General features: G+C 66.7%; 219 protein-coding genes, 1 tRNA gene, 3 pseudogenes and 1 riboswitch (1 of these 224 cut by a window edge). Of the genes and pseudogenes, 141 read left to right on the top strand and 82 right to left on the bottom strand.

The annotated features are described in order from the left end of the window. The 3 genes in view from treY to ACFQZZ_RS13360 are tightly spaced (at most 59 nt apart) and all read right to left on the bottom strand, a layout consistent with a single transcriptional unit that may run on beyond the window. On the bottom strand, positions 1-1,141 hold the beginning of the coding sequence (treY, locus tag ACFQZZ_RS13370) for a malto-oligosyltrehalose synthase (RefSeq protein WP_378679033.1). Its footprint begins 1,298 nt before the window's first position; only the first 1,141 of its 2,439 coding nucleotides appear in the window; the start codon lies at positions 1,139-1,141; the stop codon falls past the left edge of the window. Further along, a complete protein-coding gene (gene glgX, locus ACFQZZ_RS13365) occupies positions 1,138-3,258 on the bottom strand; it encodes a glycogen debranching protein GlgX (RefSeq protein ID WP_378679031.1) in 2,121 nt (706 codons plus the stop codon). The genes treY and glgX overlap by 4 nt, the downstream gene beginning before the upstream one ends. Positions 3,259-3,317: 59 nt before the next feature. Next, positions 3,318-3,866, bottom strand: a complete 549-nt coding sequence (locus ACFQZZ_RS13360) for a cupin domain-containing protein (RefSeq protein WP_378679028.1) — start codon at positions 3,864-3,866, stop codon at positions 3,318-3,320. Positions 3,867-3,896: 30 nt separating this feature from the next. On the opposite strand from ACFQZZ_RS13360, the gene ACFQZZ_RS13355 reads away from it, so the two are divergent. Then, positions 3,897-4,358: a MarR family winged helix-turn-helix transcriptional regulator gene (locus tag ACFQZZ_RS13355; RefSeq protein WP_378679025.1), complete on the top strand. Its 462-nt coding sequence runs from the start codon at positions 3,897-3,899 to the stop codon at positions 4,356-4,358. Between the two features lie 423 nt (positions 4,359-4,781). Here the strand turns inward: ACFQZZ_RS13355 and ACFQZZ_RS13350 are convergent, their stop codons facing one another. Then, complete coding sequence (locus ACFQZZ_RS13350; RefSeq protein WP_378679023.1) at positions 4,782-5,726, bottom strand: GNAT family N-acetyltransferase; 945 nt, start codon at positions 5,724-5,726, stop codon at positions 4,782-4,784. A 64-nt stretch (positions 5,727-5,790) separates the two neighbouring features. Between ACFQZZ_RS13350 and ACFQZZ_RS13345 the strand changes: the two genes are divergently transcribed. The 6 genes from ACFQZZ_RS13345 to bioD all read left to right on the top strand — a co-directional run bounded on the left by ACFQZZ_RS13345 (position 5,791) and on the right by bioD (position 9,834). After that, the gene (locus tag ACFQZZ_RS13345) at positions 5,791-6,045 is read left to right on the top strand and encodes a hypothetical protein (RefSeq protein ID WP_378679020.1); all 255 of its coding nucleotides are present in this window, start codon (positions 5,791-5,793) and stop codon (positions 6,043-6,045) included. Between the two features lie 69 nt (positions 6,046-6,114). Then, positions 6,115-7,386: an adenosylmethionine--8-amino-7-oxononanoate transaminase gene (locus ACFQZZ_RS13340; RefSeq protein ID WP_378680501.1), complete on the top strand. Its 1,272-nt coding sequence runs from the start codon at positions 6,115-6,117 to the stop codon at positions 7,384-7,386. A gap of 378 nt (positions 7,387-7,764) precedes the next feature. Next, positions 7,765-8,919 carry an 8-amino-7-oxononanoate synthase gene (locus ACFQZZ_RS13335; RefSeq protein WP_378679017.1) on the top strand — a complete coding sequence of 385 codons (1,155 nt, stop codon included), beginning with the start codon at positions 7,765-7,767 and terminating at the stop codon, positions 8,917-8,919. After that, positions 8,916-9,047: a hypothetical protein gene (locus tag ACFQZZ_RS13330; RefSeq protein WP_378679015.1), complete on the top strand. Its 132-nt coding sequence runs from the start codon at positions 8,916-8,918 to the stop codon at positions 9,045-9,047. The genes ACFQZZ_RS13335 and ACFQZZ_RS13330 overlap by 4 nt, the downstream gene beginning before the upstream one ends. Continuing rightward, positions 9,038-9,175 carry a hypothetical protein gene (locus ACFQZZ_RS13325; protein WP_378679013.1) on the top strand — a complete coding sequence of 46 codons (138 nt, stop codon included), beginning with the start codon at positions 9,038-9,040 and terminating at the stop codon, positions 9,173-9,175. The genes ACFQZZ_RS13330 and ACFQZZ_RS13325 overlap by 10 nt, the downstream gene beginning before the upstream one ends. Continuing rightward, the gene (gene bioD / locus ACFQZZ_RS13320; protein ID WP_378679010.1) at positions 9,172-9,834 is read left to right on the top strand and encodes a dethiobiotin synthase; all 663 of its coding nucleotides are present in this window, start codon (positions 9,172-9,174) and stop codon (positions 9,832-9,834) included. The genes ACFQZZ_RS13325 and bioD overlap by 4 nt, the downstream gene beginning before the upstream one ends. 346 nt (positions 9,835-10,180) lie before the next feature. On the opposite strand, the gene ACFQZZ_RS13315 is transcribed toward bioD, so the two are convergent. From ACFQZZ_RS13315 to ACFQZZ_RS13295, 5 genes are all read right to left on the bottom strand, one after another. Then, on the bottom strand, positions 10,181-10,738 hold the full coding sequence (locus ACFQZZ_RS13315; RefSeq protein ID WP_378679007.1) for a maleylpyruvate isomerase family mycothiol-dependent enzyme: 558 nt from the start codon (positions 10,736-10,738) through the stop codon (positions 10,181-10,183). Next, the gene (locus ACFQZZ_RS13310) at positions 10,735-11,685 is read right to left on the bottom strand and encodes a sigma-70 family RNA polymerase sigma factor (RefSeq protein ID WP_378679005.1); all 951 of its coding nucleotides are present in this window, start codon (positions 11,683-11,685) and stop codon (positions 10,735-10,737) included. The genes ACFQZZ_RS13315 and ACFQZZ_RS13310 overlap by 4 nt, the downstream gene beginning before the upstream one ends. Positions 11,686-12,027: 342 nt before the next feature. Further along, on the bottom strand, positions 12,028-12,228 hold the full coding sequence (locus tag ACFQZZ_RS13305) for a DUF397 domain-containing protein (protein ID WP_378679002.1): 201 nt from the start codon (positions 12,226-12,228) through the stop codon (positions 12,028-12,030). A gap of 69 nt (positions 12,229-12,297) precedes the next feature. Continuing rightward, positions 12,298-12,504, bottom strand: coding sequence for a DUF397 domain-containing protein (locus ACFQZZ_RS13300; protein ID WP_378679000.1), 207 nt, complete (start codon positions 12,502-12,504; stop codon positions 12,298-12,300). After that, positions 12,501-13,385 carry a helix-turn-helix domain-containing protein gene (locus ACFQZZ_RS13295; protein ID WP_378678998.1) on the bottom strand — a complete coding sequence of 295 codons (885 nt, stop codon included), beginning with the start codon at positions 13,383-13,385 and terminating at the stop codon, positions 12,501-12,503. The genes ACFQZZ_RS13300 and ACFQZZ_RS13295 overlap by 4 nt, the downstream gene beginning before the upstream one ends. 552 nt (positions 13,386-13,937) lie before the next feature. Here ACFQZZ_RS13295 and ACFQZZ_RS13290 point away from each other — a divergent pair. From ACFQZZ_RS13290 to ACFQZZ_RS13280, 3 genes are all read left to right on the top strand, one after another. Beyond that, complete coding sequence (locus tag ACFQZZ_RS13290; protein WP_378678996.1) at positions 13,938-14,387, top strand: DNA-directed RNA polymerase subunit beta; 450 nt, start codon at positions 13,938-13,940, stop codon at positions 14,385-14,387. Positions 14,388-14,425: 38 nt separating this feature from the next. Next, complete coding sequence (locus tag ACFQZZ_RS13285; protein WP_378678994.1) at positions 14,426-14,680, top strand: hypothetical protein; 255 nt, start codon at positions 14,426-14,428, stop codon at positions 14,678-14,680. Positions 14,681-15,017: 337 nt separating this feature from the next. After that, positions 15,018-16,451, top strand: coding sequence for a DHA2 family efflux MFS transporter permease subunit (locus tag ACFQZZ_RS13280; RefSeq protein ID WP_378678992.1), 1,434 nt, complete (start codon positions 15,018-15,020; stop codon positions 16,449-16,451). Between the two features lie 15 nt (positions 16,452-16,466). Here the strand turns inward: ACFQZZ_RS13280 and ACFQZZ_RS13275 are convergent, their stop codons facing one another. From ACFQZZ_RS13275 to ACFQZZ_RS13250, 6 genes and pseudogenes are all read right to left on the bottom strand, one after another. Then, positions 16,467-17,477, bottom strand: coding sequence for a hypothetical protein (locus tag ACFQZZ_RS13275; RefSeq protein WP_378678989.1), 1,011 nt, complete (start codon positions 17,475-17,477; stop codon positions 16,467-16,469). Further along, entirely contained in the window at positions 17,474-18,808 is a 1,335-nt protein-coding gene (locus tag ACFQZZ_RS13270) for a Dyp-type peroxidase (protein ID WP_378678987.1), read from the bottom strand. The genes ACFQZZ_RS13275 and ACFQZZ_RS13270 overlap by 4 nt, the downstream gene beginning before the upstream one ends. A 13-nt stretch (positions 18,809-18,821) precedes the next feature. Continuing rightward, positions 18,822-19,382, bottom strand: coding sequence for a hypothetical protein (locus ACFQZZ_RS13265; RefSeq protein WP_378678985.1), 561 nt, complete (start codon positions 19,380-19,382; stop codon positions 18,822-18,824). A 343-nt stretch (positions 19,383-19,725) separates the two neighbouring features. After that, positions 19,726-20,745, bottom strand: coding sequence for an ABC transporter substrate-binding protein (locus ACFQZZ_RS13260; protein ID WP_378680498.1), 1,020 nt, complete (start codon positions 20,743-20,745; stop codon positions 19,726-19,728). Positions 20,746-20,781: 36 nt separating this feature from the next. Next, positions 20,782-21,099, bottom strand: a pseudogene (locus ACFQZZ_RS13255) (ATP-binding cassette domain-containing protein); the annotation flags it as partial. Between the two features lie 281 nt (positions 21,100-21,380). Continuing rightward, positions 21,381-22,412, bottom strand: a complete 1,032-nt coding sequence (locus ACFQZZ_RS13250; RefSeq protein WP_378678982.1) for a FecCD family ABC transporter permease — start codon at positions 22,410-22,412, stop codon at positions 21,381-21,383. Positions 22,413-22,467: 55 nt separating this feature from the next. After that, a riboswitch (cobalamin riboswitch) is annotated at positions 22,468-22,532 on the bottom strand. 112 nt (positions 22,533-22,644) lie between these two features. Here ACFQZZ_RS13250 and ACFQZZ_RS13245 point away from each other — a divergent pair. The 6 genes from ACFQZZ_RS13245 (at position 22,645) to ACFQZZ_RS13220 (ending at position 29,686) form a co-directional block, all read left to right on the top strand. Continuing rightward, a complete protein-coding gene (locus ACFQZZ_RS13245; protein ID WP_378678979.1) occupies positions 22,645-23,811 on the top strand; it encodes an alpha/beta fold hydrolase in 1,167 nt (388 codons plus the stop codon). 75 nt (positions 23,812-23,886) lie between these two features. Next, complete coding sequence (locus ACFQZZ_RS13240; RefSeq protein WP_378678976.1) at positions 23,887-24,981, top strand: ABC transporter substrate-binding protein; 1,095 nt, start codon at positions 23,887-23,889, stop codon at positions 24,979-24,981. Continuing rightward, positions 24,981-25,844 (top strand): ABC transporter permease, encoded by an 864-nt coding sequence (locus ACFQZZ_RS13235; RefSeq protein ID WP_378678973.1) that lies wholly within the window; start codon positions 24,981-24,983, stop codon positions 25,842-25,844. Before ACFQZZ_RS13240 ends, ACFQZZ_RS13235 begins: the two co-directional genes overlap by 1 nt. After that, a complete protein-coding gene (locus ACFQZZ_RS13230) occupies positions 25,820-26,590 on the top strand; it encodes an ABC transporter ATP-binding protein (protein ID WP_378678970.1) in 771 nt (256 codons plus the stop codon). The genes ACFQZZ_RS13235 and ACFQZZ_RS13230 overlap by 25 nt, the downstream gene beginning before the upstream one ends. Continuing rightward, positions 26,587-27,936 (top strand): LLM class flavin-dependent oxidoreductase, encoded by a 1,350-nt coding sequence (locus ACFQZZ_RS13225; protein WP_378678967.1) that lies wholly within the window; start codon positions 26,587-26,589, stop codon positions 27,934-27,936. Before ACFQZZ_RS13230 ends, ACFQZZ_RS13225 begins: the two co-directional genes overlap by 4 nt. Positions 27,937-28,360: 424 nt before the next feature. Then, a complete protein-coding gene (locus tag ACFQZZ_RS13220) occupies positions 28,361-29,686 on the top strand; it encodes an MFS transporter (RefSeq protein WP_378678964.1) in 1,326 nt (441 codons plus the stop codon). Between the two features lie 444 nt (positions 29,687-30,130). Here the strand turns inward: ACFQZZ_RS13220 and ACFQZZ_RS13215 are convergent, their stop codons facing one another. After that, positions 30,131-30,715, bottom strand: coding sequence for a TetR/AcrR family transcriptional regulator C-terminal domain-containing protein (locus ACFQZZ_RS13215; RefSeq protein WP_378678961.1), 585 nt, complete (start codon positions 30,713-30,715; stop codon positions 30,131-30,133). 135 nt (positions 30,716-30,850) lie between these two features. Here ACFQZZ_RS13215 and bioB point away from each other — a divergent pair, with 135 nt between their 5' ends. From bioB to ACFQZZ_RS13175, 8 genes are all read left to right on the top strand, one after another. After that, entirely contained in the window at positions 30,851-31,864 is a 1,014-nt protein-coding gene (bioB, locus tag ACFQZZ_RS13210; protein WP_378678958.1) for a biotin synthase BioB, read from the top strand. Positions 31,865-31,897: 33 nt separating this feature from the next. After that, positions 31,898-32,125 carry a hypothetical protein gene (locus ACFQZZ_RS13205; RefSeq protein WP_378678955.1) on the top strand — a complete coding sequence of 76 codons (228 nt, stop codon included), beginning with the start codon at positions 31,898-31,900 and terminating at the stop codon, positions 32,123-32,125. Beyond that, positions 32,125-32,811, top strand: a complete 687-nt coding sequence (locus ACFQZZ_RS13200; RefSeq protein WP_378678952.1) for a DUF2567 domain-containing protein — start codon at positions 32,125-32,127, stop codon at positions 32,809-32,811. Before ACFQZZ_RS13205 ends, ACFQZZ_RS13200 begins: the two co-directional genes overlap by 1 nt. Before the next feature lie 93 nt (positions 32,812-32,904). Then, positions 32,905-33,441 (top strand): DUF1353 domain-containing protein, encoded by a 537-nt coding sequence (locus ACFQZZ_RS13195; protein ID WP_378678949.1) that lies wholly within the window; start codon positions 32,905-32,907, stop codon positions 33,439-33,441. A 297-nt stretch (positions 33,442-33,738) separates the two neighbouring features. Then, complete coding sequence (locus ACFQZZ_RS13190; RefSeq protein WP_378678946.1) at positions 33,739-34,302, top strand: hypothetical protein; 564 nt, start codon at positions 33,739-33,741, stop codon at positions 34,300-34,302. Between the two features lie 468 nt (positions 34,303-34,770). Continuing rightward, a complete protein-coding gene (locus ACFQZZ_RS13185) occupies positions 34,771-35,142 on the top strand; it encodes a hypothetical protein (RefSeq protein WP_378678943.1) in 372 nt (123 codons plus the stop codon). Continuing rightward, complete coding sequence (locus ACFQZZ_RS13180) at positions 35,139-35,573, top strand: hypothetical protein (RefSeq protein ID WP_378678940.1); 435 nt, start codon at positions 35,139-35,141, stop codon at positions 35,571-35,573. The genes ACFQZZ_RS13185 and ACFQZZ_RS13180 overlap by 4 nt, the downstream gene beginning before the upstream one ends. Before the next feature lie 288 nt (positions 35,574-35,861). Continuing rightward, positions 35,862-36,038, top strand: coding sequence for a hypothetical protein (locus ACFQZZ_RS13175; RefSeq protein WP_378678937.1), 177 nt, complete (start codon positions 35,862-35,864; stop codon positions 36,036-36,038). A gap of 106 nt (positions 36,039-36,144) precedes the next feature. On the opposite strand, the gene ACFQZZ_RS13170 is transcribed toward ACFQZZ_RS13175, so the two are convergent. Beyond that, the gene (locus tag ACFQZZ_RS13170; protein ID WP_378678934.1) at positions 36,145-36,903 is read right to left on the bottom strand and encodes an NUDIX domain-containing protein; all 759 of its coding nucleotides are present in this window, start codon (positions 36,901-36,903) and stop codon (positions 36,145-36,147) included. 77 nt (positions 36,904-36,980) lie between these two features. Between ACFQZZ_RS13170 and nadA the strand changes: the two genes are divergently transcribed. The 3 genes from nadA to nadC all read left to right on the top strand — a co-directional run bounded on the left by nadA (position 36,981) and on the right by nadC (position 40,902). Continuing rightward, positions 36,981-38,036, top strand: a complete 1,056-nt coding sequence (nadA, locus tag ACFQZZ_RS13165; RefSeq protein WP_378678931.1) for a quinolinate synthase NadA — start codon at positions 36,981-36,983, stop codon at positions 38,034-38,036. 13 nt (positions 38,037-38,049) lie between these two features. Next, a complete protein-coding gene (locus tag ACFQZZ_RS13160; RefSeq protein WP_378678928.1) occupies positions 38,050-39,906 on the top strand; it encodes an L-aspartate oxidase in 1,857 nt (618 codons plus the stop codon). Between the two features lie 135 nt (positions 39,907-40,041). Next, positions 40,042-40,902, top strand: a complete 861-nt coding sequence (gene nadC / locus ACFQZZ_RS13155; protein ID WP_378678925.1) for a carboxylating nicotinate-nucleotide diphosphorylase — start codon at positions 40,042-40,044, stop codon at positions 40,900-40,902. A gap of 39 nt (positions 40,903-40,941) precedes the next feature. Here the strand turns inward: nadC and ACFQZZ_RS13150 are convergent, their stop codons facing one another. After that, positions 40,942-42,120: a winged helix DNA-binding domain-containing protein gene (locus ACFQZZ_RS13150; protein WP_378678922.1), complete on the bottom strand. Its 1,179-nt coding sequence runs from the start codon at positions 42,118-42,120 to the stop codon at positions 40,942-40,944. A gap of 139 nt (positions 42,121-42,259) precedes the next feature. Between ACFQZZ_RS13150 and ACFQZZ_RS13145 the strand changes: the two genes are divergently transcribed. From ACFQZZ_RS13145 to hisH, 8 genes are all read left to right on the top strand, one after another. Next, the gene (locus ACFQZZ_RS13145; RefSeq protein WP_378678919.1) at positions 42,260-43,261 is read left to right on the top strand and encodes an alpha/beta hydrolase family protein; all 1,002 of its coding nucleotides are present in this window, start codon (positions 42,260-42,262) and stop codon (positions 43,259-43,261) included. A gap of 77 nt (positions 43,262-43,338) precedes the next feature. Beyond that, positions 43,339-44,205: an arylamine N-acetyltransferase gene (locus ACFQZZ_RS13140; protein WP_378678916.1), complete on the top strand. Its 867-nt coding sequence runs from the start codon at positions 43,339-43,341 to the stop codon at positions 44,203-44,205. A gap of 72 nt (positions 44,206-44,277) precedes the next feature. After that, positions 44,278-46,029, top strand: a complete 1,752-nt coding sequence (locus tag ACFQZZ_RS13135) for a penicillin-binding transpeptidase domain-containing protein (protein WP_378678913.1) — start codon at positions 44,278-44,280, stop codon at positions 46,027-46,029. Between the two features lie 152 nt (positions 46,030-46,181). Then, a complete protein-coding gene (locus ACFQZZ_RS13130; protein ID WP_378678910.1) occupies positions 46,182-47,756 on the top strand; it encodes a protein kinase in 1,575 nt (524 codons plus the stop codon). Between the two features lie 249 nt (positions 47,757-48,005). Then, positions 48,006-49,340 (top strand): histidinol dehydrogenase, encoded by a 1,335-nt coding sequence (gene hisD / locus ACFQZZ_RS13125; protein ID WP_378678907.1) that lies wholly within the window; start codon positions 48,006-48,008, stop codon positions 49,338-49,340. After that, complete coding sequence (locus ACFQZZ_RS13120; protein WP_378678904.1) at positions 49,340-50,473, top strand: histidinol-phosphate transaminase; 1,134 nt, start codon at positions 49,340-49,342, stop codon at positions 50,471-50,473. The genes hisD and ACFQZZ_RS13120 overlap by 1 nt, the downstream gene beginning before the upstream one ends. Positions 50,474-50,554: 81 nt before the next feature. Beyond that, on the top strand, positions 50,555-51,187 hold the full coding sequence (hisB, locus tag ACFQZZ_RS13115; protein WP_378678901.1) for an imidazoleglycerol-phosphate dehydratase HisB: 633 nt from the start codon (positions 50,555-50,557) through the stop codon (positions 51,185-51,187). After that, complete coding sequence (hisH, locus tag ACFQZZ_RS13110; protein ID WP_378678898.1) at positions 51,184-51,819, top strand: imidazole glycerol phosphate synthase subunit HisH; 636 nt, start codon at positions 51,184-51,186, stop codon at positions 51,817-51,819. The genes hisB and hisH overlap by 4 nt, the downstream gene beginning before the upstream one ends. 67 nt (positions 51,820-51,886) lie before the next feature. Here the strand turns inward: hisH and ACFQZZ_RS13105 are convergent, their stop codons facing one another. Together ACFQZZ_RS13105 and ACFQZZ_RS13100 are read right to left on the bottom strand one after the other, a co-directional pair. Further along, complete coding sequence (locus tag ACFQZZ_RS13105) at positions 51,887-52,423, bottom strand: nuclear transport factor 2 family protein (RefSeq protein ID WP_378678895.1); 537 nt, start codon at positions 52,421-52,423, stop codon at positions 51,887-51,889. A gap of 199 nt (positions 52,424-52,622) precedes the next feature. Beyond that, positions 52,623-53,903, bottom strand: a complete 1,281-nt coding sequence (locus tag ACFQZZ_RS13100) for a DUF2786 domain-containing protein (RefSeq protein WP_378678892.1) — start codon at positions 53,901-53,903, stop codon at positions 52,623-52,625. A 368-nt stretch (positions 53,904-54,271) separates the two neighbouring features. On the opposite strand from ACFQZZ_RS13100, the gene priA reads away from it, so the two are divergent. The 4 genes from priA (at position 54,272) to ACFQZZ_RS13080 (ending at position 58,002) form a co-directional block, all read left to right on the top strand. After that, the gene (gene priA, locus ACFQZZ_RS13095) at positions 54,272-55,003 is read left to right on the top strand and encodes a bifunctional 1-(5-phosphoribosyl)-5-((5-phosphoribosylamino)methylideneamino)imidazole-4-carboxamide isomerase/phosphoribosylanthranilate isomerase PriA (protein WP_378678889.1); all 732 of its coding nucleotides are present in this window, start codon (positions 54,272-54,274) and stop codon (positions 55,001-55,003) included. Positions 55,004-55,015: 12 nt separating this feature from the next. Then, positions 55,016-55,834, top strand: coding sequence for an inositol monophosphatase family protein (locus ACFQZZ_RS13090; protein WP_378678886.1), 819 nt, complete (start codon positions 55,016-55,018; stop codon positions 55,832-55,834). A gap of 40 nt (positions 55,835-55,874) precedes the next feature. Further along, positions 55,875-56,648, top strand: a complete 774-nt coding sequence (gene hisF / locus ACFQZZ_RS13085; protein ID WP_378678883.1) for an imidazole glycerol phosphate synthase subunit HisF — start codon at positions 55,875-55,877, stop codon at positions 56,646-56,648. A gap of 79 nt (positions 56,649-56,727) precedes the next feature. Next, positions 56,728-58,002, top strand: a complete 1,275-nt coding sequence (locus tag ACFQZZ_RS13080; RefSeq protein WP_378678880.1) for a serine/threonine-protein kinase — start codon at positions 56,728-56,730, stop codon at positions 58,000-58,002. Between the two features lie 76 nt (positions 58,003-58,078). Here ACFQZZ_RS13080 and ACFQZZ_RS13075 read toward each other — a convergent pair whose 3' ends face one another. Beyond that, entirely contained in the window at positions 58,079-58,396 is a 318-nt protein-coding gene (locus ACFQZZ_RS13075) for a DMT family transporter (protein ID WP_378678877.1), read from the bottom strand. Positions 58,397-58,448: 52 nt separating this feature from the next. Further along, positions 58,449-58,805, bottom strand: coding sequence for a DMT family transporter (locus tag ACFQZZ_RS13070; RefSeq protein ID WP_378678874.1), 357 nt, complete (start codon positions 58,803-58,805; stop codon positions 58,449-58,451). An 81-nt stretch (positions 58,806-58,886) separates the two neighbouring features. On the opposite strand from ACFQZZ_RS13070, the gene ACFQZZ_RS13065 reads away from it, so the two are divergent. Further along, positions 58,887-59,315 (top strand): MarR family winged helix-turn-helix transcriptional regulator, encoded by a 429-nt coding sequence (locus tag ACFQZZ_RS13065; RefSeq protein WP_378678871.1) that lies wholly within the window; start codon positions 58,887-58,889, stop codon positions 59,313-59,315. A 34-nt stretch (positions 59,316-59,349) separates the two neighbouring features. Then, positions 59,350-59,700 (top strand): phosphoribosyl-AMP cyclohydrolase, encoded by a 351-nt coding sequence (gene hisI / locus ACFQZZ_RS13060; protein ID WP_378678868.1) that lies wholly within the window; start codon positions 59,350-59,352, stop codon positions 59,698-59,700. 55 nt (positions 59,701-59,755) lie between these two features. On the opposite strand, the gene ACFQZZ_RS13055 is transcribed toward hisI, so the two are convergent. From ACFQZZ_RS13055 to ACFQZZ_RS13040, 4 genes are all read right to left on the bottom strand, one after another. Continuing rightward, entirely contained in the window at positions 59,756-60,205 is a 450-nt protein-coding gene (locus ACFQZZ_RS13055) for a MarR family winged helix-turn-helix transcriptional regulator (protein WP_378678865.1), read from the bottom strand. Positions 60,206-60,379: 174 nt separating this feature from the next. Continuing rightward, positions 60,380-60,991 carry a permease gene (locus ACFQZZ_RS13050; protein ID WP_378678862.1) on the bottom strand — a complete coding sequence of 204 codons (612 nt, stop codon included), beginning with the start codon at positions 60,989-60,991 and terminating at the stop codon, positions 60,380-60,382. Between the two features lie 90 nt (positions 60,992-61,081). After that, positions 61,082-61,543 carry a peroxiredoxin gene (locus ACFQZZ_RS13045; RefSeq protein ID WP_378678859.1) on the bottom strand — a complete coding sequence of 154 codons (462 nt, stop codon included), beginning with the start codon at positions 61,541-61,543 and terminating at the stop codon, positions 61,082-61,084. 173 nt (positions 61,544-61,716) lie between these two features. Further along, complete coding sequence (locus ACFQZZ_RS13040) at positions 61,717-62,025, bottom strand: hypothetical protein (protein WP_378678856.1); 309 nt, start codon at positions 62,023-62,025, stop codon at positions 61,717-61,719. Positions 62,026-62,192: 167 nt separating this feature from the next. Here ACFQZZ_RS13040 and ACFQZZ_RS13035 point away from each other — a divergent pair, with 167 nt between their 5' ends. From ACFQZZ_RS13035 to ACFQZZ_RS12980, 12 genes are all read left to right on the top strand, one after another. Continuing rightward, a complete protein-coding gene (locus ACFQZZ_RS13035; RefSeq protein ID WP_378678854.1) occupies positions 62,193-63,752 on the top strand; it encodes an anthranilate synthase component I in 1,560 nt (519 codons plus the stop codon). Continuing rightward, the gene (locus ACFQZZ_RS13030; protein ID WP_378678853.1) at positions 63,749-64,492 is read left to right on the top strand and encodes a TIGR02234 family membrane protein; all 744 of its coding nucleotides are present in this window, start codon (positions 63,749-63,751) and stop codon (positions 64,490-64,492) included. The genes ACFQZZ_RS13035 and ACFQZZ_RS13030 overlap by 4 nt, the downstream gene beginning before the upstream one ends. Positions 64,493-64,630: 138 nt before the next feature. Further along, positions 64,631-65,449, top strand: coding sequence for an indole-3-glycerol phosphate synthase TrpC (gene trpC / locus ACFQZZ_RS13025; protein ID WP_378678851.1), 819 nt, complete (start codon positions 64,631-64,633; stop codon positions 65,447-65,449). Then, on the top strand, positions 65,446-66,720 hold the full coding sequence (trpB, locus tag ACFQZZ_RS13020) for a tryptophan synthase subunit beta (protein WP_378678849.1): 1,275 nt from the start codon (positions 65,446-65,448) through the stop codon (positions 66,718-66,720). Before trpC ends, trpB begins: the two co-directional genes overlap by 4 nt. Beyond that, a complete protein-coding gene (gene trpA / locus ACFQZZ_RS13015) occupies positions 66,717-67,517 on the top strand; it encodes a tryptophan synthase subunit alpha (RefSeq protein ID WP_378678846.1) in 801 nt (266 codons plus the stop codon). The genes trpB and trpA overlap by 4 nt, the downstream gene beginning before the upstream one ends. A gap of 45 nt (positions 67,518-67,562) precedes the next feature. Further along, positions 67,563-67,757 (top strand): hypothetical protein, encoded by a 195-nt coding sequence (locus ACFQZZ_RS13010; protein ID WP_378678844.1) that lies wholly within the window; start codon positions 67,563-67,565, stop codon positions 67,755-67,757. 21 nt (positions 67,758-67,778) lie between these two features. Further along, complete coding sequence (gene lgt / locus ACFQZZ_RS13005; RefSeq protein ID WP_378678841.1) at positions 67,779-68,969, top strand: prolipoprotein diacylglyceryl transferase; 1,191 nt, start codon at positions 67,779-67,781, stop codon at positions 68,967-68,969. A gap of 217 nt (positions 68,970-69,186) precedes the next feature. Next, positions 69,187-69,696: an NINE protein gene (locus ACFQZZ_RS13000; RefSeq protein ID WP_378678839.1), complete on the top strand. Its 510-nt coding sequence runs from the start codon at positions 69,187-69,189 to the stop codon at positions 69,694-69,696. A 183-nt stretch (positions 69,697-69,879) separates the two neighbouring features. Then, positions 69,880-70,632, top strand: coding sequence for a transporter substrate-binding domain-containing protein (locus ACFQZZ_RS12995; protein WP_378678837.1), 753 nt, complete (start codon positions 69,880-69,882; stop codon positions 70,630-70,632). Between the two features lie 12 nt (positions 70,633-70,644). Further along, entirely contained in the window at positions 70,645-71,313 is a 669-nt protein-coding gene (locus ACFQZZ_RS12990; protein ID WP_378678834.1) for an amino acid ABC transporter permease, read from the top strand. 103 nt (positions 71,314-71,416) lie between these two features. After that, on the top strand, positions 71,417-72,835 hold the full coding sequence (gene pyk, locus ACFQZZ_RS12985; RefSeq protein WP_378678831.1) for a pyruvate kinase: 1,419 nt from the start codon (positions 71,417-71,419) through the stop codon (positions 72,833-72,835). 82 nt (positions 72,836-72,917) lie between these two features. Next, positions 72,918-73,826: an acyl-CoA thioesterase gene (locus ACFQZZ_RS12980; protein ID WP_378678829.1), complete on the top strand. Its 909-nt coding sequence runs from the start codon at positions 72,918-72,920 to the stop codon at positions 73,824-73,826. 1 nt (position 73,827) lies between these two features. On the opposite strand, the gene ACFQZZ_RS12975 is transcribed toward ACFQZZ_RS12980, so the two are convergent. The 4 genes from ACFQZZ_RS12975 to ACFQZZ_RS12960 all read right to left on the bottom strand — a co-directional run bounded on the left by ACFQZZ_RS12975 (position 73,828) and on the right by ACFQZZ_RS12960 (position 75,998). Next, positions 73,828-74,238, bottom strand: coding sequence for a hypothetical protein (locus tag ACFQZZ_RS12975; RefSeq protein ID WP_378678826.1), 411 nt, complete (start codon positions 74,236-74,238; stop codon positions 73,828-73,830). 128 nt (positions 74,239-74,366) lie between these two features. Beyond that, positions 74,367-74,987, bottom strand: coding sequence for a low molecular weight phosphatase family protein (locus ACFQZZ_RS12970; protein WP_378678824.1), 621 nt, complete (start codon positions 74,985-74,987; stop codon positions 74,367-74,369). A gap of 268 nt (positions 74,988-75,255) precedes the next feature. Further along, positions 75,256-75,768 carry a phenylacetaldoxime dehydratase family protein gene (locus tag ACFQZZ_RS12965; RefSeq protein ID WP_378678821.1) on the bottom strand — a complete coding sequence of 171 codons (513 nt, stop codon included), beginning with the start codon at positions 75,766-75,768 and terminating at the stop codon, positions 75,256-75,258. 143 nt (positions 75,769-75,911) lie between these two features. After that, positions 75,912-75,998 (bottom strand) — tRNA-Leu (locus tag ACFQZZ_RS12960). Between the two features lie 222 nt (positions 75,999-76,220). On the opposite strand from ACFQZZ_RS12960, the gene ACFQZZ_RS12955 reads away from it, so the two are divergent. The 7 genes from ACFQZZ_RS12955 to ACFQZZ_RS12925 all read left to right on the top strand — a co-directional run bounded on the left by ACFQZZ_RS12955 (position 76,221) and on the right by ACFQZZ_RS12925 (position 83,785). Next, positions 76,221-76,838, top strand: coding sequence for an ANTAR domain-containing response regulator (locus tag ACFQZZ_RS12955; RefSeq protein ID WP_378678818.1), 618 nt, complete (start codon positions 76,221-76,223; stop codon positions 76,836-76,838). 240 nt (positions 76,839-77,078) lie between these two features. Then, positions 77,079-78,275, top strand: coding sequence for a branched-chain amino acid ABC transporter substrate-binding protein (locus ACFQZZ_RS12950; protein WP_378678815.1), 1,197 nt, complete (start codon positions 77,079-77,081; stop codon positions 78,273-78,275). A gap of 96 nt (positions 78,276-78,371) precedes the next feature. Next, positions 78,372-79,409: a branched-chain amino acid ABC transporter permease gene (locus tag ACFQZZ_RS12945; protein ID WP_378678812.1), complete on the top strand. Its 1,038-nt coding sequence runs from the start codon at positions 78,372-78,374 to the stop codon at positions 79,407-79,409. A 5-nt stretch (positions 79,410-79,414) separates the two neighbouring features. Further along, positions 79,415-80,839, top strand: coding sequence for a branched-chain amino acid ABC transporter permease (locus tag ACFQZZ_RS12940; protein ID WP_378680495.1), 1,425 nt, complete (start codon positions 79,415-79,417; stop codon positions 80,837-80,839). After that, positions 80,836-81,834, top strand: coding sequence for an ABC transporter ATP-binding protein (locus ACFQZZ_RS12935; RefSeq protein WP_378678810.1), 999 nt, complete (start codon positions 80,836-80,838; stop codon positions 81,832-81,834). The genes ACFQZZ_RS12940 and ACFQZZ_RS12935 overlap by 4 nt, the downstream gene beginning before the upstream one ends. 8 nt (positions 81,835-81,842) lie before the next feature. After that, complete coding sequence (locus tag ACFQZZ_RS12930) at positions 81,843-82,604, top strand: ABC transporter ATP-binding protein (protein ID WP_378678807.1); 762 nt, start codon at positions 81,843-81,845, stop codon at positions 82,602-82,604. Positions 82,605-82,807: 203 nt separating this feature from the next. Next, entirely contained in the window at positions 82,808-83,785 is a 978-nt protein-coding gene (locus ACFQZZ_RS12925) for a neutral zinc metallopeptidase (RefSeq protein ID WP_378678805.1), read from the top strand. Between the two features lie 4 nt (positions 83,786-83,789). Here ACFQZZ_RS12925 and ACFQZZ_RS12920 read toward each other — a convergent pair whose 3' ends face one another. After that, positions 83,790-84,200 (bottom strand): nuclear transport factor 2 family protein, encoded by a 411-nt coding sequence (locus ACFQZZ_RS12920; protein ID WP_378678802.1) that lies wholly within the window; start codon positions 84,198-84,200, stop codon positions 83,790-83,792. Positions 84,201-84,322: 122 nt separating this feature from the next. Between ACFQZZ_RS12920 and polA the strand changes: the two genes are divergently transcribed. Continuing rightward, positions 84,323-87,067 carry a DNA polymerase I gene (polA, locus tag ACFQZZ_RS12915; RefSeq protein WP_378678800.1) on the top strand — a complete coding sequence of 915 codons (2,745 nt, stop codon included), beginning with the start codon at positions 84,323-84,325 and terminating at the stop codon, positions 87,065-87,067. A 217-nt stretch (positions 87,068-87,284) separates the two neighbouring features. Here the strand turns inward: polA and ACFQZZ_RS12910 are convergent, their stop codons facing one another. Then, positions 87,285-87,713, bottom strand: coding sequence for an SRPBCC family protein (locus ACFQZZ_RS12910; protein WP_378678797.1), 429 nt, complete (start codon positions 87,711-87,713; stop codon positions 87,285-87,287). A 706-nt stretch (positions 87,714-88,419) separates the two neighbouring features. On the opposite strand from ACFQZZ_RS12910, the gene ACFQZZ_RS12905 reads away from it, so the two are divergent. Continuing rightward, complete coding sequence (locus ACFQZZ_RS12905; protein ID WP_378678794.1) at positions 88,420-88,854, top strand: 2-keto-3-deoxygluconate kinase; 435 nt, start codon at positions 88,420-88,422, stop codon at positions 88,852-88,854. A 170-nt stretch (positions 88,855-89,024) separates the two neighbouring features. Here ACFQZZ_RS12905 and trxA read toward each other — a convergent pair whose 3' ends face one another. Beyond that, positions 89,025-89,399, bottom strand: coding sequence for a thioredoxin (gene trxA, locus ACFQZZ_RS12900; RefSeq protein WP_378678791.1), 375 nt, complete (start codon positions 89,397-89,399; stop codon positions 89,025-89,027). Positions 89,400-89,448: 49 nt separating this feature from the next. After that, a complete protein-coding gene (locus tag ACFQZZ_RS12895) occupies positions 89,449-89,970 on the bottom strand; it encodes a 2'-5' RNA ligase family protein (protein WP_378678788.1) in 522 nt (173 codons plus the stop codon). Between the two features lie 78 nt (positions 89,971-90,048). On the opposite strand from ACFQZZ_RS12895, the gene ACFQZZ_RS12890 reads away from it, so the two are divergent. From ACFQZZ_RS12890 to ACFQZZ_RS12875, 4 genes are all read left to right on the top strand, one after another. Beyond that, entirely contained in the window at positions 90,049-91,146 is a 1,098-nt protein-coding gene (locus tag ACFQZZ_RS12890) for an isocitrate/isopropylmalate dehydrogenase family protein (protein WP_378678785.1), read from the top strand. 182 nt (positions 91,147-91,328) lie between these two features. Beyond that, the gene (locus ACFQZZ_RS12885; RefSeq protein WP_378680492.1) at positions 91,329-92,192 is read left to right on the top strand and encodes an ABC transporter substrate-binding protein; all 864 of its coding nucleotides are present in this window, start codon (positions 91,329-91,331) and stop codon (positions 92,190-92,192) included. 3 nt (positions 92,193-92,195) lie between these two features. Beyond that, positions 92,196-93,158, top strand: coding sequence for an amino acid ABC transporter permease (locus ACFQZZ_RS12880; protein WP_378678782.1), 963 nt, complete (start codon positions 92,196-92,198; stop codon positions 93,156-93,158). After that, on the top strand, positions 93,155-93,961 hold the full coding sequence (locus tag ACFQZZ_RS12875) for an amino acid ABC transporter ATP-binding protein (protein ID WP_378678778.1): 807 nt from the start codon (positions 93,155-93,157) through the stop codon (positions 93,959-93,961). The genes ACFQZZ_RS12880 and ACFQZZ_RS12875 overlap by 4 nt, the downstream gene beginning before the upstream one ends. 106 nt (positions 93,962-94,067) lie before the next feature. Here ACFQZZ_RS12875 and ACFQZZ_RS12870 read toward each other — a convergent pair whose 3' ends face one another. Then, positions 94,068-94,970 carry a LysR family transcriptional regulator gene (locus ACFQZZ_RS12870; protein WP_378678776.1) on the bottom strand — a complete coding sequence of 301 codons (903 nt, stop codon included), beginning with the start codon at positions 94,968-94,970 and terminating at the stop codon, positions 94,068-94,070. A gap of 71 nt (positions 94,971-95,041) precedes the next feature. Between ACFQZZ_RS12870 and ACFQZZ_RS12865 the strand changes: the two genes are divergently transcribed. From ACFQZZ_RS12865 to ACFQZZ_RS12855, 3 genes are all read left to right on the top strand, one after another. Further along, a complete protein-coding gene (locus ACFQZZ_RS12865) occupies positions 95,042-96,415 on the top strand; it encodes an FAD-binding oxidoreductase (protein ID WP_378678773.1) in 1,374 nt (457 codons plus the stop codon). A gap of 131 nt (positions 96,416-96,546) precedes the next feature. After that, positions 96,547-97,431 (top strand): SPFH domain-containing protein, encoded by an 885-nt coding sequence (locus ACFQZZ_RS12860; protein ID WP_378678770.1) that lies wholly within the window; start codon positions 96,547-96,549, stop codon positions 97,429-97,431. Positions 97,432-97,440: 9 nt separating this feature from the next. Then, on the top strand, positions 97,441-97,593 hold the full coding sequence (locus ACFQZZ_RS12855) for a toxin-antitoxin system HicB family antitoxin (protein ID WP_378678767.1): 153 nt from the start codon (positions 97,441-97,443) through the stop codon (positions 97,591-97,593). Positions 97,594-97,676: 83 nt separating this feature from the next. Here the strand turns inward: ACFQZZ_RS12855 and ACFQZZ_RS12850 are convergent, their stop codons facing one another. Beyond that, a complete protein-coding gene (locus ACFQZZ_RS12850; RefSeq protein WP_378678765.1) occupies positions 97,677-98,597 on the bottom strand; it encodes an SDR family NAD(P)-dependent oxidoreductase in 921 nt (306 codons plus the stop codon). A 43-nt stretch (positions 98,598-98,640) separates the two neighbouring features. On the opposite strand from ACFQZZ_RS12850, the gene ACFQZZ_RS12845 reads away from it, so the two are divergent. Both ACFQZZ_RS12845 and ACFQZZ_RS12840 read left to right on the top strand, forming a co-directional pair. After that, positions 98,641-99,240 (top strand): TetR family transcriptional regulator, encoded by a 600-nt coding sequence (locus ACFQZZ_RS12845; RefSeq protein WP_378678762.1) that lies wholly within the window; start codon positions 98,641-98,643, stop codon positions 99,238-99,240. A gap of 101 nt (positions 99,241-99,341) precedes the next feature. Next, positions 99,342-99,545, top strand: coding sequence for a cold-shock protein (locus ACFQZZ_RS12840; RefSeq protein ID WP_378678760.1), 204 nt, complete (start codon positions 99,342-99,344; stop codon positions 99,543-99,545). Positions 99,546-99,618: 73 nt separating this feature from the next. Here the strand turns inward: ACFQZZ_RS12840 and ACFQZZ_RS12835 are convergent, their stop codons facing one another. Then, the gene (locus tag ACFQZZ_RS12835) at positions 99,619-100,662 is read right to left on the bottom strand and encodes a LuxR C-terminal-related transcriptional regulator (protein ID WP_378678757.1); all 1,044 of its coding nucleotides are present in this window, start codon (positions 100,660-100,662) and stop codon (positions 99,619-99,621) included. 115 nt (positions 100,663-100,777) lie between these two features. On the opposite strand from ACFQZZ_RS12835, the gene ACFQZZ_RS12830 reads away from it, so the two are divergent. Further along, the gene (locus tag ACFQZZ_RS12830) at positions 100,778-101,086 is read left to right on the top strand and encodes a hypothetical protein (protein WP_378678754.1); all 309 of its coding nucleotides are present in this window, start codon (positions 100,778-100,780) and stop codon (positions 101,084-101,086) included. Between the two features lie 78 nt (positions 101,087-101,164). Here the strand turns inward: ACFQZZ_RS12830 and ACFQZZ_RS12825 are convergent, their stop codons facing one another. Continuing rightward, a complete protein-coding gene (locus ACFQZZ_RS12825; RefSeq protein ID WP_378678752.1) occupies positions 101,165-102,016 on the bottom strand; it encodes a class I SAM-dependent methyltransferase in 852 nt (283 codons plus the stop codon). A 281-nt stretch (positions 102,017-102,297) separates the two neighbouring features. Between ACFQZZ_RS12825 and rpsA the strand changes: the two genes are divergently transcribed. Beyond that, positions 102,298-103,770: a 30S ribosomal protein S1 gene (gene rpsA, locus ACFQZZ_RS12820; protein ID WP_378678750.1), complete on the top strand. Its 1,473-nt coding sequence runs from the start codon at positions 102,298-102,300 to the stop codon at positions 103,768-103,770. A 172-nt stretch (positions 103,771-103,942) separates the two neighbouring features. On the opposite strand, the gene ACFQZZ_RS12815 is transcribed toward rpsA, so the two are convergent. Beyond that, the gene (locus ACFQZZ_RS12815) at positions 103,943-104,401 is read right to left on the bottom strand and encodes a MerR family transcriptional regulator (protein ID WP_378678747.1); all 459 of its coding nucleotides are present in this window, start codon (positions 104,399-104,401) and stop codon (positions 103,943-103,945) included. Positions 104,402-104,463: 62 nt separating this feature from the next. Between ACFQZZ_RS12815 and ACFQZZ_RS12810 the strand changes: the two genes are divergently transcribed. The 4 genes from ACFQZZ_RS12810 to ACFQZZ_RS12795 all read left to right on the top strand — a co-directional run bounded on the left by ACFQZZ_RS12810 (position 104,464) and on the right by ACFQZZ_RS12795 (position 109,151). After that, on the top strand, positions 104,464-105,408 hold the full coding sequence (locus ACFQZZ_RS12810) for an NAD(P)/FAD-dependent oxidoreductase (protein WP_378678744.1): 945 nt from the start codon (positions 104,464-104,466) through the stop codon (positions 105,406-105,408). Between the two features lie 3 nt (positions 105,409-105,411). Further along, the gene (locus ACFQZZ_RS12805) at positions 105,412-106,869 is read left to right on the top strand and encodes an MFS transporter (protein WP_378678742.1); all 1,458 of its coding nucleotides are present in this window, start codon (positions 105,412-105,414) and stop codon (positions 106,867-106,869) included. Positions 106,870-107,087: 218 nt separating this feature from the next. Further along, positions 107,088-108,488 (top strand): SPFH domain-containing protein, encoded by a 1,401-nt coding sequence (locus ACFQZZ_RS12800; RefSeq protein WP_378678740.1) that lies wholly within the window; start codon positions 107,088-107,090, stop codon positions 108,486-108,488. A 30-nt stretch (positions 108,489-108,518) separates the two neighbouring features. Then, positions 108,519-109,151, top strand: a complete 633-nt coding sequence (locus ACFQZZ_RS12795; RefSeq protein ID WP_378678738.1) for a TetR/AcrR family transcriptional regulator — start codon at positions 108,519-108,521, stop codon at positions 109,149-109,151. Here ACFQZZ_RS12795 and ACFQZZ_RS12790 read toward each other — a convergent pair. After that, positions 109,138-111,393 carry an MMPL family transporter gene (locus tag ACFQZZ_RS12790; protein ID WP_378678735.1) on the bottom strand — a complete coding sequence of 752 codons (2,256 nt, stop codon included), beginning with the start codon at positions 111,391-111,393 and terminating at the stop codon, positions 109,138-109,140. The genes ACFQZZ_RS12795 and ACFQZZ_RS12790 overlap by 14 nt on opposite strands. Before the next feature lie 152 nt (positions 111,394-111,545). On the opposite strand from ACFQZZ_RS12790, the pseudogene ACFQZZ_RS12785 reads away from it, so the two are divergent. Then, a pseudogene (locus tag ACFQZZ_RS12785) lies at positions 111,546-112,055 on the top strand (alkaline phosphatase family protein); the annotation flags it as partial. 54 nt (positions 112,056-112,109) lie between these two features. Here the strand turns inward: ACFQZZ_RS12785 and ACFQZZ_RS12780 are convergent. Beyond that, positions 112,110-112,322, bottom strand: coding sequence for a hypothetical protein (locus ACFQZZ_RS12780; RefSeq protein WP_378680597.1), 213 nt, complete (start codon positions 112,320-112,322; stop codon positions 112,110-112,112). A 305-nt stretch (positions 112,323-112,627) separates the two neighbouring features. Here ACFQZZ_RS12780 and coaE point away from each other — a divergent pair, with 305 nt between their 5' ends. After that, positions 112,628-113,836 carry a dephospho-CoA kinase gene (coaE, locus tag ACFQZZ_RS12775; protein ID WP_378678732.1) on the top strand — a complete coding sequence of 403 codons (1,209 nt, stop codon included), beginning with the start codon at positions 112,628-112,630 and terminating at the stop codon, positions 113,834-113,836. Between the two features lie 27 nt (positions 113,837-113,863). Here coaE and ACFQZZ_RS12770 read toward each other — a convergent pair whose 3' ends face one another. The 5 genes from ACFQZZ_RS12770 to ACFQZZ_RS12750 all read right to left on the bottom strand — a co-directional run bounded on the left by ACFQZZ_RS12770 (position 113,864) and on the right by ACFQZZ_RS12750 (position 116,559). After that, positions 113,864-114,325, bottom strand: coding sequence for an SRPBCC domain-containing protein (locus tag ACFQZZ_RS12770; protein WP_378678729.1), 462 nt, complete (start codon positions 114,323-114,325; stop codon positions 113,864-113,866). A 49-nt stretch (positions 114,326-114,374) separates the two neighbouring features. Beyond that, a complete protein-coding gene (locus ACFQZZ_RS12765) occupies positions 114,375-114,908 on the bottom strand; it encodes a pyridoxamine 5'-phosphate oxidase family protein (RefSeq protein ID WP_378678726.1) in 534 nt (177 codons plus the stop codon). After that, the gene (locus ACFQZZ_RS12760) at positions 114,905-115,243 is read right to left on the bottom strand and encodes an ArsR/SmtB family transcription factor (RefSeq protein ID WP_378678723.1); all 339 of its coding nucleotides are present in this window, start codon (positions 115,241-115,243) and stop codon (positions 114,905-114,907) included. Before ACFQZZ_RS12760 ends, ACFQZZ_RS12765 begins: the two co-directional genes overlap by 4 nt. An 87-nt stretch (positions 115,244-115,330) precedes the next feature. After that, positions 115,331-115,855: a DUF402 domain-containing protein gene (locus ACFQZZ_RS12755; protein WP_378678721.1), complete on the bottom strand. Its 525-nt coding sequence runs from the start codon at positions 115,853-115,855 to the stop codon at positions 115,331-115,333. Positions 115,856-115,911: 56 nt separating this feature from the next. Further along, positions 115,912-116,559 (bottom strand): DUF402 domain-containing protein, encoded by a 648-nt coding sequence (locus tag ACFQZZ_RS12750; protein WP_378678718.1) that lies wholly within the window; start codon positions 116,557-116,559, stop codon positions 115,912-115,914. 295 nt (positions 116,560-116,854) lie between these two features. On the opposite strand from ACFQZZ_RS12750, the gene uvrB reads away from it, so the two are divergent. Next, entirely contained in the window at positions 116,855-119,044 is a 2,190-nt protein-coding gene (uvrB, locus tag ACFQZZ_RS12745) for an excinuclease ABC subunit UvrB (protein ID WP_378678715.1), read from the top strand. Between the two features lie 15 nt (positions 119,045-119,059). Here uvrB and ACFQZZ_RS12740 read toward each other — a convergent pair whose 3' ends face one another. Continuing rightward, positions 119,060-119,530, bottom strand: a complete 471-nt coding sequence (locus tag ACFQZZ_RS12740; RefSeq protein ID WP_378678712.1) for a VOC family protein — start codon at positions 119,528-119,530, stop codon at positions 119,060-119,062. Between the two features lie 52 nt (positions 119,531-119,582). Between ACFQZZ_RS12740 and ACFQZZ_RS12735 the strand changes: the two genes are divergently transcribed. The 3 genes from ACFQZZ_RS12735 to ACFQZZ_RS12725 all read left to right on the top strand — a co-directional run bounded on the left by ACFQZZ_RS12735 (position 119,583) and on the right by ACFQZZ_RS12725 (position 121,726). Beyond that, the gene (locus ACFQZZ_RS12735) at positions 119,583-120,494 is read left to right on the top strand and encodes a DUF6597 domain-containing transcriptional factor (RefSeq protein ID WP_378678710.1); all 912 of its coding nucleotides are present in this window, start codon (positions 119,583-119,585) and stop codon (positions 120,492-120,494) included. A 47-nt stretch (positions 120,495-120,541) separates the two neighbouring features. Then, positions 120,542-120,958, top strand: a complete 417-nt coding sequence (locus tag ACFQZZ_RS12730; protein WP_378678707.1) for a DoxX family protein — start codon at positions 120,542-120,544, stop codon at positions 120,956-120,958. Positions 120,959-121,273: 315 nt separating this feature from the next. Continuing rightward, positions 121,274-121,726, top strand: a complete 453-nt coding sequence (locus ACFQZZ_RS12725; protein WP_378678704.1) for a universal stress protein — start codon at positions 121,274-121,276, stop codon at positions 121,724-121,726. A 112-nt stretch (positions 121,727-121,838) separates the two neighbouring features. Here ACFQZZ_RS12725 and ACFQZZ_RS12720 read toward each other — a convergent pair whose 3' ends face one another. From ACFQZZ_RS12720 to ACFQZZ_RS12710, 3 genes are all read right to left on the bottom strand, one after another. Then, the gene (locus ACFQZZ_RS12720) at positions 121,839-124,091 is read right to left on the bottom strand and encodes a HelD family protein (protein ID WP_378680489.1); all 2,253 of its coding nucleotides are present in this window, start codon (positions 124,089-124,091) and stop codon (positions 121,839-121,841) included. A gap of 185 nt (positions 124,092-124,276) precedes the next feature. Next, the gene (locus ACFQZZ_RS12715) at positions 124,277-124,624 is read right to left on the bottom strand and encodes an antibiotic biosynthesis monooxygenase family protein (protein WP_378678701.1); all 348 of its coding nucleotides are present in this window, start codon (positions 124,622-124,624) and stop codon (positions 124,277-124,279) included. A gap of 9 nt (positions 124,625-124,633) precedes the next feature. Beyond that, positions 124,634-125,977 carry a diguanylate cyclase domain-containing protein gene (locus tag ACFQZZ_RS12710; RefSeq protein ID WP_378678698.1) on the bottom strand — a complete coding sequence of 448 codons (1,344 nt, stop codon included), beginning with the start codon at positions 125,975-125,977 and terminating at the stop codon, positions 124,634-124,636. A 259-nt stretch (positions 125,978-126,236) separates the two neighbouring features. Between ACFQZZ_RS12710 and ACFQZZ_RS12705 the strand changes: the two genes are divergently transcribed. Next, positions 126,237-127,379: a beta-ketoacyl synthase N-terminal-like domain-containing protein gene (locus ACFQZZ_RS12705; protein WP_378678695.1), complete on the top strand. Its 1,143-nt coding sequence runs from the start codon at positions 126,237-126,239 to the stop codon at positions 127,377-127,379. A 29-nt stretch (positions 127,380-127,408) separates the two neighbouring features. On the opposite strand, the gene ACFQZZ_RS12700 is transcribed toward ACFQZZ_RS12705, so the two are convergent. Beyond that, positions 127,409-129,151, bottom strand: a complete 1,743-nt coding sequence (locus tag ACFQZZ_RS12700) for a GAF domain-containing protein (RefSeq protein WP_378678692.1) — start codon at positions 129,149-129,151, stop codon at positions 127,409-127,411. A 137-nt stretch (positions 129,152-129,288) separates the two neighbouring features. Between ACFQZZ_RS12700 and ACFQZZ_RS12695 the strand changes: the two genes are divergently transcribed. After that, positions 129,289-130,209 (top strand): sigma 54 modulation/S30EA ribosomal C-terminal domain-containing protein, encoded by a 921-nt coding sequence (locus ACFQZZ_RS12695; RefSeq protein ID WP_378678689.1) that lies wholly within the window; start codon positions 129,289-129,291, stop codon positions 130,207-130,209. Between the two features lie 8 nt (positions 130,210-130,217). Here ACFQZZ_RS12695 and ACFQZZ_RS12690 read toward each other — a convergent pair whose 3' ends face one another. Further along, a complete protein-coding gene (locus ACFQZZ_RS12690) occupies positions 130,218-130,850 on the bottom strand; it encodes a response regulator (protein WP_378678686.1) in 633 nt (210 codons plus the stop codon). A gap of 431 nt (positions 130,851-131,281) precedes the next feature. Between ACFQZZ_RS12690 and ACFQZZ_RS12685 the strand changes: the two genes are divergently transcribed. From ACFQZZ_RS12685 to uvrA, 3 genes are all read left to right on the top strand, one after another. Next, complete coding sequence (locus ACFQZZ_RS12685) at positions 131,282-131,503, top strand: hypothetical protein (RefSeq protein ID WP_378678684.1); 222 nt, start codon at positions 131,282-131,284, stop codon at positions 131,501-131,503. 9 nt (positions 131,504-131,512) lie between these two features. Then, positions 131,513-133,633 carry a glycogen debranching N-terminal domain-containing protein gene (locus ACFQZZ_RS12680; protein ID WP_378678681.1) on the top strand — a complete coding sequence of 707 codons (2,121 nt, stop codon included), beginning with the start codon at positions 131,513-131,515 and terminating at the stop codon, positions 133,631-133,633. A gap of 191 nt (positions 133,634-133,824) precedes the next feature. Further along, positions 133,825-136,860: an excinuclease ABC subunit UvrA gene (uvrA, locus tag ACFQZZ_RS12675; protein WP_378678678.1), complete on the top strand. Its 3,036-nt coding sequence runs from the start codon at positions 133,825-133,827 to the stop codon at positions 136,858-136,860. A 157-nt stretch (positions 136,861-137,017) separates the two neighbouring features. Here uvrA and ACFQZZ_RS12670 read toward each other — a convergent pair whose 3' ends face one another. From ACFQZZ_RS12670 to ACFQZZ_RS12660, 3 genes are all read right to left on the bottom strand, one after another. Then, positions 137,018-137,725, bottom strand: a complete 708-nt coding sequence (locus ACFQZZ_RS12670) for an alpha/beta fold hydrolase (RefSeq protein WP_378678675.1) — start codon at positions 137,723-137,725, stop codon at positions 137,018-137,020. 166 nt (positions 137,726-137,891) lie between these two features. Beyond that, entirely contained in the window at positions 137,892-138,233 is a 342-nt protein-coding gene (locus ACFQZZ_RS12665) for a recombinase RecA (RefSeq protein ID WP_378678672.1), read from the bottom strand. Between the two features lie 4 nt (positions 138,234-138,237). After that, positions 138,238-138,765 (bottom strand): DinB family protein, encoded by a 528-nt coding sequence (locus ACFQZZ_RS12660; protein WP_378678669.1) that lies wholly within the window; start codon positions 138,763-138,765, stop codon positions 138,238-138,240. A gap of 369 nt (positions 138,766-139,134) precedes the next feature. Between ACFQZZ_RS12660 and infC the strand changes: the two genes are divergently transcribed. The 4 genes from infC to ACFQZZ_RS12640 all read left to right on the top strand — a co-directional run bounded on the left by infC (position 139,135) and on the right by ACFQZZ_RS12640 (position 141,414). Next, on the top strand, positions 139,135-139,833 hold the full coding sequence (gene infC / locus ACFQZZ_RS12655) for a translation initiation factor IF-3 (RefSeq protein ID WP_378680486.1): 699 nt from the start codon (positions 139,135-139,137) through the stop codon (positions 139,831-139,833). Positions 139,834-139,892: 59 nt separating this feature from the next. Next, positions 139,893-140,087 carry a 50S ribosomal protein L35 gene (gene rpmI, locus ACFQZZ_RS12650; RefSeq protein WP_040689021.1) on the top strand — a complete coding sequence of 65 codons (195 nt, stop codon included), beginning with the start codon at positions 139,893-139,895 and terminating at the stop codon, positions 140,085-140,087. A 96-nt stretch (positions 140,088-140,183) separates the two neighbouring features. Continuing rightward, positions 140,184-140,564, top strand: coding sequence for a 50S ribosomal protein L20 (rplT, locus tag ACFQZZ_RS12645; protein ID WP_378678665.1), 381 nt, complete (start codon positions 140,184-140,186; stop codon positions 140,562-140,564). A gap of 52 nt (positions 140,565-140,616) precedes the next feature. After that, entirely contained in the window at positions 140,617-141,414 is a 798-nt protein-coding gene (locus tag ACFQZZ_RS12640) for a TrmH family RNA methyltransferase (RefSeq protein WP_378680483.1), read from the top strand. A 49-nt stretch (positions 141,415-141,463) separates the two neighbouring features. Here ACFQZZ_RS12640 and ACFQZZ_RS12635 read toward each other — a convergent pair whose 3' ends face one another. Next, the gene (locus ACFQZZ_RS12635; protein WP_378678662.1) at positions 141,464-142,021 is read right to left on the bottom strand and encodes a TetR/AcrR family transcriptional regulator; all 558 of its coding nucleotides are present in this window, start codon (positions 142,019-142,021) and stop codon (positions 141,464-141,466) included. A 126-nt stretch (positions 142,022-142,147) separates the two neighbouring features. On the opposite strand from ACFQZZ_RS12635, the gene ACFQZZ_RS12630 reads away from it, so the two are divergent. The 3 genes from ACFQZZ_RS12630 to pheT all read left to right on the top strand — a co-directional run bounded on the left by ACFQZZ_RS12630 (position 142,148) and on the right by pheT (position 147,432). Continuing rightward, positions 142,148-143,572: a DHA2 family efflux MFS transporter permease subunit gene (locus ACFQZZ_RS12630; protein ID WP_378678659.1), complete on the top strand. Its 1,425-nt coding sequence runs from the start codon at positions 142,148-142,150 to the stop codon at positions 143,570-143,572. A gap of 245 nt (positions 143,573-143,817) precedes the next feature. Then, on the top strand, positions 143,818-144,882 hold the full coding sequence (pheS, locus tag ACFQZZ_RS12625) for a phenylalanine--tRNA ligase subunit alpha (protein ID WP_378678656.1): 1,065 nt from the start codon (positions 143,818-143,820) through the stop codon (positions 144,880-144,882). Positions 144,883-144,930: 48 nt separating this feature from the next. Continuing rightward, on the top strand, positions 144,931-147,432 hold the full coding sequence (pheT, locus tag ACFQZZ_RS12620) for a phenylalanine--tRNA ligase subunit beta (RefSeq protein WP_378678653.1): 2,502 nt from the start codon (positions 144,931-144,933) through the stop codon (positions 147,430-147,432). An 81-nt stretch (positions 147,433-147,513) separates the two neighbouring features. On the opposite strand, the gene ACFQZZ_RS12615 is transcribed toward pheT, so the two are convergent. After that, on the bottom strand, positions 147,514-148,473 hold the full coding sequence (locus ACFQZZ_RS12615) for a hypothetical protein (RefSeq protein ID WP_378678650.1): 960 nt from the start codon (positions 148,471-148,473) through the stop codon (positions 147,514-147,516). Between the two features lie 152 nt (positions 148,474-148,625). On the opposite strand from ACFQZZ_RS12615, the gene ACFQZZ_RS12610 reads away from it, so the two are divergent. The 11 genes and pseudogenes from ACFQZZ_RS12610 to ppc all read left to right on the top strand — a co-directional run bounded on the left by ACFQZZ_RS12610 (position 148,626) and on the right by ppc (position 160,569). Next, entirely contained in the window at positions 148,626-149,375 is a 750-nt protein-coding gene (locus tag ACFQZZ_RS12610) for an alpha/beta hydrolase (protein ID WP_378678647.1), read from the top strand. Between the two features lie 61 nt (positions 149,376-149,436). Then, a complete protein-coding gene (locus ACFQZZ_RS12605) occupies positions 149,437-150,399 on the top strand; it encodes a DUF4436 family protein (protein WP_378678644.1) in 963 nt (320 codons plus the stop codon). Positions 150,400-150,436: 37 nt separating this feature from the next. Beyond that, the gene (locus ACFQZZ_RS12600) at positions 150,437-150,955 is read left to right on the top strand and encodes a hypothetical protein (protein WP_378678642.1); all 519 of its coding nucleotides are present in this window, start codon (positions 150,437-150,439) and stop codon (positions 150,953-150,955) included. Positions 150,956-151,002: 47 nt separating this feature from the next. Continuing rightward, positions 151,003-152,031 (top strand): hypothetical protein, encoded by a 1,029-nt coding sequence (locus ACFQZZ_RS12595; RefSeq protein ID WP_378678640.1) that lies wholly within the window; start codon positions 151,003-151,005, stop codon positions 152,029-152,031. Between the two features lie 321 nt (positions 152,032-152,352). Further along, the gene (locus ACFQZZ_RS12590) at positions 152,353-155,175 is read left to right on the top strand and encodes a nitrate- and nitrite sensing domain-containing protein (RefSeq protein WP_378678637.1); all 2,823 of its coding nucleotides are present in this window, start codon (positions 152,353-152,355) and stop codon (positions 155,173-155,175) included. A 41-nt stretch (positions 155,176-155,216) separates the two neighbouring features. Continuing rightward, entirely contained in the window at positions 155,217-155,600 is a 384-nt protein-coding gene (locus ACFQZZ_RS12585) for a roadblock/LC7 domain-containing protein (RefSeq protein WP_378680480.1), read from the top strand. Next, entirely contained in the window at positions 155,597-156,052 is a 456-nt protein-coding gene (locus ACFQZZ_RS12580; RefSeq protein WP_378678635.1) for a DUF742 domain-containing protein, read from the top strand. Before ACFQZZ_RS12585 ends, ACFQZZ_RS12580 begins: the two co-directional genes overlap by 4 nt. Before the next feature lie 49 nt (positions 156,053-156,101). Beyond that, complete coding sequence (locus ACFQZZ_RS12575) at positions 156,102-156,650, top strand: ATP/GTP-binding protein (protein ID WP_378680478.1); 549 nt, start codon at positions 156,102-156,104, stop codon at positions 156,648-156,650. 356 nt (positions 156,651-157,006) lie between these two features. Continuing rightward, a complete protein-coding gene (locus ACFQZZ_RS12570) occupies positions 157,007-157,426 on the top strand; it encodes a VOC family protein (RefSeq protein ID WP_378678632.1) in 420 nt (139 codons plus the stop codon). A 53-nt stretch (positions 157,427-157,479) separates the two neighbouring features. Further along, a pseudogene (locus ACFQZZ_RS12565) lies at positions 157,480-157,596 on the top strand (PhnA domain-containing protein); the annotation flags it as partial. A 75-nt stretch (positions 157,597-157,671) separates the two neighbouring features. Then, entirely contained in the window at positions 157,672-160,569 is a 2,898-nt protein-coding gene (gene ppc, locus ACFQZZ_RS12560; RefSeq protein ID WP_378678630.1) for a phosphoenolpyruvate carboxylase, read from the top strand. 169 nt (positions 160,570-160,738) lie between these two features. On the opposite strand, the gene ACFQZZ_RS12555 is transcribed toward ppc, so the two are convergent. The 3 genes from ACFQZZ_RS12555 to ACFQZZ_RS12545 are packed head-to-tail and all read right to left on the bottom strand — an operon-like array spanning position 160,739 to position 162,984. Beyond that, entirely contained in the window at positions 160,739-161,146 is a 408-nt protein-coding gene (locus ACFQZZ_RS12555; protein WP_378678627.1) for a RidA family protein, read from the bottom strand. A 3-nt stretch (positions 161,147-161,149) separates the two neighbouring features. Further along, positions 161,150-161,920, bottom strand: coding sequence for an IclR family transcriptional regulator (locus ACFQZZ_RS12550; RefSeq protein WP_378678624.1), 771 nt, complete (start codon positions 161,918-161,920; stop codon positions 161,150-161,152). Next, positions 161,917-162,984 (bottom strand): sugar kinase, encoded by a 1,068-nt coding sequence (locus ACFQZZ_RS12545; RefSeq protein WP_378678621.1) that lies wholly within the window; start codon positions 162,982-162,984, stop codon positions 161,917-161,919. The genes ACFQZZ_RS12550 and ACFQZZ_RS12545 overlap by 4 nt, the downstream gene beginning before the upstream one ends. Positions 162,985-163,085: 101 nt before the next feature. Between ACFQZZ_RS12545 and ACFQZZ_RS12540 the strand changes: the two genes are divergently transcribed. Genes ACFQZZ_RS12540 through ACFQZZ_RS12525 form a run of 4 tightly spaced genes read left to right on the top strand, consistent with a single transcriptional unit; the run spans position 163,086 to position 168,130 of the window. Next, positions 163,086-164,417, top strand: a complete 1,332-nt coding sequence (locus tag ACFQZZ_RS12540; protein ID WP_378678620.1) for an amino acid deaminase — start codon at positions 163,086-163,088, stop codon at positions 164,415-164,417. A 5-nt stretch (positions 164,418-164,422) separates the two neighbouring features. Beyond that, a complete protein-coding gene (locus ACFQZZ_RS12535) occupies positions 164,423-166,036 on the top strand; it encodes an amidohydrolase family protein (RefSeq protein ID WP_378678617.1) in 1,614 nt (537 codons plus the stop codon). Further along, positions 166,033-166,656, top strand: coding sequence for a bifunctional 4-hydroxy-2-oxoglutarate aldolase/2-dehydro-3-deoxy-phosphogluconate aldolase (locus ACFQZZ_RS12530; RefSeq protein WP_378678614.1), 624 nt, complete (start codon positions 166,033-166,035; stop codon positions 166,654-166,656). The genes ACFQZZ_RS12535 and ACFQZZ_RS12530 overlap by 4 nt, the downstream gene beginning before the upstream one ends. A gap of 10 nt (positions 166,657-166,666) precedes the next feature. After that, entirely contained in the window at positions 166,667-168,130 is a 1,464-nt protein-coding gene (locus tag ACFQZZ_RS12525; protein ID WP_378678611.1) for a GntP family permease, read from the top strand. A 92-nt stretch (positions 168,131-168,222) separates the two neighbouring features. Here the strand turns inward: ACFQZZ_RS12525 and ACFQZZ_RS12520 are convergent, their stop codons facing one another. Beyond that, entirely contained in the window at positions 168,223-169,212 is a 990-nt protein-coding gene (locus ACFQZZ_RS12520) for a helix-turn-helix transcriptional regulator (RefSeq protein ID WP_378678609.1), read from the bottom strand. Between the two features lie 63 nt (positions 169,213-169,275). Between ACFQZZ_RS12520 and ACFQZZ_RS12515 the strand changes: the two genes are divergently transcribed. Further along, complete coding sequence (locus tag ACFQZZ_RS12515) at positions 169,276-170,487, top strand: epoxide hydrolase family protein (RefSeq protein ID WP_378678606.1); 1,212 nt, start codon at positions 169,276-169,278, stop codon at positions 170,485-170,487. Between the two features lie 34 nt (positions 170,488-170,521). Here ACFQZZ_RS12515 and ACFQZZ_RS12510 read toward each other — a convergent pair whose 3' ends face one another. Beyond that, positions 170,522-171,508, bottom strand: a complete 987-nt coding sequence (locus ACFQZZ_RS12510; RefSeq protein WP_378678603.1) for a helix-turn-helix transcriptional regulator — start codon at positions 171,506-171,508, stop codon at positions 170,522-170,524. Between the two features lie 63 nt (positions 171,509-171,571). Between ACFQZZ_RS12510 and ACFQZZ_RS12505 the strand changes: the two genes are divergently transcribed. Continuing rightward, a complete protein-coding gene (locus tag ACFQZZ_RS12505) occupies positions 171,572-172,063 on the top strand; it encodes a pyridoxamine 5'-phosphate oxidase family protein (protein WP_378678601.1) in 492 nt (163 codons plus the stop codon). Positions 172,064-172,220: 157 nt separating this feature from the next. On the opposite strand, the gene ACFQZZ_RS12500 is transcribed toward ACFQZZ_RS12505, so the two are convergent. From ACFQZZ_RS12500 to ACFQZZ_RS12480, 5 genes are all read right to left on the bottom strand, one after another. Further along, a complete protein-coding gene (locus tag ACFQZZ_RS12500; protein ID WP_378678598.1) occupies positions 172,221-172,478 on the bottom strand; it encodes a Clp protease N-terminal domain-containing protein in 258 nt (85 codons plus the stop codon). 98 nt (positions 172,479-172,576) lie between these two features. Then, the gene (locus ACFQZZ_RS12495) at positions 172,577-173,818 is read right to left on the bottom strand and encodes an RNA polymerase sigma factor (RefSeq protein WP_378678595.1); all 1,242 of its coding nucleotides are present in this window, start codon (positions 173,816-173,818) and stop codon (positions 172,577-172,579) included. After that, complete coding sequence (locus tag ACFQZZ_RS12490) at positions 173,811-174,152, bottom strand: YciI family protein (RefSeq protein ID WP_378678592.1); 342 nt, start codon at positions 174,150-174,152, stop codon at positions 173,811-173,813. The genes ACFQZZ_RS12495 and ACFQZZ_RS12490 overlap by 8 nt, the downstream gene beginning before the upstream one ends. A gap of 13 nt (positions 174,153-174,165) precedes the next feature. Beyond that, positions 174,166-174,750 (bottom strand): dihydrofolate reductase family protein, encoded by a 585-nt coding sequence (locus ACFQZZ_RS12485; protein ID WP_378678590.1) that lies wholly within the window; start codon positions 174,748-174,750, stop codon positions 174,166-174,168. Positions 174,751-174,851: 101 nt separating this feature from the next. Continuing rightward, a complete protein-coding gene (locus ACFQZZ_RS12480; protein ID WP_378678587.1) occupies positions 174,852-175,658 on the bottom strand; it encodes an isocitrate lyase/phosphoenolpyruvate mutase family protein in 807 nt (268 codons plus the stop codon). A 64-nt stretch (positions 175,659-175,722) separates the two neighbouring features. Here ACFQZZ_RS12480 and ACFQZZ_RS12475 point away from each other — a divergent pair, with 64 nt between their 5' ends. From ACFQZZ_RS12475 to ACFQZZ_RS12415, 13 genes are all read left to right on the top strand, one after another. Continuing rightward, the gene (locus ACFQZZ_RS12475; RefSeq protein ID WP_378678584.1) at positions 175,723-176,430 is read left to right on the top strand and encodes an ArsR/SmtB family transcription factor; all 708 of its coding nucleotides are present in this window, start codon (positions 175,723-175,725) and stop codon (positions 176,428-176,430) included. Between the two features lie 399 nt (positions 176,431-176,829). Further along, complete coding sequence (gene argC, locus ACFQZZ_RS12470; RefSeq protein ID WP_378678581.1) at positions 176,830-177,888, top strand: N-acetyl-gamma-glutamyl-phosphate reductase; 1,059 nt, start codon at positions 176,830-176,832, stop codon at positions 177,886-177,888. Beyond that, entirely contained in the window at positions 177,885-179,111 is a 1,227-nt protein-coding gene (gene argJ, locus ACFQZZ_RS12465) for a bifunctional glutamate N-acetyltransferase/amino-acid acetyltransferase ArgJ (protein ID WP_378678578.1), read from the top strand. Before argC ends, argJ begins: the two co-directional genes overlap by 4 nt. Then, positions 179,108-180,043 carry an acetylglutamate kinase gene (gene argB / locus ACFQZZ_RS12460; RefSeq protein ID WP_378678575.1) on the top strand — a complete coding sequence of 312 codons (936 nt, stop codon included), beginning with the start codon at positions 179,108-179,110 and terminating at the stop codon, positions 180,041-180,043. The genes argJ and argB overlap by 4 nt, the downstream gene beginning before the upstream one ends. Beyond that, on the top strand, positions 180,040-181,275 hold the full coding sequence (locus ACFQZZ_RS12455) for an acetylornithine transaminase (RefSeq protein WP_378678572.1): 1,236 nt from the start codon (positions 180,040-180,042) through the stop codon (positions 181,273-181,275). Before argB ends, ACFQZZ_RS12455 begins: the two co-directional genes overlap by 4 nt. Continuing rightward, on the top strand, positions 181,272-182,267 hold the full coding sequence (gene argF, locus ACFQZZ_RS12450; protein ID WP_378678569.1) for an ornithine carbamoyltransferase: 996 nt from the start codon (positions 181,272-181,274) through the stop codon (positions 182,265-182,267). Before ACFQZZ_RS12455 ends, argF begins: the two co-directional genes overlap by 4 nt. Before the next feature lie 105 nt (positions 182,268-182,372). Further along, positions 182,373-182,888, top strand: a complete 516-nt coding sequence (locus ACFQZZ_RS12445; protein WP_378678566.1) for an arginine repressor — start codon at positions 182,373-182,375, stop codon at positions 182,886-182,888. 381 nt (positions 182,889-183,269) lie between these two features. After that, on the top strand, positions 183,270-184,472 hold the full coding sequence (locus ACFQZZ_RS12440) for an argininosuccinate synthase (RefSeq protein WP_378678563.1): 1,203 nt from the start codon (positions 183,270-183,272) through the stop codon (positions 184,470-184,472). 223 nt (positions 184,473-184,695) lie between these two features. Further along, a complete protein-coding gene (gene argH, locus ACFQZZ_RS12435) occupies positions 184,696-186,117 on the top strand; it encodes an argininosuccinate lyase (RefSeq protein WP_378678560.1) in 1,422 nt (473 codons plus the stop codon). A 49-nt stretch (positions 186,118-186,166) separates the two neighbouring features. After that, positions 186,167-186,616: a DMT family transporter gene (locus tag ACFQZZ_RS12430; RefSeq protein ID WP_378680475.1), complete on the top strand. Its 450-nt coding sequence runs from the start codon at positions 186,167-186,169 to the stop codon at positions 186,614-186,616. Positions 186,617-186,844: 228 nt separating this feature from the next. Then, positions 186,845-187,624 (top strand): ATP-binding cassette domain-containing protein, encoded by a 780-nt coding sequence (locus ACFQZZ_RS12425; protein WP_378680472.1) that lies wholly within the window; start codon positions 186,845-186,847, stop codon positions 187,622-187,624. 33 nt (positions 187,625-187,657) lie between these two features. Then, on the top strand, positions 187,658-188,704 hold the full coding sequence (locus ACFQZZ_RS12420; RefSeq protein WP_378678557.1) for an ABC transporter permease: 1,047 nt from the start codon (positions 187,658-187,660) through the stop codon (positions 188,702-188,704). Positions 188,705-188,753: 49 nt separating this feature from the next. Next, positions 188,754-189,728, top strand: coding sequence for an ABC transporter substrate-binding protein (locus ACFQZZ_RS12415; protein WP_378678554.1), 975 nt, complete (start codon positions 188,754-188,756; stop codon positions 189,726-189,728). 50 nt (positions 189,729-189,778) lie between these two features. Here the strand turns inward: ACFQZZ_RS12415 and ilvA are convergent, their stop codons facing one another. Continuing rightward, positions 189,779-190,999 carry a threonine ammonia-lyase gene (gene ilvA / locus ACFQZZ_RS12410; protein WP_378678550.1) on the bottom strand — a complete coding sequence of 407 codons (1,221 nt, stop codon included), beginning with the start codon at positions 190,997-190,999 and terminating at the stop codon, positions 189,779-189,781. A 71-nt stretch (positions 191,000-191,070) separates the two neighbouring features. Further along, a complete protein-coding gene (locus tag ACFQZZ_RS12405; protein ID WP_378678547.1) occupies positions 191,071-192,243 on the bottom strand; it encodes a serine hydrolase domain-containing protein in 1,173 nt (390 codons plus the stop codon). 146 nt (positions 192,244-192,389) lie between these two features. On the opposite strand from ACFQZZ_RS12405, the gene ACFQZZ_RS12400 reads away from it, so the two are divergent. The 3 genes from ACFQZZ_RS12400 to ACFQZZ_RS12390 all read left to right on the top strand — a co-directional run bounded on the left by ACFQZZ_RS12400 (position 192,390) and on the right by ACFQZZ_RS12390 (position 195,417). Beyond that, positions 192,390-193,112: a GntR family transcriptional regulator gene (locus ACFQZZ_RS12400; RefSeq protein ID WP_378678544.1), complete on the top strand. Its 723-nt coding sequence runs from the start codon at positions 192,390-192,392 to the stop codon at positions 193,110-193,112. Between the two features lie 86 nt (positions 193,113-193,198). Beyond that, the gene (locus ACFQZZ_RS12395; RefSeq protein WP_378678541.1) at positions 193,199-194,689 is read left to right on the top strand and encodes an NCS1 family nucleobase:cation symporter-1; all 1,491 of its coding nucleotides are present in this window, start codon (positions 193,199-193,201) and stop codon (positions 194,687-194,689) included. After that, entirely contained in the window at positions 194,689-195,417 is a 729-nt protein-coding gene (locus ACFQZZ_RS12390; protein WP_378678538.1) for an aspartate/glutamate racemase family protein, read from the top strand. The genes ACFQZZ_RS12395 and ACFQZZ_RS12390 overlap by 1 nt, the downstream gene beginning before the upstream one ends. On the opposite strand, the gene ACFQZZ_RS12385 is transcribed toward ACFQZZ_RS12390, so the two are convergent. From ACFQZZ_RS12385 to ACFQZZ_RS12365, 5 genes are all read right to left on the bottom strand, one after another. Further along, positions 195,418-195,768 (bottom strand): hypothetical protein, encoded by a 351-nt coding sequence (locus ACFQZZ_RS12385; RefSeq protein ID WP_378678535.1) that lies wholly within the window; start codon positions 195,766-195,768, stop codon positions 195,418-195,420. It abuts the gene before it with no gap. 289 nt (positions 195,769-196,057) lie between these two features. Next, positions 196,058-196,627, bottom strand: coding sequence for an isopentenyl-diphosphate Delta-isomerase (gene idi / locus ACFQZZ_RS12380; RefSeq protein WP_378678532.1), 570 nt, complete (start codon positions 196,625-196,627; stop codon positions 196,058-196,060). Next, entirely contained in the window at positions 196,624-197,496 is an 873-nt protein-coding gene (locus tag ACFQZZ_RS12375; RefSeq protein ID WP_378678529.1) for a geranyl diphosphate 2-C-methyltransferase, read from the bottom strand. Before ACFQZZ_RS12375 ends, idi begins: the two co-directional genes overlap by 4 nt. Before the next feature lie 44 nt (positions 197,497-197,540). Continuing rightward, positions 197,541-198,908, bottom strand: a complete 1,368-nt coding sequence (locus tag ACFQZZ_RS12370) for a family 2 encapsulin nanocompartment cargo protein terpene cyclase (protein WP_378678527.1) — start codon at positions 198,906-198,908, stop codon at positions 197,541-197,543. A gap of 15 nt (positions 198,909-198,923) precedes the next feature. Further along, entirely contained in the window at positions 198,924-200,330 is a 1,407-nt protein-coding gene (locus ACFQZZ_RS12365) for a family 2B encapsulin nanocompartment shell protein (protein WP_378678525.1), read from the bottom strand. Between the two features lie 304 nt (positions 200,331-200,634). Between ACFQZZ_RS12365 and ACFQZZ_RS12360 the strand changes: the two genes are divergently transcribed. From ACFQZZ_RS12360 to ACFQZZ_RS12350, 3 genes are all read left to right on the top strand, one after another. Then, a complete protein-coding gene (locus ACFQZZ_RS12360; protein WP_378678522.1) occupies positions 200,635-201,420 on the top strand; it encodes a hypothetical protein in 786 nt (261 codons plus the stop codon). A 174-nt stretch (positions 201,421-201,594) separates the two neighbouring features. After that, the gene (locus ACFQZZ_RS12355) at positions 201,595-204,543 is read left to right on the top strand and encodes an acyl-CoA synthetase (protein WP_378678519.1); all 2,949 of its coding nucleotides are present in this window, start codon (positions 201,595-201,597) and stop codon (positions 204,541-204,543) included. A gap of 174 nt (positions 204,544-204,717) precedes the next feature. After that, positions 204,718-205,317, top strand: coding sequence for a methionine biosynthesis protein MetW (locus ACFQZZ_RS12350; RefSeq protein WP_378678516.1), 600 nt, complete (start codon positions 204,718-204,720; stop codon positions 205,315-205,317). Between the two features lie 46 nt (positions 205,318-205,363). Here the strand turns inward: ACFQZZ_RS12350 and rffA are convergent, their stop codons facing one another. Both rffA and ACFQZZ_RS12340 read right to left on the bottom strand, forming a co-directional pair. Next, positions 205,364-206,503, bottom strand: coding sequence for a dTDP-4-amino-4,6-dideoxygalactose transaminase (gene rffA / locus ACFQZZ_RS12345; RefSeq protein WP_378678513.1), 1,140 nt, complete (start codon positions 206,501-206,503; stop codon positions 205,364-205,366). Next, a complete protein-coding gene (locus ACFQZZ_RS12340) occupies positions 206,493-207,512 on the bottom strand; it encodes a glycosyltransferase (RefSeq protein ID WP_378680469.1) in 1,020 nt (339 codons plus the stop codon). The genes rffA and ACFQZZ_RS12340 overlap by 11 nt, the downstream gene beginning before the upstream one ends. Positions 207,513-207,799: 287 nt before the next feature. On the opposite strand from ACFQZZ_RS12340, the gene ACFQZZ_RS12335 reads away from it, so the two are divergent. The 4 genes from ACFQZZ_RS12335 (at position 207,800) to ACFQZZ_RS12320 (ending at position 213,111) form a co-directional block, all read left to right on the top strand. Continuing rightward, a complete protein-coding gene (locus ACFQZZ_RS12335) occupies positions 207,800-210,004 on the top strand; it encodes a hypothetical protein (RefSeq protein ID WP_378680466.1) in 2,205 nt (734 codons plus the stop codon). A gap of 117 nt (positions 210,005-210,121) precedes the next feature. Then, the gene (locus tag ACFQZZ_RS12330) at positions 210,122-212,365 is read left to right on the top strand and encodes a hypothetical protein (protein WP_378678510.1); all 2,244 of its coding nucleotides are present in this window, start codon (positions 210,122-210,124) and stop codon (positions 212,363-212,365) included. Further along, complete coding sequence (locus tag ACFQZZ_RS12325; RefSeq protein WP_378678507.1) at positions 212,362-212,856, top strand: GtrA family protein; 495 nt, start codon at positions 212,362-212,364, stop codon at positions 212,854-212,856. The genes ACFQZZ_RS12330 and ACFQZZ_RS12325 overlap by 4 nt, the downstream gene beginning before the upstream one ends. Positions 212,857-212,877: 21 nt before the next feature. Beyond that, positions 212,878-213,111, top strand: coding sequence for a Trm112 family protein (locus tag ACFQZZ_RS12320; protein ID WP_378678504.1), 234 nt, complete (start codon positions 212,878-212,880; stop codon positions 213,109-213,111). A 59-nt stretch (positions 213,112-213,170) separates the two neighbouring features. On the opposite strand, the gene ACFQZZ_RS12315 is transcribed toward ACFQZZ_RS12320, so the two are convergent. The 5 genes from ACFQZZ_RS12315 to ACFQZZ_RS12295 form a co-directional block, all read right to left on the bottom strand. Then, positions 213,171-213,797 (bottom strand): TetR family transcriptional regulator, encoded by a 627-nt coding sequence (locus tag ACFQZZ_RS12315; protein WP_378680463.1) that lies wholly within the window; start codon positions 213,795-213,797, stop codon positions 213,171-213,173. After that, entirely contained in the window at positions 213,797-214,597 is an 801-nt protein-coding gene (locus ACFQZZ_RS12310; RefSeq protein ID WP_378678501.1) for an ABC transporter permease, read from the bottom strand. Before ACFQZZ_RS12310 ends, ACFQZZ_RS12315 begins: the two co-directional genes overlap by 1 nt. Continuing rightward, the gene (locus tag ACFQZZ_RS12305; RefSeq protein ID WP_378678498.1) at positions 214,594-215,325 is read right to left on the bottom strand and encodes an ABC transporter ATP-binding protein; all 732 of its coding nucleotides are present in this window, start codon (positions 215,323-215,325) and stop codon (positions 214,594-214,596) included. Before ACFQZZ_RS12305 ends, ACFQZZ_RS12310 begins: the two co-directional genes overlap by 4 nt. A 144-nt stretch (positions 215,326-215,469) precedes the next feature. Beyond that, a complete protein-coding gene (locus ACFQZZ_RS12300) occupies positions 215,470-216,993 on the bottom strand; it encodes a multicopper oxidase family protein (protein ID WP_378678495.1) in 1,524 nt (507 codons plus the stop codon). Between the two features lie 191 nt (positions 216,994-217,184). Then, positions 217,185-217,673 (bottom strand): MarR family winged helix-turn-helix transcriptional regulator, encoded by a 489-nt coding sequence (locus tag ACFQZZ_RS12295; RefSeq protein ID WP_378678492.1) that lies wholly within the window; start codon positions 217,671-217,673, stop codon positions 217,185-217,187. Positions 217,674-217,745: 72 nt separating this feature from the next. Here ACFQZZ_RS12295 and ACFQZZ_RS12290 point away from each other — a divergent pair, with 72 nt between their 5' ends. The 5 genes from ACFQZZ_RS12290 (at position 217,746) to ACFQZZ_RS12270 (ending at position 222,732) form a co-directional block, all read left to right on the top strand. Continuing rightward, complete coding sequence (locus ACFQZZ_RS12290) at positions 217,746-218,441, top strand: NAD(P)-dependent oxidoreductase (RefSeq protein ID WP_378678489.1); 696 nt, start codon at positions 217,746-217,748, stop codon at positions 218,439-218,441. A gap of 194 nt (positions 218,442-218,635) precedes the next feature. After that, on the top strand, positions 218,636-219,811 hold the full coding sequence (locus ACFQZZ_RS12285; RefSeq protein WP_378678486.1) for an NAD(P)/FAD-dependent oxidoreductase: 1,176 nt from the start codon (positions 218,636-218,638) through the stop codon (positions 219,809-219,811). Between the two features lie 108 nt (positions 219,812-219,919). Beyond that, on the top strand, positions 219,920-220,810 hold the full coding sequence (locus ACFQZZ_RS12280; protein WP_378678483.1) for an RNA polymerase sigma-70 factor: 891 nt from the start codon (positions 219,920-219,922) through the stop codon (positions 220,808-220,810). A gap of 83 nt (positions 220,811-220,893) precedes the next feature. Further along, positions 220,894-222,042: a low temperature requirement protein A gene (locus ACFQZZ_RS12275; protein WP_378678480.1), complete on the top strand. Its 1,149-nt coding sequence runs from the start codon at positions 220,894-220,896 to the stop codon at positions 222,040-222,042. A gap of 69 nt (positions 222,043-222,111) precedes the next feature. Continuing rightward, positions 222,112-222,732 (top strand): DNA-3-methyladenine glycosylase, encoded by a 621-nt coding sequence (locus ACFQZZ_RS12270; RefSeq protein WP_378678477.1) that lies wholly within the window; start codon positions 222,112-222,114, stop codon positions 222,730-222,732. A 48-nt stretch (positions 222,733-222,780) separates the two neighbouring features. Here the strand turns inward: ACFQZZ_RS12270 and ACFQZZ_RS12265 are convergent, their stop codons facing one another. Beyond that, positions 222,781-223,215, bottom strand: coding sequence for a hypothetical protein (locus ACFQZZ_RS12265; protein WP_378678474.1), 435 nt, complete (start codon positions 223,213-223,215; stop codon positions 222,781-222,783). Here ACFQZZ_RS12265 and tyrS point away from each other — a divergent pair. After that, complete coding sequence (gene tyrS, locus ACFQZZ_RS12260; RefSeq protein WP_378678471.1) at positions 223,199-224,488, top strand: tyrosine--tRNA ligase; 1,290 nt, start codon at positions 223,199-223,201, stop codon at positions 224,486-224,488. The genes ACFQZZ_RS12265 and tyrS overlap by 17 nt on opposite strands. The last annotated feature ends 396 nt before the right edge of the window (positions 224,489-224,884 follow it).

The following is a 224,884-nucleotide window of genomic DNA, read 5'->3' as shown; positions in this document are numbered from 1 at the left end:
CGCGTTTGACGGCGGCGACCAGGCGCCGAACCTCCGGGGCCAGAATGCTTTCCGCCACCGCGCGTTTGATCCGGTGTTCGGTCTCACCGATCCAGGCCCGATCGCTGCCGTGCCCGGCGATGTGCCTGGACAGTTCGGTGAGCGCGGGCTCGCCTTCCGGGTCGATCAACACGCCGCCGATATCGGCGAGCGCGTCGTAGCCGGTGGTGCCGTCGATCGGCAGCGTCGCATCCAACGGCTCGCGGTTGGCAAGGATCTTCTCCACCAGCAGCAGTCGCTGCGGTCCGATAAGCCTGCGCAGCTTCGTCAGATAGGCGGCGGGATAAGACAATCCGTCCGGATGGTCGACCCGGACGCCATCGATGAGATCGTGCTCGCACCAGGCGGCGAGCTCGCGGTGGGTGATCTCGAAGACCTCGGGGTCCTCCTGGCGCACCGAGGCCAGGCTGCTGACGGCGAAGAACCGGCGATAGGTGCACAGCCCGGCCTTCCAGCTCACCAGCCGATAATGCTGTTTGTCGTGGATGCGCAGCGCGTTGTCGCCGTCGGTGCCCGCCGCGATGGGGAAGCGCAGATCGTGCAGCGCCAGCATCGGTTCCGAACCGGACCGATCGACAGTCAGTGCCGCCGGGTCGTTTTCGCTCTGCAGCACCGGCAGTGCCAGCCGTCCGCCCGCGCCATTGGCCGGGCTCCAGTCGATGTCGAAGAAATGCGCGAACTTCGATTCGCGTCCGTTGCGCAGCACATCCCACCACCACGGGTTCTGCCGCGGGTCGGCGACACCGACGTGGTTGGGCACCAGGTCCACGATCAAACCCATGCCGCGGCTGCGCACTTCGTCGGAGAGCGCCTTGAGACCTGCCGGTCCGCCGAGCGCCGCCGACACGGTGGTGGGGTCGGTGACGTCGTAACCGTGCGTCGAACCCTGCGCCGCGGTCAGGATCGGTGACAGGTACAGATGCGAGATACCCAGCTGCTGTAGGTATTCCGCGATCGATCGGGCCTCGGTGAAGGTCAGTACATCGGGTCGCAGCTGGAGTCGGTAAGTGCTGCGAATCGTCGTCTGCCTGGCCGGTGGGCGGCCACGGACAATGGGATCGGTGAAGTGTGTCTGCGTCTCGGTCATGGGCGTTTCGGTCATGCGGTGCAGCGGAGGACGAGCAGGCACCGGGCGGGGAGGGTGACGGTCGCGGCCGCCGGGTAGATGGCTTCGGAGCGGCCGTCGGGTATCGAGCAGTCGAGTGCGACCGACCAGTCGAGGCCGTAATCGGTACCGGGCAGGGCGAAATCGAGGGCGGAATCGTGCGCGTTGAAGCACAGCAGAAACGAATCGTCGGTGATGTGCTCGCCACGCGGTCCGGGTTCGGGAATGCCGCGTCCGTTGAGATACACGGTCAGCGATTTGCCGAATCCGCTGTCCCAGTCCGCCGGTGTCATCTGCTCGCCGGCCGGTGTGAGCCAGGCGATGTCGCGGGCGTGCTCCTTGGACCGGATCGGCCTGCCTTTCAGGAAGCGCCTGCGCCGGAAGATGGGGTGCTCGGTGCGTAGTGCGATCACAGTGCGGGTGAAGTCGAGCAGGTCCGAATTCGTCTGCATCAGTGACCAGTCCATCCAGGCCAGCGGTGAGTCCTGGCAGTACACATTATTGTTCCCCCCTTGCGTCCGCCCCATTTCGTCGCCGTGCGAGAGCATCGGCGTGCCCTGGCTGAGCACCAGCGTGGCCAGCAGGTTGCGACTCTGCTTGGCGCGCAAAGCGAGGATATCCGGGTCGTCGGTGGGGCCCTCGACCCCGCAGTTCCAGGCGCGGTTCCAGCTCTCGCCGTCGCGGTTGTCCTCGCCGTTGGCCTCGTTGTGCTTCTCGTTGTAGGACACCAGGTCCCGCAGCGTGAATCCGTCGTGCGCGGTGATGAAGTTGATGCTGGCGCTCGGCCTGCGGCCGGTGTCCTCGTACAGGTCGGAGGAGCCGGTGAGCCGGGATGCGAACTCGCCGAGCGTCGCTGGCTCGCCGCGCCAGTAGTCGCGGACAGTGTCGCGGTATTTGCCGTTCCACTCGGTCCACAGGCCTGGGAAGTTGCCGACCTGGTAGCCGCCTTCGCCGACATCCCACGGCTCCGCGATCAGCTTCACCTGGCTGACCACCGGATCCTGTTGCACCAGATCGAAAAACGTGGACAGCCGGTCCACGTCGTGCAGTTCGCGGGCCAGTGTGGCCGCCAGGTCGAAGCGGAAGCCGTCGACGTGCATCTCCAGGATCCAGTAGCGCAGCGAGTCCATGATCAGCTGCAGCGTGTGCGGGTGGCGCACATTGAGGCTGTTGCCGGTGCCGGTGTAATCCATGTAGCGCGACGGGTCGTCGTCCATGAGGCGGTAGTAGGCGGCATTGTCGATACCGCGGAAGGCGAGGGTCGGTCCGAGGTGATTGCCCTCGCCGGTGTGGTTGTAGACGACGTCGAGGATCACCTCGATGCCCTCCGCGTGCAGGGCGCGCACCATCGCCTTGAACTCGGTGACCGCGGCGCCGCCGCGTGGGCTCGCGGCGTACTCGTTGTGCGGGGCCAGGTAGCCGAAGCTGTTGTAGCCCCAGTAGTTTCGAAGGCCCTGATCCAGCAGGACGCGGTCGTGCAGGAATTGGTGCACCGGCATCAGTTCGATAGCGGTGACGCCGAGACTCTTCAGATGTCCGACGATCGCCGGGTGCGCGATGCCCGCGTAGGTGCCGCGCAAATCCTCGGGGATGTCGGGGTGCGTCATCGTCATGCCCTTGACGTGTGCCTCGTAGAGCACCGTCTCGTGATAGGGCCGATTCGGCGCGCGGTCGGCGCCCCAGTCGAAGAACGGGTTGATCACCACACCGGTCATGGTGTGCCCCAGGGAATCCAGACCGTGGGTGTACAGCGACGGATCGTTGTCGAATTCACCGTCGAAGGCTTTGCCGTAGGGATCGAGCAGCAATTTGCTGGAATCGCAACGTAATCCGCGATCCGGGTCGTAGGGCCCGTGTACTCGAAAGCCGTAGCGTTGTCCTGGCCCGATGGTCGGTAGGTACGCGTGCCAGACGTAGGTGTCGACCTCGTCCAGCGTGATCCTGGTCTCGGTGCCGTCCCTGGCGATCAGGCACAGCTCGACCGCATCGGCGACCTCGGAGAACACCGAAAAATTGGTGCCTGCGCCGTCGTAGGTAGCGCCCAGAGGGTAGGCGGTGCCGGGCCAAACACCGAGTGGTGTCACGTCACCGGGCGCTGCGTCGGGCTGAGCCATGTCAACGACACTAGCGGCAGGCGGAGGGACGTCCGTGTGGGCGGTTACGGCCGGGCGCGTCAGTCCTGGTGGGAGCCTGTTTTCAACCAGCGCCGCCGATAACCCGCCCGTTCGGCGATGGCGGCGAGTCCACCGAAGACGGCGCGCTGGAGCCACGATGGGATGCCCGCCAGGTAGCCGTCCTGGTAATCCCACAGCAATGCCAGAGCAAGCGGGTCGCGTGGTACGCCGGAGCGGGTGGTCTTGCCCGCGGCATCTAGGTTGTGCCAGAGCGTGAACATCTGCCAATGCCGCAGCGGTGGACGGATTTCGTGGTCGAACTCGGTGTCGGCAGCCTCGCTCCAGAACTCGTGCACGGCGCGTGGCGGAGCCGTGATGGAGTCACCGGGGCCGAGAACAGTCTGCGCGCCATCGACGTTGAAGCGCAGCCGCCCCTGCCGGACCGTCCACGATTCGGTCAGCTCGGGATGCCAGTGCGGGCCCGCCTGCCGATCCGCCTTGGGCAGAAGATGTTTCAGCCGCAAGTACGGGCCGCGCTCGTCGAGGCCTTCAGCGACGAGGGTGACCCGATGTCCATTGCGGAAAGTGAGTGTCGGGGCGTCTTCCATGCTTCAATATATAAAGGTAACCTTTGTAATATGTCAACGGCCGACCCGAACGTCTCTTTGCTGAAACTGCTGAGCCAGGCCACCACGGCCTTCGAGCGTGAGCTCAACGTGGAATTGCGCGCTCGGCTCGACGATCAACTGCGCCCCGCGCATTACGCGGTGTTCCGCCACCTGGACCCGGCGGGTACGCGCATCACCGCGCTGGCGGAGGCCGCCGGAATGACGCAGCAGTCGATGGGGGAGTTGGTGACCCACTTGGAGCGCTGTGGATTGGTCGAACGGCAGGTCGACCCGATGGACCGCCGCGCACGGCTCGTCATAATGACCGACGCGGGTCGCACGGCGCTCGAGGTGGCCGCGGACCGGATCAAGAGCATCGAACGAACTCTCGCCGACGCCTTGGGTGCGCCGGCCTTGGCGGATCTGCGGCGCTACCTATCCAAGGCGCACCGGGCGCTAGCCGCAGAAACTCCGGACTGCCCAAGTCGCTGACCCGCGTCCGCCGGATCCTCCGAGTGGCACCATGCCGCGGCGATCGGCCCTGTGACCTGGCGGCCCGTGAGTCCCCGAGTGGTATATCGCTGCGCTGACCGACGCTCTGGTCCGGCGGCCTTCGGTTCGGCGAGTGGCGCATCGCTGCGCTGACCGACGCTCTGGTCCGGCGGCCTTCGGTTCGGCGAGTGGCGCATCGCTGCGCTGACCGACGCTCTGACCCTGCGGCCTCCGGTTCGGCGAGCGGCGCATCGCTGCGGCGATCGGCCACTCTGGCCCGGCGCCCTCCAATTCGACGAAGCGCACATAGCTGCGGCGGATTGCGAGAGGGGCACTCCGTGATGTGCCGCTCGGTCGCGAAGCGCTGCTTGCTTGGTTGTGCAGTGCATCTTGCTCGGGGCGGGTCGCGGATCGTGGTGCGTTCTAGGTGTCCGATTCGAGTGGGCGACGCCAGGTTTGGCCGACGAGGTCGTGGCCGAAGCTGTGGTGTGGGTTCGATTCCACCAGTTCGAAACCGGCGCGTTGGTAGATGTGTCTGGCGGAGGTGAGCACGTCGTTGGTCCACAGGACCATCTCGCGGTAGCCCGCCGCGGTCGCGAAGCGCAGGCATTCGTCGACGAGTGCCGAGCCGACGCCGAGGCCGCGGGTGGTCGGCTCGACCAGCAGTAGCCGCAGGCGTGCGGTGGTCTCGTTTTCCGTCATGCAGAACACACAGCCGACCGGCTCGCCGTCGTGCTCGGCGATCCAGGCGCGTTCCCGCTGTTCGTCGTGGTTGTCCAGATAGTCGGCGACGATGCGGGCGACGAGCGTCTCGTAGCTTGCGTCCCAACCGTATTCGGCCGCGTAGAGCGCGGCGTTGCGTTGGATCACCCAGCCGTAGTCGCCGGGCCTCGGTGCTCTGATGACAACCGATGGCGCGGCCGTCGTGTCCGCGGGCCGGTCCAGGATGTGCTGGATGGTCCGCATCGCCTCGACCAGTTGGGCACGGTCGGTGGGTGGATGCGCCGCGAGCAAGTCGCCTACCTCCTGGCCCGCACGCTCGTTCAACACCGCGAAGGTGGCGCGGCCGTGCTCGGTGAGCCGTACCTCCTGTCGCCGGGCATCGGTGCTGGAGCGGCTGGTCTCTATCAGGCCGCGGCTCTTGAACCGGGCCAGAATGCGGCTCAGATAGCCGGGATCCAGATCGAGGTCGCGCCGCAGCCGAACGACCTCGGTGGATCCGGTGGTGGCCAGCTCGAAGATGATTCGGGCTTCGGTCAGCGAGTATTCCGTGTCCAGTAGTCCGCCGCGCAGCACGCCGATCACCCGGGTGTATCGACGGTTGAACTCCCGAACAGCGGCGATCTCCTTCGCGTCGGTCGCGATCACGGCGGCTCCATTCTTTGACTGAGTCAAAGAATACGCCGAACGGAATCTGTGCACTGTCGAATCGGTGCTGTCGCTGGACTCGCAGACGATGTACCCGGCGGGCGGCGGCCGCCGGGTACATCCGACGGGCGGCGGCCGAGACGGTCCGGTCCGGCGCGTAGCGGGCCGAGCCGGTCGAACCCGCCGTGGGCTGTGCCGGTCGAACCCGCCGTGGGCTGTGCCGGTCGAACCCGCCGCGGGCTGTGCCGACGAGGCCGCCGCGCCGTGCTCGGCCAAGGACTGTCGAGCGCGAGTCGTGCTTACCCAGCTCGAGTGGTAACTTGAACACCGTTCAAGCCAGCCCCGGGGAGGCCGGGGCCGTCGCACGAGCGCGAGGATTCCTGTGGCAATGACCCCCGGCGAGATCGCCGCCATCGACGCCAAGCATGTTTGGCATCCCTACGGTGGTTTTCCCGCGACGACCGAACTGCTCGTGGTGGCGGGCGCGTCCGGGACCAGGCTGACCCTGTCCGACGGGCGTGAACTGGTCGACGGCATGAGCTCCTGGTGGGCCGCTATCCACGGCTACCGGCATCCGGTGCTGGACGCGGCGCTGCTCGCTCAGTCGCGGCGGATGAGTCACGTGATGTTCGGTGGGCTCACCCACGAGCCCGCGGTCCGACTGTCCGAACTGCTCGTCGAGCACACCCCGGCCGGACTGGACAAGGTATTCCTGTGTGACTCGGGATCGGTGTCGATCGAGGTCGCGGTGAAAATGTGCCTGCAGTACTGGCGCGCGCTCGGGCTGCCCGGCAAGCGGCGGCTGCTCACCTGGCGCGGTGGGTATCACGGCGACACCTTCACGCCGATGGGTGTGTGCGATCCGGACGGCGGCATGCATTCCTTGTGGACCGACGTGCTGGTCGAGCACGTCTTCGTGCCTACACCGCCGCGTGACTACGAATCCGACTACGTCGCGGAACTCGACCGTGCGCTGGCCGCGCACGCCGACGAACTCGCGGCCGTCATCGTCGAGCCGGTCGTCCAAGGCGCGGGTGGCATGCGCTGGCACGACCCGCGCTACCTCGCCGACCTGCGCCGCCTGTGCGACGAACACGGCGTGCTGCTGATCTTCGACGAGATCGCCACCGGATTCGGCCGCACCGGAGCACTTTTCGCCGCCGAGCACGCAGGGGTGAGCCCGGATGTCCTGTGCATCGGCAAGGCACTGACGGGCGGCTACCTCACGTTGGCCGCGGCGCTGTGCACCGCGCAGATCGCGGAAACCCTCAGTGCCGGCCACGGCGGTCTGATGCACGGGCCGACGTTCATGGGCAACCCACTGGCGTGTGCCGTCGCCGTGGCGTCGATCGAACTGCTGCTCGAACGGGACTGGCGCGGCGAGGTCGCCCGCATCGAATCGGAGCTGAACGCGGGTCTCGCGCCGGTCCGTGAGCTTCCTGGCGTTGCCGAGGTCAGGGTGCTCGGCGCGATCGGCGTCGTCGAGCTCGACCATCCGGTCGACATGCGCACGGCAACCGATGCCGCGGTGTCGTCGGGCGTCTGGTTGCGCCCCTTCCGCAACCTCATCTACACGATGCCGCCATTCATCAGTACATCCGAGGATGTCGCCGCGATCACCGCGGGTATGCGCGCTGCGGTCGAGGCGCAGTCGACCTAGGCCTCGCAATTTCGCGCCGGTAACGGGCAGTGCCGGGTGCGTCGGGTGTCCTACCCGGCTTACCTCCGCGGTCGAGCGCGCGGAGTCGGTTCCCAGCGTTGGTCGCCTGACTGTAGTTGCGTTCTGAGCCCGCACATCGTTGTCCGCCACGATCCCCGGGCCGCCCTGTTCGGTACCGCCGACGCGTGGCTGGTTGGCCCAACACCCCGTTTTGCCACTGCACACCCCGTGTATTGGGTGTTGGGTTGGGCTGGGGGGTGTCGGGTGACTAGGCGTCGGGTGTGGCTGGGTGTGGCGGCGAGCTGTGGAATCGAATGGAGCTGTGCGTGGGTGGGTACGATGCGCAACCTGAACGGCGTTCAAGTATGCTGCGGAGCTGTGACTACTGATCCGTTGAGCTGGTTGGACGAGCGCGCGGCAGAGCGGGTGGCCGCGGGGTTGCGGCGCGAGCTGCGGGCGCGGGCGCCGCAGTCGCCATCGATCGATCTCGCCTCCAACGACTATCTCGGTCTGGTTCGGCATCCCGACGTGGTCGCGGGTGCGATCGATGCCGTGCGGCAATGGGGCGCCGGCTCGACCGGTTCACGGCTCGTCACCGGAACTACGGCCGCGCACGAACAGCTCGAAGTCGAGCTTGCCGAGTTCGTCGGCGCCGAAGCCGGTTTGGTGTTCGCGTCCGGCTACGCCGCCAACCTCGGCGTGGTCACCGCGCTGGCCGGACGTGGCACGCTGGTCGTCTCGGATGCAGGCAGTCACGCCTCGCTGGTGGATGCCTGCCGACTGTCGCGGGCGCGGGTGCAGATCGCCGCGCACCGCGATGTCGCCGCCGTCGACGAGCTGCTGGCCACCCGCACCGAGGAACGCGCGCTGGTGCTCACCGATTCGGTATTCAGCGCCGACGGTGACCTGGCCCCGCTGGCGGATCTGCACCGGGTGACCCGCGCCAACGGTGCCGTGCTGATCGTGGACGAGGCGCACGGGCTCGGCGTGCGCGGCGCGGGTGGGCGCGGCCTCGTGCACGAAGCCGGTTTGGCCGGAGAGCCTGACCTGGTGATCACCGCGACCCTCTCGAAAGCCCTTGCCGCCCAAGGCGGTGTCGTACTGGCCAGTGCCCGGGTCCGCGCGCACCTTATCGATGCCGCACGCACCTTCATCTTCGACACCGGCCTCGCTCCCGCCGCCGTCGGCGCCGCGCGTGCGGCCTTGCGGCTGCTGCGCCGCGAACCCGAGATGGCTGCGCGCGTGCTGGAGCGGGCCGCCGACATCGCCCGCATCGCCGGTGTGGCAGAGCCGGACTCGGCAGTGGTGTCGGTCGTACTCGGCGAGGCGCAGGTGGCCTACGACGCCGCCCAGGCCTGCCGGTCCCGCGGTCTCGACGTCGGCTGCTTCCGTCCGCCGTCCGTGCCGGAGGGCACCTCCCGCTTGCGCCTCACCGCTCGCGCCAACCTCACCCCCGCCGAACTCGACACCATCGCAACAGTTCTCACCGAGGTACTGGCAGAAGCCCGCGGGCTGAGCGTGGTGCCTGCATGAGGGTTCAGCTCGGCGCGGGAGCTGCCGTCGACATCGTGATGCTCGCGGTGTCGTCGATTGGCATGCCTGCCGACGCGGTCACCGTCGAACTGTTGCAGGATCGTGGATTGGACGTGGTGTGGCCATGAGCATCCAGTGCATTGCGGAAGCTGCCGTCGATAACGTGATGCTCGCGGTGCCGCCGGTCGGCGTGCGTGCCGACATCGTTGCGGTTGAACTGTTGCAGGTTCGTGGATCGGAGGTGGGGCGGCCATGAGTCTGCTGTTGATCACCGGAACCTCCACCGATGTCGGCAAGACCGTGGTGACCGCGGCGATCGCGGCTGCCGCCGGCGCCGCAGGTCGGTCGGTGGCGGTGTGCAAACCGGCCCAAAGCGGGGTGGCCCCAGGCGAACCCGGCGATCTCGCCGAAGTTCAGCGGCTTTCGGGAGTCACTCGAACTCTCGAACTCGCCCGCTACCCGGATCCGTTGGCGCCGGACACCGCGGCGCGCCGCTGCGGCCAACCGCTGCTGACGTTGGCCGAAACCACCGCCGCCATCGCTGACCTCGCCGATGCCGACCTCACCCTGGTCGAAGGCGCGGGCGGCTTGCTCGTCCGCCTCGGCGAATTCACACTGCTCGAGCTCGCCCAGAAACTCGGCGCCCCGGTCCTTGTGGTCGCCGCCGCCGGTCTCGGCGCCCTCAACCACAGCGAATTGACCACCCGCACACTGCAATCGGCGGGTGTGCAATGCGCAGGCCTGGTGATCGGCTCCTGGCCTGCCGAGCCCGATCTGGCCGCCCAGTGCAACCGCGCCGACCTGCCCGAGGTCACCGGCGTCGAGGTGGTCGGCACCGTCCCTGCGGGCGCGGGCGCCTGGGACCGCGACCGCTTCGCCGCCGCCGCCACTGGTTGGTTCACCCGCGCCTGGTGAGCGTCGAACCTGTTCAGTCGATGTAGGTTTCGCGCTGCTCCTCGTCGGCGCTGAACCCGGTCGCGATGATCGCGGTGAGAACACGTGCTGTCGCGATCCGATCGCGGTTGTCGACGACCTCGCGCACCCGGCCGCCACTATATTCGGCGTGGACGGTGCGACAGAGCTGGTGTCGAGCCGAATGCGTGAATGGAAGTCGAGGTCGACCGGGCGGGCGGCTGTACTGGCCACGGCGCTCGTCACCGATACTAAGCGCCTATGACTTCCCGATGCGACGATAACCCACGACCGTAGCCGTCGATGGCGCGCTGATCACGTTGCGCAGCACCATGTTTCGGCCTGGGGATCAGCTGGCTGTGTGCACCGGCAGAGTGCGGCCCAGGTAGGCGAGCAGTCGGTCGCTCGGCCCGGTGGTCTGTGCTGGGACCGGCGGCGCGAACAGAGGATGTCGTCCGGTGATCGGGACGAGCCGCGGCGCCACTGTCAGGAGTTCGCCCGCGAGTTCGTCCGGGATTCGGACTGATGGCGTGTGCACCGCCGCGATATCCCATGCGTGCACAGTCAATTCGAGGGCGCCGACCGCACCGAGGGTTTCGGCAGGCAACGGGGTGTCGGACACCAGGACCGGATTCGAGGCGTAGTGGGTCAGGTCGCCGAGCAGGCCGGCGGCCGCGGCCTGCACGCGGGCGACGGCGGTGGCATCGGGATGGCGGATGGCAGGGATCGCGCAAATCCGCCCGGCGGCAACGCCTTCGCGCAGGGCGGCGATCGATTCGTCCACGTGCGCGAGCAGCATCCGCAGGTCCCAGCCACGACACGGGGTCGGTCGGGTGAGGTCGGCGCCGACTCCCTGGAGGGCACACAGGAGATAAAGCACCGATCGGTCGAACAGATCGCGGGTCATGGCAGGGACTTCGGCAGGTCGAAGGATTCGAAGAGTCCGGTGTCCTGGTAGCACACAATGCGCTCGATCCCCGCCGGAGTCGCGGTGAGGACATGGATCGAGAGGGCCTCACCGCGCAGGTAGAAGCCGAAGGCAGGCTGGCCGTTCGCGGCAGTGCGCACCATCCGCACCTCGCCGGCGCGGGCCGGGCATCGCGTGGCGATCAGTCGCACGATGTCGATGCTGCCGCGGAACCATTCGCGGATCGGCGGCATCTCGATGACCGCATCGGATTTCAACAGCGCGGTGAGTGCCGCCATATCGGCGTCCTCGAACGCGGCCGCATACCGGTCGAGCAGCGCACGCACGGCCGGGTCGTCGGGTTCGGTGATGCCGGTCGTTTCCGTAGGCAGCTGCCGCAGGGTCGCGTGCGCGCGCTGCAACGCGCTGTTGACCGCGGCCACGCTCACCTCCAGCAGTTCGGCCACCTCGGAGGCTTTCCAGCGCAGCACATCCCGCAAGATCAGCACCGCGCGCTGGCGCGGCGGCAGGTACTGCCATGCGGCGATCAACGCCAGCCGCATCCCCTCGCGCGCGGCGACGATCGCGGCCGGATCCGACGACTCAGGCTCGATGCGGACATCCGGCATCGGCTGTAGCCACGGGATCTCGTTCGACAAGAACGGCGCGTGCTCCGGATCGTCCGATGGCCCGGCCAGTCCCGACGGCAGCACGCGCCTACTGCTGTGCTGCAGCGCGTTGAGACAGGCATTGGTCGCTATCCGATACAGCCACGTCCGCATCGACGCGCGGCCCTCGAAGTCGCCGTAGGCGCGCCAGGCCCGCAGCATCGTCTCCTGTACCAGGTCCTCGGCGTCGTCTACCGAGCCGACCATGCGGTAGCAGTGCGCGAGCAGCTCCCGCCGGTACCGCGCCGTATGTGCGGCGAACTCGTCGATGTCGACCATCGGTGCCCCTTTGTCGGACTACTCAGCGTCGGACTCCGGCCACGTCATGGATGTCCTCGAATATGCAGACCGCCCGCGCGCTCGGAACTCATCGGTGCCGGAAACTCCGGGACCTTGACCGATGTGTTCCGCCGTCGCGCCGGTCGGTACCTGTGCAGGCCCGCGGCACAAGAAGGGACATTGTCAGAACATGCTGGTCGTCGCTGCGATGCGACCGGAGGCACCTCTGGCGCGGGTTCCGTGCGTGGGGTTACCGAATCCGGCACGGCAATGGCCTGTAGACGCAAAGAAGCCCTGTACCTCAACTATCAATCGAGGTACAGGGCTCTCGAGCTTCCAGGGCTACTGGCGGTCGAACTCGCCGTCATGCACGCCAGCGGTGAATGCTTTCCACTCGCCCGGCGTGAAGATCAGTGCAGGACCGGTCGGGTTCTTGGAGTCACGGACACCGACGTGCCCACCGTCGAGGTAGGCCACCTCTACACATTCCGAGCCTCCCTGACTGCGACTGCTCTTGAACCACTCGGCGTCAGCAAGGTTCATGTTCACTGTTGATACTCCTTCGCGATTTTCCTCTTTCAATCGAGGTACAGGGGCTCTCGGCTTCCAGAGCTACGTGCGGTCGAACTCGCCGTCATGTACGCCAGCTGTGAAGGCATCCCACTCGCTAGGCGTGAACACCAGCGCCGGACCCGTCGGATTCTTGGAGTCCCGCACGCCAACCGAGCCCCCGTCAAGGTGCGCAACCTCTACGCAGTCATTGCCTCCCGCGCTCCGACTGCTCTTGAACCACTTCGCCTCGGCCAGGTCAATCTTCACGGCACATACTCCTTCGCTACCTGCCGCAACAGGTGTTTGCTCTCTAGCTCGCCCAACGCTACCCGCTGGATCGTCTCGTACGCCTCACGGTACTGGCGCACGTTTTCCGCTCGTTCCAAGTACAGGTTCCCGGTGTACGACTCGACATAGACCACGGGGGGTTCTAGCGGTTTCCCGTGGGCGTCGATGCCAAAGTCGAGGACAGTGAACGGGCCGGTCGAGATGCCCAACGGGAATCCCGAGACGCTTGGGTTCACTCTCACGACCACGTTTGGTGGCATGTCGGCCAGGTGCCGGAGCTGCGCAGCCATCACCTTCCGCCCGCCAACCACACGCCGTAGAACGCCCTCATCAATCACAAGATCGACCGCCAGCGGCGAGACTCGCCGGGTGATCGAGTTTTGCCGCTCACGCCGAACACGGACGCGACGGTCCAACTCCGCAGCCGTGTCATGAGCGAAGTACAACCGATCCAACGCCCTTGCGTAGTCGGCGGTCTGGAATAGCCCCGAAATTATGTCCGGCCGGTAGATCGTCAGCTTGTCCGCAGCTGCTTCCAGTCCGACGTTGAACGTGGCCCCGATAACGTCGGACAGTTCATCCCACCAGTTCGGCTCGCGGCCCTGCCGCGCAAGGGCTTTCAACATGCTCAGCATGTCTGGCCGCTCATACAGCTTGCAGAGTGCTTCAAGGTCTTCGTCGTGAATGACATTGGCGGCAGCCGTCTCTAGGCGCTGTAGTGTGCCGTCTCCCTTCTCGATCGCCTTCGCTGCCCGCCGGATTGAAAGTCCCGATTCTGCGCGCATATCCCGCAGTAACCGCCCCAGCTGTCGATGTGGCACACCCGGTGTCGGAGACGCTGCCCGCTTGGGCCTTGCCATAGATTCCCCTCGCTCCCAATCGTGGATCACACATGGTCGATACGTGGATCGCTGACAGTCGATTCCGTGGATCACGCATGGTCAAAGCCATGGATCGCTGAAAATCTCCCCGTGGATCACATTGTGATCGCCGCGTGGATCATCCGCTGGCGAAACGGTCCAATTTTCGCCGATGTTCCCGTGGATCATCCACGAGTACCCGGTTGATGCTCAGATGGCGACGCGCCCGGAGATGACTCCCTTCCCTTCATCAGGAGTCGTCAGGGGCCGGGCGCACCCTAAGCCGTCGACGCCCCGGAGGTCGGCAGATGCCGAACAACGATCTTCCGCAACGAGACCCAATCATTGGTCCGCCCGTCGCCTACGTGGGCGCAACGGTCGAGGTGGTCGAGAGCTTCGCAACCGCGATGCGTGGATGGGCAGGCCCACCCGCCCCCGCAGAACCGTCCCTGAGCCGGGGTGTTGAGTCCCCAGCACAGGGCGCACCTAATCCACTGTCGATGTGAGCAGAGGCCAAACCCGATGGACCACATACCGTTTGGGGATACCCCGGTGTCCCGCTGCATCTTCTATCGGCGGGTGTGCGATCTGCCCGCGAACCTCGATCCGCCGAGTCTGGGTCGCATCATCATGAAAGTTACGCACGTCGGGGCGCTGACGATGCCCGCACCACTGGGCCAGGCGGTTAAACATGACATGGGCCGACGCGGAGCCGCTTACGGCCCGATCCTGTCGCATCCACGGTCGAACCGGTGGACGTTCTTGATCCGGCCGGATGTACCCGACGATGTGCCGTTGTTCGCTGATTTGTTCCGGCACAACGTATCTGTGATCAGGGACGGCGGCACGGTGGCGTTGCCGTCGCCGACGACGCAATCCGGGGCAATCAGGCAATGGATCGAACCGCCGCATGACACCTTCCGACCCTCCGGTCTTCTCGTCATCGAGTCGGTTCGCGCGTGCGTGGGACCGGGCCGGGTGCGGGCGGTGTCGCATGCCTGACAACGACAGCGCGCCATGGACGGTCGGAGCGTAAACCGATGTCCGACATGATCCCCTACCTGCCACCCGGCGAGATCGCCCCGTGCGTGCGGGCGCTGCTCGCGGTCTTTCATGAGGACACCGCCCACAAACTTTCGATCGCCCCGGCTGACAGTCGGCCAACCGTCCACTGGTCGGATGGAACACTCTGTGCTGTTGACGAGGACGGGTGGCCCGAGGCGTACGACAACCTCGACAAGCTGGACGCAATCCCGGTTCGTCCGGCTAGCGTTCGAGACACGGAGACATTATGAGCGCCAACGCTTCCCCGAAGTCGGACGAGACGGACGTCCTGAGCGTGTGCCTGCATGGCGTGCGGATGGACTGTGTCGCGTGCCTGACCGCAGCCTTCGGCCACGCACCTCACACGCCAGGTCGTGCAGGTCATGGCGGCCACCACGTACTCCCGGCCGAATAGGCAAAGCGCCCAACGCTCTCCATCTTCACGCTCATGTTCTTCCGTTTCCACCTTCGATGGTCCGCGCTGGCACGGCGATATCGCTGCGGGCCGCACACGCGGGCCTTGACCGATGAGTTCGGCCGTCGCGCCGGTCGGTACCTGTGCAGGCCCACTGCACAGGAAGGAACACTATGAGTACACCAATCGTCTCGGCGATGACGCAGCGCTGGGTGCTCGCGCTCGGCGCGATCGCCTCACTGATGGCGGCTCTGGACACGCTGGTCGTCGCGACGGCGCTCGGCACTATTCGCGAGGATCTCGGGGCGTCGGTCCAGACGCTCGAATGGACGGTCAACGGTTACAACCTGAGTTTCGCCGTGCTGCTGATGACCGCTGCGGTTGTCGGCGACCGATTCGGTCGCAGGCGGATGTTCGCGGTCGGGCTGGCGATCTTCGTCGCGGCCTCCGCGGCGTGCGCGATGTCGACCTCGGTGGTCATGCTGATCTCGGCCCGCGTGGTGCAGGGCGTCGGCGCGGCTTTGATCATGACATTGGCGCTGGCCTTGGTCAGTGCGGCCTTTCCGCCGCAGCGGCGTGGCATGGCCATCGGAGTCTTGGAAGGCATCACCGGATTGGCGGTCGCGTGTGGTCCGCTGGTCGGTGGCGCGGTCGCGGAGGGACTGTCCTGGCAGTGGATCTTCTGGCTCAATGTGCCGATCGGGCTTATCGCGATTCCGTTGGTGCTGAAGCGAATTCCGGAGACCTTCGGTCCCGATACGACGGCCGATGTCGCGGGGTTGGTCTTGCTCACCGGTGGCGCTTTCGGGGTGGTGTGGGGCTTGGTGCGCGGCAATATCGCGGGGTGGTCCAGCGTGGAAATACTGGTCGCGCTGGTCGGTGGAGTCGCGCTGATCATTGCCTTTGCCGTCTGGGAGGCGCGGAGGCCGGAGCCGATGATCCCGATCCGGCTGTTCGTCTCGCGCGGGTTCGCGGCGGGTAACACCGCGACGTTCCTGCTCTTCGCCGGACTGTTCGGTTCGGTGTTCTTCTACGCGCAGTTCTTGCAGATCGTGTTCGACTACGGGCCGCTCGGCGCGGGCCTGCGGCTGCTGCCGTGGACACTCACGCTGTTCTTCTGCGCACCGATCGCCGGTATGCTGGCCGACCGCATCGGCGAACGACCGCTGATGGCAGGCGGATTGGCCATGCAGGCGGGCGGCATGTTCTGGATCGCGCGTATCGCGGAACCGGGAATGAGCTACGGGTCCATGGTGATTCCGCTCATCGTCTCGGGGGTCGGTGTGTCGATGGCGATTCCGTCCGCACAGACGGCGGTGGTCGGCGCTGTCGAGCACGCGGTGCTCGGTAAGGCGGCGGGCGCGAACAGCATGATGCGTGAGCTCGGTGGGGTGTTCGGGATCGCCGTCGTGGTCGCGGTGTTCACCGGCGCGGGCGGTTACGGATCGGCGGCGGAGTTCGTGGACGGCTTCGGTCCCGCGATAGCGGTCGGTGCGGCATTGGCGCTGCTCGGCGCGGCCGTCGCGCTTGCCATGCCCGGTCGCCGTGCGGCTGTCGCCTCGGTCGAGTCACCCGAAGTGGCCGAGTCACGACCAAGCCGGCTGTGACGACGAAATCCTCGGTTACATGGTGGCGAGGTTGTGCCAGAGGTTCTCGAGGCTGTCGGTGCCGCCGAACAGTGTGGTGAAGTTAGTGGAGTCGATGAGCACGATGTCGCCGGCACGTCGGCCGGTGGGTGGCATCCAGATCAGCGCGTTGAACTCCGTGTTGCCGGCCGCGGTGAAGGGGTGGGGCCGCTCGGGGTCGACGCGCTGGCGGCCCAGGACACGTAGCGAGTCGCTTTCCGGTGCGGTGAGCTCGTAGTGCGGAAGATGGGGGTGGAAGTTGAATGTGGTGACGTTATCCAGCAGTTGGGGTATGTCCAGATCGCGGAACCCGGTCAGGGGGGCGATCCGATCGGTACCGTCGACGACCGCGGGGCGCAGGCCCCACTTGTTGACCACCGGTACATCGAGCGCTTTCATCAGCGAACGCGTGTACTGGCCGAATCGCTGCTGGCGGGGCACCAGTCGGTCGCCGTGATGCTCGTATTCGGTTTGTCGCTGCGTGTAGTCGTCAGTGAAGCCGACGTCGTGGTGCGGCGCCAACAGCAGACAGGTGCCTTCGCGTCGCAGCCATTCCCGGATTGCGGCACTTTCTTCGGGCGCGGCTTCCTGCTCGGAGAGGATGTGATCGAGCCCGAACACCATCAGCGTGTCGGTGTCGTCCAGGATCCGCTCGTCGATCGGCAATTTGTAGCCGGCCTGGTCGATGCGCTGGAACACCGCGACGGGATGACCGGTTGCCTCACCGGCCAGCTGCTGAAACGCCAGAGTCGAACGATGGAACAGCTCGAGTGTGCCGGCAATGCCTTGCAGGAAGTGCGCTGCGTCGTACTCGGGGGTCTCGTAGCTCGGCCACGTTACGTTGCGGACTTCAGTCATCGTGGAGAAGCGGTTATATATTTCGGCGGGATCGCGTTGGGCTTCCCACGGGTAGCTCCACGTCCAATAGATGCTTATCCGCCGTCGCCCGTCGTGTTTGCGCGGGATGTGATTCTGGTTGTAGGTGCGTGCCGGCGGTCGGGTGCTCATGATGTCACCTCTCGACTGTCGAGCGTGGCCAGGTATCGCAGGGCGCTGATGCCAGGCAGGAAGAAGTACGCGCCGCCTCTGAGCGTGGTGAAGGCCGGCAGGCCCTCGAGCACCTTGCGGATGGGCCGCTTGGGGATCGTGAACTCCAGGGTTCCGTCCTGGGTGCCGCAGATGGGATCGCGTTCATTGCCGAGTTCGTGGAATGTCTTGTCGTTGATCCAGACGTTTTGGGCGAACTCGAACTGGCGGACCAGGCTGGCGCAGATGATGAACGCGGCAATGCCTCGGTCCATCCCGTCATCGGGAGCACCCTCCGGCAGCGCAGGCCCATAGGTGGCGCCGCGGCGAATCATCCTGCGGCGGTTCATATTTACCGCAGTATCGCGTGGGTTGAGTCGCCGCACGTGCGAGCCGAGCGGTACTGCGTAGCCGTGCGGATCCATCTGTCGGTAGTTGAAGTCGTTGTTCCGCATGGGATCCGCGCCCAGCTGTGGATCATCATGGTCAGGGGTCAGCGCCAGCGGTGCGCCGCTCGGCCATCGGCCCATGAGCTTCGCGGCAAGTAGCTGCTGCCCGTCCGGGGTGTCAGCGTGCTCGCGCAGATAGTTCCGAAACGCACCGACGTGTTCTTGCAGCCGCCGGTAGGCCATGTAGCTGCCGTTGCGGGACAACACCTCCGGCTGCGGAAGCCCGTAGGGTGGCCCCTTCTCGTCGGGGTAGCCCAGGATGAATTCACCGGGTTTCAGCGGTGCACCCGAGCCCGGTGTCGGTTCTTCGCCGGATCCTTCGATCACCGGCTGAGACAACCGGTCTCGGAACCCGAAATGGTCATGGGCGTAGTCGAATGGCGGCGTCGCGTTCAAATCCAAGAACGACAACACGCGCACACCTGGGCAGCGGGCCACCAGCTTGTGGTGCTCGGCGGTGCACCGCTGGTGTTCGGCATCGGTGCGGGCGAACAAGATCGCGATGGCGTGTAGGTCGTCACCGGCCAGCCCGCCCACCCAGTTATCGGGGTGATTGGCACCCGTGTCGCCCAGGATGTCAGCACGGGCGGCCATGCCTTCACGGAACTCGTCGGGGAAGGTGGCAAGCACTTCCTCCGACACCCCAAGCGCCCGCAGTCCGCGCCAGGTAAAGGCCAGCGTGATCCAGCGCTCGGAACTATCCATCGTGGCGCGCACGTCCGCGGCCGACTGAACCCGGTCCACCAGCGCCGTCAACCAGGCCCGGCCCCCCGCGGGATCATCGAAGGACAGGAACTCATAGCGGCCGGTCATCGCCGGGGTGCGGGTCAGCAGGATGTGCTGAATATCGTCGAGTTCGAGCATCGGCCCTGGCGCTCTACTGCATCTGATCGAGCATGTCGGAGAACGCCGCCTCGAGTCGCAGCGCTTTTTTGATCTGGTCGGCGGTGACGTAGGGGTACTCGCCGTATTCGAGGAAGCTGGAAAACTGGTGCTCTCGAACGAATTTGACGAACGCCTCCGGGTTTTCCTTCCAATCCTCTGGAAAGCCTTCGAGGTTGGTGAAAACGGTCGTGATACCGGTCTGGCTGAAAAGCGCCACGGCGTCCTCGGTGTATTTGTCGAAATCGGTGTCGAAGATGCCTTGATATTGGAAATGCAGCCCCGAGCCGACGTCGAACAACACCCACCGCAGATAGTGCAGCCGCAGCGGCGCCAGCACATCCGGACTACCCGCTACCGCATCTTCGATCTGCTTGCCGTACGCGCGAATGGCCTCTTCTCGACCTGGTTTCACCTTCGCGATGATCGAGAACCCATAGCACGCCGGGGTCCGTGGATAGATCGGTCCATACCTACCCCGCTCCAGCTCGAAATAGCCCTCCTTGGGGATGGCCATCGCCGCTGGTTTATTCCATTCGCGATCGGTCGCTGGCATGTCGTCACCTTACTTTCACTAGTAAGCCGGACATCGAAACCCATCTTACGGACTCGCCCGACTCGCCGAAAACCCGAACATCGCCGATAATCGGGACCGAAGTCACCAAATGCGTGGACTCGGTCGACGTGCGTCGGGAGAATTAGGCGGTTAACAATCTTTCGGTCGATAATCACCACGATTGACCAGCAAGCAGCAAATCCCCCACCGGGCCTGCACGGCTGTGCCACCGTACCCATGTGGACGAGCCGACTTCCCGCCGTGCACCCGCCACCTGACCGCTCGAGCCGCGCGCGACCCCTCGTCGCGCGCGGCTCGAGCATCGAGTCCGTCGCAGACCCGATCAGCGCACCGTGTCGTCGGCGCGTGGCTCGATGGTGGAGACGGGGGCCAGGTTCCACCGTTCCAGCTGCTTGCGGATCTGCTCGGCGGCGTCGATGTTGAGTGGGCCGCTGGTCCACATGGCGTAGGGGAGGTTCAGGAAGCGGCCTTCGGTGACGGCGCGGAGTTGGTTGATGCCCGGCTTGGCGCGCAACAGCTCGACCTTCTCGGCGAAGGACTGCTTCGGGTAGTCGACGAACATGATGGCGTCGGGATCGGCGGCGGCCAGGCGCTCCCACGACACCCTGGTCCAGGTGTCGGTGACGTCGTCGAGGATGTTGCGGGCGCCCGCTGCTTCCAGGATCGCCTGGGGCGCACCGAATTGGCCGCTGGAGAAGATGGTGTCGCTGGCGCTGTCGACCAGGAAGATGTTCGGCTTGCGCTCCGGTTTCGGAGCAATCGACAGAGCGGCCAGCCTGCGGTCGAGGTCGGCGGTGACGTCTGCGGCGCGGTCGGCGTGGCCGGTGATGGCCCCGAGGTTCGTCAGGTCGGTGCGCAGCGCGTTCCATGGTTCGGTGATGCCGCGCGGGCGTTCGCCGTCGTGCTGGCGGCAGCTTTCGGTGAGCACGTAGGCGGCGATGCCGTCCTTGCGCAGTGACTCCGGGGTGAGGTTCTTGGTTTCGTCGTAGCCGTAGCTCCAGCCGGCGACCATGACGTCGGGACGCTGCGCGAGCACCGTTTCCCGTGCGGGGTATTCGGGGGCAACCGATTTCATACTGTCGACGGCGGGCCCGTAATGCTTGCGCAAGGTGTCCGCGTCGCGCTGCAGGCTCGATACCGCCGCAACCTGGTCGTGGGCGCCGAGCGCGAGCACCATGGAGATCAGGTTTCCGTCGTTGACGAACAGACGCTGCGCAGACGCGGGAAACCGCACGTCCGCATCGCAATTGCGAAGCGACAGCTCACCGGTGGCCTCGGTCTGGCTGCTACAGGCGGCCAGTGCCACGGCCAGCGCGGTCGCGGCAAGCGCACGCGCCAGCAGCACGCGCTGCCGCTCACCACCCGAGAGCCGGTGCACGGGCCGATCGGCGAACCCCGCCAGATCCACCGTTGCCAGCGCTTCGTCGACAACGCGCTGTTCCTGCGGCGACCCCGCGCCCCATGGCGGCAGGTAGGGCGTGCGCCCCAGCGAAACCACCTCGCCCGCCCGCAGATCCGCGGGCGGCCGCTCATCCTGTGCGACCAGTGCCACCGTCCTGGCTCGCTGCCGTGGCGAAAGACCGTGCAGCATCTGCCCGTCCACGACGACCTGCCCATGCTTCGGCCGATCGACTCCGGCAAGAACATGCAGCAACGTCGTCTTGCCGCTGCCGTTCGGGCCGACGACGCCGATCATTTCGCCGGCTCGAATGCTGAAGGTGGCGTCGGCGACGACGGCTCGCCGCCCGGCCGTGCAGGTCAAGCCGCGGGCCTCGAGCGCCACGCCGACGTCCGATGCTGTCGCCACGAATCCCGCAACAGCCCTGTCGGTTCTCGCATCGAGGCGGTCGTGGTGTCGGCCCGCGCCGCCGGATCCGTCGCGGTTTTCCTCGGCCCCGCTGCTTGCCGCTGCCGCGCTCGGTGTTCCTGGTGCCTCCGGCGCGGCGCGGTCCGAGGCCCCTGACTCGTTGTGGTGCTTCATGATTCACCGAAACGGTAGCGTCGGCGGCCGAGCAGGATGAGGAAGGCGGGCGCACCGATGAGGCCGGTCAGCACGCCGACCGGAATTTCCGTCGGCCGCACCAGCACTCGGGTGGCGGCGTCGGCGATGACGAGGAACAGCGCGCCGCACAGTGCGCAGGTGGGCAGGAGGGTGCGGTGGCGGGGACCGACCAGCAGGCGGGCGGCGTGCGGGATGACCAAACCGACGAAACCTATTCCGCCGGAGACCGCGACGAGGACGCCGACCAGGATGGCCAGCAGAATGAACAGGGCGACGCGCAGTGCCTTGACGGGGACACCGACCGAGGCGGCGGTATCGGTGCCGAGGGTGAGTGCATCGAGCCAGCCGCTGGCCGCCAGTAGGGCGAGGCCACAGGCGGCCACCACACCCAGCGGCAGCGCGATCTTCGACCAGTCGGCGCCCGCGAGGCTGCCGAGCAGCCAGAACAGGACCGATTGCGCCGCAGCGGGATCCGAGCTGCGAATGACCAGGTAGCTGCCGAGCGCCGCGAAGGCCGAGCCGAGAACGGTGCCGGTCAACACCAGCCGCAGCGGTGTCAGCCCGCCTTGGGCGACCGCGATGAGGAACACCAGCGCCGCGGCGACGAAGGCCCCGGACAACGCCCCACCGGACAACGCCCACACACCGGCGCCCGCGAACAGCCCGGAGGTGATGACGGCCGCCGCACCCACCCCGGCGCCCGAGGACACACCGAGCAGATAGGGGTCGGCCAGCGGATTGCGGACCAGAGTCTGCATCGCCGCGCCCGCCACAGCCAGGCCAGCGCCGACCACGGCGGCCAGCAGCGTGCGTGGCACGCGCAACTGCCACACGATCGTGTCGAGGCCGAGGTCGGTGGGTGTGCGCCCGGCGGCTCGGTCCCGCAGCACGTCCAGCACCGACGACACCGGCAATGTCTCGGCGCCGAATCCGGTCGCGACGAGCATCGCGATGATCAGCAAAACCCCGAGTACGGGGATGGCAATCGATGTCCGCGCACGGATCATCGACGGTGCTCCACAGGCAAATCGCGGCCTCTCCAGCGGGTATCCAGGCAGGGGAGGTCTGACTTTCGCCGCGAGGGCGATCACAGTGGCGCGACCGTTCCGGAATTGCACCGGATTCCCGCACCCGCCTGGGATGACGGCTCGAACTCTACCGGTCGGTCGGGTTTTCGGGGGCGGCGGGTGATCCGCGTTCGCCTGGCAAGCCACCCGGAATCGTGCTTACAGTGAAGAGATGTCGCCGTTGGAGGAACGGCACCCGTCCACCGTCACGGACTGGGACGACGAGCGACGCAAAGCCCGCCTGCGGGATACCGGCCTCGGGCATGGGTGGAAGTCGTTGCGCCGCACCCGAGTGGCGCTGCTGCGGGTCGCCGCACTGCTGCTCGCCGGACTCGTGCTGTTCGCCCAGTACTGGGTGCACGACGTCGCGCCGGAGCGGGCCCGGCTGGCTCGCACCGAGCCCGCCATCCTTCCCGTCGCGTTGCCGGCCGACGCCCAGAACTGGGACACCGTCGTGGTCGACATGGTCGGTCTCGGCGGCCTCAATGCCAGCAATACCGCGGCGTCGCTGCCCTCGCTCAGTCGGATGGGCGTGGTCTGGGCCATCAAATACGACAATCACGGTATCGACACCAGGGTGATCGCCGAGCTGATCATCCGGGCCGCGCAGATGTCCGGATTGAAGAACGTTGTGCTGGTCGGGCACAGCATGGGCGGGGTGATCGCGCTGGAGGTCGCCAGGCACATCCACACCGACAGCGACCGGCGGCTGGTGTCGGTGATCCTCGATTGCACGCCGATGGACCTGAACGCGGTGCGTCCGGAAAGCCGTGGCCGCGGCGAGGACATGCTGCGCTGGATGGCCTGGCTGCCCGGCGCGCGGGAGAGCCGGGGGCTGCGGCTGACCGTGGAAACCTACGCGCGCCGCGACCGTTTCTTCGACCGCGGTGGCGCGGGGATGCCAGGCATCAGAGTCGCCAAACTGGGTACGGTGATGTCGGATGTGTTGCGCGAGAAGATCTTTTCCCGCGACGCGGCAAGCAATGGGCTCATCGAGTCGCAATTCCTGGCGATCGTGGCAGGCGGCGCGATCAATGACCTGCGCGCCCTGTCTCGCCCCGCGGACGGCAAACCGCGACCGGCCATCGTCTTCATCCGCCCGCGCAACCCCGACAACGACCGGGTGGTCGACGTCGAATACTCCCACCAGGTGCTGATCGAGCGCTCCGGCGGCCTGGACGGCACCCTGCTGGTTGTCATGCCGCGAAGCACCGGCCACGCCAACCCGATGCAGCGCCCCCGCGAGTACAACATGCTGATCGACCAGCAGATCCTGCCCTTCGTGCAGCGCTTCCAGCAGCAGATCCGTGCGGCGGCCAGCGCGGCCGCACCACGCTGAGCGTCCCCGGATAGTGCTCGAATCAGCCTGAAGGTAACCGTATCCGCGCCGGATATGTCTTGCTTCAATGCCACAATGCACCAACCACGCACGTTCTTCACCGGCCTCCGTGGCCGCACCGTCGCCGCACTGCTCGTCGCGACGACCGCTGCGACGCTCGGCTTGGCCGGCTGTGCGAACAATGACAAGCCGACCGGCACTACCGCCGCCGACGTCCCGCTGCCGACCGAGATTCCCGCGGGCACCGAACTCGTTGTCGCCGACCAGCAGGAGCGGCTGCAGTCGGTGCTGCGGCTATCCGGCGAGTTGGACAAACTCCCGTTCAAGGTCGAATTCGCCAACTTCGTCGGCGGGCCCGCGATTCTCGAGGCATTCCGTGGCGGCGCCGCCGATGTTGCGCCAGTGGGTGATGTCCCGCCGATCCACGCACTGGTCGCCGGACAGGACGTGCCGATCGTCGCGTCCTACCAGACCAGCACCAACGCGTTGAAGCTCGCGGTCGCGCCAGGCAAAACGGCCAACACCCTGGCCGACCTGAAGGGCAAGAAGATCGCCTACGCGGAAGGTACCGCGCAGCAGGCGGCGGTGTTGCGTGCGTTGGCAAAGGCCGGGCTGAAAACCGGTGACGTGCAATTGATTCGGCTGCAACTGGGCGAGTTCCTCGACGCGGTGCGTACCGGGCAGGTCGACATCGCGCCGCTGATCGAGCCGAATGTCACCCGGCTGCTGCGCACGCCGGGCACCTCCCTGATCCCGGACTCCGAGACCACCGGTATCTATGGCGGATTGGCCTACCTGTACGCGCGTCGTGCCGTCGTGCAGGACCCGGCCAAGGCCGCTGCCACGCGCGCATTGGTCGGTGCCTACATCCGGGCACACCAATGGGCCAATACCCACCAGGACGAGTGGGCGCGTCGGTACTACGTCGACATCCAGAAGGTCAGCGCCGACGACGCCGAGCGCATCGTCGAATCGCTCGGCACCTACACCTTCCCGCACCTTGATCAAACGCTCATCGACCGCCAGCAGGCCACCATCGATGTCATAGACGGTGCCGGTGAACTGCCGAAGAAGGTACGTGCCGCAAGCGGTTTCGACCTGCGCTTCGACGCACCCATCACCCAGGCCGTCACCGAGAGCGGCGCCGCGTTCGAACCGAAGGCACGGTAATGGCCACCTTGGATGCCGGTGTGCTCGGCCGGTTCGGCCGTGCCCGCACCGCACCGACCCAGGTGTTGGCTCAGCGCAAGCCGACTCGACCCAGGCTCGGACCCGGCCGCCCGATCCCGTTCGGCGTCGCCGTCGGACCGGTGCTGCTGGTCGCCGCCTGGGTGATCGGATCCGCCTCTGGTGCGCTGGATCCGGAGACGCTGCCCGCGCCGTGGACGGTCGCCGAGACCGCGGGTGACCTGATTTCCGACGGCAGGCTGCAGTCGAACCTGCTCAGCTCTGTCGAACGCGCCGGTGTCGGGCTCGGCCTCGGTGTCGTCATCGGGGTGGTGCTCGCGTTGGTCGCCGGGCTGAGCCGGATCGGTGAAGCCTTGGTGGACGGGCCGATTCAAATCAAGCGGGCGATTCCGACGCTGGCGCTGATCCCGCTGTTCATCGTGTGGTTCGGTATCGGCGAGGAGATGAAGCTGCTCGTCATCACCACCAGCGTGGCGATTCCGATCTATCTCAACACCCATGCGCAGCTGCGCAGTGTCGACTCGAGGTACGTGGAACTAGCTGCGACGGTAGGCCTTTCGCGCTGGGGATTCATCCGGCGGATCGCGCTGCCCGGATCGTTGCCCGGCTTCTTCACCGGTCTGCGGCTCGCCGTGACCATCGCGTGGCTGGCGCTGGTCGTCGTGGAGCAGGTCAATGCCACTAGCGGCATCGGCTACCTGATGACACAGGCCCGCACCTACGGCCAGATCGACGTCATCGTCGTCGGACTGGTGATCTACGGCCTACTCGGCCTGTTCGGCGACCTCGCCGTGCGCGCGGTGGAACGGAGGGCGCTGTCATGGCGGCAGACACTGGCCGACTGAGCGTGGGACCGAGCGTCGTGCGTACCCGAGACCTGTACCGCGGCTTCGGTGACCGGGCGGTGCTGCGTGGCATCGACCTCGACATCGCCCGCGGTGAATTCGTCGCACTGCTCGGGCGCAGCGGTTCGGGCAAGAGCACTCTGCTGCGGGCGCTGGCCGAACTGGACTACGACGTGTCCGGCTCCGGGGAGCTGACCGTACCCACCGAACGCGCCGTGGTTTTCCAGGATTCGCGGCTGCTGCCGTGGATCCGGCTGCTGGACAATGTGACCCTCGGACTGTCCGGTTCCGGCGCTGCCGATCGCGGCCGCACCGCGCTGGCCGAGGTCGGTCTTGCCGGTCGGGAAAAGGCCTGGCCCAAGGAGCTTTCCGGCGGCGAGCAGCAGCGGGTGGCGCTGGCCCGCTCACTGGTCAGAGAGCCGGAGCTGCTGCTTGCCGACGAACCGTTCGGTGCACTGGACGCGCTGACGCGAATCAAAATGCATGCGCTGTTACAGGATCTGTGCGCCAAGCACAAGCCCGCGGTGCTGCTGGTTACCCACGACGTCGACGAGGCCGTGTTGCTCGCCGACCGTGTGCTCGTCCTCGACGAGGGCCGGATCGCGCTGGATCAGCGCATCGACCTGGAACGGCCACGTCGCCACAGTGATCCGGGGTTCACTCGCTTCCGGGAATTGCTGCTGGCCAGCCTCGGCGTCGACACCACCCCGCACCAACACATCGAGGAAGAGAAAAAAGCTTCATGAGCTCACCGCGCCAACTCAGCCTCAATGCGTTCATCTACCCGTCCGGTCACCACGAGGCAGCTTGGCGGCATCCCGACAGCCAGCCGGGCCGGATCTACGATGTCGCCTACTACCAGGAGATCGGCAGGACCGCCGAGGCCGCGAAACTCGATGCGGTGTTCTTCGCCGACGGACCGGCGTTGCGCACCAACGTCAAACACAACGCGGGCTCGGGGCTGGAGCCGATCACGCTGCTCACCGCCATCGCCACGGCGACGACTCATCTCGGCCTGATCGCGACCGCCTCGACCACCTACTACGAGCCCTACAACCTGGCCAGGCTGTTCTCCACGCTGGACCACATCTCCGGCGGCCGGGCCGGTTGGAACATCGTCACCACGGGAACCGACCTCGCCGCGGCCAACTTCGGCCTTGCCGAGCATCCTTCCCACGCCGAGCGCTACGCACGGGCCAGGGAGTTCGTCGATGCCGTCGTCGCGCTGTGGGACAGCTGGGAGGACGACGCGATCGTGCTCGATCAGGCGGCGGGCATCTATGCCGACCCGGACAAGATCCATCCGATCGACTTCGTCGGCGACTACCTGAAGGTGCGCGGCCCGTTCAATGCGCCGCGCACCCCGCAGGGTTATCCGGTGCTCGTGCAGGCAGGCGCCTCCAACGACGGCCGCGCGTTCGCGGGCAAGTATGCCGAAGCGATCTTCACCGCGCATCAACGCCTCGAAGACGCGCAGGCCTTCTATACCGACATCAAGGCGAAGGCCAGGGAGTTCGGTCGCGACGCCGACCACATCAAGATCCTGCCCGGCATCAGCCCTTTCATCGCCGACACCGAGACCGCCGCCAAAAAACTGGAGCGAGAGTTCAACGAGCTCACCGTCCCCGAATACGGCCTGAAACAGTTGGAGGGCATCGCGGGCAAGAGTCTGCGGCACCTTCCGCTCGACGAGCCGGTCCCCGTCGAATTGTTCAGCGATGCAGGCGATGTCACCGACAACGCCCGCAGCCGCCTGCAGGTGGTCGCCGGAATCGTGCAGCGCGAGCGCCCGACGGTTCGCGGCCTACTGCACCGCCTCGCCGGCGCCCGCGGGCATCGGGTATTCGCAGGCACGCCCGAACAGGTAGCCGACACCATCGAGGACTGGTTCCGCAACGGCGCCGCCGACGGTTTCAACGTCATGCCGCCCTACTACCCGGGCGGACTGGAGGTCTTCGCGGAAACCGTCGTCCCGATCCTGCAGCAGCGCGGCCTCTTCCGCACCGAATACACCGGCACCACCCTCCGCGACCACTTCGGCCTGCCCCGCCCCGAAAGCCAATTCGCCCGCCGCCCGGCCCTGGCCCAGTGAGCGGGCCAGGAGAATCTGACTGTTCAACTTCCGGATCGGCGTACGGACCCGGCGGGCTCCGTGCGCAATTGGCTGGCGCCGGACCTGGCTGGCTTGGTGTGCATTCGGGTGGCGCCGGACCTAGCTCGCAATCGGCTGGCGCCGGATCCGGCTGGCTTCGTGCGCGATCGGCTCACGCCAGATCTGACTGTCCCACTCCACAATCGGTGACCGGCGGACCGGATAGGCCAGCTGTGCAATCCGGTCGAGTGCTGCTCGACGTTGTCGGGACGAGCTGGGGCGAGGTCGGATTCGCTTGTTCTGTCCCGCAGTCGGCTTCGGCGGGACGTAGTCGGTCCAGCGCGCAGCCGGGTCGAGTGCCGCTCGGTGCTGTCCTGGCAAGCCGGGGCGCGGCATGGTCCGCTACTTGTGTGGTGGTTGCCGAGTGATCTCGTCGAGTGTCGAGACCGATTGCGGCGCGCAGTCGCCGGTGCGCCTGCGCACCCTGGTGTGGACGGTGTTCGTCCCGATGGTGCTGTACGGCACCGGGTCCGGTGCGGCGGCGCCGATGTATGCGTTGCGTGCATTGGATCTCGGTGCGTCCATCGGTGTCGCCGGAGTGATCGTGGCGCTGAGTGGACTGGGCATGGTGTTGGCGGACCTGCCTGCCGGGCGGGTTGTCGCGCGGATAGGCGAGCGTGGGGCGATCGGTCTCGGTTCGGCGCTCGGGGTGGTCGGGGTGCTGTGTGCGATCTGCGCGCCGAATGTCGGTGTGCTGGCGGCTGGGATGTTGTGCAACGGGGCAGCGGGTGCGGTGTGGGGGCTGGCTCGTCAGTCGTATGTCGTTGCCGTTGTCGCCCCGACCGATCGAGGGCGGGCGCTGTCCACACTGGCCGGGTCGTCACGGCTCGGGTTTTTCTGCGGTCCGTTCCTCGGTGCCCTGCTGGTTCATGCGATGGGGCCGAACGGCGCGCTGTGGTTGCAGTTCGCGATGACCATCCTGTCCGGCGCCGCCATGGTCGCCATTCGTTCGACCGACGTCGACGATGCGCATCCCGGCGGCCACAGCCTGCGCTCAGTCGTCGTCGAAAACCGCAGGGTGCTCGGCACACTCGGCTCGGCGGCATTGCTGGTCGGGGCGGCGCGGGCGGCCCGGCTGGCACTGCTGCCGCTCTGGGCGGCGCACATCGGCGCGAGTCCATCGACCACCAGCCTGGTGTTCGGCGTCGCCGGGGCGATGGACGTGCTCATGTCCTATCCAGCGGGCGTCTGGTTGGACCGTTACGGCCGCCGCGCCACCGGAATCCCGTCGATGCTGCTGTTCGCCGCCGGATACGCCGCCATCCCCTTCACCTCGTCGGCACTGGAACTCGCCGGCGTGGCCGTGCTACTCGGCCTCGCCAACGGCGTGAGCAACGGTCTCATCATGACTGTCGGCGCCGACGTCGCCCCCGCCGGCCAACGCGCCGAATTCCTCGGCGCCTGGCGCCTCACCCACGACATCGGCTCGTTCGTCGGCCCGATCGCCGTCGGACTGATCAGCGCCGCAACCGTTCTCGGCGCATCAGCGATCGCCCTCGCCGCAGCCGCGTCAGCAGGCGCCGCCGCCATGCACCGCTGGTTCCCCGGCGCTGCCCCGACCCCGCAACCCCGCGACGCACTTTCGGCGACTACCCCCGCCCCGCAGCCGCGCCACCAATCCAGCGACACCCCATCGGCAACTACCCCCGCCGGCCCCGTTCCTCCGCCGCTCACCGGACAAGTCCCGTGAGCGGCACACCAGAGCGCTGCTCCTCTCGTGTCGCTGTCGTCAGGTGCCACTCACGATTGGCGGACCCGAGTACCGAGAACCGTGGGGCACCATCGCGCCCAGCGAAACAGTCAGCGCCGTCGACATATCCGAGGTTCCGCAGGCCGTGCCCGCCTGCCGGATCAATCTCGTGAGTGGCACACTGTGGAGCGGCCGATAGGCGAGTCGCCGCAGCGTGTGCCACTCATGGGCAGACTCACTGAGCTCGGGTCCCCGACGACCGGGTGCTGCTGCGGGGGTCAGCATCCATGATCCTGCGCGGCGCTGAAGTCACGCGACCGAGTATCCCCGCCGGGGCGCGGCAACCGCCTGGAAGCCTGGCGTGCGCGAGACCGCCTCAGCTGTACCGGTTTGCGAGTGGCACATCGAGCGGCTGAGCTCGGTGTGGCGCAAACCCGCTCGTGATCAGCGGACCCGGGTACCGAGGAGGTGGCGGACGCCGCCGATGAACAGCTGTAGGCCGAAGTCGAAACGGGCGGTGGCGTCGGGGGTTTCGTGGAGCGGAGAGGCGTCTTCGGTGAGGGCGCCGACCGAGTCCATTTGCATCCTTGACTGTTCGTCGACTGTTTGGCCGAGGACGTAGTACAGCATGGTGTATGCGGCCAGTTCGGCTTCGTGGCGGGGCATACCCGCGCGGATTGCCGCGCTCACCAGTCGTTCTCGGCCCTTGTTGGTGGTGAGGCGGGAGGCATAGGTGGCCGAGACCAACTCGGCGCCGTCGCGGTAGGCCAGCAGGCAGTCGCGCAGCCGGTGTGCCAGTTCGGTAATCTGGCCCGACCATTCGGTGGCGTCGATCGGTTCGTCCATCGGCGCGAGGATCTTGTCGGCGACCGCGCCCAGCAGTGCCTGCTTGTTGGGGAAGTGCCAGTACAGGGCACCCGGCTGCACCTGTAGTGAGCCTGCGAGCCTGCGCATGGTCAGATCGGCGAGACCGTATTGGTCGAGAATGGCGACGGCGCCGTCGACCACGTCCGCTCTGTGCAGCTGCACCCGAATTCCTTACCCGTCGTGTTTTGACTCACTCTTACCATTACCCTAGCCTGAACACCGTTCAAGTTGCACGGCCACCTCGGGCGAAGAGCCGCGGAGTTGGCGTGTACTGCACCGGACGAAGGGATTCGTGCAGTGACCCAGGCACCCGTTCAGACCGACATCTTGGCCATTGCCCGCGAGCAGGTGCTCGAGCGTGGCGTCGGCCTGACTCAGGAGCAGACCCTCGAGGTACTGCGGCTCGGCGACGACCAGCTCGAAGACCTACTGGCCCTGGCCCACGAGGTGCGCATGAAGTGGTGCGGTCCCGAGGTCGAGGTCGAGGGCATTATCAGCCTCAAGACCGGCGGCTGCCCCGAGGACTGCCACTTCTGCTCGCAGTCCGGCCTGTTCCAGTCGCCGGTGCGCGCCGCATGGCTGGACATTCCAAGCCTGGTCGAGGCGGCCAAGCAGACCGCCAAGTCCGGCGCCACCGAGTTCTGCATCGTCGCCGCGGTCCGCGGCCCCGATGAGCGGCTGATGGCGCAGGTCGCCGCGGGCGTCGAGGCCATTCGCAACGAGGTCGACATCCAGGTCGCCTGTTCGCTCGGCATGCTCACCCAGGAGCAGGTCGACCAGCTGGCCGCCATGGGCGTGCACCGCTACAACCACAACCTGGAGACCTCGCGCTCGCACTTTCCGAACGTGGTCACCACACACAGCTGGGAAGAGCGCTGGGACACCCTGCGCATGGTTCGTGAAGCGGGTATGGAGGTCTGCTGCGGCGGCATCCTCGGCATGGGTGAAAGCCTGGAGCAGCGTGCCGAATTCGCCGCCGATCTCGCGAAGCTCGATCCCGACGAGGTCCCGCTGAACTTCCTCAACCCGCGCCCGGGCACCCCCTTCGGAGACCTCGAGGTGCTGCCCGCCTCCGACGCGCTGCGCGCTGTCGCCGCGTTCCGGCTCGCCTTGCCGCGTACCATGCTTCGTTTCGCGGGCGGCCGCGAGATCACCCTCGGTGACCTCGGCGCCAAGCAGGGCATCCTCGGCGGTATCAACGCCGTCATCGTCGGCAACTACCTGACCACGCTCGGTCGGCCCGCCGAGGCGGACCTGGATCTGCTCGGCGAGCTGAAGATGCCGATCAAAGCGCTCAACGAAACGCTCTGACCCGCCCGCATTGTGACGAAAGAGGCTGGCGCGATGAGTAGTGTCATGGATATGGACGAGCGCTACAACCCGTTCACCGGCAAGCGGATCGTGCCCGGTCTCGATGACCCGGTGCCGACCGCAGCGGCACTGGGACTGGAACCGCCGCGCTTCTGCGAGGAGTGCGGTCGCCGGATGGTCGTGCAGGTGAGCCCGGACGGTTGGTGGGCGAAATGCTCACGACACGGTGTGCTCGACTCGGCGAGTCTGGAACGCCGCTAGTGGTAGCGGGTGCGGCGGGGATCCGGCGTGAGGTCCGCGCGGCGGTGGTCGTCGGGGTGGCGGTGTTGCTGATCAGCGTGCTCGGCGGTGTGGCGTGGGGTTGGCTGGCCCCGACCGAGCAACTCCTGGTGACCCAGCCCGGCCGCGGCTCCACGCTGACGGGGGAGAGCATGCATCAGTTCGATGCGCTGGCGATCTTCGTGTGCATCGGCGCGGTGACGGGCGTGCTGTCCGCGGTGGGTGCGTGGCGGTGGCGCGCGGTGCGTGGGCCGATCCTGCAACTGGGGCTGCTGATCGGGTCCCTTGCGGGCGCGTTCGCGATGTCCTTGGTTGGCGAGCAGATCACCCGGTGGCAACACCCGCGTGTGACCGACCCGTCCATCGGGCAGATCGTGGTCTTGCCGACCGAGGTGAGCAGCTGGCTCGCGCTCATCGTGCAGCCGCTGCTCGCGTCGCTGGTGGTGCTGTTCGTGGCGGCGCTCTACCCGTCGGATGATCTCGGCACCGGATTCAGTGGACCGTTCGGAGAGTCGAGACCGGTCGATAACCGATCCTTCGCTGCGGCAAGTGTTTACCGGCCATATGCCGCTGGGCATGCGGGCAATGGGGCTGTCCCCTACGGTGGTTACGAGCCGGCCGGAGAAGCCGGGTCCGGTTCGATGCCGGAGTCTCGCCCCAGATACTGACCGTTGGCCGAACCGTTGCCTGCGGGTCGGTACCGATGTGCCACAACAACCTAGAATTGTGGGACACGGTGTGCGTTCAGAGAGGAACGGGTCGTGGCGTTCGTCGGTAGCGGTCCGGTCGTCGAGGAGCTCGACGCGAAATTCTGGCGGGTGGCCGCCCCGCTCGCTTATCAGGGTGCGAGCGAGGAATTCGTTGTCCCGGAAGGGTTCCGCACCGATTTCGCATCGGTGCCGCGCGTGTTCGTGTGGCTGATTCCCCGCTACGGCGCCTACACCAAGGCTGCCATTCTGCACGACTACCTGCACAGCTCCGGTGTGGTCGGTGATGCCGACGCGGACGGCATCTTCCGGCGCGCGCTGCACGAGGCCGGGGTGTCGGTGCCGCGTCGCTGGATGATGTGGGCCGCAGTGCGTCTCGGTAGCCGCATGCGCGGAGCCACTCCACTGGACATCGCCCGCTTCGTCCTCATCGCGGTGCTGTCCGTGCCCTTCCTCGTCATTCCCGCGGCCGTCGTGCAGGTCTTTCTCATCTTGTTCTGGCTGGTGGAACTGCTGTTCTGGGCTGTCGCCCACGTCGGGCGCCGGGCACCAGCGCCGCCGCCACCGGCGCCGCAGATGAAGACGGCCTGAGCGGTCGGCCGACGCTTCGGCAGCCGATTCCTGCTGCACCGCAAGGTGATCGAGAGCGGCGCTCCTCGCATATCGGTAACGCGCGCAGTGCCGTCGAGAACGAACTGAACCCGGTTGCGCCGCTGTCGGTGAACGGACCGAATGTTCCGGTCCGGAACCGAAATCTGAGCAGTTCGCCGCCCTCTTCGACGCGGCAGGCAATCCGACGCTGCGCAGGGTTGCGGCTGCGGCCGAGGCACGCATGCGGGCCACGCGGGCGGCCGGGCAGAAGGGCGGTGTGTCTATCCAGCGCATCAGATGCTCGTCGGCGCCTCCGGCGCGGGTAAATCCTCCCTGCTCGAAGCAGGCTTGCTACCCGCACTTGCCGATCCGCTCGAGGATTGGGCGATCGCGACCATGACGCCGGGGCGCACACCGGTCAGCAGTCTGTTCGCCGCCATCGATGTCGAGCACAGCCAAGATCCGGTCGGCTCCGAATATGGCTACGGTGCCACGGGTTCCGAACGCGGCCCCGGCACAGCGGATTGCACCGCTTCCGAGAACGCAGGGGGTTCTTCGGAATCGGCGGAATCCGCCACTGCGGCGCTGGCCGAATGGGGCATCGGCCAGCGCCGCCTGTTGATCGTGGACCAGTTCGAGGAACTGTTCACCCTGTGCCACGACGGACAACAGCGCGAGGTGTTCCTGGCTGCTCTCGAACACCTGGCCATTCGCGGCGCGCGCGATCCGGCCGCCGTCGTGCTCGCGGTGCGCGCCGACTTCTACGCGCAGTGTCTCGACGTGCCGGTATATGAGAGCTCGAAGCTGTTGTACCCCCGAATAAATGAGTGGAGAGCGGGCCGCCGGCGCGGATACCGTTGACCAACAGTCCGTTCGGACAGTGCGACCGTGGGAAGGAGGTGTTGGCAATGAACGAACGTAACCAGGCATTGGTGCTGGCGGGGATGTACCCGGAGCAGAGTGGGGAGCGGCCGGACTTGGTGGCGTGGCGGCGGCGCAATGCGCTGCGCCGGTCCAGTGCTGCGCAACCTGTTCCCAGCAAGCGACAGTATCGCAGGACTCGGAAACACAGGAGTCAGTCGCAGGATTCCTGACGCGGGCGTATACGGCGACTTGTTCGTCTGACAGTGGACGTCTCCGTATCGGATGCGGCCGCGTGCCAGCAGCATCTTGCCGAGCGCGGTCGCGGGTGGCGGCAGCAGTTCTCAGGTGAGCGCGGGCGGGCCGACGTCCGGGGGCGACTGGACAGTCCGCCGAGCCGGGCCCAGACTCGGAAGATAAGTAGAGTCGCCGGTCGGGGTGCAGATGCGTGATTACTGGTGTCCAAGTGTGGCCGAGCGGGTCGAGCAGCTGTTCGTGGCGTTTCACTCGCGGACGGAGCCGGAACGGTCGGGGGACGAGGTGGCCCGGGAGCTGACTCGGCGGACGGGGTTTCCGGTTTCGGCTGGGGTGTTGAAGGCGTTGCGGCGCGGGATTTCCGATGGTGATCCCGTGGTGCTGGCGGCGCTGGCAGGCTATTTCGGGGTTCCCGCGAGCTATCTGACCGGTTCCGGTCCGGAAGTCGTTGCGTTGCACAGGCAGCTGGAACTACTGCGGAGTATCCGCGAGGCCGGTGTGACACGGCTGGCTCTGCGCGGTGGCGGCACACTGCGTGCGGATGCCGACCTGTCCGGCTTGGTGCGTGCGCTGGATGCGTTGTGAGTCCCGGTCAGCAGAGGGATCCGATTATCGAGCAGCTGTGGCGGATGGCGGAAATGCTGGCCGTGCCGCAGCCGTGGACCCTCGCGGCGTTCATCGAGCGGGCCGAAGGCGTGACAGGCAAGCGGATTCGGCTGTTGCCCGCGCCGGGTCTGGTCGCGGAGGGCGCTCCGTGTGGGTTGGTGTTGGAACGGGCCGCCGAGATCGTCGTCGCCTATGACGCAATGGCTTCCGATGCGGATGTCAGCCATATCGTCCGGCACGAGGTCGGTCATCTGCTGTTGAACCAGATCGGTCGAGCGCCGGATCGGTCTATGGCCGAGGCCCTCGACACGGTGTTTCCCGGCCTCGATCCAGATGAGGTCCTGCACGCGCTCGGACCACACGACCGCGGCGACGAGAGGCAATGTCGGTGCAGCGGTTCGTCACGCTGATTGCATGACGATCGGCTTCGAAGGGATCGACGTGGCCGCATCGCCCGTCGATTCTTGTCCGGTCCGGACAACTCCACCCTGGCGGGCCGCTGTCCGATATCCGGTCCGGAGTTCTTCGTAAATCGCTGTGACCAGCTAACTTTGCCGCTCGAGCACGGCATGGCCGCGCCTTCGGCGATGCGGTTCTTCTAGCGTCGAAGTCGTTCGAGTGATCGAACGTCAGGAGCCGGATCGTTGATCCGGATTGCTTCGGTAGCAAGAAGATCCGTTCGAACCCGAGGGGGAGTAATGATGTGGAAATCCATTGCGGTCGGGGCCGTGCTGCTGGCGGGTGTGTCCGTCGGTGCGCCGATTGCCGAGGCGGAGCTCTGGGAGGCCGCGGTTCACGGCACCGTCGTCGCGGAGCAGTTCGACGCGGAACACGTTGTCTTTCCCTGTCTTTGGCCGGTGTGCGGCTTGAGCTAGCGGCAGCGGGCGATGGTCCGGCATGCGGGTCTGCGGGATGGCGGACCGCCGCGAGCGGCGATGTGGGCTGGGCGGTGGAGGGGACTGCCCAGTCCACCCGCGCCGATTACGTGGGGGGCCGCAATGCCGCGAATTCGTCGGTGACGCGGAGGCCGGAGTCGGTGAAGCGGTAGACAGCGGCGGGGCGGCCACCCGCGCGGCCGGGGGCGGCGGTGGCGCCGGTGGGGGTGATGACCCTGCGGCGGGTGAGGACTCGCTGCAGGTTGGTGGTGTCGACGTCGTAGCCCAGTGCGGCGCAGTAGATTTCGCGCAATGTGGACATGGTGAAGCGGTCGGGGGCCAGGGCGAAGGCGATATTGGTGTAGGAGAGTTTCGCGGCCAGGCGGGTGCGGGCGTGGTCGACGACCGTGCCGTGGTCGAAGGACATGTCGGGCAGCGTGGAGACCGGGTGCCATGCGGTGTCGGACGGCAGTTGTGGGTCCGCGGTGAGTGGGACGAGTCCGAGGTAGGCCGAGGCGATGCGGCGCGGGACGGGGACGCGGTCGGGGTCGCTGAAGACCGAGAGCTGCTCCAGGTGCGTCAGCTCGCGCACGTCGACCTTTTCGGCGAGCTGGCGCCTGGCCGAGTCGTCGAGGTCTTCGTCGTCACGCAGCCGACCGCCCGGTAGCGACCAGGTCCCCTTCTGCGGGTCGAGTGCACGCTGCCACAGCAGCACGGCGAGTTCGGTTCGCTGGTCGGGTGGGCAGCGTCGGATGACCTCGCCTGAGCGCTCTGCGGGGCCGGGACCTGCGGTGATATCGGAGGGGAAGCGCCGAACCTGGAACACCGCGGTGAGCGATTCGTGGATGGTGTTACTATGGGGCACGTTTTCGATTATAAGTCGAAAACCTGGTTTGGTGCGAATTCGGCGGTATTGCCGAGCGCATGGAGGAAGGAGCCATCATGGCGACGATGGGAGCGAAGCTCGCAACCGCGCCTGGCACCACGCTGATGGAGCAGGTCATCGACGGGCCCGCGGGATTCACCGGCGTCGAGGGGACGCCAGAGTGGGCGCAGGAGATCAAGCGATTGGCGCGTGAGCGCAACGCCACGATTCTCGCGCACAACTACCAGCTGCCGGAGATCCAGGACGTGGCCGATCACGTCGGTGACTCGCTGGCGCTGTCCCGGATCGCGGCCGAGGCGCCCGAGGACACCATTGTGTTCTGTGGCGTGCACTTCATGGCGGAGACGGCCAAGATCCTCAGCCCTGAGAAGACCGTGCTGATCCCGGACCAGCGGGCAGGCTGCTCGCTCGCCGACTCCATCACCGCGGACGAATTGCGCGCCTGGAAGGCCGAATTCCCGAACGCCGTCGTGGTGTCCTACGTGAACACCACGGCCGCGGTGAAGGCGCTCACCGACATCTGCTGCACGTCCTCGAACGCCGTCGACGTGGTCGCCTCCATCGATCCGGACCGCGAGGTGCTGTTCTTGCCGGACCAGTTCTTGGGCGCACACGTCAAGCGGGTCACCGGCCGCGAGAACATGCAGATCTGGGCGGGCGAATGCCACGTGCACGCGGGCATCAACGGCGAGGAACTGCAGGAGCAGGCCCGCACCCACCCGAATGCCGAGCTGTTCGTGCACCCCGAATGCGGTTGCGCCACTTCGGCGTTGTACCTCGCGGGCGAGGGCTCGTTCCCGGCCGACCGGGTGCACATCCTGTCCACCGGCGGCATGATCGACGCGGCCAAGGCCGCCAAGTCGAGCCAGGTGCTGGTCGCCACCGAGGTCGGCATGCTGCACCAGCTGCGCAAGGCCGCCCCCGGCATCGACTTCCAGGCCGTCAACGACCGGGCGTCGTGCACGTACATGAAGATGATCACCCCTGCCGCGCTGCTGCGGGCGCTGGTGGAAAACCGCGACGAGGTGCATGTCGATCTGGAAACCGCTGCGCTGGCGCGTAACTCGGTGCAGCGCATGATCGAGATCGGCAACTCGGGCGGTGGGGAATGATCGGCAGGAGCGCATGACCATTGCGCCGCCGCGGATCGACTGGGAGGCCGACGCCGACCTGATCGTGATCGGCGGCGGTGTCGCCGGTCTGACCGCGGCGCGCACCGCGTCGCTGCGTGGCCTGCGAGTGCTCATCCTCAGCAAGGGCGGCGCGACCGACACCTCCACCCAGTACGCCCAAGGCGGGATCGCCGTCGTTGCGCCGCACGGGGATTCGGTGGAATCGCACGTGCACGACACGGTCGAGGCCGGTGCCGGTCTCTGTGACGTGGACGCGGTGCGGTCGATCGTCGAAGGCGGCCAGGACGCGGTCGCCGCGTTGACGGATCTGGGTGCGGTGTTCGACCTCGGTCGGGACGGCCAGATCTCGCGTACTCGCGAGGGCGGACACAGCACTCGGCGGATCATCCACGCGGGCGGCGACGCTACCGGCGCCGAGGTGCAGCGCGCACTGAACGCGGCCGGTCTGCCGGTCTTGTTCGGCACCGCGGCCTTGGAGATCGTCACCGGTCCGGGTGGTGTGCAGGGTGTGATCGCGGTGTCCGAGCGCGGATTCGGGGTCGTGCACGCACCGGCGGTGCTGCTGGCCACCGGCGGTCTCGGTCAGCTGTACGCGCTCAGCACCAACCCGCAGGGGGCGACCGCGGATGGCATCGCACTGGCCCTCTGGGCCGGAGCGACCGTTGCCGATATCGAATTCGTGCAGTTCCATCCGACGGTGCTGTACACGCCGGGCGGGACCGGTCGCAGGCCGCTGATCAGCGAGGCCGTCCGTGGCGAGGGCGCGACACTGGTGGATTCCGAAGGCAATTCGGTGACCTCGGGTGTGCACCCGCGCGGTGATCTGGCACCACGCGATGTGGTGTCGCGGGCGATCGCCGAACGGATGCGGGCACTGGGCGCCGACCACGTGTATCTCGACGCCAGGTCCGTCGACGGCTTCCCGCAACGGTTTCCGACGATCACCGCCTCGTGCCTGGCCGCGGGCATCGATCCGCGCACCGACCTCATCCCGGTCGCTCCGGCCGCGCACTACCAATGCGGCGGGGTGGTCACCGATACGCACGGCCGCACCGCCGTTCCCGGCTTGTACGCGGCGGGCGAGGTGGCGCGCACCGGCCTGCACGGCGCCAACCGCCTGGCCTCCAACAGCCTGCTGGAGGGCCTCGTCGTCGGCGAACGGGCCGGGGTGGCCGCCGCGGAACGGCTCGGCGAGGAGGCGCCCATCACGGAAATCCCCCTCCGTGCGGTACTTCGCGTCGACCGAACGCTGGTGCAGCAGTTGATGACCGCCCACGGCTCCGTCGTCCGGGATTCCGCCGGTCTGTCCGATGCCACACGCAGGTTGGAAGATGCGGTCCTGCACCGCGCCACTCGGTCGCGCCATGGATCCGGCAATTCGGTAACGCGCGACGGTATCGCAAGACCGAACGGCTCGGCGGTCAATGATTCACCGGTGCACAGGAATGCGGCGGCGCACAACAAGGCAGCAGTGCACAGCGGTCCGGCAGTACACAACGATGCGGCGGCGGATAGGCATCCGGCAGCGCACGTCGATGCGTCGCTGCCGAGCGGTGTCGCGGCACTGCCGAGCGCGCAGCACCGCACCTCGAACAGCTTTGCGGCGCAACGTATCGCAGAGTTCGAAGACGCAGCACTGACGTTGACGGCCCGAGTGCTACTGCTTGCCGCAGCGGCTCGCACCGAAAGCCGCGGCTGCCACACCCGCTCCGACCACCCGGAGTCGACCGAACGCCAACGCCACAGCGTCGCATTCCGTCTCGGCTCGGAAGGCCAACCAGTCCAAGCCCCAGACGGATTCGCCGTCGCCGACCCCTGGCCCCGAGACTCCCTCCCGAGCGCATCATGACCCCGCCTGGACGACGAGTGGCACATGGCTGTGGCGACGCGCCGGAAGCGCCCGCCCTGGTGTGCCACTCACCACGGCTCGGCGCCTTGAACACCGCCCGCGGGTTGTGCGGGCAGGCAGAGTAGGAGTGCATTGATGGGGCTCGATAGTGGACTCGAGCGCGACGAGGTGCTCGCGCTCATCCGTACCGCGCTGCACGAGGACTTGCGGTACGGGCCCGACATCACCACCGCGGCAACCGTTCCGGTGGATGCGGTGGTGAAGGCGTCGGTAGTGTCCAGGCAGCCGGGGACGGTCGCCGGGCTCGATGCCGGGTTGCTCGTCCTCGACGAGGTGATCGGGGCCGGGAACTACGAAATCACCGACCGGGTTGCCGACGGAACACGCGTCGAGCCAGGACAATCGGTGCTCGGGCTGGTCGCGCCGACACGGGGTCTGCTCACCGCCGAACGCACCATGCTCAACCTGGTCTGCCATCTGTCTGGCATCGCGACGGCCACCGCCGCGTGGGTGGACGAGGTCGCGGGCACCGACTGCCGAATCCGTGACAGCCGAAAGACGCTGCCGGGCCTACGCGCCCTGCAGAAGTACGCGGTCCGAGTCGGCGGGGGAGTGAACCACCGGATGGGTCTCGGGGACGCGGCGCTGATCAAGGACAACCACGTGGTCGCCGCCGGTTCGGTGGTCGATGCGCTGCGCGCGGTCCGCGACCTGGCGCCCGACATCGCCTGCGAGGTCGAGGTGGACAGCCTCGAACAGCTCGATGCGGTCCTCGCCGAAAATGTGGAACTCGTACTGCTGGACAACTTCCCGCTCTGGCAGACCCAGGCCGCGGTCCAGCGCCGCGATACCAAGGCCCCGCAGACCAAGCTCGAATCCTCCGGCGGCCTGAGCCTCGACGATGCTGCCGACTACGCCCGCACCGGCGTCGACTACCTGGCGGTCGGCGCACTCACCCACTCGGTGCGTGTGCTCGACCTCGGGTTGGACATGTAGTGAGGCGAGTCGGTACGCCGCACCGGCAGTGGGTCTCCTTCACGCCGTGAGTTCACGCTCGAGCGGAGTGCGGAAGCGGGGGACGGCGCGGACGTCGCCGAACCAGCTGTTGGTGCGGGTTGCTTCGGCCTCGATCATGGCTTCGGCGTCGGAGCCGACGTCTTCCAGTAGGCGGTAGGCGATTTCGCCGTCCTTGCGCTGGGCCCAACCTCCGACGATGCGGCCGTTCCACCAGATGGTGGGGCCGATATTGCCGTTGCGGTCGAACAGGCTCGGTGCGTGCGGGCCGAGGTACCAATCGCGGGATTGCCAGCCCATGGGGGTTGGGTCGAGGGCGGGCAGCAGCGAGACCCACGGTTCGGGGGTGGGGACGGGCTCGAGGTCGTCGGCGAGCAGGATGCCGGTGGCGCCGTCCAGATCGACCTCGATGGTATCGAGGAGGGCGAGGGCCTTGCGGACGTCGCCGAGGGACCAGCCGGTCCACCATTTGATGTCCGAAACCGGAGCGGGGCCGAAGGCGGACAACCATTTTCGGACCAATTCGGCGCGGGCGAGGTCGGCGGGCATCGTCGCGACACCGTCCGGCAGCCACGATTCCACTGGCGCCCAGGTGTATTGGCTGCTGGCCCAGCTGCCGTTCGGACGACCGCGCACAATGCGGCCTTCGACACCGAGGATCACCAGCACCCAGGTGGTGATGCTGGTCGGTTTCGAATATGACTTATCGGGAGCCGTATTCACCTGCGTACGCAGCCGTGGCACGTCCTTGCTCAGCTGGGCGCCGGTCGCCGCGCCCCGCGTCAGCAGCGCCTTGTGGGTCTCGTCCTCGACATCGGCGAGCCATTCACGGGCGTTGCCGTCGATCACCCCGGCTACCTCGATGAACCTGCTGTAGGTTCGCCGCTGCTTCTCGGCAAGTGCGTCAGCGCACGACGCCTGCAGCACCGGCAGCAGTTCCACCGGCGCGACGAACATGGTGCGCCGCATCGCGAGCAGCCGCAGCAGCGTGCGGTCCTCGTACAGCGCCTGCTCGACATGCGCCGGAGTTGCGGTGCGGCTGCGCGCGCCGAGCGACAGGAACACCGTGGCCGGATCGGTCGCGTGCAGCACGACGAGAGACCGGGCGATATCGGTTACCTCGTCGGTGCGGGCGGCAGTGGCCAGTCGGTGTCGTACCGCGAGTCGAGCTCGCCGCTGGGCCGCATCAATCGAACGCATAGGCGAATCTTAACCGAGTCCCTGCAGTTCGCGATGCCGCGAAGTGCGCGGTCAGGCCGGTGTCGGACGGCTGATCGAGGTTGCGTATGGAATCGGTCCGCGCCGCCGGACTCGGATAGCGCCGTGGCATCATTCGAGGATGACGCGCGGATACGGGCTGTCGGCGGTGTGTTGTGCGGTGCTGTGTGTGCTCGCGGCGACCAGCCTTGTCGCGCCGACGGTTTCGGCGGAGCCGGAATGTCAGGTGCGGGTTGCGGTGCGGCCGGTGACGCTGACCGTGGACGGTGAGGACGCGACCGGGCTGGTCTACGAGCCGTATCGGTGCGCGCCAGGCGATCTCGCGCCACGGGATCTGGTCACCGCCGTGCACGGGCACGACGGCTCGGCCGCGGACTACGCGGGATACCTGACCTCGATCGCCCAGCGGACCGCGACCCCGATCGTGTCGATGGATCTGCGCAGCGCGACCAGCGCTTGGAAGACCGGCGAATGGAACCTGTGGGCAGGCTGGCGTGACATCGTGGCCGCCACCCAGTGGTACAAGAATGAGCACCCGTCGATCGCTCGCACCGTGCTGTGGGGCTGGAGCCAGGGCGGGATCATGAGCGGCCTCGCGGTGGCGCACGGTCCACGCGGGCTGTTCGACTACTGGGTCGACAATTACGGTCCGGCAGACGATTTCACGATGTGGCTGGCGTCGGCCTTGGTCGATCCGAAGCTACCCGCGCAGATCGAACACGACGCGGGCGGCTGCCCGCCGACCATCTGCCCGCAGGCCTACCTCGAACGCTCGCCCGCGCTACTGGCGGGCCGTATGGACATGAAGCGGGCGTTCCTGGTGCACGGTACCTCCGACGATGTGGTGCCGTATGCGACCAGCGTGGAGATGCGGGCCGGCCTGCTCGCCGCGGGCAAGCCCACCTCGATGTACACCATCGTCACCGGCCGCGACCTCAACGGCGCGATTGTGCCCGGCGACCACAGCGTCGGCCCGGCGTTCTTCGAGGGCGGTTGCGTGGTCGAGCGCCTGCTCACCGGCGCCGAGCCCGTCGACGGCCCCGACCGCGACTACGTCGTGGATGTCGCGCACGGGTTCGTCACCGCCCCCGCAGCGCCGCCGAACGCGAAGTGCGCCGCCTGAAGCACGGCGTCGATGCGGCGGAACAGTTCCGGTATCCGTGTGGTTGCCTCGATGAGACGGACACAGAAAGAGGTGTGATGAGCAAGCCCAACGATCCTGCCTACCACTGGAACGGCGAAGAGCTGGATCTGGACGCCTACCTGGCCCGCATCGGGTTCGACGGTGATCGCAGTCCGTCCTTGGCGACATTGCGGGCACTGGTCTACGCGCACACCACGACGATCCCCTTCGAGAACCTGGAGATCATCCTCGGCCGTTCCATTCCGCTGGATCTGGAGTCGTTGCAGAACAAGATGATTCGACAGCGCCGTGGCGGCTACTGCTACGAGAACGTGGGGCTGTTCGCGGCCGCGCTCGAGCGGCTGGGGTTCGGTGTCACCGGCCTCAGCGGCCGCGTGAGCTTCGGCGCGGCCGGCGGCCTGCGGCCCGCCACCCACGCGTTGCTGCGCGTGACGACCAGCGACGACGATCGGGTGTGGCTCTGCGACGTCGGGTTCGGTTCCGGCCCGCTGGAGCCCTACGAGCTCGGGGAGAGTCACGGTGAGTTCGCGCTCGGCGAGTGGCGATTCCGGCTGGAGCGCACCAGCGGCGAGCTGGACACCGATGTGTGGGTGCTGCATCAATTCGGCCGGGAAGGCTGGATCGACCGCTACACCTTCCCGCCGCAGCCGCAGTACCGGATCGACTTCGCGGTGGGCAATCACTTCGTGTCGACCTCGCCGCATTCGCCGTTCGTCACGCGTCCGTTCGCGCAGCGATTCCTCCCTGACGTGCACCACATCCTGGACGGCACCACCTGGACCGTCGAACGCCCCGACGGATCCAGCCGAGACCGCGAGCTGGAACTCGCCGAGCTGCCGAAGATACTGTCGGAGGTCTTCGACATCGACCTCACCGACGCGGATGCGGTGACGCTGGCCAAGGGTGCCTGGCTGGCGAAGTGAGCGGACGCCGATCGCGCGGCGGCGACACGCGGCTACCTCGGTGTGCCGCCGTCGCCCGATACAGTCGGCTGGGTGCGCACTCGCCGGAAGGTCCTCATCCTGTTCGCCGCGCTCGCCTCGGCGCTGACCGGTTGCAGCTCCGGCCCGGACCAGCCCGACACCGTCGCAGGACAATTCGCCGATGCGCTCAACCGCGACGACATCGCGGCGGCCGCGGCCTTGACCGACGATCCGACCAAGGCGGCGGACTCGCTGAAAGGGCTTTACGACGGCCTCGGTAAAGAGGTGACGTTCGATGTCCGCTCGGTGGACAAGAACTCCTTCACCCTCGCCGCCACCTGGAAGTTCGGACCGGACGGCAAGAATGAGTGGAGCTACACCACCACCGGCACCGCGAACGACACCGGCAACGGCTGGAAGGTCGAATGGGACCCGACCACCGTGGCTCCAGGCCTCGACATCGGTCCGCTGACCTACGACCCGGTGTATCCCGAGCCCGCCCGCATTCTCGACGCATCGGGTGGTGAACTGATGACCCAGCAGGTGGTGACGCTGGTGAACGTCAGCCCCGGCGCCGACACCGCCGCGATCGCCGCCCTGGTCGGCCCGCTCGCCCCCGGACTCACCGCGCCATCGCTACAGTCGGATCTCGCCGCGGCCCAAGGCAAGTCGATCACCGCGATCACCCTGCGCGCCGCCGACATCGCGCCGATCCAGGCCGCGCTCGAGGCGACCACCGGCGTCACCCTCGCCCCGCAGACCCGGCTGCTGGTCAACGACAAGTCGCTCGCGTCCCCGACGCTGTCCGGTCTGGCCGACTTCTGGCAGAAATCGGCCGACGCCGCGACGGGCTGGGCGGTGCGGGTCCTGATTCCCGACGGCAGCAAGCGTTTCGCCGGTCGGGACCCGCTGCCGACCGCCGACATCGCGACCACCATCGATATCGACCTCCAGCACGCCGCGGAGGACGCGCTGACGCCGATCGCCCAGCCTGCCACGATCGTCGCGCTGCAACCCTCCACCGGCAATGTGCTCGCGGTCGCCCAGAACGCCGCCGCCGACGCGCAGGGCCCGATCGCGCTCACCGGTCTGTACCCGCCCGGTTCGACCTTCAAAACCGTCACGGTCTCCGCCGCGCTGCAAGCCGGTTCGGTCACACCGGACACCGTGCTGCCCTGCCCCGGTGTCGCGAATATCGAGGGCCGCCGGATTCCCAACGACGACAATTTCGATCTCGGTCAGGTCCCGCTCCACACCGCCTTCGCCCGCTCGTGCAACACCACCATGGGCGGCTTAGCTGTGAAATTGCCGGCGGACGCGTTGACGAAAGCAGCCGCACAGCTCGGCCTCGGTATCGACTACGTCACACCCGGTCTGACCACGGTCACCGGCAAGGTGCCGCCCGCCGAAACTCCCGCGCAGCGGGTCGAATCCAGCATCGGTCAGGGCCAGGTGACGGCCTCGCCGTTCGGCATGGCGCTGGTCGCGGCGTCGCTGGCCCGTGGTTCGGTGCCTGCGCCCGCGCTGGTGACAGGACAGCCCGGCGTCGCGGACAAAACCCAAGAGCCGCTGCCGCCGACCATCGATGACCAGGTGAAATCCATGATGCGCGAGACCATCACCGGCGGCACGGCGACGGCGCTGCGCGACATCCCCGGCCTGCTCGGCAAGACGGGTACCGCGGAGTACATCGATGACAAGCACGCGCACGGCTGGTTCGTCGGCATCGACGGTGACCTCGCGTTCGCCGTGTTCATCAGTGACGCGGGCAGCTCGGGCCCCGCGGTGGAGGCTGCGGGACGTATGCTGCGGACGCGGCGATAGCCGTAGCCGCGGTGTGGGCGGCGGATATGTCCCCGCTGCCGCGTGCCCTGGTTTAGGGCCCGCTACACTCGTCCCGAAACGCGTGAGTGGTCAATACGCGGTATGTCACGATTTCGAGAAGGTTCGGAGTAGGCGCCATCGATACCGGTCAATTGATCGCGGAACATTACCGCCTGGTCGAGCGGATTGGTAGCGGCGGCACGGGTGTCGTCTGGCGTGCCATGGACGAACGGCTGCAGCGCTCGGTGGCGGTCAAGCAGATCCATATCCAGCCCAGTCTGCCCGCGGCGGACCGCGACGTCATGCGTCAGCGAGCCATTCGCGAGGCGCGCAATGCGGCGCGATTTCAGCATCCCAACGCCATCGTGGTGTTCGACATCACCGAGCACGAGGGTGACCCGTGTCTGGTGATGGAGTACCTGAAATCCCGCAGTCTGGCCGCGGTGATCTCCTCGCAGGGCATGCTGGCGCTGCCGCAGGTCTCGCGGATGGGCGAGCAGGTCGCCTCGGCGCTCATCGCCGCGCACCAGGCGGGCATCGTGCACCGCGACGTCAAGCCGGGCAATATCCTGCTCGACGACCACGGCACCGTGAAGATCACCGACTTCGGCATCTCGCGGGCGACCGGTGACGTCACGCTCACCGAGACCGGCCTGATCTGCGGCACCGCCGCCTATCTCGCGCCGGAATGCGCTCGCGGCGCCGATCCGACTCCGGCCTCCGATGTATTCGCCTTGGGCGCAACCCTTTTCCATGCGCTGGAGGGTGAGCCGCCCTACGGTGCGAGCGCCAACCCGCTCGCGGTGCTGTACGCGGCAGCCAACGGCCAGGTGAGCGAGCCGCGGCACGCGGGACCCGCAACCGACTTCCTGCTCCAGCTGCTGAGCCCGGAACCCGAGGACCGGCCGACCATGCGGGCCGCGCACGATCACCTCGCCGCGCTCGCGGACTCCGGTTCCACACCGGTGCCCGCCGGGTTCGTCCCTGCCAGTGAGGCTTTCGGTAGGCGGCAGCTCGGTGAGCCCGAATCGGCAACCCGTACGCTGCGACCATCGGTCAACGCGTCGACGCAGTACCCGCCCACCGAACGGCAGTCGCGTCCGGCACCGCCGCCCCGAAACGCCAGGCAGCCCAACACCGCCGCGCATCCGCGCACCGCGGCGCATCCGCGGACGACTACGCAGCCGAGACCGGTGCCGCGCAAGTCGGGCGGCAAGCGTAAGGCCGTGCTGATCGGCGCATCGGTCGGTGCGCTGGTCGCCGTGGTCGCGTTGCTGATCGGCGCACTGACCCAGGGCGGCGGCGGCACTCCCTCCGGACAGGCCAGCCCGCCGTCGACGAGCACATCGCCGGGTGGCACGAGCTCCTCGGTGACCCCGGGCGCACTCGGTCAGACGGCCAGCGCGAGCACGGTCGATTGGGGCGCGGCCGGACAGCTGGTGGTGGATTTCTACAACAACCCCGCTGATTCCTGGTCACTGCTCACGCCCGCGGCACAGAAGGTGTACGGCACCGAGCAGACCTTCCGTCAGTACTGGAGCACGCGCACCATCGATTCCTTCAGCAATATCGACGCCTATAAGCGCGCCAACAACGCCGACGGGTCGGTCGACATGCGCATGGGTGACCTCACCGTCAACGGCCAGTCCAAGGCGCTGACCCTGCGGGTGATCAGCACCGGCGGCGGCAAGCTACTCATCGACAGCGACACCAAGGCCGCAAGCTAACCGGCTGCCTACGCTCGCCGCAGCCTGGAATGCGCGGTGCGCTCACGTCCGCGAGCAACCGCGACGTGGTCGTACTGGACGAGATGCTCCGGGTCGAGCCCGGCGACCTCGGCGATCGCTGGATAACGTGATCGGGGCGCGCACTGTGGCGTGATCTGTCTCTATGCGGCGGTTAACCGGTGGCGGCCGCCCGATAGGCTGGTAGTCGAACTCCAAGCATGACCAGCACAGACAGGACTGCACACCGAGATGACAAGCCGCATCGAGCTCGCCCGCGTTGATCTGCGCGGTCGCACTCCCTCCGCTGCCGAGCTGCGCACCGCGCTGCCGCGCGGAGGGGTCGACGTCGACTCGGTATTGCATCAGGTGCGGCCGATGGTCGAGGCGATCCGCGACCGCGGTGTCGGGGCGGCGCTGGAATTCAGCGAGAAGTTCGACGGTGTGATCCCGGCAAGTGTCCGGGTGCCCGCCGCCGAGCTCGATGCCGCGCTCCAACACCTCGATCGGGCCGTGCGGGCCGCGCTCGAGGTCGCCATCGAACGCACCCGCAAGGTGCACGCGGACCAGCGCCGCACCGACACCACCACCGAGGTCGTGCCCGGCGGCACGGTGACCGAGCGGTGGGTGCCGGTCGAGCGCGTCGGCCTGTACGTCCCCGGCGGCAATGCCGTCTATCCCTCCAGCGTCGTGATGAACGTGGTGCCCGCGCAGGCGGCCGGGGTGGAATCCCTCGTCGTCGCCTCGCCGCCGCAGGCGCAGTTCGATGGGCTGCCGCACCCGACGATCCTCGCGGCCGCGAAGCTGCTCGGTGTCGAGGAAGTATGGGCGGTCGGCGGCGCGCAGGCCGTCGCGCTGTTGTCCTACGGCGGACTCGATACCGACGGGGCCCAGTTGGAGCCGGTCGATCTGATCACCGGCCCCGGCAATATCTATGTCACCGCGGCCAAGCGGTTGTGCCGCGGTCTGGTCGGGATCGACGCCGAGGCGGGGCCCACCGAGATCGCGATTCTCGCCGACGCCACCGCCGATCCGATGCACGTGGCCGCCGATCTGATCAGCCAGGCCGAGCACGACGTGCTCGCGGCCAGCGTGCTCGTCACCGACAGCGCCGAGCTGGCCGATGCCGTCGATGCCGCGCTCAGCACGCAGATGACGGTGGTCAAGCACGCGCACCGCGTCGCGGAAGCGTTGCGGGGCAAACAGTCCGGCACGGTGCTCGTCGACAATATCGAGCAGGGCCTGCGCGTGGTGAATGCCTATGCGGCCGAACACCTCGAGATCCAGACCGTCGATGCGCCCGCCGTCGCGGCCCGAGTGCGCAGTGCCGGAGCGATCTTCGTCGGCGCGTACGCACCGGTCAGTCTCGGCGACTACTGCGCGGGCTCCAACCATGTGCTGCCGACCGCCGGATGCGCCAGGCACTCCTCGGGTTTGAGTGTGCAGACCTTCCTGCGCGGCATCCACGTCGTGGAATACACCGAGGCGGCGTTGAAGGACGTGGCCGGTCATGTGGTCGCGCTGGCCAATGCCGAGGATCTGCCGGCTCACGGTCAGGCCGTGCAGGCGCGATTCGAGGCGCTGTGATGACGCCGGAAATCACCGTGCCAGGTTCGCGGGTGAGCCTGGACGACCTGCCGCTGCGCGCGAACCTCCGCGGCAAGAAGCCTTACGGCGCACCGCAATTGACAGTGCCGGTGCAGCTGAACACCAATGAGAACCCACACCCGCCGAGCCGGGCGCTGATCGACGACGTCGCCGAATCCATTCGCGCCGCCGCCGCCGATCTGCACCGTTACCCGGACCGGGACGCGGTGGCACTGCGGTCGGATCTGGCGGCGTACCTCAGCAGCCAGACCGGTGTCGCGGTGGACACCGCCAATGTCTGGGCGGCCAACGGCTCCAACGAGATCCTGCAGCAACTGCTGCAGGCCTTCGGCGGACCAGGCCGCAGCGCACTGGGTTTCGTCCCGTCGTACTCGATGCACCCGATCATCTCCGAGGGCATCGACACCGAATGGATCGAGGCCAAGCGCAACGCGGACTTCGCCCTCGACATCGGCTACGCGCTGACCGCGATCGCCGAACGCTCGCCCGACGTGGTGTTCGTGACGAGCCCGAACAACCCCACCGGCCACAGCATTCCGCAGGATGACCTGGCGCGGATCCTCGACGCTGCTCCCGGCATCGTGGTGGTCGACGAGGCGTACGGCGAGTTCTCCTCGGCGCCCAGCGCGATCGGGCTGATCGACCGGTATCCCACCAAGCTCGTGGTGACCAGGACGATGAGCAAGGCCTTCGCGTTCGCGGGCGGCAGGCTCGGCTATCTGGTCGCCGCGCCCGCGGTGATCGACGCGATGCTGCTGGTGCGGCTGCCCTACCACCTCTCGGTGGTGACCCAGGTGGCTGCGCGCGCGGCACTGCGGCACGCCGGCGAAACCCTCGCCAGCGTCGCCGAATTGGCAGCTCAGCGCGACCGCGTCGCGGCGGCATTGCGCGACATGGGTTTCGAAGTGATCCCCAGCGACGCCAACTTCCTGCTGTTCGGCCGGTTCACCGACGCCGCCGAGACCTGGCAGCGCTACCTGGAGCAGGGTGTGCTGATCCGCGACGTCGGGATCCCCGGCTACCTGCGCACCACCATCGGCCTGGCCGCGGAGAACGACGAACTGCTGCGCGTCAGCGCCACATTGGTCAACACCGACCTGACCCCCCGATGAACAAGCCCCGGAGCCGAACAGCACCTTCGGGCAACGACAAGGAACCGAACGTGACGTTCGGTCGCGCGAATGGAAGTGAGCATGAGTAGGACAGCGCGGGTAGAGCGGGTCACCAAGGAATCCAGCATTGTCGTCGAGCTGGATCTGGACGGGACTGGCAAGACCGAGATCTCCACCGGGGTCCCGTTCTACGACCACATGCTGACCGCGCTCGGTACACACGCCAGCTTCGATCTGACCGTGCGTGCCGAGGGCGACATCGAGATCGAGGCACACCATACGGTCGAGGACACCGCGATCGTGTTCGGTCAGGCGCTGGGTCAGGCGCTCGGCGACAAGTCCGGTATCCGGCGCTTCGGCGACGCGTTCATCCCGATGGACGAGACGCTGGCGCACGCCGCCGTCGATGTGTCCGGGCGGCCGTACTGCGTGCACACCGGGGAACCGGATCACCTGCTGCATGCGGTGATTCCCGGCTCGCCGGTGTCGAGCCGCGGCGCTGCAGGCGCGCCGTATTCCACCGTGCTGAACCGGCACGTCTTCGAGTCGATCGCGCTCAACGCCCGCATCGCGCTGCACGTGCGCGTGCTCTACGGCCGCGACCAGCACCACATCACCGAGGCCGAATTCAAGGCCGTGGCACGGGCGTTGCGTGCCGCGGTCGAACTCGACCCGCGGGTGCACGGCGTGCCGTCGACGAAGGGGACGCTGTGACCAAGAGATCTCTCGTGCTGCTCGACTACGGCTCCGGCAACCTGCATTCTGCCGAGCGCGCCCTGGTGCGCGCGGGCGCACAGGTCGAGGTCACCGCGGATCCGGAGGCCGCGCTGGCCGCCGACGGTCTGGTCGTCCCCGGTGTCGGCGCCTACGCCGCTTGCATGGCGGGGCTGCGAAAGGTGCGCGGCGAGCGCATCATCGGCCAGCGCCTAGCGGGCGGTCGTCCGGTGCTTGGCATCTGCGTCGGCATGCAGATCCTGTTCGAGCGCGGCGTCGAATTCGGCGTCGAAACCGAGGGCTGCGCCGAATGGCCGGGTGTCGTCGAACGCCTGTCGGCCCCCGTGCTGCCGCACATGGGCTGGAACACCGTCTCCGCCCCGCACGACAGCACCCTGTTCGCGGGCATGGACGCCGACACCCGCTTCTATTTCGTCCACTCCTACGCCGCCCAAACCTGGGACCTCCCACCGAGCGAACATTTCGCCTCGCCCAAACTCACGTGGGCCGAACACGGCGTCCCGTTCCTGGCTGCCGTGGAAAACGGACCACTCGCGGCAACTCAGTTCCACCCGGAGAAATCCGGCGACGCGGGCGCGCAGCTGCTGCGCAACTGGGTGAACGCGCTGTAGTCGGGCTGACCCGTCCTCTGCTGCTATCGCGCCCGAGTGCTCGCGACGGCCCCCTGAATTCAACCGATTACGGGCGGGTGCCGGTGGACCAGGTAGGAGTGTTCTCCACCCGCGCCAGTCGCCACCCCTCGCCGGTGCGAACAGCGTCGAAGCGGTAGACCCCGCCGAGGGTGTACTGCGGTTCAGGCGCCGTCTTCGCCACGGTCGCGGCTGGAGCGAAGGTGGCGATGACGTTGGCACGGACGTCTGCTGTGTCGCCCTTCATATCGATCTTCACATTGCTGATGATGTGCTGAATCCGCAGGTTGTCGGAGTGATTTCGGCTGGCTTGCGCGATCAGCGCGTCCCGTCCTTCCACCTCGCCGCCGGGGGTCTCGGCAGTCGCTTCGGCGGTGTAGATCGCGCGGAAGTCGTCGAAGCGGCCCGCATCGAGTGCGCTGCCGAGTTGGTCGACCAAGGCGGTGATCTGGTTGCGGTCCACCAGTTCTCGGAGCTCACGCCGAGTCGGGTTGTCGTCGGTGGCGGCGGTGGTCGTCGTGCAGGCGGTGGCGAGCACGGCCAGCGGCAGGGTTGCGACGGCGAGGGCGAGGCGGATCTTGTTCATCGGTCGAACCTTTCGAGCTGAATGTTGGTCTGTCCAACATTGGTATCGCCAACAGTATCAGATTGTGGGTGGCCACTACGCCCTGCTCGCCGCACGCAGGTTTGTCGCGCGCGCGTTCGGCGACGGTGAGGCATGTCGGGTGCGCCAGCGAAATGCTTTGGGGCAGGGGATACTTCGCCCACACCGGTGATCTGCCCGCCTATTTCTTCGCTGACCGGCCTTTGAACTGGGCCCGGTCGGCGGCCTCGAGCCCTGCTTCCCACCCCTCCGCACTGCGGATCGTGATGCTCCGTCCCCGCACAGCGGGAAACAGCGTGTCGAAAGCCTCGTCCACCGTGCGCTGATGAGAGGCGAGCACCGGCAGCAGGCGTGCGGCTTCGGCGGCTTCGGCGATCGTGCTCTCGTTCGCCGCAGCGAGCCGCTCGCCGATCCGGGTGGCGTACGCGGTGAGGAACGCCTTGCGGAACGCACGGGACCGCGACTCGTCGCTGCGCGCGCTCTGGTTTCCGGTGGCGATCATCGCCCTGGTGGCCTGTACGAGCAGGGACGTCGTCAACAGCTCTACGGCGTCCAGATCGTTGTCGTCGCCGACGACGGTCATGAACTCCCACGCCGCGACGAAGATCGCGCGGCACCGGTTGGCTCGGGTGACCACCTCGACCAGTAGCGCTTTGGCCTCGACATACGGAGTGTCCAGCCAGATTCTGCGGGCGCCGGGCAGATCCGGGACGGAGGTGTCGGCATCGACGAGCACGCGGTCGAGGGCATATTTGGTCATCAGCTCCTGGGCCTTGGCCGACAGGGTCTCGGCCTCCTCGGGGAACGAGGTCGACTCGGCCTTCGCGAGCAGGCCGCGGACTCGGCCGAGCACCTTCTCATCGACGCCGTGGTGTGCGGCCGGTTGCACTCGCGCGCTGCCGGGCAATGGCCGAATCAGTTCCAGCTTCGGCAGCTGGACCAGCAGCGCGAGCGCCTCGACGACAGTGGTCAGCGCTTCGGCATTGGTCAGCAGTTGTCGGTTCGCCCACTGGACGAGGTGCGGATCGGATCCCGACCACCAGGTGACGGCCGCGAGCTCGTCGATCTGTGCCCGCCAGGTCTCATCGACCAACGCCGGTGCGAATGGTTGGATATAGGCGGCTATCACGTCGGTGAGGTAGCCGACCGCGAACTCGTCGACGCGTCGACGCGCTATCTGATGAACATCCATCGGCAGCCAGCCGTGCTGAAAGACCCGAGTAATGATGCGCTGACTCGCCAGCTGCGCGCCGTGCGCCAACTCCTGCGTCAGCGTGCCGGAACCGGCGAGCTGACCGATAAAACGCCGCGCGGCAACGGAATCGCCCTGTGCCGACGTCACGGCCGTCGCCATGATCGCGTCGGCGATCTGCGCTGCGTCTGATAGTGCCGTGGCGTCCAGTACCGGGCCATCGGTGCGCGCCGTCCGCCCGGTTCGTCGTCGGCGATTCTGTTTGCCCATGATCCGGGGCTCCCTTCTCGACCGACAGTCTCCAACCGCGGGCGCAGCTACTAATGATGCTGGTGACACCGCAACCGGTATTCGATCGGGGACCGTCCGGTATCGGTCGAGGACGACGACCGCGGCGATCGCGACATGTGCAGGCAGTTCTACACCGGTGGCGCGACCGGTCACCCGAAAGGGGTGATGCTCAGTCACGATGCCGAGCGACAGCTCGGCAACTGCAGACCACCCGATCGGCAACGTGGCGCGTGCAGACCGGTCCGTCCGAGCACGTGCTGTAGCGAAGATCACTCACACCCGTGATCAGCACCGCATATCCGCAGGCCGGAGGTGGGGCGCACGGAGCGAGCAACTAAGCTGCTGGCGTGAGTCTTGTGCTGCTACCTGCTGTCGATGTCGCCAATGGTGAGGCCGTGCGCCTCGTACAGGGGGAGGCGGGCAGCGAAACCAGCTACGGCTCGCCCCGCGATGCGGCACTGGCGTGGCAGGAAGCCGGTGCGGAGTGGGTGCATCTGGTCGATCTCGATGCGGCCTTCGGTCGCGGCTCCAACCGGGAACTGCTCGCCAAAGTGGTCGGCGAACTCGATGTGCGGGTGGAGCTGTCCGGCGGCATCCGTGACGACGAATCGCTCGAGGCCGCGCTCGGTACCGGCTGCGCCCGAGTGAACCTCGGCACCGCCGCGCTGGAGGATCCGCAGTGGTGTGCCCGCGCCCTCGCCAAGCACGGCGAGCGCATCGCCGTCGGCCTCGACGTGCGCATCATCGACGGCGAGCACCGGCTGCGCGGCCGCGGCTGGGTCAGCGACGGCGGCGACCTGTGGGAAGTTCTCGAGCGCCTGGAACGCGATGGCTGCACCCGCTACGTGGTCACCGATGTGACCAAGGACGGCACTCTCACCGGCCCCAACCTCGACCTGCTGCGCGAGGTCTGCGCCGCCACCGACGCGCCTGTCATTGCCTCCGGTGGTGTGTCCACTATCGAGGACCTGATCGCGATCGCCGAGCTGGTTCCGGAGGGTGTGGAGGGGTCGATCGTCGGCAAGGCGCTGTATGCGGGCCGCTTCACGCTGCCCGAGGCACTGGCCGCGGTGCGCTGAGCCGACGACCCGATGGCTGCCACCCGCTCGAACTCCGACGAACTATCGTCCCTGCTGGCTCTCGCCACCGATATCCTCGATTCCGCCAGTGCGCGTTTCGTCGAGGGTGTCGGCGCGCCGAGCGCGGTCGCGAAGGGCCGCAACGACTTCGCCACCGAACTCGATCTGGAGCTGGAGCGCACTATCTCGGCGCAGCTGGAGCAACAGACCGGGATCGACGTGCACGGCGAGGAATTCGGCGGACCGCAGCTGACCTCCGGCACCGCGTGGGTGCTCGATCCGATCGACGGCACCTTCAATTACTCCGCCGGGCACCCGCTTTCGGGCATGTTGCTCGCGCTGGTGCACGACGGCGAACCACTGCTCGGGCTGACCTGGCTGCCGGTGCTCGGGCAGCGGTATGCCGCGATGTCCGGCGGCCCGCTGCTGCTCGACGGAAAGCCGTTGCCGCCGTTGCCGCAAAGCAAACTGGCCGAGGCGATGATCGGCTTCGGCGCGTTCAACGTGGATTCCGACGGGCGTATCCCTGGCCGCTTCCGTTTCGACCTGCTCGGGCCGCTGAGCAGGCTGTCCTCGCGGGTGCGGATGCACGGCTCCACCGGCATCGACCTGGCGTTCACCGCGTCCGGCGTGCTGGGTGGCGCGATCGTGTTCGGGCACCATCCCTGGGACAACGCCGCGGGCGTCGCACTGGTGCGCGCAGCGGGTGGCGTGGTGACGGATCTGGCGGGCGAGCCGTGGACCATCACCTCGGGTTCGGTGCTCGCCGCCGCACCGGGCGTCCACGAGGAACTCCTGGAAATGATCTGCACGGTCGCCGACGAAGCATGAGCCACAGCAATACTTGCAGTCTCCGAGGAAGGGTGAGCCGATGACGTTGGCCGTACGTGTGATTCCGTGTCTGGACGTCGACGCGGGCCGGGTGGTCAAGGGCATCAACTTCGAAAACCTTCGTGACGCGGGCGATCCGGTCGAACTGGCCGCCGCCTACGACCTCCAGGGCGCCGATGAGCTGACCTTCCTCGATGTCTCCGCCTCCACCGGCGACCGGGGCACCATGATCGATGTGGTGACTCGCACCGCCGAGCAGATCTTCATCCCGCTCACCGTCGGTGGCGGGGTGCGCACGGTCGACGATGTCGACCGGCTGCTGCGTGCGGGCGCGGACAAGGTTTCGGTCAACACCGCCGCCATCGCCAGGCCGGAGGTGCTGCGGGAGATGTCGGAGCGGTTCGGTTCCCAGTGCATCGTGCTGTCCGTGGATGCCCGCACCGTCCGGGAGGGCCAGCCCGACACACCGTCGGGCTGGGAGGTCACCACGCACGGCGGCAAGCGCGGCACCGGCATCGACGCGGTCGAATGGGCCGTGCGCGGCGCGGAACTCGGCGTCGGGGAGATCCTGCTCAACTCGATGGACGCCGACGGCACCAAGGCGGGCTTCGACTTGCCGATGATCCGCGCGGTGCGCGCCGCGGTGACCGTGCCGGTGATCGCCAGCGGGGGAGCGGGTGCGATCGAGCACTTCGCGCCCGCCGTGCACGCGGGCGCCGATGCGGTGCTGGCCGCCAGCGTGTTCCACTTCGGTGACCTCAGCATTCCGCAGGTCAAGCACGCCATGCGGGCAGAGGGCATCGTCGTCAGGTAGGTTTTGCCGACCTGGCCGCGGGTAATGCCCCGAGTTAGGGTTGTGCTGCTCGATTGGTGTCTGCGATCGGAGGGACCGCGTGCTGGGTGAAGGTGAACTGTTCGCCGGTTACCGCATCGAGCGCCTGCTCGGCCAGGGCGGCATGGGGTCGGTGTATCTGGCCAGGCATCCGCGGCTGCCGCGATCGATGGCCTTGAAGCTGCTCAACCAGGAGTTGTTCAGCGACAACGAGATCAGGGCCAGATTCGAACGCGAAGCGGATCTGGTCGCGCAGCTGGACCATCCGAACATCGTCGCCGTCTTCGATCGTGGCGTCGAGGACGAGCAGCTGTGGATCTCGATGCAGTATGTCGACGGCATCGATGCCTCGACGATCGATCAGCGCAAGTTGCCGCCGACGCGGGCAGCCCAGGTCATCGCCGAAACCGCGAAGGCATTGGATTTCGCGCACGGCAGCGGAGTCCTGCACCGCGACGTGAAGCCCGCCAACATCCTGCTTGCCCGCGCGACCGGCGGCCAGGAGCGGGTATTTCTCACCGACTTCGGCATCGCCCGCCTGCGCGACGACGCAGGCCATCTGACGCTGACCGGAACCTTCACCGCCACTTTGGCTTACGCCGCACCCGAACAGCTGACCGGCGCACCGATGGACGGCCGCGCTGACCAGTATGCGCTGGCCTGCACGCTGCACTGGCTGCTGACCGGCGCGGCACCATTTCAAGCGCCGAGCCCACCCGCGGTGATTCAGGGCCACCTGCAAGCCCCACCGCCCCGGGTCACCGCCCGGCGTGCTGACCTGCCTGCCGCTTTGGATGAGGTGCTGATCCGGGCCCTCGGTAAGCGTCCTGCCGACCGGTTCGGCTCATGCACTGAATTCGCGGAAGCGGTGTATCGAGCACTGCACATGTCGGCCCCACGCGCCATGCCCGTGGCAGGCCAGGCCCGGCCGGTAACCGCACCGCCGATGCCCATGCATCCACTCGCGCAGCAGAATCCCTACCCGAGCCCGCAGCCTTACCCGAGCCCGCAGCCCTACCCGGGTTCCCAGGCCCACGTGAGCCCACCGCCGCACCTGAGCTCGCCGTCCCGTCCCGTCCCGCAGCCTTTCCACAGCTCCCAGCCCCACCCGAGCCCGCAGCTCCCTCCGAATCCACAGCGCTATCCGAGCCAGCACCCTCAGGCCGCACCCGGATATTCTGCTCCGACAAGGCAACCCACCGGTTTCTCGGCAAACCCGCCGCCGTACGGCCACCAGCCCCCGCCTACCCCCAGCTCGACGGGCACGGTGTTGGTCATCGTCGGCATCGTGGTGCTGATACTTGTCATAGTCGGGTTCGCCATCCTCCTGGCCTGAGCTCGCGTGACCCGTCCGACCGAATCGGTCGAACGGGTCTGCGCGAATTATTGTGAGCGCGAGCGAAAGCCGCGGCTCAGGCACCCGCCGCCCGGAGCAGCAGAGCACCGGCGATGATCGCCGCGAACGACGCGACCTTCGGCAGCGTGATCTTCTCGTGGTAGATCAACGCGCCGAGGATCACCGTGCCGATGGACCCGATCCCGGTCCAAATCGTGTATCCCACACCGACATCCAGGGTGCGCAGCGCCAAGCTCAGCGTGAAGATGCCGCCCGCGGCGGCGAGCAGGGTGAACACCGACGGCCAGAGTCTGGTGAAGCCCTTGGTCGCGTTGGTGCCGAGTGCGAAGGCGATCTCGAAGAGGATGGCGATGCCGAGGTAGAGCCAAGCCATGACGAATACTCCTGTCGGGATGAGGGTTCGATGAATGTTCGGGCGGTGAGGTTCAGGCGGCGACCGCGACGGGCGCTGCCGTGCGGTTGGCGAGGCTGTCGGAGATCTTCAGACCGAGCACGCCGCCGATGATCAGTACGAAGGCGAGCACCTTCCAGACATTGAGCGATTCGTGGAAGATCAGCGTGCCGAAGATGACGGTGCCGACTGACCCGATGCCGGTCCACACCGTGTAGCCGACCCCGACATCGAGGGTGCGCAGCGCGAGACTCAGGAAGAAGATGCCGCCGGATGCGGCCGCCGCGGTCAGCAGCGACGGGCCGAGCACGGTGAAGCCGTGCGTCGCATTGGTGGCGAGTGCGAACACCACTTCGAAAACTGCCGCGATCATCAGGTAGATCCAGGCCATGAGAGCTCCTCGGTGAATCATTTAGTTGCATGTATATGCAAGTATCTTGCACGAAGGGAAGTATGCATGTACAAATAATCTGTGTCAAACACCGAGCGCGACGAGCAGATGTGGAACCGGTTGTCCGCGTTGTACTCCCAGGTCGAGCACCGATTGGGGACCGCGATCCAGCGCGGGCACGGCCTCGGGCTCTCGGAGTACCGTGCCCTCGGCCTGCTGGTCGTGGCACCCGACGGCGAGCTGCGCATGCAGGATCTCGCCAACAGCGTCGGCCTCAACCAGAGCTCGGTCACGCGCCTGGTCGGCAGGCTCGATGCCGCGGGCCTCGCCTACCGCGACCTGTGCCCAGATGACCGGCGCGGTGTCTACACGGTGATCACCGATGAAGGCCGCGCCCGCTATCGGGCGGCCAGGGGGACCTACCGGGAAACCCTGACCGCCGCACTGGACGACGCACCCGACGGTATTGCCGAGGCGCTGCGCCACGGTCTGTCCGTGACAGCCGAATAGCGAACACCCGGCATCGCCCCTGTATAACGGTGGCATGACTCTCGACCCCGCCATTTCCGCCCGGCTCAAGCGCAACGACGCGGGACTCGTGTCCGCGGTCGCGCAGGAGCGCGGCACCGGCGATGTGCTGATGGTCGCCTGGATGGACGACGAAGCGCTGGCAAGGACGCTGGAAACCCGTAAGGCGACCTACTATTCGCGCTCGCGCCAGCAGTACTGGGTCAAGGGCGAGACATCCGGCCACACCCAGTATGTGCACGAGGTCCGCCTCGACTGCGACGGCGACACCATCCTGCTGGTCGTCGACCAGCAGGGCGCCGCCTGCCACACCGGCACGCACACCTGCTTCGACTCCGATGTCCTGCTGGGCGCGGACAAATCCTGAGTGACCCGCGGCGGGATAAACGGCCGCGTTCGTGAGCCGGCCGACGGCGCCGGTCCTACGACGGCTGCTGGTCGGACCGATCCTGGACGGTCGACGGCCCATCGCCGTTACTCAACGCATCGGCCAGCTGGGTCGACAACACCTCGCTGAGGTCGGCCAGCTGTGCCGTTTGATTCTGATCGATGCCGTCGAAGACCAATCGGCGCACGGCATCCTGATAGCCGGGAGCCGCCTCGACCACCTTCGAGTAGCCGTAGTCGGTGAGAACGGCCTGCACGCCGCGTCGCCCGGTGGTCGCTGAGCGCTCGGCCCAGCCCATGCGCTCCATCTTCGACACGACATGCGAAAGTCGTGATAGCGATGCATTTGCTTTGTGGGCTAGGTCACTCATCTGCAGGCGGTGGCCCGGTTCTTCGGACAGCAGGGTGAGTACCCAGTATTCGAAGTGTGTGATCCCGGATTCGCGCTGCAGCTGGGTATCCAAAGCGCCTGGTAGGCGGGTCATCAGCGCCACGATTGCACGCCAAGCTCGCTGTTCGACGGGGTCGAGCCACTTCGTCACTGGTTGCCTTCTTTCGAGCCGAGTGACGTGGTTTTGTTAGTGCACAGTCGCTCGCGACAATAAGTTTGCCACGACTTCGCTCGACCGTCATGAAGTTGCTGCATGACGTGAGGTCACTCACATGTCGGCGTGGCGTGGCGTTGCCGTGTCCGATGTGAGCTTCGCCGACTTCGGCGCGCCCGCGGGCGGCGGCGCGGCCTGCGTCACCGGCTGCGCGGGATGCCTGCGCCGCCACCCGCGTCGGACGACGACGAGCACCACGAGCAGGAAGACGATGGCCGCGGCGATCGCGCCGACCAGGGACGCGCCACGGAAGGCGGGCGCGTCGACGTCGAGAATCCGCTGCCCGGCGTGGGCGGCGCTATTGTTGCCGAGCACGATGCTCAGCGTCATGAGGTTCGGGATCGCGGCAAGTATCGCCAGCACACCTGCCGCGCCCGCGATCACCTTGCCCGCGCGACGACGCCACACGAGTACTGCCAGCAACAGCAGGAAAAGGGGTATGGCGGTGAACAATCCGCCGTAGACCAGACCCCAGCCGATGCCCTTGCTGAAGCTGCCGCTCACCAGTTCCGCGATGCGCTGTGCCCACCACCGTGGGATGAACGCGGCCAGGATGAAGTAGGCGACGACCAGCACGGCGAGGACCGCCAAGCCGCCCAGAATCCGTGTGCGCCACGTGGCCAGCGTGGATTTCTGCCGATCCGGCCGAACCTCGCTCGAAGTCATGAATCCAGCGTAGGCCCGGTGACCAGCGGGAACGTGGTCATCGACTCGGCGTTTTCGAGACGGTCGTCTCGAATATCGACGGCGAGCGGCTTACTTCACGCTTTCGCGCAGGAACTTCAGTGCCTCGTCGGCGTGCACAGTGGCCCGCAGCTCGCCGGTGATGATCTTGCGGACGGTGCGGTCGCGATCGATGACGAAGGTGTGTCGCTTGACCGGCGAGACTTTGCCGAGCAGCCCACGCTTGACACCGAACTGTGCGGCAACCGTGCCGTCGGCATCCGAAAGCAGGGGATAGCCGAGATTCTGTGTGGCGGCGAACCCGGCCTGAGTGTCGACGCCGTCGGTGCTGATGCCGACGGGCGAGGCGCCCGCCGCGGCGAACTCGGCGGCCAGGTCGCGGAAGTGGCAGGCCTCGGCCGTGCATATCGGAGTGTTGGCGGCGGGGTAGAAGAACAGCACCACCGGACCGCCGTCGAGCAAGGCGTCGAGCGAACGCGGTGTGCCGGATTGATCTGGGAGCTCGAATTGCGGTGCGAACTGGCCTATCTGCATATCGGGGACATTACCGGGCGGTTAGTCGGTTCGGTGGGGCTCGTTGCTGTCCCCGGCCCGGGTCTCCTGCCCCGTCGCCCCCGCGGGAAGCCGAGGGTCCATATCTCGAATCCGGGCTTTCCGCTGGGTCGCCGCGGGAGAAGCCTGGGACGACGGGGACGGGAGAACGGTCGCTATACGCCGATGAGGGCAGCGACCTCGGGGTTCTTGATCTCCATGACATCGAGAATGCCGTGCGCGCGCAGGAACGGCTCGAGTTCCTTGATCCGGTCGCTGTGAATGGCGTACTCATCTGGAAAGTGGTGCCTGTCCAGCGCCTCCAGTGCCTTCACATAGGTGACGAACGACGCTAGGGCATTCAGTGGTGTGGAGCTCTGCGATCCGCCCATCGAGTTCAGGCCGACCATTCGCTGGGGCTGACCGGGCATACCCGATCCGGCACCGTGCCGACCCTCCGGCGCAACCGGTTGCGAGCGGTACATCAGTTGTCTCCTCTCGAATTGGATACCACGTGCGACATGGAACGCCGCGAGTCTAGTGACGCCTGCCACAGGCGCTGGACCCGCGTGCGAACCGGACGGCTGGTTTACAGGCGCGGCCCGGTAAGGGCGGCTGTGCCGGTGTCATAGCGGCCTGGGATGATGGTGCAATGCCTGGCGCGTCGACTCCCACCACCACGACCCGCGAACAGTTCCACCAGCTCGCCGCGGAGCATCGGGTGGTTCCGGTGATCCGAAAGGTGCTGGCGGACTCCGAAACTCCGCTGTCGGCCTATCGCAAGCTGGCCGGCGACCGGGCCGGAACCTTCCTGTTCGAATCGGCGGAGAACGGGCGCTCCTGGTCGCGCTGGTCGTTCATCGGCGCGGGCAGCCCGTCGGCGCTGACCGTCGTCGACGGCGCGGCCGCCTGGCTCGGCAACATTCCCGTCGACGCACCGTCGGGCGGGGATCCGCTGGTGGCGCTGCGCGAGACACTCGAACTGCTGCAGACCGAACGACTGCCCGGTCTGCCTCCGCTGACCGGCGGCATGGTCGGCTACCTCGGCTACGACGCGGTGCGCAGGATCGAACGGCTGCCCATCCTCGCCCTCGATGATCTGGAACTGCCGGAGATGGTGCTGCTGCTTGCCACCGATCTCGCCGCGTTCGACCACCACGAGGGCGCGATAACGCTCATCGCCAACGCGGTCAACTGGAACGGCACCGCGGACCGAGTCGACGAGGCCTATGACGACGCCGTTGCCCGGCTGGATCGGATGACACAGGCGCTGGCCGCGCCGTCGGAGTCCACCGTGTCCGTCTTCGACCAGCCCGAGCCGCAGTATCGGCGCAAGCGCACCTCCGAGGAATTCGGCGCCGGGGTGCGCCGGCTGGTCAAGGAGATCGAGGCGGGCGAGGCGTTCCAGGTGGTGCTGTCGCAGCGCTTCGAAATGGACTACGACGGCGCCCCGCTGGATCTGTACCGCATGCTGCGCGCCTCGAACCCGAGTCCGTACATGTACCTGATGCACATCCCCGACGGCGAAGGTGGCACCGCGTTCTCCATCGTCGGCTCCAGCCCGGAATCCCTGGTGACCGTGAAAGACGGTGTGGCGACGACACATCCGATCGCGGGCACCCGCTGGCGTGGCGCCACCGAGGAGGACGACCTGCTGCTGGAGAAGGGACTGCTCGCCGACGAGAAGGAGAACGCCGAGCACCTGATGCTCGTCGATCTCGGCCGCAACGACCTGGGTCGGGTGTGCCAGCCGGGCACCGTGCGGGTCACCGAGTATCGGCACATCGAGCGCTACAGCCACGTGATGCACCTGGTGTCGACCGTGCACGGCAGGCTCGCACCGGGCAAGATCGCGCTGGACGCGGTGCGCGCCTGCTTCCCAGCGGGCACGCTGTCGGGCGCACCGAAGGTGCGCGCGATGGAACTCATCGAAGAACTCGAGCCCACCCGCCGCGGCGTGTACGGCGGCGTCGTCGGCTACCTGGATTTCGCGGGCGACGCGGATACCGCGATCGCCATCCGCACCGCGCTGCTCAAGGACGGCACCGCCTACGTCCAGGCGGGCGCGGGCGTGGTCGCGGATTCCGATCCCGACTACGAGGACGTCGAATCCCGTAACAAAGCGATGGCGGTACTCAAGGCGATCGCGGCCGCGAAGACGGTCCGGGCATACGGCACCGAGCCCGGAAGCGAGAACGGCAGCGCGGGATGAGTGAACCGGAACAGAACGATGCGGGGACCGATGGTGCGGATGCCGCTGTCGACACCGTGGCTCCCCGGCGCAAATACCCGGTCGGCGCGATCGTGTTGTTGGCGCTCGCGGCAGCCGTGCTCTGGGGTTCGTCGCGGCTGACGTGGGTGACCGTGGCGTCCACGGACGGACTTACCGAGCCACGCACCGACCATCTCAACGGCGGTGTCTGGTTCGGTGCGCTGACTCCGTTGGCGCTGGTGCTGCTTGCCGCAATCGCGGCAGTGCTCGCCACCCGCGGCTGGCTGCGCCGGATGTTCGGCGTGCTGATCGGCCTGGTCGCCGCGGTGACCGCCGTGCCGGCGTTCGCCCTGCTGACCAAGTCCGGCGCGACCGCGGCCCGTGCCGCCACCCTGGCCGAACTACCTGGGCGGGCAACGGTGACCGAGGTGGTCACGGCGCCCTTCCCCGCTGTGCTCGCGCTGGTGGGCGCACTGGCGGCGTTTTCGGCCGGTGTGCTGCTCGCCAGGATGCCCCAAGACGCCGCGCAACTGTCAGGCAAATATGACAACCCGGTCTTTCGGCGGGCCGCCGCCACCGAAGAGGTGACACAGCGCCGCACGGAAGAGGCTGCCGCCGGGGCGAATTCGGCCTCGGGGCAGCTTTCCGAGCGCGTGCTGTGGGACGCGCTCGACGCCGGCACCGACCCGACCGAGGAGGCCGGGGCACTGAGTGATGATCAGGGCAAACGTGCCGACTGAAGTGTCTGGGCAGGTCCCGACAAACCCCGGCGCGAGAGCGCCGCAAGCAGCCATTTATTCTTTGTCAGCATCGGTGAGACAGCGCCTGGGGGGATTCTCAGGCAGCAGTTGCGTCTCCCCAGAAAGGATTCGAGCCAGATGACGGTACTCGACTCGATTCTCGACGGGGTCCGCGCGGATGTCGCCGCTCGGGAAGCCCTCCTGGACTTCCAGGCAATCAAGGCCTCGGCCGCGGCGGCGCCTTCGCCGCTGGACGCCCGCGCCGCACTCCTCGAGGACGGCATCGGCGTTATCGCCGAGGTCAAGCGGGCCAGCCCGTCCAAGGGCGAGCTCGCGGACATCCCGGACCCGGCCAGCCTGGCCAAGGCATACGAGGACGGCGGCGCGCGCATCATCAGCGTGCTGACCGAGGGCCGCCGTTTCCACGGCTCGCTCGACGACCTCGATGCGGTCCGCGCCACGGTGAGCATCCCGATCCTGCGCAAGGACTTCGTCGTCGGGCCGTACCAGATCCACGAGGCCCGCGCGCACGGCGCCGACGTCATCCTGCTGATCGTCGCGGCGCTGGAGCAGGACGTGCTGTCCTCGCTCATCGACCGCACCGAATCGCTCGGCATGACCGCGCTGGTCGAGGTGCACACCGAGGAAGAGGCCGACCGCGCACTCGAGGCGGGTGCCTCGGTGATCGGCGTGAACGCCCGCAACCTCAAGACCCTCGAAGTGGATCGGGACGTGTTCGCCCGCATCGCGCCCGGCCTGCCGACCGAGGTCATCCGGATCGCCGAGTCCGGCATCCGCGGCACCGCCGACCTGCTGGCCTATGCCGGTGCGGGTGCGGACGCCGTGCTGGTCGGCGAAGGTCTGGTGACCAGTGGCGATCCCCGCGCGGCCGTCTCCGAGCTGGTGACGGCGGGCACTCATCCGTCCTGCCCGAAGCCCGCGCGGCGGGGCCGGTGACAGGAGTGGCTGCACTACCACAGGCCAGTGAGGGTGTCGCCCACCGCAGCACACATGAGCCCGATGCCGGCGGGCATTTCGGCGTCTACGGCGGCAGGCATGTCCCCGAGGCGCTGATGGCGGTGATCGAGGAGGTCACCGCCGAGTACGAGAAGTGCAGGCTGGACCCCTTGTTCCTGGACGAGCTCGACCGGTTGCAACGGGACTACACCGGCCGGCCTTCGCCGGTGTTCGAGTGCAAGCGGCTCGCCGAGCACGCCGGTGGCGCCCGCATCCTGCTCAAGCGCGAGGACCTGAACCACACCGGCTCGCACAAGATCAACAATGTGCTCGGCCAGGCGCTGCTCGCCAAGCGGATGGGCAAGACCAGGGTCATCGCGGAGACCGGGGCGGGCCAGCACGGCGTCGCCACCGCCACCGCGTGCGCGCTGCTCGGCCTGGAGTGCGTCATCTACATGGGCGCCGTCGACACCGCACGGCAGGCGCTGAACGTGGCCCGCATGCGGCTGCTCGGCTCCGAGGTGGTGTCGGTGACCACCGGCTCGCAGACCCTCAAGGACGCCATCAACGAGGCCCTGCGCGACTGGGTGTCCAATGCGGACGACACCTACTACTGCTTCGGCACCGCAGCGGGCCCGCATCCGTTCCCGTTGATGGTGCGCGACTTTCAGCGCGTCGTCGGCCTGGAGGCGCGCGCCCAGGTGCAGTCCTCGACCGGACGGCTGCCCGACGCGGTCGTCGCCTGTGTCGGCGGCGGCTCCAACGCGATCGGCATCTTCCACCCATTCCTCGACGATCCCGCCGTTCGGCTGATCGGCTTCGAAGCGGCCGGTGACGGTGTCGAAACCGGAAGGCACGCGGCCACTTTCACCGGCGGCACGCCGGGCGCCTTCCAGGGCGCCTACTCGTACCTGCTGCAGGACGAGGACGGCCAGACCATCGAATCGCACTCCATCTCAGCGGGTTTGGACTATCCGGGCGTCGGCCCCGAGCACGCCTACCTCAAGGACATCGGACGCGCGGAGTACCGGCCGGTCACCGATGCCGAGGCAATGGACGCGCTGCTGCTGCTCAGTCGCTCCGAGGGCATCATCCCGGCGATCGAGTCCGCGCACGCGGTGGCCGGTGCACTGCAACTCGGCAAGGAACTGGGCGAGGGCGCGATCATCCTGGTGAACCTGTCCGGTCGCGGCGACAAGGACATGGACACCGCGGCGAAGTGGTTCGGGCTCTTCGACGAACCCGACGCCGACAAGGAGACCGACAAATGAGTCAGCAGTCCCGTCTCGCCAATACCTTCGCCGCCTGCCGTGCCGAGAACCGTGCCGCGCTGGTCGGCTACCTGCCCGCGGGCTATCCGGATCTGGCAGGCTCCATCGAGGTCGTCCGGGCCATGGTCGAATCCGGTTGTGACATCGTCGAAGTCGGCGTCGCCTACTCCGACCCGGTGATGGACGGGCCGACCATCCAGGCCGCCGCCGAGCAGGCGCTGCGCGGCGGAGTCCGGGTGCGCGACGTGTTCGCGGTGGTCGAAGCGATCACCGCGGCGGGCGGCAAGGCCGTTGTGATGAGCTACTGGAACCCAGTGCTGCAGTACGGCGTCGACAGGTTCGCGCGCGATCTGGCCGCGGCGGGCGGGGCGGGCATCATCACCCCGAATCTGATCCCGGAGGAAGCCGACGACTGGTTCGTGGCCTCGGCCGCGCACGACCTGGATCGGATCTTCCTGGTGGCGCCGTCCTCCACCGAGGAACGCCTGGTGAAGACCCTGGAGGCGAGCCGAGGATTCATCTACGCGGCATCGACCATGGGCGTCACCGGCGCGCGTGATGTGGTGTCCTCCGCGGCGCCCGCACTGTGCGCCAGGATTCGCACCCACTCCGACATCCCGATCGGCGTCGGACTCGGCGTGCGCTCGGGTGCGCAGGCTGCCGAAATCGCCTCGTACGCCGATGGTGTCATCGTCGGCTCGGCGCTGGTGAGCGCCGCCGCCGCCGGTCTCGACGCGGTGCGCGCACTCACCGAGGAACTGGCCGAGGGCGTCAGGTCGGCGACAGTGGCTTCCTAGCAGGCTGCGCTGAACCGCACGACCCGCGCCTTCGTATGACCAACCATGAGCGCACCGAAGCGGTCGCCCTCGCCGCGACCCGTGGTGGCGAGCCTGCTCGTATTCTTCGTTCTCGCACCATGTGTCGCGGCGCTGACCCGCGATGAGCCGGTCGTTGTCGAAGCGCTGTCGGCCAGCGGGGCCGGGCTGCTGAGCCTTGCGGTGGGTGCGGCGGTGTGGTGGTCGCAGCGGCGCGCATGACGCTCCGCTACGGTTGGCCCCGTGACATTACGAGTCCTCGCGGACAGCGTCCTGAGCAATGGTGCCGTCACCGCTGATGTGTTGGCCTACATTCCCAGCCCCTCGCAGGGCGTGTGGCAGATCGGGCCGTTCCCATTGCGGGCGTACGCCCTGTGCATCATCGTCGGCATCGTCGTCGCGATCTGGTGGGGCGAGCGGCGCTGGCGCGAGCGCGGCGGGCAGCCCGGCGCGATTCTGGACGTCGCGATGTTCGCGGTGCCCTTCGGCCTCATCGGCGGCAGGCTCTATCACGTGGCCACCGACTGGCAGAAGTACTTCGGCGCAGACGGCCATCCGATCGACGCACTGAAGATCTATCAGGGTGGCCTCGGCATCTGGGGGGCGGTGTTCCTCGGCGGCGTCGGCGCCTGGATCGGCTGCCGGGTGTACCGAATCCCCTTGCCCGCCTTGGGTGATGCGGTCGCGCCGCCGATCCTGCTCGCGCAAGCCATCGGCCGCCTCGGTAACTACTTCAACCAGGAACTCTACGGTCGCGAGACCGAGCTGCCCTGGGGCCTGGAGATCTACCTGCGCTTCGACGACGCCGGCAAGCTCGACCCGATGAACGGCGTCTCCACCGGTGTCGTCGACAAGGTCGTGCACCCCACGTTCCTCTACGAATTGCTGTGGAACCTGCTGATCGTTGTGCTGCTGGTGCAGATCGACAAGCGCTACAGAATTGGTCACGGCCGCCTGTTCGCGCTGTATGTCGCGGGTTACTGCGTCGGCCGCTTCGTCGTGGAGCTGATGCGCGACGACGAGGCAACCAAAATCGCGGGCATCCGGATCAACTCGTTCACCTCGGCGCTCGTCTTCTTGGCTGCCGTCGCCTATTTCGTCTTCGCGACGAAGGGCCGTGAGACCGCCGAGCAGTTGCAACCCAGCACCGGATCGCGCCCATGGCCCTGGCAGATCGCCGCCCTGCGCGCAGCTGCGGCGGAGCAAGCGGCCGCGACAGCCGGGGATGCCGTTGCAACGGACTCGGACTCGGACAAGGACGCCGAGGCGGCTGAGGCGGACGACTCGGAGAAAGCCGTCGGGCTGGAGAAGTCCGAGCGGGCTACCGAACTGGAGAAGGACACGACCTCGGAGCAGGACACCGATTCCAAGGAGCCCACCGAATCCGAACCGGCCGCAGGGCCGGCCGAGGGCACTGCTCCTGAGAAGAGCTAGCCCGCAATTCTGCGCCACGGCAACGTCTCAGGCACCGCCCGCGATAACAACGAGGACGAGCGACAGCGGTCGCCGGACTACCGAGCCGAAGCGACGGGGCGACAAACCGTGTCGATTCCGGCAAGAATGTCTCGTGATCGTCGTGCCATTGCTCGCTCGGCGGATCGCAAGGCCGGGGGCCAGCACAGGGTGCCCGCACAAATGAGGAGGACATTTAGTGACCGACCCTTACAACCCAGGACCGCAGTACGGCCCGCCCGGTACAGGGCCGGACCTGAACAAGCCGTCTGAGCCGAGCCAGCCGCAGTACCCGAGCCAGCCGCAGTACCCGCAGGCCGATCCGTACGCACAGCAGCAGTACGGCCAGCCCGCCGATCCGTACGCACAGCAGCAGCCGGGCGGCTACGGGCAGCCGGGGGGCTACCCGCCCGCGCCGTACCAGCAGCCGCAGGGTTACAACCCGAACGATCCGGAGGCGCCTTACGGGCGTGACCAGTTCGGTGTGCCCTTCTCGGACAAGCAGAAGCTGATCGCGGGCCTGCTGCAGATCTTCCTCGGCGCGTTCGGTGTCGGCCGGTTCTACACCGGTTACACCGGCATCGCCATCGCGCAGATCGCGGTCACCTGGCTGACCTGTGGCATCGGCGGCATCTGGCCGCTGGTCGACGGCATCATGATGCTGGTGGGCAAGGTGCCCGACAGCGACGGCCGTCCGCTGCGCGACTGAGTCGGCACGTTTTTCACCTCATCAGGCCGCCGCACCTCATCGGTGCGGCGGCCTGATGTGTACTTAGGGTAAAACCATGCCGATCACCATGATCGCGATACTGTTTCTCGAAACGGTCGGTCCGTAACGTGGACTGATTGTGTGTCGTGTGTGGGCAGTCCACGCACCGAAGAGAGGTATTTCGTGCGTCGCAAGTTGTTCGTCGCCGCCATGCTCGCCATCGTCACCGCCACCGGGCTTTCCGCGTGCGGCAGCGACGACCCGAACGTGATCAAGGTCGGGACCGAAGGCACCTACTCCCCGTTCAGCTACCAGGGCTCCGATGGCAAGCTCACCGGTTACGACATCGACGTGGTCCAGGCCGTCGCCGAAAAGCTCGGCAAGAAGGTCGAGTTCGTGCAAACCCCGTGGGACGCGATCTTCGCGGGCCTCGAGTCCAAGCGCTTCGACCTGGTCGCTAACCAGGTGACGATCAACGACGACCGCAAGGCCAAGTACTCGCTGTCGCAGCCGTACACCACCTCCGAGGGCGTGATCGTCACCCGCGCCGACAACAACGGCATCACCACCCTCGCCGATCTGAACGGCAAGACCTGCGCCCAGGCGGTCACCACCACCTGGGCCAAGGTCGCGACGGGCGCGGGCGCGAAAGTCGAAGGCGTAGAGGGCTTCGTGCAAGCGATCCAGCTGTTGAAGAACGGCCGCGTCGACGCCACCGTCAACGACACCCTCGCGGTTGCCGAGTACACCAAGAAGACCGGTGACACCAGCGTGAAGGTCTCCGGCAAGATCGGTGAAACCAGCCAGCAAGCCTTCGCCGCCCGCAAGGGCGACGCGCTGATCGACGACGTGAACAAGGCGCTGGATCAATTGCGCGCCGAGGGCAAGCTGGCCCAGATCTCCGAGAAGTACTTCGGCACCGACGTCAGCAAGTAGCGGCTCCCTGCCATGGATGCCGCTACGCGGGAACTCATCTGGCACAACCTGTGGCCGATGTTGCAGGCCACGATCACCAAAACCATTCCGCTGACCACGATCAGTTTCGTCATCGGTTTGGCCATTGCGCTGCTCGTGGCTCTGGCAAGGATGTCGCCGGTGTGGCCGGTCCAAGCGGCCGCCCGGTTCTACATCTCGATCATCCGGGGTACGCCGCTGCTGGTGCAGCTGTTCATCGTGTTCTACGCGCTGCCGCAGTTCAATATCGTGCTCGACCCCTTTCCGGCGGCGGTGATCGCCTTCAGCCTCAATGTCGGCGGTTACGCGGCGGAGGTGGTGCGTGCGGCGATTCTGAGCGTGGCTGCCGGGCAGTGGGAGGCCTCGCAGGCGCTCGGCATGTCGTATCCGATGATGATGCGGCTGATCATCCTGCCGCAGGCCTCGCGCATCGCGGTGCCGCCGCTGTCGAACACGTTGATCTCGCTGGTGAAGGACACCTCGCTGGCCTCGACCATTCTGGTGACCGAGTTGCTGCGGACCGCCCAGATCGCGGCCGCCCCGACGTTCGATTTCTTCGCGCTCTACGGCGTCGCGGCGCTGTATTACTGGGTCATCTGCCTGTTCCTCGGTTTCGGGCAGACCCGCCTGGAAACGCGGCTGAGCCGTCACGTCGCGCGATGATCGCGCGTTCGTATGTTCCACCAACGTTCTGTGCAAATTTTTCACCAAAGTTTCACCGAGGCCACGACACGACCAGTGCACCCGGCGGGACTAGGCTCTACCCGTGATGCGACGGACGAAGATTGTGTGCACTCTCGGCCCGGCCACTGCCACCGAGGACCGTATTCGAGAACTCGTCGAGAGCGGCATGGACGTGGCGCGGTTGAATTTCAGCCACGGCGAACACGCCGACCACGCCGAGAACTATAAGAAGGTGCGGGCCGCTTCCGACGACCTCGGTCGTGCGGTCGGCATTCTCGCCGACCTGCAGGGCCCGAAGATCCGGCTCGGCCGGTTCATCGAGGACCGCACGGTGTGGGCGACGGGCGAAGAGGTCCGCATCACCGTCGACGACATCGTCGGCACCCACGACCGTGTCTCGACCACCTACAAGGAACTGGCCAAGGACGCCAAGGCGGGCGACCGGCTGTTGGTGGACGACGGCAAGATCGGGCTGACGGTCACCGGTGTCGAAGGCAACGATGTCATCTGCCGGGTGACCGAGGGCGGACCGGTCAGCAACAACAAGGGCGTTTCGCTGCCGGGCATGGACGTCTCCGTGCCCGCGCTGTCGGAAAAGGACATCGAGGACCTCGAGTTCGCGCTGAAGCTCGGCGTGGACTTCATCGCGCTGTCGTTCGTGCGTTCACCCTCGGACGTCGAACTCGTGCACGACGTGATGGACCGGGTCGGTCGCCGCGTGCCGGTGATCGGCAAGCTGGAGAAGCCGGAGGCCATCGACAACCTCGAGGCCATCGTGCTCGCCTTCGACGCGGTCATGGTCGCCCGTGGCGACCTCGGCGTCGAGCTGCCGCTCGAGCAGGTGCCGATCGTGCAGAAGCGGGCTATCCAGATGGCGAGGGAGAACGCGAAACCCGTCATCGTGGCGACCCAGATGCTGGAGTCGATGATCGAGAACTCGCGCCCGACCAGGGCCGAGGCCTCCGACGTCGCGAACGCGGTGCTCGACGGTGCCGACGCGGTCATGCTGTCCGGTGAGACGTCGGTCGGCGCCTACCCGATCGAGACGGTGCGCACCATGGCGCGCATCGTGCACGCGGTGGAGACCGAATCGACCAGGGTCCCACCACTGACCCACGTGCCGCGCACCAAGCGCGGCGTCATCTCCTACGCGGCACGCGACATCGGCGAGCGGCTCAACGCCAAGGCACTTGTCGCGTTCACCCAGTCCGGTGACACGGTGCGCAGGCTCGCCCGGCTGCACACCCCGCTGCCACTGCTGGCGTTCACTCCGTTGCCGGAGGTGCGCAGCCAGCTGTCGCTCACCTGGGGCACGGAAACCTTCATCGTGCCAACGGTGAACAGCACCGACGCCATGATTCACCAGGTCGATGTAGCACTCCTGTCGATGGAGCGATATCAGAAAGGTGATCTGGTGGTAATCGTTGCGGGCTCCCCGCCGGGTACCGTCGGGTCCACCAACCTGATCCACGTGCACCGCATCGGCGAGGAGGACCATTAACTGTGAGTGAGCGCAGCGAGCGAGCCGAAGGCGCAGCAGCGTCAGCGGTCACCGGGGAGCCGAGCGTCAGCGAGGCGCGGTTGTGAACGCCTCCCTAGGTGGTGCCGTCGGCATCGGTTCGGCGGCAGCGGAGGGAGCCGATCTGCAGGTGTTGCTCGGACTGCTGGATCTGGAGCAGGTCGACGAGGATGTCTTCGTCGGTCAGCATCCGGAGAAGGTGTGGAGCCGCACATTCGGTGGGCAGCTCGTATCGCAGGCGATCATGGCGGCGGGCCGGACGGTCGGCGACCGTCCGGTGCACGCGGTGAACGCGCACTTCGTGCGCGGTGGCGATGTGAAGAAGCCGATCGAATACCGGGTCGACCGCCATCGCGACGGGCGCTCGTTCGCCAACCGGACGGTGACCGCGAGCCAGGACGGCCAGGAGCTGTTCGTCATGCTGGCCGCGTTCCAGGATTGGGGCAAGGGCCTCGAGCACTCCGCCACCCAGCCGGACGTGCCGGATCCGGAAACGCTGCCGCGGGTGGAGGAGAGCTTCGAGGGCTTGGAAGACAAGCTGGAGATGTTCATCAAGGCCCCGCACCCCATCGATATGCGCTACACCAACGACCCGGCCTGGATCATGAAGGGCACCGGCGAGCGGCTCAACCACAATCGGGTGTGGATGCGCGCCGACGGCAGGCTGCCCGATGATCCGCTGGTTCACGTTGCGACGCTTGGCTATTCGTCCGACACCACGGTGCTCGACTCGATCATCACCACGCACGGCCTCTCCTGGGGCCTCGATCGGATCATCGCGGCGACGGTCAACCACTCGATCTGGTTCCACCGCCCGTTCCGCTTCGACGAGTGGGCGCTGTACGCCACGGAATCCCCGGTCGCCGCGGGTTCCCGTGGTCTGGCTACGGGCCGGTTCTTCTCGCGCACCGGCGAATTGCTCGCCACCGTGGTGCAGGAAGGCTTGATCCGCCACTTCCCGTCGCGCGCCTGAGCTAGAGCGGCTCGCGCTCGGTTTCGAAGTCGAAGCTGTCGCGGCGCTGCACCCTGATGGTTCGGGGTACGGCGAGTTGGGTGGGGCCGCACGAGGTCTCCAGCATCAGCCTGCGCTCGAGAGCGGCCAGGCTCGGTGCTGTGAGATCGCGTGGGGCGCCCACCAGGCTCAGCGCGATCTCGTAGGTGCGGCGGTTGCCCGGCTCCTGGCCGGGATGGTCTACCCGCCACTGGGTTTCGAGCATCATGTGATCGGGTGCGTCGGCGTCCACGGGTAGCGTGAAGCGCCACGCGAAAACGTCGCGATCCTGCAAGTGATCGTCCACCACGGCGCGTACCGTGTCGACGACGCGCTCGAGGGTTTCCGGTGTCACATAAACATGGAGCGAAACATCCGAAATTCGTTTCGGCATGTCTGATTCCTGTCGTGTGTCGAACCATCAACGGTGGATGTTGTTCGCGGGGAGTTTAAACCCTCGGCGTACCTGATGGACACAGCCAGGGTCGAAATCACTTCGACGCGTCCCGCCGGCACCCGACATCACGGGATGCGGTGCGCCGCCAGGAATGCCGCGAGCGGTGCGGGCGTGGAGCCCGGCGCGACCACAAGACCGGGACGCTCGTCTTCGTCGGCCCTGGTCTGCTCGTGTGGGGCCAGCGTGAGCATCAGCGGCACCAGCGCCTCGGCGATCCGGTCGCCGACCTCGCAGAAGGCAGCCTCGGACAGGCCGACCGGGTCGGCGATGTTCTCGCGGCCGACCAGCGAAAGATCGTCGCGGGCGCGATGCAGATCGGCAATGCTGCGCGCGCCGGTCACCTTGGCGATCCGGTGCGCCTCCAGCAGAGTGAAGGTGCGTGGTCCCGCGCCGAAGCCCATCGCCGCGGCCTGATCGCGGATCTGCTCTGTCATCGTGAGCACCAGATCGGCGCGGTCGATCATTTCCGGCTTCAGGCGTCGCGCGCGGAAGTTACCGGGGTCTGCGCCGAGACCCGAGATGGTCTGCGCCGCGAGCGGTTCCACTGGAAAGCCGACCAGTGCACGGGTTCCCGCGCTTTCTGCGGTGAGGCCGGCGAGCCGGTGTTCGACAGCGAGGGCGCGGGTAAGCCGCTCGGCGACCACCGAACGGCACACATTGCCGTTGCAGACGAACAGGACGTGCATGGGAATACGGTAGGACGGCAGATAACGATTCAGAAGCGGTCAGGCCTCGAATCACACCGCCACAAGCACATATTCATCTGTGCGTTGTGTGCCGTACACGAAGCACGCCCTCGTATTCGGAGAGACGCTCGACGGGCGTTGCCGACCCGTGGCCGGCCCGTCATCGAGGTCTGGGCGTGTCCGTGTAGTTACCCGATGCGAATGAATTCAATCATGATGTCGCCGACCGATATCGTCAGCGCTGGGAAGCTGAGGTCGTTGGGGGATCTCAGTCGGATTCGGTTCCGTAGTAGGTGGATTCGTCGATCACCGGCGCCACGTTCGCGGGTTCGCCGTGCACGCGTCCACGGGTGGAGAACATCCGGCCGCGCGAGGCGACGACGGGCGCGAAGTTGGCCAGCCCACTCGAGGCATCCATGTCGTCGTACATGGCGTCGATCCCGCCCCGCAGGAAGTACGCCTCGTGCCAGAACCCGGTGCCCCCGGAGTCACGCAGAAACTTCTGCCACCAATCGCGATGCGGCGCCGAACGCGTCCACCGCTCCAGACTGTCGAGATCGCGCCAGTACTGCCGCGCCCCCCAGTGCGGCGGAAACAGCGACCAGATCACATCCTCGTGCAGCAGCAGCCCGTCGGGCTGATCCTTGTGTGACCGATAGAGTTTCGGACCGAGTCCGAGTAGGCGCAGGATCCCGCGCGGTCGACGCACGCGCATCCCCAGGTAGATGACTACCAGGTCCGGATACCCGGAAAGATCGACTGTCGTTCTGTTCACCCGCATGCCGGAACCTCCGCAAAACCAGGTGCGTGCTGCTCACCCTACGCGGGAAATGCGCCCCGGGTAAGCAAGCGGTTCGGACCCACGAAACCGGGTAGGGAAGCAAACGGCCCATGCTCGCCATGAGCACGGACCGCCTGCCTGCTTGGTGCCGATTGTGGGACTCGAACCCACACGTCCTTTCGGACAACGGTTTTTGAGACCGTCGCGTCTGCCAGTTCCGCCAAATCGGCGCACCGGGTGGAAAGCATAGCTGGTGGGTGGTGTCGAACGCGAATGGGTTCCCCTCTGCGGCGCGGACGGGCGGTTTGCGCTGGGTATATGGGTTCTATGCCGAAGTGAAAGGTACTCTTTACATCACTCGACAGCGCAACGGTGGGCCGATGGACCGGCACATGGGCCACGGCCACCCTTCGGCGTGTCGGGACAGGCATCGGAACCAGAGGGGTCTACCTATGAGCAGTACAGCAGGGGGCGCCGGCACGAAGCGGGACGCCGGGGCGAAGCGGGTCGTCGTCGCCGAGGACGAGGCGCTCATCCGCATGGATCTGGTGGAGATGCTGACCGAAGAGGGCTACCAGGTTGTCGGCGAAGCGGGTGACGGCCAGCAGGCTGTCGATCTCGCGGTGGAGCATCGGCCGGATCTGGTCATCATGGATGTGAAGATGCCGCGCCGCGACGGTATCGATGCCGCGGCCGAGATCGCGTCGAAACGCGTTGCGCCGGTGGTGATTCTGACCGCTTTCAGTCAGCGCGATCTGGTCGAGCGGGCGCGCGACGCGGGTGCGATGGCGTATCTGGTGAAACCGTTCACGAAATCCGATCTGGTGCCCGCCATCGAATTGGCGGCGAGTCGCTTCCATGAGATCACGGCGCTGGAGAGCGAGGTCGCCAACCTTTCCGATCGGCTGGAGACACGCAAACTCGTGGAGCGGGCCAAGGGCGTGCTCATGCAGACGCAGGGGCTGTCGGAGCCGCAGGCATTCAAGTGGATTCAGCGCACCGCGATGGACCGCCGGACTACCATGAAAGCGGTAGCCGAGGTGGTGCTGGAGAACCTGGCCCCGAAGTGACCCGATGAGGGCCTTGGCCGGGTCGCGGCCGGAAAATTTACTCCGTTGAAACACTTTCGCGAAGAAGAATTCGAAACAATGTCGTCCATATGACGCGAATGTGATGCGGATCTAACGTGGCGACGCTATGTTCTGACCGGGCTGACGTGGTCGGCCTCCTCGGGAGAGCCGGGGGAGCACAGGACGTAGAGGTGAGACGTGCTTAGTTCGATATGGCGCAGTCGTTCGACGCGAGGTGTATTGGTTGTCGGTGCCGCCGCCGCACTCGTGCTGACGGGGTGCAGCGACAAATCGACCAACGAATCGGGTCCGTCCGGCACGAATGGTGCGGGAAGCCTGTCCATCCAGCCGGTCGCGCAGGTGGACATCGACGGTAAGCAGGTCCCGAAGACCGACCCGGCCAAGGCCGCCGACCCGGCGGGCGACGGCAAGGCAACCTGTCCGGCCGGTACCACCATTGCCTTTGCCGGCGCGTTGACCGGCCCCAACGCTGCCCTCGGCATCAATATCGTCCAGGGTGTGAAGCTGGCGCTCGATCAGCACAACAAGGCGAACGCGGGCTGCAAGATCGAGCTCAAGCAGTTCGACACCGAGGGCGACCCGCAGAAGGCCACCCAGGTCATCCCGCAGATCGTCAACGACAAGTCGATCATCGGCCTGGTCGGCCCCGCGTTCTCCGGTGAGACCAAGGCGACCGGCAAGATCCTCAGTGACGCGGGCCTGGTCTCGGTGACCTCCTCGGCCACGAACGCCACGCTCACCCAGAACGGTTGGAATACGTTCTTCCGCGGCCTGGCCAACGACGACATTCAGGGTCCGTCGGTCGCCAAGTACCTGGTCGGCACCGCGGGATACAAGAAGGTCTGCGTCGTCCAGGACAACAGTGACTACGGCACCGGCCTGGCCAAGAGCATCACCGAGGGCCTCGGCGCCGCAGCCGATCCGAGCTGCTCCGCCAGCATCAAGACCGGTGACAAGGACTTCTCCGCGACCGTCACCAAGATCGCAGGCGCGAACGCGGACGCGGTCTTCTACTCGGGTTACTACGCCGAGGGTGCCCCGCTGGCGCAGCAGTTGAAGTCCGGCGGCGTCAAGGCAGTCTTCGTCGGCCCGGACGGTGTGAACGATCCGCAGTTCCTTTCGCAGGCCGGTAGCTCGGCCAAGGGCGCGACGCTGACCTGCCCGTGTGGTCCGGCCCCGGAGAAGTTCGCGAAGGACTACGAGGCTCTCAACGGTCAGGCGCCAGGCGTCTACTCCGTCGAGGCCTACGACTTGGCCACGATCCTGACCAAGGGCATCGATAGCGGCAAGGTGACCCGTCCCGACCTGCTCGAGTACGTGCGGTCCTACGACGGTGCGGGTCTGGCGCGTCAGTACAAGTGGAACCCCAACGGCGAACTGTCCAACGCACTGATCTGGATCTACACGGTCAAGTAACCCACGCCACGTAACGCGCAGCACGTATGGGGGTTCGCGCGAATCCCTGTACGTGCTGCTGCTTCGTGAGGGTGAATGAATGAGGGCGAATTACGAATGACTTCAACAGCATTGGCCGGCGCAGTACAACTAGCCGGCGGATCGATCGACTTCAACTACCAAGGAGTGATCGACGATTTCTGGCGACTGACCGTCGACGGATTGTCCTACGGTGCCATTTACGCACTCGTCGCTGTCGGCTACACCCTTGTCTACGGCGTACTGCGACTGATCAATTTCGCCCATTCGGAAATCTTCATGCTCGGCCTGTTCGGCCAGTATGTCGGGCTTATGCTGCTCGGGTTTTCGCCGAGCGGTGATGTCTACTCCCAAGGCATCGTTCTCACCGTCACCTATCTCGCCTTGGCGATGATCTTCGGTATGGCTGTATCCGGTGCCGCGGCAGTGGGATTGGAGCGGGTGGCTTATCGGCCGTTGCGTAAACGCGGCGCCAAACCACTGATCTTTCTGATCACCGCCATCGGCGCCTCGTTCGTGATCCAGGAGGTCATGCACTTCGTGGTGCCGAAGGTCTGGCCGGAGTTGGGCGGCACCAACGCGCAGAAGCCGATCATGTTGGTCGAGCCGACCAAACAGTTCAGCTTCGGCGGCGCCGATGTCACCAATGTGACCATCGTGATCATCGTCTCGGCCGTCATCCTGGCCATCGCCACCGAGGTGGTCATCAACCAGACCAAGTTCGGCCGTGGCATCCGGGCGGTGGCACAGGATCCTGATACCGCGACGCTCATGGGCGTCTCGCGGGAGCGGATCATCATGCTGACCTTCCTCATCGGCGGCGTGCTCGCCGGCGCGGCCGCGCTGCTGTACGCGCTCAAGATTCCGAACGGGATCATCTACTCGGGCGGTTTCATCCTCGGCATCAAGGCCTTCAGCGCCGCGGTGCTCGGTGGTATCGGCAATCTGCGTGGCGCGCTGCTCGGCGGGTTGCTGCTCGGGCTGGCGGAGAACTACGGCCAGATCCTCTTCGGTACCGAATGGCGTGACGTGGTCGCGTTCGTTGTCCTGGTTCTGGTGCTCATGATTCGCCCGACCGGCATCCTCGGTGAGAGCCTCGGAAAGGCGCGCGCATGACCGACATGGTGAAGAGCCCGCGTCCGCCGAAGGGCAGCCAGGAAGAGACGCCGAAGCACGGCGTCGGCGACGCGTTGCGGACCTGGTGGGCCGGGCTGTCGCGGCCCGCGCAATGGGGCGTCGGCGTGCCTGCCATCATCCTGCTCGCGCTGCTGCCGCTCTACCCGCCGCCGTTCCTGGATACCCCGGGTACCAGCTTCGGTGGCGTGATGGCGCAGTTCGCGATGTACGCGCTGCTCGCCATCGGCCTGAATGTCGTTGTCGGACAGGCGGGTCTGCTCGATCTCGGGTACGTCGGCTTCTATGCCGTCGGTGCGTACACCGTGGGTCTGCTGACAAGCCCCAACAGTCCGTGGAACCAGACCGACGGCGGCTGGCTGAGCGAGGACTGGGCTTGGCTGGCCTGCCTGCCGCTGGCCGCGGCGGTCACCGCGATGTCCGGTCTGATCCTCGGTTCACCGACGCTGCGGTTGCGCGGCGACTATCTGGCGATCGTGACGCTCGGCTTCGGTGAGATCGTCCGGCTGCTCGCCGATAATCTCGGCGACCTCACCAACGGCAGCCTCGGCCTCTCCGGCATCGCCTACCCGCGCGTCGGTGAGTCCGCGGAGCGGCCCAACGGCGTGTTCTCCGCAGGCAATGTCGGAGATTCCGAAGCCTCGAACATCTTCGGCAGGGCCAACTCCGGCATCTGGTGGTTCTGGGTCGGCATGGTGCTCGTCATCATCGTGCTGCTGATCGTCGGCAATCTGGAGCGCAGCCGGGTCGGCCGGGCCTGGGTCGCGATCCGTGAGGACGAGGACGCGGCCGAGATCATGGGTGTGCCGACCTTCAAGTTCAAGCTGTGGGCGTTCATGATCGGCGCCGCGGTCGGCGGGTTGTCCGGTGCGCTGTACGCGGGCCAGGTGCAGTTCGTGAATCCGAGCGGGTTCAACATCATCAACTCGATGCTGTTCCTCTGCGCGGTGGTCATCGGCGGCCAGGGCAACAAGCTCGGCGTGATCGTCGGTGCGTTCATCGTCGTGTACCTGCCGAACCGACTGCTGTCGGTGCAGCTGGTTCAGCAGACCGGTGTCGGCTACCTGCTGCTCGCCCTGACCATCGCGGCGATCATCGCCTTGGTGCTCGGGTGGAAGCGTTGGGCGCGGGATCAGGAGCGGCCGGTGCGTCTCGGCTACCTCACGGGTGCGATCGTCGTGGTGATCGGATTGTTGATCGTGCTCGGGAACGTGCTGAAATTCCATGAGCAGGGAGCACAGTCGCTCGGCGACTTCAAGTACCTGTTCTTCGGGATCACGCTCATCGTGTTGATGATCTTCCGGCCGCAGGGATTGTTCCCGGTGCGCCAGAAGTTGCTCGCCTACGGGCGACAGGTATATCGAGCCGTGCGCAAACCGTTCGGCAATGAGGCGATCGGGGAACGGGCATGACCGGGCCTGGCGCGGGTGACGCGCTTTTCGACAACGAGGACATCTCGGCGGGCTATGCCGCCGAACCGGAAGCGACACCGAGCGCGGGCGTGGTCGATGTGACGGCCGTGCTGCCGGAACTCGGCGACGCCGAGGCGGTCGCGGAGGTTGTCGCGCCGAGCCGCGAAATCGAGACGCCGGTGGGGCAAGCGCTGCTGCGCACCGACGGACTCACCGTGAAGTTCGGCGGCTTGACCGCGTTGGACGATGTGAGTTTCGAGATTCGCCGCGGTGAGATCCTCGGGCTGATCGGGCCGAACGGCGCGGGCAAGACCACCTGCTTCAACGCGATCACCGGTGTGTACCGGCCGTCGTCGGGTGTGGTGTATTTCGATGGCAAGCCGCTGACGAAGACCAAGCGCAATGCCATCACCCGGCTCGGTATCGCCCGCACCTTCCAGAACATTCGGCTCTTCGCGGAGATGACCGCGCTGGAAAATGTGGTGGTCGGCACCGACGCCAGGCACAAGACTTCGGTGCCGGGTGCCATCCTCCGCACGGCGCGGCATCGCCGTGAGGAACACGAGGCCATCGAACGCGGCATGGCGCTGCTCGAATTCGTCGGAATCGCACCGCGGGCGGTGGAAAAGGCGCGCAATCTGTCCTACGGTGACCAGCGCCGGCTGGAGATCGCCCGCGCGCTGGCCACCGAGCCGAAACTGCTCTGCCTCGACGAGCCCGCCGCCGGATTCAATCCCAGCGAGAAGTCCGCGCTGATGGATCTGATCCGCAAGATTCGCGACGACGGGTTCACCGTCTTGCTGATCGAGCACGACATGCGGCTGGTGATGGGTGTGACCGACCGGATCGTGGTCCTCGAGTTCGGCCGCAAGATCGCCGACGGGCTGCCCGCCGAGATCCGCGAGAACCCGGATGTGATCAATGCCTATCTCGGCGTGCCCGACGAAGGCACCGAGCCGGGAGCAGCAGACGACGCACACGGGACGGAAGGGTAGGGACGGCGATGGCATCACACAGGCAATCCGATGGCAGCAGCGACGCAACGGGCCCGCTGCTCGAGGTCACGGACATGGTCGTCAACTATGGCAGAATCCAGGCGTTGCACGGGATTTCGCTGCAGGTGGCGCATGGCGAGCTGGTGACATTGCTCGGCGCGAACGGCGCGGGCAAGACCACCACCATGCGATCCCTTTCCGGGCTGCTGCCGCTGACCCGCGGCCGCATTCTGTTCGAGGGTCACGACATCACCCATATGAAGGCGCACGAGCGGGTGAAGTTGGGGTTGATCCAGGCACCGGAAGGACGCGGCGTCTTCCCCGGCATGACGGTGCAGGAAAACCTCGACATGGGCTGCTACGCAAGGCCGTTCGAGTCGAAGTCGGAGTACGACACGACCTTGGAATGGGTCTTCGGCATGTTCCCTCGACTGGCCGAGCGGCGCAAACAGGTCGGCGGCACACTGTCGGGCGGCGAGCAGCAGATGCTGGCCATCGGCCGGGCGTTGATGGCGCGGCCGCGGCTGCTGCTGCTGGATGAACCGTCGATGGGATTGGCGCCCATGGTGATTCAGCAGATCTTCCGGATCATTTCGGAGATCAATCAGCAGGGCACCACGGTGCTGCTTGTCGAGCAGAACGCACAGCAGGCGCTGGCCCGCAGCGATCGCGCGTACATCCTGGAGACCGGTGAGGTGACCAAATCCGGCTCCGGGCGCGAAATGCTCACCGATCCGGCGGTGAAGTCGGCCTATCTGGGCGTCGGGTAGCAAGGTCATGCCCATCCGCGGCCGCGTCGAGGGCGATGGCGGCCACGGATGGCATGACGAGCTGACGGACCTGGCCGACCGGTAGGAGCTGGTGGCTACGCTCCGACGAGCCGTTCGGCGGCCTGGTCCGTCCCTGCCCGAGTTGCGGGCGCGGGTCGGGTCGGGTTCCATGGATGCGGTGATCGAACTGTGCAGGCGGGATCTTGAAGGCTCGATTCATTAGACGGCGCGACACCTGGACCCTGGTCGCGGGGGTGATTGCCGGTGTGCTGATGGTCGCGGGCTGTGCCGCCGATATGGGCGAAAAGCCCTCGGCCGCATATGTATCCGCCGCCGCGGCCGCGCCCGCGGCGGGAATCGGTCCGTCAGGGCCGATGGCGGGTGCGACGGAACCGGCCGGTGACGCCGCGCCGCCCATCGCGGCAGCTCCATTGGCCGGAGTGCCGCAGTCGACGGCGGCTCGTCCGGTCTTCGCACTGATCGATCATCCGCTTTTCGCCCAGCACAGCGGCCTCGGCAGGGTGGACTGCACACTGCCGGAGTGGCGCGACGATCCGGAATCCGCGCGGGCCTTCTATCAGCGCGCGGTCGGCTGCCTCGACGACTCGTGGGGTACCACGCTGCGCAGCGTCGGATTGCCGTTCCGCTCACCACGGATGACCGCACCCGCCAAGTCCGCCGCGGTGAGCAGTGCCTGCGCCCAGGAACAGCTCGCCACCGACGAAGCCTTCTACTGCGCGGCGGACGAGACGCTGATCATGCCGTTCGACGCGCTGCGGCCGCTGACCGTCGGTTCCCGGCGGGGCGCGCAGCTAGCACTGCTGTCTCATGAATACGGCCACCATGTGCAGGCTTTGATCGGGGTCATGCGCGCCTACACCGACAAGCGCACGGCCGTCGGCTGGGACACCGCCGCGGGCCAGGAGCAAAGCAGGCGAATGGAACTACAGGCATCGTGTTTCTCCGGCATGTTCCTCGGTACCAATTACGGCCGCGGCGACCTCGACCAGCAGACCTGGAACGAGGCGTCACGCAATAACAGCGGCGCGGGCGACCGCCCCGGCGAGCAGCGCCTGCACGGCAACGACCAGAACGTGCTCGGCTGGTTCAAGTGGGGTTCGGAGAAGGGCGACACCTGGGAGTGCAACACCTGGTACAGCACGGTGCCGAACGTGGCGTGAGTGTCTAGGTATCGGTCACCGCCGCCATGACGGCAGCGGTGTCCAGGTAGAAGGGGCGGATCTCGCAAATGAGCCCGTCGCGGAAGGTGATCAGCTGCATCACCGAGGTGTCCAACACGCGGCCGGTGGCGCGCGCCCGCATTCTGCCGACGTTATAGATCACCACGGCGTCGCCGTCCACCACGAAGCGCTGCTCGAGGAACTCCAGCGACAGCCAGGTTTCGCTCATCGCGTCCATGAACCGCCGGATGCCGTCCTGGCCATGCCATTCGCCGCCGTAGGGCAGATGGGACGCCTGGTACATCACGACAGAGGGGGCCAGACAGGCCGCCATTGCGGTGAAGTCGCCGCCCTCGGTGATGTAAGCGGCTTCCGCGGCGAAGAACCGCCGCAAGGCTGACATTGTTGTGGTCACGGGGAAATACTGTCCGGAAGACGCGGCTCGATCCGGCGGAAATCGGACGGAACACTCGGCACCTCGCGGCACGCGGGAGCCGCCGCTGTGAGTTGTCGGTGGGCCTCCCTAGACTCTTCACCGTGACCCCAGCCACCACTGATCAGCGTTCGAGCTCCGTCTCTGCGGCCGACTCCGATTCGGCCGGTCCGCAGCCGACTCTGCTGTTGCTGGATGGGCATTCGATCGCCTATCGCGCGTTCTTCGCGCTCCCCGCGGAGAACTTCAAGACGGTCACCGGGCAGACCACGAACGCGGTGTACGGCTTCACCGCGATGCTCATCAATCTGCTTCGCGATGAGAAGCCGACGCATATCGCCGCGGCGTTCGATGTGTCACGCAAGACATTCCGCACCGAGGCGTATCCGGAGTACAAGGCCAATCGCAGCGCCACGCCGGACGAGTTCCGCGGGCAGGTCGAGCTGACCAAGGATGTGCTCGGCGCAATGGGCATTCCGGTGATGGCGATCGACGGTTTCGAGGCCGACGACCTGATCGCCACGCTCACCACGCAGGCGGTCGCCGAGGGCTTCCGAGTGCTGATCGTCTCCGGTGACCGCGACTCGATCCAGCTGGTCAACGACAACGTGACGGTGCTCTACCCGCGCAAGGGCGTCTCCGATCTGACCCGGTTCACCCCGGACGAAGTGATGGCCAAGTACCAGCTCACCCCGGCCCAGTACCCGGATTACGCGGCGCTGCGCGGCGACCCGAGCGACAACCTGCCCGGCATTCCCGGAGTGGGGGAGAAGACCGCAGCCAAGTGGATTCGCGAATACGGCGACCTCGCCACCCTCGTCGACAAGGTGGACGAGGTGAAGGGCAAGGTCGGCGACGCGCTGCGGGCCAACCTGAGCAGCGTGGTGCTCAACCGTCAGCTCACCGAGATGGTGCGCGATGTACCGCTGCCCTACACCCCCGACCAGCTGGCGCAGCAGCCATGGGATCGCAACAAAATCCATCAGCTGTTCGACGATCTGGAATTCCGGGTGCTGCGCGACCGGCTGTTCGAGACGCTGGCGCCGCCGGAGCCGGAGGCCGAGGCGGGCTTCGAGATCAGCGGTGGTGCGCTGGAAGTCGGTGCGGTCTCGGGCTGGCTCGCGGAACATGCGAAAGCCGGTGTCCGGCACGGTGTCTCGGTGGTAGGCCAGGGTGCTCCCGGCAACGGTGACGTGCGCGCCCTCGCGATCGCGGCGGGCGACGGCGAGAGTGGCTACATCGACGTCACCGTGCTCACCCCCGAGGACGACGCCGCGCTCGGCGCGTGGCTGGCCGACCCGGCGGTGCCGAAGGCGCTGCACGAGGCCAAGTCCGCGATGCATGCGCTGCGCGGCCGTGGCTGGACCCTCGCCGGTCTGACCAGTGACACCGCACTGGCCGCCTATCTGGTTCGCCCTGGCCAGCGCAGCTTCAACCTCGACGACCTGTCGCTGCGTTACCTGCGCCGCGAGCTGCGCGCCGAATCGGACGAGACTCCACAGCTGTCGCTGCTGGATGACGAGGAGACCGTCGACGCCGAGGTCGCGCAGGCCGAAATGCTGCGCGCCAGGGCGGTCGCCGACTTGGCCGAGGCGCTCGACACCGAACTTCAGCAGATCGAATCCGTTCCGCTGCTGGAGGATATGGAGCTGCCGCTGCTCGGCGTGCTCGCCACCCTGGAAGACGCGGGCATCGCCGTCGACGTCGACCAGTTGGAGACGCTGCAGCGGCAATTCGCCGACAAGGTGAACGAGGCGGCCAACGCGGCCTACGAGGTGATCGGGAAGCAGATCAACCTCGGCTCGCCGAAGCAGCTGCAAGTGGTGCTGTTCGACGAACTCGACATGCCGAAGACCAAGCGCACCAAGACCGGTTACACCACCGACGCCGACGCGCTGGAATCGCTGTTCGAGAAGACCGAGCACCCGTTCCTGCAGTATCTGCTCGAGCACCGCGACGCAACCCGCCTCAAGGTCACCGTCGACGGTCTGCTCAAGTCCGTCGCCGACGACGGCCGCATCCACACCACGTTCAACCAGACCATCGCCGCCACCGGCAGGCTCTCCTCCACCGAGCCGAACCTGCAGAACATCCCGATCCGCACCGACACCGGCCGCCAGATCCGCGACACCTTCGTCGTCGGTTCCGGCTACGCGGAGCTGATGACCGCGGACTACAGCCAGATCGAAATGCGCATCATGGCGCACCTGTCCGCCGACGAGGGCTTGATCGAGGCCTTCAACTCCGGCGAGGATCTGCACACCTTCGTCGCGTCCAAGGCTTTCGATATTCCGCTGTCGGAGGTGAACCCCGAGATGCGCCGCCGCATCAAGGCGATGTCCTACGGTCTTGCCTACGGCCTGAGCTCCTACGGTCTCTCCGCGCAGCTGAAGATCAGCACGCAGGAGGCGAAGGAACAGATGGACGTCTACTTCGACCGCTTCGGCGGCATCCGTGACTACCTCTACGAGGTCGTCGAGCAGGCCCGCAAGGTCGGCTACACCCAGACCCTCTTCGGTCGCCGCCGCTACCTGCCCGACCTGGACTCCAGCAACCGCCAGCGCCGCGAGGCCGCCGAACGCATGGCGCTGAACGCCCCCATCCAGGGCACCGCCGCCGACATCATCAAAGTCGCGATGATCAACGTGAACAAGGCAATTCAGGCTGCGGGACTGCGGTCGAGGATGCTGCTGCAGATCCACGACGAGCTGCTGTTCGAAGTCGCCGACGGTGAGCGGGAGACACTGGAAGCGCTTGCGCGCGAACAGATGTCCTCGGCCATCGAGCTGTCGGTGCCGCTGGATGTCTCGGTCGGCACCGGTCGCAGCTGGGACGCCGCGGCACACTGAGCGGGCTGACGCCGCTGGGCAGCGGAAACTATTGCGCTGACCAGCGTTTCAGCCCCCGAGGAGTCGGGTCAGGTCCGGTCGACTGTCCAAATGTGCAATGCGGCGTGCGTGAACCGTACGCGCTGACCTCGTCGCGCGCGTCCGGATAGCCGAGCAGCGCCCCCCGTCGCCTGGCGGGACGTGCCACGGTCAGACCGTGCGGATACCGGTCGATGGGTCACGCCTCCAACAGTTGCCGGAGTACCTCCAGGTTTGCGGCGACCGCCGACTTGACTCGGGCTGTGAGAACCGGGCCTGCCAGCCGCAACGCTCCGCGCACTTCGAGCTCGATCGTGTTGCGCAGCAACGTGCCACCGGATATCGGCTCCAGCACGTAGGACACGACGGCGGGGAAAGGGCCCAACTGGCCGCGGATTTCGAGCCTCTTCGACGGGTCGAATCCGGTGACCTCGAATGATTCCTCGGCCGGTTGCGGAATCGAGCGGGTCTGCCGGTAGGTCGATCCGATCCCGACGGGGCCGTCGGAGGTCTTGCTCGTCTCGGTGATGGCGTAATTCCAGCGCGGCACGTTCTCGAATTGCGCGAGGTAGTCGAAGACGTCTTCGACCGTCCGGTTGATGGTCAGGGTGTTCTCGAAGGTGCTCATACCTGGTCCAGCGCTGCGGAGCGCCGAATAGTTCCGCCACTGGGCACCGCGATTCGAATCACCGTGATCGAGACCGGTCTCGTCGGACCCGGGCACTCGAGTGGGCAGGCGAGTCCTTCACCGACCTGGAAACCGATGTGCGCCAGCCGATTGCGCGCATTACCGCCAGCCCGTTCGTCCCCCACCAGACGGCCATCCGAGGCTTCGTCTGCGATGTGGCGGCCGTAGGCCGCGCGAAGTCAGCACCGATCGCGTCGACGCCTGACCTTGGCACGCCGAGTACTGATCCTGGTTGAGCACCAGCCGCGCAGACCCGGTCGACAGGTCGATCTCGTCCCGCGGTGGCGTGCCATCGGACTTGTCGCGGGCGATCCGGCCGCCACCGCGCCGCACATCCCGTGAGCTGCGACGATGATACTCACGAGTAGGCACACCGAGCGCATCAATAAGGTTGCGATTGCCTCGAGATGTCCCTATCGTGTACCGCGTGCCGAATCCCGCCGACCGCCACAGCGCCGTGCTGAATGTCGCAGACCGCGACAGCGCCGCGCTAATTCCGCTTACCGCGATGGTGGCTGCCCGGCGACTTCTCCTCGTAGTAACCCGCCGTAGCGGGGTCTGATTCGGACCGGCCCCCTCGCTGCGGGCTGTTGATTGTTAGTGCTGGTCCCCTCTGCCGATTCTCTTCGGGAAGACCTGAATTGCAATGACGATCCTTACTCTTGACACACGCACGTTCATCGCCGCCGCACCCAAGGGCCTGCGGGCCGAATGCGGTGGCCTGACGCCTGCGGAGTTCTACGACCGCTACTGCGAACACGCCGGACCCATCCGGCTCAGCGACTGGTCGCTTGCCGGTAGCGGGAGCTCGGAGTGCGCCGCGACGCTGGAGTTCGCGGACCGGCTTCGGACGGTCAGCACCACCGGCAGTCCGGTGGCGGCGATGACCTCGGCGCTCTACGACGAGGGCTATCCGGTCGAGATCCTGCAGTTCCATCAGCGCCGCACCAAGGATGGCACCGCCACTTTCGTGCAGTGCGAGGTGAACGGCAGGCGCGGCTGGGGTGCGGCCATGGCCGACGACGGCGCCGAATCGACGATTCGCGCGATGATCGCCGGTGTGAATCTGATTGCTCGCTGACGCGTAGACCTGCAAGCGCGCGCACCCCGAAAGCGCAACGGACCGTTCACCTCCCGAAGGTGGTGAACGGTCCGCGCCTGGTCGTTCTTGCGGGCGGAATTGCCTGACGCTCCGCTCCGGTCGGCCGTACTGTCATCGCACGGCGCGGCCTTGCGGGGCGGGGTGTGTCCTTACTTAGCGGTCTGCTCTGTCTGCTCCGCGAGCTGCTTGCGAACCTCGTCCATGTCGAGGGCCTTCACCTGGGTGACGAGATCCTCCAGCGCGGCAGGCGGCAGCGCGCCGGGCTGTGCGAACACGAGCACACCCTCGCGGAACGCCATGATGGTCGGGATGGAGCGGATGTTCGCCGCGGCGGCCAGGCCCTGCTCGGCCTCGGTGTCGACCTTGCCGTGGACGACATCGGGGTGCTTGGTCGAGGAGGCCTCGAAGGTCGGCGCGAAGCTCTTGCACGGGCCGCACCACTCCGCCCAGAAGTCGACGAGTACCACGTCGCTTCCGGTGACTACCTCGTCGAAGTTCTGCTGGGTCAGCGTCTGGGTGGCCATGACGTCCTCTCGTGTCGTTGATTGCCAGCTGTAACGTCCGGCGTTCTGGTTATCTTCCACGGGCCACCGGCCACTCACGCCGTTGGTCGCCGTCCCAACGCCGGATACCCACGATGGTCGCCGGGAAATCACGATCTCTGGCGACAGCGTGCACTGCCTCGCCGAGTTGCTGATGGGCTACTCGTCGGGCCAGCGTGACGTGCGGCGTCCACTCGTCGGGATGCAGGTTCGCCGGGATGCCAGGGCAGGGCGCCACCGCGGCGAAGATCCGCCGTTGCACGGCGAGCAACTGCTCGGACGGCACGACTGCTCGGACCAGGATCGGATGGCGCGCGCCGAACACCAGCAGCCCGCCGAGGCGCACCGGAAAAGGTCGGAAACTCTGCTGCTCCAGGGCGTGATCGATGCGCGGCCAGATCTGTCTGGCGACGGCGACGGTGATGTGCGGGCGAGTGGTTTCGGCCGTCTTCGCCGCGAGACCGGGAATGCCCGCGTCCGCGAGCAACTGCCACTGCCGCCGGATCTCCGCATCGGCCGCGTCGTCCAACAGTAATTCGACCGACTGCACCATGGTCTCCAGAAAGTAGCGCTCCCGGCGTGTCCATGGGGCGGTTCGGTCGCAGCGGACCGGCGGCGGGAGGATGACCCCGTGAACGATGCGACGCAACGCGACAGTTCGACGATCCGCCTCGGCATGATCGAAGGCGACGGCATCGGCCCGGAGGTCGTGCGGGCAACGCGGGCGGTGGTCGACGAGGCTATTGCCGCGGCAGGTGTGGCTCCGGTGGAATGGGTTCCGCTGCTCATGGGCCACCGCGCGATCGAGGAGTTCGGTGACCCGCTTCCCGAGCAGACCATGACCGCGTTGGACGGACTCGACGCCTGGATCCTCGGACCGCACGACAACGCGTCCTACCCGGAGGCGCATCGTGCGGCGGTCGCGCCCGGCGGCGCCATCCGCAAGCGGTTCGGGCTATACGCCAATATCCGGCCATCGCGGGCGTTCACGGGGGTGCGCGCGGCCGCGCCGTTCATCGACCTGGTGATTGTCCGGGAAAACAGCGAGGGCTTCTACGCCGACCGCAATATGTTCGCCGGGTCGGGTGAGTTCCGGCCGACACCCGATGTCGCGATGGCCGTCGGTGTGGTCACGCGCCGTGCCTGCGAGCTGATCGCACATGAGGCGTTCCGGTTGGCCACGACGCGTCGCAAGCGGGTGACCATCGTGCACAAGGCCAATGTGCTGCCGATGACGATGGGACTGTTCCGCGACGTCTGCTACGAGGTCGCGCGCGATTATCCGGGTGTCGATGTCCTCGACGAGCATGTCGACGCGACCGCCGCGCATCTGGTCCGCGCGCCCCGCGATTTCGATGTGCTCGTCACCGAGAACCTGTTCGGCGACATCCTCTCGGATCTGGCGGGGGAGTTGAGCGGATCACTCGGGATGGCGGCGTCGCTGAACTGCTCGCAGTCGCGGGCGATGGCGCAAGCGGTGCACGGCGCCGCGCCGACATTGGCAGGGCACAATCGCGCGAATCCGGTGGCGTTGCAGTTGTCGGCGGCGATGTTGTTGCACTGGTTGGGGACTCGCGACACCGACCGGGCGTTGCACAATGCCGGAGAGCGGATCGAACGTGCGGTCGCGGCGACCTTCGAGGCCGGCATCGCCACCGCTGACCTGGGCGGTCTTGCGTCGACGAGTGAGTTCACCGAGCACCTTTGTGCTAGGGTCCACCGCCGGTAGTCAGCGTGTTGCGCTCGGAGTGTTCAGCACAGATCGGATTAATCTTCCGTTACTGTCCAACACGAAGCGTCTCGGTCGCTTAGATTGCCAAACGGGTGGTGACACCCGGGTTTCTTGAATCCGAAATGTGGAGGGCTGCTGTGTCTGTTCGATCGGTTCTTGGCAGGCGCGCCCTGCAGGCGATGTGCGTCGTCACAGGCGGCGTGCTGGTGCTATCCGGATGTAGTAATACCGAGGACTCTTCGCCAGAGGTCGCGAAGGTAGGCGGCGTCGACAAGGTCGACGCGATCGCCGCGCAGCTGCCTGACAAGATCAAGCAGTCCGGCAAGCTCGTCGTCGGGGTGAACATTCCTTATCAGCCCAACGAGTACAAGGACCCGAGCGGCAAGATCGTCGGCTTCGACGTCGACCTACTGGACGCGGTCGCCGCCACGCTCGGCCTCGAGACCGATTACGTCGAGTCCTCCTTCGAAAAGATCATCCCCGCGATCCAGGCGGGCACCTACGACGTCGGTATGTCCTCGATCACCGACTCGAAGGAACGCGAGCAGAGCGTCGACTTCACCACCTACTTCAAGGCCGGCACCCAGTGGGCGCAGCAGACGGGCAAGCCGGTCGATCCGGACAACGCCTGCGGCAAGAAGGTCGCTGTGCAGGCCACCACGGTCCAGGACACCGACGAGATCCCGAAGCGCAGTGAGAAGTGCCTGGCCGAGGGTAAGCCCGCCATCGACAAGAAGCCCTTCGACGAGCAGAGCGCGGCCACCACTGCCCTGGTGCTCGGCCAGGTCGACGCCATGTCCGCGGACTCCCCGGTGACCGCGTACGCGATCAAGAAGAGCGACGGCAAGATCGAGGCTGCCGGTGCGGTGTTCGACTCCGCGCCGTACGGCTGGGCGATCCCGAAGGGTTCGGCTCTCGGCAAGGCCCTGCAGGCCGCGGTGCAGCACCTGATCGACAACGGTAAATACCTCGAGATCACCAAGAATTGGGGCGTACAGGAAGGCGCGATCACCAAGTCGGTCATCAACGGCGCAGAGAGCTGATCGATGGCTTCACAGGACACCCCGTCGGTGCCCGGCGATAATGCCGGTCCCGGCGGGTCAGCCGCATCGTCGCAGCCGGATCCGATCAAGGCGGTGCCGCTGCGTCGTCCCGGTCGGTGGATAGCCGCGACGATCATTCTGATTCTGGTCGGGCTCTTCGCCTACGGCGCCAAGACCAACCCCGCCTATCGGTGGGACACCTACGGCAAGTACTTGTTCGACAGCAGGATTGTCTCCGGTGCGGTGGTCACACTCGAGTTGACCGTGCTCGCGATGGCGCTCGCCGTCTCGCTGGGCACGGTGCTCGCCGTGATGCGCCTCTCACCCAACCCGGTGTTGCGTGCGACGGCGTGGGTCTATCTCTGGATCTTCCGCGGCACACCGGTTTACGTGCAGTTGGTGTTCTGGGGTCTGTTCCCTTCGCTGTACAAGCAGATCTTCCTCGGCGTTCCGTTCGGGCCGCAGCTGATCGAACTCAACGTGCAGGACCTGCAGGCGGCATTCACCTTCGCCGTGATCGGTCTCGGTCTCAACGAGGCCGCGTACATGGCCGAAATCGTCCGTGCCGGAATCAATTCCGTTGGTGATGGACAGCGTGAGGCATCTACCGCGCTCGGCATGTCCTGGGCGCAGACGATGCGAAGGACCGTGCTGCCGCAGTCGATGCGGGTGATCATCCCACCGACCGGCAACGAGCTGATCGGCATGCTCAAGACCACCTCGCTGGTCACCGCGCTCCCGCTGACAACTGACCTCTTCGGCCGGGCGCGCGATATCTACGGTGTGAACTTCCAGCCGATTCCGCTGCTGTTGGTCACTGCCACGTGGTATCTCGCGATCACCAGCGTGCTGATGGTCGGCCAGTTCTACCTGGAGCGCTACTACTCACGTGGTGTATCGCGGCAGTTGACCGCGAAGCAGTTGCAGGAGTTGGCCGATGCGCAACAGATTGTGAAGGCGAAATGACCGTCGACATCGACAAGGACTCCGCTGTCGAAAAGGCCGACCGGCTCCCGATGATCGTTGCGGACCAGGTGTGCAAGAACTTCGGAGCGCTACAGGTACTCAAGGGTATTTCGCTGGAGGTCGCGCGCGGCGAGGTGTTGTGCATGATCGGCCCGTCGGGTTCGGGCAAATCGACATTCCTGCGCTGCATCAACCACCTCGAGCGGGTGAACGCGGGCCGGCTCTATGTGGACGGCGATCTCATCGGCTACCGCGAAAAGGGCGACAAGCTCTACGAGCTGCATCCGCGCGACGCGGCCAAACAGCGCCGTGATATCGGTATGGTGTTCCAGCATTTCAACTTGTTTCCGCATCGCACGGCGCTGGAGAACATCATCGAGGCGCCGACACAGGTGAAGAAGGTGCGCAAAGCCGACGCGGTGGCCCGCGCGCACGAGCTGCTGGATCGAGTCGGCATGGGGGACAAGGCGAATGCCTATCCCGCACAGCTGTCGGGCGGCCAGCAACAGCGCGTCGCGATCGCCAGGGCGCTTGCGATGGACCCCAAACTGATGCTGTTCGACGAGCCGACCTCGGCACTGGATCCGGAACTGGTCGGCGAGGTGCTCGGCGTCATGCGCGAGCTGGCGGCCTCGGGCATGACGATGGTGGTCGTCACCCACGAAATGGGTTTCGCTCGTGAGGTTGCTGATCAGTTGGTGTTCATGGACGCCGGTGTGGTTGTCGAAGCGGGCAGGCCGCGCGAGGTGCTGGCCAATCCGCAGGAGGCCCGCACCAAAGCGTTCCTGTCACGGCTGCTGTAGTGCCACACCCAGCTGTTTCGCTCGAGCGAGGACCCGCCGCCCCGCATTCCGGTGAGCGCGAGGGTCCTCGCTTGCGTTCGGGTGACAGACGACAATGCCGCGCACGCTATGTAGTCTTCGTGCGCGCCAAGCCGATTCGGAGCTGACCAAGCAGGATTTTGGCGGCAGGACTGCCCGGCGGGTCACGCCGCCAGGCGAGTGCGAGCCTGCCGTGCAGGTCCGGCTCGGTGATCGGTAGTACCCGCACTCCGAACGCCCCGGCTTCCTCCGGCGTCAGCGCGGGCACTACCGCGATGCCGAGGCCGCGGGCGGCCAGCCGCAGCAGCAGCGGCGGTGCGGCCGCTTCGAACACCACATCGGGCTCGAATCCCGCTGCGGCGCAAGCGCGGTCGAATACTCCGCGAATGCCGGTGCCGCGCGGCAGGCAAATCAGTGGGTGGTCGCGCAGCTCGCCGAGGGGGATCCCCGTTCGGTGTGGTCCGTCGAGTGCGACGGCCGCGACGATCGGGGTGTCGAGCACGACCTCGACACCGAGCTCGGCATCGAGGTCCGCTCCGGTCAATCCGACCAGGGCGATGTCCAGCTCACCGTGCCGCACGGCGGCCAGCATCCGTTCGGAGGTGTCCTCGGTCAGGCTGATACCGACCTGGGGATGATCATCGTGGAAGTCCGCCAGCGCCGATGAGATGTCGAAATCCTCGGTGGCCGTGCCGGATATGCAGCCGACCCGCACGTGTCCGCGCAGTAGGCCGGTGAATTCGTCCACGGTCCGCGTGATCCGCTCGGTCGCGGCGAGGGCGGCCCGCGCATGCGGCAGCACTGCCGCGCCGACCTCGGTCAGGGTCACCGACCGGCTGCCGCGATCGAGCAGTCGCTGACCGAGTTCGCGTTCGAGCTGGCGGATCTGTGCGCTCAGTCCGGGCTGGGCCAGGTGCAGTCGGGCCGCGGCACGGGTGAAATTGGCCTCTTCCACGACGGTGACGAAGTACCGAAGCTGACGCAGTTCCATAACGGGTGATTATAGAGGCAAGCAGAACTATCTGTTGTACTTCTCATTCGTGCGCAGGCATCGTCTAAGTCATGGGAAACACCGCAGATCAGATCATCGACATCGACACCTTCACCGGCCCGGTCTTCCGTCCCGGCGACGCGGGATACGAGGAGGAGATCGCGGGCTTCCAGGCCGCGTACTCCCACCGGCCGACGCTCGTCGTCGGCGCCGTACACGCCGAGGACGTGCGCAGCGCGGTGGAATACGCGGCACGCCGGGGACTTCCGGTGGCGGTACAAGCCACCGGGCACGGGCTGTCGGTGGCGGCCGACGGCGGTGTGCTGATCAGTACCCGGCGGATGACCGATATCCGGATCGACCCCGTTGCCGGTACCGCACGGGTCGCGGCCGGGGTGCGGGCAGGCGCGCTGGTCGAGGCAGCGGCACGGCACGGCCTCGCGCCGCTGAACGGTTCGTCACCGTCGGTCGGCGTCGTCGGCTACAGCCTCGGTGGTGGACTCGGCTTGCTGGCAAGGGAATTCGGCTACGCGGCCGATCATGTGCGGGTCATCGAGCTGGTCACCGCCGACGGGCGGATGCGTACTCTCGTCCCCGGCGACGAGCTGTTCGGCGCGGTGCTCGGCAGCGGCGGCAACTTCGGCGTGGTGACCGCGCTGGAAATGGAGCTGGTGCCGGTGACCACCGTGTACGGCGGTCAGCTGGTTTTCGACACCCCGTTGGTCGAGCGGGCTCTGGATGTGTGGCGGCGGTGGACCGCAACGATTCCCGAGCAACTGACCTCGACCGTCGCCATGCTGACCTTCCCGAACATCCCCCAGGTTCCCGAGCCGCTGCGCGGCCGCTATGTCGCGTCGTTCCGGATCGCCTACAACGGCCCCGCCGAGGAAGGCGAGCAGCTGGTGGCCCCGCTCCGCGCGATCGGCGACCGGCTGAAGGACGATCTGCGCACCATGCCTTACACCGAGTCACACGCCATCCACAGCGACCCCGACCACCCGCACGCCTACGCCGCCACCAACGCGCTCCTCACCGAGCTGACCGAGGAAACCCTGGCTGCGTTGCTCGCCGTCACCGGCCCGGAAGCGCCGATCCTGGCCGTTGTCGACATCCGACACCTCGGAGGCGCACTGCGCAGGCCGAGCCCGGCTGGGGTCGCCGTCGACCACCGCGACGCCGACTACCTCGTTCGCGTCATCACGATGCCCGAACCCGGCAGCGGCGCAACAGCTCCCGCGGACCACGCGGTAGTCCGCGCGGCCCTGGTCCCCTGGACGCTCGGCCACAACCTCAACTTCCTCTACGGAGCCGGTGCCGCAGCAACCGAGGGCCAGACTCGCACCGGCTACACCCCCGACACCTACACCCGGCTGGCCACTCTGAAGGCAAACTACGACCCCCGCAACATGTTTCGCTTCAACCGCAACATCACCCCGGCCCACTGACCGCGCAGCACTTCACGCGCCCCAGGTGCTCGCCCCGCCGAAACGGCCCCCGCCCCGAGGCTTCCGGCCCGTAAGTCCCGGCCGCCGCCGTGCTAGCATTGTGATATCACTTTGATACCTCGGAGGATGTTATGGAGTTTCGGGCCGCGTTCCGCGTCAACGGCTTTCTTGTGCTGTTGGGTTGGCTGGTGCTCACGATCTTGTTCGGCGGCGGTGCCGTAATCGGCTACGTGATCGCAGGGCGGGGCGGCAATGTGCCCGCGCTGGTCGGCGCGATCGTCGCGACGGTCATCGTGGTTGTGCTGCTGCTGTTGGCGACGGGGCTGACCGTGGTGAACCCCAATGAGGCGAAGGTGGTGCAGTTCTTCGGCCGCTACATCGGCTCGGTGAGCGAACCCGGCTTCTTCTCGGTGGTGCCGCTGACGGATCGCCGCAGTATTTCGCTGCGAGTACGCAATTTCGAGACGCAGAAGCTGAAGGTCAACGACGCGGACGGTAACCCGGTCGAGATCGCCGCGGTTGTCGTCTATCGCGTGGTCGACAGTTTCAAGGCCGCCTTCGCCGTCGACGACTACGAGGAGTATGTGGAAACCCAGTCCGAGGCCGCGGTCCGGCATCTGGCGACCACTCATCCCTACGACGCGCACGACGCCGATCGCACCAGCCTGCGTGACGGTGCCGAGGTGGCCGGAGAGCTGACCGTCGAATTGCGGGAACGTACCGAGATGGCCGGCATCGAGGTCCTCGAGGCCAGGATCACCCACCTCGCCTACGCCCCCGAGATTGCCCAGGCCATGCTCGTTCGTCAGCAGGCCGCGCAGGTGGTGGCCGCCCGTACCCGCATCGTCGAAGGCGCCGTCGGCATGGTCGGTCTCGCGCTGGAGAAGCTCACCGAGCAGGGCACGGTCGAACTCGATGAGGAGCGAAAGGCCACCATGGTGTCCAACCTCCTGGTCGTCCTGTGCGGCGATCGAGCAATCCAGCCCGTGGTCAACACCGGATCCATCTACTCCTGAGTCACAGCGATGGCTGAACGGAAGAAGCTTTTACTTCGCCTCGACCCGGCAGTGCACGACGCCATCGCCAAATGGGCGGCCGACGACCTGCGCAGCATCAACGCACAGATTGAATATGCCCTGCGGCGCGCGTTGGAGCAGGCGGGCCGCAAACCGAAGTGACGCAGGCGAAGCCCGGTCACGCAGTCCCCGTCACCCGAGATTCCGGCACCCGCTGGAACCCGTGGTGGCGGGGATTCTCGATGTCACGGGTGCTCGGGTCGTGCCGCGTCCACGGCGAGCTCATCCAGCAACTCGACACTGTCGGCATACAGGGCATGCTGCACATCGATGTCGTAGGACGCTGTCGACGACGGCCGCTCGGTGCGCCCAACGAAGTAGCGGCCGGTCACGTCGGCGACCGACGGATCCGTGACCAGCCAGGCGAGATCGGCACCTGATTTGGCGGGCGTATTCACTCCCGGTAGTGCGACCAATGCTCGTGCCGCCGTGCGCCACAGCAGCTGCACCATCTTCCCTGCGTCTCTGGCAAGTCCGGTCCCCGGCATCAGTCCCGGATCGAACGCATTGACCATGATTCCGCGCGGCCCGAGCCGCCTGGCGAGCTCATAGGCGGTTTGCAGGTTGGCCAGTTTCGATGTGCTGTATCGGCGGCGCCCGTCTCGCTGCCCGGATTCGGTCGCCGCGGGCGGGTAGGCGAGTTCCCTGGCCGAGGTGATGAGCGGGTTCGGCATTCCGGTGAACTGGTCGGGATCGTGGGTCCCGGAGCTGACGAACACGATCCGCCCGGGCGCGGTCAGATCATCGAGCAACGCCCGTACCAGGGCGACGTGCCCGAGGTGGTTGACGCCGAACGTGGCTTCCACGCCGTCTTCGGTGTAGCTGCGCCGAGTGAACTGCAGCCCGGCATTGCACACCAGGGCGTGCAGTGGTGGCAATCCGGCGCCGCGCAACTCGGCCGCGAAACGTGTGACGGATGTGAGCGAGGCGAGGTCGAGGGCGGCCCCGCGCGCGCCGATGGCGGCCGCACTCGCGTGTGCCCGATCGGCGTCGCGTCCGGTGACGATGACTGTCCACCGTGGGTCCGCGGCGAGTGTCCTTGCGCATTCGCGGCCGAGTCCGCTTGTCCCGCCGGTGATCACGACAGTTCTGTCACTCGTTGTCATATGGCACAGTCTGCCATGTGGCGGGCTGTGTGACAATATGCCGGTGTCGTTGCGGGACAGAAAGAAGGAACGGACCAGGCGAGCGATCGCGGACGCCGCGCTGCGGCTGTTCGTCGCGCGCGGATTCGATGCCGTGACTGTCGCCGACATCGCCGCCGAAGCCGATGTAGGGACTCGAACCCTGCATCGCTACTACGCGAGCAAGGACGAACTGCTCTTCGCCGAGGACGACGACCATCGCGAGGAACTGGCCGCACTACTCGACGAGCGTCCCGCGGGTGAGTCCCCGGAGACCACGCTGGCGGCGGTGATCGGCCCGATGGTCCTGCGATTCGCCGACCGACTCGCCGACGCCCGCGCGCGAGACGCGCTGATCGCCGCCAATCCGGCCCTGCAGGCCAGGGAACTGGCCAAGCGCAACGCCATCGAATCGCTCGTCGCCGAGCATCTCGCGCTACGGATGGGCGTCGAGGTCGGGGCGGATGTGCGGCCGCTGCTGTGGGCCAAGGTCGGCATGTCCTGCTTCTTCGCGGGATATCAGATCTGGCTGAATTCCGGCGGCGATCTCGGTGCGCACATCGCGGCCGCCCGCGCCGCGCTGCTGGCGGAATTCGGCAGGTCAGAGCCTGCCGCGGCGCCGTAGCGCTGAACTCGAGCCGCGCAGCACGGCGCCAAATGCTGGGAATCTGCCAACAGACCAGGCAGTATCAGGACGTTCGGTCATAGATTCCAACGGCGGGAGTGATGATGCAGGGCACTGTCAAATGGTTCAATGCGGACAAGGGATTCGGCTTCATTGCTCCGGATGACGGAGGGCCGGACGTCTTCGTGCACTTCAGCGCGATCGCCGACTCCGGCTTCCGCAGCCTGAACGACGACCAACGGGTCGAGTTCGACGTCACCCAGGGCCAGAAAGGCCCGCAGGCGGAAAACGTGCGGCCGCTCTGAGGTACTTCGAAGCCTGTGCGTCGCTGGTGGGTCTGGAATCCCCGACGGCGCACAGGTCTTCGGGTGACCGAGGCTAGGCGATCCCGAGCACCCGCGACAGCAATGTCTGCCGGGTCGGTGCTGCGCATTTGGCCAGGATCGCCTTCACATGGTCGTTGACCGTGTGCTCGGACAGCACCAGCTCCGCCGCCATCCGCCGGGAATCGAAACCGGCGGCGAGCAGCGCGAGCACCTCGGATTCTCTGGCCGACAGCGCGTGCGCGCGGGCGAATAGGTCCATTCGCTCTTCGGGCGTGCTCGGCTCGATGGACACGGCGATATCGCCGCCGATGCGATCGGCCTTCACCGTTACCCACCGGCTGCCACCCAGATTGATCCGCGACCATGCCGGGCCGACCGGGAGATCGTGTTCCGCGGCGATCAGGGCGGCGCCGACGTTGTAGGCCGAGGCCGGAATCGGCGGCATCGGCTCGTCCGGCGGGTTCAGGCGGAGCAATGCCAGTGCAGCGGCCTCGGTCTGCGTGCGGACGTGTAGGTCAGGGCCGAGGATGACCACAGCGGGACCGACACGCGGTAGCTGGTCGGCGGGCGCGACGAAGGTGCGACCGAGCGCCCGGCGCAGCCCGAGCGTGACAGTCCCGGCCAGCGCGGAGAGCGCGGCCAGCTCGGCGGTGGTGAACGGCGGCGACGAGGTCCGCAGCAGCTCGAGGAATCCCCAGCAGCCATGCCGATCGCCGAATGCCAGTGTGGCGCTGTCGACCACCCCGAGTTCGCGCTGGCCGTCGTTCCACATCAGCGACCGTGCGGGATCGCCCCCGGTGGAACGCAGCAGGGAGCTCGCGCCCGCACCGGCATCCAGCAGGTCGGGCCAACGATTGATCCTGGTCAGATAGCGCAGCCGGATCAGCTCGGGCAGCCGTGGCCATTGCAGGCCGGGCACGTCGGCCAGCGGCGAGGTGGCCACCCGGGTCACCGGGTCGGTGAGCGCGAAGACGTGCCCGTCGAAGGCGATCGTGCGGCGCACCTCGTCCAGCACCACCTCGCGCAACCGCTTCGCGGTCAGATCGCTGTGACACCGACGCTCGACCCGGTCGAGTAGCTCGCGCGTGCTCGGCACGCGCTCAGTGTAGGGCGAAGATCCCCAGGATCAGGGATGTTTCCGCGGCGCGAGAACGCGCAGGCTTCTTCTCGTAGGCCACACGACGCAGGCCACCCGAGCCACGGAGGCAACCATGACAACCACCCTGCATGTCGACAACACCGTGCACGATTTCGATACCTGGAAGGCGGTTTTCGACAAGTTCGACCAGTTCCGCACCGAACGCAATGTTCGTTCGTACCGGATCGGCAGACTCGTCGACGCACCCGACCGTGTTTTCATCGACCTGGACTTCGATTCACGCGCCTACGCCGAATCATTTCGCGACGACCTCCGCAAGGTCACTGCGACCCCGCAATCACAGGCGCTGCTGATTGCCCACGAAACCCACCTGGTTGAAGTCGTAGACCAACCTGCGCCCGCCGCGAGCCCGGCCGGATAAACCAAGGCCCATCGTCGGGCGAATGCCGGACGATGGGCCTATCTGGCTGTGCGGCCTTGTCTGGTGGTGGCGGCCCGATCAGGTCGTCGGCTTCCTGGTGACGAAAATGGCGGTGCCCGGGAACAATTCGCCCCGCAGCGGGCTCCATTGCCCCCATTCGCGATCGAGCCATTCCGGCCAGTCGGGTTCGATGATGTCTTCGAGGATCAGGCCCGCGGCGACGATTTCGCGGACCCGGTCACCGATGGTGCGGTGGTGTTCGACATAGGTCGCCTTGCCCTCGTCGTCGACCTCTACATAGGGGGTGCGGTCGAAGTAGGGGATCGAGGCGACCAGACCGGCCTCGCCCGGGTCGTCCGGGAAAATCCAGCGCATCGGGTGGTTCACCGAGAACACCCAGCGACCGCCGGGCCGCAACACGCGGGCGACCTCGCGCATCACCTGCGCCGAGTCGGCGACGAAGGGGATCGCGCCGAAGGCCGAGCAGGCCAGGTCGAAGGCGGCGTCGGCGAAGGGCAGCGACTCGGCGCCCGCCTGGACCAGCGGAACCTGGGGTCCGCCGCGGGCCATGGCGGCCACGCCGCGCTCTAACATGCCCCTCGAAAGATCCAGGCCGACCGGGTGTGCGCCCTGCCCGGCAAGCCATCGCGAGCAGGGTGCGGAACCACAGCCGACCTCCAGAATCCGCTTGCCGGCAACCTCGCCGAGGAGATGCATATCGCCCTCGTGCAGACCCTCGGGACACCAGACGAACTCGCCATCGGGGGAGTCGACGCCGAGGAAATCGGCGTGGGTCTCGTGATACTGGGTGGCGTCGGCATCCCACCAGCGTCTGCTGGCCTGCTGGCTGGCCTCCGAGCCGATCCGGGTGCGCGCGGTCCCGGCCGTTCCGAGCAGTGTGTTTGCTTGCGCATGGCGATCTTCCGACACGCGGTCAGCGTAGTCCGGCGTGGCGTCGGGACCGGTTTGCCCGGCCGGACCAAGGTCGCGTACGCTGAACGCGCGAGTGCCTTCTGTACTGCCGTACCGATGTCCTCAGAAGGGGCTGAAGTAACAGGTGAGGTAGCAGAGCACCCGCGCTGAGTTTCACAGGCTTTGCCGTGCGGTACGTTCATTATGTCCGTCACGTCGCGTCATCGCGGTGAGTTCGCAGCGTACCGAAAGTTCCAATGTCCGCAACCGACCACAATCCGTCCGGAGCAAACCGACATATGCCCACCACCGTCACCTCGCCGCAGGTAGCCGTCAACGACATCGGCTCCGCCGAGGATTTCCTCGCCGCCATCGACGCAACGATCAAGTACTTCAACGACGGCGACATCGTCGAAGGAACCATCGTCAAGGTCGACCGCGACGAGGTCCTGCTCGACATCGGTTACAAAACCGAAGGCGTCATCCCTTCCCGCGAGCTCTCCATCAAGCACGATGTCGACCCGAATGAGGTCGTTTCCGTGGGTGATGAGGTCGAGGCCCTCGTTCTCACCAAGGAGGACAAGGAAGGCCGCCTGATCCTGTCGAAGAAGCGGGCTCAGTACGAGCGCGCTTGGGGCACCATCGAGGAGCTCAAGGAGAAGGACGAGGCCGTCAAGGGCACCGTCATCGAGGTCGTCAAGGGCGGCCTGATCCTCGACATCGGTCTCCGTGGCTTCCTGCCCGCCTCGCTCGTCGAGATGCGTCGTGTCCGCGACCTCCAGCCGTACGTCGGCAAGGAGATCGAGGCCAAGATCATCGAGCTGGACAAGAACCGCAACAACGTGGTCCTGTCCCGCCGCGCCTGGCTCGAGCAGACCCAGTCCGAGGTCCGCAGCGAGTTCCTGCACCAGCTGCAGAAGGGCCAGGTCCGCAAGGGTGTGGTCTCCTCGATCGTCAACTTCGGTGCCTTCGTGGACCTGGGTGGCGTCGACGGCCTGGTGCACGTCTCCGAGCTGTCCTGGAAGCACATCGACCACCCGTCCGAGGTCGTCGAGGTCGGCAACGAGGTCACCGTCGAGGTTCTCGACGTCGACCTGGACCGCGAGCGGGTTTCGCTGTCGCTCAAGGCGACTCAGGAAGACCCGTGGCGTCAGTTCGCCCGCACCCACGCGATCGGCCAGATCGTCCCGGGCAAGGTCACCAAGCTGGTTCCGTTCGGTGCGTTCGTGCGTGTCGAAGAGGGCATCGAGGGCCTGGTGCACATCTCCGAGCTGGCCGAGCGCCACGTGGAGGTCCCGGACCAGGTTGTCGCGGTCGGCGACGACGCGATGGTCAAGGTCATCGACATCGACCTGGAGCGTCGCCGGATCTCGCTGAGCCTCAAGCAGGCCAACGAGGACTACCACGCCGAGTTCGACCCGTCGAAGTACGGCATGGCCGACAGCTACGACGAGCAGGGCAACTACATCTTCCCCGAGGGCTTCGACTCCGAGACCAACGACTGGATCGAAGGCTTCGACAAGCAGCGCGAAGAGTGGGAAGGCCGCTACGCCGAGGCGGAGCGTCGCCACAAGATGCACACCGCGCAGATGGAGAAGATGGCGGCCGACGCCGCGGCCGAGGCCGCGAGCGGTGGCGGCTCGTCGAACTACTCCTCCGAGAGCGGTTCGCAGGCTGCCTCCTCCAGCAGCTCGTCCGAGTCGGCCGGTGGTTCGCTGGCCAGCGACGCGCAGCTGGCGGCTCTGCGGGAGAAGCTCTCCGGCAACGCCTGATTCAGGTAGACACACGCACGAAGGCCTCGGTCCGTATTGGACCGGGGCCTTCGGGCTGTGCGGGGTGGGTCCGCGCGCTGGTGGGGATGGTGATCGTCGGGCTCGGGTCGCGCAGCTTGGTAAAGCCTCGCATCCTCTGGGTGCGGGGGTTTTGCGTATTTCGGAGTAGCCGCTACCCGAGTGGAGTGCGGTTACTCTCGGTCACCGTCGCGACCAGCTGTCGAAACGTCGGGCATTGCGTGATGTCCTCTGCTTCGCAAGCCATCGCGTGCTCGATCATCCGCTGCGCGGCCTGCGCTTCGGCGATCCGGACGCCGAGCTCCTCATATTGTCTGGCCAGCACGGTTCGGCGCGCGGCACGGTCCGGTGCGTCGAGCATCTCCCGCAACTGCTCCAGGCTCAGCCCGGCCGCCTTGCCTCGCACGATCATCGCGACCCGAACCACGTGATCCTGGACGTAGCGTCGTCGGCCGCTCACCCGCCCGGCCGGTTGCAGTAAGCCCATCGACTCCCAGTGCCGCAGCACGTGGGTGGCCAGGCCGAAACGTGCCGCGAGGGCGCCGATCGTGAGCTCGCCGGTACCAGGGGTGGGATCGGCGAAGGGGACCTCGCCATCGGGGCTTGACTTCATGTTCACATTAACATGCAGAGTGGTCCGTGATGTCAAGACGATGTCATCACGAGGAGGACCAAATGTTCGAGGTAATCGTCGTCGGCGGCGGGCCGGCGGGACTGTCGGCCGCGCTGACCCTGGGCCGCGCCCACCGACGCGTTCTGGTGCTGGACTCCGGCCACCCACGCAACGCACCTGCTGGTGCCGTCCACAATTTCTTCACCCGCGACGGCGTGCCGCCGGCCGAGCTCCGAGCGATCGGCCGCGACCAGCTGACGATATATCCCACCGTCGAGGTTCGCGACGGTGCGGCCACCGGGGTCGCCCACGGCGATCGCGGCTTCATCGTGCAGCTCGCGGACGGCACGAAAGCCGAGGCCAAGCGGCTGCTGCTGGCCAGCGGCCTGGTCGACCAGCTGCCCGACATCTCCGGTATCGCCGAGCTGTGGGGGCGGGCGGTGTTCCACTGCCCCTACTGCCACGGTTTCGAGAGCAGTCAGCGGCCGATCGCCGTGATCGGCGGTGAACCCGAGCGAATTCGGCTCGCGCTGCATCTGAGCCGGTTCAGCGCGGATATCGTCCTGTGTACCAACGGCTCCGCCGATGTATCGCCGTCCGCGGCGCAGGCCATGTCGGCGGCCGGTGTTACGGTCCGCTGCGAACGCATCACCGGGTTCGAGGCGGCCGGTGACACGCTCCATGCGCTCGCCTTCCAGGACGGATCGGCGCTGCCACGCGAAGTCGCCTTCGTCGCAAGCACCTGGACCCAGCGGTCTGCGCTACCCGCTCTGCTCGGTTGCGCCACGTTCCCGGACTGCACCGTCCAGGTCGATGAGTTTCACCGGACGAGCGTGCCCGGTGTCTACGCCGCGGGCGACATGGCCCGACGACCAACGGTCCCGATCCCACTGGCCGCGGTCGTCGCGGCCGCCGCCAGCGGGACCATCGCGGGAAGCGTGCTCGACCAAGACCTGATCAGCGATGACTTCCAGTTGCCGAATCCCTTTACCGCACAGGAGAAGTGAGTCGTGTCCGCGACGACGACCGCGGCTGGACCGGCTGCGCACACCAGCAATATCCCACTCGCCGCAGCCGGGCTTGCGCTCGGCATGCTGCTCTCTGTTCTCGACCAGACCATCGTCAGTATCGCGCTGTCGGATATCGCGGGTGACCTCGGCGATGTCGGCTCGCTGCGCTGGATAGTGACCTGTTATGTGCTGGCCTCCACGGCGACGGGCGCGCTGTACGGCAGGCTCAGCGACCGATTCGGCAGGCGGCCGGTATTCCTTTCCGCCGTGGGCATATTCACCATCGCGTCGGCGCTGTGTGGCATGGCGGGCACGCTGACCGAGCTCGTACTGTTTCGCACCGTGCAGGGGATCGGTGCCGGCGCATTGTTCACGATTCCGACGATCGCGCTTGCCGAACTGTTCCCAGTGGCCCTGCGCGGCCGGGTGCAGGGCGCGGTGGGCGCGATTTTCGCCATTGCCGCCGTCGGCGGCCCACTGGTCGGCGGGGCGATCACCGACGCTGTGGGGTGGCGCTGGATCTTCTACATCAATGTGCCGCTCGGCCTGATCTCGATGGCACTCGTCTGGACCGCGCTGCGGCTGCCGCGTAGCGGCCTCGCCGTCCGGCTGGATATCGGTGGCTCCGTGCTGCTTGTCGGCGCGGTGGTCGGAGTTCTGCTGATCAGTGAGTGGTCCGGCGGTTCGCACCCGGCGGGCGTCGGGCTGATCCTCGGCCTCGGTGCCGCGGTGTTCGCCATGCTCGGCGCGTTCGTGTGGTGGGAACGCCGCACGGCGGACCCGGTGATCCCGTTGGAGCTGTTCACCAACCGGGTCACCGGCATCGTCCTGCCCGCGACAGCGGTCCTCGGGGTGCTGCTGTATTCGTCGATCGTGTATCTGCCGACTTACTTGCGCAGCGCTTTCGGCATGAGCGCGACCGAGGCGGGTCTGGCGCTGAATCCGTATGTGTTCGCGTTCATGGTGGCCTCGTTCCTCTCCGGCGGCCTGGCGAGCAGAACTGGAAGATACCGGCCGTTCCTGATCGGCGGGTCGGCGGTGATCGCCTTCGGATTCGGGCTGCTCGGTCTGCTCGACGCGGAGTCGAGCTATCTCGTCGTGGCGCTGGGGCTGATAGTGCTCGGCGGCGGCATCGGCATGATCTTGCAGCTGCTGGTGACAGTTGCGCAGAATGCCGTCGCCGCAACGGAACTCGGTGCGGTCACGTCCGCGGCGCTTGCCCTGCGCGGTCTGGGCATGTCGCTCGGCATCGCAATCTACGGCAGTGTCCTCGGCCACGAACTCGCCGGAAAACCCGTCTCGGCCACGGCCACGGCCGATGCCATTCCGGACACCCTGATCTGGGCTCTCCCGCTGACCATGGTGCTGCTCGTGTTGACACTGGCGATCCCTGATCCTGCCCGGCACCGCGGGTCGACCGGAGAAGACCGAGCCGACCAGAGCCGCCCGGCACCGTAGCCTGCGCCGCCGTCTTCGCGTGCACGTCGCCTCCCGATTGCCGGCTAGGGAGGCCTCGGGCAATCGATCTGCGGCTCATCCCCCACCCCGCCGAGCGCGAGAGCGTTGATGGCGCGGTAGACCACGCGGGATCGGTTCGAGCGGCGGTGCGCGGGATCGGTTCGGGGGTAGCCGAATTCGGGCTGTCGAGTGTCGTGTTCGGCGGTAGGGTGCCGGGCATGGGGAGCAATTCGGGCCGCAACGACTACCTCGAGCAGGTCGTTGCCCAGCAGGCCGCACTCGAAGGTGACTTGCGCACACGCAAGCCGATGGCCGCGGAGGCGTTTGCGCCCGCACCGGCGGCGCCCGGTGGACCGGGTCAGCCGGGACGTCGCGGCGCTACGGCGAAGCGGGCCGATCGAGTTGGGCCCGCTGTGCAGGGCAGCGGGCCGGGGCCGGTGGAGGTCAGGGTCACCGGATTCTGGCGGTGGCGCACGGTTCTGGTGCCGCCCAACGCTTTTGTCGTGCACACCCGGCGCGGTCGCAGCGAACCGCTGCACATCGGGCTCGGTGTCTCGTTCCGTTTCGACCCCGCGACCGACTCGTATCTCGTGGTGCCCGGCGCGATGCAGACCATCCTGATCAATGCCTACTGCATCTGCAGTGAACTGCAGGGCGTGCTGGTTCAGGGGTATGTGCAATGGATCATCGAGGATTTCGCCACGGCGTACCGCAAGCTCGACTTCTCCGATGGCGAGGATCCGATGCGGTTGGTGAATATTCAGCTGCGCGAACAGGCCGAGGCTGCCATCAAGGACAAGGTGTCCACCATGGGGGTGCGGGATGTGCTCAGCGACAAGCAGCCGATCATCGAGGAGTTGACGGCCAGGCTGCGGGCGGTGGCCGAGGGATCCGGTGACGCGGCGGGCGATGGCCGCGACCGTGGGCTCGGTCTCGGCATCGTCACCGTGCAGATCAAGGAGGCGGTGGTCAGTTCCGCCACCCTCTGGGAGAACCTGCAGAAGCCTTATCGCAGCGAGCAGAGCCAGATCGCTCGGCTCGCGGAATTGGCTACCCAGGAAGTGATCTCGGCGCGGGAGACCGAGGCGAACCGCACCGCCGAAGAGCGGCGGATCGAGAACGAGCGCGAGCTGGCCGAATTGCGCGCTCGCAACGAATCCGCGCGGTTCGACCGGGAGACCGCCGAACAGTTGCGTCGCACCACCCGCCAGCACGACGACGAGCGCGCCGTCGCTGAACTCGCTCAGGAGACCGCGCTACACGCGCTTCGGCTGGAACGAGAGCAGCATGCCGAGCGCGCCGAAAACCTGCGCCGCACCCAGGAATTGCGGCAGCTGGAACGCGACGGCGAGCTGGCCGACGCGGCGACCCGTACGCGCGCGGCACACGAGGCGGCCCTGCTCGACCTGGAGCGCGACCACATCCGGGTTACCACCGCCAACGAGCAGAACGCCACCGCCATCCAGGCTCAACTGGTCGAATCGCTGCCGAAGATCGTCGCCGGACTGCCTGCGCCTGCCGAACTGAAATCGTTCCAGCTCGGTGGCGACTCGGCGGCGCTGTCCGGGGTGATCGCCCAGCTGACCGCTGTCGTGGAGGCATTCGCGCCGAAGCCATGATCGAGGTCCCGCCCGGGTATTCTTGGACTGATGTCCGAGTCCGCCGTGGAGTTTTCCTCGAGCCTGTGGGAACGCAGGAAGATCGAGGCGATGAGCCGAATCCAGCAGGTTGCGCTGGACCTGTTCGATGAGCATGGGTACCGCAATGTGACGGTCGACCGGGTCGCGACCGCAGCGGGTGTGTCACCCAGCTCGATCTACCGGTACTTCGGCACCAAAGAGATGCTCGTCCTCTACGACGAGGCGGATCCGCGGATTCTCGAGGTGCTCAGAACCGCGGGCGACGCCGAAACGGTCGCACCCGCAGACCTGGTCGCCGTCACCCGGCTGCTGGTTCCGGTATTGATCGAATCGCTGCTCACCGAGGAATCCGAGCGCCGGATCCGCAGGCGGCTGCAGTATGTGGTGACGATTCCGGAGATCAAGGACGGCCAGACCCGGCAGATGCGCGATCTGGCCGACCAATTCCGGATACTGTTCGCCGAACGGACCGGTCGCGACCCCGACGACCTGACGGTGGGGATGGCTGCAGCGACCGGCGTCTGGGGGTGCGTCGCGGCCCTGGACCATTGGGCGGCAACCGGTTTCGCCCGAAGACTCAAGGACGTCTACACCGAGGCGATCGGTGCGATCGTCGACGCGATCGAGGTCATGTTCCGGTAGTCGCCAGGTCCGAGCGCGCCTCACCGCTGGACAGCAGCCGGTTCCAGCTGCGTGGCAGCCACCAGTTCCAGCGACCGAACAGCTGCATGAACGCGGGGACAAGCACCAGTCGCACCACGAGCGCGTCGATGGTGATCGCCACGGCCAGCGCGAACCCGATCTGCTTGAGCTCCATCACATCCGCGGTCACAAAGCTCGCGAACACCGCGACCATGATGGCGGCCGCGGCCGTGATCGGGCGTGCGGTGCGCTGCAGCCCCTCTGCGACGGCGGCCGCGTTGTCGTGGTTGCGATCCCAGGCTTCCTTCATGCGCCGGATCAGGAACACTTCGTAGTCCATCGACAGGCCGAACAGCACCGCGAACACCAGCATCGGCAGATACACCTGCAGGAACCCGGTGCTGCGGAATCCGAGCGCCGACTCGCCGATACCGTGCTGGAAGACGGCGACCGTGATGCCGAGTGCGGCGCCGGTGGCCAGCAGGTTGAGCAGGATCGCCTTGACGGCGAGCACGATACTGCGGAAAGCGACGATGAGGAACGCGAGCGAGACGGTCAGCACCAGCATGATCACCCATGGAAAGCGGGCGGTAATCCGTTGGGACACATCGGCGAACTGGGCCGAGGTTCCACCGACCAGTATATCGGCCTCGCTGACCGCTGTTGCGCGAGAACGGATATCGGATACCAGCTCGCCGGCATCCGTCGAGTCGAAAGCAACCTTGGGCACCACTGCCGCGAGCAGCCTGCCCTCCGCCCGCCGGGGCAGCACCGTCGCTATGCGAGGGTCGTGTGACAACTCGGCGACGAATCTCTCGACATCGGCGCGGGATTCGCTGGTCAGCGGCGCGCCGTCGGGTCCGGTGGCGGCCACCTCGATCGGTGCGAGCAGACCGGGCCCGAAGTTCTGCTCGACCAGCGCGGTGGCTTGTCCGGTCGGTCGGCCCGCCAGCGAACCGAGTCCCATGTCCACGCCGTACCGGATGCCGATGATCGGCGCCGCCGCGATGGTGAGCACCGCGACGCCGACGACACCGAACAGCACTGGCCGCGCCATCACCAGACGCGCCCACCGCGCCCACCCGGTCGAGGCCGTCTCGGACTTGACCTCGGCGGGGCGCAGTCGGGCTGGTAGCGCGCCGCGATTGACGGCGGGACCCAGTACCGCCAGCAGCGCGGGCAGCAGCGTAAAGGCCGCGGTCAGAGTGGCGATGACCGCCGCAACCACGCCGATGGCGACCCCGTTCAGCATCGGCAGACCGACCACGGCGAGTGAGCACAGTGAGATCATCACGATCAATCCCGAGGCCAGGATGGTCCGGCCGGTGGTGTCCATGGCCGCGCCGACCGCCTGCGCGATGGCGTCGATCGCGCGTCGATCGCGGACGCCGCGCCGGCTGAGTTCCTCGTTGAACCGGCTCACGATGAACATCGCGTAGTCGATCGCGGTACCGGTCGCGATCATGGTCGCGACGGACAGCACCAGTGAGTCGAAGGTGAAGAATGTCGCAAGCCCGGCCAGCACGCCGATGGCCACCGCGATGCCCGCGGCGGTCACCGTGATGGGCAGTGTCGCGGCCATCAACGCGCCGAGGGCGAGCACTAATACCACGGTGGCCACCGGCAGGCCGATGGCTTCGGCGCGTTGCAGATCGGCCGTCTCGATGTCGGTCAGATCCGCCTGTGCGGGCGCGAATCCGGTGATCATCACCTCGACTCCAGCATCGGACTGCTGTGCCAGCGTGGACTGCAGTTCCTTCGCGATCCGGACCCGTTCGGTTATGTCGCCGTCGACGCCGACGAGTCCGAAGGCGGTGTGCCGGTCCGGCGAGATCTGGGCCGCGGCATTGCCCTCGAACGGGCCGATCGTGCCGGCGACGCCGTCGGTGGCCCTGGCCGCGGTCATCGCCTTGGCGATAACGGCACGGTATTCCGCCGTGTCGACGGTGCGTTGCGTCGAGTGGAAGACGATCAGGTCCTGTTCGGTGCCGAACTGCGTGAAGTGCTGTGCGACAAGCTGGTCGACGGCCATCGAGTCGGATCCCGGCACCGAGTAGTCGGGTGAGCCGAGCCTCGCGTGCAAGGCGGGGTAGGCCGATGCGCAGGCAATCACCAACAGCAGCCACGCCGCGAGCACGATTCGGCGGTGCCGCGCCATTGCGATGCCCCAACGTCCGACGACGCCGAGCCGCGGCGTCGGCTCCGGTGGATCCTGCTGTTCGATCACGGTCAGCTGTGTCATCGCCCCTCCAACTGCACAATCTGAGAGTGACTCTCAGATATTTCTGGCCAGCCTACGAACTTGTGGCGCAAGAAAGCAAGTGACTGTCAGAAATCTCGCACGCGCTACGGCGCGCTGAGCTGTCCGTGATGACCGATCTGGTGGCGGCGTCGGCCGACTCGAACTCCGAGCTGGCCCGTCGCGGCCTTGTATCGTTGTACCCCAACGACTTCCAGGCCGATGCCGCCAATGACACGCTGCCCGCCGTGTCCTGGGTGAGTTCGTAGAGTGGCATCTCTGGCCCGATCGGACTGGGCTATCGCGTTCCGGGACTGGTGATTTCGCCGTACCGCCGCGGCGGCGTCGTCGCCTCGGAAACCGTCGACCACACCTCGCAATTGAGGCTGCTGGAAACCAGGTTCGGTGTGGAGGTGCCGAATCTGACTCCGTGGGGACGCAGTGTCACCGGCGATATGACATCGACGTTCGATTTCGGATCGATACCGAATGCCGCGAAACCGATCTTGACCGATCCGAAACCGAAAATCGAAGCCGCGCTCGCGCAATGCGGACCGAATGTTGCCTTGGGCACGGCGACTGCCGACATTCCGTATCCGGTGCCGCCCAATGAAATGCCACAGCAGCAGCCGGGTGGCCGTCGCAGGCCGAGCGGCATCGTCTGAGCGCGCCGAAACTGGCCCGGTCCGGTTCGGACTGGGCCACTTCGGAAGTCGGGGTCAGCTGGCGGTCGCAGGTACCCAGTATGTGGCGGCCACGGCAGAGCGTTTTCGCATAGCGGCGAAGCTGTGCCGGGCGGGGTTGGTCAACGCGGTGAACCATGAGCGGCGGTGCTCGGCGAGCGCGGCCGCGACGGCGGGGATCTGGATGCAGTGCATACCACCCGCCATACCCAGGCGGTGGCGACCCGTCTGGTTGTTTCTGGTGCCCAATGGTGTTCCTTTGCTTGCTGGTACTGGCCTGGATCGCCACGGCGAAGATTAGCCGAACGAAAGGGCGAGTCAGAGTATTTTGCGCAAGTAATTGCTTCGGCGTGTCGGAAAGTTGTCGCCCGCGAACGGGAATCGGCCGGAAATGTTGCGAGATGGTCTCGGCGAAGTCACGGATCGGGCAAATAGCGGCGCGGGTGGTGGAATGGACGATCCGAGTGGGTATTCGGGCAGATTGGGTGCCTTGGGTCGGCAGCGACCCTCGGGTAGGAGACCGGCCTGCGCGGCGCGGATGCGAGACTGGTCGAATGTTGCGGATCGGCCTCACCGGAGGCATGGGAGCGGGCAAGTCGACGGTGGCGCGGATACTCGCTGACCGCGGCGCGGTGGTCATCGACTCCGACGTGCTCGCACGCGAGGTGGTCGCGCCGGGTACCGAGGGGCTTGCGGCACTGGTCGAGGCGTTCGGCTCCGACATACTCGCCTCGGACGGCAGCCTGGACCGGCCCGCGCTCGCGGCAAAGGCATTCGGCAGCGACGAAGCGCGCGCGACATTGAATTCGATTACGCATCCATTGGTAGGAAAACGAACCGCTGAACTCATCGGTGGCGCGGCACCGGATGCGATTCTCGTACAAGATATTCCATTACTGGTGGAAAACGGTCTCGCGCCACTGATGAATCTTGTTCTTATCGTGGACGTACCCGAGGAAATTCGAATCCGGCGGCTGGTGGAATTCCGCGGTGTTTCCGACGCCGATGCGCGGGCGCGTATTGCGGCACAGGCCACCGACGAGCAGCGGCGCGCGGTGGCCGATGTACTGCTCGACAACAGCGGCGCCCCGGACGACATCGTTCCGGTGGTGCACCGGCTGTGGGACGAGCGCCTGGTGCCCTTCGAGCGCAACCTGCGCACCGGCACGCCCGCGCGGCGACCGGATGTGCGCATCGTCGCGCCGAACCCGGAGTGGCCGGTCCAGGCGCAACGGCTCATCGCCCGGCTCTGGGTGGCCTGCGGTCCGGCCGCGTCGCGAATCGACCACATCGGCTCGACCGCCGTGCCGGACCTTCCCGCCAAGGACGTGATCGACCTGCAGATCACCGTCGCCGACATGGCCGCGGCCGATGGCTTACGCACTGCGCTCGGCGCTGCAGGCTTCCCGGTCAAAGCCCATGTCACGCACGACAATCCCAAACCGACGAGCGCGGATCCGGCCGGGACGAACATCGACCTGTGGGCCAAGCGGCTGCACTCCAGCGCCGACCCGGGTCGGCTCGCCAATGTCCATGTCCGGGTGGCGGGTTCACCGGGACAGCGGTTCGCGCTGACCTTCCGGGACTGGCTGCGTGCCGACGCCGCGGCCCGCGCCGAGTACCTTGAGGTGAAACGCGAGGGCGAGGCCAAGGCGGCAGGGCTGACCGGCGTGGAGTCGACGCTCGCTTATCTCGACGTCAAGGAGCCGTGGTTCGACGCTGCCTACGCCCGCGTCCTCGTCTGGTGTGACCGTAACGGGTAGGCCGGGCACGACAGACGACGTTCGGGCTCAGTGCCGGTGCGACGCCGACAGCAGTGTCTCCAAGCGCTCGAAGGTCTGGCCCCAGCCTTCCCGTGCTCCGTCCTCCGGACTCAGCGGTCCAGAGGCGAGTAGATGGAATGTCATGGTCGTCTTGCCTTCTTCGGTGTCGGCGAAGGTCACCGTGGCGACCGATTCGTTGGCGACGTTGCCGTCGCCGGTCGGATCACCCCAGGTGAATACCAGTCGCTCGGGCTCGACGATCTCGCGGAAGACTCCCACGCTCGGATATGTCGTGCCGTCCGTGTCCGCCACCATCACCGAGTCGTAGCGGCCACCGACCCTCGGTTCGACGACGATGCTGTCGCGCGGGGTCGAGAAGCCGTGTGGTCCAGCCCATTCGGTGAGCTGATCGGGGTCGAGCCAGGCCTGGAAGACCAGTTCGCGTGGTGCGTCGAAGACGCGGACAAGGGTGAATTCGCGGTCGCTCATGGTGCGGAGTCCTCTCAGGACATCGATCGGTGCTGTGGGGGAAGTGTTGTCAGGAGTCGTGCTCGGGGTGCGGGACTTCGCTGTCCTGCCCGGTCATCCAGTCGGGTGCGCCGGTGGGAAAACGGCTTTGGAAGTCCATGACGCCGACCCAGTTGGGCCGAACGACAATTCGCTCCATCCTCGGAGCCATTCCGGTCAGGAAGTCGAGGTAGCCGGCGACCGCCTCGTCGCCGCCCTTGCGCATGGCCGCGGCGTATTCCGATGCCAGGCCATCGATCTCGTGCACCTCGGCGCGACCGCGGATCAACAACACCTCCGGCGGTGCGGAGTTCGTGTCGATCGTGATCGCGACGTCGGGGCGGGCACGCAGTGATTTCGCCTTCTTCGACGGTGCGAAGCCGGTCATGACGATCTCGGTGCCGTTCCACCAGAAGTTGATCGGCAGCACCCGCGGGGTGCCGTCGGCGGCGGTAAAGGCCAGTCGCGCAGGTATATTCGCCGCCAGGAGTCGCTGAGCGATCGGGGTGTCGAGCAGGCGCACATCGCCCTGCGGCAGCCGCATGGTGTCGGTCGTCTCGGTCATATCTGTCTGTCCTTCTTCTGTATCCGTTGCAGATGTTCGTCGAGGCGGTCGAAGCGGCCGTCCCAGAACTTCCGGTAGCGGTCCAGCCAGTCGGTGGCCTCGCCGAGCGGCGCGGCCTCCAGTCGGCATGGGCGCCATTGCGCGTGCTGTCCGCGGGTGATGAGCCCGGCGCGTTCGAGCACTTTCAGGTGTTTCGAGATCGCGGGCAGGCTCATGGCGAACGGTTCGGCGATCTCGGTGACGGTGGCTTCGCCGTCGGCGAGGCGGGCAAGGATGGCGCGCCTGGTCGGGTCCGCGAGTGCCGCGAAGGTCCTGCTGAGTTCGTCGTCCGTCATGGCTTATTTAACCACCTAGCTAATTAACTGACAGGTTAAATAGTGGGCCTGGGACCAGCCGCTGTCAAGGGAAGCTCGAGAAAAGCGCTACTGCCAGGTGAGGGTGATACCGAGGGTGGCGAGCCAGCCTTCGAGGGAATGGCCGTTGGCGGCGATGCCCTCGATCGTCGTGGCCGCGTGCTCGATCGCGGCCTGTGTCTCGGTGAAGCCGATCAGTCCCGCGGCATGGGCGGCCAGCAACTCGTCCACGTCGAGTAGCTCGGTGTCGCGGCCGGACCGCACCACGATGTCGAGGTAGTGGTCCACCGATTTCCAGGTGCTCGGCCCGACCTGGGTGAACTCACCGAGATCGACGTAGTAGTCCTGATCGCGCTGGTGCTCGGGGTGGTAATGGAAGACGGTGACGCGGATGGACAGCTCGGGTAGCAGCCACGACTCGATGTAGTGGAACTGCGGATGGTCGGAAACACGCGCCATGTACAGGCCCCATGGCTGCGCGCGGAACTGCTCGACCGGCCGGACGAACCCCTTCGGATCCGTGTTGGTCTGCGCAGCGAGGTCGAAGTACTCCACCTTCGGGCGATGCACGTCCACTGATGGTGCCTGTGTCATGCACACAGAATCTACCGCCGCGGGGCCCGCGTCGAGTGCTGCGGTGGTGGCGTCCGCTACATCCAGCTCAGCACGATGCCATGCGAGGCGAGCCAGCGTTCGACATCATGGTCGTGCGCGGCAAGGCCGTCCATCGCGGTGGTAGCCCGCTCGAAGGCGCGGTGCGCATGCGCTGTGTCGATCAAACCGGCCGCGTGGGCGGCCAGTAGGTCTTCGACACCGCGCAGCTCGGACTTGCGCCCGCCCTGCACCATGATGTCGAGGTAGTGGTCGATCGCTTTCCAGCGCTTCGGTTCGACCTTCGTGAATTCGCCGATGTCCAGGCAGTAATCCTGCCCTCGGTGATGCGCTGGGCTGCGGTGGGTGATCGTCGCGCGGATCGACAGCTCCGGCATCAGCCACGACTCGACGTAGTGGAACTCCGGCCCGCCGACCGTCCTGGCCATATACAGGCCCCACGGCTCGACGTGATAGCGCTCCACCGACCGGACGAAGCCCCGTGCGTCGGTATTGGTCAGATCGGCGAGATTGAAATACTCGATCTTCGGTCTGGCGGGAGCGGGCGCGGCGAGCGGCCCAGGTGGTGCGGTCGCGAGCCTGGCGGTCAGTTGACCTGGTGCGACCCCGCGCATGTCCCTGGCGACGTATCCGGCTATCCCGGTCATTGCAGGCACTGCGGCGAGCAATGGAATCAGAGCGCTCATGGCGTCTTCCTTCACCCTGTACCGATAACACCCTGTACCGATAACCAAATCAGGCTACACCCGTCGCCTACACCCGTCGGGGTGCCCGCGCTTTCTCTGGGAATGTGATGAATATCGTTGCAGCAACGGACATTTCGGGCAAGTAACAAGTTGTGCACCGATGCTTGCCGGTAGCGGTGAACGGGAACTCCCATGGCGCTGTCGGTAATGTCGTGACCACGGTCCTCGACCCGGCGCTTTCCCGCTGAATACCGCCGCCGGGAATCTGTCGGTGGCTGGGCCTAGGCTGGTGAGCATGGCATTCGCAACCGAAATCCCAACGGAAGGCTTCGAGGACAGGGCCGGTGGGACGCCGCTCGCGCATTCCGAGTTCAGGCCGGTCGGTGAGATCGAGCGCGCCGACGGCCGATTCGAGGTCGTCAGCGACCACAAGCCCGCCGGTGACCAGCCTGCTGCGATCGAAGAGTTGGAACGCAGGATCAGGGCGGGCGAGCGTGACGTGGTGCTGCTGGGCGCGACCGGCACCGGTAAGTCGGCGACCACCGCCTGGCTGATCGAGCGGCTGCAGCGCCCGACGCTGCTGATGGCGCCGAACAAGACCCTCGCGGCGCAGCTGGCCAATGAGCTGCGAGAGATGCTGCCCAACAATGCCGTCGAGTACTTCGTCTCGTACTACGACTACTACCAGCCCGAGGCGTACATCGCGCAGACCGATACCTATATCGAGAAGGACAGCTCGATCAACGACGATGTCGAGCGGCTGCGCCACTCGGCCACCTCGAGCCTGCTCTCGCGCCGCGACGTGGTGGTGGTCGCGTCGGTGTCGTGCATCTACGGTCTCGGCACCCCGCAGTCGTACCTGGATCGGTCGGTGCAGTTGGAGGTCGGCACCGAGCTCGACCGCGACGCGTTCCTGCGACTTCTGGTCGACGTCCAGTACACCCGCAACGACATGTCGTTCACCCGCGGCTCGTTTCGAGTGCGCGGCGACACCGTCGAGATCATCCCCTCCTACGAGGAGCTCGCGGTGCGTATCGAGTTCTTCGGCGACGAGATCGAGGCGCTGTACTACCTGCACCCGCTGACCGGTGATGTGGTCCGTCAGGTCGATACGGTACGAATCTTCCCGGCCACCCACTACGTGGCAGGTCCGGACCGGATGGAGCGCGCGGTCGGCGATATCGAGAAGGAGCTGGAGGAGCGGCTTGCCGAGCTGGAACGCCAGGGCAAGCTGCTCGAGGCGCAGCGGCTGCGGATGCGCACCCAATACGACCTGGAGATGATTCGGCAGGTCGGGTTCTGCTCCGGCATCGAGAACTACTCGCGACACATCGATGGGCGCGCGGCGGGCACCGCACCCGCAACGCTGATCGACTACTTCCCCGAGGACTTCCTGCTCGTCATCGACGAGTCGCACAACACCGTGCCGCAGATCGGCGGCATGTACGAAGGCGATATGTCGCGCAAGCGCAACCTGGTCGAATACGGCTTCCGGCTGCCGTCCGCGGTCGACAACCGACCGCTCACCTGGGAGGAGTTCGCCGATCGGATCGGGCAGACCGTATATCTATCGGCCACGCCGGGTCCCTACGAGCTGGGGCAGGCCGGCGGCGAGGTCGTCGAGCAGGTGATCCGGCCGACCGGACTCGTCGATCCGAAGGTCGTGGTCAAACCGACCAAGGGGCAGATCGATGACCTGATCCACGAGATCCGCCAGCGCACCGAACGCGACGAACGCGTGCTGGTCACCACCCTCACCAAGAAGATGTCGGAGGACCTGACCGACTACCTGCTCGGCCTCGGCATCCGGGTGCGCTACCTGCACTCCGAGATCGACACGCTGCGTCGAGTGGAACTGCTGCGGCAGCTGCGGCTGGGCGAATACGACGTGCTCGTCGGCATCAACCTGCTGCGTGAGGGCCTCGACTTGCCGGAGGTGTCGCTGGTCGCGATCCTCGACGCCGACAAGGAAGGCTTCCTGCGCAGCACGACGGCGCTGATCCAGACCATCGGCCGCGCGGCGCGCAATGTGTCCGGCGAGGTGCACATGTACGCCGACAAGATCACCGACTCGATGCGGTTCGCGATCAGCGAGACCGAGCGGCGCCGGGCCAAACAGGTTGCCTACAACGAAGAGAAGGGCATCGACCCACAGCCGCTGCGCAAGAAGATCGCCGACATCCTGGATCAGGTGTACCAGGAGGCCGACGACAGCGAGGTGGCCGTCGGCGGCTCCGGGCGTAATGCCAGCCGGGGCCGCAGGGCCCAGGGTGAACCGGGCCGCGCGGTGAGCGCTGGTATCTACGAGGGCCGCGACATCAAGTCGATGCCACGGGCGGAGCTCGCGGATCTGGTCAAGGAACTGACCGCGCAGATGATGAGTGCGGCAAGGGATCTGCAGTTCGAGCTGGCCGGACGGCTGCGCGATGAAATCGCGGACCTCAAGAAGGAACTGCGCGGCATGGACGCCGCCGGGCTGAGTTGAGGCCCGGCGGTGCGCTCAAGCCTGCGTTGCCATCCATTCGTTGACGCGGCGGTCGGCTTCCTCGCGGGAGACGTTTTCGACCTTCGTCAGCACCGCCCAGCGGTGACCGAACGGATCGATCACGACACCGAACCGATCGCCGGTGACGAAGGTCTGCGGTTGTTCCGCACTGCGGGCGCCGTTTGCGATGGCGCGCTCGATGACTCCGTCGACGTCAGGGCAGTAGTGCACGATCGAGGTGTGCACCCATTCGCCGTTCGGGGCGAGCACATTGTTGTCGGGGATGGGCATGCCCAGCTGCAGGGTCGAGTCGCCGATCTTCAGTTCCGCGTGCGCGGGCTGGCCGTCGGGCAGGTCGCTGCGGCTGAGCACTTCCGCGCCGAAGACCGTGGTGTAGAAGTCGATGGCTTTGTTGCCGTCGGGTACCGCGAGAAAGCCCGTGATCGAGTGGTAGCCGTCGGCGATGGGGTTCACTGTTTCGCTCATGCCGATAACCCTCGTCGATCGTGTGACGAGGGTCTTGTAAGAAAGCGACACCATGCCAGGGGACGCTGACCAGGTGTCCACCGCACCGGAACCGGCCGATGTCCCGGCACTCGACGACGTGAAGGGGATCCTGCACCCGGACGAGCAGGCCAGGCATCGATCGCTGGCCCGGCTGCCGGCCGGACCCGACGTAGGCCGGTTCGTCGAGTGGTATTGGTCGGTGCGCTGGGATTTGCGTGGCCGTCCGCCGTACTACGCCGAAGTGCTGTCGTATCCGTGTGTGAATGTCACCTTCGAGCGGACCACGACTCGCACGGGCGGTTTCGTCAGCGGCGTGTCCACGACCAAATACATCCGCGAACTCAGCGAGGCGGGGGAGGCCTTCGGCGTCCGCTTCCGTGCGGGCGGCTTCGGCGCCTTCACCGGACTGGACGTCGGCTCGTTCCGCGACGCGGCGGTCCCGCTGACCGAGGTGCTGCCCGCGGCCGAGGGGCTGACCGAGCGAGTGCTCGCCGTGCCGTCGGACCAGCAGCGCCGCACCATCATCGAGGATTTCTTCGCCGGTCACCAGACAGCCGACGACCCGAACTATCGACTCGTACTACATATCGTCGAGGCAATGGAACGCGACCAGGAATTGACCAGAGTCGATCAGGTCACCGAACGGTTCGACGTGCCGATCCGTACCCTGCAGCGGATTTTCCGCAGATACGTCGGGGCCGGACCGAAATGGGTGCTGCGCCGCTACCGACTGCAGGACGGCGCCGATCTACTGGCGCGCGGGCACATCGAAGATCTGGCCGCGCTCGCCGCGCACCTCGGCTACTTCGATCAGGCGCATTTCTCTCGTGAGTTCGCCGCTGAGGTCGGAATGGCTCCGCTGGAATACGCCAAGAATTCGATACGCTCGCGGAACGAGGTCACTTCGAGAGTTCTTCCTACCGGAAATTATCCGCGGAGCTGACAAAGAAATAAGACCTCGTGTACCCATTGCCGACGAGGGAGCAGGACATGGACGTCGTGGTTTTGATCGGGCGGGTGCTTTTCGTGGTGTTGTTCCTCGGCTCGGCCTTCGGGCATTTCACGCAGACCGACGCGATGGTGGGATACGCGCAGAGCCGCGATGTGCCGTTGCCGAAGGCGGGCGTGCTGGTCTCCGGTGTATTGATGGCGGTCGGTGCGTTGAGTGTGCTGCTCGGGGTGTGGGCGGATCTCGGCGCGCTGCTGCTGGTGATCGTGCTGTTGTCGACCACTTTCCTGATGCACCGGTTCTGGTCGGAGACCGATCCGGAGACCAAGCAGGGCGAGATGATCCATTTCAACAAGGATCTCGCGCTCACCGGCGCCTCGCTGATGCTGTTCGCCTTCTTCGCGCATGTCGACGAACTCGGATTGACCATCACCAAGCCGCTATTCCATCTCGGATGAGCGCCTTCGTGCCGGTGCCGGGTGGTGGCCGATGAATGTGATGAATCTCCCAGGCGCGCAAGAACGTTCGCGCCGGTTGTGATCGATCACAGAACTCGGGTCGAGAAATTGAATCCGCCCTGGTCGGTTAGGCCATCGGGCATTCGCACGGTGAACCGGTGTTGCGAATGCGCGAACACCCTGAGTGTGATGTGTTGCGATTTCTGATATTTCCGGCGGTTTTGCCGCTAGGGTCGAGCGCAGTCGCCGCGCCGGTGCCACGACTCATGGTGCCACCGGACGTAGGCACCTGACCACCGCATAGTTGGAGGAGAGATGACCGCCTACCGGACCATTGTCGTCGGTACCGATGGCTCGGACTCGTCGTATGTCGCCGTCGAGAAGGCCGCCGCGCTGGCGGGTGACGGGGACACGACGCTGGTCGTGGCCTGCGCGTATTACCCGACCGACGATCGCGATGTCGCGGCTGCGGCCGATGTGCTCAAGGACGAGGCATACCAGGTCCGCGGCTCAGCGCCGACCAACGAGATCCTGCGCACCGCCAGGGACAAGGCCACGGCCGTCGGCGCCAAGAACATCGTCGAGCGCTCCATCGTCGGCGAGCCCGTCGAGTCGCTGCTCGCGCTCGTCAAGGAGGTCGAGGCCGACCTGCTCGTCGTCGGCAATCGAGGCCTGAATACCCTGGCGGGTCGCCTGCTCGGCTCGGTGCCCTCCGACGTCGCCCGCAAGTCGCGCTCCGACGTGCTGATCGTGCACACGGTGCGCTGATAGTCGGTCCGCACCAGCGCCACCGACACCCGATCTGTCGGTCTGGGCCGAGAGACCGAACCCCGTTGTTCCAGCTCGAGCCGGAACAACGGGGTTCTTTCGTATGCCGCCCCTAGGCCAGTGCGTGCAGCACCGGCGGTAGGTCTCCCGTGTGGATTATGCCGAGGCGCTGGGTCGCGCGAGTGAGCGCGACATACAAATCGTTCAGCCCCCGTGGCGACTCCGCGAGGATCTGCGCGGGCTCGACCAGATATACCGCATCGAACTCCAGGCCCTTGACGTCGTGCACCGTCAGTACCCGAACCGATTCGCCCGCCAGCTCGGCGAAATCCGGGACCATATCGTGCGGCGCGATCACCGCGGTGGTGCCGGGCCCGGTCTCGGTGGCCACCAAGCGTTCGACTTGGCTGCGCAATCGGCTCGCGGTGACCGCGTAGGCACGCGGCGGCTGTTCGGCCTCCCGCACCGATCGCGGCGCCGCCGCGGTGGGGTCGATCGCGGCGAGCACGTCGGCGGCTATGTCCATGATCTGCGCCGGGGTCCGGTAGTTCACCGTGAGCTCGGTCAGCTTCCAGCGTTTGGCCACATAGGGTTCCAGCATGGTCTGCCACGACGAGGCGCCTGCCGGGTCACCGGTCTGCGCCACGTCGCCGACCACGGTGATCCAGCGATTCGGGATGCGGCGCATCACCATTCGCCAGGCCATTTCCGAAAGTTCCTGCGCCTCGTCCACGATTACGTGGCCGTAGGTCCAGGTGCGGTCGCCCGCGGCACGTTCGGCGGTGGTCTGACTGGCGCGCACGTTCTGGCGTTCGGCGAGCTGGCTCGCGTCGATAAGGTCGTAGGCCATCAGGATCTCGGGATCGAGTTCGTCCTCCAAATCCTGTGGCGCCGAACCGGTCAGGATGTCGAGCGCGTCCTGCGCCTCGGCCAGCTGGGTACGCCAGCGTCGCCGCGCGCGTTCGCGTTCCTCGGTGTCGTCGACGCCGAGCAACTCGGCGAGCTCGTCGAGTAGCGGCGCGTCGGCCGCGCTGTATTCGCCGTTGTCCGGCCGCACCAGCTCCGCTCGGTCGGCCGGGTCGAGGCTGCCCGCCACGCGGTCGAGCCGCTTCGGGTCGGCCAGTAGGTCGGCGAGCACGTCCTGTGGTGACAGGATCGGCCAGAGTCGGCCGATGGCCGCCTGAATCGCGGGATCGGCGCGCATCTCGTCGCGGATTTCGGCGAGATCGGTTCGGCTGAGCAGGCTTTGGCCGCCGGACAGGTCGGCGCCCATGGTCTCGGCCAGCTGTTCGGTCAGTGCGTCGAGGACCGAGCTCGCGAAGATCGGCCTGGCCAGGTTGTGCGGGCGGCGCGAGGAGCGGGCCCGGCCGCGGGCGCGGGTGGTGATCTTGCGGTCCAGGGTCACCGGGTAGCCGTCGAAGGTCAGCCGGATCGGCTCGGCGGGTATTTCCTGCCGGTCGCGCACCGCCTGCTTGAGTACCTCGAGAATGGCGAGCGAGCCCTTGACCTCACCGGCCCGCAGTGAGTCCTCCCTGGTGGCCTTCACTCCCGGATACAGGTCGCCGATGGTGGACAGCAGCACGCCGGTCTCTCCGAGCGAGGGCAGCACCTGGCCGATGTAGTCGAGGAAGGTGGCGTTCGGGCCGATGATCAGCACGCCGGACTTGGCCAGCTGCTGGCGGTAGGTGTAGAGCAGGAAGGCCGCGCGGTGCAGGGCGACGGCGGTCTTGCCGGTGCCGGGACCGCCCTGCACCACCAGCACGCTCTTGTGCTCGGAGCGGATGATCGCATCCTGCTCGTGCTGGATGGTCTCGACGATGTCGTTCATATGGCCGGTGCGTGCGGCATTGAGCGCCGCGAGCAGCGCGCTCTCGCTGCCGACGCCGCCATCCGTGCCGGTGATACCGGCATGGTGCGCCGCTTCCAGATCGAGGTATTCATCGTTGATCGCGGTGACATTGCGATTGCGCGAGCGGATGTGGCGGCGGCGGGTCACACCATCGGGCGTTGCGGTGGTCGCCAAATAGAACGGCCGGGCCAGCGGCGCACGCCAATCCAGCAGCAGTGTCTCGTAGTCGTCCTTCTCGTCGAGGATGCCGAGCCTGCCGATGTAGCGGAACTTGCCGTCCTGATCACCGTCGTGATCACCATCGAGGTCGATCCGGCCGAAACACAGGCCGTGTTCGGCGGCGTCGTATTTGGCCAGGTCTTCGTGGTAGAGCGCACTGAACGATTCACGTTCACTGCGTGCCTGCGGGGTGCCGCCGGTTTCCAGCAGAACGGTGCGCAACCGGTTGTTGGCATAGTCGCGCATGCCGTCGAGCCGGTCATACAGCACAGACAGGTATGCCTGCTCGTGCTCGATCTCGCGGTTCCGCTCGGGTGCGCCGTCATGTGCGGCACGATCCTGACCGCTTGCGACTGCTTGCAGGTCGCTCGAAACGGCCTGTAGACGGTCGGGCAAACTGAACTCCTTGTCACCGCGATGAGCCTGCGCACTCGCAGAAGACGAGTGCACGCGAAACGCTGTAGAAAACAGAGTTGTCGAGTCTACTGCCGGTTCGGTGTGCTCGCCGTAACCGCAGGTGAGGTATGTGGTGTCGCGTCGCCCACTACCGCGACGAAGTGCTGCACCACCGGGAACGGGTCATAGAAGTGGTGCAACAGCTGCTTCCAGCGCGTATACCCCGCGGAGCCGTGAAATCCGTCGACGTGGTCTTCCAGGCGCTCCCATGCCACCAGCAGCAAATACGTGTCGGGTGTCTCGATGCCGCGGGAGAGCGACAGCGATCGAAATCCGGGCATCGACGAGATGATCGGCCTCGCCTCGGCGAAGGCGGCCTCGAAGTCCTCGGCCTGATCGGGACGGACGGAAAGCAGTGCGTGTTCGAGAATCATCGATGACCTTCAGGAGGCGTGGGTGTTGTTCGGCCTGCGGCCCAAGGTGGTGCCGCTTTCCCGGTGGCCGGCGGGCTTGGCGCGGTACATCGCCAGGTCCGCGTCGTGCAGGACCGCCTCCGGCGTCCGGTGGTCGCCCGGTGTGAGCTCGGTGGCGCCGATCGAGGCGTTCACCTCGATGCGGTGCCCGCGCGCGATGATCGGTTCGGCCATCGACGACCGCAGCCGCGCTACCAGCGTCTCGACGTCGACCCGCCGGGACGGGCCGGACAGCAGGACAAGGAACTCGTCGCCGCCGAGCCTGCCGACCAGGTCGTCGCCGCGCAGTGCGCGCTGCAGCCGCTGCGCGACGATCTGCAGCACGGTGTCGCCGATCGCGTGTCCGAGGGTGTCGTTGATCGCCTTGAACCCGTCCAGGTCGATGAACAGGACCGTCGATACCGGAAGCGTCTCGCTGGTGGCCAGTGCGCCGGCGAGCTGGGAAAGGATCAGCGAGCGGTTGGCCAGTCCGGTCAGCGAGTCGTGGGTGGCCTGGTACTCCAATTGCCTTCGGCTGGCACGGAATTCGGTGATGTCGGCGAAGGAGGATACGGCGGGGGAGTCCGGGTTGCCCGGGTTGAGCAGACGGCTGCTGCCCGATAACCAGCGCCGCTGCCCGTCCTGCCGGTCGACGCCGAAGATGTAGCCGGTAATGGTCTCGCCGGTGGCCAGGGTCCGCGCGATCGGATGACGAGTCGAGGGCAGCGGCTGCGCGTTGGCGTCGAGCAGCACCAGCGGCAGTTCGTCGATGGCGACGCCGACGAGATCGCCGGTGCGTTCGTCGGTGCCGAAGATGCGCTGGGCCGCCGGATTCGCCGATTCGATACAGCCGTGGCGGTCGATGACCACGACGCCCTCTTCCAGTTGGGAGACCACGGTGGTGAAGTGCTGCTCCGCGCGCCGCTGCGCGTCCTCCGCGGCACGCTGCGCGGTCAGGTCGTGCACGACGACCTGGTAGGCGAGATGGTTGTGCCAGGCGGTGAGCACCGACACCGTCTCGACCGGGACGGTGCCGCCGTCGAGACGCAGCAGCGTCATCTCGGCGGGATCGGAGGCGTCGCCGGAGTGGGTCAGCGTGCTGATGCGCTCGAGCATGCCGAGCACCGACCGTGGATGAACGAATTGGGTGAGCGGCTGACCGATCACTTGGTCGACGCTGTCGGCGGCGAGCATCCGCACCATGGCCGCGTTGACGTAGACGACGGTGCCGCGCTCATGCACGCAGATGCCGTCCGGGGTGTGTTCGACCAGGGACTGGTAGCGCTGTGCCAACTGATCGGCGCCCACCGCGCCGTCTGCCTTGTCCTCACCCACTCGAACCCCCGATCGTCGACCCGGTCATGGCCATTGGAACATGGGATTATTCTGGTATCGACGTGTACAAGATCACACCGTCCACGCTATTGCTTCGATCACAGTTCGGGCACTTCATCGGGCCGTATCTGATGATCATTACAAACCCGGTTCCCCGCGAACATCTCGAGCCGACGTGCTGGTCGGCCCGGAGGGCCGGCGAAGGAGCGAAGCTGTGCCTGGCTCACCCGCGAGCACCGAAGAGCAATATCAAGATCATATGACGATTGCCGGCATCGGGGCGGTCACCGGGTATGGCTGGGGTCGCGAGACCCTGTGGCAGGGGCTGCTCAGCGGCAAGTCGGCGGCAAGCCTGCACCCCGGTTACGGCCACAATCACGACGAGCACGCATGGTTGTCGCTGGTGCCCGACGGCGGCGATCCCTTGGTCAGCGACAGCCGCTACGGGCGGGCCATACATGAGTCGGCCCGCGAGGCGATCGCCGACGCGACTGCGCGCGGCTGGCGGCGAGGGCGCACCGTTGGGGTGCTGCACGCGATCGTGCTCGGCGACGTCACCAACTGGCGTGACTTCTATCTCGTCGACCACGGCCACCGCCGCTCCCGCGATTACATGCGACTACTTCCCTCGACTCCGATCTCGGTACTGCAGCAGGAGTTCGGTTTCCACGGTCCGGCGATGAATGTCTCGGCGGCGTGCAGCTCGGCGAATGTCGCGCTGATCACCGCGAAGCTCTGGCTGGACGCGGGCGTCGCCGACGACGTGATCTGCGTTGCCACCGATATATCCGCCACGCCCGACATGCTCGAGCACTTCGTTCGGCTCGGCGCCGCGGTCGGAGAGGTCGAACCACTGGAGGCGTGCAGGCCCTTCCAGGCGGGCAGCCGCGGCTTCAGCATGGGGGAGGCGTCCGTGGCGTTCGTGCTGAGCCGTTCGGTGCGGCGACCGTATGCGGCGGTGCTCGGCGGCGGCATGACCAACGATGCGTACCACGTGGTTTCGGTGGATCCCGGCCACGATCAGATCTTCGACTGCGCGCGCAGGGCACTGGCCGACGCCGATGTCGCCCCCGAGGACGTCCGGTATTTCAACGCGCACGGTACCGGCACCGAACAATGTGATGTGGCCGAACGGGACCTGCTCGCGCGGATGTTCGGCGACCGTCCGAAGGTCTACGCCGTGAAACCGCTCGCCGGCCATTGCCAGGGCGCGGCGGCGGCGGTCGAGGTGGCCGCGGCGGCGCTGGGTTACGAGCGTGGCATCGTGCCTGCCGCGCCGATCGTCGCGCCCGCGTATGTGCGGCTGCTGGACGGTCCGACGGAGTTCGCGGGGGGTGTCACCGCGAAGTTGTCGCTCGGGATGGGCGGCAACAATTCGATGGTGGTGCTCGGGCCGGTGTGAGCTCCTGACCTGTCTGAATACCTCAGCGATCAAGGCAGCGGCACCGACCAGCTGAGCCGGGTTCCCGGGAGCCTGTCGCCCGGTTCGTCGGCGCGGTGCATGTCCGGCCCGATGGTGAACTGCCCGTCCGCCTTCTCCGCGCGCTGCTCCAGATTGCGTAACCCGCTGCGGATCACATGATTCGGTATCCCCCAACCGTTGTCGGTCACCACGATGGTCAGATCGTCGGCCACGCCGATTTCCACCGCGACCAGATCGCCGCCGGAATGCCGCACGGCGTTGCTGACCGCCTCCCGCACCACCGCCTCGGCGTGATCGGCGAGCTCGGCCTCCAGCACCGACAGCGGACCCGTCACCTGAATGGTCGCCCGCAACTCGGTGTCGGCGGTCTGCTGCCGGATCGCCGCCTCGATTCGCTGTTGCAGCCCGGTGCTCTGACCGCCGCCGCCGTGCAGGTCGAAGATCGAGGTCCGGATTTCCTGGACCACCTCCTGCAGATCGTTGATCACGTTGGCGAGGCGTTCGCGCACGCCAGGAGCCTCCGACCGTGGTACCGCGCCCTGCAGAGTGAGCCCGATCGCGAAGAGGCGCTGGATCACATGGTCGTGCAGGTCGCGTGCGATCCGGTCGCGGTCGGCCAGGATGTCGAGATCGCGCATTCGGCGCTGAGTGTCAGCGAGTTGCATGGCCAGCGCCGCCTGGTCGGTGAATGCGGCCGTCAGCTCGACCAATTCGTCCGGGTATGGCGCGGAGCCCGCCGGGCGCACCGTGACCAACGCGCCGAGGGTGGCGTCGGGCGTGCACAACGGCAGGATCAGTGCCGGGCCGACATTCGGCAGCGGCGCGCCGAGATCGACTTGCGCGGCATCGTCGAAACGCAGCGGCGTGCGCCGGGTGAAGGCCTCGCCGAGCGCGGTGCCCTCGGTGTGCACGGTCCATCCGTCGTGTCCGGCACCCGGTCCTGACCACTGCGTGACGAACAGCTCGGTCACCTCGCCGAGCCTGTTGTCGGTGACGGCGGCGCTGGCGAGGAAGGACTGGTGCGAACCGGTGAGGGTGCGGGCGTGGTCGACCACATGGGCGAGCACCACGTCGGGCTCGGTGCCTGCTAGGAATTCGGTGGCGATATCCCTGGTCGCCTCGATCCAGGCCTGCCGAGTGCGCGCGGATTCGTAGAGCCTGGCGTTGTCCACCGCGATGCCCGCCGCGGCCGCCAGTGCCTGGACAAGCACATCGTCGTCCTCGGTGAACGGTTGCCCGCCTGCCTTCTCGGTCAGGTACAGGCTGCCGAAGATCTCGTCGCGGATGCGCACCGGAACGCCGAGGAAGGTGTGCATCGGCGGATGGTGTGGCGGAAACCCCACCGACGCATCATGATTCGACAACTCGTCGAGCCGCAGCGGCTTGGGTTGGTTGAACACGACGCCGAGCACGCCGTGCCCGGCGGGCAGCCTGCCGATCCGTTCGCGGGTTTTGTCGTCCATGCCCTCATCGATGAACTGGGTCACCTGCTGGTCGTGGCCGCGCACTGCGAGCGCCCCGTAGCGGGCGTCGACCAGACTGGTGGCCGTGTGCACGATGGTGCGCAGGGTTTCGTCGAGGTCGAGGCCGGAGGTGACGGCCAGCATCGCCTCGACAAGGCCGTCCATCCGGTCGCGCGAATCGATGATCAACTCGACGCGTTCCCTGACCTCGGAGAGCAGCTCCCGGAGCCGAAGTTGCGACAAAGTGTCGCGCACCGAATAGGGGCCGCTGCCGTTGTCTTCGGTCATCTCGGCTTCCTGTCCTGGCGGGTGCGTAGCAGCGCCTGGCGTCAGTCTAGTTGGCCGATCGAGGACTTTCGGCTCTGTTCACCGTGACGTTGCGGTGATGGGGTGGGCGCACCGGGAATAGAAAGTAGGGGTGTCCTATGAATTCGTCGGAGCTGGTGGGAGCGTCGGAGTTGGTGGGAGCGTCGGAGTTGGTGGGAGCGTCGGAGTTGGTGGGTAGGCCGGAGTTGGTTGGTAGGCCGGAGTTGGTTGGCAGGCCGGAGTTGCTCGGCAGGACCGAGCTATTGCGTTCGACCGAGCTGTGGGCGACCGCTGCCGATCCGGAACTCGCGGTGACGACGTGTGGTGCGGTGCCCGCCGCGGACGTGACAAGGGCGGTGCGGGCGATCGGCCGGGTGTTGCGCCGTCACCACGTCGATTCGGCAGCGCGGGTGCGGGTCACGGTGCCGCCGGATTCCACCGAACCGACATTGGTGCAGGCCAACATTCGCTTCCACGACACCCCGACGCGCGTGCAGGTCACCGGTCCGCGCGGGTTCGCGGTCACCTTCGCCGTCGAACGGCTGGACCGGCAGATTGCCCGGCTGGCGACCAGCCAGGCCCGACCATGGCCGGATCCGGCTCGTCCACCGCTGGCCCGCGTCACCGAGCCGCGCCCGATTGTCCGCAGGAAGGTCTGTGCGCTGCTGACCGGAACGCCGGCCGAGGCGACGGCGGTGCTGGACGCGATGGATTACGACGCGTACCTGTTCACCGATTCGGAAACCGGAGAGGATGCGATCGTGCATTGGGAGGAGTCGCTGGGCGTGCGGCTGACGCGACAGCATGCGACGGCCACGCCGCTGGCCACGGAAGAAGCGCCGTTGACGGTGAATTCCCTTCCACTCACAGTGAATTCGGAACCGACACCAAGCCTGAGCGAGAACCAGGCAGCCGCCCGGCTATGTAGCGGCGGCCTGCCGTTCCTGTTCTTCACCGATCCGGGCAGCGGCCGCGGCCGACTGCTCTATCGCCGATACGACGGCGACCTCACCATCGTGGTCCCGGCGGGCACGGAATAACAGCCCGCTTAGCCGTCCCGGAGTTTTGTGGCAAGCACCGCCGCCTGCGTGCGGCGTTCCATGCCGAGCTTGGCCAATAGTCGCGAGACGTAATTCTTGACGGTCTTCTCCGCCAAGAACATTCGCGCCGCGATCTGTCGATTGGTCAATCCCTCGCCGAGTAGTGCGAGCAGTCTGCGTTCTTGTTCGGTGAGCCCGGCGAGCGGTCCGTCGTTCTCGGTGCTGTTGTGCAAGCGCGCTTTGAGCGCGGCGGCAGCGCGATTGTCCAGCAAAGATCGGCCCGCGCCGATTTCTTTGATGGCCTCGGCCAATTCCATGCCTTTGATGTTCTTGACGACGTATCCGCTTGCGCCTGCCAGAATCGCGTCGAGCATGGCGTGCTCGTCGGTGTAGGAGGTGAGGATCAGACAGCGCAGACCCTCGATCTCGGCGAGCAGATCGCGGCACAGCTCGATGCCGTTGCCATCGGGCAGCCGCACGTCGAGCACCGCGACATCCGGACGCAGTGCGTGGATGCCGGTCATCGCCTGCGCGACATCGCCCGCCTCGCCGATGACGGTGAGCTCGGGATCGCTGTCCAACAGGTCGATCAGGCCACGGCGGACGATCTCGTGGTCGTCGACGAGGAACACCTTGATCACGCCGCCTCCTGTCACTCGCGGGGTCCCCGCACCCGTGCTCGGCGGGGCCTGCGCGCCCCGCTGTTCCACCCGCTCAAGGTAACTCGTCGAGCGAGTGCCGGGGATAGAGGTCCGCAATTTCGGGTAAAGGTGGCTCGTATTTATGCCTGACCCGGGGTAAACATCCTGGTACGAAAGGCGGTGTGGGAATCAGGGTTCCGGGTATGCTTGTAACGAAGTCACTCCAAAGAGGGCTGGTGGCAGTGGCGTCGAAAGGCCCGTGCACAGTTATCTCGGAAGATGACATATTCAGCGACACTAGATTTCAGTAACTTCATCGGCATCTCCGGTGATCATCGGGATACCCTGTTCCCTTGCCGCGATTGCGGCGCGCATTGGCGGTTTGCCCACGGCCGCACCATTGTCGAGGCCGTCGTGGTCGAGGATCGCCCATGAGAATCGGACCCATTGTGCTCGCCTGGGTGGTGGCCAGGCCGGCACCGGAGGAACCGCGCGAAGACCCACTGGCGGCGCGGGTCGAGCTGATCCGCCACGCTGACGCGCTGCTCGATCCCATCGGATGGCCGGAGCCGTTCGGCCTGGTGATGGCCGAGGCATTGGCCTGCGGCACACCGGAATCGGCGTTCCCGAATGGCGCGGCGCCGGAACTCTAGGGGGCGGTCGTGAGCAGCCAATGGGGGGAACGTTCGGGATCCGGCGAGCCCCGAGCGGCCGAGGTCGGGGTCACCCTGGTCGAGGGCTCGACCTTCTGTATCAGCGAAACCGGCGGCGGCATCAGCCCACATCGCCCGGAAGGACTGTTCGTCCGGGACACCAGGGTGCTGTCGCGCTGGCGGCTCACGGTCGACGGTCTGCGTCCACAGCCGCTCACCGTCCAGTACTCCGACCCCTACAGCGCGACCTTGCTGGCCAGGACGGCGCCGCGACCCGGCCGCGCCGACAGCACTGCGCTGGTGATCGTCGGTCGCCATGTCGGTGATGGCATGCGCGAGGACCTGACCGTACGCAACTTGTCCGGCGAACCCATCCGCTGTGTGGTGGCGTTGGAGGTCGACGCCGATTTTGCGGACCTGTTCGAGGTGAAGGAGGGCAGGACCGGCGACGGCGTGGTCACCACCACCAGCAGCGCCGTCGACGGAGCCGTCGAAATCAGCAGAGCCGACCTCCAAGTGGGAGTCACCGTCGCCGCGGCGGGCGCCACCGCGAAGGACCGTGCATTGCGCTGGGAGGTCGCCTTGCCCGGGCGCGGCGAATGGACCGCTTGCATCCAGTACCGGCCTGCGCTCGGATCCGCCCCCGTGACGCCGCGGCATCTGTGCGGCAGTTCTGTCTCGCGCAGCGAGCCCGCGCAGCGGCTGCGCGACTGGTACCAGAACTCACCCACCGTGCACACCGCAGACGAAACCCTCGCCGCGGTGTTGCGGCGCGCCGTCACCGACCTCGGCGCATTGCGTATCTTCGATCCCGGTCATCCCGAGCGGGCGGTGGTCGCCGCCGGCGCGCCCTGGTTCATGGCCTTGTTCGGCCGCGACTCGCTGCTCACCTCCTGGATGGTGCTGCCGCTGGACCGCAGGCTGGCCGTCGGCACGCTGCAGAGCCTGGCGGGCTTGCAGGGCAACGAGATTCGTTCGGTCACCGAGGAACAGCCCGGCCGCATTCCACACGAGGTGCGGTTCGGGCGGGCGGCGACCCCGCTACTCGGTGGTGACACCGTGTACTACGGCACGGCCGATGCCACTGCGCTGTTCGTCATGCTGCTCGGCGAGCTGCAGCGCTGGGGGTTGGATGCCAGGACCCGCGATGAGCTGCTGCCGCATGCCGATCGGGCGCTGGACTGGATCGAACGATACGGGGACGCCGACGGTGACGGTTTCGTCGAATATCAGCGGGCCGCCGAACACGGGCTGGGCAACCAGGGCTGGAAGGACTCGTGGGACGGCGTGAATTTCATCGACGGCAGCCTGCCCGCGGCGCCGATCGCGCTGGCCGAGGTGCAGGGTTATGTCTACGCGGCGTACCTGGCGCGGGCGGCGCTGGCGCTGGACACCGGCGATCACGGCACCGCGGATCGGTTCCGCGCGAAGGCGGGCCGTTTGAAAGCCGCCTTCAACGAGGCGTTCTGGCTGCCCGAGCGCGGCTGGTACGCGATCGGACTGGATCGGGACAAACGGCCGATCGATGCGCTCACCTCCAATATCGGGCACTGTCTGTGGACCGGGATCATCGACGACGACAAGGCGGGCCGGGTCGCCGACTGCCTGCTCGCGCCGGAAATGTTCAGCGGCTGGGGCATCCGCACGCTGGCCACCACCATGGGCGCCTACAACCCGGTCAGCTATCACAACGGCTCGGTGTGGCCACACGACAACGCGATCTGCGCCGCGGGGTTGATGCGTTACGGGTACACCGAGCAGGCGACCAGAGTGATCGATGGGATGCTGGATGCGTCGCACCGGTTCGGGTACCGGCTGCCCGAGCTGTTCTGCGGCTTCGACCGCATCGAGTTCGCGGCGCCGGTGCCGTATCCGACGTCGTGCTCGCCGCAGGCCTGGGCGTCCGCGGCGCCGCTGCTGTTCCTGCGCACTATGTTGCGGCTGGAGCCGGGCAGCGGTGGTTCGCGCGGCACGGGCTCGACATCGGTCGCGCCGGTGGTGCCGGACCGATATCTGCCGCTGCGGGTCAGTGGGCTGCGGGTGGGTTCGGATGTGCTGACGGTCACCGTCGACGAGGATGGCTGGCAGTTGCGCGGTGCGTCCGGCGAATTGCGGCAATCACGCCTGTGACCTGGCCGGACTGCTCGAGTGATGCGGGCGGCCGGCGCAACCGGAGCGTGGAATCACGGGGTGCGCCATCCTGTTGGAGAGGGTGGCCACGCAGTGCCGAAAGGCTGACGACGAAACTTGTCAGTGGGTCGGCCTAGCATGGCGGCGGGGGCATGTCTGGATAGACCGACACGATCGAGAAGGGACACCTGGTGGCGGAACGCCTCACTGTGCGCGGAGCTCGGGAGCACAATCTGAAGGGGGTCGACCTCGATCTGCCTCGCGACAGTCTCATCGTGTTCACCGGACTCTCGGGCTCGGGCAAATCGAGCCTCGCCTTCGACACGATCTTCGCCGAAGGCCAGCGCCGGTACGTGGAGTCGCTGTCCGCCTACGCCCGCCAGTTCCTCGGGCAGATGGACAAGCCGGACGTCGACTTCATCGAGGGTCTCTCGCCCGCGGTGTCCATCGACCAGAAGTCGACCAACCGCAACCCGCGCTCGACCGTCGGCACCATCACCGAGGTCTACGACTACCTGCGCCTGCTCTACGCGCGTGCGGGTACCCCGCACTGCCCGGTGTGCAGCGAGCTCATCGAAAAGCAGTCGCCGCAGCAGATCGTCGACCAGGTGCTCGCCATGGAAGAGGGCCTCAAATTCCAGGTGCTCGCTCCGGTGGTGCGCACCCGCAAGGGCGAATTCGTCGACCTCTTCGACCAGTTGAACACGCAGGGCTACTCCCGGGTCCGGGTCGACGGCGTCGTCTATCCGCTGACCGATCCGCCGAAGCTGAAGAAGCAGGAGAAGCACGACGTCGAAGTCGTGGTGGACCGGCTCGCCGTCAAGTCGAATTCCAAGCAGCGGCTCACCGATTCGATCGAGACGGCGCTGCGGCTTGCCGACGGCATCGTGGTGCTCGATTTCGTCGATCGCGACGAGCACGCGCACGACCGCGAGCGTCGCTTCTCCGAACGTCTGGCCTGCCCCAACGGGCATCCCCTCGATATCGAGGACCTGGAGCCGCGATCGTTCTCGTTCAACTCGCCCTACGGCGCCTGCCCGGACTGCACCGGCCTCGGCATTCGCAAGGAGGTCGACCCGGATCTGGTGGTGCCTGACCCGGAGCTGAGCCTGGCCGACGGTGCGATCGCGCCGTGGTCGCGCGGCCAGACCGCCGAATACTTCAACCGGCTGCTGTCGGGCCTGGCCGAATCCGTCGGCTTCTCCATGGACACACCGTGGCAGGACCTGCCGCTCAAGGCGCGCAAGGCGGTGCTGGAGGGCAGCTCCGATCAGGTGCACGTCTCCTACACCAACCGCTACGGCCGGAAGCGTTCGTACTACGCCGATTTCGAGGGCGTGATGCCGTTCCTGCAGCGGCGCATGGAGAACACCGAGTCCGAGCAGATGAAGGAGCACTACGACGGGTACATGCGCGATGTGCCGTGCCCGGTCTGCAACGGCGCCCGGCTGCGCCCGGAGATCCTCGCGGTCACCATTGCCTCGGGCGGCGAGCGGAAGTCCATCGCGGACGTCAGCGAGTTGTCCATTGCCGACTGCGCCGACTTCCTGAACTCGCTGACCCTCGGTGAGCGGGAGACCGCGATCGCCGGGCAGGTGCTCAAGGAGGTGCAGGCACGTCTTGGCTTCCTGCTCGACGTCGGATTGCAGTACCTGTCGCTGTCGCGGGCGGCGGCCACGCTGTCCGGCGGTGAGGCACAGCGCATTCGGTTGGCGACCCAGATCGGTTCCGGTCTGGTCGGCGTGCTCTACGTGCTCGACGAGCCGTCCATCGGGCTGCACCAGCGCGACAATCGCAGGCTCATCGAAACCCTCACGCGGCTGCGCAATCTCGGCAACACGCTGATCGTGGTCGAACACGACGAGGACACCATCCGGGCCTCGGACTGGGTGGTCGACATCGGCCCGCTTGCGGGCGAGCACGGCGGCCGGGTGGTACACAGCGGTCCGTACCAGGAACTGCTCACCGACCCGAATTCGCTGACCGGCGCCTACCTTTCGGGCCGGGAGCGGATCGAGGTGCCGCTGGTGCGGCGCCCGACCAGCAAGAAGCGTCAGCTCACTGTGATCGGCGCGAACGAACACAACCTGCGGGGAATCGACGTCAGCTTTCCGCTCGGCGTGCTCACCTCGGTGACAGGTGTGTCGGGTTCCGGCAAGTCCACTCTGGTCAACGACATCCTGGCGACCGTGCTCGCGAACAAGCTCAACGGCGCGCGGCAGGTGCCAGGCAGGCACACCAGGATCAATGGTCTCGACGAGTTGGACAAGCTCGTGCAGGTGGACCAGTCGCCGATCGGTCGCACCCCACGCTCGAACCCGGCCACCTACACGGGCGTGTTCGACAAGATCAGGACGTTGTTCGCGGCGACCACCGAGGCGAAGGTGCGCGGGTACCAGCCGGGCCGATTCTCCTTCAACGTCAAGGGCGGTCGCTGCGAGGCGTGCTCCGGTGACGGCACGCTGAAGATCGAGATGAACTTCCTGCCGGATGTGTACGTGCCGTGCGAGGTGTGTCACGGTGCTCGGTACAACCGGGAAACCCTCGAGGTGCACTACAAGGGAAAGACCATCGCCGAGGTCCTCGATATGTCCATCGAGGAGGGCGCCGAGTTCTTCGAGCCGATCACCTCGATCTACCGCTACCTCAAGACGCTGGTGGACGTCGGTCTCGGCTATGTGCGCCTCGGTCAGTCCGCGCCGACCCTGTCCGGTGGTGAGGCACAGCGCGTGAAGCTGGCCGCCGAACTGCAGAAGCGTTCCACCGGCCGCACCGTCTACATCCTCGACGAGCCGACCACCGGCCTGCACTTCGAGGACATCCGCAAGCTGCTGCTCGTCATCAACGGTCTGGTCGACAAGGGCAACACCGTCATCGTCATCGAACACAATCTGGACGTCATCAAGACCTCCGACTGGGTGGTCGACATGGGCCCCGAGGGCGGTTCCGGTGGTGGCACCGTGGTGGCCGAGGGCACTCCGGAAGATGTTGCGGTCGTTGCGGACAGCTACACCGGGCAGTTCCTGCAGCATGTGCTGGTGGAGGCGCCGAAGGCTCCGGCCAAGAAACCGGCGAAGAAAACGGCGACCAAGGCTGCGGGAACCAAGGCGGCGGGAACCAAGGCTGCCGCGGGCAAGGAAGCGCCGACCAAAACCACGACAACCAAGATTGCGGCCCCGAGTGCCGCTGCCAAACGCGCCTCGCGGAAGGCAGCCGCTCTGCGCTGACGATCCAGCTGTGCGGACAGTGAAGTGGTGGCTCTGAACTTGCTCCGAGCCACCACTTCACTGCACGGTTCGCTTCACGACCCGCTGCGGTCCGAGAACCGACAACGCGACACAAGAAGCCGACCGGGCTGGAAGCTCGCGCGCTCGATGGTCGCGATCAGCGGTTCGCGACCGTATGGATCAGCTCGGCGAGTTCTTTGTGCTTCGACCACATCGGCCAGTGGCCGGTGGGGAGGTCGACATATTCGGCGTCGATGCGGGACAGCTCGGTGAACAAGGGTTCCTCACCTGCGTCACGGAGTTGTTTCACCAGGTCGACGGTGATGCTGTTGCAGATCACCGTCGTCGGAATGGCAAGGCGGGCATCGGAATCGCTCAGTGCCAGCGGGCACCCGGCGACGCCTGCGGGCTCGGACACCGCGCGCTCGCGGAATCGGGCCAGCATCGAATCGTCCAGGCCCGTGAGGCTGTTGCCGTCGGCCTGCATCTGGTCCCAGTCCGGCAACGCGAGTTCGCGGACCGCCTCATCGAGCGCCGAGTTCAGGATGAAGCCGTTGGGCAGCGGCGCGGTATCCACATAGATCGCGCGGCTGAATCGCTCGGTCGCGATATCGGTGGCGAGATACGCGGGTGCGGCGCCACCCGAATGGGAAACCAGCACCGCGGTTTCCCCCTCTGCGACAGCATCGAGAACCGCCTGTGCCTGCATCTCCAGCGTGGCCTCCAGCCGATCCTCGTCGGCGGGATCGAGCCCGGGCAGAGTCAGCGCGAGCACATCGTTCCCTCGACTGCGAAGATCGTCGGCGACTTCGTCCCACGCCCACGCGCCGAGCCAGAATCCGGGAATAAGAAGTATTCGTGCCATCCACCGAGCATCGCATGTCCTACCCTGCCCACAACAAATCGCCGAGGTGTGATGAGGGTGTGAGATATGAACCTGCACAGGATATTTCGCTGTTCATGACGGCGATGAAAGAGTAGCTCCCGTGACGTTCGTCGCTAAACCTGGCGCGCCGCTCCGCGAGCTCGGCTCAGTAGACCGGGCCGGTGTACTTCTCGCCCGGGCCCTTGCCGGGCTCGTCGGGATGCGCCGACGATTCGCGGAAGGCGCGCTGCAAGGACTGCAGCCCATCGCGGTAGGGGCCCGCGTGTGGGCCGAAGTATTCGATGGACGAGGTGATCAGGCCTGCGAGGGCGGTGATCAGGCGGCGGGCCTCGTCCAGATCGCGGTGCGGGCTGGTGTCCGGGTCCGCGTCGCCGAGCCCGAGCTTCTCCGCCGCCGCACTCATCAGCATCATCGCGGCGCGGCTGATCACTTCCACCGCCGGGATGTCGGCCAGTTCGCGGACGGTGGTGTCGGGCTGTTCAGTCATACGATCAGGCTAGCGAGGCCGTCCGCAGCAGTCGGAGCTGGCCGATCTCGGCGGCATTCTTCATCAGTTCGGCGTTCACCCAGCCGGCCAGGTGCGCCATCGTCAGTTCCGCGTCGGCCGGCCACGGGTATGCCGACGGTGCGTCCAGATCGTCCTCGGTGAGCCGGGTCAGTACGCCGACCCAGTCCTCGCGCAGTCCGCGCAGCCATGACAGCGCGGCCGCGCCGTTGCCCGGCCAGTGGACGTCTGCTCGTGCCGGTGGTGTTCGACCCTCGACGTGGTCGATCGCCGCGCCCCACCACCAGCCGATATGCCAGGTGAGCCAGCCGATCGTCGGCACCGGGATCGGATCGGGTTCGACATCTGCCCAGTCCGGCCGCCACTGTCCATCGGCGGCGGGGCGTACCGTCCAACAGTGCGCAGCGGGCTGCCACAGGTAGTCGTCCGGCCGCAGCGTGTCGAAGTGGATTTCCGCGAGCGACCAGGTCAGGTCGAACTGCCAGCGCAGCAGGTCGAGGCGTGGGGTGGCCATCGCGGGAGCGTGTCACGGGGACTGGATACCGGCAAGCGATTAACGGGGTGATTCGGCGATAGCGAGCGGGAATGTTAGACTTCTTGCCGACGACCGCCCCGGGCTTGCTTGGGGCTGATAAGTGGAGCCCGACTCCCACCGTTGCCGACGAGTAATCGTACAGGTCAAACGGTCCGGTCACCCGCCCTTCCGGGGGCGGTTTTCTTGTGCAGGGATGCTTGCGCGGAGAGCGATTCGCCGCGAAAGAATCTTCGAGCACAAGGTCGACGCGAGCGCCGTTGGCGCGCGACGTCGGTGGCCGGTCGACTCGGGCCCCGTTGCGGAGAAATACCGCACCGGGGCTTTCGTGTTGAAGAAGGGGTTGCATTTATTGCACGCGGTTGTCAGACGACATCGCTTGACCTAGGAGGCCCCATCAGCACTGAGACCCGCATCAACGATCGCATCCGTGTTCCCGAGGTTCGACTCATCGGACCCGGCGGTGAACAGGTTGGGATCGTGCGTGTTGAAGATGCACTACGCGTCGCCCTCGAGGCCGATCTTGATCTGGTCGAGGTGGCTCCCGACGCTCGTCCACCGGTCTGCAAGATCATGGACTACGGCAAGTTCAAGTACGAGACGGCGCAGAAGGCGCGCGAGTCTCGGAAGAACCAGGTGCAGACCGTCATCAAGGAGCAGAAGCTCCGCCCCAAGATCGACGACCACGACTACGAGACCAAGAAGCGCAACGTTGTTCGCTTCCTCGAGGCGGGTTCGAAGGTCAAGGTGACGATCATGTTCCGTGGCCGTGAGCAGTCGCGCCCTGAGCTGGGCTTCCGGCTGCTGCAGCGATTGGCCTCCGACGTCGCCGAGCTCGGTTTCGTCGAGACTTCCGCGAAGCAGGACGGTCGCAATATGACCATGGTTCTCGCTCCTCACAAGGGTGCGAAGACACGTGTGAAGGCGCAGGAAGAGTCGGCGGCCCGGTCGCAGCCCGCCCCGCGCCCCATTGCGCCTGCCACAGACACGCAAGCCGCCCCCGCAGCGGCGGCCCCCGCGGCACCGGCCGAGCCGGCCGAGTCGCAGTAACAACGATCAGCACCGGCGGTCCGGACCGGACCGCCGGTACGACATAGATAGAGGAATCCATGCCGAAGATGAAGAGCCACAGCGGCGCGTCGAAGCGGTTCAAGGTGAGCGGTCGCGGCAAGCTGCTGCGCCAGCAGGCGAACCGTCGCCACCTGCTCGAGCACAAGTCCACTCGTCGGACTCGTCGTCTGGACGGCACGGAAGCCGTCGCGTCCGTTGACGTCCCCCGCGTCAAGCGGCTGCTCGGTCTCTGAGACCAGCAGCATCCGCGACCGGAGATTCCGGACGCCGACCACCGACCAACCCCCGGGCGCACGCAGACGCCCCCTAGATCGACAAAGGACTGACCCATGGCACGCGTCAAAAGGGCCGTCAACGCTCAGAAGAAGCGTCGTTCCATCCTCGAGGCCTCCAAGGGCTACCGCGGGCAGCGTTCGCGCCTGTACCGCAAGGCCAAGGAACAGCAGCTGCACTCGCTCACCTACGCCTACCGGGACCGCCGGGCGCGCAAGGGTGACTTCCGCAAGCTGTGGATCGCCCGCATCAACGCCGCGGCGCGCATCAACGACATCACCTACAACCGCTTCGTCCAGGGCCTGAAGGCTGCCGGTGTCGAGGTCGACCGCAAGATCCTTGCCGAGCTTGCCGTCTCCGACGCCGAGGCGTTCGCCGGCCTGGTCGCGGTGGCCAAGGCCGCCCTCCCGCAGGACGTCAACGCCCCGGCTGCCTGAGTCTGTCGAAGACCAGGACTCGGGTTACGTGACCGACCTTTCGGAACGACCCGTGGATGCGCTTTCCGAGCGCAATCCGCGGGTCGTTTCCGCTGTCAAGCTCCATCGTGCCGCGAATCGCCGCAAGACCGGTCAGTTCCTCGCCGAGGGCGCGAATTCGGTTACGGCGGCGCTGGACACCGGCCGGGTGCGGGAGCTGTTCTATTCGGCGGGCGCCGCGGCTCGTGAACACGAGCTCGTCGCGGGCGCCGCGGGTAGCGGAGTGCGCACCACGCTGGTGAGCGACCGGGCCGCGCAGGCACTCGGCGAAACCGTCACCGCACCTGGGCTGGTCGCGGTGTGCGAGTTGATCGACGTGCCGTTGGCCGAAGTGCTCGCGGCGGAACCCCGCATGCTCGCCGTGCCGGTCGAGATCGCCGAACCGGGTAATGCGGGCACCCTGATCCGGGTTGCCGACTCGGTCGGCGCCGACGGTGTGGTGCTGGTGGGGGAGACCGTCGACCCGCACAACGGCAAGTGCGTGCGTGCCAGCGCGGGCAGCCTGTTCCATGTGCCCATCGCCAGGAGTCGGGATATCACCGAGACCCTGGATTCGATTGCGGCGGCGGGCATTACCCTCCTCGCTACCGCCGCGAACGGCGAAATCGACCTCGACGATGCCGACGAACTCTTCACTGCCCCCGTCGCATGGCTGTTCGGCAACGAGGCGCACGGCCTTGCCCCTGCCGTCGCGGCCCGCGCCGATCACCGCATCCGGATCCCCATCCGTGGCCGCGCCGAGAGCCTGAATCTGGCCACCGCGGCGTCGATCTGCCTGTACGCGAATTCTCGCGTCCGCTACGCGAAGTAGAGCCGAGTCCGCGCGGCACTTGTCCGAGTCGCAAGCCTGCCTGACAACCTCAGTCGCCGTGTTGGCTCAGGTCGTCGAGGATGTCGGTGGCCCACTGCGCGCCAACGGCCTCCGGCCCTGCCACCCCCATCGCCGTCATGACGGTGAGCAGCATTCCGGTGGCCAGGAAGCGGCGCATGTCCTCGATCGGTGCGTCGCTCAGCTCTTCGATGACGCCGTAGAGTCCGCCGAAGCGCTCGCGGACAGCGGGGCCGATGGCCGGGTCGGAGGCGGCCGCGAAGGCGTGTAGCAGGACCAGTAGCAGTTCGCGTTCGGTCAGGAACGTCTGATAGCCGCGTCCGAGTGCGTGCATCTTCTCCTCGGTTGTCGACTCGGGCGTGATGCCCTCGGCGGCGGCCACGCGGAAGATTTCTTCGATGCGGTCGCAGACCCGGTGCGTCGCGGCGAGAAACAGCTGCTGCTTGGTGCCGAACAGGCGGATAACGTAGGGCTGGGAGACCCCGGCCCTACGTGCGATCTCGTCGGTTTTCGTTGCGGCGTAACCGGATTCGGCGAAGGCGGAGACGGCCGCCTGCAGCACCTCTTCGCTGCGTTCGGTGGCGGTCATTCGTGTTCTTGTCGAACTCGCCATCATGCTCCACTTCTGCTTGACGGTCGGCTGCTGTTGACATGTTATCAGTCGATGCATACTCTTCGGTCGTTAGTTATCAGTCAATGACAACAAAGGCTGGACATGTCCGAGACTCTCGAAACCGCCGCCCCGGCGGCAGCTGACGAACAGCCCGCGGGCGGGCGCCCACTCGCCGCCGTGCTGGTCGCGGTCGGTATCCCGATGTTCATGGTCACGCTGGACAACCTGGTGGTGACGAACGCGTTGCCGGTGATTCGCACCGAACTCGGTGCCTCGCTGGCCGACCTGCAATGGTTCGTCAACGCCTACACGCTGTCCTTCGCGTCGCTGCTGCTCACCGCCACGTCCATCGGCGACCGGCTCGGCCGCCGTCGGGTGTTCTTATCCGGTATCGCACTGTTCACGGTGGCGTCCGCGGCCTGCGCGCTGGCGACCGAGCCCGGGATGCTGATCGCCGCACGGGCGATTCAAGGTTTCGGCGCGGCCGCGGTGATGCCGCTGTCGCTGACACTGCTGTCCTCCGCGGTGCCGGAGCAGATGCGCAGCGCCGCCATCGGCATCTGGGGCGGCATCTCCGGACTCGGCGTCGCGCTCGGCCCGCTCATCGGCGGTGCGGTGGTGGAGGGTCTGAGCTGGCAATGGATCTTCTGGGTGAACGTCCCGATCGGCCTGTTGGCGCTGCCCTTCGCGGCACGGGTGCTGACCGAATCGCACGGACGCAGGAAGCGACTGGATCCACTCGGACTGCTGCTGTCCGCGGGTGGCGTGCTCGCCGTGGTGTGGGGCGTGATCCACGGTGCCGACGACGGCTGGACCTCGGCGAGTGTGCTGTCCGCGCTGATCGGTGGTGTTGTCCTGCTCGGCCTGCTGATCGCCTGGGAATTGCGCACGGCGGACCCGATGCTGCCGCTGCGGCTGTTCCGCTCGCGCGCGTTCCGGGTGAGCAACACGACCGGCTTCACCTTCGCGGTCGGCGTCTTCGGCTCGATCTTCCTACTGGCGCAGTACTTCCAGGTCGTGCAGGGGTACGGCCCACTACAAGCCGGCATCCGGACCATGCCGTGGACGCTGGCGCCGATGGTGGTTGCCCCACTTGCCGGTCTGATAGTGGACCGGGTCGGCGCCCGCAATCTGCTGACGACAGGGCAGGCCTTGCTCGCGGTGGCCTTGGCTTGGATGGCGGCTGTCACCTCCGTCGATGTCGGCTATGGGGCCTTTGTCGGACCGTTCCTGCTCGCCGGCATCGGCATGGGGCTGACCTTCGCGCCCGGCGCAACGGTCGTGATGGCCAGCGCTGTACCGGAGGACCGGGCAATGGCATCGGGTACCAACAGCACGATTCGTGAGGTGGGTGTCGCCATGGGTGTCGCGGTGCTGGCGTCGGTCTTCGCCTCACGCGGGTCCTACGCGGATCCGCAGAGTTTTGTCGATGGGCTGGTTCCAGCGGTGTGGGTCGGTGCCGGTGTTGTCGCGGTGGGCGCGGTGGTTTCCCGGCTGCTGCCCAGCCGGGTCACCGCCGCACAGTGACCGTGTGATTGCGCTCGCCCCGGTTCGATTGCCTGGGGCGAGCGCATTTCCGTGTGGGCCGGTGCCCGACCGCAGTCTGGCCTGGGCGAAGTGCGCGAGCGTGTGCTAGCACACGCTCGGCAAGCGCCGCAGCGGTAATCCGGGTGAATCGGCCATGGCGCATCGAATACGATTCGACCAGCAGCAATGTGGGTAGGCAATCATGCGGACCCTCGAACCGATCCCCAGGGGAGAGTCGAACGATCGTGGCCGACGACAACGACGCAGCAGTCGAGCAGAGCGCGGCGCTGACCGAGGAGGCACTGGCCGCCGCCGCGGCGGCGGCCGAGAAGGCGTTTGCCGCTGCCGCCGATCTCGATACGCTCGCCGTCGCGAAAACCGAGCATCTCGGCGGTAAGGCGCCGCTGGCCCTTGCGCAGCGCGCGCTCGGCAGCCTGCCGAAGGCCGAGAAGGCCGATGCGGGCAAGCGGGTCAATATCGCGCGGGCGCGGGTCTCCGAGGCGTTCGAGGCCCGCCGTGCCGTGCTGCTCGCCGAGCGCGATGCCGCGGTGCTCGTCGCCGAGGCGATCGACGTCACGCTGCCCGCGCGCAGGCAGTCGGTCGGCGCACGGCACCCGATCACCGTGATCTCCGAGCAGATCGCCGACGTGTTCGTCGCGATGGGCTGGGAGGTTGCCGAGGGGCCCGAGGTCGAGACCGAGCACTTCAACTTCGACGCGCTCAACTTCCTCCCGGATCATCCGGCGCGCACCATGCAGGACACCTTCCACATCGCGCCGGAAGGCTCGCGGCAGGTGCTGCGCACGCACACCTCCCCGGTGCAGGTGCGCTCGATGCTGGAGCGCGAGCTGCCGATCTATGTGGTGTGCCCCGGCCGCACGTTCCGCACCGACGAGCTCGACGCCACCCACACTCCGGTGTTCTCCCAGGTAGAGGGGCTGGCTGTGGACAAGGGCCTGACCATGGCGCACCTGCGCGGCACGCTGGACGCGTTCGCGCGTGCCCTGTTCGGCCCCGACACCCGAACCCGTATGCGCCCCAACTACTTTCCGTTCACCGAACCCTCGGCCGAGGTCGATGTGTGGTTCCCGGACAAGAAGGGCGGCGCCGGCTGGGTCGAGTGGGGCGGCTGCGGCATGGTGAACCCGAAGGTGCTGACCGCCAGCGGGATCGATCCCGAGGTGTACAGCGGGTTCGCGTTCGGTATGGGCCTGGAGCGGACGCTGCAGTTCCGCAACGGCCTTCCGGACATGCGGGACATCGTCGAGGGCGACGTGCGTTTCACGATGCCCTTCGGTATCCGGTCCTGAGCTGGGGCGATTCAAGAACTTCCTTCGATCGAGAGAGCGAAACGTCAAGTGCGAGTAGCGCAGTCCTGGCTGACGGAAATCATCCGGCGGACCACCCCCGAGTGGTCGGTGACGCCGGAGGAGCTCGACGCAGGGTTCGTCCGTGTCGGGCTGGAGGTCGAAGAGGTCGACAAGCTCCAGCGGGTGACAGGTGATATCGAGAAGCCGCTGGTGGTCGGCCGCGTCGCCGAAATCACCGAGCTGACCGAATTCAAGAAGCCGATCCGCTTCTGCAAGGTCGATGTCGGCAACCCGGAGCTGCAGGAGATCGTCTGCGGCGCAACCAACTTCGCCGTCGGCGATCTGGTCGTCGTGGTGCTGCCGGGTGCGGTGCTGCCCGGCGGCTTCGCCATCGCCTCGCGCAAGACCTACGGGCACGTATCCAACGGCATGATCTGCTCGGTCGCCGAACTCGGTATCGGCAAGGATCATTCGGGCATTCTGGTGCTCGAGCCCGGCACCGCGGAGCCGGGCACCGACGCCAACGAGCTGCTCGGCCTCGACGACACCATCATCGAACTGAACATCACCCCGGACCGTGGCTACTGTTTCTCGGTCCGCGGCCTCGCTCGCGAACTGGCGTGTGGTTTCGACCTCGAATACGCCGATCCCGCCGTACGGACCCTGTCGGACGCCGAACAGGACGCCTGGCCGGTTCGGCTCGAACCGGAGTCGAAGTGCACCCGTTTCGCGGTCCGCCGGGTCACCGGCATCGACCCGAAGGCGGTGAGCCCCTGGTGGTTGCAGCGCAGGCTGCTACTGGCCGGTGTGCGCCCGATCTCGCCCGCGGTCGACGTCACCAACTACGTCATGCTCGAACTCGGGCAGCCGCTGCACGCCTTCGACGCGGCCAAGCTGAACGGTGGCCTGGTGGTTCGCACCGCCAACAAGGGCGAGACGCTGCGCACCCTCGATGAGTCCGAGCGCGTGCTCGACGCCGAGGACGTGGTGATCGCCGACGATTCGGGCGTCATCTCCCTGGCGGGGGTCATGGGCGGCGCGACGACGGAAGTCGGCGCCGGGTCGACCGATATCGTGCTAGAGGCCGCCACCTGGAATCCGCTGCTCGTCTACCGCACCTCGCGGCGGCACAGGCTCTCCTCGGAGGCGGGCAAGCGTTACGAGCGGGTCGTCGATCCCGAGATCAACGTCATCGCGCTCGATCGCGCCGCCGTGCTGCTTGCCGAAATCGCCGGTGGCACCATCGAATCCGCGCTTACCGATGTCCGGGTGCCGGTGCGGGCCGCAGGCCCGATCCGGATGGACATCGACCTGGCCGACCGGGTCGCGGGTGTCATATACCCGACCGGAACCTCGGCCCGCCGCCTTGCTCAGGTCGGCGCGACGGTGGACGTCGGCGTCAGCGAGACCGGGCACGGCCAGTTGGTCGTCACCCCGCCGAGCTGGCGGCCCGACCTGGCTCAGCCCGCCGACCTGGTGGAGGAGGTGCTGCGGCTGGAGGGACTCGAGCAGATCCCGTCGGTGATTCCGACCGCGCCCGCCGGTCGTGGCCTCACCGCCACTCAACGCCGCCGCCGCGCGGTGAGCCGGGCGCTGGCCTTCGCTGGTTGCGTGGAGGTACCGCCGCCGGTGTTCCTGCCGCCGGGCGTGTTCGACACCTGGGGTCTGGACGCCGACGACCCGCGCCGCACCACCACGCGAGTGCTGAACCCGCTCGATGCGGAGCGCCCCGAGTTGGCGACCACGCTGCTGCCCGGCTTGCTGGAAGTGGCCGCGCGCAACATCTCTCGTGGCGCCCGCGACCTCGCGGTCTACGGCATCGCCCAGGTCGTGCTGACGGGCCCGAACGTCAAGCCGATCGAACCGCTGCTGGTGGATCGCCGCCCGACCGACGAGCAGATCGCCGAACTGATCGATTCGCTGCCCGCGCAGCCGGTGCATGTCGCCGCCGTGCTGACCGGCCGTCGCGACCCGCGCGGTCCATGGGGTCCCGGCCGTGAGGTGGAGGCCGCCGACGCCTTCGCGCTCGCCGACGCCGTCGCCGACGCGGCGGGTGTGACCATCGAACGCCGTGCCACCGCGCACCTGCCGTGGCATCCCGGCCGCTGCGCCGAATTGCTCGTCGACGGCGAGACTGTCGGCTACGCGGGCGAACTGCATCCTGCCGTGCTGGAACGCGCGGGCCTGCCGCCGCGCACCTGTGCCGTCGAACTCGACCTCGACGCACTGCCGCTGCGCGAATCTCGACCGGTGCCGGTGGTTTCCCCGTTCCCTGCCGTCCTGCAGGACGTCTCGGTGAGCGTCGAGAAGTCGGTCGCCGCCGCCTCGGTGGAGTCGGCCCTGCGCACCGGCGGTGGCGAATTGCTCGAAGACATCGCCCTGTTCGACGTCTATGAGGGCAGCCAGGCCGGTGCGGGCCGCAAGTCCCTCACCTATGCCCTGCGCTTCCGCGCCACCGACCGCACCCTCACCGAGGATGAGGCCAGTGCCGCACGTGACGCCGCGGTCGCGGCGGCGTCGGATGCCGTCGGCGCGGTCTTGCGCGGCTGACATACCCGACATCGAGACCGTGCGGCCACCGCGGCTGCACGGTCTCGTGGAATAGCCATTACTCCACCATGATTCGGCCGGTCACCGCTCGCTTGCGGCTTCGGGGACCGGCGGGAATCCGGCTCGCCGGGCGCGCAGGTAACCTCGCCAGGTGCCGTAGCCTGCGGCGAGCCGATAGGCGGTGCGGGACGAGGGAATGTGGTAGCCCGAGGCGGTGTGTGGTGCGTAGACCAGTCGATTGCCGTTGTTGTCCAGCCAGCCGGTGTACTTTCGCAGGTTTTGACCGTAGGTATAGCGGGCGAACGAGTGTGCGAGCAGGCCGGCCCGACGTCCGCCGTAGGGGGCCCATCCGGTCGGGTTCGTCAGGATGATGCCGTGCTCATCGGTGTCGCGGACGCCGACCGGCACGATCACCGGGAAGCCCTCACGGTCGACCCAGGACAGCAGCCGGTTCGGCCGGTCCGCCACAAAGCGTGCGGCGCGCTCATGATTGACTCGCGGCCCAGTTCCCTTGGCGGGCAGCCGTTGTGGTGCGGGTTGTCCGCCGGGCAGTGCATTGCCATAGATCCCGTAGGGGCCTGCACATTGCAGATCGGGCCACACCGTGATGCGCTCGACTGCGATGTTGATCCCGATCCGCCAGTGATACGGACGTAGCCATTTCTCCCACAGCGGTCCGACGTTGCGGGGGCCTGCGAAGCGCTCCCATGCATCTTGATGCGCGACAAGCCAATTCCGGTCGTGCAAAGGGGAAAGCGAAGCTTCACCCTGCACAAGCACGTACTCCTGGCGATCGGTGTGTGAATGCGCGCGCGTGTGATAAGCGATCGCGACCTGCGGATTCTGTTGGAGGCGAGTCAGTTTCGCGAACATCGCGATCGAACTGTTCAGCGGCGTCATCGTGCCCGCCGCCCGGTCGCGTAGTCCGAAGTTCGTCATGGGCGTGAGGACCACTCCGCGGGCCGGCGTGACGTAGCCGAAGGCCACGGCCTGATCGCTCGCGAAGATGTCGTCGACCGCGTCGGGCCACATACTCGCCATGGGGAACCCCTGAATTCATGCTGCACGCGCAACTGCTTCGGCTCATGCTAACGCCCGAAGTCATAGCTGTCGGCGATTGGCCGGTCCCGTTGGCAGCGAATGGCCGGGCAGCGAGTAAGAAGAGATGCATGCGGCATCCGGCGAGCCCAATAATGCACGCGCTGACTTATCTGCCCGAACGGCAGATCGCGCAGACCCCGGCCATCCTCGGGCTGGAGTACACCGACCTGTCCATTGCGACCGAGGACGGGGAGACGCTGCACGGCTGGTGGGTTCCGGCCCGCCGGTCGATCGGGCAGGTGCTGTTCGCGCACGGAAACGCCGGCAATATCGGCGACCGGGTGCCGATATTCGCGCTGCTCACCGCCGCCGGTTTCGATGTCCTCGCGTTCGACTATCGAGGCTTCGGGCAAAGCACCGGGCGGCCGACCGAGCACGGGACCTATCTCGATTCCCGTGCGGCGCGGCGAGCTCTGCTCGAGCAGCCGGGCGTCGACACCGATCGGGTGCTGTATCTGGGGAAGTCGCTCGGCGGTGCGGTCATGCTCGAGCTCTCGACCGCGCATCCGCCAGCCGGACTGATCCTGATGTCCACCTTCACCGGCATCCGCGATGCGGCAAGGTCGGTGTACCCGTTCCTGCCGCGGCCGCTGGTTCCCGACGCCTACCCGAGTCTGCGCCGGATCCGGACGCTGCGCGCGCCAGTGCTGCTCATGCACGGTGACCAGGACGAACTGCTTCCGCTGCGCCATGCCCAGCGGCTGTATGCCGCGGCCCCGGAACCGAAGCGACTGCTGGTCGTGCCGGGTGCCGGGCACAACGACCTCATCGCGCGGGGTGGCTGGGACTGGGCGGGCGCCATCCGCGACTGGGCCGAGGCCTCGGGAATAGTCTCGACGTAGCATTCGGGTGTTTCCGGCAGTGGCGAGCTCGAAGGTGATTGGGCCCCAGTATTTTCGGTGTGTGGGACAAAATGTGGAGAAGAAGCGCGGCAGGGTGCTGCCCGCGATGGTGGCGGTGATCGCGCTGATAGCGGTACTGGCTGTGAGCATGTCGATGTACGAGGTCGGCAAGGCTCGGACGGCGGCGGTGCACCCCTTCGGTGATGTCGACAAGTCCGATCGGGTCGATCTCGGAGTGTGGATCGGCAAGATCGATCCAGCCGCACAGGCCGTGTCGGTGGAGGTGACGGCGCGGCCGCACGGCGTCTATGCCGATCAACTCGGCTTCTTCGCGAGCGACGCCATTCTCTATACCTCCGGGTTGAAGTCCGAGCCGATCAAAATCAAGGCGGGCGAACCGATCTCGGCCGCAGAGGTGAAGATCGCCATGCAGGGGACCTTCACCGATTACCCGTTCGACAAGTACGAGGCCATCCTCGCTTTCGATATCATCATCGGGGACAAGCACATTCCGGTCGCGGCCGCCGTGTCCAGCGGTGACACCTTCTTCGCGGTCTCCGAGACCCCCGAGGCGGTCGACAGCCAGATCGACGGCGTCGATCTCGCTCTGCATGCCACGCGATCCACGCCCTCGCTGGTCTTCGCGCTGTTCATCATGGTGCTGATGCTCGGTCTCGCGGTCGCGGCCGCGGTCGCGACCTACTACCTTGTCGACGGCCGCCGCGGCCTGATCTTCCCGGCCTGCTCGATGATGGGCGCGCTGCTGTTCGCGCTCATCCCGCTGCGCAATGCCGTGCCGAGCGCGCCGCCGATCGGCTCGATCATCGACTTCGCTTCCTTCTTCATCGCCGAGGGCATCATCTCGGCGGCGCTGGTCGGCTCGGTCCTGATCGGCTATCGGATCGAGGTCGCCAAGGAGCGAGAGGAGGCGGCACCGGAGGTGAAGTCGGCGCCGCCGTCGGAGCCGAGCTCCGTGGGTGACCCGGCGGACAAACAGGCTGTTCCCGTCGGGATCGGTCGGTGACGCTCGTAGGCGACGCCACGCTGCGTAACCTGGCGGTATGAGCGATACCAGCGAGATTGTCGACCGGTTGGCGGCGTTGTCGGATGACGAGCTGGTAGCGGTGCTGCTCGTCGCGACGGCGGGACGCCCGACGTTGTCCGCGGTGCATGCGGCTCTCAGCACATCGGCCGGAGCCGATGATGCGGTTGTCGATGGGAATGTGAGTCCTGACACGGTAGCGCCGTCCGAACATGAGTCTCCGTCGGGCCTCGGCGCATCCCAGCAGGTCGGAGGCATTTCTGCGGTACCAGCGGTACCGGTACCGCCGGCCGGTATCCCCATGCCGGCCGAGCTGGGCGGATATTCGCCCGGTGGAGTCCCTACTTTCGAGTCAGTTCGCGATAAGGTCGAGCAGCGCTTCGGTACCGCGCAGGGGATGGGCGAACTCGACCGGCAGACCCCGGCGGGCCGCAGCGCCGACGAACAATGGGAGGCGCGCGAGAAGGCCGCGCGTGAGCGCCTGGACCAGATACGGAAGTCGTTGCGCGGCAACGACACCGAAACAACCGAGCCGTAAATCTGCGCCGGACGTACGAGACAATGGATGTGTGAGGGTGAAACTCGATGAGCGAGCCGCGTGAGATCGCCGACCGACTGCTGGATGCTCAGGTGGAATTCCTGCTGGCCGAGGTGACCGGCGACCGCTTCGCGGAGGTGATCGCCCGCGATGTGGAGGCTGTCATCGGCGTCGCCGACACCCTCGTCTTCCGGGATGTGGTCGAGCTCGACCAGGCCAAGCAGACGGTGGCGACGATCATCGATCTGATCGGCGGCAGCCCCGTCCTCGCCGACATGGTCGGGGTGTTCTCCGATTCGATCTACGACCACATCGCCACCAACAACGACTACACCCTCGGTCAGGTGGTCGATCGGGAACCTGTCGAGGCGCTGCTGGAGAAGATCTTCGGGATGCATCAGGCGCAGGAGCGCATCCTGGACCGGCTCACCGAAAGTCCGCTGGTCGCCACCGTCGCCTCGAAGTTCGTCGACAAGCTGATCAACGACTTCATGCAGGCCAATCGGGAACGCGCCGAGAAAATCCCCGGTGTCTCCTCGCTGATGTCGCTCGGCCAGTCCGCGGCCAATCGCGCCAAGAAGGCCGCCGACGGCACATTTGTCGGTGATCTGGCGGGCAAGGGCGCCATGTTCGCGCTCAAGCGCACCAATAACGCCATCCGCGAAATGCTGCGGGACGCACCGGTGCATTCGGCCGCCATGGAGTTCTGGGACCTGCACGCCGACGAGCCGGTCAGTGGCCTGCGTGAATACCTCAGCCAGAAGGACCTCAACGAGCTGGTGCTGATCTGCTACGAGATCGCGATCACCACGCGGGAGAAGGAGTACTTCGGGCTGCTCGTCGACGAATGCGTCGAGGTGTTCTTTGCCAAGTACGGCGACTACACCCTTGCCGCGATGCTGCCGGAGCTCGGCCTGTCCGGTGACGACATCGCCACCGAGATCCTGCGCTACGGCCCAGCGGTGATCGAGGGCGCCAAGCGTAACGGCGTGCTCGGCAAGCTGGTTCGCGAGCGTCTCGAGCCGTTCTATACCTCCGACGTGGTGCTCGGCATCCTCGGCGGCGCCACCAACTGACTCGGCATTGTCGAACCGCGTCGGCTTGTCCGACGCGGTTTTTCGCTGTGTGGATCGACCGTCACGGCATCGGAATCGGGTCGGGTGAACTGTCGGTTCGGGTCGGTCTGCGCCGCATACGATGTCACATAGCCCGGTGTCGCCGTGTGAGCGGATCGACACCTCGGAAACGGCTGATTACCAGCATGTATACAAATGTGGGTGATGTCCGATTTATCCGGTTTTCGCATTGACATCGAGAAGTGCCGTGGGGAAGCTTGCTCCTGACTTTCCGTGCGCTCGCCGTGGAGCTGTCACGGCCGGCAGCGGAGGAGCAGGGTGGTGCGTGTACGTCGACGGCCGGAATTATCCGGCGGCACACCGGAAGTCACCCCGGCCGAGGTGGGAGATGAACAGCGGGTGTCGAGCAGCAGAATAGTGCGGCCGCGCACCATTCGGGGCCAATTGGCCCGAATCCTCACTCTTTCACTGACTTTGGTGCTCGCGCTGCTGGGTATCACCATCGCCCGCGAGATCGATGCCTTCCGGCAGAGTGGCGACACCGTGCGAGCGGCATCGCTCACGCTGGCGGTGCAGGATGTGCTGCACGAAGCGCAACGCGAACGCGGGCTGAGCAACGGCCTGCTCGGCGGCGACACCAGACTGCGGCAACCCGTCGCCGACCAGCGCGCCCGCACCGATGTGGCGTTGGGCCAGCTCGATGCCGCCCTGGCAGGCGATCCGCCGGGCGCGGCGCAGGTGCATTCGGCGGTCGCGCAGTTCGGTGCGCTTGCCGAGATCCGCACCCAGGTCGACACCAGGCGGACCACCCGGCAAGCCGCCTTCCAGTCCTATACCGATGGCATCGCCGCGCTGAATCGGCTTGCTCTCGGGCTCGATCAGGCCAGTGACCCGCAGGTCCGTCACGGCCTGCAAGCGCTGTACGCACTGGGCGACGCCAAGGAGCACACGGCCAAGGAGCGCGGGTTCCTCAACGGCGTCTTCGCCGCCGATGAATTCGGTGCGGGCGAATACGTGCAGTTCCTCGACATCCGCGCCGCCAAGGTCGCCGGTCTCGCCGCCTTCGCGCGCGATGCGACCGCGGCCCAGCAAGCCCTGCTCGATGCTGCGCTCCGCAGCGAAAACGCTGTCAGGGCAACAGAATCGGAGAACATCGCGATCGCGTCCAGTAAGGGTCCGCTGGTGCAATCGGTTGATCCGAGCACCTGGTGGTCGCAGATGACCGGCGTCATCGATGAGCAGCGCGCAGTGCAGCAGGCGGTCGGCGACGATGTCCGGCAGCGCGCGGCCGCACTGCGCAACGACGCCGCACTGACCCTCGGTGGATACCTGCTCGCCGCGCTGCTCGCCATCCTCGCCGAGGTCATGCTGGTGATCGCCAGCATCCGGGCCATCGTGCGGCCGCTCGGCGCGCTGGCGGCCGAGGCCGACGAGGTCGCCACCCGCCGGTTGCCCAATGTCATTGCGGCATGGCGAGTTTCCGGTGATACGCAGCCCGATCAGCCGCCGCCGGTGCGCACGCCGCGCGGCGCGAGCATCGAAATCGCCGCCGTGGCCGATGCGCTGGACCGGGTCCAGAGCACCGCCTTCGACCTTGCCTCCGAACAGGCGCTCGTGCGCCGCAACACCACCGAGTCGATGGCCAATCTGGCCCGCCGCAACCAGAATCTTGTGCGCCGTCAGCTGGGTTTGATCAGCGAGTTCGAAAGGGAGGAGCTCGATCCCAAGGCGCTGTCGAACCTGTTCGAGCTCGACCACCTCGCGACCCGCATGCGCCGCAACGCCGAAAGCCTGCTGGTGCTCGTCGGTGAGGCGAGCCCGCGGCGCTGGACCGAGCCGATCGCGCTCACCGACGTGATCCGGGCCGGACTGTCGGAGGTGGACGACTACCGCCGAGTGGTGTTGCGTCGGGTGGACGACATCGCCGTCACCGGCGCGGTGGTCAGCGAGCTCGCGCACATCCTCGCGGAGCTGATCGAGAACGGACTCGCCTTCTCCCCACCGGATCTCGAGGTGGAGATCTACGGGCGCAAGCTGCCCGCCGGGTATCTGCTCGCCGTGGTCGACCACGGCGTCGGCATGCCGGTGCAGCAGCTGGCCGAGGCCAACGCCCGACTGCGCGGCGAGCAGGACTTCATCGTCGCGCCGACGCGCTACCTCGGGCATTACGTGGTCGGCCGGTTGGCGCAGCGGCTCGGCGTCGATGTCGAACTGAATGTGTCACCGGTCAGCGGGATCGTCGCTCGGTTGCTGTTGCCGGTGAATATTCTTGCCGGAGAGAAGGATCGGCGTCCTGCGGCGCCCGGTGGACGGACGGTCGTCGGACCGGCCTCGGCGACGCCTGAGTCGATCGCCGCGGCGACAGGTCCGCAGGCGACCACCGCCGTGGCGATCGGTGCCGCATCGGAATCCGGGACAGTCGCGGCCGGTGCGGCCGGAAATGGTGTCGCCGTGTCCGCGATGACCGGGTCGATGCGAGGGTCGCCCGCTTCCGAAACAACCGGGGCGCATGCGAACGCGGCGAGTCGATCGAGATCCGCGCACTCCGCCACCGGGTCCGCGGTCACCGGCTCGGCGGGAACCCGTACTCCTGAAAAGACCGGACCCGCGCACGCTCGGGCGGGATCGGGATCGCCGACTCCCGCGCCCGCTCCGTTCACGCACTTCCTGTCCGCTCCCGGTAACTCCGCGGTCAACGGGGCGACGCGCGGTGCACCTGGTACCAACGGATCCGTGCGTCCCGAGGCCGGTGCGTCCACAGACCTACTGCATGCGTCGGAACAGTCGATGTGGCGTATCCCCGAGACAGGCGACACATCCGTGCAGACCGGCGAGGCGCCCGAGGAGACGGCGGTCGTGCAGCGCACTCGCAATGGACTTGTCAAGCGCAACAAGCGAACTCGAAGCGCCGACCCAGGAGGCAGCGCACCGCGCACTGCATCCGGGCCGCCGAGCGCACCGGCGGCGGAGCGTTCCCCCGGCGAGGTTCGCAGCATGCTGGCGTCGTTCCGGGCGGGCCATCAGCGTGGCGTTCCAGATTCCACGCGCCCCTACGTTGCCGGATCTCCCGAGACCGACACGCGCGCCACGGATCCGGCGCAGACCTCAGGTTCAGCCACGACCACCGCAGAGGAGATTCGGTGACCACCCATATACAGAGCGCCGACCCGCACACCTTCAACTGGATGCTGGCCAACTTCGTCCGTGACACCGACGGCGTCCGTGACACCGTCGCGGTGTCCTCGGACGGACTGCTCATCGCGATGTCCGACGGCTTGGACCGGACCGGCGCAGACCGGCTCGCCGCAATGGTGTCGGGCTTGTCCAGCCTGGCCAGGAGTGCTTCGCGCAGTTATTCGTTCGACGGTCTCGAGCTGATCATGATCGAGATGAAGCGCGGGTTCCTGCTGGTCTCGGCCCTCGGTGACGGCAGCTGCCTCGGCGTGATCGCCGATGGCGGTTGCGATATCGGCCTCGTCGGCTACGAGATGGCGGTGCTCGCCGAGCGTGCTGGTGCGCTGCTCGACCCGACCCTGATCTCGGAATTGCGAGAGACGTTGCGCAGATGAGAGATCCAGACCGGCCACGGTTGCCGGACCCGCGGATGATCCCGGTCAATCGGTTCGTCGGCTGGTTCGCACCTAACCAGCCACGGGACCGTCCCGACGACACGTTCGCCGAGGACCCGGCCGCCGACAGCGCCGACCGATTCGTCCGTCCCTTCGTCGTCACCGCGGGGCGCACCACTCCGCTGATGGATGGGCTGCGTATCGAAACGCTCGTGCAGGCTCCGCCCGCCGCCCTTTCGGCGCCGCTGCAATTCGAACAGCGCACCGTGGTGCGGCTGTGTCAGCGACCCCATTCCATCGCCGAGATCGGCACCGCGCTGCATGTGCCGGTCGGCGTCGCGAAAGTCATTGTCAGCGATCTCGCGGCCGGCGGCCATGTGTCGGTGCGCGACGCCCCAGAACTGTCCACCGCAGCCATCGAGAGGATCAGGGACCTTGTACGGGCACTCTGAAGTTCGGACACCAACCCCCGTCGAGCGGATGCCTTCGTCGGTGAAGATCGTGATCAGCGGCGGATTCGGTGTCGGCAAAACAACATTCATCGGCGCCATCTCCGAGATCGAGCCGCTGGTGACCGAGGCCGCGATGACCGAGGTCGCGGTCGGCGTCGACGATCCGGGCAGGCGCGCGGACAAAACGCAGACCACTGTCGCCCTCGACTTCGGTCGAATCACCCTGGACAGCTCGCTGATCCTCTACCTGTTCGGCACCCCGGGCCAGGACCGCTTCGTGTTCCTATGGGACGACCTGGTCGACGGCGCGCTCGGCGCGGTGATCGTGGTGGACACCGGCCGGGTCGAGGACTGCTATCCGGTGCTCGACTACTTCGAAGCACACAACACCCCGTTCGTCGTCGTGGTCAACCGCTTCGAGCAATGCGACCGGTTCGACCTCGACGAGGTCCGTGAAGCCCTTGACCTCGACGACTGGATCCCGGTGCTGGAATGCGACGCGCGGGAACGAGAATCGGTGAAGACGGTGCTTGTCGCGTTGCTGGAGCAGGTACTGCTGCACCGTTTGTCGGTGCCACAGGCCCGCGAGGTCGGGTAGCCGTTCGAGGACGTGGCAGAGCGCCCGACCGGCGTCGAGTTGTTCGCCGACGTCGGGATCGGGGCTGGGTGTCGAAGGCATCCTGCGGATACAGCGGCTTCGGGCCTCGCGCCTGTGGTGAGTCGTCGAGATCGCCGCGAACAGTTTTCTCAACTACGACGCGATCTTGCTCGACTGTGCGCTGATCGTCATCGGTGATGACGTCCTATCGGCCCGCGGTGTCAGCTACTGACCGCGCTGCATCCGAATGAACCTCGCGACCAGGCCTCGCTCGAGGTCTGGAGTTCACCGATTAGTTTTCCGCTGATGGTCCGTCATCAGTACTGTCCCCACGAGTTCGACAGAAGGTGAAACCAATGAGCAATGGCAAAGACCTCGCTCTGACCCACGTCGCGCTGCTGGTCGCGGACCAGGAGAAGGCGCTGGAGTTCTATCGGGATGTGATCGGCCTCGAGGTGCGCCAGGACATACCGTTCTTCGGCGTCCGCTGGCTGACCGTCGGCCCCGCGTCGCAGCCCGGCATCGAGTTCCTCCTCGAGGTCCCTGAGATGGTGCCGGACGAGGCGGCCAGCGAGGCGGCCCGCGCACGGCTGGCCAGCGGCGCGCAGGGCACGCTGATCTTCACCACGGACGCCGTCGACGACACTTTCGCCCGGCTGCGCGACGCGGGCGTCGAAGTCAGCCAGGAGCCGATCAGCCAGCCTTACGGCGTGCGAGACTGCGGTTTCCGCGACCCGTGGGGCAACCACCTCCGGTTCTCGCAGGTCCTGGGGTAGGCATTCCGGGTGGGACACAGAGCCGGTTCTTGCCGCTGCTGTACGTACTCGGCGGCATCAAGATCCGCAATATTCGACTCGTCAACGGCGTAGGCGACCATGACATCGACCGCAAAGTCGACGGCATCGGGCCCATGCAGCGCAAATCCGGCGTCGTCAAGAGGGTCTGAGCGCAGCGGTACACCGCTGCGCTCGAGGCCCATATCACCGCGAAGCCCTGATCTTGGCGCAGTAGTGTCGGGTACATGAGCGAACCGCGGATCGAGACGGATCAGGACGCGACCCGGCCGCTGCGGGACGACATCCGGTTTCTCGGTGGCGTCCTCGGCGACACCATCCGTGATCACGAGGGTCCGGAGGTGTTCGACCTCATCGAGCGGGTGCGCATCGAGGCATTCCGGGTGCGCCGCGAGGAGGTCGAACGCAGCGCCGTTGCGGAGATGCTCGACGGCGTCGACATCGCCGTCGCGCTTCCGCTGATCCGCGCGTTCACCTACTTCGTGCTGCTGGCCAATCTGGCCGAGGACATTCAGCGCGACCGCCGCCGCGCCGTACACGAGGCGGCAGGGGAGCCGCCGCAGGATTCATCGCTGGCCGCCACCTACCGCAAGCTCGACGCGGCTGCGCTCGACGGCGCGGAAGTCGCCGAACTGCTCGCCGATGCACTGGTGTCGCCGGTGATCACCGCGCATCCGACCGAAACCCGCCGTCGCACCGTATTCGACGTGCAGACCCGCATCACCGAGCTGATGCGGTTGCGTCAGCGCTACGCCGAGACCGAGCGCGAGCGCACCGACTTCGAGCTGGAGATCCGCCGCCAAGTGCTCACGCTGTGGCGGACCGCGCTGATCCGACTGCAGCGCCTGCGGATTCAGGACGAGATCGCAGTCGGGCTGCGCTACTACGAGATCACGCTGTTCGACGTCATCCCGGCGATCAACGCCGAGGTGCGGGCGGCGCTGCGGTCGCGCTGGCCGGGCGTCGAACTGTTGCCGCGGCCGATCCTGCGTCCCGGTTCGTGGATCGGTGGCGACCGCGACGGAAATCCCTATGTGACAGCGGAAGTGGTTGGCACTGCCGCACATCAGGCCTCGTCCGTCGCCTTCGGTCGATACCTGCGCGAACTGGTGGAACTGGAGAAGTCGCTGTCGCAGTCCGCGCGCCTGGTCCCGGTGACGCCGGAGGTGGCCGCGCTCGCCGCGACTGGCTATCCCGACCCGGCAACACATGCGGATGAGCCGTATCGCCGTGCTCTGCACAGGATTCGGTTGCGACTGGCGGCAACGGCCAGGCAAGCACTCGGAACTGTGCCCGGCGAATCGGGCGAAGGGCCGCGGACCCGCTCGACGCAGGACGCGGCCCAGTCGAGCGGGTCGCGGCCTGCCGCGGTGGCAGCAGCTGGGAGCGCAGCGGCGTCGAGCACGTCACCGGGCATGGTCAGTGGCGATGCGGCGGTTGTCGCGCAACCGTATCCGACACCGCAAGCGGTACTGGACGACTTGGACGCGATCGACGCTTCGATGCGCGCCAGCGGTGACGGCCTGCTGGCCGACGACCGGCTCGCGGCGTTGCGGCACGCGATCGAAACCTTCGGTTTCCATCTGCAGGGCCTGGACATGCGCCAGAACTCGGAGGTGCATGAGCAGGTCGTCGCGGAACTGCTGGCCTGGGCCGGTGTGCATCCCGACTATGCGAGCCTGTCCGAAGCCCAGCGGGTGGACCTGCTGGCCACCGAGCTGCGTACCCGCCGTCCGTTGCTCGGCCCGCATGCACGGTTGAGTGAGCTCGCGACCAAGGAGCTCGGCATCGTCCGTGCCGCACGGGAAGTCGTGCAGACCTTCGGCACGGAGGCGGTGCCGAACTACATCATCAGCATGTGCACCTCGGTCAGCGACATGCTGGAGGCAGCACTGTTGCTGAAGGAGGGCGGCCTGCTCGATCCAGGCGAGCCGGACGGCCCGCCGAGCTGCTCGGTGGGCATCGTGCCGCTGTTCGAAACCATCGAGGACCTGGGTGCGGGTGCTGCGACCCTCGCCGCCGCGTTGGACGTTCCGGTCTATCGAGAGCTGGTGTCCGCCAAGGGAATGCGGCAGGAGGTGATGCTCGGCTATTCCGACTCCAACAAGGACGGCGGGTATCTGGCCGCCAACTGGGCGCTCTACCGAGCGGAGCTCGACCTGGTCGAGGTGGCACGCAAGACCGGAATTCGCCTGCGGCTCTTCCACGGTCGCGGCGGCACCGTCGGCCGCGGCGGTGGCCGCAGCTACGACGCCATTCTGGCGCAGCCCGCGGGCGCTGTGCAGGGTTCGCTGCGGCTGACCGAGCAGGGCGAGGTCATCGCCGCCAAGTACGCGGAATCCGGTGCCGCACACCGCAACCTGGAATCGCTCATCGCGGGCACGCTGGAATCGACGCTGCTCGATGTCGAGGGCCTCGGTCCCGACGCCGAGCCTTCTTACGAACTGATGGACGATCTTGCCGCTCGCGCTCGCGCCGCGTACTCGCGCCTGGTGCATGAAACTCCGGGATTTGTCCAGTATTTCCGCCAGTCGACGCCGGTCGCCGAGGTCGGCGACCTGAACATCGGCAGCAGGCCCGCCTCGCGCAAACCGACCAACTCGGTCTACGACCTGCGCGCCATCCCCTGGGTGATGTCGTGGAGCCAAGCTCGGGTAATGCTGCCCGGCTGGTACGGCACCGGTTCCGCGTTGGAGGAGTGGATCGATGGCGACCCCGACCGCCTCGCCACCCTCGCCGACCTCTACCGCCGCTGGCCGTTCTTCCGCACCGTGCTGTCGAACCTGGCCCAGGTGCTGGCCAAGAGCGACCTCGACATCGCCGCCCGCTACGCCGAGCTGGTCGACGATATCGCCCTGCGCGAGCAGATCTTCGGCATGATCCGCGACGAGCACGCTCGCACCATCCGCATGCACGCCGCCATCACCGGAAACAACCAGCTACTCGCCGACAACCCGAGCCTGGCCGAGTCAATCCACAACCGCTTCCCTTACCTGGAACCGCTGAACCAGATGCAAGTAGAGCTACTGCGACGTCTACGCGCCGGCGACGACTCCGAACTCGTCAAGCGCGGCATCCTACTGACCATGAACGGCCTCGCCACAGCGCTACGCAACTCCGGCTAACCCCCGGCCCCCAACCACCCAACCCCCTCCCCGCGCCCGCGGATAGCCGGTCTTCCGGGGTGCGCGGTGTCGGGTTCTGTCGTGGGGGCTGGTTGCGGTGGCGTTGTAGGGATTTGCGAGATCGAACGAGACTGCTTGGCTCGACCTTCGAAACAGGTCCTCGGCGCGCCTATTCCGTGACGAAGGCGATGGCGTCGATCTCGACGAGCATCTCTTCGCGTGGCAGTCCCGTGAAGACGGTGGTCCGGCTCGGCAGCACGTCGCCGGTGGTGTTGGCGGTGACGAATTCGCCGTAGGCGTCGTTCATGGTGGCGAAGTCGTCGCGGGTGGTGAGGTAGACGCGCAGCATTACCACGTCGTCGAAGGTGGCGCCGCTGGCGTCGATGATCGCTTTGACGTTCTGCAGCGTCCGGATGGTTTGTGCCGCAACATCTCCGGGGAACAGGTACTCATTGGTCACCGGGTCCACCGGGCCCTGGCCGGAGACCTGGACGAAAGGTCCCTTGCGGACGCCCTGGGAGAAGGTGTGCGCGGGGGCGGGGGCGTCGGTGGTGCGGATGGCGATCTTCTCACTCATGGGTCAGCCTTTCGTCGCGGTGGACAGTCGGCTGGGCGTCCAGCCGAGTTCGGTGGAAATGGCATCGGCCGCCGCGCGCAGCCGTGGTAGTTCGGCCAGTACCTGATCGTGGTCGAGCAGCATGTCCGGTACGGACATCGACACCGCGGCTACCACCGCGCCGGTGCCGTTGCGCACCGGAACCCCGATGCAGTTGACGAAGCTCTCGTGCTCCTCGTGATCCTCCGCATAGCCCTGCGTGGCAACGAGTTCCAGCTCCGCAAGGTATCGCTCGGGAGTGCGTATGGTGCGTTCGGTGAACTCGGGGTAGTCGAGACGTTCCGCGACCGCTTGCCATTCCGCACGCGGCTGGCCGGCGACGAGCACCTTCCCGACGGCCGTGCAGTGCAGCGGGGCGGGCCGTCCGATCCGGGAGTACATGCGCACGCTCTGAATCGCATCGAACTTGTCGATGTATATGGCCTCGCCCGATTCGTAGGTGGCGAGGTGAATCGTCTGTCCGGTACCGGAATTGAGCGCACTCAGGTGTGGGCGCGCGATGGTGCGGACATCGCGCTGTTCGAGTGCCCGATTGGCCAACTCGAAAAGCCGCGAGCCCAACACGTACTGATGCTGGCTGTCGTGCGTGACGAAGCGCTGCGACTCCATGGTCTGTAGCAGCCGCAGCACCGTCGACTTGTGTACGCCGAGCTCGGTCGCCAGCTGATCCAGCGACCGCGAGTCCTCTCCGAGTGACATGAGAATGGTCAACGCGCGCAACAGACTCTGGCTCATGACTTTGCCTTACCGCTCATAACGCCACATTCTCCGGTCACGACCGCCTCGGCGTAATGCACTCGGGCCCAGGCGGACTCGTCGAGCACCGCGAGCGACTCCAGTACCTCGGGCGACGGCAGTTCCGCGACATCACCGGTCCCGGTCAGTGCCGCCGCCGCGCACAGATGCCCGAGCCGCAGCCGTTGCGCCAGCGTGCGCCCGTGTAGTAGCGCCGACAGATACCCGCCCGCGAACGCGTCGCCCGCTCCGATCCGCTCGGTGACATCGAGTTCGAGCGCGGGCACCTCCACCCGGTCGCTGCCGGAGAACCCGGTCACCGAGTGCTCGTTGTTCTTGACCACCAGATGTGCCGGTTCCGGGAACAGCGCGCGCAACCGGTCCGCGTCGTCGACACCGAACACCGCACCCGCCTCATCGGCGCCGAGGAAAACCACGTCACTGCCGCGGACATGCCGGGCGAGCACGTCCGCCGCCCGCTCGGGTCGACCGGCCCACAGTGCCGGTCGGAAGTTCAGATCGAAGCTGACGAGTCTGTCGCGTCGAGGCATCGAGATCAGCGCGTCGGTGAGTCCGGTGGCCGATTCCGACAGCGCGGTGGTGATCCCGGTGAAGTGCACGGCATCGCAGTGGTCGAGCAGGCCTGCCGCGGCAGTGACAGCGAGCTCGGCGGTGGACAGTGCGCTGGCCGCGGACCCGGTGCGGTAGTACAGCATTCGGCTGGCCCGCTCCGCCAGATCCGTCGCCCTGCCCGAGCCGCTACCGCGCTCCTTGACATAGACCGCGGTGGGGCGGGTCGGATCGGTCACGACCGCGGACACATCCACGCCGCGATCGGCGAGATGCTCCACCAGGTATCGGCCGAACCCGTCGTCGCCGACCCGGGAGATCCACGCGGCGTCGACACCGAGCTGGGCAAGCACGGTGGCCACATTCGACTCGGCGCCGCCTGCGGTGCGCTCGAAAATTTCCGAGTCCTCCAGCGGGCCGGGACGCGCCACCAGGACGGCAAGCCCTTCTCCGATGGTCACCGCCCGCGCGCGGGTCGATGTACGCCACCTCACACCGATCTCCTTCCTGCCCTTGCGACCAACGGCCATCCCGTGCAGAATAACCACACAAAACACGATATGCAACATGCGTTGCAAAATATGCAATGCACGGAATGTATGACTCGAGCACGGGAAGGGACGCCGTGGCGATCGACGAGAAAGCCGTTGCCGCACTGGAAGACCGGGTGCTCGGTCCGGAGCACAAGGGTCTGCCACCCGCGGCTTGGGGCCGCACGGTCCGGGAATTCCTGGGCTCGGCGCCCTATCTCGACGAGTTCGAGACACCGGTGCTGACGGTGGATCGGGCGGCTGTTGCCGCCAATATCGCGGTGATGGCCGACTGGGCCCGGGCCGCGGGCGTGCGCCTGGCTCCGCACGGGAAAACCACCATGGCGCCGCAACTGTGGGCGCAGCAACTGGCCGCGGGCAGTTGGGGCATCACCTTGGCCACCGTGTGGCAGGTCCAGCTCGCGCGTTCCTTCGGTGTCGGTCGCATCGTGCTCGCCAACGCTCTCGTCGACCCGGTCGGGTTGCATTGGGTCGCCGCGGAATCGGCGCAGGACCCATCCTTCGAGTTTGTCTGCTGGGCCGACAGCGTCGAGACGGTCGCGCTGATGGACCAGCACCTCCGAGCGGCGCCGGGAAATGCCCGTATCCGGGTGATCGCCGAACTCGGCGGCCCGCACGGCCGTACCGGTGCGCGCACCGTGGCGGCCGCGCACGCCATCGCCGCGGCGGTGGACCGTTCCGAGCGGCTGACGCTGGCAGGCGTCGGCGGCTATGAGGGCGCCCTCGCTCATGACCGCACTCCGGACGCCGTGGCCGCCGTCCGCCACTATCTCGACGAACTCGCCCGGCTACACCGCGAACTCGCCGCCGCAGGGCGCTACCGCGACGGCGCGATCATTACCGCGGGCGGTAGCGCCTACCAGGACCTGGTTGTCGAGTGTCTGGCCGGACTCGCCGACGAGCAAGGCACACAGGGCATTCCGACCACGGTGGTGCTGCGTTCCGGGGCGTACATCATCCATGACGACGGCTTCTACGCGGGCGTCTCGCCGCTGGCCGCACCGCGCAGCGAGCGCCCGCTGCGCTCGGCGATGCACGGCTGGGCGCGGACCGTGTCGCGACCGGAGCCGGAGCTCGCGCTACTGGACGCGGGGAAGCGTGATCTTCCCTTCGATGAGGGGCTTCCGGTTCCGCAACATATTGCGGGACCGGAGGACTCACTCAATCCGGCCGCGACAGTGTCGGCGCTCAACGACCAGCACACCTTCCTCCGGCTGCCGGGCAGCACGGCCGAGGAGGTGCCGGTCGGCAGCGTGGTGCGCCTCGGCCTGTCGCATCCATGCACCGCCTTCGACAAATGGCGGCTCATCCCGGTGATCGACGACGCGGACGCCGAACGTCCGCGCGTCGTCGACCTCCTGCACACGTTCTTCTGACGCCCATGACCGACTTACTGTTTCGCGATATCGACATCGTCGACGGTACCGGCGCACCCCGCTTCCGCGGTGACGTGCTCATCGATCGCGGCCGGATCGCCAAGATCGCCGAGCCGCGCACGCTGACCGCTGCGGCAAGGACCATCGATGCCGCGCCGGGATCGATACTGGCCCCCGGCTTCATCGACATGCACGCTCACTCCGACCTGCACTTGCTCACCGAGCCAGGTCATTTTCCGAAGATCAGTCAGGGCATCACCACCGAGGTCCTCGGACAGGACGGACTGTCCTACGCTCCGATCGACGACGCCACCCTGTCGGTGTTGCGGCGCCAGATCGCCGGGTGGAATGGCAATCCCACGAATCTGGACTTCTCCTGGCGCACTGTCGCCGAGTACCTGGACCGCCTCGACCGGGGCATCACACCCAATGCCGCCTATCTGGTGCCGCAGGGCACGCTGCGGCTGCTCGTCGTCGGCAGCGAAAAGCGCCCGGCGACTGTGAATGAAATACGCCGGATGCGGGAGTTGCTCGCCCAGGGTCTGCGCGAGGGTGCGGTCGGTATGTCGAGTGGGCTCACCTACACGCCGGGGATGTATGCCGACACCGGCGAACTCGCCGCGCTGTGCGAGGTCGTCGCGGACTTCGGCGGATTCTATGCCCCGCACACCCGCTCCTACGGCGCGGGCGCGCTCGAGGCGTATGCCGAAATGATCGAGCTGGCGCGCAGCACCGGCTGCGCACTCCATCTCACGCACGCCACCATGAACTTCGGCGTCAATCGTGGTCGCGCGCCGGAGTTCCTGGCGCTGGTCGATGCCGCTCGCACCGAGGGGTGCGACATCACGCTGGACACCTACCCGTATCTACCCGGTGCGACAACGCTTTCCGCGCTGCTGCCGAGCTGGGCGATGTCGGGAGGCCCGGACGCGGCACTGGCCAGGATCGACGACCCCACGATGCGTGCGCGAATCACCCTCGACGTCAACGTGAACGGCTCCGACGGCTGCCACGGCGTCACCGTCGAATGGGAGACCATTCAGATCAGCGGTGTCGCCAACGCGGAACTGGACCGGTATGTCGGCAAGACCATCGATCAGATCGCCGACGAGGCCGGCGTCGAGCCGGTAACGGTGTTCTTCGACCTGCTGCGCCGCGACCTGCTGGCCACCACGATCTTGCAGCACGTCGGCCACGAGGAGAACGTGCGCGCCATCATGGTGCACCCCGGCCACATGGGCGGCAGCGACGCATTACTGGTCGGCGACCGGCCGCACCCGAGGGCGTGGGGCACCTTCCCCCGCTACCTCGGCCACTACGTTCGCGATCTCGGAGTCCTCGAGCTGGAGGACTGCGTGCATCACCTCACCGGCAGGCCCGCCGACCGGCTCCGGCTCAGCGACCGTGGGCTCGTCTTCACCGGGTACGCCGCGGATCTCGTGCTGTTCGATCCGGCGGCCATCACCGACACCGCGACCTTCGACAACCCGAAACAGCAGGCGCGCGGCATCCAGCATGTGCTGGTCAACGGTGAGTTCGCCATCGAAAACGGTGCGCCGACAGGCATACTCGCCGGCCGCGCGCTGCGCATGGATTCCTCGAGGAAGGAGACATATTGACCGCCGACGCTCTCGAGGTCATCCGCACCGACCGGGTGCTCAGCGTGGTTCGCGCGCCGCAGATCCCGGACCCGGCGGCGCTGGCGGATGCCTTGGCGCGGTCCGGAATTCGCGCGCTCGAACTCACCTTCACCACGCCGGGTGTGCTCGGCTACCTGCGTGCGGCCGCCGCGGCCGCGGCCGCCGTGCTCGGCGTCGGTACCGTGCTGACCGCCGATCAGGCCAAGGCAGCGATCGACAACGGCGCGCGGTTCCTGGTCACCCCCGGGCTGCGCCGGGAGGTCGCCGCCGTCGCTACCCAGCACGACATCCCGGTGGTGATGGGCGCTTTCACGCCGAGCGAGGTGCTCACCGCGCTCGACCTCGGCGCCGCCGCGGTCAAAATCTTCCCCGCACGAGCACTGGGCCCCGGCTACCTGAAAGACCTGCGCGGACCCTTCCCCGATGCCGCGCTCATTCCCTCGGGCGGGGTCAACGCGGGCAATGCCGCCGAATTCCTCGCCAACGGGGCCGTGGCCGTCACCGCGGGCACCGATGTCGTTTCTCCCTCCGACGTCGCCGCGGGCCGATGGTCCGACATTGCCGCGCGCGCGGCGTCATTCGTTCGATCCATGAATTGAGAGGTACCCCATGGGCGCCACCGTCGATTGGCTGCGCACCACCACCCCCGGGCTGTTGGTGCTCTGCGGTCTCGCAATCGCCGTACTGCTGCTTGCCATCATCAAAGTCAAGCTGGAACCGTTCATCGCGCTGCTGCTCACCGGGCTCGGGCTGGCGCTGGCCGCTGGATTGCCGGTGTCGAAGATTGTCGGCACCGCGATCAAGCCGGGAGATTCACTGCTGGAGACCGGCTTCGGCGGCATCCTCGGGCACATCGCGGTCATCATCGGCCTCGGCACGGTGCTCGGTGCGATTCTCGAACGTTCTGGTGGCGCGGATGTGTTGACCGGCAAGCTGCTCGGTGTATTCGGTGAGAAGGGCGCTCCGGTGGCGATGGGCCTGCTCGGGCTCATCTTCGGCATCCCGGTCTTCTTCGACATCGGCATCTTCGTGCTGGCGCCGCTGGTCTACGTGGCCGCCAAGCGCGGTGGACGGTCGCTGGTGCTGTACGCGATGCCGATGCTCGCGGGTCTGTCGATGACGCATGCCTTCCTGCCGCCGCACCCCGGCCCGGTCGCGCTCGGCGGCTTGCTCGGCGTCAGCCTCGGCTGGCTGATTCTGATGGGATTCGTCTGCGGTATACCGGGATTCATCGCTGCGGGCATTGTGTGGGGCACCTACATCGGCAAGCGTGTGCAGGTGGAGGTCCCGGAGGAGTTCCTCGTCCGTCCGGAAGCCGCGGCCCCGGCACCGGTCGCCGGTGACGGCCCCGGCACCGCAACGAATCCGGGCTCGACCGCAACGAAGACCGTGACCAGCGCGCCTCCCGTCGCTGTCATCGGCGGCATCATCGCCATCCCGCTGCTGCTGATCCTCGGCGCCACCTTCGGCACCCAGTGGCTGGACAAGCAGTCGCAACTGCTACAGGTGCTGACCTTCCTCGGCACGCCGGCCGTTGCGCTGCTCATCGCGGTGCTCGTCGCCTTCTACGTGCTCGGCGTGCGCCGCGGTTCCAGCGTGCAGGAGCTCAGCACCCTCACAGCGGAATCGCTGAAGCCCGTCGGCATGCTGCTGCTGGTCGTCGGCGCGGGTGCGTTCTTCGGAAAGGTCATCTCCGCCACCGGAATCGGCACCGCTCTCGCCGACACCATGTCGGCCGCGGGCCTGCCGGTGATCGTGCTCGCCTACATCATCAGCTGTGGCCTGCGCATCGCCCAGGGTTCGGCCACCGTCGCCATTGTGACCACCGGCGGCATCGTGGCACCGCTGGTCGCGGGCAACGGCTACTCGCAGCTGTCCATCGCGCTGATCGCCATGGCCATCGCGGCGGGCTCGATCATCCTCAGCCATGTCAACGACGGCGGTTTCTGGATTATCGCCAAGTACTTCAACCTGACGGTGAAGCAGACGCTGCAGACCTGGACCGTACTCGAAACGGTGCTGTCGGTGGTGAGTTTCGCGGTGGCCGCGATACTCTTCGCGATCGTCAGCTGAGCTGCGCGCGAACCATCGTTTTCAGCCCGGTGCGTGGGTCGAACCCCGGCATCCTGCTGAGCCTCTGGGGCCGTGGCTTTCGAGCCGCGGCCCTAGCGAGTTTCCGGGGCAGGATCGGGCTGGGAGAAATCCCGCAGGGCCAGGTCGCAGCGGATGGCTTGGGCGCGCAGGGCGGTGGCGAGTTCCTGCGGGCCGCTGAGCAAGGTGAAGTCGATGTCGGTCGAGGTGATCATCCAGACGAGTGCCTCGGGAGTATCGGCGCCGACGTGCAGGTGGCAGCTGTGCTCGTCGACGGCCTCGACGACGCCCATGCCGGGCCACACGATGCCGGACGCTTCCGCCGCGGACTTGTGTAGCAGTACGGTCGCCTGAAATGGCCAGCTCCGTGTCGAGAGCTGGAGTGAAAGATATGCCGCGACATCGCCTTCCGGGATTTCGCGCGGGGTGAACCGCGGCCCGGTCGGCGTCCGTGGAGTGATGCGGTCGGCGCGAAAGCTGCGCCAGTCGGCCCGGTCGACATCCCAGGCGACGAGATACCAGCGCCTGCTGAAGTGCACAAGGCCGTGCGGTTCAACCGAGCGCACGCTGGTCGACCCGCTGTGCGCGCGGTAGTCGAAGCGCAGCCGCTCCCGGCGCTGGCATGCCTCGGCGATGGCCATCAGCGTGTCCGGCTCGACCGCCGCGCCCGGCACCCCGACCCGGACGGTGGCGCCGCGCAGTGTGCGGACCCGGTGGCGCAGCCGCGGCGGCAGCACTTGCTCCAGCTTGGTGAGCGCGCGCAACGAGGACTCCTCGATGCCCGCGACGGTGCCGTCGGAGGCGCTGCGCAGGCCGACCGCTACGGCGACGGCCTCCTCGTCGTCGAGCAGCAGCGGCGGCAGCGCGGCGCCCGCGCCGAGTCGATAGCCCGCCGTCCCCCGGGTGGCGTGCACCGGATATCCGAGCTCGCGCAGGCGCTCCACGTCGCGGCGGACGGTCCGGGTGGTGACGTCCAGGCGTTCGGCGAGATCGGCGCCGGTCCAATCCCGATGGGTCTGCAGCAGCGCGAGCAGTCTGAGCAACCGCGCCGAGGTTTCCAACATGTCTTCGAGAATGCCACACGCTTAGGAACGAACCTGTCCTAATCGGGACATAGTGTTGCCGTTATGAGCACCGAACAGGACATTCGCCCCTTCCGCATCGAGATCCCGCAGGAGCAGATCGACGACTTGAACGCCCGGCTGGCGAACATCTTGTGGCCCGACGAATTGCCCGGCGTCGGTTGGGATTACGGCATGCCAGTCTCCTACCTTAAGCAGCTCGCCGACTACTGGCGTACCGGCTACGACTGGCGGGCCCAGGAGGCGCGACTGAACGAGATCCCGCAGTTCATCACCGAAATCGACGGGCAGACAGTGCATTTCCTGCATGTGCGTTCGCCGGAACCGGATGCGCTGCCGCTGGTGCTCAGTCACGGCTGGCCTGCCTCGTTCGTCGAGTTCCTGGAGGTGATCGGCCCGTTGACCGATCCACGCGCGCACGGCGGCGATCCCGCCGACGCCTTCCATGTGGTGGTCCCGTCGCTGCCCGGCTTCGCCTTCTCCGGCCCGACCGAGAAGGTGGGGGACGGGTCGACCGAGCGGTATGCCCAGGTCGTCGCCGAACTCATGGCTCGGCTCGGCTATGACCGCTATGGCGCGCAGGGCGGCGATGCCGGGTACTTCGTGTCCACGGAACTGGGCCGCATCGCGACCGAGCACCTCGTCGGTATCCATGTGAACGGGCCGATCACGATCCCGTCCTTCGGCGGCGACGAGCAGTCGTGGGACAGCGAAGACTCCGGGGGTGCGGGCGAACAGCCCTGGGGCGGTTCGGAATCCGAGTACAGCGCCGAGGACCAGGCGCGGCTGGAGGCGATGACCGGGCCGGACAGCTACACCCGCTACGGGTATGCCATGGTGCAATCGGGCCGTCCGCAGACCCTGGCCATCGGCATGCACGACTCCCCGGCCGGTCTCCTGTCCTGGATCGTCGACATGTTCCAGCGCTGGACGAACCCGGCCAAGGAACTGCCGGAGGACGCGGTGAACCTCGATTCGGTGCTCACCAATGTCAGCATCTACTGGTTCACCAAGACCTTCGCGTCCTCGATCCGGCTCTATCGAGAGTCGAACTCCTGGGGTGTGGACCTGAAGAACTCCGGAGTGCCGACGGGCGCGGCGATCTTCCCCGGCGACAATTCCATCCGGAAACTCGCCGAGCAGGCCCACAACATCGTGCGCTGGACGGAATACGACCGCGGTGGTCACTTCGCGGCGATGGAGGCGCCCGATCTGCTGACCACCGACGTCCGCGAGTTCTTCCGCCCGCTGCGGTGAATCGCCGATAGCGGACGCGCGTCGTTCTGCCGCGTTAGATCCGGTGATCGGTCGGCCGCGCATAGCGGTCGGCCATCGCCGCGGCGGTCGCCGCGAGCTGGGCGCGCAACTCTGGTGGATCCAAGATCTCCGCGTACTCGCCGAGCGGCAGGATGCCGTGTGCGAGAACCGGATAGGACTCCGCGCCGATGGTCAGCTCTACCCAGCCCTGCGCGTCCGGTGGTGTCGCCGAGGCCAATGCCTCGGCCACGGCGGCCGGTTCGAAGCCGAGCCGCAGCAAGCGCAGCTGCGCCTCGGCGATCCGGCAGCGGGCCCGCACCCGCAGCATCGAACGGGCGAAATCGTCTGCCGCTTCGGACCAGTGCGCGGCGAGGTCGAAATCATCAGGTCTGTCGAATGTTTCGCCGGTGGGCTCGGCGGAGACAATACGGCCGACGCGATAGGAGCGGACCGCCGGACCGTCACGCCCGACCAGATACCAGGTGCCCGCTTTCAATACCAGGCCGAGCGGATCGAGCCGCCGTTCCACCACCTTGTCCTTGCGCCCATATCGCACCGCCAGCCTGCGGTCGTGCCAGAGTGCGTCGGCCACCGCCGCGAGGGTGGGTGTCTCGTCGGGGCGATGGAACCAGCCGGGCGCGTCGATGTGCACCCGCTCGGCGATTCGTGTTGCCCGGCCGCGCAATTCGGGGGGCAGTGCGGCAAGCACCTTGAGCTGCGCGGTCGCGAGCACGGTGCCGAGCCCCAGATCGGCTGCGGCGGCGGGTGATCCGGCGAGCAGTACGGCGTCGGCCTCCTCGCTGGTGAGCCCGGTCAACCGGGTCCGGTATCCGTCGACGAGTTGTACGCCGCCCGCACGGCCCGGTTCGGTGTACAGCGGAACACCGGCCGCCGACAGCGCCTCGATATCGCGATAGACCGTCCGCACCGACACCTCCAGCGCGCCCGCCAGCTCCGGTGCCGTCGACCGGCCACGCGTCTGCAGCAGCAACAGCAGCTGGACCAATCGGCTCGCCCTCATGAATCCGAGATTAGTCGGAAAACCTGACAGAAGGTGTCAGGGTTGGCTCGTACAGTCGTTGTCATGACCACATGGAGCCAGTTCACCGAAGAAGCGCCCCAGATCGCCGCCGTGTTCACCCGACGCCACAAAGCCACCGGCAATCTCTGCATGCTCGGTACGCTGCGGTCCGACGGTTTCCCGAGGATCAGCCCTGTCGAGCCGATCGTCTTCGAGGACATGCTGGTGATCGTGGGCATGCCCAACACGGCGAAGTTCAAGGACCTGGAGCGCGACCCGCGCTTCTGTCTGCACACCGCCACCGTCGACACCCAGGTCAGTGACGGCGACGCCAAACTTTTCGGCACCGTTATCGATCTCCCTGACAAGGAGGTCCATGCTCGTTTTGCCCAAAAGCTGTTCGACGATAGCGGTTTCGACCTCCGTGGTCAGGAATTCGACCACTTCTTCGTCGCGGATCTGACCAGCGCCTCGACCGTCGCTGTCGTCGACGACCACTTGGATATCACTATCTGGAAGCCGGGCCAGGGGGAACAGGTGGTGCGCAAGCACTGAATTGCGTGCACCGGCGGCGTTCATCGGCCGACTTGTCCTCCGGTGGCGGTCGATACGACGCCGACCGCGGCAGAAGATCAGTCGTCGGGCCCGAGGTAGGTGATCACCTCGGCCGTGACCAGCAGTGGGTCGATGCCAATGGCACGGAAAGCACGGTCTACCAGGTCGCGGTCGGTGGCGAGGATGCCGAGCAGCAAGTGGGCTGGTCCGATACTGGGGCTTTCGTACTCGTCGGCTTCGATCGCGGCGCGCCGCAGCGCCGTGATGGCCGCCGGTGAGTAGGGGAGGGGTGGCGCAGCACGGCGACCAGCAGGTGCTCGGCACCGATGTAGTCGTGGCCGAGCTGCCGTGACTCTTCGTGTGCGAGGACAACAACGCGCCGAGCCTCAACGGAGAACTTGTCGAAAACGGCCACCTCCCTCCCGGCCTGTCTTCGATTGTCCCCGTCGGGGCTGCGACGTCCTGGGGTTCCACGGGTTGCCCCGAACTCCCTGTCTCACAGAATCTCTGCGCTCACGCCTGATCTGTTGCCGCGAGCGTCTCGCGTCGGGACCGGAGAAAGGTTTGCTCAGCGAGGTTTTCGGTGCGATCGATGGCCTGGTCGTAAGCGGATGCCGCCTCGGTGTCCCGGCCGAGACGACGGAGTAGATCGGCTCGAATGGCATGGAAAAGGTGATGATTCGCGAGGTCGATGTTGTCGAGCAGGGTGAGTGCGGCTTGCGGTCCGTCGACCTCGGCTACCGCGACCGCGCGATTGAGCAGCACCACGGGGTTCGGTGCTATCGCGGCCAGCTGGTTGTAGAGGTGCAGGATCTGGTGCCAGTCGGTCGCGGTCGCGTCCGAGGCGTCCGTGTGGACCGCATTGATCGCCGCCTGGATTTGGTACGGGCCGGGTTGGTTGCGGCGCAGGCACTCTCGCACGATGATGTGGCCCTCGGCGATGAGGGTGCGGTCCCAGCGGGTGCGGTCCTGCTCCGGCAACGGGACCAGCGCGCCGTCGGGGTTGGTTCGTGCGGCGCGCCGCGATTCGGTGAGCAGCATCAGCGCCAGCAGTCCGTGGGCTTCCGGTTCATCGGGCATGAGTTCGGTGATGAGGCGTCCCAGCCGAATTGCCTCGCCGCACAGGTCTTCTCGGACCAGTCGCGAGCCCGAGCTGGCCGTGTGCCCCTCGGTGAAGATCAGGTAGACGACGGCGAGTACCGCGCGGAGGCGATCGGGCAGGTCGGTGTCGCCGGGGACGCGGTAGGGGATGCGGGCGTCGCGAATCTTGCCTTTGGCACGGACGAGTCGCTGCGCCATGGTCGATTCGGAAGTAAGGAAGGCACGGGCGATTTCGGCGGTGGTCAGGCCGCCGAGCAGTCGGAGGGTAAGAGCCACTCGAGCATTCAGCGCGAGAGCTGGGTGGCAGCAGGTGAAGATCAGGCGGAGCCGGTCGTCGTGGACCGCACCGCTGTCGACCTGTTCGTCCTCGGCGTGGAGCAATGCGGCCTCGGCGTGTCTGTCAGCGCGTGATGATTCGCGGCGCAGTCGATCGATCGCCCGGTTGCGTGCGGTGGTGATGATCCATCCTGGCGGGCTGGGTGGCAGTCCATCGGATGGCCACCGCTGCACAGCGGCGGTAAAGGCGTCCTGCACCGCGTCTTCGGCGACGCCGATGTCGCCGAAGACGCGGATCAGGCTGGCGACCGCGCGACCGTAGTGCTCGGTGAACACGTCTTCGATCACCGCCGGGGTCACCCCGGGGTAGTCAGCCATCCTCTAGCGGCCTGATCTCGATCGGCAGGCCGAGCACGGTGGCGACCTTGCTGCCCCATTTCAGCGCCTCGTCGAGATCGGCGGCCCGAATGATGCTGAATCCGGCAAGGTATTCCTTGCTTTCGACATACGGACCATCGGTGATGAGGACGTCGTCGCCGTTGGCGCGCAGTACGGTGGCGGTGCTCGGCGCGTTCAGGCCCGCGGCGAACACCCATGCGCCCGCCGCGCGCATCTCGTCGTTCACCGCCTGCAGGTCGCGCATGATCTCGTCCAGATTGTCCGGCGGCACACCACCTTCGGACTGGTAGATGCTGAGTAGGTACTGCTTCATCTCGACGCTCCTCTCACGCGCGCTGATAGGTAGCGATCACGACGCCGGTGGTGGTCGGTACGCACTCGGTGAGCCGAAGCTCACCGAGGTCGACGCCGTCGAACAACCGCCGTCCGTTGCCCACCAGGATCGGATGGATCATCAACAGATACTCGTCGACGAGACCCTGCCGCATCAGCGATTGCAGCAGGTTGCCGCTGCCGAGCACGACCAGATCGCGGTCGGGCTGCGCCCGCTGGAGCTCGACCACCGTGCGGACGGCGTCGCCGGGCAGCAGCGTCGAGTTCTGCCAGGGCAGTGGCTCGGTCAGCGTCCGGGACGCGACGAACTTCTCGGTCTTGTCCAGCACCTCGGCGACCGGATTGCCGGTCTGATGGGGCCAGAAGCCGTAGAAGTCCTCATACGTCCGCCGCCCGAACAGCAGGGCGCCTCGATGCGCCGCCATATGCTCGCCCATCACTCTGGCCTGCACGGGGTCGTTGTATCGGTACGCCCAGCCGCCGTGCCGGAAACCGTCCCTGGTGTCCTCGTCGGTCCGCCCCGGCGCTTGCATGACACCGTCCAGGGTGAGGTTCTCGACCGCGATGATCCTGCTCATGTCCGCTCCTCCGTAGGTGCCGACACGGTGCCGGCCTCACCTGCTACACGAACGGGACCTCGGCGGATCGACATCCACGCGGAAATATTCCTCCGGCGAGTTCACCAGCCAGCCGCGGTGATGGCCTGAACCTCGCCGTAGGTCGGAACCTCGATGGTGAACGGGCCGTCGTCGCGCACAGCGCGGGCAGCGTCGACGATTGCCGCGAGTGCCGTGCGGTACAGCAATGAGCCGGTACTGATCCGGCGGACGCCCAACTCGGCCAGGGTCGCGATCGAGGGGCCTTGCGCGGCATACAGGATATTGACGGGCAGCGCGGTCGCGGCGACCAACCCGGTGATCTCGACCGGGTCGGTCATGCCCGGCACGAAGATGCCGTCGGCGCCCGCGTTCGTGTACTGCTCGACCCGTGCCAGCGTCGAATCCCGCTGCAGCTTCAGCCAATACGTGTCGACGCGAGCGTTGACGAACAGCTCGGGTGTGCGGGCCTTGATCGCGGCGATCAGCTCGGCCTGGTGGCCGGGTTCGGCGAGTGCGCTTTCCGGCCGGCCGTCTTCGAGATTCACGCCGGCGATCCCCAATTCCGCCAACTGGGCGACATAGTCGGCCACCGCGCCGGGGTCCTCGCTGAAGCCGCCTTCGATGTCGACGGTCACCGGCACCGAGAGGCGCGCGAGTCGTGTTGCCACCGCGAGCGTTTCGTCGCGGGTGACACCGGTTCCGTCGGGCAGTCCCGCCGCGACGGCGACCCCTAGGCTGGTGGTGCCGATCGCCGGAAACCCTTCGGCCGCCAGCGCTGCCCCGGAACCGAAGTCCCAGGCGTTCGGCAGGACCAACGGTTCGTCGCGGTGGTGCAGTTCGTGGAAGGTCTTCGTCTTGTTCATCAGGATTGGGCGGCTCCCGTTCATCCCTCGACCGTATCCCGCTGATGTTTCGGTGGCCGCCGAAACAACAGCGCACCATCATGGAGTGGTGCACACCCGAGGAGCCGAACTCGCCGGACTGGCCGTACTGCTGGCCGACCGCACTCGCGCCGACATGTGCCTGGCCTTGATCGACGGCCGCGCCTGGACCGCGGGCGAATTGGCGCGCCATGCGGGCGTCGCGCCGTCCACAGCCACCGAGCACCTGAACCGACTACTCGACGGTGGCCTGCTCATCGAACGCCGCCAAGGCAGGCACCGCTACGTGCAACTGGCAAACCACCAGGTGGCGGAGCTTTTGGAGGCCATGGTCACCCATCTCGACCCGCCACGCACCGAATCGACCGGCCTGCGCTCGGCCACCGTCGCGGTCGCTCTTGCCCGCGGCCGCACCTGCTACGACCATCTCGCGGGGCGTTTGGGCGTGGCGATCACCGACGCCATGACCGCCCGCGGCCTCCTCGACAGCGAGGGCGGTTTCGCCCTGACGCCAGCGGGTCTGACCTGGCTGACCGGTCCGATGGGAATCGACCGAGCTGCATTGCGTGCCACCCGTCGCCCCGTCGCCCGCCCCTGCCTCGACTGGACCGAACGCCGCACCCACCTCGGTGGCGCCGCCGGAGCGCAACTCTGTCGCCGGCTGCAGGACCTCGACTGGATCCACCGAATCGGCAACGGCCGCGCCATCCGCCTCACGCCGAAGGGCGAATCCGGTCTCGCCGACATGCTCGGACTCGACCCTGTGCCGTTGCGGTAGACCCGATCGCTCGACGTGCTCGATCTCGGCTCTGCGTCTTTGCGGGAACCGGCCGCGTCGAGCTGTCCGTTTGCGCTGGGTCGATGCGGTGATGCTGCTGGGGATGGGTGCTCGCCCGTGGCTTGCCGGTCTGGGTGAGTGAGCGCTGCCCCGCACGGCGCGAACCTGCCGTCGCCGCGTGAGCGCGCACAGCTCGCGCTGTATACGACGACAGGTTTTGCCGATCATCGTCGCGGTTACTCAGGTCGCGACGGGGCTGGCCTGATGGCGCAGGATATGGCTTCCACGCTGGTGGCTGCGGCGCGACGACGGTGCTGTTGTTCCCGTTCCGCGCGCGATTGATCGGCGGCAAGCCACCCCGTTCATGAATGGGCTTGCATAATCGTGCATAATAATCACATGGTTGATTCAGCGGACGGACCCGTGTTGCGGGTCGCGGTGGCCGGTGCGAGCGGGTACGCGGGCGGTGAGGTGCTGCGTCTATTGCTGGGGCATCCGGCATACCGCGACGGGCGCCTGGTCATCGGAGCGCTGACCGCGGGGTCGAATGCGGGCAGCACGCTGGCGGAGCACCAGCCGCATCTGCTGCCGTTGGCCGATCGGGTGCTCGCACCCACCTCCGCCGACGAGCTGGCCGGGCATGACGTGGTGTTCCTCGGGCTGCCGCACGGGCAATCCGCCGCCATCGCGCAGGCGCTGCCGGAGTCGACGGTGATCATCGACTGCGGCGCGGACTTCCGGCTGACCGATGCGGATGCGTGGGAGAAGTACTACGGCAGTGCCCATGCGGGCAGCTGGCCCTATGGTCTGCCGGAACTGCCCGGCGGCCGGGAGAAGCTACGCGGCGCGAGCCGGATTGCCGTCCCTGGGTGTTATCCGACGGTGGCGAGCCTGGCTCTTGCCCCGGCGATCGCGGCGGGCATCGTCGAGCCGACGGTGCATGTGGTTGCGGTGAGCGGCACGTCGGGTGCGGGCCGCAAGCCCGACGTCGGCCTGCTCGGCTCCGAGGTGATGGGTTCGGTACGCGCCTATGGCATCGCGGGCGCGCATCGGCATACCCCCGAGATTTCGCAGAACCTGAAGGCGGCGGGCGGAACCGACGTCACCGTCTCGTTCACGCCGGTATTGGCGCCGATGCCGCGCGGCATCCTCGCCACCTGCACCGCGCCGACCCGGGTCGACGCCGCACAGGCTCGCGCGGTCTACGAAAAGGCTTATGCCGACGAACCGTTCGTGCACCTGCTGCCGGAAGGCAAACTGCCGCAGACGGGTTCGGTGCTCGGCTCCAATGCGGTCACTCTGCAGGTCGCGGTGGATGCCGACGCGGGTCTGCTGGTGGTGATCGGCGCGATCGACAACTTGACCAAGGGCACCGCGGGCGCCGCGGTGCAATCCATGAATCTGGCCGTCGGATTCGACGAGACCGCAGGACTTTCCACCGTAGGAGTGGCACCGTGACGACAACCGCATCTACCGAGAGCTCGGGCGGCAAGCTGGTCCGGACCCAGGGAGTCACCGCACCGCTCGGCTTCCGTGCCGCTGGCATTGCCGCGGGCATCAAGGCCAGCGGGAAACCCGACCTGGCCCTGGTGTTCAACGAGGGGCCGGAGTACGCGGCCACGGGCGTTTTCACCCGCAACCAGGTCAAGGCCGCGCCGGTGCTGTGGTCGCAGCAGGTGCTCAGCTCCGGTCGGCTGCGCGCGGTCATCCTCAACTCCGGCGGCGCCAACGCCTGCACCGGACCCGGCGGGTTCCAGGACACCCACCAGACGGCCGAGGAATTGGCCAAGGCGCTGAGCAATTGGGGCACCGAGACCGGCGCGGGCGAAATCGCCGTCTGCTCCACCGGTTTGATCGGCGACCGGTTGCCCATGGACAAGGTGATCCCCGCGGTCACCGAGATCGTGCACGAGATGGGCGGTGGCCTGTCGGGTGGTCTCGACGCGGCGTACGCGATCATGACCACCGACACCGTGCCCAAGGAAGCGGCCTTCCACCACCGGGACAAGTGGAACGTCGGCGGCATGGCCAAGGGCGCGGGCATGCTCGCGCCGTCGCTGGCGACCATGCTGGTTGTGCTCACCACTGATGCCGCGGTGACCGCCGAACAACTGGATCGGGCGCTGCGCAACGCGACTCGGCTCACCTTCGACCGGCTCGATGTCGACGGCTCCTGCTCCACCAACGACACTGTGCTGCTGCTTGCCAACGGCGCCAGCGCGGTCTCGCCGTCCCAGCAGGATCTCGACGCCGCGGTGCTCGCGGTCTGCGACGATCTGGCCGCGCAGTTGATGGCCGACGCCGAAGGCGTCACGAAGCGGGTGCGGGTCATCGTTTCCGGTGCGGTCAGCGAGGACGAGGCGCTGATCGCCGCGCGCGCCGTCGCCCGTGACAGTCTGGTCAAGACGGCGCTGTTCGGTTCGGACCCGAACTGGGGCCGGGTGCTCGCCGCCGTCGGCATCGCGCCGATCACCCTCGACCCGAACCGGATCTCGGTGTCGTTCAACGGAAATCCGGTGTGCGTCGACGGTGTCGGAGCGCCGGGCGCACGCGAGGTCGACCTGTCCGGGATGGACATCGACGTGCTCATCGAGCTGAATGTCGGTGACGGTACGGCGATGATCCGTACCACCGACCTCTCGCACGGATATGTCGAAGAGAATTCGGCGTACAGCTCATGAGCGAGCAAGTGCTCCACGACCTTTCGGCACTGGACAAGGCGCACATACTGGCCGAGGCGCTGCCGTGGCTGCAGAAGTTCCGCGACAAGATCGTGGTCGTCAAATACGGCGGCAACGCGATGGTCGACGCGGAGCTCAAGCGGGCCTTCGCGGCCGATATGGCGTTCCTGCGGACCGTCGGCGTGCACCCGGTGGTGGTGCACGGTGGCGGACCTCAGATCAGTGCGATGCTGGAAAAGCTTGGCCTGCAGGGTGAATTCCGCGGCGGTTTCCGGGTCACCACACCCGAGGTGATGGACGTGGTGCGGATGGTGCTGTTCGGTCAGGTCGGGCGGGAACTGGTCGGGCTGATCAACGCGCACGGACCGTACGCGGTCGGCATCTCCGGTGAGGACGCGCGACTGTTCACCGCGACCCGGCGCACCGTCGACGTCGACGGCGCACCGACCGACATCGGTCTGGTCGGCGACGTCACCGAGGTGAACCCGGCGGCGGTGCTGGACCTCATCGACGCCGGACGCATCCCGGTGGTCTCGACCATCGCCCCCGATGTCGACGGCGTGGTGCACAACATCAACGCGGACACCGCGGCCGCCGCGCTCGCCGAGGGCATCGGCGCCGAGAAACTGGTGGTGCTGACCGACGTCGAGGGCCTGTACACCAATTGGCCGGACCGCTCGTCGCTCACCTCGCGCATCGACGCCGACGAGCTGGCTGAGTTGCTCCCGAGTCTCGATACGGGCATGGTGCCCAAGATGGAAGCCTGCCTGCGCGCCGTGCTGGGTGGAGTGCCGACCGCGCACGTCATCGACGGTCGCGTCCCGCACTCGGTCCTGCTGGAGCTGTTCACCGGAGAAGGAATCGGAACGATGGTGACGCCCGTGCTGTCCACAACGGACGGTGCCGGTGCGCTGAACGGAACGAAATCATGAACGAAGTAGCGAACGAAGTTACCAACACCTCCGCGCTGCAGCAGCGGTGGTCCGCCGCGATGATGAAGAACTACGGGACGCCGAAGATCGCGTTGACGCGCGGGGCGGGCGCGGTGGTCTACGACGCGGACGGCAAGCGCTACGTCGACTTCCTCGGCGGCATCGCGGTCAACAGCCTCGGGCACGCCCACCCGGCGATTCTGGAGGCGGTCACCCAGCAACTCGGCACGCTCGGGCACACGTCGAACATCTACGCGAACGAACCGGTGATCGAGCTGGCCGAACGGCTGCTCGCGCATTTCGGTGACGGCGAATTCGGTGACGGGCACGGCCGCGCGTTCTTCTGCAACTCCGGTACCGAAGCCAACGAAGCCGCGTTCAAAATGGCGCGGCTGACCGGCCGGCGCAAGATCATCGCGTGCGAGGAGGCGTTCCACGGCCGGACCATGGGCGCGCTCGCGCTCACCGGCCAGCCGTCGAAGCGGGAGCCGTTCGAGCCGATGCCGCCCGGTGTCGTGCACGTGCCCTACGGTGACGCCGCTGCCTTGGAAGCCGTGGTCGACGAGGACACCGCCGCGGTCTTCCTCGAACCGATCATGGGGGAGAGCGGCGTGGTGGTGCCGCCCATCGACTACCTGGTGAAGGCTCGCGAGATCACCGCGCGGCACGGTGCGCTGCTGGTCCTCGACGAGGTGCAGACCGGCATCGGTCGTTGCGGAAAGTTCTACGCGCATCAGGCTTACGGCATCGTGCCGGATGTGATCACCCTGGCCAAGGGCCTCGGCGGCGGGCTGCCGATCGGCGCGGTGCTTGCCACCGGGCCTGCCGCCGATCTGCTGACTCCTGGACTGCACGGCACCACGTTCGGCGGTAACGCGGTCTGCGCGGCAGCCGCCCTCGCCGTACTGCGCACCATCGACGAGCTGGACCTGCTCTCGCATGTCGAGTCGGTCGGCAAGCGGCTCAGCGACGGCATCGAACTGCTCGAGCATCCGCTGATCGACCAGGTGCGTGGTGCGGGTCTGCTGCTCGGCATCGTGCTCACCGAGGACGTCTCCGCCGAGGTCGAGGCAAGGGCGCGGGAGGCGGGCTATCTGCTGAACGCGCCGAAGCCCAACGTCATTCGGCTCGCGCCGCCGCTGGTGCTCACCGAAACCCAGTCCGACAACTTCGTCGCCGACCTGCCGGACATTCTGGACGGCGCGACCGAAGATGCGAAGGGAGCCAAATGAGCAACGCATCGCGAAGCGATTCGATGAGGGGTGGTGGTCGGGCGACGGGTGGGCGCCTGCGCCACTTCCTGCGCGACGATGATGTGACCCCGGTCGAACAGGCCGAAATCCTCGCGCTGGCAGCAGAATTGAAGAAGGCGCCGTTTTCGCGCCGGCCGCTGGCTGGCCCGCGCGGCGTCGGGGTGATCTTCGAGAAGAACTCCACCCGCACCCGGTTCTCCTTCGAGATGGGCATCGCCCAGCTCGGCGGGCATGCGGTCGTTGTCGACGGCCGCGACACCCAGCTCGGCCGCGAGGAGACCCTCGGCGACACCGGCACGGTGCTGTCGCGTTATGTCGATGCGATCGTCTGGCGTACCTTCGAGCAGGTTCGCCTGGACGAAATGGCCACCACCGCAACGGTTCCGGTGGTGAACGCGCTGTCCAACGAGTTCCACCCGTGCCAGGTGCTCGCCGACCTGCAGACGCTTACCGAGCGCAAGGGCAACCTGGTCGGCCGCAACCTGACCTACTTCGGCGACGGCGCGAACAATATGTCGCACTCGCTGCTGCTCGGTGGCGTGACGGCCGGGTTGAACGTCACCATTGCCGCGCCGGAGGGTTTCGAGCCGCTGCCGTGGATCCTGGAGGCCGCGCGCAAACGCGCCGCCGAGACCGGCGCCACCATCACGCTCACCGGTGACCCGGTCGCCGCCGCCGAGGGCGCCGACGCGCTGGTGACCGACACGTGGACGTCGATGGGTCAGGAGAACGACGGCCTCGATCGCGTCGGCCCGTTCCGGCCGTTCCAGCTGAACGAGGAACTGCTCGCGCACGCCGAGTCCGATGCCGTCGTGCTGCACTGCCTGCCCGCGCATCGTGGCGAGGAGATCACCGACGGGGTGCTCGACGGTCCGCACAGCGTCGTCTGGGACGAGGCGGAGAACCGGCTGCACGCACAGAAGGCACTGCTGGTGTGGCTGCTGGCCAAACGCAACGACGGTGCGGCGTGAGCGAGAGAACCATGTCAGAGTGTGCGTCGCGCACGAGGGAGCCGAGCGTCAGCGGGGAGCGGTCGTGAGCGAGCGCGGCGAACGAACCAGGGGCGAGGTGGCGCGATGAGCGTTACTCGCCCGGAACCCGGCAGACCCGGGCCCGCGATCGCGCGCACCCGTGCCGGACGCCAGTCCCGCATCATCGAACTGCTGCTCGCGCACGCGGTCCGCAGCCAGACCGAACTCGCCGCGCTGCTGTCCGCCGAAGGGATCGAGACCACCCAGGCCACCCTGTCGCGTGATCTCGACGAACTAGGCGCCGTGAAACTGCGGGCCGCCGACGGTGGTGCGGGCGTCTACGTGGTCCCCGAGGACGGCAGCCCGGTGCGCGGCGTCACCGGCGGCACCGACCGCCTCTCGAAACTCCTCGGCGACCTGCTCGTCTCCACCGACGCCAGCGGCAATATCGCCGTCCTGCGCACCCCACCCGGCGCCGCCCACTACCTGGCCAGTGCCCTCGACCGCGCCGCCCTGCCCTACATAGTCGGCACCATCGCAGGCGACGACACCATCGCCGTCATAGCCCGCGAGCCCCTCACCGGCGCCGAACTGGCCGCCAAAATCGAGGAACTCGCCTGACCCGCTCGATTCACGAGTGGCACGTGGTTGCGGGGACACGCCGCGAACGCCGCCCTGCTGTGCCACTCACGTGTGTATCCAGGGCCGATCGCTCTCGAGAGCCATGTCCGCCGCTTCCCATACGGTGTGATCCGCGCTCTGCGGTATGGACGTGATATCTGGCAGGCTCGACGCGTCGCGCATGGTGCGCGCAACGCGTGATACCTCATTTCCTCCGGGGCGAGTCCGACCCGACCCCGGTTGTGAATGGGCTTGCATAGTCGTGCATAATCATTTGTAGAACGGTGCAGGCCGCCTGGACGTAGACCCGGGCCCCGACTGCGCGCCTGCCGAACGGGCACAAGACCACAGACAAGCACGAAATCCGAGGAGCACATAGACATGTCCGAGCGCGTCGTACTCGCCTACTCCGGTGGGCTGGACACCTCCGTCGCGATCAGCTGGATCGCCAAGGAGACCGGTGCCGAGGTGGTGGCCGTCGCCATCGACCTGGGCCAGGGCGGCGAGGACATGAACGTGGTGCGCCAGCGAGCACTGGACTGCGGCGCCGTCGAGGCGATCGTGGTCGATGCGCGCGACGAGTTCGCCAACGACTACTGCCTGCCGACCATCCAGGCCAACGCGCTCTACATGAGCCGCTACCCGCTGGTGTCGGCGATCAGCCGCCCGCTCATCGTCAAGCACCTCGTCGAGGCCGCCAAGTTCCACGGTGCGAGCACCGTCGCACACGGCTGCACCGGCAAGGGCAACGACCAGGTCCGCTTCGAGGTCGGCATCGGCGCGCTCGCGCCCGACCTGAACGTGATCGCCCCGGTCCGCGACTACGCCTGGACCAGGGAGAAGGCCATCGCCTTCGCCGAGGAGAACTCGCTGCCGATCAACGTCACCAAGAAGTCGCCGTTCTCCATCGACCAGAACGTGTTCGGTCGCGCGGTGGAAACCGGCTTCCTGGAAGACCTCTGGAACGCGCCGACCAAGGACGTCTACGACTACACCGCCGACCCGACGGTCAACTTCGAGGCGCCGGACGAGCTCATCGTCACCTTCGACAAGGGTGTCCCGGTCGCCATCGACGGCCGTCAGGTCACCGTGCTCGAGGCCATCGTCGAGCTCAACCTCCGCGCCGGACGGCAGGGTGTCGGCCGCCTGGACATGGTCGAGGACCGGCTCGTCGGCATCAAGAGCCGCGAGATCTACGAGGCGCCCGGCGCCATCGCGCTGATCACCGCGCACCAGGAGCTCGAGGCTGTCACCGTCGAGCGTGAGCTCGGCCGCTACAAGCGGCAGGTCGAGCAGCGCTGGAGCGAGCTGGTCTACGACGGCCTGTGGTTCTCCCCGCTCAAGCGCGCCCTCGACGCCTTCGTCGCCGAGACCCAGGAGCACGTCTCCGGCGACATCCGCATGGTGCTGCACGGCGGCTCCGTCGTGGTCAACGGGCGGCGTTCCGAGCAGTCGCTCTATGACTTCAACCTGGCCACCTACGACGAGGGCGACACCTTCGACCAGTCGCTGGCCAAGGGCTTCGTGCAGATCCACGGCCTGTCCTCGAAGGTCGCGGCCCGCCGCGATCTGAACCAGAAGTAGGCGGCTGCCTCGCCTGCGCTCGGCCCGGCGCACAGCGGCTGCCTCGCCTGCGCTCGGCCCGGCGCACAGCGGTCGCGTCGCCTTCGCTCGGCCCGGCGCGGGCTGACGACGGCCTAGGTTCGGCTGCGCCTATTAGTCTCGAACGGGTCGGTGCGCACGCGCCGACCCGAAGGGCGCGCGTGGTGCGAACCGACGACATCCGATCTCGAGGAGAAAGCACACGATGACGCAGAGCGGCAGCACCAACGAAGGGGCGCTCTGGGGCGGACGTTTCGCGTCCGGACCGGCCGCGGCGATGGCCGCGCTCAGCAAGTCGACGCATTTCGACTGGGTGCTCGCCCCCTACGACATTCGTGCGTCGAAGGCGCACGCGCGGGTGCTGCACAAGGCCGGGCTGCTGTCGGAATCCGACCTCGCGGCCATGCTCGAAGGTCTGGATCGTCTCGCGACCGACGTGGATTCGGGCGCCTACCTCCCGGCGGAGTCCGACGAGGACGTGCACGGTGCGTTGGAGCGCGGACTGATCGAGCGGGTCGGCACCGAGCTCGGTGGCAGGCTGCGCGCGGGGCGTTCGCGCAACGACCAGGTGGCCACCCTCTTCCGGATGTGGTTGCGTGACGCGGTCCGCCGGGTGGCGGCCGGTCTGCTCGAGGTGGTCGACGCGCTGGTCGCCCAGGCGGCCGCGCACCCCGACGCGGTGATGCCGGGCAAGACGCATCTGCAGGCCGCGCAGCCGGTGCTGCTCGCGCATCATTTGCTCGCACACGCGCATCCGCTGCTGCGCGATATCGACCGGCTGCGTGACTTCGACAAGCGGGCGGCGGTGTCGCCCTACGGTTCCGGCGCGCTGGCAGGTTCCTCGCTGGGGTTGGACCCGGAGGCGATCGCCGCCGAATTGGATTTCGACGCGTCCGCGGCCAATTCGATCGACGCCACCTCGTCCCGCGATTTCGCCGCCGAGGCGGCGTTCGTGCTCGCCATGATCGGGGTCGACCTCAGCAGGACGGCCGAAGAGGTCATCATCTGGAGCACACCGGAATTCGGCTACATCACCCTCGCCGACGCCTGGTCCACCGGTTCGTCGATCATGCCGCAGAAGAAGAACCCGGACGTCTCCGAACTCACCCGCGGCAAGGCCGGTCGCCTCATCGGCAACCTCACGGGCCTGCTCGCCACACTCAAGGCGCAACCGCTGGCCTACAACCGAGACTTGCAGGAGGACAAGGAGCCCCTGTTCGACTCGGTCGCCCAGCTGGAACTGCTGCTCCCCGCGATCGCCGGTCTGGTCTCGACACTGACCTTCCACACCGAGCGAATGGCCGAACTCGCCCCCGCCGGTTTCACCCTCGCCACCGACATCGCCGAATGGCTTGTCCGCCAGGGTGTCCCGTTCCGCGTCGCGCACGAGGCGGCTGGCGGCTGTGTGCGTGCCGCCGAGGCCCGTGGCGTCGGGCTGGACGAGCTGACCGACGCGGAGTTCGCCGCCGTCGACCCGGCATTGACGCCTCAGGTACGGGACGTGCTGACGGTGCAGGGTTCGATCGCCTCCCGCAACGCCCGCGGTGGCACAGCGGGTGTCCAGGTCGCGAAACAACTCGACGAGATCCGGCGCACGGTAGGGGATTTGCGCGGCTGGTTGGCGTGACTATCGCTGAGGTCGGTTAGGCGGCCGTCCGGCCGCGGCCCGGTAACCGCTGCGGCCTGGCGACCGCGATGGGCCGGTCGTCGCTGCGACACGGTCACGATCATCGTCTCGCCGGGTCGTCTCCGCGTATCACGGCACGGCTAGCCGTCGTCGCGGCCCGCGTTACGCTGCGCCGGTGACTCTGCTGCTGCTCGCGCTGGCCATCGCGTCCGAGGTGACCGCGACCGTTTCGCTGAAGCTCTCCGACGGATTCAGCAAACTCATCCCTTCGATCGTGGTCGTGATCGGCTACGGCGCCGCGTTCTACTTTCTGTCACAGGCGCTGACACGGGGTATGGCGATCGGAGTCGCCTATGGGATCTGGTCGGCCGTCGGTGTTGCCGCGATCGCGATCATCGGTGTGCTGTTCTTGGATGAGCGGTTGACCCTGGTGCAGATCGGGGGCATCGGCCTGGTCATTCTCGGCGTGCTCGCGCTCGAACTCGGCGGCGCACACTGATTCGGGGATCCGCCCGGATTCACTGCGAACCATCGCGGGCCGACCGGAATCGGCTTGCTCGTGACCTACGAGGGTTGCTGAGGGCGCGTGGCGTTGCGCCCTCTGCATTTTGCCGAATACGTCCCGAGCGGCGCGGAGCCGAACGTAACATCGGGCAATGGACTGGACGTTTGCTCAGCTGAGTCCACCCGGATGTACCCCATGACCTCGGATGATGAGGGCGAGGTCATGGGGAAGCCGGGCGATGCCGCCGTGGTGTTGGAGGCTGCGGGGCTGGCCAAGCACTACGGCAGCGTGGAGGCGTTGCGGGGTGCCAACTTTCAGGCCAAAGCCGGTGAGGTCGTCGCCCTGATCGGTGACAATGGCGCGGGCAAATCGACTCTGGTGAAATGTCTTTCGGGAGCCGAGCAACCGGACGACGGCACCATCCTGCTCGACGGCAAGCCGGTGGTGCTGAATACGCCGACCGCCGCGCGAAAACTCGGTGTGGAAACCGTGTATCAGGACCTGGCGGTAGCCCCCGACCTGGATCCGGCCGCGAACCTGTTCCTCGGCAGGGAACTGCTCCGGCGCGGGCTTGCGGGCAAGCTCGGCATGCTGGACAAGTCGGCCATGAGAAGCCAAGCGGTCGAACACTTTGGGCGACTCGGCGTCACGCTGCAGCGCGCCGACGTGCCGATCGGCTCGCTATCGGGCGGGCAGCGGCAGAGTGTGGCCGTGGCCAGGGCGGTGATGTGGGCGAGCAAGGTGGTGTTCATGGACGAGCCGACCGCCGCGCTGGGCGTTGTCCAGCGCGAGCGCGTGCTCGACGTCATCCGCCGGGTGCGCGACCAGGGCATCGCGGTCGTGTTGATCAGCCACAACATGCCCGAGGTGCTGGCGGTCGCCGATCGTATCGAAGTGCTGCGGCTCGGCAAGCGGGTGGCTCGTTTCGCCGCCGCCGATGTCACATTGGAGCAGCTTGTCGGCGCTATGACAGGTGCGCTGTCGCACGAGGAGGCAGCGTGAGACAGCGCCGAGTGCTCGGAAGCCGGGACGCGCATGAGTAATGACGCAGCCGTCATCGTCGACGGCAACGGCGGTGCCGAGCTGCCCGGACCTACTGTGCTGCAACGACTGCTCGGCGCGAGCACACTGTGGATCGGCGTCGTACTCGTCGGACTGTGCGTGGTGTTCAGCGTGCTTCGTCCCGATGCGTTTCCCACCCGATTCACCCTGCAGACCCTGCTGATCGAAACCTCGGTGCTGCTGGTGCTTTCGGTCGGGATGACCTTCGTGATCATCACCTCCGGCATCGACCTCTCCGTCGGCATGGTGCTGATCTTCGCCGGGGTGCTCGGCGCGAAAACGATGGAATGGCTGAGCCCCGACGAGAACGCTACCTCGGCGGGTTGGGGAATCATCGGACTCGGATTCCTGATTTCCGTCGCAGGCGGCGGAATCTGGGGACTGCTCAACGGACTTCTGGTCGCCAAGGCCAAGATTCCGCCGCTGATCGTCACGCTGGGGTCGTTCGGCGCCGCCCTCGGTGCGGCGCAATTGATCACCGGCGGCGTCGACACCAGGACGGTGCCCGACAAGCTGCGCAACTCATTGGGATTCGGCACCTCGTTCGGTGGTGTCCCGAATCTGGTGCTGGTCGCGACGGTGGTCACCGTGCTGGCGGCCTGGGTGCTGCATACCACCAGGTTCGGGCGCTACACGTTCGCGATCGGCTCCAACGAGGAGGCCGCGCGCCGCTCGGGTATCGCGGTCACCCGCCATCTCGTGCTGGTCTACCTGATGACCGGATTGCTCGCGGGGCTGGCGGGATTCATGAACCTCGCCTACTTCGGCACCACCACGATCGGCGGCCACGGCACCGACAATCTGGATGCCATCGCCGGTGTGGTCATCGGCGGGACAAGCCTTTTCGGCGGTGTCGGCACGATCGTCGGCACGGTGATCGGCGTGTTCATTCCCTCCGTGCTGCGCAAGGGTTTCGTCATCGCGGGGGTGCCGGTGTTCTGGCAGCCCATCGCGGTGAGCGCGGTTCTCGTCGGGGCGGTGTGGTTCGACCAACTCCGCCGCAGGGCGCGGGACCGATAGAGGTAAGCAGTAATAACACTGCGCGACAAGAAAAGGCGGAGGTAGCCGGATGAGGGTGGCGAGGCGGACCGCGGTGATGATCGGCGCGATGGCGGCGGTCGGCGCGATGGTGGTGTCGTGTAGTGGCGAGGTCGGAAATACGGGTGGGACGGACGCCAAGAAGCTGGTGCTCATCCCCGGCGTCGCCGATGAACCCTTCTATATCTCCATGCAGTGCGGTGCACAAGAGGAAGCGAACAAGCTCGGCTACAAGCTGGATACCCAGGCGCCGACCAAGTTCGACGCCGGATCGCAGACGCCGGTGCTGACCGGCGTGGTGGCCAATAGGCCCGGCGGCATCCTGATCGCGCCGACGCACGCGACGGCCATGGCCAATCCGCTCGAGCAGGCCAAGGACGCCGGCATCAAGATCGTCGAAGTGGACACCGCGCTGGACGACACCTCCGTTGCGCTGTCGTCGATTTCGTCCGACAACACGAAGGGTGGCGAACTCGCGGCCGCCACCTTGGCGAAGCTGGTCGGTGAGAAGGGGCCGGTGCTGGTGATCAACACCAAGGCGGGTACCTCTACCACGGACGCACGCGCCAAGGGCTTCGAGGCGGCGCTGAAGAACTACCCGGGCATGACCTCACTCGGCGTGCAGTACAACAACAATGAGGCCGCCCAAGCCGCCTCGATCGTCACTGCCACGCTCGCGGCCCACCCTGACCTTGCCGGCGTGTTCGCGACGAACCTGAGCTCGGCCGAAGGTGCGGCAACCGGTCTGCGCAATGCGAACAAGCTCGGCCAGGTCAAACTGGTCGGCTTCGACGCAAGCCCCAAACAGGTCGAAGACCTGAAGGCGGGCACTGTGCAGGCGCTGATCGCTCAGGATCCGGCCGGCATCGGCGCCAAGGGCGTCGACCAGGTCGTCGCGGCGCTGGAGGGTAAGCCGGTCACCAGGAACATCCAGACCGACATGGTCGCGATCACCCAGGCGGATATGGACGCCAGCGCGAAGTACTTCTACAAGAGGAAGTGCTGAGCGGCTGTCGCACCGGCGTGCCGACCGTGCCGGCGGTCGGCAAGCGTCCCTCAATCCTCTACGCGGACAACATATCCGGACTCGGTCAGCGCATCGAGCACGTCATTGCGGTGGTTCGGTCCACGAGTCTCGAGCGTCAGCGATACCTCGACCTCGTTCAGGGCCAGCCAGGTGCCGGTGCGCGAGTGTGCCACGTCGACCACGCTCGCCCCCGTCTTCCCGACCACCCCGAGCAGGCTGCTCAGTCCGCCGGGGCGATCCACGATCGTCACGCGCACCGCGAGGTAGCGACCCGCGGCGCTCAGGCCGTGGCCGATCAGTCGGGTCAAGAGCAGTGGGTCGATATTGCCGCCGGACAGTATCGCGCAGACCGGTCCGCGCAGTCCGAGTTCCTCTGGCGGGTAACTCATCAACGCGGCGACCGCCGCGGCGCCGGCCGGCTCGACGATCAGCTTCGCTCGTTCCAGACACAGCAGCAGCGCCCTCGACAGCGCATCCTCATCGACGGTCAGCACGGTCGTCACATGTTCGGCGACGTGCGCGAACGGCACCGCACCCGGCAGCCCGACCGCGATGCCGTCGGCCATCGTCGACATCCGTGCGGCCCGGACCGGCTTGCCCGCCGCCAGCGAATCCGGCCAGGCGGCCGCCTCGGCGGCCTGCACGCCGATCACCCGCACCTGCGGGGCGAGATGGTGCAGCGCGACCGCGACACCGGCCAGCAGCCCGCCACCGCCGGTGGGCACGAGCACTGTCCCGACATCGGGTAACTGATCCAGGATCTCCAGCCCTACCGTTGCCTGCCCGGCGACGATGTCGGGGTGGTCGAACGGATGGATCAACGTCGCCCCGGTGCGGTCCGCGAAGTCGAGTGCCGCGTCGAGCGCGTCATCGACGGTTTCGCCCACCTGCTGAACCCGCGCCCCATATGCCTTGGTGGCCGCCAGTTTCGGCAGCGACGCGCCTACCGGCATGAACACCGTCGACTCGATGCCGAGCGACGTCGCCGCCCAGGCCACCCCTTGGGCGTGATTGCCCGCGCTCGCCGCGACAACACCATTGGCCCGATCGCCCGCGGGCAGATTCGCGATCCTGTTGTAGGCGCCCCGCGGCTTGAACGACCCCGTCCGCTGCAAGTTCTCGCACTTGAGCCACACCTCGGTCTCGGACCGCTCCGACAACATCCGCGACGCCACCACCGGCGTCCGCCGAATCACCGGCGCGAGTAGCGCCGCAGCCGCCTCGATCCGATCCAGCCCAAGCAACTCCATGCCGCCATGCTGCCAGGTCACACCCGAGCCGGCAGCAACTTGCCACAGCTGTGTGCCACGGTCTTGTTGAATTACGCAGCCTTGGCCAGGTTGTGGGCGATCGCGCCGAGGCGGGCGAGGCGGGCGTCGCCGAGTGGAGTGAGTTTGCCGCCGAGGCGGTTGGTGACAAAGCCGAGGGACATGCCCGTGGCGGGGTCGGCGAAGGCGCCGGAGCCGCCGAGGCCGAAATGGCCGAAGGCGGAGACGGGTTCGGCTTTGGAGGGTTTCATCGGGACGCCGTGGTAGCCGAGGGCCCAGGGAATGCGGAAGGCGAGGACGTAGTCGGGGGTGAAGACTTGCCGTCGGGTGATCAGCTCGATGGTTTCGGGTTGCAGCAGCTGGAAGCCGTCGAGGCGCCCCGCGTTGGCGAGGGCGCCGTACATGCGGGCGAGCGATCGTGCGGAAAAGACGCCGTTGATGCCGGGCATGACCGAATCGTGCAGGCGCGGATCGGACACCAGGTCGGCGAAACCCTGCGGCGTGGTGTCGGCGGCCGCGGCGAACCTGGTCTTCGACATCAGCCGTGCGCCACGGTCCCACTGGAGGCCTGCGACGGTGAGCCGGGGGAAATTGGTGGCGATACGGTCGCGCTCGGAGTCGGGTACCCGGAACCAAAGATCCTCGGCCGCGAGCGGTTCGGCGATTTCGGTGCGCAGCGCGTCGGTGAAGTTCGAGCCGCTGATTCTGCGCACCAGCTCGGCGACCAAGTGGCCGAAGGTGATTCCGTGATAGCCGCTGGTCACGAGGTGCCGTGGGTCGGGGGTCGCGGCAGCCAACGCCGCGGTCACCGCCGCGTCGTCGAGGAATCGGTCCACCGGACCGGGGAGCAGTCCGCGCAGCCGGTGCAGCCCGGCCCGATGAGTCAGCAACTCGCGCACCGTAATGAGTTCCTTTCCCGCGGCGGCGAATTCGGGCCAATAGGTGGCGACGGTCGCGTCATAGTCGAGCAGACCGCGCTCGGCCAGCCGGTGCAACAGGGTGGTGGCGACAGCCTTGCCGGTGGAGTAGGCCATGGCCACGGTGTTGTGCGCCCACGGCACCTCCGGGTGCGCGAAGCCGGCCCAGACATCGACTACCGGCTCGCCGTGCAGGTAGACCACGAGGGCGCCGCCACCGTCGGACGGCCGCCGGAACAGCCGGTCGAATTCGGCCACCAGACTCACGAAGCGCCGATCGACGGTTTGCGTTGTCGGGAGAGTGGTCATCGAGGGATCCTTGTCGTTCCGGGGATCCATACAGCGTATGACAGTCCGAATTCCACCCCGAACGGCCGGAACTGTCTGAGAGTGCATTTTCCTGACCGTCACATCAGGGACCGAAAACGCAACACGGCTCGCCTACGGTGGTCGACATGCCTCCACGGAGACGTTCGGCGCTGCTCGCGAGGTTGGTTGTCGACGAACCGGGCAGGCCACAGATCATTCTCGGCGAACTGCGCCGGGTAATCCTCGACGGTGCCGTGCCACCGTGCACGGTGATCCCGCTGCGGGAGGTGGCCGAACTATTCGGGGTCAGCCACATTCCGGTGCGCGAGGCACTCAAGACGCTGCTGGGGGAGGGCCTTGTCACCCACCAGCCGCACGGCGGATACACCGTGGCCCAGCTCACCGCGAACGAGCTGCGAGAAATGTATATCGTGCGCGAAACTTTGGAGACGGCATCGCTCGCGGCGGCCGCCATGAACGCCTCCGACGCCGATCGCGCCGACCTGATGCAAGTGAATGCCCTTCTGGAGCAAGCGATCCGGGACGACGACCCGGTCGCCTATCATCGGCAGTCCCGGCTGTTCCATGTCGCGCTGACCCGGCCCTCGCGCATGTTCCGTCTGTTGCACATGCTCGAGTCGGCGTGGAATGTCACCGAACCGGTGCAGTCGATGGTGCACATCGGCCGCGCCGACCGGGTGCGCCTGCACACCGACCACGCGTTGATGATGGACGCCTTCCTCGCCCGTGACGTCGATCGTCTGCTGCTCATCGCCGAACGGCACCACCGCAGGTTGGAGACGGTTATCGCGACCCTGCCGACCGATACCGGGCTGCTGGCGCCGGAAGATATATCTGCCGCGCAATAGCCGGGCAATAACTGTGCAATAGGCGGGCAACGCATGGTTTCTACCGTCGTTCGGGATCACAGTTTCACCCTCGGACGGGAAACACCATGACCGAAATGCTCACCACCGCGGTGTCCGCGCCATCGGCACCGGCCGCACCTGCCTATCACCCGCGACTGACCAACGAAGACCTGGCGCCGCTGCGCAAGCAGAGCTGGGGTTCTTACAACATCTTCGCGTTCTGGATGTCGGACGTGCACAGCGTCGGCGGCTATGTCACCGCTGGCAGCTTGTTTGCGCTCGGTCTGGCCAGCTGGCAGGTGCTCGCGGCGCTGCTGATCGGCATCACGATCGTCTACTTCTTCTGCAACCTGGTGGCCAAGCCGAGTCAGGTGACGGGCGTGCCCTATCCGGTCATGTGCCGCAGCGCGTTCGGGGTGCTCGGCGCGAATATCCCCGCCATCATCCGCGGCCTGATCGCGGTGGCCTGGTACGGCATCCAGACCTTCCTCGCGTCCGCGGCGCTGGATGTGGTTCTGGTGAAGCTGTTTCCGGGGCTCGCGCCCTACGCGGTCGTCGGCGACTACGGCTTCCTCGGGCTTTCGCTGCTCGGCTGGGGCAGCTACCTGTTGTTGTGGGTGGTGCAGGCGTGCGTGTTCTGGCGCGGCATGGAGTCCATTCGTAAGTTCATCGACTTCTGCGGTCCCGCTGTCTATGTCGTGATGTTCCTGCTCTGCGGCTACCTCATTGCCGAGGCAGGCTGGAGTGCGATCGACTTGAAGTTGGGCGAGGTGAAGTACACCGGCTGGGCATCAATGCCGGTAATGCTCGGCGCCATCGCGCTGGTGGTGTCGTACTTCTCCGGTCCGATGCTCAACTTCGGTGACTTCTCCCGTTACGGAAAGTCTTTCGCCGCCGTGCGGCGCGGCAACCTGCTCGGCCTTCCGGTCAATTTCCTGCTGTTCTCGCTGCTGGTCGTCGTCACCGCGTCGTTGACGGTCCCGGTCTACGGCGAACTGATCACCGATCCGGTTGCGACCGTTGCTCGTATCGACAGCACCTTCGCGATCGTGCTCGGCGCGTTGACCTTCACCATCGCCACCATCGGCATCAATATCGTCGCCAACTTCATCTCCCCGGCCTTCGACTTCTCCCACGTCAGCCCGCAGAAGATCAGCTGGCGCGCGGGCGGCATGATCGCCGCGGTCGGCTCGATCCTGATCACGCCGTGGAACCTCTACAACAACCCGGAGGTCATCCACTACACCCTGGAGGTGCTCGGCGCCTTCATCGGCCCGCTGTTCGGTGTGCTCATCGCCGACTACTACCTGGTGCGCAAACAGCGGGTGATTGTCGATGATTTGTTCACCATGTCGCAGACCGGAAGCTACTGGTACAGCAAGGGTTACAACCTGGCCGCAATCATCGCGACGGCCGTCGGCGCCGTCATCGCGGTGGTCCCGGTGCTGGCCAAGGATGTCACGGGCATGTACACCGCAGCGCAGTACAGCTGGTTCATCGGCTGCGGCGTCGGCTTCGCGGTCTACCACCTGCTGGCTACCCGAACCAGACTGGCAGTGCAGGGAGTTCCTGCCTGATGCGCATCCGGGTCGTCAACCCGAACACCACGCAGGCGATGACCGAGGCGATCGAGCAGTGCGCCAAGGCCGTCGCAGGCCCCGGCACACTGCTCGACGCGGTGACCTCCGAGACGGGGCCCGCCTCGATCGAGAGCCACTACGACGAAGCCCTCAGCGTCCCAGGCCTGCTCGCCGCTATCCAGCGTGGCGAGCAGGAGGGCGTGGACGGCTACGTGATCGCGTGCTTCGGCGACCCCGGACTCGACGCCGCGCGGGAACTGGCCAGTGGTCCGGTGATCGGTATCGCGGAGGCGGCGATGCAGACGGCCAGCCATCTCGGCCGCGGTTTCAGTGTGGTCACCACGTTGAGCCGAACCGTCGGTCGCGCCGCGGATCTCGCGGAACGTTATGGCATGCAACGCTTCTGCCGCGGCATCCATGCCTGCGAGATCCCGGTACTCGCCTTGGATGCAGATCCGGACGCGCGCAAGATCGTCACCGAGGCATGCCGGGCGGCCGTCGAAAACGATGGTTCCGAGGCGATCGTGCTCGGCTGCGCGGGCATGGCCGACCTGTGCGACCACATTCGCGACGAGATCGGGGTTCCGGTGATCGACGGTGTTGCCGCCGCGACCCTGACTGTGCAGTCGCTGCTCACCCTCGGTGTGCGGAAGTCGGGGAGGGGAGAGTTCGCCGCGCCACCGGCCAAGCCCTACGCCGGGCTGCTTCGCTCGTTCGGGACGTGATCAGGCCGCGACAGCGGACGTCAGTGCCCGCAACGCGGCGTCGGGGTCGTCGACATCGACGACGACCCGGGTGAAGTCGGCCCCTGCCAGCTCGATCCGGATCGCTTTGCCGTCGAACCTCGTATCCCAGAATTCCTTCCGACGCCTGCCGCGATAGGTGCCTGCCGCGATCACCCCGGGAAAGAACGTTCCCGGTGCGCGCACCCACGGCGGACGCAGGTCGACCTCGGCAGTGGTGACCGCGGTGATGTCGGACAGATCGAAGGTCAGCTGCTCGCGCAGTGCCAGCAGCCGGTGCCCACCGAGAACGTGGACCGTCACCGTCGTATCCGTGACTTCGACTTCGACCATCGCGCACCTCACTAATTGCCAAGAGCTCGTACTCAGGCAAGCATCCGAGGCGCCCCTGGCCATAGGCTGTGCCGATCCTGTGAGTTCTCGAAGGTTTTGTGCAGTGTGACAAGCATCGCGCTGGAGTACGCATGTACCTACCTCGATATGCGCATCTATGTATGTGGCCGGGCGACGGTCCGAGGCAGCCGGGCCCGAATCACCGCCGGCCACGGGATGATGACGCCGGAGATGGTGGGCGGCCGCCTCGGACCCGGTGTGCGCACCGGTATCGGACGGAACAGCGGGATTACTTTCCGGTGCGGCGGTGTGCCTGCTCGGCGATATCGAGCACACCGGCCAGCCACGGGGTGTAGCTGTCCGGTTCGTCGGCCAGCGCGTCACGCAGCGCGTCCGGCTGGATCCACGCGTAGTCGGCGACCTCGGCGGGATCGGGGCGCGGCGCGCCCGTGTCGAAGAGGCCGATGAGCACGTGGTCCCATTCGTGTTCGACGCGGCCGGTGGCCGGATCGGCGGCCTGGTACCGGAAGGTGCCGACCTCGGTGAGGGCGGTGGTCAGCCCCAGTTCCTCGGCGAGACGCACCGCGGCTGCGGCGGCCACCGGCTCGCCCGGCGCGGGGTGTCCGCAACAGGTGTTGGCCCACAGCATTGGAAACCGGGTCTTCACCGCGGCACGCTGCTGCAACAGCACCCGGCCCGCCTCGTCGAACAGCAGCACCGAGAACGCACGGTGCAGCAGGCCGGGCGCCCGATGGGCCTGCGCGACGGGGCACGCGCCGACCGCGCGGCCTGCCTCGTCGACGAGTTCGACGGGTAGGGCCTCGCGGTCGGTCAACGGCTGATCGAGCGTCTCGGTCACCCGCCCACCTTATCGGCGGCGATCAGGAGGTACTGGAAGCTGCCCTCCTTGTAGGCGGTGAGGAACGGCTTCTCCACTCCGGTTGCCAGCTCGGACTTGGTGCGCAGCTCCCAGTAGGGGATGGTCGCCGCGGTCAGATCGACCACATCGATCGGCACCAGGTTGTTCTCGGCCATGGCACGGAAGTACTCGCTGCGTGGATGGATCATGCACCCGTAGTGGGCGTCGATCCAGCTGACCGACGACGAGCGCCCGCCGGTGACATCGTTGGAGCAGCCGGTGATGCAGACGTAGCGTCCGCCCGGCTCGAGCAGCCGCGAGAACTCACTGAACAGCTCGAAAAGGTCTACGTACATGGTGGTCTCGTTGGTCCACATCCCGCGCATCCCACCGGGCTCGAAGCCGGTGTCGAGCATATTGCGAAAGTGGAAGCGCACCTTGTCCGCGACGCCGCGATGCGCGGCCTGGTCGTTGGCGAAGCCGACCTGGTATTCGGAGATGGTGACGCCGTCGACCTGGCAACCGAACCGCTGATTGGCCATGAAGCTGGTGCCGCCGCGCCCTGATCCACCGTCCATCAGCCGATCGCCCGGCCGGACGTCGCCGAGATGGTCGAGCAGGAAATCGGCCTGCGCGGTCTCTAGGCGGTGCAGTTCCTTGACGATCCGCTCTTCGCGGGTGTCCTCCGGTCCCGTCAGCACGGAGAGATCGGGGTCGCCGATGCCGTAGTGATGGTGGAAGAGTCCGTCTACCTCGCCGAGTTTGGTATTGACCCGGTCGTCGTTGGGATTGTTGTTCCAGTACTCGGCAACAGACTTCTGATAGTGGGTACGGAGCACGGCGTCGGTGGCCGGGTTGAGCATGGTCATCTCGGATCATCCTCTCGCTGCGGTACTGCTTCAGGTTTGTCGCGTTACTGCTGGGGTGCGTCGTTGTAGCGTTTGCTGTCGGCATGCCAGGCGCGGTTTCCGCCCATCCATGCCCACAGCCCGCCGAGGAAGCGGCGGAGTTCGGCCGAACCGGCGGTAGCCAGTGCGGCCGCCTCCTGCTCGAACCGGTGCACCAGCTCGTCGTGGACGGCGGCCGTGCGCAGCACCGCCTCCCGTCGCGAGCATTTCTCTTCCGCCGCGAGCACCGTCGGGAGGTTGAATTCCCTGCCCTCCGAACGATCCTCGCGTGCCATCGAGTACAGGTCGTTCACCATCTGACTGGCGAGGGCGGCCGTGGTGACCACCCGGCGCACCCGTGGATCGGTGTATTCGGCGGCCTGCAGTTCGTAGCCGCCGACCGCATCGATCGGTGCCATACACGGCAGGAAGCTGTGCGGCTGGCGGTTGGTGAGGTACTCCCATACCGGTGGGATCCGGTGTGATGCCCGCCAGCCCGCTTCCGCGGCGAGCGCGATGAACCAGCCCGCGATCTCCGTGCGCAAGCGGGCCAGCTGCGCCGGGGTCGCGTAGCGGGACAGATGCTCGAAGGACGTGCGGAACGCGCGCAGGATCGGATCGGCCTGTAGCGCTTTCTCCAACTCGGGTGCATAGCGAGCCGGTAGATGAACGGGGTCCATTGCGGCGGCGGCGAGTTCGAGCCGCGGGCCCAGTTCGGTCGCGGCGTCCGACGGGGTGCCGTCCGGCGCGGTGTCGTCCGCTCCTTCCTCGCAGTAGTAGTCGTCGACGGACCATTCGGAGACTGCGCATTTGGCCGCGGCGAGCAGCCGATCGGGATCGTCGCTGTCGGGATGGGCGAGCATGATCAGGCGGCCGAAGTCGGCGTCCCGCAGCTCGTCCAGCCGTCCGGCGTAGAGACCGATGTCCTTCGCCCACGCGACGAGTCCGTCGTTGACCACTGCGGCCAAGGCGGGATCGTCGCGGACCGGTGGTGGACAGTACAGCGGCGGTATCGCTGGCCCGGTGTCGCGCAGATGTACGGATGACGTTCCTAATCCACTGGGTCCCAGTGGTATTCGTGACGCGCCCGAGCCCGTCGGCGCGACCCCCTGCGCCACGCCGACGGGCATCGAGGCGGCACTGGGCGGCGCGAGGAGCAGCGCCGCCGCGCCGAGGCCGCTGGGGCCGAGTAGCCGGATCGGGCCCGCACGTTCTGCAGGTTGCGTTACCTCGCGCGAATCCTGCTCCGGTGCAGTGGTTTCCGGCGATACCTCGGCAGTGTCCAAGGATAGGGTCGGCGGAACGGTGTCATCGAGATTCGACAGCAGCGCGGCGACGGCGGCGGCCACATCGTGGGTGGCAGCAGGCGCCGATGCGCGGGAGAGCACCGACATCGCTCATCACCCCGATCAGTCGGCCTGCCGGGCGACCAGGACGTTGTCGAGCACGCCAAGTGCGTCCGGCACCAGCACGGCCGCCGAGTAGTAGCAGCTGACCAGGTAGGAGATGATCGACTGGTCGTCGATGCCCTTGAATCGGACATTGAGGCTCGGCTCGTACTCATCGGGGATGTTGGTCTGGTGCAGCCCGATGACGCCTTGGTCTTTTTCCCCGGTGCGCATGGCGAGAATCGACGTGGTCTGAGTGCCACTGACCGGGATCTTGCCGCACGGGAAGATCGGCACACCGCGCCAGGCCGGGACGCGGTGGCCGTCTACCTCGACCGGATCGGGATACAGTCCGCGCTTGCTGCATTCGCGGCCGAAGGCGGCGATCGCTTTCGGGTGTGCCAGAAAGAGTTTCGTGCTGCGCCGCATGCTGAGCAGCTCGTCCATATCGTCCGGGGTCGGCGGGCCCGCTTCGGTGTAGATGCGCTGCTTCAGGTCGCAGTTGTGCAGCAGACCGAAGTCCGGGTTGTTGACGAGGTCGTCCTCCCGGCGTTCGTACAGTGCCTCGATGGTCAGCCGCAGCTGCTGTTCGACCTGGTTCATCGGATCGTTGAACAGGTCGGCGACGCGGGTGTGCACCCGCAGCACGCTCTGGGCCAGGCTCAGCTCGTATTCGCGTGGCGACGCGTCGTAGTCGACGAAGGTGCCGTCCAGCAAAGGTTCTCCGGAATGGCCGGAGGAGATCAGAATGCTGGCCTCGCCCTTGGCGTTCTGTGGTTTGGCCGGTGTTGCCGCGACGCGTGACAATTGCTCGCGGAGTGCCGGTGTGTATTCCATTATTTCGTCCAGCGTCTGCCGCGGCAGGACCAACATTGTTGTCCTTGTCACGGTTTTGACGGTGACCGGCCAAATGGCGGAAGGATTTGTCAGTGTCTCGTCGCCGTAGAAGTCGCCGCCGGCCAGCATTCCGAGCATTGTCGGCTCACCGTATTCTCCGGAACCGATCTTGGCGAGTTTTCCGTGCACGATCAGCATGACCTGATTCATCGGATTGCCGAATTCCGCTACGACGGTGCCGGGTTCGAGATCACGCTGTTCGAATCGCTGCGCGAGCGCGCGCAGTACTTCCTCGTCGTCGAAGTCCCGCAATTGCGGAAGTTCCTGCAGTTCCAGTGGAATCACCCTGGCCTGCGAACCGTCGACGACGTATTCGACCTCGCCGTTGCCCACGGTGTGGGTGAGTCGCCGATTGACGCGGTAGGTACCACTGTTGACCTGCGTCCACGGCAGCATGCGGGTGAGCCAGCGTGAGCTGATGCCCTGCATTTGCGGCTCGGATTTGGTGGTGGTCGCGAGCGGTCGCGCCGCGGCGGTGCTGAGACTCTTGCGTACGTGGTTATCCGTTTGGACTGGCATTTCGATGGTCATGCTTTGTCCTCACCTCGAGATGGTCACCATGACGGTCGACGGTGGTGGTGGCGCTTCGATTGCACAGCAGAAACTAGTCACTCGAGTGAATTGATTTACGCGACAGTGCGTTCCAGACGGCATCGATACTAGGACGGGCAGGACGGCATGCGCAGAGGAATGTCGAAGATCGCGGAGTCGATGATGGCACAACGGGTTTCGGATGGTCACGACATGCCCTCGATCGCGATAACGACACGTAACGTCCTGGGATGAATAGCGGATTCGCGGACGGATGGCTGTGACATAGCTATCTTCAGATGTCATGTTCACCTGGATCTACGCGCTGCCCATCTGGCTGGACTTCCTGATCATCACTGGAACCTGCGTCGCGCTGACAACCGGAGCGATCCTGTTGACTCGCCCGTATGTGTTGAAGACGCTCGGCCCCGAGCCTGGCAAGAACGACTCGGTCACCATGGTCCTGACGGTCGGCGGTGTGTTCTACGGCCTACTGCTCGGCCTGATCGCGGCCGCGACCTATCAGTCCTATGACGCGGCACAGGGGGTCGTCGCCGACGAGGCCGCCGCCCTCGGCACGCTCTACCGCGAGGCGGGTGCCTATCCGGAGCCGCAGCGGACCCAGTTGCGCCGGGATCTGGTGGACTACACCGACAACGTGCTGACCGTGGCCTGGCCCGCGCTGCGTGCGGGCGAGGAACCGATGGGCGGCACCGCCCTGGTGACCAGGTTTCAGGAACACCTGCTGGCCTTCCAGCCGCAGACCAAGGCCGAGGAGATCGTGCACGCGGCGACGATCGACCAGTTCGCCCGGTTCGATCAGGATCGACGGCATCGGATCAACGCCACCTCCGGCGGTGTGCCCGGTGTGCTGTGGTGGACAATTCTGGTGGGAGCCACCGTGAATCTGGTGTTGCTGTGCCTGTTCAGCCTGCATCGCGGCGCGCATTTGCTACTCGGTGGCCTGTTCGCCTTCTTTCTCGGCGCGATGATCTTTCTGATCGCCGCCCTGGATCTGCCGTTTCGTGGCGACCTGAGTGTGAGCCCGGCGCCATTCGAGAGTATGTATGTGAACGTCATGCAGCGCTGACCTCGCCAGGTCGACGAAACAGGCCCGTTCGGCCATATATCTCCGCTGATCCGCGCGGCCTGTCATGGATCGGGTCACAGCCGACACATAATGGACACACGATGTGGGAAGCTCGTCTGAACATGTCGGGGTGTGTGATGCGTGTCACGTTTCTTGGTAGGGCTGGGAGCGATCGTGAAATTCAGTGCGAAGGATATGGTCGGGTCGGTACAGCGGTTGATGGCGACCGCCCAGAACGGCCTGGAAGTCATCCGCTTCGGTGGGCTGACCAACGACGTCGAATCGTCCCCGTTCGAGGTGGTCGAGCGCAGGCGGATGTATCGGTTGCGCCATTACTTCCCCGACGATGCGACGCCGGGCAGGCCGGTGGCCGTGCTGGTGCCGCCGCTGATGGTGAACGCCGACATCTGGGACGTCAACGCCGAGGACGGCGCGGTCGGAATTCTGCATCGCGGCGGAATCGATTGCTGGGTGGTCGATTTCGGGTCGCCCGCGAGCGAAGAGGGCGGTTGGGAGCGGGATCTGGCCGATCACGTCCTCGCGGTCAGCAGTGCGATCGACACGGTCTGTGAGGCGACCGGCAGCAGCGTGCACCTGATGGGGTACTCGCAGGGCGGCATGTTCGCCTATCAGACCTCCGCATACCGGTACGGCAAGAACGTGGCGAGCATCGTCACCTTCGGCAGCCCGGTCGACGTGGTTGCGGGTATGCCGTTCGGGCTTCCGTACGGCATGGTGTCGGATGTCGCGGAGTTCCTGGCAGACCATGTCGTCACCCGACTGCCGATCACCGATTCCATGGTGCGGATCGGCTTCCAAATGTTGGACCCGGTGAAGACCGCGAAGTCCAGGATCGATTTCCTGCGCCAGCTGCATGACCGCGAGGCGCTACTGCCCAAGGAACGTCAGCGTCGGTTCCTCAACAACGACGGTTGGGTCGGCTACGCGGGCCCCGCGGCCGCCGATCTACTCAAGCAGTTCGTCGCGCACAACCGGCTGATGCTCGGCGGCTTTGTGATTCGGGATCAGCCGATTTCGCTTGCCGAACTGAAGTGCCCGATTCTGGCGTTCGTCGGCGAGGTCGACGATATCGGCCAGCCCGCCGCGGTGCGCGGCATCGTGCGAGCCGCACCCAACGCCGAGGTGTACGAAGCCAGTTTGGTGGCAGGACATTTCGGCCTCGTCGCCGGCAGCATGGCCACCAATCACACCTGGCCGCTGGTGCGGCAGTGGATCGATTGGATGGACCGCGACCAGCCGCTGCCTCCCGAGATCGCCCCGATGGCCGAACACGTCGCAAGCAACCGGCCGCGCTCCGCGGCCACCAGGGTGGTGCACACCGTCGGCACGCTGGCCGAGGCCGGAGCGGGCATGGGTAAGGCGTTGGAAGGGATCGCGAACAACACCGTGCGCGGCTCGGTCGAACTGGTCGGCGAGGCGGCGCGGGCACTGCCACGACTGACCCGGCTCGGGATGATCCAGCCGCACACCCGAATTTCCTTGGGTCGATTGCTTGCCGAACAGGCGCAGCGGGCGCCGTTGCGCGACCTGTTCCTGTTCGACGATCGCGTGCACACCAACGCGTCGGTCAATGTCCGCATCGATAACGTGGTTCGCGGCCTCATCTCGGTCGGCGTCCGGCCCGCGATGCGGGTCGGCGTGCTGATGGAGACCCGGCCGAGTGCGCTGGCGACCGTCGCGGCGCTCTCGCGGCTCGGCGCCGTCGCGGTGCTGCTCGCCCCCGGCAGCGAGCTGGCACACGCGATCGAACTCACCGGCATCAAGACGGTGGTCGCGGACCCGGAGAACCTGCGGACCGCGGCGGCCACCGGCACTCGGGTGCTGGTGCTCGGCGGCGGCGGCGCCCGCGGACTCGATATTTCCCAGGGTGAGAACGTGATCGACCTCGAACAGATCGATCCCACCCAGGTGCGGCTGCCCGCCTGGTACCGGCCGGATCCCGGACTGGCCCGCGAACTCGCCTTCGTCCTCGTCACCGGCACCGGCGATCGGCTGGAGACGAAGTACATCACCAACCATCGCTGGGCGCTTTCGGCGTTCGGCACCGCGACCTCGGCCGATCTGGATCGCAAGGACACGGTGTACTGCCTTGCCCCGCTGCATCATTCGTCCGGCCTGCTGGTGAGCCTCGGCGGCGCGATCGCGGGTGGCAGCCGGATCGCGCTGGCCAGATCGCTCGACCCGGCCCGCTTCGCCGAGGAGGTGCACCGCTACGGCGTCACCGTGGTGACCTACACCTGGACCATGCTGCGCGACATCCTCGACGCCGGGGTGTTCCCCACCGGACACCGGCACCCGATCCGTCTGTTCATCGGCTCCGGCATGCCCGCGGGCCTATGGCGGCGCACCACCGACCAATTCGACCCCGCTCGAGTGCTGGAGTTCTACGCCTCCATCGAGGGCGATGTGGTGCTGGCGAACGTGACCGGCGTCAAAGCGGGCTGCAAAGGCAGGCCGGTGCCGGGCACCGCCAAGGTGGAGCTCGTCGCCTACGACCCGATCACCGAGCAGGTGCTGGTGAACGAATCCGGTTTCGCCCGCCGCTGCGCGGACAACGAAGTGGGCCTACTGATCGGCAAGGCCTCCGATGGCGTAGATCTCTCCGAGGGTGGCCTGCGCGGCGTGTTCACCGCGGGCGACGCGTGGATGCCGACCGAGAATCTGTTCCGCCGCGACAGCGACGGTGACTACTGGCTGGTCGACCGCACGGACACGGTGATCCGCACCCCGCGCGGGCCGGTGTACACCCAGCCGATCGTCGACACGCTCAACGACATCACCGCGGTCGACATGGAGGTCGCCTACGGGCTACCGGTCGGCGACCACAACCTGGCGGTCGCGGCCGTCAGCGTCCGCAAGGGTTTCCGGCTGGAGCCGGCGGACGTGACCGAGGCGTTGCAGGTGCTCGATCACCACCAGCGGCCCGATCTGGTGTATGTGGTGGCGGAGATCCCGCGCAGCTCGTCGTACCGCCCGTCCACCCGCGCCGTGCAAGTGGCCGGGCGGCCCGAGCTCGGACCCGGCACTTGGTGGTACAACCGGGCTGCGGAGTCTTACGAGGTGCTCTCCGAGGCGGACGCGCGCATATTGCTCGGCGACTGATCAGCGAGTTCGGCCCCTGCTCGGAGAAGCCGGGCGGGGCCGAATCGCATTGTCGTGCGGCCGGATTCACTACGTAGTCATCGGGGGTACAGGGGCCGGTCGGGTGCTCTGCCGGTATTCGCCGTACTATCCGTGGTTGCGGCCGAAGCAAACCGGAACTGCTCGAGGAAACTGGTGGGTACGAGCCTTATCTATCGCAACCGAATCGTCTACGAGCTGGCAATGCGTGGGCTGTACGGCCGCCACTACGGCGCTCGGTACCGCGCCATCGCCGCAATCGTGCCCGACGGAGCCAGCGTGGTCGAGCTGTGCTGCGGTCCTGCCACGTTGTATTCCCGCTATCTGCGCGGCAAATCTATCGACTACATGGGTCTCGATCTCAACGAGGGTTTCATCGCCCGAGTGGCCAAGGCGGGTGGCCGCGGTGCGGTTCGGGATCTGCACTCCGATTCCCCGCTGCCGGAAGCCGACTATCTCGTCATGCAGGCGAGCCTGTACCACTTCCTGCCCGAGCCGGGGCCGCTGATCGACCGGATGCTGGCCGCGGCGGGCAAGCAGGTGATCATCGCGGAACCGATCCGCAATCTGGCGTCCAGCGATAACCGGGTACTCGCCGCACTCGGCCAGCGCTTCACCGACGCGGGCGACGGCGCACAGGCGCATCGGTTCACCGAAGCGACCCTGGACGAATTCTTCCGCGACTACGAATCGCGGGTGGTGGAGCGGTCGCTGATCGCGGGCGGCCGGGAGAAGCTGTTCGTCCTCTCGGTGTGAGACGAGTCGACGGCGGGCCTGGCGCTCCCGCCGAACTCGACTCGGATCAGACCGTGAACGCCGTGATGGCGTCGACGACGCGGGTCACCTGCTCGTCGGTCAGATCGGGCCACAGCGGCAGGCGCACGATAGTTCCGGAGAACTCGGCGCTGCGCACACACGGCTGCGGGGTGCGGCCCAGTTTGAGGCCTGCCGGGCTGGAATCCAGCGGTACGTAGTGGAACGGTGCCGAGATGCCGTGCGCACGCAGGTGCGCGATCAGGTCGTCGCGGCGCTCCTCGGTGGGTGTGCGCAGGTAGTACAGGTGCGCGGTGTGTGCGCGGTCTTCGGGCACTGTCATCAGGCGAACGTCGTTGCGGCGCGCCCATTCCGGCAGCCCGGCGGCGTAGGCGTCCCATACTCGGTGCCGTCCGGCCTGGATGGTGTCGAATTCGTCCAGCTGCGCGTCCAGCACCGCGGCGTTCAGCTCGCTGGGTAGATAGCTCGAGCCGATGTCCTGCCAGGAGTATTTGTCCACCGCGCCGCGCAGGAAGCGGGCGCGGTCGGTGCCTTTCTCACGGATGATTTCGGCACGTGCCATCAGGATCTCGTCGGTGAGCAGCAGTGCGCCGCCCTCGCCGCAGTGCACGTTCTTGGTGTCGTGGAAGCTGAGGGTGCCCAGGCTGCCGATGGTGCCGAGCGGGCGACCGCGCCAGCTACCGCCGAGGCCGTGCGCGTTGTCCTCCACGATGGCAAAACCGTGGGCGTTGGCCAGGGCAAGCAGCCGATCCATCTCGGCAGCGACGCCGCCGTAGTGGATGACGACAACGGCTTTGGTCCGGTCGGTGACCGCCGCCGCGACGGATTCCGGGTCCAGATTGCCGGTCTCCGGGTCGATATCGGCGAAGACGCAGGTGGCCCCGCGCAGTGCCATGGCGGTCGCGGTGGAGGTGAACGCGAAGCTCGGCACGATCACTTCGTCGTCCGGGCCGAGCTCGAGCAGCAGCCCCGCCATCTCCAGCGCGGAGGTGCACGAGGTGGTCAGCAGCGCGTGCGGCGCGGCGGTGATGGTCTTGAGCTTCGCGGTGGCGGCGGCGGTGAACTGCCCGTCGCCGTGGCTGTGGTCGGAGGCGAGCACGGCCTCCAGGTTGGCCAATTCGCGGCGCGCTCGGAACGGGCGGCTGAAGATGACGCGATCAGTGCTCAAGCCGGTCGGTCCCCCTGCTGGCGGCGGTCGTGGACAGTTCCCGGATATCCGCCGGGCGCGGCGTCGGTGTATCGACGGTCAGGTAGAGCGGTTTGCCGACGAGGATATGCAGAGCCACCCCGAGGTATTCGGCGATGAGGCCGAGTGAGAACAGCGTCGCGCCCGACACCAGCAGCAGCACCACGATGATCGAAGCCCAGCCCTCGGGCGCCCAGTTTTCGGCGGTGAGTGCCTCATAGACGACGAACGCGGCCATCACGCCACCGGCAAGCGCCAGCGTGACGCCGAGCAGGCTGACCAGACGCAGGCCGCGAGTTCCGCTGCACAGCACCATCTTCCAGAACAGCGAGAACAAGCGCCGGTAGTTGTAGCCGGACTCCTCGCGGCCCTCGGCGCGTAGTTCGACCGGCACCTGGGCGACGGTGCCGACCACCCAGGTCAGCGCGACATCGAGATAGACACCGTTGGAGGCGACCTCGGCGAGTTGGCGGCCGATGGCGCCGCGGATCAGCCGGTAGCTCTCGAACCGGGTGGAATCCGGGAACGCGAACACCGTCGCCAACACGATCTTCGCGCCACGCGAGGTGAGGTTGCGCAGGAAACCGTGCGGGCGGGTGTTGGTCGGCCTCGAATAGACCAGGTCGGCGCGCTCGGCAAGGGCCGCGTCCAGGAAAGTACCGATGAAACGGGGATCGTGCTGGCCGTCCTCGTCCATGGTGACGATCCAGCCGCCGTGTGCGGCCGACATGCCCGCGATTGTCGCGGCGTCCTGGCCGAAGTTGCGGCTCAGCCAGACGGTGCGCACTTCGGGGTAGGTCTGCTCCAACTCCTGCAGCACCACATCGGATCGATCGGGTCCGTGATCGTGCACCAGGATGATCTCGTCGATCGCGAAGGTGGCGCCGCCGAGCGTGTCGGTGGGAACGGTCAGCTTGTGCAGTTCGGCGACCAGCCCGCCGATGGTGTCCTCGCCCCGGTAGATCGGCACGACGACAGACACTGTGTGCACGCCGGGGCGGGCCGCGTGCCCGTTCGATGCCACGGCATCGGAGCGGGGCGTGGAAGTAGTGGGAATCGGCATCAGCTGGATCGACTTTCGCTAACGGTGCGTGCCGGTACTCCCCGCTGGACAGCAGAGCCCGAGCCGCCCAGAACTCTAGCACGGTGGGGCTTTCGGCTTCCCGGGCTGCGCATCACACCATCATCATCACCTCGGCGACCGATGCCAAGCGCGACACCGCACGGTAGGGTCTGGAACTCGTGACGGAAAGTGCGGTACTCGATTCGCGGCGAGACGTGTACCGATGGGGAGCCATCACCGCGATCGGAGCGGTCGCGGGGTATCTCGCGGTCCTGCTGGCCAACGCCCGCCACTTCTACACCGACGACACCGAATCGCAGTACACCGGACTGTGGATCGGCCTCGGGCGGTCGCTGCGCGACGGCACTTTCCCGGTGCTGGTGCCCGAGCGGTGGATGTCGGGCAACAACACGATGGATGATGCGGGGCTGTTCAATCCGCCGCAGCTGCTGATCGACCTGATCGCGCCGTCGGTCGACAACATGGCGTTGTACGCGACGGTCGTCAAACTGATCTTCGCCGTCATCGCCGCGCTCGGGGTGTACCGGATCTGCCTGGCCTACGGCGGTCGGCCCGCGTGGTCGGCGGTGGCGGGCGTCGCGTTCCCGCTGTCGGGTTTCTTCCTCTTCTTCGACGAAGCCAGCTGGATGACCGCGCTCACCGGCACCGCGTGGCTGGTGCATGCCTGGGCGGCGTCGGTGCGCTACACACGGGGCACGGGTGGGCCGATCCCGGTCTTCGTCTTCCTGTACCTGACCATCTCCACGCAGTACATCTTTCCCGCGGTGGAGGCGGCGATCATGCTGTTCGCCGTGGCGGTGGGTGAGCTTGTCCACCAACGCAAATGGCAGCCGGTGGCGCGGCTGACCGTCGCCGGAGCCTGTGCCGGACTCGCGGGCTTGCTGACCTTCCTGCCGAGCATGCTGTCGGCGAAGGTGACCTGGCGTGGCACCTCGCAGATCATCAACGACCAATTCCTGACAGTGCCGTGGTCGGAATCGCTGAACGCCAGCCTGCCGAGTTCGATGCCCGCCTTCACCTCCTGGTGGGGGTATGTGCAGCCGATGCCGGTCACCTATATCGCCTGGTTCCTGATTCCGGCGCTGGCGTTCATCGACTGGCAGCGGGCCAAGGAAAGCTGGCGGGAGCTCAGCGCGGTGGCGGTGTTCTCGGTGCTGATGCTGATGTGGGCCGCCGGACCGGGTTCGATCGGTCCGCTGCGCTGGCCGGTGCGGGTACTGCCGATGCTCGCCATCGGACTGCTGGTGCTGGCGTGTGTACTGCTCGGGCGCTACGGCACGGTCCGTGACCTGAAGAATCGCGGGATCGCCGCGGGAGTGCTGATCGGGCTGCTGTGGGTGCGGTCCTTCTCCGCCGATCCGCACGCCGTGATCTGGCATGTGGTTGCGGCCGTCGCGATCGTCGCGCTCGGCGCCGGGGTGGTGTGGCTGGATCGCACCAAGGGGGTGGCCGCGGCGTGCGCGCTGACCATTGCCGCGATGTTCCCGATCGCCTACTTTCAGGTCAGAGCTGCCCAGCCGACCCCGATGACGTGGAATCTGCCGACCAACCGTTCCGAGGCCGAGGCCGCGTTCCCTGATTTCCCCGGCAACACCATCCAGCTCGCCGAGCGCGGGTTGCTGCAGCCGCAGGACAAGAGTCTCGAAGGCGCCTACGGCTCCCTGGTATTCGGTAACTACGCCAAGTCGCTCGACCTGTCCTACGTCAACGGCTATACGCCGACGGGCCACTTCTACTTCGGCGAGCTGCTGTGCATGCGCTGGGACAGCAGCGTCTGTCCGGATGCCTACCGCCGGATGTTCGCCCCGGAAGCGAGCACCGGGCGACCGCTTGTCGATCTGATGAAGCTGGACCGCGTCGTCTTGCAGCGCGCTCTGTTCCCTGATGCCCGCAACCAGCCCGCGCCGCAGGGCTGGCAGTGGGTGGAGTACCCCCGCCACGAGCGCTACATTTCGGTGCTGGAGCGGGTGGACGGCCCGATCTCGACGGTGAACGGTCGGGTCGCGGACGCGAAGAACGCGACAGCGACCTCGATCTCCGAGACCGGCACCACCAGCCGGGTGCACGTGTCCTCGTCCGACGGCGGCCGCGTGGTGTTCGCGCGGCTGGGCTGGCCGGGTTACCGAGCCACCCTGAACGGCGAGCAGATCCCGATCGAGGTGGTCGCCAAAAGCTTCGTCGCTGTGGATATTCCGGCGGGCACCCGATCTGCCGAACTGGTGCTGACCTGGCGTCCGCCGGGTTGGAAGATCGGCATCGCGACCATGGCGGCCGGGGTGCTCGGCATCGGCGTGCTGCAGTGGCTGTATGTGCGGTCGCGGCGCCGGGACGCCGCGGCGTCGACCGAAGACCGGGCCGCGGGCGAGCCCGAACGCGAACTGGCGGATGTTGTTTCGTGAACGCTGACCCGTATCCGGTGGCCGGGCCGAGGGGCAGGCCGGCATCGGTGCGGGACGGGGCCGTCTTGCGGTGGGCGTGCCGATACTCGTCGCTGCGGGCTGTAGGGTCTGGAACTCGTGGTGGAAAGTAGCGCCCCCGCCCGGCGGGACGTGTACAAGTGGGGTCTCGTTACCGCACTCGGTGTTATCGCGGGATACGTTGCGGTCCTTTTGGCCAACGTCCGGCACTTCTATACTGACGACAGCGAGTCGCAGTACGCCCCGCTGTGGGTGATGCTCGGCCGCCAGCTGCGTGACGGCCGGTTCCCCGCGATGGTCCCCGAGCACTGGATGGCGGGCAACTACACCATCGAAGAGGCGGGTCTGCTGAACCCGCCGCAGCTGCTCATCGATCTGATCGCGCCCTCGGTGGACAACGTCGCGCTCTACACCACGGTGATCAAACTGATCTTCGCGATCGTTCTCGGGCTCGGCGTGTACCGGATCTGCGTGGAGTACGGCGCCGAGCTGCCGTGGGCCGCGGTCGCGGGCATCTCGATTCCCTTCACCGGGTGGCTGCTGTTCTTCGACGAGGCCAGCTGGTACACCGCGTTCACCGGTACCGCGTGGCTGGTGCATGCCTGGGCGTCCGGTGTGCGCTACGCGCGCGGAGGCAGCGGGCCGATCCCGACTTTCGTTTTCCTGTACCTGGCGATCTCGGTGCAGTACATCTTCCCGGCCGTCGAGGCCGGTCTGATGATCGGCGCGGTGGCCGTCGGCGAGGTTGTCTATCAACGCAAGTGGCTGCCGTCGCTGCGGCTGCTCGCGGTGGCGGGCGGTGCGGCGCTGGCCGGGATGGCGACCTACCTGCCGAGCATGCTCTCGGCGAAGGCGACCTGGCGCGGCACCGCACAGATCAACAACGACCAGTTCCTGACCGTGCCGTGGTCGGAGTCGCTCAACGCCAGCCTGCCGAGCACGCTGCCCGCGTACAGCTCCTGGTGGGGTTATGTGCAGCCGATGCCGGTGGTCTACATCGCCTGGTTCCTGATTCCGGCACTGGCCTTCATCGACTGGCGCAAGGCGCGTGAGAACTGGCGCGAGTTCACCGCCATCGCGCTCGTCGCGATCATGGCGCTGATGTGGACCGCAGGCCCTGGCACCATCGGCCCGCTGCGCTGGCCCGCCCGGGTGCTGCCGATGCTTGCCCTCGGTCTGCTGGTGCTGGTGTGCGTGCTGCTCGGGCGCTACGCCACCTTCGCCGACTGGCGCAGGCGCGGGACCGCGGCGGCGGTCTTGATCGGGCTGCTGTGGTTGCGGTCGTACTCGGCGGCGCCGTCCGAAATGGTGTGGCATGTGGTCGCGGCGCTGGGCATCGCGGCGCTGGGGGCTGCGGTGGTGTGGCTCGGCCTACACCGCGGCACGGCCGCGGCCTGTGCGCTGATCATCGTCTCGGTGTTCCCGATCGCATTCCTGCAGGTGCACGCGGCACAGCCGACGCCGATGAGTTGGAACCTGCCGGAAAAACGCTCCGACATGAAGGCCGCCTTCCCGGATTTCGCGGGCACCACACTGCAACTCGCGGACCGCGGACTGATCCAGCCGGGCGAGCGGACTCTGCGCGGCGCCTACGGGTCGCTGGTTTTCGGCAACTACGCCAAGGACCTGGAGCTGACCTATGTCAGCGGCTACACGCCCAACGGCCACTTCTGGTTCGGCGAAATGCTCTGCATGCGTTGGGATACCAGCGTCTGCCCCGACGCCTACCGCCGGGCCTTCGCCACGGAGCCGTCCACCGGCAAGACCATCACGGACCTGATGAAGGTCGACCGGGTAGTACTGCAGAAGGCGCTGTACCCGGACGCGCGCAACCAGCCCGCACCACCCGGCTGGAAGTGGGTCGACTACCCCGGCCACGAGAAGTACATCGCGGTGCTCGAACGTGAGGGCGGGCTGGCCTCCACCCTGAACGGGCGCATCGCCGCCGTCTCGGGCGGCACCGCGACCTCGGTCTCGGAGTCGGATGTGACCAGCCGGGTGCGGGTGAGTTCGGAGCGGGGCGGGCAGGTCGTCTTCGCGCGGCTGAGCTGGCCCGGGTACCACGCGACGCTGAACGGTCGCGAGATCCCGGTCACGGTAGTCGCGAAAACCTTCGTCGCCGTTGATATTCCGGCGGGCACCAAGAACGCCGATCTCGAGCTGACCTGGCGTCCGCCGGGTTGGAAACTCGGCGCCGCTGCGGTGCTGTTCGGGTTGCTCGGTGCGGGCGCGTTGCAGTGGGTGTACCTGCGCGGCCGACGTCGTGACGACGAACCCGGCGGCGGCACGCCGACCGCGGACAGCCCGGCACCGGAACCCGACCTGGCAGGCGCGATCCGGTGAGTGCGGGAGAGATCGGGGCCCACGCGGGGGCGACGGGAATCGAGGATCCCGGACCACTGCTGCGCCTGGTGCGCAGGCAGGAGCTCGCCTTCGCCGTGGTCGGCGGCTTCAACACCGCATTGGGTATGGCACTGACGGTGGCCTGGCTTACGGTGCTCGGTCCGAATGTGCCGCCGTCGGTCGCGGTGGTGGCCGCCTACGGCATCAGCATTGTGATCGCGTTCGTCCTGCATCGCACGCTGGTGTTCCGGGTTCGCGGCCACGTGCTGCGCGATTTCCTGCGCTTTGTCGCGGTGAATTCCGGTGGGCTGCTGCTGAATATCGTGCTGCTGGAGTTGGCCGTCTCGGTGCTGGGTTTTCCGGACAAGCCCTCGGCGGTCGTCGTGATGGGGCTCGTCGCCATTGCCAGCTTCTTCGGCCACCGCTATATATCGTTCCGGCGGGAACCGGTGGCGCCGTCGTCCACCGGTTCGGGTGCGGAGCGGTTTTAGGAGCCGGGTAAGTTATCGACCATGCCGGAGGAAACCGCCTTGGACGCCACGCTGTTGAGCCTGCTCGCCTGCCCGCAGGACAAGGGTCCGCTGCTGTTGGTCCGCGATGACAAGGGCGCCACCGCGCTTTACAACCCGCGCCTGCGCCGCGCCTACCCGATCGAGAACGGCATTCCGGTGCTGCTCATCGACGAGGCCCGCGATGTCGGCGACGCCGAGCACGCCGCGTTCGCCAGCCAGCACGCCGACGCCTGAGGATGCGCTGATCCAGTGGCACGCCGTGCCAGGGTGCCACTGAATTGCTGATCACAGAATCATGGTGTGGCGAGGTCGATTTCGCCGGTCAGGTAGCGCTGGAGGGTGGGGCCGACGGCCGCGAGCAGGTCGGGGAGTGGCATGGACGCCAGCGGCTCCACCTCGATGATCTTTCGCGCGACCAGGACCCCGATCATCTGGGTGGCGACCAACGAGACGCGGGCCCGCCCGTCGTCGTCGGGCGTCGCGATGCGCAACCGTACCCGTTCGAGCACGACATCCAGCACAAACGTTCTGGCCAGGGCCATATCGCCGCCCGCAAGAATGCTGCGCACCGCCGCGACCACGCCGGGACCCGCGGGGGAGTCCCAGATGGCGACCACCGAGCCGAGGATGGTTTCGCCGAGCCGATCCAGCGGTGCCGCGTCGATCTTCCGCAGCGTGGCCTCCGGATCGATCGGCAGATCGACCACCGCCGCGAACAGCTGCTGTTTGGTCCCGAAGTAGTGATGAACCAGCGCCGGATCGACACCGGCGTCGGCGGCGACGGCGCGGATCGAGGTCTTGTCGAAACCGGCCTCGGCAAAACGGGTTCGGGCGGCGGCCAGAATCGTCTCCCGGGCGCCGGACTGTCCGGGTCTGCGTCCGGTACGGGTGGCGCGATCGCCATTGCTATCGCGTGGCATCACGGGGTACGCCGCCGGAGGGTGGCCGCGCCGAGGCACAGGGCCACGACGGCGAACCCGGCGACCACCGCCAGGTCGCGCCACATCGCACCGGTCGCCTCGGGGTGGGTCGAAACCTGTTGCAGCGCATCGACCGCATAGCTCAGCGGCATCACATTGCTGATCGCCTCCAGCCAGCCGGGCAGTTCCGCACGCGGAACGAGCAAGCCGCACAGGAAGATCTGCGGCGCGACCACCACCGGCATGAACTGCACCGCCTGGAATTCGGTGCGCGCGAAGGCGCTTGCCAAGAGGCCGAGCGCGACCCCGCACACCGCGCCGACCATCGCGATCAGCACTACCCAGCCGGGGTTGCCCGCCGAGTCGAGGCCGAGGAGGCCGAAGGAAACCAGGCAGGCCACCGCCGCCTGCCCGGCCGCGGCCAGCGAGAACGCCGACCCGTATCCGGCCAGCAGATCGATCTTCGATAGCGGAGTGGTGAGCAGCCGCTCCAATGTGCCGGAAGTGCGCTCGCGCTGCATGGCGATGGCGGTGATCAGGAACATCACGATGAACGGCAGGATGCCGAGCATGCTGATGCCGACACGGTCGAACAGCGGTACGGGGTTGAGCGGATTCTTCGGGGTGTCCTTGTAGATGAAGTACAGCAATGTCATCAGCAGGGCGGGTACTACGAGAATCATGGCGACGGTGCGGTGGTCGTTGCGCAGTTGGCGCAGGATGCGGGAGGTCGTCGCGAGATACGGACGCAGGGTGGGCGTTCGGCGCGATGCGGTGCCCGGATCGATGGCGATATTCATGCTGTCTGTCCCATCGTGATCAAGGAGAGGAAGGCTTGTTCGAGGTTCTGTTCGCCGGTCTGGGCGCGCAGTTCGTCCGGGCTGAGTTGCGCGAGCAGTTTGCCTTCGCGCATGAGCAACAGCTGGTCGCAGTGTTCGGCTTCGTCCATTACATGACTGGAAACGAGCAGGGTCGTTCCCGAGGCGGCCAGTTCGTGGAACTGCTTCCAAAGATCCACGCGTAGTACCGGATCCAGGCCGACGGTCGGTTCGTCCAGGACCAGCATGTCCGGCTGCGCGACCAGCGCGCAGGCCAGTGAGGCGCGTGTTTGCTGACCGCCGGAGAGCTCGTCGCCGCGCTGATGCGCGTGTTCGAGCAGCCCGACCGAGGTGATGGCCGTATCGGTGGCGTCGCGGTCGCGGCCGTAGAGCGCGGCGTAGTACGCGACGTTATCGCGGACGCTGATGTCCGAGTAGATGCTCGGTGCCTGGGTGACGTAGCCGATGCGGTGGCGCAGTTCTTTGACGCCCGCGGGCAGCCCGAGCGCGGAGATTTCTCCCGATTCCACGATCTGGGTGCCCACGATGCTGCGCATCAGTGTGGTTTTGCCGCAGCCGGACGGTCCGAGCAGCCCGGTGATCGAACCGCGCGGAATTGTCAGCGACACATCGTGGAGAACTTCGCGTCCACCGCGCCGCACCGTCAGGTTCCGGACATCGATGGCGGGGGATGAGTGCAGGTCCGTCATGAGACGCCTCAATTCATCGGGTGTTGAATTCACTGTGTGATGAATTTAGCGCGCCGGGGACGTCTGAGCAAGGGTCAGCGGCCAGTCGATCGCAGAGCCCCGCATGTCGCCATGTTTCTGCCGCGTGTCGAGCGTGTGCCCTGGTCAGTGCCCGTGATGTGACGGCGGCTTTCCCGCGGATTGTCCCGGCTCGACCACGACAAACTGGCCCATCATGCCCTGGTCCTCGTGCCACAGCAGATGGCAGTGATACATGTACGGCGAGTTCGGATCGGCGGGTCCGTCGAACCGCATGGCGAGCTTCGCGGTGGCGTCTGGCGCCAGGAAGATGGTGTCCTTCGGCCCGGTCGACGTATCGGGCGGCGGCGCGCCGTTGATCTCCAGCACCCGGAATTGCACGTCGTGCACGTGGAAGTTGTGCGGCATCCCGTCGTTGTTGTGCACGACCCAGGTCTCGGCGGTGCCCTTGGTCACCGTCAGATCGATGCGATCCATCGCCATCGGCTGTCCGTTGATCCCACTCAGATTCAGCTCGAAGCGGCGCTCCAGGACCGAATCGGAACCGTCGGGCGTCGATGGATGTGCCAGTGCCGCAGGTAGTTCGGGAGATGGCCGCAGCGTCGAAGCGGCGCGCAACTCGAGGATGTCGAAGGCGTCGTCGCCGCCCGCGAAGCGCTGCGTCCAGAAGCCGAGTCCCGCATCGAGCTTGTTGCTGCGCAGCACCGTGCGCTCGCCCGGCCGCACCCGGACCACGATCTCGGCGCGTTCACCCGGCGACAATCGCAGACTGTCCAGTGCGACCGGGTGTTCCATCAGGCCGCCGTCGGTGGCGACGAGGGAAAACCGGCGGTTGTCGGCGAAGCCGAAGGTGTACACCCGCGCGGTCGAGGCGTTGAGCAGTCGCAACCGCACCAACTCGTCGCCGACGGTGCGGTACGGCGTCATGGTGCCGTTCACCATCGTCTGATCACCGAGGAAGCCGACGTCACGGAAGATGCGGTGCGACGAATCGAACTCGGCCCCACGGAATTTCACGTCCTGGACGATCACGGGAAGGTCGTCGACGCCGTAGTTCTTCGGCAGCGGCAGTGCTTCGGACACGTCATCATCGAGCAGGAACATGCCTGCGAGCCCGCGGCGCACATGTTCTTCGGTCGCGCCGTGTGGGTGAGGGTGATACCAGAGCGTTGCGGCGGGCTGGTCCACGGTCCACCGCGGTGTCCAGGTCGCGCCTGCCGCCACCATCTGATGCGGACCGCCGTCCATTGCCGCTGGCAGATGCATACCGTGCCAGTGCACCGTCGACGGCTCCGAAAGTGTGTTTCGGACTTCGACTGCCACCTGCTCGCCGCGCCGGGCCCGCAGTGTCGGCCCGAGGTAGTCGCCATTGAATCCCCATGTCTCGGTGGTCTGTCCCGGTCGGAATTCCTTTCGCCCCGGACGCATAGCGAGCTGGAAGACTCGCGTGCCGTCCGGTCGGACGACTGACTCGGCCAGCGGCGGAATGGCGAGCTCATTGCGGAATTCCGTACTGCCGACGGTGGATACGGTCGCGCCGACATACACCCGGCTGACGCAGCCGCCGATCGAAAGCAGTAATACCGTCACGAGGGCCGCGAGGCCGAGGAGCAACCGCCGCAACCAGTGCGGCCGGGAAACCGAAGACATGCACTGACGGTAGGAATCGACACCCCGCGGACGCATCAGGGAGCGTCCCCATTTCGCCCCTGGTCCGCCCCTGATTTCGGATCGGCGCTGTCACCGGGTGTCCACTCGAATCGCCGCCGCGATCTACCGCCCGACCCACCTGAGTTCTTGCTACGGAAACCGGTGAGCAGCAACCGGATTCGGTGTCGGCGTCAGTCGTCGGCGAGTTCGGCGGTAGCGGCGCGCCCGGCCTCGGCGGTGCGGCGCAGGAAGTCCGCGATCACGTCGAGCTGGGCGTCGGTGTACTGCTCGCAGAGGTCGTCCATGCGGGTGTTCATACCGGAGAGCACCCGGTAGATCTCCGGGTTGCGGTCGCGGGTCGCGCGCACGGTGACGGCGCGGCGATCGGTCGCATCGGAGTCGCGTTCGCGGGTGATCCAGCCGCCGCGCTGCAATCGATCGAGCACTCCGGTCATGGTTGCCGGGTGCAGGCCTGCCAGTTTGGCCAGGGCGCCCGGGCTCAGGGGGCCGTGACGGTTGATGAGGTCGAGGCAGTTCCAGTCGGCGTCCTTGAGCTCGACCTTGGCTCCGAACTGCCGATTCAGTAGCGACAGTTGGGTGTTCAGGTCGCGCAACGACTCTTTGACCACGTTCGCCGACTGTCGGTGCCGCCGCGCATCCGCCTTTGTTACGTCTGTCATATTGTATGACTTTCAAAATAGTTGATATGGTTGTCATATTATATGGCATTCGGATGAAAGAAGGAACTCGCTATGCGCATCATCGTTTTCGGAGCCAACGGTCCCACCGGCCGCCTACTGACCGGTCAGGCTCTTGTCGCGGGCCATGACGTCGTCGCCGTCACGCGGCGGCCCGGGGAATTCCCGATCGAACACGACCGGCTCACCGTCTTCGGTGGCGACGTCCACCAACCGGATTCGGTCGATACGGCTGTCTCCGGAGCCGACGCCGTGCTGTCCACCCTCGGCGTGCCTTACGGCAAGGAGTCGATAACCACCTACTCCGACGGGGTCGGCAACATCGTCGCCGCCATGCATCGCCACGGCGTACGTCGCATCGGAGTCGTCTCGTCCAGCGCGGTCGATCCCAAGCCTTATTCGGATGCCGGTTTCGTCTTCAATCGGGTGCTACAGCCCTACATCGTGCGCGTCATGGGCAAGACGCTGTACGACGACATGCGGCGAATGGAAACACTGCTGCGGGCAAGCGATCTCGACTGGACGATCGTGCGGCCCGGCGGGCTGTACGAACTGCCTGCCGTCACGGACTACACGATGGTGGAGGGGCATGCCGACCGCCGCTACACCGCTCGGGTCGACTTGGCGGCGAGCCTACTCCGGCTGGTCGACGACGACCGGTTCGTGCGCAAGACCGTCGGGGTCGTCACGACGGTCGACAACCCGAGCCTGTTGCAGTTGATCCGGCACGAGGCGCTCGGCAAGAGTTGACGTGGGCGTGCGAATCGGCCGCCCGCGGTGCGATCCGCCGCATTCTGGCTGGTAGCGGCAGTTTTCCGAACCGCAACTCGAAGTGTGGCGTGGATCACACTAGTCGGGTGTCACGTTCTGCGGCCGTTGTTTGTCCCATGGTCGTCACCAACCAACGAACCCTGCACCGGTGACCAGACCATTGGAGCAATGCCATGCACACACAGCGGCGGATCGTCATCCTCGGAGCCGGTTACACCGGCATGCTGGCCGCGGTGCGGCTGGCCCGGCGGACTCGCAAACTCGACGTCAGGATCACCCTGGTCAACCCGTCCGCCCGGTTCACCGAGCGGCTGCGCATGCACCAGATCGCGGCAGGCCAGGAACTGGCCGACCATCGGATCCCGGAACTGCTGGCAGGCACTGGCGTTGAATTCATCCAGGGCTCGGCCACTTCCATCGACACGGCGGCGCAGCGGGTCTACGTCGACGGCACCGTGACGCTGCACTACGACGAACTGATCTACGCCCTCGGCAGCAGCACCGACACCAGCATCGTGCCCGGCGCCGCCGATCACGCGTGGACCCTGAACGCACCGCGCACCGCGCACCGTTTTTCGGAGCATCTCGCGGTGGTCGACGCCGATGGCGGCAATGTCGCGGTCTGCGGCGGCGGCCTGACCGGCATCGAGGCCGCGGCCGAAATCGCCGAGAGCTACCCGGGCTTGCAGGTCACTCTGATCAGCAGCACCGAGCCGGGCGCGATGATGGGAGACAAGGCCCGGCTCTACCTGAACAAGGCGCTGGACCGGCTCGGCGTCGTCCGCGAGATCGGACAGGCCGTCACCAAGGTGCTGCCGGACGCCGTCGAACTCGCCGATGGCGAACTGGTTGCGGCCGATATGACCCTGTGGACCACCGGAGTCCGCGTCTCCCCGTTGGCCGCGCAGGCCGGCATCGAGACCGACGCTCGCGGGCTGATCGTGGTCGACCCGACCCTGCGGTCGGTCTCGCACCCCAACATCCACGCCATCGGTGACGCCGCCGCGGTGCGCCAGGCCTGGGGGCAGATCCACGGCACCTGCCAGTCCGGCATGCCGACGGCCGCCTACACCGCCGACACCATCGCAAGGCAACTGCGCGGCAAGACGGTGAAGCCGTTCCGGTTCGGCTACTTCCACCAGCCGGTCAGCCTGGGTCGCAACGACGCGGTCATCCAGTTCACCAAGGCCGACGACACCCCTGGCCGGTACTACCTGAGCGGCCGTGCCGCGGTGCGGTACAAGGAGACCGTCAGCAGCAGCCCGGTGCCGAGCTTCAAGCTCAGCAAGAAGGTGACGATGTCGGTCCAACTGTCCAAGGGTGGCAAGGCCACCCGGGCGACCGCATGAAACGACGAATCGGCCGCCCGCCGCGCAACCGTCGGCGGCGGTAGGTTCGATCCGACAACGTGACACCTGACCAGCACGGCCTGAATATGCGGAGAGGCGGAAGAGCAGATGGTTGACGCTTTGCCCGCACAGGACCCCTTCATCGAACATCGGCGGCTGCTGTTCTCCACCGCCTATCGGATGCTTGGCACCGTCACCGATGCTGAGGACGTCCTTCAGGACACCTGGTTGAAATGGAATGAAACCGATCAGTCGACGGTCCAGCATCCCAAGTCCTATCTGGTCCGCACGGTCACCAACCTGTCGTTGAACCGGCTCACCTCTGCCAAGGCCACCCGCGAAAACTACGTCGGCCCTTGGCTGCCCGAGCCCCTGCTGACCTCGCCGAATATCGCGGAGGAGACCGAATTGGCCGACACCGTCTCCACCGCGATGCTGGTGGTGCTGGAAACACTGAGCCCGGTCGAACGAGCGGTCTTCCTACTGCGCGAGGTCTTCGGCTACTCGCATGCCGAAATCGCCGACACCCTCGACAAGCCCGAGACCACCGTCCGGCAGATTGCGCACCGGGCCCGCGCCCACGTGCAGTCCCGCCGCCCGCGCTTCGACACCGATAAGGCCGAGCGGGCGCACATCACCGAGCAATTCATGGCCGCCTGCTCGGGCGGGGATCTCAACGCGCTGATGGATCTGCTGGCCCCGGACGTGACGTCCTGGTCGGATGGCGGCGGTGTCGTCACCGCGGCCCGGCGTCCGCTCTATGGCCCCGACCATGTGGCCCGCTGGGTCCTGGGCGTACTTGCCAAGCCGATCGTCGCGGGTTTCCGGCTCGAACCCGCATACATCAACGGCGAATTGGGTGCGCTGGCGATTCTCGGCGGCGTCCCGATCGCCGCCTTCACCTACGACCTGATCGATGGCCGTATCCAGAACCTGCGCTTCCAGGTCAACCCGGAGAAGATGCACGCGCTCCAAGCGGGCGACAAGCTCCTCGGCTGAGGGGATCGCTTGAGCCGGTGCCACGCCGTCGGACAGGTCCGGCCTGCAGCGCGGAAATCTGCCAGCCGTTCTACGCTCTTGCCGTGACCAGCGAGATCGACACCGCGAATGCGGAAGGAGGACAGGTCAGGGCATCCACGCTAGAGCTCTTCTTCGACCTCGTCTTCGTCTTCACCATGACCCAGTTGACCCACGTCTTCACCCACCATCCGGGCTGGGAGGCGCTGGGGCAGGTGGCATTGCTGTTCGGTGTGATCTGGTGGATGTACAGCGGATACGTTTGGCTGACCAATGAAGTCGCGCCGAACAGTTCCACTCGGCGGACCTTCCTACTGCTCGGGATGTTCGGATTCTTCGTGCTGGCGCTGGCCATTCCGGATGCCTTCCACGGCACCGGAATCGCGTTCGGGATCGGGTACATCCTGGTCAACACGGTGCACACGGCGATGTTCTACGCCAATGGCGGCGCGTCGGCGACAGTGGCGATCAAGCGGATCGCACCGCTGAACGCGCTGGCCGCCGGATTGGTGCTGGCCGGTGGCTTCGCCCACGGCTGGCCTCAATACCTCTGCTGGGCAATCGCTTTCGCGGTCCAGGTACTCAGTCCCTATCTGGTCGACACCGGCGACTTCGTTGTCAGGGCCAGCCACTTCTGCGAACGGCACGGCCTGGTCATCATTGTCGCGATCGGTGAGTCCGTGGTCTCCATCGGCGCCGGGCTGGCGGGGGAGAAGCTCACGGTGCCGTTGGTCGCCAACGTCGCGCTGGGATTGGCGCTGGCATACGTGTTGTGGTGGGCCTACTTCGGGATGGACGACGAGCGCGGTGAACACGCGCTGGCGTCGGTGCCGGATCGGGCACGTTCGCGACCTGGCGTTCTCGCTTATGGCTACGCGCTGTACCCGCTGCTGGTCGGCATCATCGTGGCCGCGGCGGGCATCAAGATGAGCATCGCGCACGGCAACGAGGCTGCGTCCGTTGCCACCGCCGCGGCGCTGTCCGGCGGTGTCGCGCTGTACTTCCTCGGCCAGTTCTTCTTCAGGCTCGCTTTGCGCCTGCCGCGCCCGTGGTCCCGATTCATCGCGGCGGTCGCTGTCGCGGCAACCATTCCGATCGGCGTGGTGTGGGTGGCGTGGGCGCAGCTGGCAGCGCTCGTCGCGGTGGCTTATCTCGCGGTGATCGTCGACGATCTGGTGACGTTGCGCACCGGGCAACATAGCGCGTACCTCTGAATACGAACGCATTGCCGCCCGGCCGCGGTAGGCCGATCGGCAGTGTCGGATGTCGAGGAGAATAGCGCTGTGTATGCCGATGAACTCGCGATCGAACCGCCCGCCGCCGCCCGCCGACTGCTGGGTGCGACGCTTTGGTCAGGGCCGGTGGGCGTGCGGATCGTAGAGGTGGAGGCCTATGGCGGCGATCCAGCGGGACCGTGGCCGGATCCGGCGTCGCATTCCGGGCGCGGCCGGACCAAGCGCAATGCGGTGATGTTCGGGCCGGCCGGAGTGCTGTACGTATACCTCAGCTACGGCATGCACATGTGCGTGAACGTGACCAGCGGGCCGGACGGAACGGCGAGCGCGGTCCTCATCCGGTCGGGTGAGGTCGTCGCCGGGTTGGAGACGGCACGTGCGCGCCGCCCGGCGGCTCGTACCGACGCCGATTTGGCAAAGGGGCCAGGGAATCTCGGCAGCACGCTGGGGATCGCTCTGAGCGACTACGGAACTCGTCTATTCGATCCGTCCGCGCCGATCCGTCTGGAACTCAACGGTTCGGCCGGCCCCGACGAAGTCGTCAGCGGGCCCCGTGTCGGGGTCAGTACCGCGGCCGACGTGCCGTGGCGGTTCTGGCTCGCCTCGCCCGCGGTATCGGTCTACCGGCGCAGCCCGCGGGCACCGCAATCGGCGGTTCGGACCGAATAGTGCCAGGTAGTAGTGCCGATTATCGGCGAGATGCGATGAGTTTCCGCGCTACCCGAGTTCGTCGGCCAGGAAGACGTCGTGCGGATCTTCCATGAGATCGGCGCCGGCGACTGGTTGCGCTACATCGTCGGTCTGGTCGAGGTCTCGGGCGGCGCAGGGCTGCTGGTGCCGCACCTGAGCGGCGCCGGGGTTGTCGATCACCATGGTGCCCTGCATCCAGGCTTTCCTGCAGGGCGCACCGGGCCTGGCGATCTTCTCGCTGGTGTTGGCCGGCATCTTCGTCTGGATCGCCTGGGAGCCACGAGACAGCATCGTCGCGCTGTTGGCATTGGTGTCGCGCTGAACAATTCGACAAGCAACCGATGATCGGCGAAAAACCCCTCGATCGCGGGCGCGCTCGTCGACGACAATCGGCCGCGACACCTGCGCATCAGCGCAGGAAATCGGTGCGGAAAGATGGGACAGCGTGAGCGGCGACATCATCGACGAACTGACCTGGCGCGGACTGATCGCGCAGTCCACCGACCTGGATGCCCTGCGTTCGGCGCTGGCCGCCGATCGCCTGACCCTCTATGCCGGCTTCGATCCCACCGGCCCCAGCCTGCACGCCGGACACCTGGTGCCGCTGCTCGCGCTGCGCCGTTTCCAGCGGGCGGGCCACCGGCCCATCGTGTTGGCGGGCGGCGCCACCGGCCTCATCGGCGATCCTCGGGATGTCGGCGAACGCACCATGAACTCGTCCGACACCGTCGCGGACTGGGCCGAGCGGATCCGCTCGCAGCTGGAGCGTTTCGTCGACCTGAACGACGCACCGACCGGCGCGGTCATTGCGAACAACATGGATTGGACCGGCAACCTGTCGACCGTCGACTTCCTGCGCGACATCGGCAAGCACTTCTCGGTGAACGTCATGCTGGCCCGCGACACCATCAAGCGGCGCCTCGACGGCGAAGGTATCTCCTACACCGAGTTCAGCTACATGCTGTTGCAGGCCAACGACTACTTACAGCTGCGCCGCACCTACGGCTGCACGCTGCAGGTGGGCGGCTCGGACCAGTGGGGCAACATCATCGCGGGCGTGGAGTTGAACCGCAGGGTCGACGGCGAATCGGTGCACGCGCTGACCGTGCCGCTGGTGACCTCGGCCGACGGCAAGAAGTTCGGTAAGTCGACCGGCGGCGGCAGCCTGTGGCTCGACCCGGAGATGACCAGCCCCTACGCCTGGTACCAGTACTTCGTGAATACGGCCGACGCCGATGTCGTCCGCTACCTGCGCTGGTTCACCTTCCTGTCCAAGGAGGAGCTTGCCGAACTGGAGACGGCGACGACGGAGCGCCCGCATGCCAGGGAGGCGCAGCGCAAGCTCGCCGAGGAGATGACGACCCTGGTGCACGGGGAAGCGAACACCCGCGCGGTGCAGCTGGCGAGCCAGGCTCTGTTCGGTCGAGCGGACCTGCGTGAGCTGGACGAGCCGACGCTGGCCTCCGCTCTGCGGGAAGCCGCCGTCGATGGCACGGTTGCCGAGGTTGTGGCGGGGGAGCCGAGCACGATTGTCGATCTCCTTGTGGCTTCCGGACTGAGTGATAGCCGTGGCGCGGCCCGCCGCGCGGTGAACGAAGGCGGTGCTTCGGTGAACAACGAGCGCGTTTCGGATCTGGACTGGACCCCCTCCGACAGCGATTACCTGCACGGACGGTGGTTGGTGCTGCGCAGGGGTAAGCGCAACTTCGCCGGTGTCCTGCGGGCCGGCGCTTAAAGATCTTGGTGGCTTGAGTCACATCCGTGTAATTCAAGCGGGTTTCCCGGGTCGGTGCAGTGGCTCTGACCTGGGAAAACCCCTCCGTGTCTTGGCGATTTGACGTAGCGTTTCCCGCCGCGTAACTTTGTCCAAGTCAGAGCGACACGGACACCGACCCGGAGCCGAGAAGCCCAGCGGAAACGCTGAGCGGAGAGCCTGGGAAACGAGGTCGTACGAGGAGCGCCTGGCCACCAGTACCACCGATCGAACGAGCGGACTTGACTCTGACCGGATGATTGGCTAGGCTGGAAAAGTTGCCTCAGAGAAGCCCCCGAGAGAATCTGGGGATCAACTGTGTGCGTGTGTTCTTTGAGAACTCAATAGTGTGTCGATGAATGTCAGTGCCAATTATTT

The organism is Nocardia sp. GCM10030253 (assembly GCF_042675075.1).
In the GTDB taxonomy this organism is placed as follows: Bacteria; Actinomycetota; Actinomycetes; order Mycobacteriales; family Mycobacteriaceae; genus Nocardia.
Note: the sequence above shows the minus strand (reverse complement) of the source record. Positions and strands in the feature narration are given on the sequence as shown.

What these genes read in the sequence shown, in the direction of transcription:
- glgX (WP_378679031.1), bottom strand. Translation starts at nt 3,258, where the DNA reads ATGGCTCAGCCCGACGCAGCGCCCGGTGACGTGACACCACTCGGTGTT.
- ACFQZZ_RS13360 (WP_378679028.1), bottom strand. Translation starts at nt 3,866, where the DNA reads ATGGAAGACGCCCCGACACTCACTTTCCGCAATGGACATCGGGTCACC.
- ACFQZZ_RS13355 (WP_378679025.1), top strand. Translation starts at nt 3,897, where the DNA reads ATGTCAACGGCCGACCCGAACGTCTCTTTGCTGAAACTGCTGAGCCAG.
- ACFQZZ_RS13340 (WP_378680501.1), top strand. Translation starts at nt 6,115, where the DNA reads ATGACCCCCGGCGAGATCGCCGCCATCGACGCCAAGCATGTTTGGCAT.
- ACFQZZ_RS13330 (WP_378679015.1), top strand. Translation starts at nt 8,916, where the DNA reads ATGAGGGTTCAGCTCGGCGCGGGAGCTGCCGTCGACATCGTGATGCTC.
- bioD (WP_378679010.1), top strand. Translation starts at nt 9,172, where the DNA reads ATGAGTCTGCTGTTGATCACCGGAACCTCCACCGATGTCGGCAAGACC.
- ACFQZZ_RS13315 (WP_378679007.1), bottom strand. Translation starts at nt 10,738, where the DNA reads ATGACCCGCGATCTGTTCGACCGATCGGTGCTTTATCTCCTGTGTGCC.
- ACFQZZ_RS13310 (WP_378679005.1), bottom strand. Translation starts at nt 11,685, where the DNA reads ATGGTCGACATCGACGAGTTCGCCGCACATACGGCGCGGTACCGGCGG.
- ACFQZZ_RS13305 (WP_378679002.1), bottom strand. Translation starts at nt 12,228, where the DNA reads ATGAACCTTGCTGACGCCGAGTGGTTCAAGAGCAGTCGCAGTCAGGGA.
- ACFQZZ_RS13295 (WP_378678998.1), bottom strand. Translation starts at nt 13,385, where the DNA reads ATGGCAAGGCCCAAGCGGGCAGCGTCTCCGACACCGGGTGTGCCACAT.
- ACFQZZ_RS13285 (WP_378678994.1), top strand. Translation starts at nt 14,426, where the DNA reads ATGTCCGACATGATCCCCTACCTGCCACCCGGCGAGATCGCCCCGTGC.
- ACFQZZ_RS13280 (WP_378678992.1), top strand. Translation starts at nt 15,018, where the DNA reads ATGAGTACACCAATCGTCTCGGCGATGACGCAGCGCTGGGTGCTCGCG.
- ACFQZZ_RS13275 (WP_378678989.1), bottom strand. Translation starts at nt 17,477, where the DNA reads ATGAGCACCCGACCGCCGGCACGCACCTACAACCAGAATCACATCCCG.
- ACFQZZ_RS13270 (WP_378678987.1), bottom strand. Translation starts at nt 18,808, where the DNA reads ATGCTCGAACTCGACGATATTCAGCACATCCTGCTGACCCGCACCCCG.
- ACFQZZ_RS13265 (WP_378678985.1), bottom strand. Translation starts at nt 19,382, where the DNA reads ATGCCAGCGACCGATCGCGAATGGAATAAACCAGCGGCGATGGCCATC.
- ACFQZZ_RS13250 (WP_378678982.1), bottom strand. Translation starts at nt 22,412, where the DNA reads ATGATCCGTGCGCGGACATCGATTGCCATCCCCGTACTCGGGGTTTTG.
- ACFQZZ_RS13245 (WP_378678979.1), top strand. Translation starts at nt 22,645, where the DNA reads ATGTCGCCGTTGGAGGAACGGCACCCGTCCACCGTCACGGACTGGGAC.
- ACFQZZ_RS13240 (WP_378678976.1), top strand. Translation starts at nt 23,887, where the DNA reads ATGCACCAACCACGCACGTTCTTCACCGGCCTCCGTGGCCGCACCGTC.
- ACFQZZ_RS13235 (WP_378678973.1), top strand. Translation starts at nt 24,981, where the DNA reads ATGGCCACCTTGGATGCCGGTGTGCTCGGCCGGTTCGGCCGTGCCCGC.
- ACFQZZ_RS13230 (WP_378678970.1), top strand. Translation starts at nt 25,820, where the DNA reads ATGGCGGCAGACACTGGCCGACTGAGCGTGGGACCGAGCGTCGTGCGT.
- ACFQZZ_RS13225 (WP_378678967.1), top strand. Translation starts at nt 26,587, where the DNA reads ATGAGCTCACCGCGCCAACTCAGCCTCAATGCGTTCATCTACCCGTCC.
- ACFQZZ_RS13205 (WP_378678955.1), top strand. Translation starts at nt 31,898, where the DNA reads ATGAGTAGTGTCATGGATATGGACGAGCGCTACAACCCGTTCACCGGC.
- ACFQZZ_RS13190 (WP_378678946.1), top strand. Translation starts at nt 33,739, where the DNA reads ATGCTCGTCGGCGCCTCCGGCGCGGGTAAATCCTCCCTGCTCGAAGCA.
- ACFQZZ_RS13175 (WP_378678937.1), top strand. Translation starts at nt 35,862, where the DNA reads ATGATGTGGAAATCCATTGCGGTCGGGGCCGTGCTGCTGGCGGGTGTG.
- nadA (WP_378678931.1), top strand. Translation starts at nt 36,981, where the DNA reads ATGGCGACGATGGGAGCGAAGCTCGCAACCGCGCCTGGCACCACGCTG.
- ACFQZZ_RS13160 (WP_378678928.1), top strand. Translation starts at nt 38,050, where the DNA reads ATGACCATTGCGCCGCCGCGGATCGACTGGGAGGCCGACGCCGACCTG.
- nadC (WP_378678925.1), top strand. Translation starts at nt 40,042, where the DNA reads ATGGGGCTCGATAGTGGACTCGAGCGCGACGAGGTGCTCGCGCTCATC.
- ACFQZZ_RS13150 (WP_378678922.1), bottom strand. Translation starts at nt 42,120, where the DNA reads ATGCGTTCGATTGATGCGGCCCAGCGGCGAGCTCGACTCGCGGTACGA.
- ACFQZZ_RS13145 (WP_378678919.1), top strand. Translation starts at nt 42,260, where the DNA reads ATGACGCGCGGATACGGGCTGTCGGCGGTGTGTTGTGCGGTGCTGTGT.
- ACFQZZ_RS13140 (WP_378678916.1), top strand. Translation starts at nt 43,339, where the DNA reads ATGAGCAAGCCCAACGATCCTGCCTACCACTGGAACGGCGAAGAGCTG.
- hisD (WP_378678907.1), top strand. Translation starts at nt 48,006, where the DNA reads ATGACAAGCCGCATCGAGCTCGCCCGCGTTGATCTGCGCGGTCGCACT.
- ACFQZZ_RS13120 (WP_378678904.1), top strand. Translation starts at nt 49,340, where the DNA reads ATGACGCCGGAAATCACCGTGCCAGGTTCGCGGGTGAGCCTGGACGAC.
- hisB (WP_378678901.1), top strand. Translation starts at nt 50,555, where the DNA reads ATGAGTAGGACAGCGCGGGTAGAGCGGGTCACCAAGGAATCCAGCATT.
- ACFQZZ_RS13105 (WP_378678895.1), bottom strand. Translation starts at nt 52,423, where the DNA reads ATGAACAAGATCCGCCTCGCCCTCGCCGTCGCAACCCTGCCGCTGGCC.
- ACFQZZ_RS13100 (WP_378678892.1), bottom strand. Translation starts at nt 53,903, where the DNA reads ATGGGCAAACAGAATCGCCGACGACGAACCGGGCGGACGGCGCGCACC.
- ACFQZZ_RS13090 (WP_378678886.1), top strand. Translation starts at nt 55,016, where the DNA reads ATGGCTGCCACCCGCTCGAACTCCGACGAACTATCGTCCCTGCTGGCT.
- hisF (WP_378678883.1), top strand. Translation starts at nt 55,875, where the DNA reads ATGACGTTGGCCGTACGTGTGATTCCGTGTCTGGACGTCGACGCGGGC.
- ACFQZZ_RS13075 (WP_378678877.1), bottom strand. Translation starts at nt 58,396, where the DNA reads ATGGCTTGGCTCTACCTCGGCATCGCCATCCTCTTCGAGATCGCCTTC.
- ACFQZZ_RS13070 (WP_378678874.1), bottom strand. Translation starts at nt 58,805, where the DNA reads ATGGCCTGGATCTACCTGATGATCGCGGCAGTTTTCGAAGTGGTGTTC.
- hisI (WP_378678868.1), top strand. Translation starts at nt 59,350, where the DNA reads ATGACTCTCGACCCCGCCATTTCCGCCCGGCTCAAGCGCAACGACGCG.
- ACFQZZ_RS13055 (WP_378678865.1), bottom strand. Translation starts at nt 60,205, where the DNA reads ATGACCCGCCTACCAGGCGCTTTGGATACCCAGCTGCAGCGCGAATCC.
- ACFQZZ_RS13050 (WP_378678862.1), bottom strand. Translation starts at nt 60,991, where the DNA reads ATGACTTCGAGCGAGGTTCGGCCGGATCGGCAGAAATCCACGCTGGCC.
- ACFQZZ_RS13045 (WP_378678859.1), bottom strand. Translation starts at nt 61,543, where the DNA reads ATGCAGATAGGCCAGTTCGCACCGCAATTCGAGCTCCCAGATCAATCC.
- ACFQZZ_RS13040 (WP_378678856.1), bottom strand. Translation starts at nt 62,025, where the DNA reads ATGTACCGCTCGCAACCGGTTGCGCCGGAGGGTCGGCACGGTGCCGGA.
- ACFQZZ_RS13035 (WP_378678854.1), top strand. Translation starts at nt 62,193, where the DNA reads ATGCCTGGCGCGTCGACTCCCACCACCACGACCCGCGAACAGTTCCAC.
- ACFQZZ_RS13030 (WP_378678853.1), top strand. Translation starts at nt 63,749, where the DNA reads ATGAGTGAACCGGAACAGAACGATGCGGGGACCGATGGTGCGGATGCC.
- trpC (WP_378678851.1), top strand. Translation starts at nt 64,631, where the DNA reads ATGACGGTACTCGACTCGATTCTCGACGGGGTCCGCGCGGATGTCGCC.
- trpA (WP_378678846.1), top strand. Translation starts at nt 66,717, where the DNA reads ATGAGTCAGCAGTCCCGTCTCGCCAATACCTTCGCCGCCTGCCGTGCC.
- ACFQZZ_RS13010 (WP_378678844.1), top strand. Translation starts at nt 67,563, where the DNA reads ATGAGCGCACCGAAGCGGTCGCCCTCGCCGCGACCCGTGGTGGCGAGC.
- ACFQZZ_RS12990 (WP_378678834.1), top strand. Translation starts at nt 70,645, where the DNA reads ATGGATGCCGCTACGCGGGAACTCATCTGGCACAACCTGTGGCCGATG.
- ACFQZZ_RS12975 (WP_378678826.1), bottom strand. Translation starts at nt 74,238, where the DNA reads ATGCCGAAACGAATTTCGGATGTTTCGCTCCATGTTTATGTGACACCG.
- ACFQZZ_RS12970 (WP_378678824.1), bottom strand. Translation starts at nt 74,987, where the DNA reads ATGCACGTCCTGTTCGTCTGCAACGGCAATGTGTGCCGTTCGGTGGTC.
- ACFQZZ_RS12965 (WP_378678821.1), bottom strand. Translation starts at nt 75,768, where the DNA reads ATGCGGGTGAACAGAACGACAGTCGATCTTTCCGGGTATCCGGACCTG.
- ACFQZZ_RS12955 (WP_378678818.1), top strand. Translation starts at nt 76,221, where the DNA reads ATGAGCAGTACAGCAGGGGGCGCCGGCACGAAGCGGGACGCCGGGGCG.
- ACFQZZ_RS12945 (WP_378678812.1), top strand. Translation starts at nt 78,372, where the DNA reads ATGACTTCAACAGCATTGGCCGGCGCAGTACAACTAGCCGGCGGATCG.
- ACFQZZ_RS12940 (WP_378680495.1), top strand. Translation starts at nt 79,415, where the DNA reads ATGGTGAAGAGCCCGCGTCCGCCGAAGGGCAGCCAGGAAGAGACGCCG.
- ACFQZZ_RS12935 (WP_378678810.1), top strand. Translation starts at nt 80,836, where the DNA reads ATGACCGGGCCTGGCGCGGGTGACGCGCTTTTCGACAACGAGGACATC.
- ACFQZZ_RS12930 (WP_378678807.1), top strand. Translation starts at nt 81,843, where the DNA reads ATGGCATCACACAGGCAATCCGATGGCAGCAGCGACGCAACGGGCCCG.
- ACFQZZ_RS12910 (WP_378678797.1), bottom strand. Translation starts at nt 87,713, where the DNA reads ATGAGCACCTTCGAGAACACCCTGACCATCAACCGGACGGTCGAAGAC.
- ACFQZZ_RS12905 (WP_378678794.1), top strand. Translation starts at nt 88,420, where the DNA reads ATGACGATCCTTACTCTTGACACACGCACGTTCATCGCCGCCGCACCC.
- trxA (WP_378678791.1), bottom strand. Translation starts at nt 89,399, where the DNA reads ATGGCCACCCAGACGCTGACCCAGCAGAACTTCGACGAGGTAGTCACC.
- ACFQZZ_RS12895 (WP_378678788.1), bottom strand. Translation starts at nt 89,970, where the DNA reads ATGGTGCAGTCGGTCGAATTACTGTTGGACGACGCGGCCGATGCGGAG.
- ACFQZZ_RS12885 (WP_378680492.1), top strand. Translation starts at nt 91,329, where the DNA reads ATGTGCGTCGTCACAGGCGGCGTGCTGGTGCTATCCGGATGTAGTAAT.
- ACFQZZ_RS12880 (WP_378678782.1), top strand. Translation starts at nt 92,196, where the DNA reads ATGGCTTCACAGGACACCCCGTCGGTGCCCGGCGATAATGCCGGTCCC.
- ACFQZZ_RS12875 (WP_378678778.1), top strand. Translation starts at nt 93,155, where the DNA reads ATGACCGTCGACATCGACAAGGACTCCGCTGTCGAAAAGGCCGACCGG.
- ACFQZZ_RS12870 (WP_378678776.1), bottom strand. Translation starts at nt 94,970, where the DNA reads ATGGAACTGCGTCAGCTTCGGTACTTCGTCACCGTCGTGGAAGAGGCC.
- ACFQZZ_RS12865 (WP_378678773.1), top strand. Translation starts at nt 95,042, where the DNA reads ATGGGAAACACCGCAGATCAGATCATCGACATCGACACCTTCACCGGC.
- ACFQZZ_RS12860 (WP_378678770.1), top strand. Translation starts at nt 96,547, where the DNA reads ATGGAGTTTCGGGCCGCGTTCCGCGTCAACGGCTTTCTTGTGCTGTTG.
- ACFQZZ_RS12855 (WP_378678767.1), top strand. Translation starts at nt 97,441, where the DNA reads ATGGCTGAACGGAAGAAGCTTTTACTTCGCCTCGACCCGGCAGTGCAC.
- ACFQZZ_RS12850 (WP_378678765.1), bottom strand. Translation starts at nt 98,597, where the DNA reads ATGACAACGAGTGACAGAACTGTCGTGATCACCGGCGGGACAAGCGGA.
- ACFQZZ_RS12840 (WP_378678760.1), top strand. Translation starts at nt 99,342, where the DNA reads ATGATGCAGGGCACTGTCAAATGGTTCAATGCGGACAAGGGATTCGGC.
- ACFQZZ_RS12830 (WP_378678754.1), top strand. Translation starts at nt 100,778, where the DNA reads ATGACAACCACCCTGCATGTCGACAACACCGTGCACGATTTCGATACC.
- rpsA (WP_378678750.1), top strand. Translation starts at nt 102,298, where the DNA reads ATGCCCACCACCGTCACCTCGCCGCAGGTAGCCGTCAACGACATCGGC.
- ACFQZZ_RS12815 (WP_378678747.1), bottom strand. Translation starts at nt 104,401, where the DNA reads ATGAAGTCAAGCCCCGATGGCGAGGTCCCCTTCGCCGATCCCACCCCT.
- ACFQZZ_RS12810 (WP_378678744.1), top strand. Translation starts at nt 104,464, where the DNA reads ATGTTCGAGGTAATCGTCGTCGGCGGCGGGCCGGCGGGACTGTCGGCC.
- ACFQZZ_RS12800 (WP_378678740.1), top strand. Translation starts at nt 107,088, where the DNA reads ATGGGGAGCAATTCGGGCCGCAACGACTACCTCGAGCAGGTCGTTGCC.
- ACFQZZ_RS12795 (WP_378678738.1), top strand. Translation starts at nt 108,519, where the DNA reads ATGTCCGAGTCCGCCGTGGAGTTTTCCTCGAGCCTGTGGGAACGCAGG.
- ACFQZZ_RS12790 (WP_378678735.1), bottom strand. Translation starts at nt 111,393, where the DNA reads ATGACACAGCTGACCGTGATCGAACAGCAGGATCCACCGGAGCCGACG.
- coaE (WP_378678732.1), top strand. Translation starts at nt 112,628, where the DNA reads ATGTTGCGGATCGGCCTCACCGGAGGCATGGGAGCGGGCAAGTCGACG.
- ACFQZZ_RS12770 (WP_378678729.1), bottom strand. Translation starts at nt 114,325, where the DNA reads ATGAGCGACCGCGAATTCACCCTTGTCCGCGTCTTCGACGCACCACGC.
- ACFQZZ_RS12765 (WP_378678726.1), bottom strand. Translation starts at nt 114,908, where the DNA reads ATGACCGAGACGACCGACACCATGCGGCTGCCGCAGGGCGATGTGCGC.
- ACFQZZ_RS12760 (WP_378678723.1), bottom strand. Translation starts at nt 115,243, where the DNA reads ATGACGGACGACGAACTCAGCAGGACCTTCGCGGCACTCGCGGACCCG.
- ACFQZZ_RS12755 (WP_378678721.1), bottom strand. Translation starts at nt 115,855, where the DNA reads ATGACACAGGCACCATCAGTGGACGTGCATCGCCCGAAGGTGGAGTAC.
- ACFQZZ_RS12750 (WP_378678718.1), bottom strand. Translation starts at nt 116,559, where the DNA reads ATGAGCGCTCTGATTCCATTGCTCGCCGCAGTGCCTGCAATGACCGGG.
- uvrB (WP_378678715.1), top strand. Translation starts at nt 116,855, where the DNA reads ATGGCATTCGCAACCGAAATCCCAACGGAAGGCTTCGAGGACAGGGCC.
- ACFQZZ_RS12740 (WP_378678712.1), bottom strand. Translation starts at nt 119,530, where the DNA reads ATGAGCGAAACAGTGAACCCCATCGCCGACGGCTACCACTCGATCACG.
- ACFQZZ_RS12735 (WP_378678710.1), top strand. Translation starts at nt 119,583, where the DNA reads ATGCCAGGGGACGCTGACCAGGTGTCCACCGCACCGGAACCGGCCGAT.
- ACFQZZ_RS12730 (WP_378678707.1), top strand. Translation starts at nt 120,542, where the DNA reads ATGGACGTCGTGGTTTTGATCGGGCGGGTGCTTTTCGTGGTGTTGTTC.
- ACFQZZ_RS12725 (WP_378678704.1), top strand. Translation starts at nt 121,274, where the DNA reads ATGACCGCCTACCGGACCATTGTCGTCGGTACCGATGGCTCGGACTCG.
- ACFQZZ_RS12715 (WP_378678701.1), bottom strand. Translation starts at nt 124,624, where the DNA reads ATGATTCTCGAACACGCACTGCTTTCCGTCCGTCCCGATCAGGCCGAG.
- ACFQZZ_RS12705 (WP_378678695.1), top strand. Translation starts at nt 126,237, where the DNA reads ATGACGATTGCCGGCATCGGGGCGGTCACCGGGTATGGCTGGGGTCGC.
- ACFQZZ_RS12700 (WP_378678692.1), bottom strand. Translation starts at nt 129,151, where the DNA reads ATGACCGAAGACAACGGCAGCGGCCCCTATTCGGTGCGCGACACTTTG.
- ACFQZZ_RS12695 (WP_378678689.1), top strand. Translation starts at nt 129,289, where the DNA reads ATGAATTCGTCGGAGCTGGTGGGAGCGTCGGAGTTGGTGGGAGCGTCG.
- ACFQZZ_RS12685 (WP_378678684.1), top strand. Translation starts at nt 131,282, where the DNA reads ATGAGAATCGGACCCATTGTGCTCGCCTGGGTGGTGGCCAGGCCGGCA.
- ACFQZZ_RS12670 (WP_378678675.1), bottom strand. Translation starts at nt 137,725, where the DNA reads ATGGCACGAATACTTCTTATTCCCGGATTCTGGCTCGGCGCGTGGGCG.
- ACFQZZ_RS12665 (WP_378678672.1), bottom strand. Translation starts at nt 138,233, where the DNA reads ATGACTGAACAGCCCGACACCACCGTCCGCGAACTGGCCGACATCCCG.
- ACFQZZ_RS12660 (WP_378678669.1), bottom strand. Translation starts at nt 138,765, where the DNA reads ATGGCCACCCCACGCCTCGACCTGCTGCGCTGGCAGTTCGACCTGACC.
- rpmI (WP_040689021.1), top strand. Translation starts at nt 139,893, where the DNA reads ATGCCGAAGATGAAGAGCCACAGCGGCGCGTCGAAGCGGTTCAAGGTG.
- rplT (WP_378678665.1), top strand. Translation starts at nt 140,184, where the DNA reads ATGGCACGCGTCAAAAGGGCCGTCAACGCTCAGAAGAAGCGTCGTTCC.
- ACFQZZ_RS12635 (WP_378678662.1), bottom strand. Translation starts at nt 142,021, where the DNA reads ATGACCGCCACCGAACGCAGCGAAGAGGTGCTGCAGGCGGCCGTCTCC.
- ACFQZZ_RS12630 (WP_378678659.1), top strand. Translation starts at nt 142,148, where the DNA reads ATGTCCGAGACTCTCGAAACCGCCGCCCCGGCGGCAGCTGACGAACAG.
- ACFQZZ_RS12615 (WP_378678650.1), bottom strand. Translation starts at nt 148,473, where the DNA reads ATGGCGAGTATGTGGCCCGACGCGGTCGACGACATCTTCGCGAGCGAT.
- ACFQZZ_RS12610 (WP_378678647.1), top strand. Translation starts at nt 148,626, where the DNA reads ATGCACGCGCTGACTTATCTGCCCGAACGGCAGATCGCGCAGACCCCG.
- ACFQZZ_RS12600 (WP_378678642.1), top strand. Translation starts at nt 150,437, where the DNA reads ATGAGCGATACCAGCGAGATTGTCGACCGGTTGGCGGCGTTGTCGGAT.
- ACFQZZ_RS12595 (WP_378678640.1), top strand. Translation starts at nt 151,003, where the DNA reads ATGAGCGAGCCGCGTGAGATCGCCGACCGACTGCTGGATGCTCAGGTG.
- ACFQZZ_RS12585 (WP_378680480.1), top strand. Translation starts at nt 155,217, where the DNA reads ATGCTGGCCAACTTCGTCCGTGACACCGACGGCGTCCGTGACACCGTC.
- ACFQZZ_RS12580 (WP_378678635.1), top strand. Translation starts at nt 155,597, where the DNA reads ATGAGAGATCCAGACCGGCCACGGTTGCCGGACCCGCGGATGATCCCG.
- ACFQZZ_RS12570 (WP_378678632.1), top strand. Translation starts at nt 157,007, where the DNA reads ATGAGCAATGGCAAAGACCTCGCTCTGACCCACGTCGCGCTGCTGGTC.
- ppc (WP_378678630.1), top strand. Translation starts at nt 157,672, where the DNA reads ATGAGCGAACCGCGGATCGAGACGGATCAGGACGCGACCCGGCCGCTG.
- ACFQZZ_RS12555 (WP_378678627.1), bottom strand. Translation starts at nt 161,146, where the DNA reads ATGAGTGAGAAGATCGCCATCCGCACCACCGACGCCCCCGCCCCCGCG.
- ACFQZZ_RS12550 (WP_378678624.1), bottom strand. Translation starts at nt 161,920, where the DNA reads ATGAGCCAGAGTCTGTTGCGCGCGTTGACCATTCTCATGTCACTCGGA.
- ACFQZZ_RS12540 (WP_378678620.1), top strand. Translation starts at nt 163,086, where the DNA reads ATGTATGACTCGAGCACGGGAAGGGACGCCGTGGCGATCGACGAGAAA.
- ACFQZZ_RS12535 (WP_378678617.1), top strand. Translation starts at nt 164,423, where the DNA reads ATGACCGACTTACTGTTTCGCGATATCGACATCGTCGACGGTACCGGC.
- ACFQZZ_RS12525 (WP_378678611.1), top strand. Translation starts at nt 166,667, where the DNA reads ATGGGCGCCACCGTCGATTGGCTGCGCACCACCACCCCCGGGCTGTTG.
- ACFQZZ_RS12520 (WP_378678609.1), bottom strand. Translation starts at nt 169,212, where the DNA reads ATGTTGGAAACCTCGGCGCGGTTGCTCAGACTGCTCGCGCTGCTGCAG.
- ACFQZZ_RS12515 (WP_378678606.1), top strand. Translation starts at nt 169,276, where the DNA reads ATGAGCACCGAACAGGACATTCGCCCCTTCCGCATCGAGATCCCGCAG.
- ACFQZZ_RS12510 (WP_378678603.1), bottom strand. Translation starts at nt 171,508, where the DNA reads ATGAGGGCGAGCCGATTGGTCCAGCTGCTGTTGCTGCTGCAGACGCGT.
- ACFQZZ_RS12505 (WP_378678601.1), top strand. Translation starts at nt 171,572, where the DNA reads ATGACCACATGGAGCCAGTTCACCGAAGAAGCGCCCCAGATCGCCGCC.
- ACFQZZ_RS12495 (WP_378678595.1), bottom strand. Translation starts at nt 173,818, where the DNA reads ATGGCTGACTACCCCGGGGTGACCCCGGCGGTGATCGAAGACGTGTTC.
- ACFQZZ_RS12490 (WP_378678592.1), bottom strand. Translation starts at nt 174,152, where the DNA reads ATGAAGCAGTACCTACTCAGCATCTACCAGTCCGAAGGTGGTGTGCCG.
- ACFQZZ_RS12485 (WP_378678590.1), bottom strand. Translation starts at nt 174,750, where the DNA reads ATGAGCAGGATCATCGCGGTCGAGAACCTCACCCTGGACGGTGTCATG.
- ACFQZZ_RS12480 (WP_378678587.1), bottom strand. Translation starts at nt 175,658, where the DNA reads ATGAACGGGAGCCGCCCAATCCTGATGAACAAGACGAAGACCTTCCAC.
- argC (WP_378678581.1), top strand. Translation starts at nt 176,830, where the DNA reads ATGGTTGATTCAGCGGACGGACCCGTGTTGCGGGTCGCGGTGGCCGGT.
- argB (WP_378678575.1), top strand. Translation starts at nt 179,108, where the DNA reads ATGAGCGAGCAAGTGCTCCACGACCTTTCGGCACTGGACAAGGCGCAC.
- ACFQZZ_RS12455 (WP_378678572.1), top strand. Translation starts at nt 180,040, where the DNA reads ATGAACGAAGTAGCGAACGAAGTTACCAACACCTCCGCGCTGCAGCAG.
- argF (WP_378678569.1), top strand. Translation starts at nt 181,272, where the DNA reads ATGAGCAACGCATCGCGAAGCGATTCGATGAGGGGTGGTGGTCGGGCG.
- ACFQZZ_RS12445 (WP_378678566.1), top strand. Translation starts at nt 182,373, where the DNA reads ATGAGCGTTACTCGCCCGGAACCCGGCAGACCCGGGCCCGCGATCGCG.
- ACFQZZ_RS12440 (WP_378678563.1), top strand. Translation starts at nt 183,270, where the DNA reads ATGTCCGAGCGCGTCGTACTCGCCTACTCCGGTGGGCTGGACACCTCC.
- argH (WP_378678560.1), top strand. Translation starts at nt 184,696, where the DNA reads ATGACGCAGAGCGGCAGCACCAACGAAGGGGCGCTCTGGGGCGGACGT.
- ACFQZZ_RS12425 (WP_378680472.1), top strand. Translation starts at nt 186,845, where the DNA reads ATGGGGAAGCCGGGCGATGCCGCCGTGGTGTTGGAGGCTGCGGGGCTG.
- ACFQZZ_RS12420 (WP_378678557.1), top strand. Translation starts at nt 187,658, where the DNA reads ATGAGTAATGACGCAGCCGTCATCGTCGACGGCAACGGCGGTGCCGAG.
- ACFQZZ_RS12415 (WP_378678554.1), top strand. Translation starts at nt 188,754, where the DNA reads ATGAGGGTGGCGAGGCGGACCGCGGTGATGATCGGCGCGATGGCGGCG.
- ilvA (WP_378678550.1), bottom strand. Translation starts at nt 190,999, where the DNA reads ATGGAGTTGCTTGGGCTGGATCGGATCGAGGCGGCTGCGGCGCTACTC.
- ACFQZZ_RS12405 (WP_378678547.1), bottom strand. Translation starts at nt 192,243, where the DNA reads ATGACCACTCTCCCGACAACGCAAACCGTCGATCGGCGCTTCGTGAGT.
- ACFQZZ_RS12400 (WP_378678544.1), top strand. Translation starts at nt 192,390, where the DNA reads ATGCCTCCACGGAGACGTTCGGCGCTGCTCGCGAGGTTGGTTGTCGAC.
- ACFQZZ_RS12395 (WP_378678541.1), top strand. Translation starts at nt 193,199, where the DNA reads ATGACCGAAATGCTCACCACCGCGGTGTCCGCGCCATCGGCACCGGCC.
- ACFQZZ_RS12390 (WP_378678538.1), top strand. Translation starts at nt 194,689, where the DNA reads ATGCGCATCCGGGTCGTCAACCCGAACACCACGCAGGCGATGACCGAG.
- ACFQZZ_RS12385 (WP_378678535.1), bottom strand. Translation starts at nt 195,768, where the DNA reads ATGGTCGAAGTCGAAGTCACGGATACGACGGTGACGGTCCACGTTCTC.
- ACFQZZ_RS12375 (WP_378678529.1), bottom strand. Translation starts at nt 197,496, where the DNA reads ATGACCATGCTCAACCCGGCCACCGACGCCGTGCTCCGTACCCACTAT.
- ACFQZZ_RS12370 (WP_378678527.1), bottom strand. Translation starts at nt 198,908, where the DNA reads ATGTCGGTGCTCTCCCGCGCATCGGCGCCTGCTGCCACCCACGATGTG.
- ACFQZZ_RS12365 (WP_378678525.1), bottom strand. Translation starts at nt 200,330, where the DNA reads ATGACCATCGAAATGCCAGTCCAAACGGATAACCACGTACGCAAGAGT.
- ACFQZZ_RS12360 (WP_378678522.1), top strand. Translation starts at nt 200,635, where the DNA reads ATGTTCACCTGGATCTACGCGCTGCCCATCTGGCTGGACTTCCTGATC.
- ACFQZZ_RS12320 (WP_378678504.1), top strand. Translation starts at nt 212,878, where the DNA reads ATGCCGGAGGAAACCGCCTTGGACGCCACGCTGTTGAGCCTGCTCGCC.
- ACFQZZ_RS12315 (WP_378680463.1), bottom strand. Translation starts at nt 213,797, where the DNA reads ATGCCACGCGATAGCAATGGCGATCGCGCCACCCGTACCGGACGCAGA.
- ACFQZZ_RS12310 (WP_378678501.1), bottom strand. Translation starts at nt 214,597, where the DNA reads ATGAATATCGCCATCGATCCGGGCACCGCATCGCGCCGAACGCCCACC.
- ACFQZZ_RS12305 (WP_378678498.1), bottom strand. Translation starts at nt 215,325, where the DNA reads ATGACGGACCTGCACTCATCCCCCGCCATCGATGTCCGGAACCTGACG.
- ACFQZZ_RS12300 (WP_378678495.1), bottom strand. Translation starts at nt 216,993, where the DNA reads ATGTCTTCGGTTTCCCGGCCGCACTGGTTGCGGCGGTTGCTCCTCGGC.
- ACFQZZ_RS12295 (WP_378678492.1), bottom strand. Translation starts at nt 217,673, where the DNA reads ATGACAGACGTAACAAAGGCGGATGCGCGGCGGCACCGACAGTCGGCG.
- ACFQZZ_RS12290 (WP_378678489.1), top strand. Translation starts at nt 217,746, where the DNA reads ATGCGCATCATCGTTTTCGGAGCCAACGGTCCCACCGGCCGCCTACTG.
- ACFQZZ_RS12285 (WP_378678486.1), top strand. Translation starts at nt 218,636, where the DNA reads ATGCACACACAGCGGCGGATCGTCATCCTCGGAGCCGGTTACACCGGC.
- ACFQZZ_RS12280 (WP_378678483.1), top strand. Translation starts at nt 219,920, where the DNA reads ATGGTTGACGCTTTGCCCGCACAGGACCCCTTCATCGAACATCGGCGG.
- ACFQZZ_RS12265 (WP_378678474.1), bottom strand. Translation starts at nt 223,215, where the DNA reads ATGATGTCGCCGCTCACGCTGTCCCATCTTTCCGCACCGATTTCCTGC.